This is a genomic window from Pedobacter nutrimenti, assembly GCF_032678445.1.
Lineage (GTDB): Bacteria > Bacteroidota > Bacteroidia > Sphingobacteriales > Sphingobacteriaceae > Pedobacter > Pedobacter nutrimenti_A.
Window position 1 is genome coordinate 57,672 of sequence record NZ_JAVTSQ010000006.1, and the last position, 230,686, is coordinate 288,357.

The following is a 230,686-nucleotide window of genomic DNA, read 5'->3' on the forward strand; positions in this document are numbered from 1 at the left end:
TAGTTTATGCTGAAGTATTGGGACAGCTTTCGGCTCAAAATACGCAGGGAGCATTGGAAAAAGTAACACCAAATACAGAGCTTTGGCGGGAGAATGCCTTTGTAAAGGAATTTGTCTGCCTGGTAGAAGAATGCATACAAGATGAAGTTCTTGATGCCGCCAGACTAGCAGACAAAATGAATATGAGCCAGTCTACTTTGTACAGAAAACTCAAAGGACTTACCGGTAAAAATATAAATCAGCTTGTACGCAAAGTGAGGATCCAAAAAGCCGCTCAGCTGTTGCATTCCGGTCAGTATAACGTTACGGAAGTCTCTCTTATGGTAGGGATCAACAGTTCTATTTATTTTAGGCAATGCTTCAAAGAAGAGTTTGGACAACTGCCTTCTGAATATCAAAAAGAAGCTTTAAATAGAAAAATAAGCCGATTTGACGAAAAATTAGATGTTAATTGACGGATCTGTGTACGTTCTCGGGTAGCAGAATCTTTTAAGTTTGGTTCCAGAAACCAATTATAAACATGTATCCTTTTTTCACCGGGGCAACGGTTTGTCATTGGTTAACTCTAACCAAAAACCAAATATTAAAATGAAAAGCCTGAAAATTTTTTTAATCTGCGTAATGATATGGGGGATACCTGCATATACATACGCACAACGTAAGATTTCAGGGTATGTGCTGAACGAAAAAAATGAGCCGCTTAAGGGCGCCACAGTTCTCGTTGAAGGCATGCCAAGCGAAATTACGAAAACAGACGACCGGGGGCACTTCCAGATTACAGCCACCAGGGGAACTTTACTCATCACCAACATTGGCTACAAAAATCAAAGTGTGGCTATTGGCAACCAGACTGAACTCAAAATCTTTATGGAAAGCAGTAACAAGGATCTGGATGAAGTTGTGGTTGTGGGGTATGGCACGCAATCCAAACGTAATGTTACTGGTGCAGTAAGTAGTGTCAAATCAGAAGATATCGTGCGGTCTTCTTCAACTACAACAGCGGGCGCACTGGCTGGTAAAGTGCAGGGCGTTTCTGTCCGGGCAAAAGATGCCCGCCCTGGAAGAGGAGCTTCCATTGAAATCCGCAATATGGGAAATCCGCTGTATGTGATTGATGGGGTTGCTTATGGTGGGGAGACAGGAACGGACTGGGTTGGAACACAAAACGCCTCTGGAGCTGATATATTCAATGCGCTGAACCTGGAAGATATCGAAAGTATCTCTATCCTTAAAGATGCAGCGGCAGCTGTTTATGGTTTTAGGGCGTCGAGAGGTGTGGTATTGATTACAACCAAAAAAGGTAAACGCGATGAAACGGCAAAAATAAACATTAATGGTTATCAGGGATGGCAGAATCTGACACGCTTTCCTAAATTAGCAAATGCAGCGCAATACACGCGCGGATTGGTGGAAGCCGCTCAAAACGACGTGAACCGGGATCCGACTAAAGTATATACTCCGGCAGAACTTGCGAAATGGCAGGCAGGCACTGAACCGGGTTATCAAGGCTACGATTACTATGATATGGTAGTCAGGAAGAATATACCCCAGAATTACCTTAATGCAAATATAACCGGAGGGGGGAAAAACTCTAATTATTTCCTTTCTGTTGGCCATCTGAATCAGGACGCCATGATGAAAGATTTTTCTTATAAACGCACCAACCTGCAAGCCAATATTGAAGCTACTATTGCAGAGGGGTGGAATATTGGAACGCAGATTTCTGGCCGAAAGGAAGCAACTAAAGACGTAGGTTTACCTGGGGGAGATGGCTACTTTGCTTCCATCTTGTCCTTATTTAGAAATCGGCCAACTGTAGGGCCTTATGCAAATGATAATCCGGCCTATCCGAATCGTGTTAATGATCTGGCTTATAACCCTGCATTGTTCAGCCGTGAAATTGCTGGCTATAAGGATAATGATTATTTGAGTGGTAATGTGAATCTGTTTTCTTCCTACAAAACAAAATTTGGTCTATCAGCAAAAGCGACGGTATCCTACAACTATACCAACAACAAGTTCGATGGTTTTCAATACACCTACGATGTGTATACTTATCAAAACAATGCGTACAACCGCTCCGGAGGCAGTGATGCAGGATGGAGATATAAGACATCCAGGGAGGCCACATCCCGATTCGGACAATTTCAGCTTGACTATACCAAACAGTTTGGAGACCATAATTTTTCTGCCATGGCGGGTTATGAAAGGTCTGACTGGAACAGAACTTACTCGTCAATAGGCGCTAATCCAACAAATAATTATATTCCTTTAATTAAAACCGTTGCTGAACTGAATGGTATAGGTGATGACTGGTCGTATGAGGCGAGAGCAGGATATATTGGACGTCTGAATTATAACTTTAAGGGCAAATATCTGGTTGAAATTCTTGGACGATATGATGGGTCTTATTTATACGACAGAGATCATCGCTGGGGCTTTTTTCCAGGCGCAACTTTAGGCTGGCGTATCTCTGATGAGCCGTTTTTCAAATCACTTAAAGGCGTTATTAACGATTTGAAACTAAGGGCTTCTATTGGACAGACCGGATTAGAAGATGGCGTGGGAATGCATGGTTATTTAGACGGATATAACTTTGGACAAGGAGATGCCATATTGGATGGCAAATATTATTCCGGCCTTCAACCCCGGGCTTTGCCTATACGGAACCTTTCCTGGGTAAAGAATACAAATTATAATGTGGGTATAGATCTGGCCATGTTGGATAATAAATTGACCTTAACAGCTGATGCCTTCAAAATTATACGCACGGGTGTGCCTGCACCGCGATATGATGTATTGCTGCCGAGTGAAGTGGGGTACGGACTTCCTAACGAAAATCTCAACAAGAACGGATACTATGGTGCAGAAGGTATTCTTACCTATAGCAGTAAGGTTGGAGAACTTAATTATGTGGTTAGCGGAAATGTAACCTTCTCCCGGTTCAAAAGTTTAGAATCTTATAAGCCACGTTTCGGTAGTTCATGGGATGAGTACAGAAAATCTTCAGAAGGACGCTGGGGCGGTGTTTGGTGGGGCTACCAGGTAATTGGACGTTTCCAATCGGAAGAAGAGATCCGGAATTACCCGATAAACAATGACGGGTCGAACAACAGAACACAATTGCCGGGTGACTTTATCTACAAAGATGTGAATGGTGATGGGGTGATCAATGATATGGACCAGCGTCCTATCGGTTACCCAACAGGATGGGCGCCAATGATGACCTTTGGTGGCCGCATTGCATTGAACTGGAAAGGTATAGATCTTAATATCGATTTTGCTGGTGGTGGGATGCAGTCCTGGAATCAGGATTATGAATTAAGAAATGCATTTCATGCAGATGGTAACTCGCCTGCTTACCTGTTAGAAGACAGATGGCACCGTGCTGATCCATACGATAGGAACAGCGCATGGATTCCAGGTTATTATCCAGCGATCCGCCAGGGCAATTCGGGTCCAAACAGTAGGAACAGTGATTTTTGGCTAACCAATGTAAGGTACCTTCGGGTGCGGAATCTGGAACTGGCTTATAGTCTGCCAAAAAGCATCACATCAAAACTTAAAGCAGAAAAAATCCGTGTTTACGTCAATGGATCAAACCTGATCTCTTTTGACAATGTAAAGAAATTCCAGATTGACCCGGAAATTGAGGCTGCAGCAGCGGTTGTATATCCTCAGCAAAAAGTTTTTATGCTAGGTTTCAACGTAACCTTTTAACCCCCAAATTTAATACGATGAAGAAATTTTATATATCTATCGCTTTGTTGGCATGCTTGAGCATGAACAGCTGTAAGCACGACGAATGGTTTGAGCGTGATCCAAAGTCTATGATCACCGATGATCAATTGTGGAATAGCCCAACGTTACTGACCTCTTTAGTGGCAAATTATTACAACAGGTTACCAACATTACATGGCCTGTTTAATACCGGAGGAATGACCGAAATTGATGACGCCATGTGGTCTGGGCACCGTGATCAGAACTGGCATAATGATTTTCAGTTTGGTGATGATTACGGGCGGTACTGGGATTATGGATTTATCCGCGATATCAATCTTTCGCTTGAAAATGTTGAAAAGCTAAGCGTAAAGCTCACAAGTGCACAAAAACGCTTATTTATAGCTGAATTGCGCTATATCCGTGCTTTTGTTTATTTCGAAATGGTCAAACGTATGGGTGGAGTGCCCCTCGTAACCACCCAATTGGTTTATGATTTTAGCGGTGACCCAACACCATTGCAGGTCCCGCGTGCAAAGGAGCACGAAGTCTATGATTTTATTTTCCAGGAAATGGAAGCCATTAAGGAAGACTTGAAAGACAACAATGCCAGCAAAACCAGGGCAAATAAGTATGCTGCCCTCGCCTTGGAAAGCAGGGCTATGCTTTATGCTGCATCGATTGCCAAATACAATAATCTGATGTCCAGTCCGATTACCACAGCTGGCGGTGAAGTTGGTATCCCAGCTTCGATGGCCAACAGTTATTATACTAAATCCTTAAATGCTTCTAAAGAAATCATCAGCGGCCCTTATACGCTCTTTAATGAGAACGCTGATAAAGGGGCCAACTTCTACGATATGTTGAATAAGAAAACCGGGAGCGAAGTGATTTTTGCCAAAGACTTTGCAACGGGTCTTAAGGTGCACCGGTTTGCCTACGATAATATCATAAAGAGTATGACTGAAGACAATGAATCGTCATCGACCATATCGCCATCCCTGAGCCTTGTAGAAAGTTTTGATTATCTGGATGGAAGCAAAGGCACACTGAGGGACAAAGATGCCTCTGGCAATTATATTGCCTATACAAGTGTCCAGGATATTTTTGCTAATAAAGATGCACGTTTGTACGGCACTGTGATTTACCCAGGTACATCGTTTAAAAACAATCCGGTTAGGATACAGGCAGGAGTAGCAGTTTGGACTAATGGGAAGTATCAGTTGACGACCTCACCAGAGTTGGGAAAAAACTATGAGGACGGGCAGGTATGGACCGGATTCGACGGACCTAAGGACGATGCCACAGATGTCAGCAATACAGGGTTCTATATACGAAAGATGGTAAGCGATGCCCCTGCGGCCAGTACAAGGGGAACATCGGCAGCAAACTGGTGGCCGTGGTTTCGGCTGGGAGAAATCTATCTGAATGCAGCCGAAGCTTCCTTTGAACTTGGGCAGGCAGAAGGCCTCGGCTATATCAATTCGTTGCGGCAGCGTGCCGGATTTCCAGCCAATAGCCTCAGTAGCCTGACCATGGATATCATCCGTAAAGAGCGCCGTGTGGAGCTGGCCTTTGAAGATCACCGTTACTTTGACCTCAAAAGATGGCGCCTGGCACACCTGGTATGGGATGGTTCTGAGAATGATCCCGATGCAGTGGTGTGGGGCTTGTATGGCTACCGCGTAGTAAGACCTGGCCATGCAGACAACGGCAAGTTCATTTATGAACGTATTAGACCTAGCCGTTTCCGTCGGGCGCGCTTTTTCCGCCTGGCGAATTACTATTCGTCTATCGATCAGACGGTATTAAACAACAATCCAAAAATTGTTAGAAATCCATTCCAATAATCTCTTGTGCTATGAAATTGAAATTTTTAATGATACTAACCGCCACTGCAAGTGTATTTCTGGCAGGATGCGGATATGATAACTTTAATGCTCCTGAGTCCAGTCTGTCTGGCAGGGTAGTCTATGACGGAAAACCCATAGGTGTGCGTAACAGCGGCCCTCAATTGGAATTGTGGCAGGATGGCTATGCGCTTAGAACGAAGATTCCTGTCTATTTAAATCAGGATGGAACATTTTCGGCAACCTTATTTGATGGCCAGTATAAATTGGTCCGTATGGGAGATTCTCCATGGTTGCAGCAGGCAAATGATACCATTATTGTAAATGTAAAAGGGAATACCAATATTGATGTGCCAGTAACGCCTTATTTTACCATCACAGGCGATTCGTTTCAAAAATCCGGCAATACGATCAGCGCCCGGTTTGTGGTCAATAAAACTGTGTCATCGGCAAACGTAGAATTTGTACGTCTTTACCTCGGGAAATCAATATTGACCGATCAGGTGCAGCGTGAACTTCGGGTAGATGGAAATGTTGGCGCATTGGTATTTGGACAGCAAACCACTATCGAAGGTGAGCTGCCGGATAACCTTAAGAATCTGGACTATGTGTATGCCAGAGTTGGTGTTAAATCGACTGCCTCAAGTGAATATTTGTATACAGCAATCCAAAAAATAGCTTTAAAGTAAAGGAATATTGATGAAAAGATTTAGCTATAAGCACCCGATCCTTGTTGCCATTTTAACCATCGCTTGTATCGGAAAATCCTTTGGCCAGGCGTATAAGTCAGGGCCCGCCGATAAGGATTTTGCAGGTTATTTGTTTGCCTATTTTAAAGGAAATGCCATAAAAGATGAGGCTGTTTGCTTTGCCATCAGTACCGATGGCTATAATTACCATGCCTTAAACAACAACGAGCCTATTATTGATTCTAAATCCATCAGTTCTACCGGAGGTGTGCGTGATCCGCATATCCTCCGCGGAGAAGATGGCCGGTCGTTCTACATGGTCCTGACCGACATGACCTCGTCTAAAGGATGGGATTCTAATCGTGCGATGGTTTTGATGAAGTCTGAAGACCTGGTGAACTGGAAACATACCGTAATCAACATACAACAACAGTATAAAGGACAGGATGACCTTAAGCGCGTATGGGCACCGCAGACTATATTCGATCCCTCAGCGGGCAAATACATGGTCTATTGGTCTATGAAGCATGGATCTGGTCCTGATATCATCTATTATGCCTATGCCAATAGTGATTTTACGGGCTTTGAATCGGAACCAGCAGTACTGTTCCGTCCAAAAAACGGCAAATCCTGCATTGATGGCGACATCGTCCTTAAAAATGGACTGTTCTATCTGTTCTATAAAACTGAAGGCAATGGGAATGGAATAAGATTAGCGATCACAGATGCCCTGACTTCCGGTAAATGGATTGAACAAGCGGGATACAAGCAGCAGACAAAGGATGCTGTGGAGGGCTCAGGTGTATTTAAACTGAACCGTTCTGACAAGTATATCCTGATGTATGATGTGTATGGGAAAGGGAGATATCAATTCTGCGAGAGCTATGATCTGGATAAATTCAAAGTGATAGACCAGGATGTAAAGATGGATTTTCATCCGCGTCATGGAACAATTATTCCGGTTTCGCGCCAGGAATTAAAAAATCTGACTGCGCGGTGGGGCGTACCGCAGGGTATGGAGCTTCAGCTCACCAAAAATCCAGTGCTCGATGGCTTCTATGCAGATCCGGATGTTTTGTATTCCAATAAAACCCGGAAATACTATATCTATCCAACCAGCGACGGTTTTGATGGCTGGGGAGGTTCTTACTTTAAGACGTTCTCTTCTACAGATCTGGTCAACTGGAAAGATGAAGGTGTGATTCTGGATCTAAAGAAAGATGTGAAATGGGCAAGCCGTAATGCTTGGGCACCAACTATTTCAGAGAAGAAAGAGAAAGGTGATTACAAGTACTACTATTACTTTACGGCTGCACAAAAAATAGGTGTGGCAGTGTCAGATCAGCCGACAGGTCCGTTTACAGATTCGGGCAAGCCGCTGGTTAATTTTAAACCAACAGGAGTGAATGGCGGACAGGAAATAGATCCGGCAGTATTTACCGATCCTAAAACCGGTAAGAGTTATCTGTACTGGGGCAATGGCTATCTTGCAGTAGCGGAGTTGAATAAAGACATGGTTTCTCTGAAGAAGAATACCACGAAGGTTCTTAAAACTGATCACACATTTAGAGAGGGATGTTATGTCTTTTACCGGAAAGGAACTTATTATTTCCTCTGGTCGCAAGATGATACCCGTAGTGAGAATTATCGCGTGCGTTATGGAATATCGAAGTCGGCTACAGGACCGATAGTGATCCAGGAAAATAATCTGGTACTTCAAAAAGATCCTTCACAGGGTATTTATGGTACGGGGCATTGCTCCGTACTGCAAATTCCTGGAAAAGACGAATGGTATATGATCTACCATCGGTTTAATTATCCCGATGGAATACATATGGGTGAGGCGGCAGGTTTTAACCGGGAGGTATGCATAGATCGAATGTATTTTGACGAAAAAGGAAATATCACTCCGGTAAAGCCTACGCATTAAATAAAAACAAGCCTTCAGCCCAACTTTGGGAATGCCAGGTTGCTTGGAATGGAAGCGGGAAATAATTCGGATATGAGTGATTATACGGATAACAGACAGCGTGTTTTTCATGGTAAAATGATGGTTTACATACAGGCTAATGGTGGGGCTTCTGACGAGCTCTCTGTACGTTTTACTGCACCATGGCTTAAAACGGCGATGATTAAGGTCAAACTGTTGTAATTGCGAGGAAAGTTTTGTTTTGAAAATAGGATTTATGGTCTCTCTGGACCTTACAGGCCCTGAGGTTCGACCATTAAATCCTATTTTCCTGGGTGCAGACCTGGCAAGATTGAAATAAATAAGGCTTTGGATTTTTTTTTCATTTTTTTGGATAATAAACTTCATTTAGGATGAATAGTTACAAATGCTCTTAGTCTGATGTCATCGGCAACATCGATGGGACTAAATAGGTCATACCAGCCATTACGAAAACCATTTGCTCCGTAATTGATGTGTACATAAAAGATATTACCCTGTTTACAGTAGCCATCAATTACGGTGGAATGCCCATAATTGGAGAAATTGCCGAAATGAAAGTAAATGGGTCTTTTGTTGTTAATCTCTTTTTGAATAAGGTCTGTTATTTGACTACGATCAATGATGTGCTGTATATCTTCTTTTTCAGCAATAGTTTTGAGTTGTTCAGGAGTGAAGGGTAAATTTCCTGTAAAGCAACCATAAAATTCGGCATCACATGAGAAATGCCTTTCTATTTGTGGTGCTGGATTAACGATTTCAAGGTATCTTCCACTACCAAAGTCTTTCCTTACCGCAATTGCAGTAAGATAAGAATAAAGAGCAACACTTGAGGTGCTTTTTTCTGGAGTATTTTTGTCAAGTATATCTCGGAAATGACTCCATCTTATATTATATTTAGATAAAGTATCCTTTATTACATAGCCATTGGAGCAAGTGTAATCAGCATTTCCAAAAGGTTTGAGTCTATGATAGTAGAGAATTTGCGCTAATGCTGTACTCCAGCAGCCTAAAACTTGCTGCTTGGGCGTGTATTTAGCGTAAATTCCCCATTGATCCCATTGCGTGTTTAATAAGTATTTTTCTTTAATTAAAAGGAGAGGAGTCTGCTTGGCAGCTTGGTCTTTGCTTAATTGAGCGAAAGCAGATAAAAGGGAACCAATAAGCAGCAGTAGTATGGTGATCTTTTTCATAATTTATTATTTCTTGTAAAAATGGCTTTTGTAAAGCTCTCAGGCCACTTAAAACAAGTTTTGAGTGTAAATAGATCTCAATTACTGTTGCCGGAAAAATAATTTTTAGGCGAGCATCCAGTATGCTGACGGAATATACGGTAGAAGCTGGCTTCGGAATTAAAACCACAATCAAAAGCTATACCTGTAAAGGAATATCGTTTATTTTCGGGATCGGCTAATCTTTTCTTGACTTCTTCTATCCTGTACTTATTTACCAGATCCCGAAAATTATGATTGGAACCATAATTTATAGCGCTAGAGACTTGATTAAGAGGAAATCCGATGGCAATGGATAGCTCTTTTAAACTTAGTTGAGGATTTAAAAAAAGTTTATCTACCTCGAATGCATGATAGACTGCTTGTTGGATCGCTTGATAGTTTACCGTCTTATCACCTGCTTGCGATTTGGCCGACTGAACCGAAGGTGCTTGACGGATAAGGGAGAATTGGTCATTTTGAGGTAAGATGATCATTCTGTAAGCCAGGTAAAAAGTGGTTATCGACAGGTAGATGTAAAAGAGTTGGGTAAAAATAAAGTAACCCTTCCCGGAGGGCATTATGTTTTGTGTTAAAGATGATGTGAATAAAAAAACAATTAGTAAGCCGGTGCATATCAAAAGATTGCGTAGCCATGAGAGTTCAGAAAAACGCGTATCGGATTGGCTTTCGAACAACCATTTTCTATAATTTTCTATACGTCGGAAGGAGAGAATCCAATAAATTACACCGGTTAGAATAGCCACAATATCTTCTGTGAATTTTAACCGATTATAAAAGAATGATTCTGCAATATGGTCTTTCAAGAGAATATTTTCTTGTTTTGCCGTAACTAGGTAAACGATAAAAGCATGGCACAAAAAAAACATGGCAGGAATGAAGTGCAATAATCTTTTTCTTGAAAAAAGATATTGCTGAGTTGTTACCGAACAGGCGTATAAGTAAAATAAGGGTTGAATAATGGTGTCAATAGCCAGAGGAAAATAACGCCAGCCTGGATGTTGCCAAAGACCAAAAGTGTGTAACAGAATTTTGAAGCTTAATAGCATTAAAACCAAGATGATCAAAGCTAATAAGGTGTTTTCGCTATTCTTATTTGGTTTGAAAATCCAGCAAATCAGTCCTATCAACCCCTGGAGGATACCAGCAAGAATAATGGTGTTGAATATTGTGATTTTATGGTCCATTTATAGTTATCTGGGCACTTAGATGTGCTGTTGAGTTCACTTCTTGCATTTGATCAGGAAGAATGGCTGACTTTCATTGATTTCCGTGATTTCAAATAATCCATATTTGCCGAATTCTGATTTTATGGAGTCCTTATCGTAAAAATACAGCTGTGCTCCCTCGAATATTTCGTAGCGGTCTTTGCTGATGAATTTACCTTGCCCATAGGTATGCGCTTCTTTTGAAATTGCAGTAAATACCATATATCCATTTTCTGACATTTGGTTATAGCAGTCGAGAATTAGTTTTTTTCTTTCGTTATCGTCTAGTAAATGGATTAAGGCATAACAAAATATTCCATCGTATTGGTTGTTGTCAAATGGCATGTCGGTTACGGAGCCGTGATGGATGACCATATCTGTTCCGTAGTGTTTTCTTGCCATTTCAATGGCTGTTTTTGAAATTTCAATCCCCGTTACTGCTATTCCACTTTCCTTGAAGATTTGTGCGTTTCGTCCGTAACCAATTCCGGGTATAAGAAGGCTCTTTACTGATTTCTGAACAAAGAAATCCCTTGTTAATACAGCAGATTTTGCTGGTTCGAAGCCCCACATTTCTTTCTTCTCGCCAAAAGCTGATTCCCAAAATTCAGGTTTTTCGGTTTCATTTGCCATAATGCAATTGTATATTATTGATTATGCAATTTAGCAAGAAAAACATAACAATCTATTTACAGAAAGGATAATCACATACGGTCTGTAAAGTTTCTCCTGATAATGGCTTACCTTAATTCTCCTAATTTGCGGGCATATTCTCCGGGACTCATCCCTGTGTGTTTTTTGAACTCTGAAAAAAATACACTTCTAGATTTGAATCCGGCTTCGGCTCCAATGGCTTCCAATGTAAAGTGTTTCCAATCCGTAGTGGTTTCGAGCCTTTTTTTGACCAGGTCTATTTTTAGGGAGTGGATAAATTGGATAAAGCTTTTGTTGTGTTTATTCCTGATCAGGTGGTTCAACTGATGAGCTGGCATTTCGAGAATGTGAGCTAGCTTTTTTAGAGTAATGGTTTTTTGCAGGAAATCTTTGTGTTTGGCTATATGTGCATCCAATTTTGCAAGTAACTGTACACATTTTACCTGGTCACTTTCTATATCCAGTTCTTTGTTAACTCTTTGAAGTGTTTCCCGTCGGATGTCTAAGTAGTTTGCCTGATGCACAAGTGGGATTCGTCCTATATGGTCTGGAATTGATGCCAACAGATATTGGTATTTTTCCTTGGCAGTACCTAATCGAATCATGTTGGAGCGTTCGTGAGCTTCCTGAAAGCAACGCTCCATAATACAACGCATAATGATGTTCATTTCAGGGTATTGCTGATAGAAATAAAGCATATCTTTTGCGTGTAAACTCACCACAAGGGAATCTTCTATTGCAAATATACTGTCGTCGGATGGCTTATATCCATACATGCCTGAAACGGAGGTCACAAAATTTCTGTCTGGAATAATGAAGCTGGTGAGTTGTTTATTATTTCTATTCGTGGTAGAAATAAGGATACCTTTTACAAGGAAGTAGAAGTGATTGCAATATTCTCCTTGTTTAACCAGGTAATGATCTTTTTTGAGTTCACGAACTTTAAGTAGCAGATCGAGTTCCGCTTTCAACTCTTCACTAATAGGGGAATAGGCAGCAAAAACACCAATTAATTGATGTGCTGGATTTGAGGCGTTACCAATTTGAGATAACTTTTCTTGCATGTTGAATTACAGATATATATCGAGCGAAAATATTGTAACTTAATTGTGGCGCAAGTTATGTTTATTATTAATATAGTATGTTAAATTCGAAATAAATAATCATGAATATTTGACTGTAAATTAAGTTGTAAATGATAATTTCCCTACCAAAAGACGGTGCTGCTGTAGTGATCCTTTTCCAATAAAAGCCCAAAAGGAAAATAGCCAAGACACCAGGAGAGATGAAACCGACATATTCCTGGATAAATTGATAGGCCTGATCTAATGATTTTAATGACGGTGTGACAATTACTGCTATAGTCATGGAAATGACAACAGCTCAGCGACCTACAAGTACCATTTTTCTGTCTGAGGCTTCTTTATTAAAATACTTCTTATAAATGTCAAGCGAAAAGATTCGATATACTATTGGCTTTGCCCGCCAGAGAAGCTACAATTGTAAAGTCATTTTGTTCATTTACAATGATTTGCCAGTTTTTATTCGATCTGTTAAAATGGGTGATAATGAACGGTACCTATATCGCCGCTTAATTTGCCGATTTATAGGTTTTAGCTTAAATTTAAGAATAGCACAAACCTATTGTGTTTTAGATAGTTGTGTGGCGGCAAAAGAGGCGGGTGTATAGTCTCTGTTTGAATATTCTAACCTAAAACTATAAACATGAATTTAATTGAAATGATTAAGAATGAAATGAACGGTGGTGTCGTCTCATCTTTAAGCCAAAAAGCTGGTGTAAGCGAGGAAGAGGTTAAAAGTGGTCTTTCTGCAGGCGTTCCTGCAGTTCTGGCAGGCGTATTGAAAAATGCGACAAGCGGAGGTGATCCTAGTTTTCTGGGAAAAATGTTAGCTGGTGGTACTGGTAACAGCGCGGAAGATTTAGCAGGTAGTGATCATGAGTCTTTATTGGAGAAAGGAAATTCTTTGTTGAGTGGTTTGTTTGATCGTGATACTGGATTGGTAACCGAAGCTGTTTCATTTTCCAGTGGTTTGAGCAATGCTAAATCTGCGGGCTTATTGGCTATGATTGTGCCCTTTATCACAGGTGTTGTTTCGAAACTGATGGTCAGTAATGGCTGGAGCGTGTCTGACTTGATGACTAAGATCTTTGAAAGTAAAGATGCCATTGTTGCCGTTTTGCCACAAAGATTAACAGATTCTATGGGCTTGATATATCTGTATGCACCTCATCCAGATTGATATTGGGTAGCTCCGAAATAACAATGTAATGATAGTTTGTTTAAAAGGAGGGGCAGAGGGAAGCTCTCGACCTGAATCTTCCCCCAAACCTCTCCAAAGGGGGCTATTTAATATCTAATGTTTCTCTGGCCTGTTTTTAATCTGTGAGGCTTTCAGGTATACTTTTTTTCCTTTTTTATTAATGTAGTATTTTCGGTTTTTACTGTTGATGTATACATCTGTTCCATCCGGAGCCATTTTACCTTCCCAAACCTTATCTGTAACTTTAGATGTACCTTTTACCGCAACTTCGGCTGTTTTGTTGCCTACTTTTTTAGCTGTGGTTCCAATTTTTTGACCTAGTGATTCTTTTTTCTCCTGGGCCTGGCTGCTTAACGCGACTCCCGTAATTAATCCAAGGGTAAGTAGCCCGGCTAAAATGCTTCTTGATTTCATACTTAATTTATTTGGTGAGGGACATGTGAATTCTATTTTTCTTTGATCCGATCAGGATGGAGCAATTGGTCTGAGGCTTGTATGAGCTGGTTCAGTTTTTCGTTGTTTTTATGGATCTGCTCTTCAATTGCTGCTTTTCTGCTAAGCAATTGTTGAATGGCGGGATCTTGGGCCAGTCCAATTTGGGAGATGGCATTTTTAAGGGTGTTTCCATCGTGGCTTAAATTTTCCATAAACATCTATTTTAATGATCAATCCGTCACTGTCTGTTAACTGCGACATTAAATTAATTAGAGGCGCTCATTTCAATTATTGTTTAAGTTAAGGAAACAAGTGTACAGGATGAAAATCCATTTTGTTCATTTTGAACATATTGGCTATTCACTGTAGTAGAATAATGAACAAGAATCTTTTTATTGTTGACAACATAAACTTTACATTACTTTAACATATGTAGTCAAAACCTTTTGGGTATTATAACTGTTGTAAAAATATATTAAGAAAAAACAGTATAACTTACACTCACATTGCAAATTAAACGTATTATTTAGTTACATTTGTGGAAATTTTTAGACATTAATGAAGATATTTATTACAGGCCTTCCTTTAGAAGTAGGGGAAGATGAATTAACAGCCGTTTTTGGTGATTTCGGTCAAGTAAAATCACTTAGGATTATCAAAGATCGCGAGACTGGTCAGAGTCGTGGTTTTGGCTTTGTTGAAATGCCAAACGACGAGGAAGCCAAAGAAGCCATTAAAAGAATGAATGGCGGCGATTACAATGGTAACCGTATTAAAGTTGCTGAAGCACAAGAAAAACCAAATACTGGTGGAAACGCTGGTGGTGGCTTCAAACGCAATAATAACAGAGAAAGAAGCTTCTAATTCTCTTTTTTCAGTTGCTTGAATTCTGCAATTAAGATATATGTAGCCAGCTATACTATTATTATGGCTGGCTATCTTTTTATTTGATTCCTATCTATGGGCGTGTTCAAAAAGTACCGTATTTTCAGTATTTTATTTCTTTTGATCTTTATTGTGGAGCTTATTGCGGAATTTCAGCAGCTAAATACCCTAAGACTTATAGTAAAGCCCTGTATTGTCTTGTCGCTTGCTATATTTTTTTGTATTTGCACTAAACTAAAAGGACGCTTTCATAAAAGGTTGTTTAGCGGGCTTATTTTTGCCTGGTTTGGAGATATCCTATTGCTTTTCGTAGATGCCCGTCCGGATTATTTTATGTATGGACTTTTCAGTTTCCTACTGGGACATCTTTTTTACACCAGGGCCTTTTACCTCGATTTCCGGTCTGCACAGGAACTGGATAAGAAGAATGCCAGAATTGCTATTGGCGTCTGCAGCATCAGCAGTATTGCTTTTTACTTTTATCTGCGTCCTCATTTGGGGGCTTTAAAGCTGCCTGTAATGATCTATACGTTTGTGATTAGTATGATGCTCATGATGGCTGTTTTTAGAAATCTGCGCGTTAACAAAGAAAGCTTTACGCTTGTATTTGCTGGTGCTATTCTTTTCATATTGTCAGACAGCCTGCTGGCCTATAACAAGTTTGTTTCCTCTTTTAGTCTCGCTGGTGTTTGCATCATGGCTACATATATGCTCGCACAATATCTTATAGTTATTGGCGCTGCCGAGAGGAGACTTCTTTCTCAAGAACTGTAAAGATCAGAGACAATCTTTCTCCATGCTCATCTACCAGTGTTAATGTATGTTTCCCTGCTGAAGGGCTAACAGCTAGTTGATGAAAGCTTTTTGTTGTTGCGATATATTCATCATCAATATGCCAATATATCTTGATATTTGGATCGCGGTGAGTGGCATTTAACACAACCTTACCTCGTGTACCATCAAATTCTATCGGAATATACACTGAAGTGTTGTTTCTTGGATAGATCATGTCCATTACATAATTGTTGCCCATATCTCCACAGCCTTCTTTGAAGGGAGGTAAGGGTTTATAATCACTATTTTTAATCTTGTAATAATATTCCATTGAGGGAGGAAGTACAAACCAGGATTTATGGAGCATCTGAGCAGTAGATTCACATCGGTCGGTGACTTGCCAGGTACCTGTTGGATCTAAGTGGACCAGTTTATGATAAGGGCAAACACCTGTTTTTTCTCCGGCAGCCGGAACCATTTCTTCTGTTTTGTCTGTACAGTATTCTCCGGCTTTATAACCACTTTGTTTACACACTAAAATCTTCTTTAACTTGCTTACTGGAGTTTTAAACCACTTTTCATTAGGTAATTGTCTGAATATATCAAAAAGTACGGGAGCTGCGGCATCAATGCCGGTTAAACCTGGACGGCCTTCTCCATCTGCATTGCCTACCCATACGCACACTACATATCCAGGTGTTAAACCTACAGCCCAGGCATCTCTGAAACCGAAACTGGTGCCTGTTTTCCAGGCTACCCTTTGAGAGGAAGAGAATTGTTCCCATAATCCTTCATCACCAGGGCGCATCAGTTCTTCCATAGCATTAAATGCAGACCATATGGCGCCGTGGTCAAAGACTGAATTGATTTGCGTTTCCTCTCTGTCTCGCCTGGTATCTCTTTTGGAGCTTACATATACTGGAGCATCATAATCATGTGGATTATACTTTCCGCTAAATTCGTTGAAGTGTTTTAATGTTCTGGCCATTCCCATATAGGCTTTTGCCAAATCCCACATGGTCACTTCACTTCCGCCAAGAATGAGCGATAATCCGTAATAATCTGCAGGTTTATTTAAGGTAGAAAAGCCCAGCTGTTTCAGTTTATCATAAAATCGCTGATATTTGTAGGTCTGGAGCATTTTGACCGCTGGAATATTCAGGGAACGGCTTAGAGCCCTGTCGGCCGGGATTGCACCATCATATCCCAGGTCATAGTTTTGTGGCGAATAACCTCCAATCTGTGTTGGGATATCCGGGATCAGGGTGTGCGGCATAATGAAACCATCATTTAGCATACTGGCGTAAAGGAATGGTTTTAGGGTACTACCTGGACTTCTAGGGGCCTTTATCATATCCACATGGCTCTCTAATTCAGTATTGTCTGGCTGGTAGATGTTCCCCACATAGCTTTTTACTGATCCGGTATTTACATCCAGTACCAATGCCGCAATATTATTGATGTCATTGGCACGATAGCGGTTATTGTATCTTTTCAGCAGGGCGTTAATTTTAAGCTGGAGGTTTTCATCTAAGGTCGATCTGATTCTTGTGCTGTGGATTCCCAGGCCGGCACGTTCTTGTTTAAAGCGGTTCAATAAATGTTGGGCGTTTTGTGGCAATTGCTGAGGTTTGCCCGGTATGGGTTCAAATTTTGAAAGATTGGCCGTTGCCTGGTCTATGTAATGGAGTGCAGCCAGTTTATCGAGCAAGTCATTTCTTTTTTTGATCAGCTTGGTGGCATTTTTGCCAGGATGGACAAGTGAAGGGCTATTCGGCAATACGGCAAGGGTTGCCATCTCTCCCCAGGACAGTGAACTCGCACTACGGCCAAAATAGCGCCAGGCTGCTGCTTCCAGACCAACAACATTGCTTCCGAAAGGAGCATTTGCTGCATAAAGGCCAAGAATTTCAGATTTAGAGTAACGTACTTCGAGGCGGAGCGCCAAAAGCATCTCTATTAATTTTTGGGTAAGGGTACGGTCTTCTTTTCTATACAGACGGATGACCTGCATGGATAAAGTACTTCCACCACTGACTACACTTTTTGCTTTAAAGTTTTGCTTCATTGCCCTGGCTAAGGCAAGGATGTCTATGCCCGCATGTTTATAAAACCGTTTGTCCTCAAAGGCTATAATACATTTAGTGAATTTGTCAGGCACACTGTCTGCTACTGGAAAACGCCATTGCCCATCGCGTGCTATCGCAGCACTGAGCAACTGACCGTTTGAGGCCTCTATGACAAAAGAAGTAGGGGCAACAAATAGCCTGGAAGGCAACAGGAACCAGAAAACCAGAAAAAGAACCAGGCAAATCAGATCGGAGATCAGAAAGCCTGGTTCATACTTGAATTTTTTAAACATTTTACTTAATTACCTGTACCCATTTACCTTGCTGTGTTGCACTGATGTTGTTATTATACATGGCTTCTGCCTGTACAGCAGATAAGTAATACCTACCTAAATAAGAAGCATTCAGCAGAACTTTGTAAGTTACTGTCTCGTTCTCTCTAAGGTTAAAATAAGTAAATACCCTGTCGTCTCTGATGTCACGATAAGTGAACGGAGAAGAAGAGAGAATGCTTTCGTTGTCATTGATACGGGTATTGATGATCTCCCATCCGGACGGGAAAATCTGGTTAAGTGCCATTTGTTCATAAAAGCCCATTTTGCCTGGATTTTTAATGACTACTTCTGCATAAAAATCTAAACCTTGTTTTAAAGTAGTTGGATCTATTGTCTTGCCATTCAGTAATTTATAGGATACGCTCATTTCAAGGGTCTCCGGATTATTGGGCAGGAAGTTGTTTTGTCCTGCGGCCGGTTGTCCTTGTAAGATCAGTCTGGCAAAAAGTACCCTATTACCAGTATTACTGATCTGAACCTGATTACCTTTAAAGCTTAATGGGGTAGAACTAATGTATTGTTCTGTGTTTACACTACCTTTTTTATCATCCAGAACAAAACTATAATTCAGTTTATTGGCAGATGTATTCTGGCCGCAGAATTTAGCGATGGCCAGCAGGCTATAAGCTGTGGTTTGGGTGCTGTACCAATCATCTCTGCCCAATTTGGAAGCCAGAGGCTGGAGAAGTTGGGCCGCTTTGCCTTTTTGTCCAAGAAGGGTTAAGGTTTCTAAAATCATGGCTTCATCCCTGATGTCGGAACCATAGGTTCCGCCCAGTTGGTTGTAAGGCTTAACGGATAGATCTAAGCCTCTAATAAGCTGCGCGGCGGCATCTGCTTGTCCGGCTAACTTGTAGGCTGCTGCAAGCCTCCATTTGGCGCTTACGGATAAATACTGGAAGCCTCTTAATCGGTTCATGGCTGCCATGTCTGTTTTCTTAGCTAAAGCGAGCACATACAAACGATAAGCCTGTGAGAGGTCACCGCCATAGAAATTTGTGCTGTTTGGCGACCAGCTGCTTGCTTTAGTTTTTTGATAGCGAAGCAATTCATCCAGCAGACCTACAGGAATAGAATAGCCTTTGTTTTGTGCCTCTACCAGGAAATGTCCGGCATAATTGCTTCCCCATTCATCTGCTGATGGTGAACCTGGCCAGTAAGCCAGACCACCCTCAGCGGTTTGGAAATCCTTCAATTTTTGTATACCTGCTTTAATATTTTTCTCAGTGGCTGCTTTTTGTTGTGCGCTCAATTGTGTAAGCTGATCTAAAAATAACTGAGGGAATACAGCTGATGTTGTTTGTTCTACGCAGCCATGCGGATATTGCATCAGGTAGCCCAAACGTTTTTTCAAATTGATCGGAGGGATAGAAGATAATTCTAAGGATCCTGAATTTGTACCTGCCATACCAATTCCACTATAAGTCTGCGTCCAGGTCTTGCCTGGTTCTATGGTCGCTGATACGACATTGGTTACAAATGGATTTGGATTCCTGATGTCAATTTCTACATCATATATTGCCTTTTCCGCTCCACTCTGTGCGATGAGTTTGACTTTACCAATGCCTGCAATTTCAGGGGCTTTGATTTCAAAATAAGCCATTTGTTCTCCAGGTTGTTTGTAAGACAGCTGGATGGTTTTGTTTCCTTCTACGCCCAGGTTTTGAGTTTGGATTTGCAAAGTCACATTTTTAAGATGGTTCTCTGTTGCAAATACTGTAGCTGGCAGGGTGAAGCTTTCACCTGGGCCAATTACCCTTGGCAAGGTGGCCAGAAGCATTAATGGTTTTTTAACCTGTACCGATTTTTCCTGAAAACCGTAAGCACCATCCTGACCGGCTACGACCATGGCCCGTACTGCACCGATGTATTGCGGGAGTTTGAATTTATGTGTTTTAGTTTCGCCTTTGGAAAGGGCAAAAGGCCCCATGAATTTAACAACAGCCTTAAACCGATTGGCTTTTGCAGGATTTAGATTTTTATTGATGCTGCCGTCACCACCAATACTCAGGATGCGTTCCAGATTACCACCCCAGGCACCGAGCACATAATCAAAAAGGTCCCAGGTTTTCACGCCAAGCCCTTCTCTGGCGTAGAATACAGCATGAGGATCAGGTGTTTTAAAGCGGGTGAGATCAAGTAATCCTTCATCGACGATAGCAATAGTATAGGTCATAGCCTTACCGTTCTGTTCTGCTACAGAGATGGTGTTTTCTGTTTCCGGCTTGATCTTATCGGCCATTTTGATGACTGGTTTTAAAATAGTTTCCGGATCTTCAATCAGGAGTGGGATAGCTCCGTACATCCTTATTGGCAGATCATTTACTGTTTGGGCGTGTGGCTGTAATAAGGTAACGTTTGCAAATACATTTGGAGACATGTTTTTTTCTGCCTTGAATTTGAATTGCGTTTGCCCAGCCTTTGTATCTGTCCAGTAGGTTTTCAACACCCTGCTGCCATTTTCGATAGAGATCAGCGCTCTGCCACCTTTACCGGAAGGGATGGTCAGGACTACATCTTCACCTACTTTGAATTTTGTTTTGTTAGCGGTGAATGAGAGCATAGATGCCTCTGTAGGGTTATTGGCTTGTTCACGTTGTGCCCAGCCTGGCCAGTCAATATACACATCTTTACCTGTTACATGACCGCCATTTAAATCTCTTACCAGAATGAGGTATCGACCCCATTCAGGTTCATCCACTCTAAGATTCCAGCTTCCCCGTCCGTTATTCAGGGTTACGCTCTGCTTTTTGATGAGTTTATTGTACTGATTTTGTGTAAAATTGGCATAAGAATTCTGGTCATCCTGTTCCCACCACCAGCGCCATTGCACTTTATAGAGTTCCACGTCAACTGTTTTGCTGCCAGCCAGTAATTTTCCATCCCGGTTTACATTTATCAAATCTATCTTATGGTCCTTACCGGTCACCAGCATGCCGCTTAGTTTTTCTCCTTCGGGCGTTTTAATACCATAGTAATTGTTGTATACATGATAAGGGATGCTAAAGTTATCAATGCTAAAATTACCACCAGCTTCAAATACTTTTGTAGTAAAATTAGCTTTTAATACGCCTGGAGCCGTTTTATTCTGATCCAAATTGGTATTCACTACAGCTGTTCCGTTTTCGTTTAAGGTACCTTCGAAAATGGTCTTAACCTGCGATTCAAACTTAACTGTCGGATTATCGAAGGTATAGGCCTCAAAACCAGGAAAAGTGGTTTTCATAGTATTCAGGTTTACATCCACTTTGGCTTTAAGGTTTTTACCTACCGCACCAAAGAGCCAGTTGGCCGAAAGCGTAGCGGAAGATCCATTGTCGGCACTCAGATATTTTCTGGCACCGATGTCAAAATTGATCTTGAGCCGGTTTGGCATTACGGTTTCAATTTTTACCGTTTTACTGAAAGTAGAACCTCCGGCTTTAACTTTGACCAGCCAGTTTCCGGTAGGGGCAGTTGAGGCTGTTGCAGTTTTAAAGGTATAAAATCCATTTAAAGAATTACCGTTTACAACCTTTCTAATAATTTGTCCCTGAGGGTTATATAATTCAAAAGTGACAGGGTAGGCTCCTGGTAGCTTTTTAAGCTTATCTTCCAGAATAAAGGAAAGATATAATGAATCTCCGGGACGCCAAACGCCACGTTCTCCATAGATCAGGCCTTTAATTCCATTTTGTACGACATCACCACTTACATCGAAACGGCTTAAAGGAAGGGAATTTCCATCGTCTAATTTTAAATAACCTCGTTCATCGCCATTTTTGGCGATGAGCAAAAATGGTTTTCTTTTGAGATCAAAGGAGGCCATTCCGTCGCCATCTGTTTTTGCTGTGTAAATAACTTGTTTGGCATAATCCATTAATTCCAAGGTAACACCACTTAATGGTTTGGCAGTGAGCAGATCGGTTGCAATAATAAGCATGCTGTTGTCATTTCCGCGTTTGGCAACCAGGCCAATATTAGAGGCGATCAGGTTACGGCTGGCCCATTTATCAGTAGTGTAATAAGAAGAAGTACATGGATTGTCACGGTCGTCCCAGCGATAATGCTGCGGATAGTAATTGTTGTACCGGCTCCAAAAGGCATCATCCTCGTCGATTTTTTCTCCGTAATATTCATTGGCATTTTCGTCTTCGTCCGTGCTTTCTGAATCTGCTTCTGCCTTATCTGCGCCTGCAGCACATGCATATACATTATAGGCCTTTCTAAAACCAATGGTTACCCTGTACATTGCACCGGGCTCTGTACGGATCATTTTATCCAGATCAAGTGTAAAGCGGTTTTTCTTATGGAGGTTTAAGGATTTGTCTTCATCCAGTCTAATGGTTTTCTGTACCACCGGGCGGCCCACACGTCTTAATTCCTGGCCATCTTTATAGTTGTTGGTCTGAAAGAATTGTGGAATATTATTCTCATAGATCTTAATGATGGTTACATCGACCGCTTTCAGGTTCGTTGCCTCAAAGGGAAGTACAAGTTTACCCGAATTTGGAATAATTGTACCGCTTCCAGAAATAGTTACAGCAGGTGCCTTCTTTTCGAAAAGAACATTACCTGTTTTAGCTTCAGCAAGTTTCTTGCCTTTGATATTTTCAATACCCTGGTTCGCTGTCAATGTATAGTTACCGTCTAATGGATCTGTAGCATAGATTTTAAGCTGACTACCATCAATGGTGTATCTCAAATCTGCCAGACTACCCAGGGTAACCAGACCACTGAGGTCCTGAGCTACATTGAGCGGCTCTGAAAACTGTATAAGGGCATAGTCTTCCTGATCTTGTATGGCTTTTAAAGTTAGCACTTTAAATACTCCTGCGGCGGGTACCAATAGTGTCTCTTCTCCTTGATTTTCCGCATCAATTGCCTTTCCAGACCATTTAAGTGATAATTTTTGTTCTGCGCCTGTTTTCTTTATACTGTCTATAGTGAAGTGAGAACTGTATTTTGCCGGGTTGTGTTGCCATTTTACGCGGAGCTTTTGTCCGAAATCGAGTTCCAGTGCCTTTTCAATAAGTTTCGGGTCCTCCTCATCAGAAGTGTTGACATCTCCACTCAATTTCATGTAATCTAATGAGGTATTGTTCTGAGAAACCAGGCCGTTCTGAATAAGGTTCATTCCCGGATTTATGATCTTAAAGTCAAAATCAAATTCTTCAAGGCCTTTCTCTGTGTCTGTTACTTTAGAAAGGTTAAAGGTACCAGTATATACTTTTCCAGATTGAAGCGGCTCGTCTGGCCTGAATTCCACAGTTTGGGCGTCAATCCAGTAGGTTTTTCCCTTAACTCCGGGAGAGAAGTCAAAAAGATTACGATCATCAGGTGCTCCGATGGTACCCATTGTTTTTACCTGGCTGGCCAGACGGATCCGGATGAAACTTTTTTTGGATACGGTGCCAGAAGTATAGGCCTCAATGTATTTAGAGTAAGCCTGATTACTTTCATTGCTTTTTTTCTTTTTAAAAATGAAGAAAGAAGCTATTCCGATCAGTACCAAAGCAATGGCGCCGACCAGGATTCGTTGTTTGTTTTTGCTCAGTAGGGTAGACTGGGTAAATTTCATACGCTGTTCGTTAATAGATGCGAGGGAAATTACCAAAAAAAAAGTGGGAAAGAAAATTATTTGATCATTACACCCGGTTTGTTGATCAATGGAATCTTAATTAAATTGTCATCAACAATGCTTTCAGGAAGGAAAATGAATTTTTTATCATAGATGGTTCCGTCAATATAATAACTCAACCAATATTCATTGGTTAAACCAAATACAGCGGTGTCAATGGCTTCCACACCAGCGTACGTCATCGGTTCCAGATTACCTAGAAAATGACGAAGTGTTGAGGTTCTGACCATTACACCGTCTTTTTCACCGTAACCTTTGGAGCTGATCAGCACGTTGGTGATCAACTCCTTTTTCAGGTTAATGAAATATACGGTCCAACTCTCGGTTTCTGGAGTTTCGCCCATGAGCACAACAGCCATGGCTACATCTTCTACAATATTTTCCGGAAGATCTTTCTTCATAACAAGCTAGACGTAATATTATTTCTTTTTTGCAGGAGCTTTTTTAGCTGCAGGTTTAGCTGCTGCTTTTTTCTTTCCGGCTGTCTTCGCTTTTGCTTCAAATGCATTCGGAACTTGCTCTACAATTAGTTTTTTAACTTCTTCAAGGGAAATATCGGCCAGATCCTCAGGTGTATATTTTTCGCCTGTTGCCGGATTCTTACTTAGCTTTAGCATTTCCTTTCCAAAACGGATAAAAGGTCCCCATCTACCGTTTTCAATAGCAATTTTTTCAGATGCCCATTGCTGGATAAACCTATTGGCTTCTTTTTCTACTTTTTTGCTGATCAGTTCGGCAATATCCGAATCACTCAGGTTATCAAAATTGTAAGCTTTAGGAACGTTAATGAATAGGTCGTTCCATTTAATAAATGGCCCAAACCGACCTGTTCCTTTGGTTACCGGCAAATTTTGGTAATGTGCCACAGGCGCATCTGCTGTTATCTTTTCGTTAATAATCTCGATGGCACGATCGAGGTCAACAGACAGGGGATCTTCGTTTTTAGGGATGGAGATAAAGGTATCGCCCCATTTCACGTAAGGTCCAAACCGACCAACCCCAACAGAAACTTCTTTATCCTGATAGTCTTCCAACTGAAAAGGCAATTTGAATTGCTCTAAAGCATTTTCCAGGCTAATGGTGGCCACAGAAAGTGATTTAGGCAGGCTTGCATAACGTGGTTTTTCCTCATCCTCATTTTGTCCAATCTGAACCAATGGGCCAAATTTACCAACTTTAGCATATACATTTTTTCCGGAAACAGGATCTATGCCAAGCAGACGTTCGCCGTTAGCACGATCAGCTGTTTCAAGGGTTGTCTCTACTTCCTGATGAAATGGTGTATAAAAGGAGTGGAGCATTTTTGTCCATTCCTGTAGGCCCTGGGCGATCTCGTCAAATTCTTTCTCTACTTTGGCTGTGAAATTAAAGTTAACGATGTCTTTAAAGTGTTCCACTAAAAAGTCGTTGACCACTTCACCTATATCTGTAGGGAAAAGCTTGGCCTTTTCTGCACCGGTCATTTCCGTTTTTAGCTGTTTGCTTACCTGCCCGCCAGCCAGCACGATAGATGTAAAGGCACGCTGCTTTCCTTCTCTGTCTTCCTTAACCACGTAACCGCGATTCTGAATGGTTGAAATGGTTGGGGCATAAGTAGATGGTCTTCCAATACCCAGTTCTTCCAGTTTTTTAACCAGACTGGCTTCTGTATATCTTGAAGGCGGACGGGAGAAACGTTCCGTCGCATTCATTTCTTTTAATGTCAGCGATTGTCCTTTAGCTAAAGGCGGCAGCATATTGTTGTTATCAGTATCCTCGTCGTCGTCGTCGTTAGATTCCAGATAAACTTTTAAGAACCCGTCAAACTTCAAAACTTCTCCTTCGGCAACCAGGTTTTCTTTACGGCTGCTGATATCGATAGTTGCCGTTGTTTTTTCAAACAATGCTTCACTCATTTGCGAGGCAATTGCGCGCTTCCAGATCAATTCATATAATCTTTGTTCAGAACTGTCGCCAGAAACGGTATGCTGACTAAAATAGGTAGGTCTGATGGCTTCGTGAGCTTCCTGAGCGCCTGCTGATTTCGTTTTATATGTTCTGGTATGAAGATATTTATCGCCGTAAGCCGATTTGATTTCACTTGCCGCTGCCTGGATGGCTGTTTCAGAAAGGTTCACTGAATCGGTACGCATATAGGTGATCTTACCACTTTCATACAGTCTCTGTGCAACCTGCATGGTTCTGGAAACCGAATAACCCAGTTTTCTTGAAGCTTCCTGTTGCAGTGTAGAAGTGGTAAAGGGTGCTGCAGGATTTCTTTTGGCCGGCTTGGTTTCTAAGCTGGAAACATTAAATGATGCTGCTACACAGTCTTTTAAAAATTGCTCTGCGTCTGCTTCATGATCAAATCTCTGCGGCAATTCGGCTTTAACCAATTCTCTGGCATTGCCAGTGGTGAATTGTGCTGTGATTTTAAATGCTGCTGAAGCCTGGAATTTATTATACTCTCTTTCTCTGTCTACAATTAAACGTACAGCAACAGATTGTACGCGTCCTGCAGATAGGGAAGGTTTGATCTTTTTCCATAAAACAGGTGAAAGTTCAAAACCAACCAGCCTGTCTAAAACACGTCTGGCTTGCTGTGCAAAAACCAAGTTGTAGTCAATTGTTCTTGGGGTGTCAATAGCTTTGAGGATCGCAGGCTTAGTGATCTCATGGAAAACAATTCGTTTGGTTTTGTTTTCCTTCAGGCCCAGTGTTTCGTATAAGTGCCAGGATATGGCTTCTCCCTCGCGGTCCTCATCGGATGCGAGCCAGACCATTTCTGCATCTTTCGCTAGTTTCTTAAGTTCTGCTACGACTTGCTTTTTATCTGCAGGTACCTCGTAGGTTTGACTAAAGTTATTGGACACATCAATGCCCATATCTCCTTTAACTAAATCACGAATATGTCCGTAACTTGATTTTACAAGGAAATCCTTACCCAAATACCCTTCGATGGTTTTAGCTTTTGCAGGTGACTCAACTATTAGTAAATTCTTCGCCATTCAGAACGTTTTTCTGCAAATAAAGCTATAAATACATCTAAAATCAAAATAGAATCTGAATTTTTATGATAATTTAATTTAGTTCGGCAGCGTTTCAAGTCGTTTTGTGCTCATTTTTTTTCGTTTTTATCATACGTAATTTGGTGTGCGTCTATACTTTAAAGTACAAATTGTTATCTTATATATATAGGCGTGCACTTTGTCAGACAGATTTATCGATTTCTTTACACAGGTATTATATTCGAGGCTGATTTTTTTGGTAGATTCGTTTATCTAAAAAATAAAAACATAATGAATACATTATTAATATTCCTCAGTCTGTTTTTTACACCACCTAAGAGTGTGTATGATTTCACCATTAAAACTATCGATGGAAAAGAGGTTAAACTGTCTAAGTTTAAGGGAAAAAAAATCCTGATTGTAAACACGGCTTCCAAATGTGGATTTACACCACAATATGAGGCTCTGGAAAAATTACATAAAGAATATGGAGACAAAGTTGTCCTGATCGGGTTTCCTGCAGGAAATTTTGGAGGACAAGAACTGGCTACCAACGCTGCAATCCAGGATTTCTGTAAAAAGAATTTTGGAGTTACATTTTTATTGAGTGAGAAAGTAAGTGTTAAAGGAGCGGATATCAATCCTTTGTTCCAATATTTGACTACTCAAAGCAATCCTGATTTTACCGGTGACATCAATTGGAATTTTGAAAAATTCCTGATCAATGAAAAAGGAGAACTGGTTCATCGTTTCAGATCTAAAGTTACGCCCTTAGATCCGCAAATCACCAAGAATTTTTAAGCGAATTTCATTTAAATTACTTAAATAAGAGGGTATTCATGAGAATGGATATCCTCTTATTGTTTTAAAAAGTAATTTAAATGAAAACGGAGCCAAGATCTTGCGACCTGGCCCCGTATCATAAATTAACGCTCTCGATACAAATGTAGAAAAAAAATGGAATAGATTATTCATTGGGATGTTTTTTTTGAAAAGTCCCGGCGTAAAATTATTCATGGTGACAAATAAAGTCCCGGAACTGGTTATTTGGTCACCTAAAGAACACAGAATGCTTGAGTTAACATTACCTCGGCAAGGCGTGGATGGCTGCAGATAAAGCGAGTATGTAAACCATATTGTCATTACTTTTTAAATGCGCTTTTATGGTTTTGGTGGCCCGGGTGATATGGGTATTGATGGTTACCACAGAAATACCTAGTATTTTGCTTACCTCTTCATAAGATTTACCTTCTATTTTGCAGAGCGTAAAGACTTGTTTTTGCTGGTGAGGTAATTTATCTATGGCAGCTTGAATTTTTGCTTCAGCTTCTCTTTTGAATATATTTTCTTCAGTATGACTGTACAATTCAGAATTTATAGCAGAAAACTCTATCTTCAATCGTGCCTCGCGGGTCAATTTCCTAAAATGATCGTAAACGATTCTTTCTGCAATTTTATAAAGGTAGGCCTTAAATGATTGTTCCGGATCTACTAAATTGCGTTTTTCCCATATTTTGACAAATAAGTCCTGTAGAAGTTCTTCTGCAATGCTTTCTTCATGTACCATTTGAACCAGCTTTCTGTAGAGTTGCAGGCTATACTTATCATAAAAATATTTAAAAGCAGCCTGACTTCCATCCTTTAATTGTGCCAGGATCAAGTTTTCATCTATAAAAGGAAGTGCTGGTTTATTCAATTTCTTCGGGTATAAGATCAATCGTATAATAAAGACAAACGAACAGACCAGGGTAAGTCAATATCAGCTATCTGATCACGAATGTATTCAAAAAAAACATGAACATTGAAGAACTCAACTCAATAAATTTATTTTCTTGTTTGATGTAATTGGTCCGTGTTTTTCAAACGTATTAAGCATAAAAAGAACCCGTGAACAGACCACAACTCTTTATCTTATACCAAAAGCTTATAAAAAATCAACTCACCCTGGAGGAGCTGGACTGGCTTACACAATATTTTGAGACGGCTGAACGGGAAGAGTTATATCAATTGACCCGTATTGAACTTGAGTTAACGGAAGAAGATTCCCTGGCAACTTCAAAAGAAGAACTCACCCTTTTAAGAATATTTAATCAAATAGAACAAAAGATAGGGGGATCGAGGCTGCAGCTGGAGGAAAAAAGAAGAAATATTGGACCATTTTACAAAAAGGTAGTTTATCGTATGGCTATTGCTGCTACATTGTTTTTTATTTTGGGCGGAGGATTATATTACAGCATAAAAAGAAATTCTTCTCAGAATATCGTTAGTCAGACCTATGTTAAGGAAATTTTGCCCGGCAAATCAACGGCTACCTTGACCCTTGCCAGTGGCCGGAAAATTATCTTGTCTGAATCGTTGAAGGGAGAACTGGGACAGGAAGCCGGTGTCGTAATTTCCAAAACAGCCGGGGGAGAGATTATTTATCAGGTCAAAGGACACCAAACAGCTTCATCCGACCAATTGAATACGCTTTCAACTGTAAAAGGAGAACATTACCAGGTCATTTTGCCTGATGGTTCAAAGGTATGGCTAAATGCTGCATCTTCTATAACTTATCCGGTAAGTTTCGTCAAACAAAAGCAGAGGAGCGTAAAATTGACTGGAGAAGCCTATTTTGAGGTAGCTAAAGATAAACAGCACGCTTTCATTGTAAAAACCAATAAACAAGAACTTAAAGTACTGGGTACACATTTCAACGTCAGTGCGTACGAAGACGACACTCTAACAAGGACAACCTTATTAGAGGGCTCAGTTCGCATTGTGTCAGAGCGAAGGATTTCGACATCCGGACAGTCTTCGGTGGTTCTAAAACCTGGACAGCAAGCGGTTCTTAGCGGGCAGTCATTTAGTGTAAGTCAGGTAGATACAGAAGAATCGGTGGCATGGAAAAATGGCTATTTCAGGTTTAATAAAGAGAATATAACAGATGTAATGCGTAAGCTCTCTCGCTGGTACAACCTTGATGTTGTTTATGACGGGCCTGTATCGACAGAGGAGTTTAGTGGAACAGCCTCCAGTGCTAAACCCATTGAGCAGGTACTCCATATGCTCCAATACTCTAACTCAGTTCATTTTAAAATTGAAGGAAGGAGGGTTACGGTAACGAAATAGATTTTTTGCTGGGTAATCCAAACAAAAAAAAGCCACCCCGATTGGTGTCGGAATGACTTTTAAATCTGGATCTACTTCATAATTTAAAATTATCAACTAACCGCCAATGGCCTGTACCATCTTCGAAAATGAAGGCCATAGCATTAACCAGACCAAACAAATGTACAATTTTTACAAACAAAAAATATGTACGCCACCGGCGTATGTAAGTAAATTACTGTTGATTATGCGGCTAACCACCCTTATTTTGATCACAGCCATCATGCAGGTCAGTGCAGGATCTTTTGCACAAAGTATTACGCTGTCTGAGAAAAACGCACCAATAATGAAGGTTTTTGAAAAAATCCGTCAGCAAAGTGGTTACGATTTTATTGTTACGGGCTCTGTTTTAAAAAATACCAGGCCAGTGAACATTGAAGTGAAGAATATGCAGCTCCGGGAGGTATTGGGGCTGCTGTTTGAGAACCAGCCGATTGAGTATACGATAGATAATAAATCTGTATTGATTAGGGAAAAGACGAAATCTTTTCTTGATCGGCTGATAGACAAATTTCAAACCTTTGACGTGTATGGAAAAGTTTTTGATGAAGAAGGAAATGTCATTCCGGGGGCTACCGTGAAAATAAAAGGGACTTCGAAATCTGTGATTACCCGGTCGGACGGTGTATTTACATTTTCAGACGTCAATGAAGATGCTGTCCTGGTCATCTCATATGTAGGTTATACGCGCCAGGAGATTCCTGTAAGGGAACGAAAAATGCCATTGAAGGTTATCCTGAAAGTGGCTAAAAGTGACCTGCAGGAGGTAAACGTAACTTATAGTACAGGTTATCAAAATATTCCAAAAGATAGGGCAACAGGAGCATTCGATGTGATCTCAGGAGAACAAATTGGTAAAAAAGTAGCTCCGGGTTTATTGGAACGCCTTGAAGGATCAGCATCTGGAATGCTGGTCAATGTAGGAACACCAGACAGAAGCCTCACGCCAAACCGTGATAGTTTTACCATTAGAGGTACATCTACCATTAATTCGGAGAAAAAGCCCCTGATCGTCCTTGATGGATTTCCTACAGAGCTTGATCTGGTTAACATCAACCCGGATAACATAGAAACTATAACCATTTTAAAAGATGCTGCTGCCGCAAGTATATGGGGGGTTAGGGCCGCGAATGGAGTAATCGTGATTGAATCCAAAAAAGGAAGTTTTTCAAACAGCCCGCAAGTTAATTTCTCCAGTGTTTTTACTTTGATCGGCAGACCAAGACTGGACTATAGAAAGGTGCTCAATTCTGCGCAATACTTGGATCTGGAAAAAGAACTGGTAGACAAAAATATATTACCTGGCCAGAAGTCTGCATTCTCTCTTTATCCGGTTCCTTTAAGTACTGGTGCAGATCTTTATTTAAAATTTAAACGAGGCTCTATCAGCCAGCAGCAGTACGATAGCGAAGTACAGAGGTTAAGCCAAATCGATGTGAACCAGCAGTATCAGCAATATCTTTTACAATCCCCATTTTCGCAGCAGTACAACATCAGCTTGAGCGGTGGGTCTGTTATTACCCGTAATTACCTCTCCGCTTCCTATACAGATGAACGCACTAATAATCAAGGTGATTTTGGCAGTAGAATGGTGATCAATTTTAGCAATGAGACTAAAATTACGCCGAAGCTAACTTTTTCAGCGGAGACCTTTGTGACCTTGTTGAAACAAAAAAACAATGGCATTGGATTAGGGGCTAATCAGCCGGGAACAACTGCTTTGTTGCCTTATGATCAAATTGTTAATGCAAATGGCACACCTAATAATTTTTCCTACAAAGCTAAAGCACAAACATTGGATTCCCTTCAAAATAAAGGATATCTTCCGTGGAAGTACAACTATATTGATGAACTGGCGAATGCAGACAATACCTACAGGTCTCTGGCTTACAGGTTGACCGCTGGCTTAAATTATAAATTTAAATCCTGGTTGAGCGCCGATGTTAAATTTATGACTGAACGGGAATTTGATAAAACCAGAAATTATTACAATCCCGACACCTATATGGCAAGGAACATCATCAATACCTATACGGTTGCAAGCACGCATGTGAAAGGGGTTCCTACAGGTGGAATTCTGGATCTCAAGGATGCCGAACAAAACAATTACAACATCAGAGGGCAAATGAATTTTAATCCTGATCTTGGTTCTGCTGGCCGTTTGGATGCAGTAGTTGGTGTGGAACTCAGAGAAACGCTGTTGTCAGGTTATGGCACCAGGGAATATGGCTATGATAATCGGCTGCTGAGTTCAATACCGGTAAACTATATGCAAACGTATAAAACAGCCGATGGTGATCAGAAAGTTCCCTATGTCCAGTCTAACGAAAGCCGGAAGGACAGGTACGCTTCTGTATTTGGAAACTTTACCTATACCTACAAGTCTAAGTATTCTCTATCTGGAAGTTTCCGTAAAGACGATTCCAATCTTTTTGGTGCTTCAAAAGAATTCCGTGCCGTTCCTTTATGGTCTTTAGGTGGAATGTGGCGGGCAAAGGATGAGGATTTTATGGCCGGGACAAACTGGCTCTCCAAATTGAACCTTCGTGCTACCGTAGGTTATAATGGAAATTTAAACAAAGATACCTCTCCTTACCTGGTGATGCAGCAATCTGGTAACAATCCTATTAACAACGATCCTTTTGGAAGTATATACAATCCTGCAAACCCGCTGCTCAGATGGGAGCGTGTACAAACCTTTAATCTGGGCACGGATTTCTCCTTATTTAATTACCGAATCAGCGGAAGCGTGGACGCTTACTGGCGTAAAAGCCTGGATTTGCTTGGGAATGTAGATATCAATCCAACTTATGGGTTTACTTCCTTGCTGGCCAATCAGCTGGAAATGAAAAGTAGGGGAGTTGATCTTGAACTGAGTGCAAATGTTATTCGCAACTCGCAATTTAGCTGGACCCCGTCCCTAAATATCTCCTTCAACACCAATAAGGTAACCAAAGCTTATTTTCAGCAGGAAACCATTTCATATTATACGAATGTGAAGAACCCTATACAGGGGCAGGCGCTGGGCAGTTTGTACACGTATAAATTTGCAGGATTAAATGAGCATGGAAATGCAATGATCTATAATGGTAAGGGCGAAAGGGTATTGGCAGACCTACCGACCTTTGATCCAAAGGACCTGGGAGCACTTCAATATCAGGGAGATACTACACCTCCATATTTTGGCGGACTCTCAAATACATTTACGTACCAAAATTTTGAACTCTATACCTTATTTACTTTTAAAGCAGGTCATAAATTTATGCGGCCGACAACGGAGGCTGTTTATACTTTAGCTTATAGCAGAGTTGCCCAGGCAGATTTTGCCAATCGCTGGAGGGCACCGGGAGATGAACTGAAAACAAATATACCTTCAATTGATCCATTACACACCAGTAACTATAGTTATATAAACAGCGATTATTTTGTAGAAAATGCGAGTTATATCCGGTTTCGGGATGTGACCTTGACCTATAAAATACCTGTAAAAAAACTGGGCTGGAATGCTTTTCAAACGCTCAGTGTTAGCGTTACAGGAAGGAATCTTGCGCTTTGGACAGCCAATAAAGAAGGAATAGATCCGGATTACCTTAACGATTTAACCTCATCTGTTTTGCCGCCCTCCAGATCCTTTGTATTTAGTGTAAAAGCAACTTTTTAAACTCTAATCTTAAAAAAACGATGTACACGTCAAAATATAATTATTTAGTATTGTTCTTCATATTTATTTCTTTCAGTTCTTGCAGGAAATATGTGGAAATTGAGCCTCAGGGTAAAATTATACCTAGTACGGTAAATGATTATCAGTTGCTGTTAAATAATAGCGGGGTTTTTAATTTATCTTACGGGAGTGTTGAATATGCGACTGATAATGTAGCACTGTTAAATGACAATTTCATCAATGGATTTGATGTAAGGTCCTTAAATGTTTACAAATGGGCAGATCTGTTTTATCAGCCTAATGAAGATGATCCGGAATGGAACTTGTTCTACCAACAAATATACAATGCTAATGTCGCGATTCAGGGATTGCCAAACGCCAAATCAGGCGGTGAAAATTTGAAGCAGCAACTGGTTGCCGAAGCGAAAGTACACCGGGCATATGCTTATCTTTGTCTGGTTAACTTATATGCAAAAGAATACCACGCGGGAAGTGCGGCCACTGATCTGGGGGTGCCCTTGCTTACAGAACCAGGTTATACTCAAAATCTGAAGCGTGCACCAGTGGGTGCAATTTATGATTTGATTTTAAGTGACCTGAATACAGGCGTTGCCACACTTGCACCTTTATCTTCAAGTAAAACTGCTCCTTCAAAATGCGCAGCTTACGCCTTGCTGGCCCGTACGTATTTGTATATGGGTAATTATCAGAAAGCATTGGACAACGCTAGTTTATCGCTTGGTATACAGGCTCAACTTTTTGACCTTAATCCATATGTCGGTGTTGGTGCCGGATCTGGTTTACCGGACGGTTTTTTTCTTCCTACCAGTCAGGAAAATTCTGAAGTGATCCTGATGAAGGCAAGCAGCGACGGTGGAGGAAATTTTCCTCTGAGTCCTGAATTGATGACTTTGTTGGGTACAAAAGATCTCCGCACTTATTTTTTCACCTATTATGTGGGACCAGATGGAGATCCAACGGGTATTTTTACTTATCCAGGTACCTATCATTCCTACTTTTCTCCTTTTGAAACTACCGCAGGTAGTACCCAGCTGGGACCAACAGTTCCGGAAATGATGTTGATCAAAGCAGAGTGTCTGGCCAGGACGCAGAAAGGCCAGGCTGGTCTGGCTGTTGTAAACGAATTGCGTAAAACAAGGTTTAAGCCCGTAGATTATACGGCCCTGACCGCCGCCAACGATGACGATGCCTTACTGCTGATTTTACAGGAAAGAAGAAGAGAACTTTTTTGCAAAGGTGCGCGTCTCTTTGATCTGAAAAGATTGAACACGGATCCAAAACTGGCAAAGACAATTACCCACCCGCTAAAAACGCAGCAACTGACTCTTGCACCTGGAAGCAATCGTTATATCTATCCAATTCCGGTAAAAGTAATCAGCACCAATCCCGAAATAGAACAGAATCCACGTTAAGTTCCAAATTAAACATTCTTATCACCCATAACGATTAAAATGTAAATAGATGAAGAAATATGTATTAATGGTTGTCCTGACCTTAGTGTCGGTAGCCACGCTTTTGGCCCAGGGAATCGAATTTAACCATGGTACCTGGAGTGAAATTAAGGCTCAGGCCAAAAAAGAGAACAAGCTGATCTTTTTAGACTTTTACACGGTTTGGTGTGCACCCTGTAGAAAAATGGCCAAAGAGGTTTTTCCCTTACCAGAGGCCGGAGACTTCTATAATAAACATTTCATTAATGTAAAAGTAGATGCTGAAAAAGGAGAAGGGATCACTTTGGCTAAAGAATACCGGCCTTCCGGATATCCGACACTAGTTTTTACAGATGCAGATGGGAAACAGCTTTACCGTACCACCGGTGCCGAAAATGCGCAGGAATTGATCAGACATGCTGAGATTGCACTCAATCCACAGCAGGATTATGAATTGTTAAAAGGGAAATATGCCAAAAACGAACTGGGCAAAGAAGACTTGTACCGCTATATGGTCATGGCAAAGGCAAAAGATAAAACTAAAGAGGTCAACGACATATTCGACCGCTATTTTAGCTTAGTCAAACCATCCGGAACTGGAGTTTTTACTTTGATGGAGGAGTATGTAACCTCCAGCAGCTCAAAATCGTTTGTATATCTTCAACGACACCGCAATGATTTTTATCGAAGTTCAGGAAAGAAACAAGTAGATGCGTATATCAAAAAAGTCCTCCTCCAAGAGTTTTCTTCTCAATTCTTAAGTTACAATAACCACGAGCGTCAGGAGCATTACTTTGCATCAAAATCTCTTTTGAAATCCAAAACCCTCTTGACAGAGAAAGAAGACCTGAAACTCGATATGTCTTACTATCAACAGGCACAAGATGAAAACAATTTCATGAAGGCAGCAGACCTGCTGGTTAAAAAATATGCCTACAAAGACGATGAAGAAATCAGCATGATCCTGGGGGGCGCTTATTTGGTCAAAGGTCAGCAGCACTTGCTTATGCTTAAGAAATGGGCAGAAATGGCTGTTACCCTCAAAGACAGCTCCTTGAATTATTTAGGGCTTGCCATGATCTGCGATCAGTTAAAGGATAAAGAAAACGCTTTAAAAAATATAGAACTCTGTATGGCTGCTTCGAAAAGGGATGACGATGGCAAAGCAAGCATAATAGAGAAATTCAAACAAAGAATCCAGCAACATTATAAAAATTAAAAAACACAGATTATGAAAAAGTACATGTATATCATCTTTGCATTCCTATTACCAGGATTTGCAACAAACTCCGTTTTTGCTCAAGGTATTGAGTTTAATCACGGCACCTGGGCCGAAATCAAGGCCTTGGCGAAAGCAAAAAACAAACTCATTTTTGTTGATTTTTACACAGATTGGTGTGGACCATGCAAGCATATGAGCATGAATGTGTTCCCACAAAAAGAGGCTGGCGATTTTTACAATCAAAATTTTATTGCCTATAAAGTGGATGCTGAAAAAGGAGAGGGGCCTGCACTGGCCAAACAATATCATGTAGCGGGTTATCCAACCCTGGCATATATCAGTGCAGATGGTGAGGTAGTCCATCGGCTTACCAGCTCTACAGATGTTAAAGAACTGATCGATCAGGGCAAAATCGCTTTGACACCGCAAAATGACTATCATCAGCTTAAAGAAAAATTTGCTAAAAATGAGTTGGACAAGGAAGAACTTTACCGTTACTTTTTAGTTGTAAAAGCAAAGGGCGATGATAAAGAGACCAGCGAGGTTTTTGAAAGATACTTTGACGCCGTTGCAGCTGTAAGCCCGGCAATATTTGATCTTATCTCCAGTAATATCAACTCAACAGATAGCAAAGCCTTTAAATACCTGGAAAGCCATTCCAAAGATTTCGCTGCACGTATAGGGAAGGAAAAAGTAGAGGGCTATATCAAGAACTTATATATGAATGAATTTCAGGGAAAGGTTTGGTATAAATCTTATAAAACCTTGTCGGAATATGAAACTGCAAAATCGGATCTAAAGACCAAAATTGTTTTAACTGACAAAGAGGCACTCAGTTTTGATACGGATTATTATCTGAGGGCCGGAGATGAAGATAATTACATGTTGTATGCAGATAAATTGGTCAAAAAATACTGTTATAATGACGATCTGAAGATCAGCAATGTCATTGGAGGCGGATCCAGATTGATTAAAAAGGAAGCCAATATCCTGATCATGAAAAGCTGGGCGGAACGTGCCTTGGTTATAAAGGATAACTTTATCAATAATGCGACCCTAGCTATGCTTTACAAGCAGCTTAAAAACAGGACACTAGCTGTAAAATATATTGACAAATCTATTGAGCAATGTAAACAAGAAAAGAATGGCTATGAGGATAGGGCTCAAATGATAAAAAAGGAGATTGAGGAGGCCAGTTACGAATAGCCTGTTTGGCTTGGTTTCTGTGGAGTGAAAACCCATGATGGAAAACCAAGCAAAAAAACTAAAGAGAACAATAACCCTGGTTCGTATTTTGATAAAATACGGCTTTGAAGAGCTCCTGATCAGAAGTAATATCAGGAGTTTATTGTCCCCCTCTGCTACTGAAGCCGATTCCTTTGAATCTGATGGAGAGAAGTTGTCTTTTAACGTTTACGAGCGCATCAGGATGGCGCTTGAAGAGCTTGGTCCTACTTATGTGAAATTTGGACAGGCTTTTAGTACCAGGGAAGATCTCTTACCGAAAGATATGATCGTTGAACTTCAAAAGTTGCAGGATAAAGTGGAACCGGAAGCCCTTGATGTTAGAGGATTTATTGAAGCTGATCTGGGCGTTGAGCCAGATCAGCTTTTTAAACATATTGAGTCAGAGCCATTTGCTTCAGCTTCCATCTCCCAGGTTTATAAAGCGACATTGAAGAATGGTTCTGCAGTTATTCTTAAGATCAAACGTGGAGGTATCCGGGAAGTTGTTGCCTCAGATATGTTGATCATGAAAGATGTGGCCAAATTGCTGGTCAGTTACAGTGAAGTATTCAGGAAAGTGAATTTAGTTGAAGTGCTGGAGGCTTTTGAAAAATCTATTTTTCACGAACTTTCCTTTCTAAATGAGTTGTCTAATATTGAGCAGTTTTCCAGAAATTTTAACGACAATAAAGACATCTATCTGATCAAGACCTATCCAGAGCTTTCCAATGATAATATACTGTGCATGGAGTATGTGGATGGTGTAAAAATAACGGATAAACCGGTATTGATCGAAATGGGCTTAGAGCCTGCTGAAATTGCAGCCCGGGGACTGGATCTTTACCTTACGCAAGTACTGGACCATGGCTTCTTTCATGCAGACCCACATCCCGGAAACCTATTGGTATTGGCCAGTGGTCAAATTGCTTTTATTGATTTCGGAACCATGGGTAGCATGATGCCTAAAGACAAAGAACAACTGGAAGATTTTATATCTTATTTTATTGCTCAAGATGCCAGGAGGCTCATTGCGGTGATAAAAAAGATGGCCATCCGTTTTAGTATCCCTGATGAGACAAAACTGGAAAAGGACATTCATGATTTTTTTAACCTGCTGGAAGGCAGTTCTCTTCATCAGATGGATGTAAAGGAAGTATTGAGTAAGTTTTCAGGTATTTTAAATGAAAATGAGATCTTAATGCCAGAACATCTGTACTTACTGGTGAGAGGTATTGTTTTAATAGAAGGAATTGGACGCGCTTTGGTTCCTGATTTGAATATTATAGAAAGCCTGAAACCCTATATTCTAAAAATAGCGTTGGCCAGGCTTAGCCCCGAGTATTTACAAAAGAAAGGGATCAAATTTTTGAGGACAATGGCTGATGCCTTAAAAACCGTACCTGATGATTTGGTTTCCATTGTGTCAAAACTCAATAGTGGGGAATTAAAAGTTGTACAGGAAGTCAGGGAGCTTCCTGCCTTGCAAGAGAGAATTGTACAAGGATTCAACAGGACAGTGTTCGCCATTGTTTTGTGTGGGGTGTGGATCAGTTCGGCCTTGTTGGTATTAGCGGATAAACCTCCAAAATGGTCCGGCATTCCCGCGCTTGCCTGGATCGGATTCGCCATTAGTGCTGTATTGATGTTGATTCTATTGATTTCTTACATTTTTGGAAAGAAACCGGGAAAAAAAATATAATTTTCCCAAACCATGGTAAAATTCTATAAAACGTTATTCTTTAGCTTATTTCTCTCTGCAGGTGTGCTTTATGCACAAGAGACAGTACAACACCCTAAAACACCGATTATGGGCTGGTCTAGCTGGAATAACTTTAGGGTGGCTATTAACGAAGATATTGTAAAGGCTCAGGCAGACGCCATGGCTGCCAACGGTTTAAAAGAGGCGGGCTATCAGTATATCAATATGGATGACGGTTTTTTTGGTGGAAGAAATGAGAACGGAGAGCTTCTGGTGCATTCGAAACGATTTCCATCCGGAATGAAGGCACTTGCAGACTATATTCACAACAAAGGTTTCAAAGCTGGTATCTATTCAGATGCGGGGATCAATACCTGTGCTTCGATTTGGGATAAGGATACCATTGGAGCAGGAGCAGGCCTTTATGGCCATGATGCAGAAGATCTCACCTTGATGCTCAAAACCTGGGGGTATGATTTCATTAAAATAGATTGGTGCGGAGGTGAAAAACTTGGGCTTGATGAGCAATTGCGCTATACGCAACTGGCCAACCGGATAAAAAGTATAAAACCTGAAGCCTTGTTTAATATCTGCAGATGGCAGTTTCCTGGAAAATGGGCAATGGAAATTGCGGATTCCTGGCGAATATCAGGTGATATCAGCAACCAGTTTGAATCTATTCTTCATATTATTGATAAAAATGCAGATTTATGGAAATACAGTTCGCCGGGCCATGTAAACGATATGGATATGTTGCAGGTTGGGCGAGGAATGAGTTACGAAGAAGATCGTGCACATTTTACCATGTGGTGTATGATGAACTCTCCATTGCTATTAGGCAATGACTTGCGAACCATTTCCAAAGAGACATTGGGCCTGGTAACCAATAAAGAAATTATTGCCTTGAACCAGGATAAACTGGGCTATCAGGCGCGCAGACTGGAAAAGAATGGTGAACTGGAAACCTGGGCCAAACCATTAACCTCCACCATGAGCGGGACCATTGCTGTAACTTTACTTAACCGGTCATCAAAAACGGCAAGTCAGGTTTTTAATCTCGATAGCGTCGGTATTGATCCTTCCAAGGGTTATACTTTACGAGATCTGTGGAAACATAAAGATTTTGCGGTATCCACTATGAAAACAGTGCGTATGGAGGTTCCGGCACACGGTGTTGTTACGCTTAAAATTACCGGTTCGCCGAAACCCTTTAATGTGTTTCAATCTGATGCTAAAATCAATTAGGGCAACCAGACAACCTTTTGCTCCGCATTATGGGGCTGACCGATGATGTCTTTGTACAAGTTTGGTTTTCTGGCTTGTTTATAGCGGTAGCCGCCGGCTTTGCTTAACTTATCTTTAGTAATGTTAGCTACACAGATGCTATTCCCCAGTTCGCGACATTCTGCGATGACATCGCCATAAGGGTCTATGATCATGGAACAGCCATTCTTTAACTGGTCATCATCCATACCGATTGGATTAGAAAAGATGGCGTAAATACCGTTATCATAAGCTCTGGCAGGCAGCCATTTCATTAGCCAGCCACGGCCTTTGAGCCCGTCAAATTCTATTCTTAGAGATGTGGGATCGTTTAACCTGTTTTCCCATAATACAGGATCAACAAAACCAGCGCCTGGCCTGGTAGAAGGTGTGCACATCGTTACATGGGGCATAAAGATAATGTCGGCACCAAGGAGTGTGGTAGCCCTGACATTTTCGATAATATTATTGTCGTAACAAATCAGGATGCCACATTTCCATCCCAGTAATTCAAAAACAACATATTGGTCTCCCGGTTCCAGGTAAGGATTAATGAATGGATGAAGTTTTCTGTACTTTGCAACCAGTCCGTTTTCATCGACACAAACATAGGCTTTAAATAAACGGTCATTTTCATCTTTCTCAAACAGACCAGCCAGTATAGCTATTTTATATTCTTTTGCATATGCAGTAAGCGTTTGTATAGACGGGCCATTTGGGATAGGTTCGGCAAGTTTTAGCATTTCCTCCCTTGATAGGTTTCTGGCAAATGTATAGGCCGTTATGGAACATTCATGAAATGCAATCACATCGGCGCCCTGGGCTGCCGCCTTTGCTGTAAGGTCTTTGATTACACTTAAGTTATAGGCTTTATCTCCATTTTTATGCTCAAACTGAGCAGATGCAATTTTTATAGTCTTCATCTTAATTAAATTATAAGACAAAGCTACGCTGGCTTGAAACGTCAGGATTGTACATTTCCGACAAGAACTAAACTTCCGCAGGGAAGAGGTTGACCGCTAGCCTATGGTTGTGGCTAAGGTATTTAAGCGGACTAACCCCGGCTATCTTCTTAAAATCGTGAATGAAATGCGCCTGGTCAAAATACCCAGCTTCACAAGCAACCTGGGCGGTATTGCTGACTGGGGTATATTGAAATAATTTAAGTGTGTGATGTATTTTTACTATACCGGATAAATATTTTGGGCTGGTGCCGATCTGTGTATTGAACTTTCGTTCCAGCTGCCGCTCGGTGATGTTCAGTTTTTCGTTGATCCATGCAATGGGTAAAAGACCTTTGTGTGTACAGATTAGTTCAAGTGCGTGCCTTATGTGGGGGTCTATTGGATGGAGGGAAGAATATTTTTTGATAAAGAATGTTTCCAGGATTCCGATTCTTTCAGCAGACGTAGATGAGTTTAAAATCTGCTCCTCCAACGCTCTTGTCTGGTGGCCTAAAACATCTGTTAAGGCTATAAAATGGTTTTTAAATGTATTGGCTGGTATACCTGTTAATGCATAAATTCCATAGGGCTGGAGAACGGCAACGACCAGTCCCGTTTTTCCACTGGAAATTAAATGTTTACAGTCTTTAAGTTGTCCGTAAAGAAAACTCCCAGGCATAGTATTGCGCTGTGATCCTTCTGAAATGGGTTGGTCATAATGGAATACAATTCCCGGATTACCATCAGCAAACATTTGGTGATTCACTGGTCCCTCACTTTCTAAAATCAGAAAATGTTTGATCAGGGATCTTAATGAATCTACCGGGCAAATTTGCATAGGGCAAAGCTAACAAAAAGAAACTGGTGATAACTGGCAGAAATTTTGCTCTAAGCCTCCAAAAGATCCCCAGACATACTAACGCTATATGGTAGACCTCGAATATTTACACAACCTTTACAATAACGATAATTATGAAGCCTGCCTTGAAGCAGCCAATCTGTTCCTTCTGGTTAATGAACAAAACACACAAGCTTTATTGCTAAAAGCTAAAAGTGAATACCAGATGGTCTTTTATGAAGCCTGGGATGAAGATCCGGAAGAAGATAACCGGTTTGAATCTGTTTGCGGCAGTTTTGAAAGGGTATTGGAACTGGACCCATGGAATGAAGAGGCAATGCTCTATCTGGCTTATATATATATTGCTTTACTCAAAACCAATTTATCAAAGGCTATCGCTTATTGTGATATAATGGCGAACTCTACTCATCTGGCAACTAAAATTAAAGCCATCAGTTACCATCAGGACGCCTGTCAGCAGGAAGGACATATTTCTCTTGCGCTGGAAGATGCAGATCAATTGATCACCTTAACTAAGGTTTTTTATAAAGAGAACAGGAATGCACTTGATGTTGAGCTTGGTCAGGTGTATCTCAAAAAAGGTAATTTATATCTGAAGTATCAAAATGATGGAAAGAGGGCACTGGAAGTCTATAAAGAAGGCATTGACTATATGTATCCGGATCCTTTGAATTTTGCAATGATTGCTAATCTGGCCTTCGATCAGAAAGATTATGAGACCGGGGGTAAAGTATCCGTTCTGGCTTTCCTTTCAAATGTGTCTGGAGCTGAAGAAGAACTGCTGGACTTATACAGGAAACTGGAAGAGCTCAACAGTAAAGGGGTAGAAAACAAGTCAATGGTAGAGGCTATATTTGTGGCCTTGAGAGTATTTGCTGATGAGCTTGACTGTGATACGGTTGAAATGCTCAATTTTGCACAGCATTATATCAAGATATTTCCAGATTGGTATATTCCATATCATTATGCCGGGGCTGCGCTATATGATGCCAAAAGCTATACAGAAGCACTCCCGTACTTGGATAAAAGTGTAAAAATGGGAGGCCGCTCTTATGGAGTACAGCGTTTTTATGAGACAAGCTATCACGTCAATGGTGTATTTCCGGAACTGGAAAAATGGCCTGATGACTCTTCCTCGGATTATTACAATGCAGGTGTTAATTTCTACGAATTTGAAACACAAACTTACAACCCATCGATTGGCAGGGAATTATTGAAAATCAGAACCCATTTCTATAAAATCTCTTACGACGGTTTTTACGACTACTTCTGTAATCATCATCAGAGGAAAGGTGCAAATGACGCTGATGTTCACGTATTTGCGATGTGCTGTAATAATTATGGTATTGCATTAACTGCGCAAGGGTCTTATGAAAAGGCAGCAGAGGTGCATCAACTAGGCTATTCCTTTTCTCCTTTCTGGGAACAGCTGAGTAGTTGGGGAACCGCTCTTAAAAGACTGGAGAGATATGAAGAGGCATTAGAAGTATTCAACCGCGCAGTAACTTATGGCAGTAGTTATTTAGATTTCAGTGATTATATAGAGCTTATAGGGGAAATTCTGGAGATTCTTTTTAAACTGGGCCGTCTGGAAGAGACCAGGGAATTGCTCACAACAACGGATCAGGAGTACAATGATTTTATCAGAAACAATAGCAAAGACCTTTCAGAAGCCTATCTTTTTACGCTGAATGAAAGGTATATTACTGTCCAGAACATCCGGCTTGACCTGCTCAAAGAAGGAAGCCTGGAAGAGGCGAATAAAGCCTGGCAGGAACAACTGGAAAAGCATCCTGATGACAATTCTTCGTGGTTTATGCTGATGCAAAATTATTATCAGTTAAAAGATTACAGGCAGTGTATTGCCTGCGCAGATAATTATCAGTCTGTTAAAGGGAAAGCCATTCAACTGGAATCCGTTCAGAAAGTACATTTTATGCGTGGAATGTCCCATCTCAATCTGGGAAATTACTCCCAGGCTAAGGAGAACCTGAACATACTGCTTCAGTCGTGTCAATCAGGAGATTCCACTGAAGAAAGCATTATCAGCGATGCCAATCTTCGCCTGGCAGAATGTTGTTATAAACAGCAGCAATGGAAAGAATGTATGGACTTTGCATGGGATGGTATTGATTGTTACAACAGAAATGGTTGGAAGTGGGATGACGCACGTGTAGAAATGACACTCTATTATGCAGATGCCTGTAAAGCAACCGGCGAATTAAAAGCCGCTATAGGTACACTGGATACCATATTAAAGATGTTTCCAGGCAATCAGGAAGCGATGAGGAGGAAAAAAGAGTGGAAACCAAATCGCGGCCTTTTCTCCTTTTTTAGATAATTAAAGAAAGCCGACTATATTGGTAAGCCGTTGATATCAGTTGTGAGTACTTCACTCATATAATCGAAAAATGGCCGCATACCCATGAAAGTACGGTTCACCTCTTCCAGAAAGTTTTTACTCAATACTTCTTTGTCTGAAAACTTTCTGGAAATCAGAAATTGCTTATGGCGAAGTAAATCAATGGCTTCGTGGCTGGGATCATAACCTTTAGGTGTTGTTTTAAGTTGTTCTCCATGTAAGGTTCCAAAAAGGGAAAGAAATGCGGGGTCAGCAAGTATTTTTCTCAAAGAGGAGGGATCAAAAGCTATATCATCTCTGATAAGTTTAAGATCTTCCGGTACAGGCCCCCAGAAACCTCCGCCAACAAAACTATTTCCTGGTTCAATATGAAAATAATATCCACCTCTGCGATATTTGGTTGCCCGCTTAAAACTGCCGCTCCAATGGGATTTATAAGGTGTTTTATCTTTCGAAAAACGTGTATCACGATAGATCCGGTATAAGCTCTTTTTGCCTGATGCGGTTTCAATTACATCGTGAGATGATAATTTCTCCAGCAATGCATCTGCAAATATCTCAATAGACTTTTGTTCTTCCTGAAATTCTGTTTTATGTTCATTGAACCACTCCCTGTTGTTGTTTTTCTTAAGTGTATTTAAGAAACCAAAAGCAGAGGGGGCTAATTCCGAAAATTGTTGCGCAGCTGTTTCTGACATATCATGAAATTCTGTATGGCATCTAATTTATACCATATTTAGGAATTTATTGTCAAAAGATTATAACAATGGTCGGAAATAGTAGTTCTAAAACCTATAGCGAAGGGAAATGGCTTTACCGATTGCATTGATCAATTCCCGGTCCAGGCTTTCTTCTTCTGTATCACTAAGGTTCCAGGTCTTATCTGAACGGATTAGTTTTAACTCTTTTCCATGGAGTAAAATATTGATTTCGTTGGTGTTAGAAGAAGGCTTTTCTCCTAAAATAGAAAAATTAATATCGGTATCTTTATACGTAATGCGAAGGGGTAAACTCATGAGGCTGCAAATATAGAAAATTCCGTGCTTCTGCCTAATGAACAAACTGAATAAATTCGGAAAAGAGAAATTCTATGGAGTAAAATATAGGTAAAATCGAATAATTTATCATCCCAGCCGGGCCGGGATGATAAATTTTAAGCTTAGATTATAATCTGAAGCCAACTTTTAAGGCCGCATAAGAGGTACCTGCATCTTCAATTCTGAAGCCCAGATCAATACGGTTATTCACTTTATAACCAATACCACCTCCAACTAAGAAGTTTGTACCGTAGCCGTTAAATCCAACAGCTGCACCTAAATTGAAGTTCAAAAAGAATTGCTTGTCAACATAATACTTAATTCCACCTTTTAAGGGTAAAAAGGTATAATTCTCATACCAGTCATGTTTTGGAAACAAGGTTTCAACACCTGTAGCTAATGTTAAACCTAATTTGCGTTCTGCTGGCCATTCTGCTTCTAAAATACCACCAATACCTACGTTGTACGCTTTACTAAACGGGATGAGTAATTCAGGAGAGAGCGTTACTTTCGCCGATTGAGCATGTAGTCTTGTTGTAAATGAGGTGAATACAATCGCAATCAGCGCAATGGTTAAGTTGGTTTTCTTTTTCATGTGTATAAATAGATTATTTGTCTGCTTTTTACAAAAATCAGACCAGATAGGAAAATCTTAGAACAAATGATAGAGTTTTCCTTGTTTCATGACTACTAATCCTGCCGTATTCAGCTGTTTGGTTGCTGTATTCATTCGTCCCAATATTTTTCTTCAAAAGTAAGGATCGTTGAGTCGATTTCTGAAATCATGGCCTGCATTCAGCCATATGGTTATCTAATGTATCTGTAGAGTTATTCATATTTTAAAGCCTCTGCCGGATCTGTTACAGCACTTTTATAAGACTGAAAACTTATGGTAAGCAGTGCGATACCTAAAGTTAATGTAGCAGCAGCAACAATTACCCACCAGGAAATTGAAGTACGGAATTCAAAATTTTGAAGCCATTTGTCCATCAGGTAATAGGACAGCGGGACCGATATAAATATTGCCATGCAGATCATTTTCAGGAAGGACTGGGAAAGCAGCTGCATTAAATGTGATGCGGAGGCACCTAGGACCTTTCTGATGCCAAATTCTTTAGTCCTTTGGGCTGCACTGAAAGCAACCAGTCCATACAAACCCATACAAGAGATAAAAACGGCCAGACCGCCGAAAATATTGGATAGAATGCCGAGTTTTTGCTCTTTTTGCATCATTTCCTCATATACTGTACTTGTGAAACGCAGTTCAACCGGATAAGATGGATTGAGTTCCTTTGTGATCCTGGTTACAATTTCTATATTTTTTTGCAGACTGCCCGTAGAGTTAAGGCGCATTGTAATATAGCCTGTATAATCTTTATCAAACGAAATCAGGAGCGGTGTATTGGACTTATAAGGAGAATCCCATACATAATCTTCAAATACGCCTATAACCTTTTTCTCCTGACCGGCGAGTTTAAGGGTTGTGCCTATAGGTTGTTTTAGATTCATCGCTTTAACCGCAGTGGCACTGATCAATACGCCCGCGGTATCCGAAGCATATTGTTTTGAAAAATCCCTGCCACTCTGCAGTTTGAGGCCATTGGTTTTGATAAAATCGTAGGTTGTACCAACCCGGTTAAATAGAATGTCACTTTCGGCAGGAGTGGCACCTGGCCATTGTACATTTTTAATAAAGGAACTGTGATGTACCAGAGATACCGATGACTGGCAAACACTGGAAACCGCGCCAGATTTAAGGAGTTGTTCTTTGAATAATTCATATTTCAATTGTAAATCTCCATCCTGGGGCATTTCTGCCAGGGCATTCACATTGCTGCCGATTGGCCGGTTTTTTATGTATTGTATCTGCTTATAGATTACCATAGTTGATATGATCAGCAATACAGTAAAACAAAACTGACCCACTATTAATATCTGCCTCAGATTTACAGAAAGCCAGGAACTCCCTGGGATTTTTCCTTTTAATACCTGTACGGGATTAAATGAAGACAGGTAAAATGCAGGATAGCTTCCCGCAACCAATCCTGTAACCAAAACGATTCCGAGCAAGCTGACCCAATTGTATAAATTGAAGTAGGAAATATTCATGCTGATATTTAACAAATGGTTGAAGGCCGGCAGAAATGCTTCTACTAACGCAAGCGCAATTATGATACTAATGACTGCCAGGACCATTGATTCAATCAGGAACTGAAGGATTAGTGAAGCTCTTGTAGCTCCAATTGTCTTCTTGATACCGACTTCTTTCGCCCGTTTCTCTGATTTTGCAGTGGCCATATTCATAAAATTAACACAGGCAATCAACAGAATTCCAAAGGCCAAACCTGTAAAAAGCCAGATCTGATCGATTCCTCCACCAATACTCTTTCCATTTTTAAATTTGCCATGCAAATGCATATCGGATAAGGGATAAATAAAGTGCGGTATGACACCTGAGCTGATATGTTGATTACGCTTGATCAGATCATCCAGTTTTTTGTTAACCGACTGGATATCGGAGCCAGAGTTTAGTCGGATTAATGTTGTAAAACTATAATTATTCCAGTTCAATCCTCTTGCATCTGGATTCACCGTTTCATAGAATGACCAGGGCATTAGAAAATCAAATCTGTTGGAACTGTTTTCGGGCAGATCTTTAATTACTGCAGAAACAATCAACTCATTTTGTGCTTCATATTTCACAGATTTTCCCAATACATCTGTAGAACCAAATAGCGTCCTTGCCATGCTTTCTGTTAAGATAACTGATTCTTGACTATTTAAAGCGGTTTTGGGATTGCCGTGAATAAAAGTGTAATCATATATGTTCAGCAGATCAGGCTCTGCAAACTTAGCCTGTTTCTTAAAGGTGTTTTGACCGTTTGCAATTAGTTTTCTGGAGCCATAGTTCATTCGTGCAATGTATTTAACTTCTGGAATTCCTTGCTTTACCAGGGGAGCAAATGCAGTTGTCGTGCCATCAAAGGTTGCGACGATTTTTCCACTGTCGTCATTTACATTCGTCATTGCAACATAAACATCAGCGGCACTTTTTGCCTGCTTGTCAAAATTCCATTCATACGATACATATAGCAACAAGAGAAAGCAGGCAGCTAGTCCGATGGCCAGCCCAATCACATTGATAATAGAAGAAACACCATTTTTGAATAGGTTTCGTAATGCAATTTTAAGGTTTAATTTGAACATAGGTGTATATTTACAAGGTATTGGCTGGTTTTTCTAAAGCTGTGCCAATATTACACCACAATCAATTTACCTGCTTCAGAAGCTGTATTGAGTGCTTTACCTGATATATGGTGACCGAAACCGAACACTTGTTGTGCACAAATGAACAGAAGGATAGCTGTAGAGTCCCCTCTTATTATGCAAATTCAAAATCCTCCGCTTTTGGAAACTTATCCAATCCAGAAAATATAGCATCGGGAACAGGCCTGGCCAATCTTCTTTTGATGGTATCGATCCATGCGCCCTCCACTTTAATTAGTGCATGCAGTGTATTGTCTTCTGAGAGAAATTCATGCTGGATGACCCAGAAAGAACCATCTTGTTTCATCTTCAGTAGTTTGGTTATGATATGTATTTTGGAATGGAGATGGATCTCTCTCTTAAACTCACATTGTTCTTTGAAGAGAACAGGTCCAACGTTCTCGGCCTTCATCAGGTCTATGGTAATTCCATATTCATTCAATATTTCAATTCTTTCCTGTGCCGCCAGATCATAATAACTGCTATGGCGCAAGTGAAAATTAGGGTCCAGGTCTGACCATCTTAAACTCAGGTTTTTCATACTCTTCATCGTATTTACTGAAGTCAAATATACTCTTTGAGTTAGTATTTAGATAAACGACCTCGTCATTGTTAGGTAAAAGCAATGGCAGTATTTATGCTGGGGAATGTGGTGGTGCTGATTTTTAGAGAGGTATTCTAAAAAAATGTTTTAAATAAGTTTATCTTTATATCAATCACTCTTTGTTATGTAAATTCCCATCTAATGAGAAGAACCTTGTTGTTTTGTCTTATCCTGCTTTTCGCCGAAGGCATTTGTAATGCTCAGCCTGATGAGCTGGATAATCTTAAAGCATCGTTACCAAGAATCAAAGACAGCTTACCTTATATTGATGCAATCAACAGGATCGGCATGCTCATGTATGAGCGAAACGTAGACAGCACATTTTATTATGGTAAAAAGGCAAGAGAAATGGCCTGGCGTCTTAAATATAAAAAGGGTGAGGCCGATGCACTAAACAATCTGGGAATTTTTTTTGATTTGAAAGGCAATACCCAACTTGCACTTCGCTATTACAATGATGCATACCAACTGTATAAAAAACAAAAAGATTCTGTAAATAGTGTACAAACCCTGATGAATATTGGGATGGTCTATCAGGAAATTGGGAAAGACGATAAGGCAAAACAGTGGTTTAAGGCGAGTTTAAAAGAGGGAAGCAAATTGAGCAAGGATTCCATTATGTCTCTTGTCATCTATAACTATTTGTTGTTATATCCCACGGCGTTTGGCCGGGATTCAATGAGGTATTATCTGAATAAAGCAAGAAATATTGCTATAAGATATAAGGACGAAAGAACTTTAGTTGCCATTGGGCAACTGATCGCTGATGATAGGATTGCCCATGGCAACAGGGCGGAAGGTTTGGCACTGTTGGATACCACAATTAGAGAGACGTTGAAGGAAAGACTCTATTATGTGAGTATGGATATGCTGATTGATATGGGCGATCAGTTGATCAAAACGGATCCGGTAAAAGCAGCAAAGTATTATCAGCAGGGGCTTGATATTTCTGAAAAAAACGGCTACCTCATTTATAATGAACTATTGGCCAGAAAACTATTTGATCTTTATACATCAGCAGGTGATAATGTTAAAGCTTCAGATTATAGTAAACAACTGATCAGAGTACATGATGATCAACAGAAGATAAATAACGAATCCGGTGTAGATTACCTGGACTATGCGTTGAAGGAAGAACAGATAAAATCCTTAAAACAACGTTCTAAATATCAAAATGTCTTACTGATATTGGTGGTATTGGCTTGTTTTCTGGCTGTCTCGGTGTTACTTGTTATCAGGCATAACTTAAAACGCGTAAAACATTTAAATAAACAGATTATTAACCAAAACTCGCAAATGAGAGAGACGCTCGTAGCACTCGAGCAAAGTCAGAATGATAATACCAGAATGATGAAAATTGCCGCGCACGATCTGAGGAATCCAATTGGAGCGATTACTTCTCTTGCCGGTATAATGCTGGATCATCCGAACAGAGATGAAGAAGAGCGGACCATGCTGGAAATGATCAAAGAGGCCAGTCAAAATTCACTTGAACTGGTGAGCGATCTATTACAGACACAGTTTAAAACAGAAGAACTCACAAAGGAACCAGTTGATATTGGAGAGATGTTGCAGTATTGCGTATCTCTGCTTCAGAACAAAGCGGAAGCGAAAGGGCAGGAGATCAAACTTCAAACATGGCCATTAAGTGTACCTGCAAACAGAGAGAAGTTATGGCGGGTGATGAGTAACCTGATTGCAAATGCCATCAAATTTAGTCCTGAAGGAGGTGTTATTGATATACAGATGGCCCCAAAAGAAGAGAGTGTTTTGATTTCTGTAAAAGATCATGGTATTGGTATACCACCTGAAATGAAGGACAGGATATTTGATATGTTTACCGATGCAAAAAGAACGGGTACAGCAGGAGAACAAGCCTTCGGCTTGGGCTTAGCCATCTCTAAACAGATTGTAGAGGCACATAGCGGATCAATTTGGTTTGAAAGCAGCCCAGGAGACCAGACTACTTTTTTTGTAGACCTTCCTTTTGCAAGTTAGGTACTTCTATAACTGAATTGAAATCCCCTTCTTTGATTTTCTTGTTGTTCGGATCTGGAATCCAAACGCCGTCTACGACAAATTTATACTCATATCTTCCTGGCTTTAAATCTAAGGCAAGGGTCCATGCGCCATCAATCCAACGCATCGGATTTCTCATTTCATCCCAGTTGTTGAAGGTTCCAGCCAGGCTTACCATTTTGGCACTTACATAAGTTGGAAGTTTAAAAATGGTCAGTTTACTATTCTTAACAGCATCCTGGTCTATAGGGCCAGCGTCCAAACGTTTCGCCAGTTCACGGGTTTGGGGATGTCGGGGATCTAAATCATAAGCTTTTAAAAAAGATTGCTGTGCCAGTTTTCTTTGTCCTGAACGGAGTTGTATTTCACCAAGACCCGCATAAGCTCCTGAAGATGCCGGATAGGCTATTAAATTCATATTGAATACCTGCTCTGCAGTTTCTGTTTTTTTAAGCTCAATCAAGCGTCTGCCAAGAAAATTCATTTTGGCTTCAGGTAGTAAAGTCGTGTCCTGATGATTGGTGCCATATTGTAAGAAGGGAGCCATAGCCTGATTAAAATAGTCAGATGTCAGCCTGTTTAATGCTTCAAATTCTGTTAAACCTGTCGCATCCTGATCAAGCCAATTAATGGCAGGCTGTGGCTTGTTAAAAAACAGATTCAGCAAATCTTTCGCTATGGCCAATCCGGCATCACTATTCGCGAAGTAGACTAAACCTTCTTTTTTATCTGGATAGCCTATCAGATAGGCTTTAAATGTTCCATTATCGCCCCATTGCCAGAAGGCATGTTCACCGGCGGAAAATTGTTGACCAATGCCTAAACCCCATGACAGTTCTTTAAAAGCAGAATCTACCTGGCTGTTTGATTGTGGTTGAAATAGCATTTTAAATGTGCTTCCTTTTAACCCCTGTTTATTTAGTAAGGCCATCAGGAATTTACTATAATCTATACCTGTTGTTTGTAAAGATGCTGCAGAATTTGTATTGGCAGGAAAATATCTTGAATCCGTTAAACCAATGTCAATGTGCGGTATAGCATAGTCATTATCAAAAGCTTTCTGCCATACGTATGACGTTCTCTGCATTCCAAGAGGTTTAAATACAGTTTGCTGCATCCAGCTTTCCAGATCCTGTCCAGTTATTTTCTCTACCACCTTAGCCAGAAAGACGAACCCTTCTCCAGAATATCCGAAACGTTTACCTGGTTGGTGGAGAAATTTCAAGTGCTCACCATTCCGCCAGTTGGGCAGTCCGGAAGTATGGCTTAACACATGACGGGCCGTAAGTTGGTGAAAATAGACTTCGTCTTTTAAGTCAGGGTAATCGTAATATTGATACAAAGGTTTATCCAGGTTTAGTTTACCTTGTTCAACCAGATGAAGCACCCCATAAGCAAATACAGATTTACTCAGCGAAGCAGCAGAAAATACTGTTTCTGAATCAACCGGAAGCTTTGTGTCATTGCTGCGCAATCCGAGATGGTATATTTCATTCACCTTTCCGTTCTTAATGTAAACCAGCGAAAGCCCTGGTATACCTGTGCGTTTCATCATCTGCTCTATTTGCGCTTGTTTTTGCTGCGCACGTACAGCGGTTAGGGATAATAAAATTAGAAGCATCGTTAACCTGGCTGATTTCATCATTCTGAGGTTCTTTGGTTTACCTGTACTTTACCATCCGAATTTACTGATTTCAATGGTTTTGTAAAGATTTAAAAATATGTTTTCTGATCTAGCTGAATCTCCTATGTTTACAGAATAACTAATTTTGTAAATATAATTGATAGAAGGGTGAGAGCACATCATGAATCTAAATAGCTATTCAGGCATATTGACTGTAAGATATTGCCTCACTCTTTTTGATCTTTTCGAGTTTGAACAGAATGTAAGGAACTTTGCATGTCAGAGTATCCAGGATATCCGATCAGGAGAAAAAACGGAGGGAGATTCATTAATTATAATTTTAGGAATGATAATATGATGAGCGTATTAAAACAGGTTGTTGGGATTGATGTTGCCCAAAAAGAATTGGTAGTGACCCTTGGTCGGACTTTAGGTGATTTTTCTATAGAGCTGTATGCGCACAAGGTTTTCGTTAACAGCGATGGGGGAATAAAAGCGCTGATGAGGTGGGTAGATAAATTAACCGATGGGAGTGTGTGCGTTAGCTTCGTTATGGAGGCTACTGGTGTGTACCACCAAAAGTTTGCCTACTATTTGGATGAAAATGGACATGATGTAAGCATTATCCTTCCCAACAAGACCAGCAACTACATGCGTACGCTGGATCATAAGACGATTACTGACCGGAGCTGTTCCAGGGCTATAGCCCAGTTTGGACTGGAGCGCAAGTTGGATTGTTGGCATAAACCAAAAGAGGTTTATAGGCGTCTTCAGCAGCTTACCCGTGAGCGAGACCAGATTGTACATGAAAGATCGATGGTAAAGAATCAACTTCATGCCGAGCAGTCCGAAGCCTATCCCTACCAGAAGAGCATCGATCGGCTTAAGTTAAGGATAGCCTTGCTCAACGGACAGGAAACAGAGGTGAAAAAGGATATTGAGGAGCTTATCAGTATGGATGCTTCGCTTGAAGAGGAAATTAACCTTATCACAAGCATACCAGGGGTGGGAAGATTGACCGCGACCATCGTGCTGGCAGAAACCAATGGGTTTGAACTCATTCGTAGCAAGAAACAGCTCACCAGCTACGCCGGACTGGACGTTAGAGAAAAGCAATCGGGAACATCGGTGAATGGCAAGTCGCGGATATCCAAAAAAGGGAATAGGAGCCTAAGAAAGGCCATGTATCTACCCAGTCTATCCGCGGTAAAATGGGATGATCGGTTCAAGTCTGTATATGCAAGGATAGTCTCAAGATCAGGTATAAAGCTGAAAGGCCTTGTTGCGGTGCAGCGAAAAATGTTAGAAATGATTTATACGCTCTACAAGAGCCGGAACAAATATGATAAGCTATTTTTGATCAAAGAAGATAGCGCACAAATACAGAATGTATAAGTGCGCTATGCAGGCTGGTTCAGGACCGCCTTAAGTAAACAAAAGTAAAAAAATAACATTTCAGTTGAAAATTAACACAGAATCTTACAGATTCTGAGGCTTGATCAGTAAAACATATTTTTCAGGGCGCACATCCGGTTGCAGAAATGGATGCAGATATAAGTTAATGGGTATTGGTCGTATTTTTTTGCTTTGGCAAATACGGTGTTGTCAGCATACAGATCGCAACGCCTATAGTGTAGGCAAGCATATCACTCCAGAGAAATCCACGCCCCAATACTAATGCACCTAATGTCGTGTTTCTGACCTGATCTATCCAGGGGGCGCTATAAAGCTGGCTAATTTCGATCAGGTAACAGATGGATAAACTAATTAGCGCAATGTTTTTATAACTTGATCTAAGGAGGAAGAATCTAACGATGAGGAACATCATTATTGCATATAGTATGTCACCAACGATGAGTGGGATCATTGCTGTTTTTCTGGATAACAGACCCAAAATGATAACGGTTAGGATTAATAATACATAGATTAATCTCATTCTGATTTCTGCTTTCATCTTATTATTCATAATTCAACTTATCGTTTGAATGGTTTGTGCTTTAGAATGTAAATTAAGTAATGATTTCTCAACCAATTATTTTTATCACCATTTTTCTTGAAATAATACGAATTGTCGGGATTCACCCTGATGTTGTCGTTTGTGCCCTGTATCAAATTTTGAAATGCTTTGCATCTTTGTATTGTTCATGCTAACTAAATAAAAAACCGCTATGAGAAACTTATTCAAAACAATTACTATCCTTAAATCACTACTACTAATCGCAATTATTATGTTTACAGCATCGCAATCTGAGGGACAACAAGTTAAACCTTCTGGCAGCGGCTACGCAGCTGTTAATGGCACCAAAGTGTTTTACGAAGTATATGGTGAGGGTAAACCTATTATTTTACTGCATGGTGCTTTCATGACCATTGAGATGAACTGGGGGCAGTTAATACCTGAATTGTCGAAAACACGAAAAGTTATTGCCATCGAATTACAGGGACATGGACATACGCCTTTTTCAGACAGAAAATTAGACCATGCTACGTTGGCTAATGACGTGGAGGGAGTAATGGATTACCTGAAAATTGATAGTGCTGATGTAGCTGGATATAGTTTTGGGGGCGCTGTCGCTTACAAATTTGCGATACAATACCCAAAACGGTTAAGAAAACTAGTGATCATTTCTTCTACTTATAAGAGTAGTGGGTGGATGCCTCAGATAAACAATGCATTTAAAAGTATGAAGCCAGAACTGTTTTTGAATAGTCCTATGCAAGCTGCATACGATGCCGTGGCACCTGATAAAACAAAATGGACAAAGTTCTTAGAGCAGATGATCAACTCAGCACGGGTGCCATTTGACTTTGGTGATTCTAATATTTCAAAAATTTCTGCGCCTGTATTGATTATTGCAGGTGACAATGATGGACTGGATAAATTGGAATTGATAAAAACATATCAACTTTTGGGGGGTGCGGTATGTGCTGATTTTGGAGTGATGCCAAAATCGCAATTGGCCATTGTTCCGTCACAAGGACATGTCAGTCTGATGATGCAGACGAAAACAATATTGAGTTATCTCGATAGTTTTTTAAAGTAACCAGATCAAATGGTGTGAAAATATGTTTTTCTATGTTGAAGATCGGAGAGGGACATACGTCCTTCTCCGAATATTATTTTCATCCTTTTAAACGTTTTCGTCTAAAACAGGCTTCACAGTTGTTCCGGTAGTGATCAAATTAAATAAACTTTGGCTGATAAGCTGTCCCCATGCTGTAGAGCAGGCACTGTAACACTCAACTTCAGGGTGTATACCATCGTGCGTGAAGGTCAGATGGGTTTTATCACCTTTCCGGGCAATCTCAAATACTATTTTTGTGCCCGTCCATTCGGCTTTATCTTCAAGAAAGTTAAGCTGGCTTTCGGTAACCTGCCAAATCACTTTCTCATCGGGGATTAGCTCGGTAACTTCCTGCTTTGAATAATGGATATCCTTGTAACGATAGGTAAATTCGTCTCCTAATTCTTTTGTCTTTCCCTGGAAGTCTCCTGACCACCACTTTTCGGGGGCTATTACAGCTTCAAAAACTTCTTTTGGAGATTGATCGACCAGTATGCTGGTTGTAAAATTGGTTGTTTCCATGTTTTCTATTGTCAATTGTTACTAGCAAAGTTAGTGTCAAACTACGCCGTCAGGATAGGTTGAAATGGACATTATAATGGGTTGTTTTGGACAATTTAACGACTGCACTAAGTGGTTGGATAGTTATTTCGGTATCAGATGGTTAATCCATCAAATATATCTGGTAGGCTACAGGATAAAAATGAAATTAACAGGACTATTTTGGCTTTTGCTTCTTCTTTTAATTCTTTGTAAAGAGCCACAATTTTGACTTGCAGTTGAAACAATTCCCGTTCCCGATGTTCAAGTTTTGCCTGCAGTTCGCTCATGATATTTTGTTCCGGTAATTTTGAATCTATTTCTACTCCAGAGAGGATTTCGGCAGGTGAGACCTTGAAGTAGCGGGCAATCTGGCGCAGGCGTTTAATACTAATGTCTGTTATACCAGCTTCTATTTTTGAATATCCAGGTACGGATATGTTTAGTCTCCGGGCCACTTCTTTTTGATTTTTCCCCGCTTTATGACGTAAGTGGCGAATGTTTTTTCCTGTTGTGTTTGCCATAATTTCTAATATCAGAAATTTTTACGATTTGTGGAAATATAAATTTTACTCTTATTTTTTGACTTCAGAACCTTGTTGTGATCTTAACTTGTTTCTGCAGAACAAATTCTGAGAGCGGAAAGTGTTGAACTTATAAGGCCTGAAAATCCTGATCACAAGATAAATGATGAATAATTAGCCTATATTCGCTGGAAATTATATCTTCCATTTATATGAAATTAACGCTAAAAACAATACTATTTGTATTTTCCATGACTACACTTTCCCTTTTTTCGTGTAGTAAAGGAAATAATCCAACGATTGATAAAAAGGAAAATGTTGTGCCAGATCAAAAGATCTATGTAAAGGTAACTGTCGAAAATGGTGAATTGATCAGTATATCTTCCGTCGCCAATGGAAACAGTGATGCGCAATCAGAAAGTTTGTCTGATAAAAAGTCTTTCACTAAGGAATATAAGTCCATAAGTGTGGTTAATGCAAGTGCTAAAGGCATTGACGCGAATTCTGTACTGACGGTTAAAATTCTAATGGGAGACAAAGTATTAAAACAAGCGATGTCGGCAGGAGCAGATATGTCTGTTGCGATGATGAATTTCTAAAAGCTAGTTAACCAATCACATCGTAGGACATTTTTATAGCTGTTGAGCAAAAAATAACTGAAAAAATTTCATTTTATTTGAAGGCAGAGCGAGTTTAGGCTCTGTCTTCAAATCAATATACAAGGTTTGGGCCACTTTAGATTCAACAGGTGGCCATAAAGGCAAACCAGGTCCATTTGGATTACCCTTATTGACAAAATTAATCCAATAGGAAGACATCATTTCGGATATCTGCTGATCAGCCGGAGTCCAGGGACGCATTAGCTTGTTCAGATTGTTAAACATATAAGGGATTTCGGAGGAGTGAAATGCACCATACTGTGGAAATTCGGGCCAGGGAATGGCACGGTTAAAATAATAGGTATAGGCATGTGCTGTTTTTGAATAACCGACAGCCCATAAATAAGTTGAGGCCAAACCAAAATCTCGCGCACTTTCAATTTGCGATGTACTTGCTTCTGAACCAGTACGAGCTGGGTATAAGAGCTCAAAATCTTTGTAGAGTACGCCGTAGAATTGGCTGGACTGTTTTTGGAATTCTTCAGCAGATATTTTACCATAGTTTGATTTAGCGCTCCCTTCATCAGCATTTATGCCTGTTAGAACGGGTATCGGGTTCTGCTTCCCTTGCTGATATATGCTCGGAACGCTTTCCGGTAAAAACCATCCATCTATGATTGGTCTTAATACACCAGGTAGTTTTTTGGTTAAGGTAAGTAGTTTATCAGCAGACAAATCTCTTAACTGCTTTAGAGAAGACATACCCAAACCAGTCGTGAAATCAGAACAGACTTTTTCTGCTTGTTGTAAAGTGAGCATTGGGGTTCGCGGTACTAAATCAGACCCGCTTTGCGCAATACCTCCACTCATCAAATCTTTGGTTAGTGGGGATGCGATAAGGTCATGCACACATCCTGCACCTGCTGATTGGCCACAAATTGTTACTCGTTTTGGATCACCTCCAAACGAAGCTATATTTTTCTGTACCCATTTTAAGGCCGCCAGTTGATCCATCAGACCATAATTTCCTGAAGAGTGATGTTCAGACTCTTTGCTAAGTTCAGGGTGGGCAAAAAAGCCAAAAATACCGAGACGGTAATTGATATTGATAACGATGATGCCTTTTCTTGCCAGGTTTTCCCCGTTAGAGATGGGAGTGGATCCTGAACCTTCAACATAACCACCTCCGTGTATATAAACCAAAACTGCTAAACTTTCTCCCTTTTTATGCTTCGGTACCCATATGTTTAGATAGAGACAATCCTCGCTAATCGGTTGATCATTGATAAATTCGGCAGTCCAGGGATTGCGTGCCGCTGTGCTTTGCATTGCGCTGTTGCCATATTGATTGGCTGTCTTTATTCCATGCCAATGTTTTGGAGCTTGAGGTGCTTTCCATCTTAAATCTCCAACCGGAGGAGCTGCATATGGAATGCCTTTATATGCCAGAATCTTTCCATCGGGAGAACTCGTTCCTGCAAGCAGACCCTCGTTTAGTTGAATTGTATCTGCAGGTGCCTGAGCAAAGGAATGGTAGGTTGAAAAAAATAAAATAGCGAAGATATACTTTGGAATTTTTCTGCTCATCATAGCAAGATAGAAATAAAAGTGGAGACACCTGTTGTTCTGACTTGTTTACTACGACAAAATAAGTGCAAGAAAATAAATGCCTGGAACGGAAAAGTTGATTAGAAGAAAAATCTAAGTATTTGCAATCTGCGGTAAATTCTTTAATATTGGCCTTTCTGATTTAAGAATAAAAAATGCAAGAAGGTTTTGATGAGGACGATATTAAGCTGCGTTGTTCAGGTGGCGATAGGAAAGCTTATGCACAGCTCTATACCTTTTATTTCAAACCACTTTACAGACATGTATTCCTGTTCCTAAAATCCAAAGAAGCCAGTGAGGAGATCGTTCAGGATGTTTTTGTTAAGATCTGGGAAAACAGGATTATACTCTCTACTGTGCAAAATTTAAAACCTTATCTGTACCGTGTAACCAAGAACTTGCTTTTGGATTATCTGAGAAGATTACAAACGGAGAATCGAATCATTAAAATGGTTAGTCCTGAAACGGAGCCTATAGAAGACAGTACATCCGACAGTATAGATCATAAAGATTATATGGCCTTATCTAAAGAGGCGATCAGTAATTTAACTGAAAAAAGAAGAGAAATCTTCTTAATGCGTACAGAACAGGATTTGTCTCTGGACGAAATTGCAGATAAACTGTCTATTTCAAAATCTGTTGTCAAAAAACAGTTGTATGCCTCAATTGCATTTGTAAGGGAATATATGCATAAACACGGGGGCATATCTACCGGTCTTTTATTAGCCCTTTTAAAAGCCTTATAATTTTTTTCATCGAAAGGGGTCTTTTAAGATTTTCATTCGTCATAATACATATGGACCAGAAAAAAGCCTCTGATTTTATAAAGAAATTTGCTGCAAATGCTTATACAGATTCTGAACACCAGGAATTTCTCTTATGGTTAAATGTGGCCTCATCCGAGGAAATAGAAAACAGCATGGATTTGTATGCACAATGTATAGCAGAAGATCAAAGTACTGAATTACCTTCGCCTGCTTTTGTCAGGACATTGGAACGCAGACTGGACAATGCAGAGCTTATCCATAAGAAATTAGGCAAACAGAAATGGAATTGGATTACAGCAGCTGCAATACTGATTATCATTGGAATGGTTGCTGTTTTTCAGTATTCAGGCAGCAACAAGGAAAATCAGATCACCTTTGTAAAGGATCTTGCACCTGGTGGAAATAAAGCTATATTGACGTTGGGAGATGGTTCTGCAATACCTTTGTCGGGTTCGGGTAAGGGGCAGCTTGCCCAGGAGTCTGGTGTTGTTATTGAAAAAACAGAAGATGGTCAGATCATTTATAAAGTAAAATACCAGGCTTTAGAAGGGAATACAACTCAAAAAACAGTATACAATACCATTGCTACACCAAAAGGTGGTCAATTTCAGGTGAGTTTACCTGATGGCACCAGGGTTTGGCTAAATGCAGCATCATCTTTAAAATATCCGGTTCAGTTTGTTGCCAGAGATAGGAGAGTTCAATTAACAGGAGAAGCCTATTTTGAGGTTGCCAAGAATAAGAAAAAACCGTTCATTGTTGAAAGTAAACAGCAATACGTAGAAGTATTGGGTACTCATTTTAATATCAATAGCTATGAAGAAGAGGCTGTTACTAAAACTACACTTTTTGAAGGAAGTGTACGTGTCGCTGGTCTTTCTCCAACAGATCGCAAAGTAACCACACTTAAGCCAGGTCAGCAATCGGTGCTTACAAATGACCATATTGACATTACAGAGAATAATACCGATGCTGCATTGGCTTGGCAAAAGGGCTTGTTTAGCTTTACAGATGCCGATCTTAAAACGATAATGACAGAATTTGCCCGCTGGTACAACGTAGAAGTTGTGTATGTAGGAAAATTACCTGATCAACATTTTACCGGGGAGATTTCAAGAAAAGTTAGTGCATCAGCCTTTTTAAAGATCCTGAGCAATTTCCATGTTAAATTCAATATGAATGGAGATGGAAAGAGCCAGGGCAAAGTAATTATATCCAGTCAATAAATAACCAACTTATAACCTTAACCAAACCAACATGAAAAAATATTTACGAAGGCAATAAAGCTATACGGCGTTCTTAAAACAAAGCCGAAAAGTGGTTCGAAGCACTTTTCGGCAAAGTTTGAGTAAAACGCAAACCCGGCCGATCAGATCGGCCGGGTCAAATAATTTCTCTTAACTATTTCAGTATACACTCAAACTCACGCAAATTAATGAAAATTACTGCGAATACCATAGCTATGTCCATGACACGGCGACTCCCAAAAATTTTGATGATGATGAAATTAGTCACATTCGTATTTTTTATAGGCCTGATGCAAGCTACTGCGGCAGGATACGCTCAGAAAATTAACCTCTCTGAAAAAAATACTTCTTTGAAAATGGTCTTATTAGAGATCAAAAAACAAAGTGGCTATCTGTTTTTCTATAATGCAGAAGACTTAAACCAAAGAAAGATCAGCATCAATGTGAAAAATGCTTCTATTGAAGAAGCTTTAAAGGCCTGCCTACAAGATCAGCCGTTTTCTTATCAGATAGTAGAAAATACGGTGGTTCTGACAAGGAAAGAAAAAACATTGATTGACAGACTTTCCGATTATTTCACTACCATAGAGGTATCCGGTCGTGTAACTGATGAGGAAGGAAAGCCTCTTTCTGGTGCAACAGTTAGTGTGCTGATTAGTGATGGGACCAACGACAAGAAAACGGGCGACTTTAATCTAAATATCAAAGGCAGGACAACTGCTGCTGTAACCGACGGCAATGGCGAATTTCATCTGAAAAATGTAGATGAAAAAGCTAAAATCCTGATTTCCTATACCGGCTACAAGGTATATGCTGCTCCAGCAGCCCGCGATATGGGAACAATAAAGATGACCTTGAGTGGAATCCTGCAGGAAGTGAATGTTACCGTTAATACAGGTTACCAATCTATTGCAAGGGAGAGAAGTGCGGGGGCCATTGCAAAACCAGACATGGATATATTAAAGAACCGTTCAGGATCTATGAATGTAATTCAAAGATTAGATGGACTGATACCTGGATTAACAATAAACAATGCACCAAACAAAACCGGAGCCACCATTCTGGTCAGAGGACTTACCTCTATTAATGGCAATAAAAACCCATTATTTGTTGTGAATGGAATAGCCATGGATGATATTTCCTCTTTAAACCCTAATGATGTTGAAGATATTACCGTGCTTAAGGATGCAACTGCAGCATCGATATGGGGTGCAAGGGCCGCAAATGGGGTAGTGGTTATCGTAACAAAAAAGGGTAAAAACAGCGATAAACCCAGGGTAGATTACGATGCCTTCATCAATTTTCAAGGTAAGCCAGACCTGGGTTATGTTCCAACTTTAAGAGGAAATGATTTTATCCAGGCTGCAAGAGATACTTTCGACCCTGTACTGAATCCATGGGCAACCATTGCCAGAGTCCAGGCCGCCGGGTTAAATCCTATAGCACCTCATGAAACAATCTTGTATAATCAGTACAGAGGTTTGATTACAAAAGATCAGGCGGATGCGCAGCTTAATGCCCTGGCTGCACAAGATAACCTTCAGCAGATCAAAGACCTGTGGTATAGAAACTCAAGTATTATGAACCATAGTATCTCCTTATCGGGTGGTGGTAATAAGTATAGTTTTTATGGGTCTGGCAATTATACCCGCACATTGGACAATACACCTGGTAATCAGGATAATAATTATGGACTGAATTTAAGACAGGATTTTCGTTTCAACGACAGGATCAGTGCCTATTTGATCACAGACCTGAGAAACAATGTCATCTCATCAAGACAAACAACCAGTCCAACCGCAAATTTTCTTCCTTATGTTAATTTCAAAAATGTAGACGGAACAAACGCTGACATGCCCTGGTTATATAGAACGGATGATGCCAGACTTGGTTATGAAAATAAAAGCCTGATCAGTCTGAACTACAATCCGCTTGATGACTTGAATTATGCCAACACCAAAAGCAATCTTATCTATGGAAGGGTGACGTCGGGACTCAGCGTTAAGCTTGTTAAAGGCTTGCGCTATGAAGGTGTTTATGGATTTACAAGGGGATATACAAAACAAATCAATTTATTAGACGAAAAAAGTTACGCGGTCAGAAATGAATTGGTGTCCTTCACGGTAGCTCCTAAAACTTCAGGCGATTTACCTACCTATTACCTTCCATCAACTGGTGGAAGAAAAACAACAAGTAATCTGGACCAGCGCAACTGGACGATAAGGAACCAGTTTATTTACGATAATTCCTGGAATAATGGAAAGCATCAGCTTACGGTTCTAGGCGGCCAGGAAGCACAAGAGAGTTTTACCAATAGCAATTCTTCCGTCATTCGCGGATACAATTCACAGTTGCTGAGCTTTGGTTCTATAGATTATGGACAGTTGTCTAAAAGCACAACGTTAAATAATAGTGCGCCAGGAGCCGGAATTGTCTATTACGGCGCGCCTGTTATGCCATCTGGATTAAGTAACAGTGTCTTAGCCAATGATCAGTATTCGGAGCAGGAGCAAACGGTGCGGTTTACCTCGTATTATGCCAATGCAGGGTATACTTTTGATCAAAAATATACCGTAAATGGAAGCTGGAGGATTGACCAGTCCAATTTGTTTGGTAAGGACAAATCTGCACAAAACAAACCTGTATGGAGTAGTGGCCTAAGCTGGGCCATCTGGAAAGAGGATTTTATGAAACAAATCAGCTGGATGGACAGACTTGTTTTGCGAACAACTTATGGAATTACAGGTAATTCTCCAGACCCGGGCTCTGCAGCTTCAGTAGATGTACTAGGTAAACTAACAAGCACGTTTTTCAGTAATCCGAATGGATTAGCCATTAATACTCCTGGAAATAAGAAATTAAGCTGGGAAACCACTAAAGTAACTAATGTGGGAATTGATTTTGCTATCCTAAAAAGTAGAATTAGTGGATCTGTTGACTTGTATAATAAGAATACAGAGAACTTGATCGGAGCGATGCCAGTAAATCCCTTTACAGGCTACGCTTATATCACCGGTAATCTGGGGTCAATGAATAACAAAGGAGTTGAACTCAGTTTAAAAACGATAAATATTGATCATGCAGATTTTAGATGGTCCACCTTATTTAATTTTGCCTATAATAAGAACAAGATCACCAAACTGAATACCCTGAAGTCATTGAATGGCGTTTCGTCTCCGCTTACTTCAGCGAGCGATTTTATGGCACAGCCCTACCTGGAAGGGTATTCTGCCTTTTCTGTATTTGCTTATCAGTATTCAGGTCTTGATCATATGGGTGATCCACTCGTTAAACTGAAAGATGGTACCGTCACAAAATCCCCTACAGGTGTTAAGATTGAAGATTTGAAATATATGGGTACTTACCAGCCTGTCTGGGCCGGTGGTTTTACAAATATATTTGAGTATAAAGGCTTTTCACTGGCATTAAATGCAGTTTATAGCTTAGGCAATGTAATGAGAAGGGATGTGAATTCTTATTATAGCGGCCGGACTCTTGTACAGAGCGCAAGCAGCGCTGTTTTTACAACAGGTAATGTTAATGCTGAATTTGCAAACAGATGGAAAAATCCAGGCGACGAAGCATTTACCAATATTCCTGCTTATATAGGAGCAAGTGGTACAAACCTTTCCAGGAGAAATACAAATTACTACACCCTTGCAGATATCAATGTGCTGGACGCCTCCTATATTAAATTAAGAGATGCCACTCTAGCCTACAGCTTCCCCAAAACTGTGCTTTCCAGATTAAAGTTAAATGGTCTGACAATAAGAGGACAGGTTTCAAACATTATGCTCTGGAAAGCAAATCATGCAGATATCGATCCTGAATTTCAAAATGCACTGGGAGGATCAGTTGCGGGTGGGATAAGATCCTTACCAGTTAATCAGCATACCCTAACACTTGGTGTACATTTAACCCTATAAAGGCCTTAAACTATAAAAAAATGAAGAGTAAAATCATAAAATACACGGTCGTACTGAGCATGATTATCAGTTTCAGTTCCTGCAAGAAAAGTTTTTTGGAGATAGATCCAAAAGGCAAATTAATTGCCAAAAATATAAATGACTACGATTTAATGTTTAACAATACAGCACAGGTTACTTTAAATCCTGATCTTGATGCACAAGTTCTCATGGGGGATGAGGTTACTTCTATAGATCCCTATTTCAGCGGTGGGGCGCTTAGAGAAATGCGTTTATTTAGATGGGATGATGTCATATATCAACCAAGTGAAGATGCGGTAGAGATGTCTGCGTTAATGAAGGTATTGTATACCTACAATAAAATTGCAACAGAAGTGCCTAATGCAATAGGCGGTACAGATGCGCAGAAAGCCAAATTGAAAGCAGATGCCCTCTTGAACCGGGCCTGGATCTATTTTTATTTAAGTAACTACTATGGGAAGCCATATTCCGGCTCAGCTGCAACAGATTTATGTTATCCAATTATAACCAATTCAGATGTTACGGAAACCAGTTTTCAAAGAGCGACGGTGCAGCAAGTATATGATTTTATGGTCACTGACTTACAAACCGCTATTTCAATCCTTCCTATAAATCCAGTAGACAGGACCCGGGGTTCCAGAGCAGCGGCAGAAGCACTACTTGGAAAGATCTATGTGTTTATGGGGAAATATACAGAAGGACTTAAGCAATTCAACAACGCACTGAATGATCTGCCAACGAACATCAAGGTTGGCCTATATGATTATAATGTTACTATGACCAACAATGGTCCTTGGGGCTATAGTTCTGTAACAAGTCCCTTAACTTATGTTGTTGGCGCACCGCTTTCACCAGACTATGAAGAAAATCTTCTTGCACGTCAATTTTCTAACGGTTATAGCTTTTTATCATCTTTTGCTTTGCTAACTCCTCAGGCGGCCTCCTTGTATACATCATCGGACCAGCGATTGAAATTTTTTACTCCTAAACCATTTGGCGGGGCTAATTTTCCAGCGCCAGGTGTATTGAGAAGAAATGGTCCAATTACAGTACCATGTGGGGTGGTGCTGCCTGAACTGTACCTACTTCGTGCAGAATGCAAGGCCAGAACCAATGACATCGATGGTGCAAAGACAGATTTGGAAACTTTACGTAAAAATCGGATGCCTGCAGCAGATGCTACAGTAAATATTACGGATCAGACAGCTATGATCAAATTTATTATGCAAGAGCGGACCAGGGAGTTTGCACTACAGGGTTACCGGTGGTTTGATATGAGAAGATTATCTGTTGACCCACTCTTTTCCGGAACAACATATATACATACCTATACAAATTCTACAGGCTTAAATACCACCTTTACCCTTAAACCTGAAAGATTTGTACTTCGTTTTCCGGATAAAGTTATGCTAGCCAATCCAGGAATGGCCAACAATCCCTAAAAACTAAATCTTGAAAAACAAAATATGAAAAAAATCAGAAACATCCTGATGGGCTTGTCCGTGCTCTGTACTTCAGCCTTTGCCCAAAAGGAAACCTTAAAACCAAGCTTTGGAATGGGTTCAGAGGTATCGGAATATCCTAAAGTACAATGGATACAGGGTGACCCCGTAACCCGCTTTGATAAAGATAAAATCTATATCGTAGAATGTTGGGCCACCTGGTGTGGCCCCTGTAAAGCGGCTATTCCTCACGTAAACCAATTGCAGAAAAAATTTGGGAACAAGGTGGTGATTATTGGCCAGAACATCTGGGAAACCAATCCAAAAAAAGTAGCCGATTTTGTGAAACAGGAAGGCGATGGGATGAGTTACCGAATTGCCTATGGAGGTGGACAGGAAAGTGATTTCTCTTTAAAATTCATGAAAGCCGCAGGGTTGAACGGAATTCCACAGACCTTTGTAATCCAGGACAATAAAGTAGTATGGATGCCAAATCCGGAGCAGTTGAGCGAGGAGGCGATACAACTGTTGATAGACCGAAAGTTTAATGTAGAGACTGCTAAAAATCTGGATCCAGCCAAAAAGTATGACGGGATACGGAAACTGATTTTTGAGGATAAAGCTTACGACCGCGCCATGGTTGTTCTGGATTCGATGCTGGAAAAAAATCCCTTTGAAGATACAGGAGTAATGACGAAATGGATCTTGTACAGCAAAATGGGTAGACCAGCCGATGCAGTATCCTATCTCAAAAAAGCTTATGATCAGCATCCTACATCTACTGTAAAATACTTGTATTATAAAGTACTTCAGGACAATAAGCAATGGGATGTTCTGGAAAAAGCAACGGACGCCTATCTGAAAGAAAACCCGGGTGATGATGCGGACGCTGCAGAAGCGATGATTGCAAGGTACGCCGCAATCTATGGACAGGGTAATTTGATCGGTGCAGCAGCTTTGCTGAATAAGTTTACGGCCAGTTCGAAAAATCCGCAAACCTTAATGAGAATTGCTTTTATTGATCAAATCGTTCCTGCTGCTAAACCTGATGCTGCAATTGCCGCAGCAATGTTTAAAGCCGGAGAAAAGTCGCTTACACTTGATCCCGTCAACCTGATGCTTTCGGGAGAGTTGGTTAAGAGAAGCTGGAGAAACAATGATAAGGAAAAGGCGAAAAACCTAACGGAAAAAACAATTTCGGAGCTAAAGAAAAATGTGGGGCAGCAAAAATTGGTTTCTATATTAGAACAGTTACTCGCTTCATTAAAGAAAGATGAACTTCCTTCTGACCAGCAGTTTAAGTTGTGGAAAATAGAATCAAATAAATAAACTTATATACTCATGAAATTAATAATTAATCTCAGCGTGGTGGCTTTTGCTGCGCTAAGTCTCACTACCCAGGCTCAAAATCGTTTTTCTATTAACGGAAAGTTCAGTAGCCTTAAAGACGAAAAGAAGGTTTTTCTGGAATACAGAGAAAAAGGTAAAAGTATCTCCGATTCAACAGTAACTAAAAATGGGGCATTCAGCTTCAAAGGGCAAATAGCTGTTGAAACGGTGAAAGCCTCCATCAGTCTTAAGTCGCTTCAGCAAGACCCTTCAGTTTCCCGTATGGAAAGAATACTAAGAAGGGATGAAATTGATTTCTTTCTTGAAAAAGGAGATTTTTTGGTGAAGGGCACCAATACTGCGAAAAATGCAACCATCACAGGTGGCAAAACCCAAAAAGAATATCTCTTTTTGCAGGCTTCTTTGAAGCCCGAAGTGGACAAAATGCAGCCTTTGAGTGAGGAACTGATTCCAGTTCTGATCAAAACCCAGGGAAAGGGTATGGATACCAATACGTACATTAAAGCTATCCAGGTACAAATGGCTCCGATGAGGAAAAATATTGCCCAAAAAGAAGAGGCTTTTATTAAATCCAATCCGGATTCGTATGTTAGTTTTGATTTGGTTAAAGATATGGGAACGATCATTCAACCTAAAACCTTTGAGCCATTGTTTAACAGTCTAAGTGCGAGGTTGAGAAACACAGAAGAAGGTAAAACCTTGGCCCGTAAATTAGAAGTTACAAAGAAGACGGCAATAGGTGTTACAGCACAAAACTTTAGCCAACCTGATGTGAATGGAAAAGTGGTTTCTCTGGATGACTATAAAGGGAAGTATGTGCTTTTGGATTTTTGGGCAAGCTGGTGTGGACCATGCCGGGCGGAGAATCCTAATGTATTAAAAGCATATCAACAATTTAAAGATAAAAACTTTGATGTCCTGGCAGTTTCTCTTGATGATAAAAAGGAAAATTGGCTGAAAGCGGTTAAAGATGATGCTTTACCCTGGACACAAGTAAGTGATCTTCGAGGCTGGAAGAACCAGGCTGCGGGATTTTATGCGATTACAGCCATCCCCCAGAACTTTTTAATAGATCCCAATGGTGTTATCATTGCTACTAATCTTCGTGGTGATGCTTTGATGAAGAAACTTCGGCAAATTATTAAATAAAGTACTGACACAAATAAAAAAGAGGCAGCTGGAAAAGTTGCCTCTTTTTTATTTGTGTCAAACGCATCGGTAAGAGAATAGGCGGTTTTCTGAATTGGGAATTATCTAATCGAAATAATCTCAGAAAAGGATATACATTGTCAATCAAATTATTAAATTGCAATGTATAAGTAGATGTCAGATTACAGAAAGCTTACCGACCAGGAATTGATTATCCTTTTGAAACAGGGAGACCAATTGGCCTATACGCAGATTTATGATCGCTACCAGACATTGTTGTTTTTACATGCAATAAAGAAGGTTAGGGAAGAAGAAGATGCAAAAGATATAGTTCAGGAGATATTTGCTGATTTATGGATCCGAAAGGAGGAGCTTTCTTTACAATGTACTCTTTCTGCGTATCTGTATACTTGTGTTAGAAATAAATTTGTTAACCTGCTTCAGCATAAAGAAGTTAGAATGAGGTATTCTGTGTCTTTTCAATCTTTTATTGATGAAAATACAGTGGGTTCAGACCTGCTGATCAGAGAAAAACAGCTGGCCTCTTTGATTGAAAAAGAAATCAGTGCTTTGCCAGTTAAAATGCAGAAAATATTTGTTCTGAGTCGCCGGGAACATAAAAGTTATAAAGAAATTGCTGCTCAGTTAAATGTATCGGAAGAAACGGTCCGTAAACAAGTGAAAAACGCATTGAAAATCCTTAGGATAAAATTAGGGACTATTCTTCTGTTTGCATTGGTATTCTGGTATTACTATAATAGTCGAATCTGATTTTTTTTTAAAAAATCTTACCCTACTGGCTTTCTGAACTGACATAGTAATTTAAAGGCGCGAAATCTTGTATTATGCAAAGGAAAAAGGCTAACCAAATATTGGAAAAGATCCATCAGGGAACTGCTACTGAAGAAGAAACTGCTTTATTCGAAAGCTGGTACCAGAGCTTTCATACAGAATTGACTTATGACTATACGACGCAAGAATTGGAACAAATTAAAGCGGAAATGAAACTGCAGCTTAATCTAATAGAAGGCAGACCTTCTGTGCTTCGATTATGGCCACGTTTTGCCGCTGTAGCTTCTATTGTTCTTTGTATAACCGCCGCAATCTTTTTTTATGTTAAACCTCACGGGCCAAATCAAGGACAGAAGACCGTAGTAGTTCAAAATGATATTGAACCTGGTGGTAATAAAGCTTACCTGACCCTTTCAAATGGCAAAAGACTATCCTTATCTGATGCAACCACTGGTACTCTTGCCCAGGAAGCAGGGGTGCAAATTTCTAAGACCTCTGATGGACGGCTGGTTTATCTGGTGGAAAACCGTAGCAAAGGTCAGGATGGTGAAGGGAAATTAAATACAATTGAAACGCCAAAAGGAGGACAATATCAGGTTCGTCTACCTGATGGATCCAAAGTTTGGTTAAATGCGGCTTCAAAGTTGAGCTATCCGGTTTCTTTTGCATCGGCCGGAATACGGAGAGTAGAATTGACAGGCGAAGCCTATTTTGAGGTGTCAAAGGATAAAAAGCACCCTTTTATAGTGAAAAGTCTGGGTCAGGAAGTTGAAGTGCTGGGTACACACTTTAATATTACCAGTTATACAGATGATACAAGCATTAAGACTACGCTTTTGGAAGGATCGGTCCGTGTGTCGTTGCCTGGGCCAGGTACAAAGACAGGTGACCTCTCCCAGCACAGTCAAGTGGTATTAAAACCAGGAGAGCAATCTGTTTTAGATGATCATTTAAAAATAGTGCAGGCAGATGTTGAGGAGGTGATGGCCTGGAAAAACCAGCGGTTTACGTTTAACAGCCAGCCTTTAGAAAGTATTATGCGGCAGATATCCAGATGGTATGATGTTGATATTGTATACAAGGGAGGTATTTCCAGAAGAGAATTTACGGGAACTGTATCCCGTTATGCAAATGTGTCACAGGTATTAAAAATGCTCGAATTAACAAATCTGGTTCATTTCAAAATTGAGGAAAGGAGAATAATCGTCATGCCATAAAACATACTTATTATCAATGAACCAAAAAGTACCGGAAGCGCTTGCAACACTCCCGGTAAAGTCAGGTTTCATATTGATCTATGCGACTAAACAAGAATCAAAAAACTTAACCAAACCAAATGTATGAAATTTTATACTTTAATGAGGTATAAGCTTGCTGTGCTTATGCATCAACAATTGTATTCCCTAATTATTGGGATATCAATGAACCCACAGCTAACAAAGAAAATAATTATGCGAGCCAATTTGACCTTTGTTTTACTAATTACTTTATTCCTTCAAATGGGGATTGCTGCAAATGCCCAGAGAATCACATTATCTGCAAGAAATAAGAGCTTAAAGGAGGTATTTAAACAGATTGGTAAACAAAGCGGATATATATTTTTGTATGGAAATGATGCGCTTTTAGGTACACAGTCTGTGACTATAGAAGCTACTGATTCATCTCTGGAAGACGTGCTTAAAGCATGTTTTGCCGGGCAACCAATTGTCTACACTATTATAGATAAGACCGTGATCATTAAAATTAAACCTGTTGTTCCGTTTAAAACTACCTACATGGTTGCAGTAGGAATTTTGAAAGGAAAAGTGACCGATAGCAAAGATGGCATACCCATAGGAGGGGTGACGATTAAGCTGGAAGGTGAGGGGGTTGAGTTTACAAAAACCTCCGACGAACATGGTAATTATAGTTTCGGTAATTTAAAACCAGGAAGGTATAAAATCAGCTGGCATTATATTGGTTTTACAAACCAATCCAAAGACATTACAATTGCTGATGGTTTAAATCCTGATCTGAATGTTATTCTTCGGGAAGAAGCTGCACAACTGGGTGAGCTTGTTGTTGTTGGTTTTGGCACACAAAAAAAGGCTGATCTGACAGGCGCGGTTGGGGTTGTAAATGTAGAAAAATCATTAACATCCAGACCGGTAACCAATATCCAGGAGTTACTGGCAGGCACAGTTCCGGGATTAAATATTTCAAAAAGTTCTGGGGCTGTAGGGTCGGGGGCAAGTTTGAATATACGAGGCACTTCTACCATTGGGGGCAGTTCTGGTGTTCTAGTCCTCATTGATGGTTTTCCTGGAAATATTTATACTCTTAACCCTAACGATATAGAAAGCATTTCTGTACTTAAAGATGCGGCGTCAGCCTCTATCTATGGATCAAGGGCGGCCAATGGAGTTTTATTGATCACCACTAAGAGAGGTAAAAAGAACGGAAAGCCAACAGTTGAATTCAATACGACTATTGGCGCCCAGCGGCCACAGTTTAAACTTGATTTTGTGGGTTCAGCAGATTATATGAAGCTTTGGGATCAGGCACTGGTAAACGATGGCAAGCAGCCATTGTATGGAGCAAAGGGATTGGCAGATTTAGCGGCAGGAAAATATCCGGATAATAAGTGGTATATGGATATCTATAAGAAGAACTCTTTGATTAGCACAAACAACATGGCTATTTCCGGAGGTGGAGACAATATTACTTATAGGGTGTCCGGTTCCTATGACTATCAGGATGGTACATTGCCACAAAATAAATATAATAGGTATACTTTCAGGCCGGATATGATGATTAAAGTATCAGATAAAATTACTGTTGCTGCAAATTTGCAATATACAGAAACACTGCTTGATCAACCTCAGGGAGGAACGGATATTTGGCAATCCCAATCTGCGAGATCCTCTCCAATAAGCCCCATATATACAAAAAATGGCCAATATGCAATCGGTTCTTCTATGGTGGGAAACACGATTGCAGGTCTAAACGAAGGTGGTTACAATAAAAGTAAATACAATGAGCTATTTGGTGTATTGGATGTAACTTATAGCCCTATAGATAACTTAAATGTAAAAGGATCCTACTCAAGAATATCAACTGACCAGCGTACGACAGACAGATTATTATCTTATAATTTGTATGACGATAATGGAAAAGTGGTAGCCCAAAAAAATATTGTGACTGCACTTAATGAATCCTACGCAAATAATTACAGAAACGTCTATCAATTAACGGCAGATTACGGATATAATATAAAAAAACATAATATAAAGGCTCTAGTGGGTTATTCGCAGGAATACTACAATACAAATTCATTTAGTGCCTATAGGGACAATCTGCCTTTTGATAATATCGATGTTTTAAATACTGGATCTTCTGCCAACATGCAGAATACAGGCACAGCCAGCGATGTAGCAATCAGGTCGTTTTTTGGTCGGTTGAATTACGATTATGATGGTAAGTATTTATTTCAGGCCAATATTAGAGCAGATGGGTCTTCTCGTTTTGCTCAAGGACATCAATGGGGTTATTTTCCATCATTTTCTGCAGGATGGAATATCAATAAAGAAACTTTCTTCGACGTAAATTGGATTTCCAATTTAAAAATCAGAGCTTCTTGGGGTATTTTAGGGGACGCCGAAAAAGTTGATTATTATTCGACCGCACAGACTTTAATGTACAATCCATCTATTTATGGATTCAATGGGGAAATTGTACCAGGTGCCTATAACAATGTGTCTGTAAATCCCAACATTTCCTGGGAGGAAGCCAAACAAACAGATCTTGGTTTAGATATGGGGATGTTTAAAGGGAAAATAAATATTACAGTAGATTATTTTCTGAATAAGCGGGACAATATTTTGTATGCTGCACCTGTAAGTACTGAATTTGGGCTGCCAGCTCCATTGAGCAATTTACTGAAAATGAACAATAAGGGCTGGGAATTTTTGGTTAATTATAAGGATAAGGCCGGAGATTTTCATTGGGGAATGGATGTAAATTCTGCATTCTCCAAAAATAAGATAACCGATCTTGGAGGAACGGGGCCATGGATTGGCGATACCTTTACAGATGTAGGGACACAATTGAACCTCCCATATGGACTAAAGGCTGTTGGATTATTTCAGAATGCACAGGATATAGCCACTAGTCCTAATCAGGGACCAAATGTATTCCCTGGAAATATTAAATACCAGGATACAAATGGTGACCATGTTATCGATGGAAAAGATCGGATTGTTTTAAATGACAAGGTGGTTATACGATTTGGAAGCAACTTGAATTTTGGTTGGAAAAATTTTGATTTTTCAGCCAATGTTACCGGAGCTTTAAACGGTATGAGATATATGAGTGGATATGAGGGATGGGCATTCTATCTTTCCCAGAATGCACGGCCACTAGCGCTTGATAATTGGACGCCGGATAACCCAAATGCCTCATACCCAAGGTTGTCAATTCAAAACACCTCCAATGATACGAAATACTCGAGTTTTTGGTTAAGAAAAGCTGACTATATAAAAATACAGAACTTGCAATTTGGTTATGCCTTTCCTGCTACTTTGCTAACAAGGACAAAAATAAATTATTTAAGATTATTTGTATCTGCTCAAAATGTAGCTACTATAACCAATTATCCTGGTTTCGATCCAGAAGGTGGATATTATCCATTGTCAAGAACATTTTCTTTTGGTCTGAATCTTAAATTTTAACAACATGAAAACAAGATATATTATCCTATTACTTGCTGCTGCCTTAACCATTGGCAGTTGCAAAAAAGATTTATTGAATACCACACCATTGGCCCAGTCGTCAGATGCTACCTTCTGGAAAACAGCTGATGATGCGCAGACTGGATTAAACGCTGTTTATTCAACGCTGCCAGACAGCCGCGATTTTTGGCGAGACTGTCATAGCGATAACTCAGTTATGACCAATGCCTGGGGAGAAGGTGGAATGGGTTATATTAGCATGGGAACCTACTCTGCGACCGATACTTATATTCAGGAAGAATGGAATTATAATGCGCTACGAATCGCTTTAAACTATATTGATAAATTAAATGCTATGAGTATTGATGCTGCTGTTAAAAAGAGTTTTGATGCACAAGCCCGTTTTATACTCGCTTTACGTTACTTTAGGATGGCACAACTTTTCGGTGATCTTCCATTGATTAAGGAAAAACCAGTTAGCCTTGAGGAATCAAATTTGAAAAGGAGCCCAAAACAAGAAGTGCTTAATTATGTGTTACAGAATGTGGAGATTGCAATTGCAGGTTTACCAGCTTCTAATTCCGTAGCAAGTGATAACGGACATATTACCAAAGCTGCTGCATTGATGTTGAGGGCTAATGTCTATCTCTACATGGCTAGCATGAAAAAGTTTCATGATGGTCAGGACGATCCTGAATTATGGACTGAGGCAGCAAAATCTGCCACTGAGGTTACCACAATGGGCTTTGATCTCGAAAATAATTATGCTTATCTTTTTACTAAAGAGGCAAATAACAACAGTAAAGAAGTCATTTTGGCTTATCAGTATGTCCAGAACAAATTAACTGAATTTCTTGCAGTACTGGCATCTCCAACTGGCGTTGGTGTAACAGGAGAAGGCTGGGCAAGTTTTTGTCCAACAAGGGATCTCATAGACTCTTACCAATGTAAAGATGGAAAATCGATTAAGGTTTCTTCTTTGTATAACATGAATAAACCTTATGAAAATAGAGATTTAAGGTTAAAAATGACATTTATGCTTCCTGGAGTTCCTATATTGAGACCTGATGGCAGTAATACTGCATATCAACCTCATCCATTTTACGACATGCCGGAGCGAATGAACAACGAAGGAGGTGGGTTGACTGGTTATATGTACCTTAAATTTAATGACCTCACCAATCCAAAACCGGAAGAGGGCTGGACAAATTGGCCAATATACCGTTATGCAGAAAATCTTTTAATATTAGCAGAAGCTTTAAACGAATCGAGTCCTGCAGACCCTAAGATTGTATGGGCAATGAATAAAGTTAGAACAAGAGCTGGTTTGCCAGGAGTTGATGCACTGCAGGGTAACCAATCTGCTATGAGAGAAGCAATACGTGAAGAAAGAAGGCATGAATTTGTTGCGGAGCATAAAAGATATTTCGATATTTTGCGCTGGAAAATTGCTGAAGATGTTTTAAGCAAACCGGCGTATGGTATAAACAGCAATGTGAATGATCCAATCGGAGATTGGACAAAACCTATGTTTAAAGCGCAGGATCGTGTATTTAACCCTTCCAAAAATTATACGTGGCCAGTTCCACAAGCATTTATAGATCGAAATAGGAATTTGCTTCCCCAAAATAATGGTTGGTAGCAGCTCATTAACCAAATATTAAACATGCAAAATAAAACAGTCGGCAGAAGAAGTTTTATAAAGCAAGCAAGCCTGCTCACCGCAGGGCTTGCTGCTTTACAATTTCCTGTATGGGCCCGAAGCCTATTTTCTATCGGATATCCTGTACACAATATTCCAGAAAATAAATCCATAGATCTAACATGGCAACATTCACTTTTTAATAGAGGAACAGCTACAACTTATTTAAAAAGCAGAAACGAACTCAAGTATATAGGTATGCCTGTAGGTGGGTTACATGCCGGAACGGTATATGTGGGAGGAGATGGGAGGCTCTGGTTATGGCAAATCTATAATGAAAGTTTTGAGGGAGTTCATGAGGGAATAGATCCTAAAGTGGTGAATTGGAATGACGGAACTTCACTACGTAAAATTCGGCCAAGAGACGGATCTGCTTACGTTGAGCCGGCTATAGCCAATAACAGAAGGGTATTAGAACAAGGCTTTGCGGTTAAAATAAGCTATGAAGGAAAAACTATAATTAAAGAACTTAATGAAGATCATTGGGATGAAGTAAGCTTCCAGGGTTCTTATCCCGTTGCTACAATTACCTACAGTAGCAAGGGTTTTCCATTAGAAATACAGCTCAATGTTTATTCTCCTTTTATTCCACTTGAAGCTGAAAAATCAGCACTACCTGCGACTGTACTTAGGGTAGGAGTTGTGAATACAAGTAAAAAACCGATAGATATTTCTCTGTTGGGATGGATGGAAAATGGGGTGAACAAATTGACAGGTAAAGAAAATACGGGGCAAAGAAAGAACACGCTGTTGCCAGCCGGAGATTCAACCGGTATCTTTTTCTCTTCCGACAGCAACAACAAAGAAGTACACGAAGCAGGTGATGGTGGTTCCATGTGTTTTATGTTACATCATACCAAAGGAAAAGCCCAGGTTTCATTTAATCCATGGCCAATTAACAGCAAACACTTTGATGCATCTGAAAGCAGTTCTGCTTTAGAAGAATTTCCTGAAAAACTGATTGGAGCCATTGGTACAGCTGTTACATTAATCCCGGGACAAAAATTGAGCGCAGATTATTCAGTGAGCTGGTATTTTAATAACCCAAATCCAAAGCTTATAAAACTCGTTAAAGATGCCGAGGGTGGTTTCCACTACGGTGAAAAATTTAAGGACGCCAAAGAGGTTTCTAATTTTATAAATGCCAATTTTAAGGAGCTCTCTTCTACAACTGAACTTTGGGCCAGTACCTGGAAAGACTCTACACTACCACATTGGTTTCTGGAACGTACATTTGTGAATATAGGCACATTGGCTACGGCCAATACTTATCGTTTTGCAGATGGTCGTTTTTGGAGCTGGGAAGGCGTAGGAGCTTGCGCAGGTACCTGTACGCATGTATGGCAGTATGCACAGGCAATGGCCAGGATATTTCCAGAACTGGAAAGGGGACTACGCGAAGAGGTTGATTTGGGCGTTGGTTTTGTAGAAGAAAGCGGAGCTATACTTTTCCGAGGAGAAAATGAAACCCATCCGGCAATAGATGGCCAGGCGGGTACTATACTCAGGTTTTACCGGGAGCACCAAATGAGTAAAGACAGTCGTTTTTTGAATGCAAACTGGCCAAAAATAAAGAAGGCTGTGCAATTTATGCTGGCTCAGGATAAAAATGGGGATGGGATGACGGATACACCCATGGAGAACACACTTGATGCGGTATGGGAAGGAGAGATTGCCTGGATTGTTGGTTTATGTATCGCTGCTGCAAAGGCTGCTCAGATGATGGCTGAGGAAATGAAAGATATTTCATTTGCGAAGATTTGCGAAAATTATGTGTCCAATGGCAAAAGGAACATGGAAAAGGAGCTTTTTAACGGAGAATATTTCATACATCGTCCAGATGCAGTTCAGGGCCGCCAGAAATTGGGATCTTACAATACTTGTCATATAGATCAGGTATATGGACAGAGTTGGGCTTTTCAAGTGGGATTACCACGGATTCTGGACAAAGAAAAGACTCTTGCCGCACTTAGGGCTTTATGGAAGTATAATTTTACATTGGATGTAGGCCCATATATCAAAACTCATACTGGTGGACGCCCTTATGCTTTGCCTGGTGAAGGAGGGATGGTGATGAATACAAATCCCCACAACGAGACCAAGCCTTTTGGCGAAAATATAAGCTGGCAATTAGGATATTTCCATGAATGCATGAGTGGTTTTGAGCATCAGGTTGCAGCGCATTTTATGGCGGAAGGGATGCTGGATGAAAGTCTGGTTTTAACCCGTGCTATTCATGACAGGCACCATGCAGCGAAGAGGAACCCTTTCAATGAGATAGAGTGTAGTGACCATTATGCCAGAGCCATGGCCAGTTATGGTACATTTATTACAGCCTGTGGTTTTGAATATCATGGACCAAAAGGATATATCGGCTTTGCACCTAAGTGGAATAAGGAAAACTTTAAAGCAGCATTTACAACCGCGGCAGGATGGGGTACCTATAGCCAAAGAAAAACAGGCCTCAAACAAGTCCATCGTTTTGAATTGAAATATGGAGAATTGTCTCTCCATAAGATTGCATTGGAAAAACTTGATGGCGAAAAGACCAGTTCTGTTTTAGTAATATTGGGTGGCAGGCAAATTCCTGTAAAGTTTACCCAGGAAAATAATGCTTTGGAAATTATTCTAAAAGACAGGGTTATTGTAGGCAGAAATCAAACTTTAATAATATCGATTTCTTAAATTAACGAACAATGAAGCAATCAGCTTATAGTATAAAATACCTGGTGATCTTGTGGATTACCGGATGTTTAGTTCTTACCGCATGTAATGCACGTGTAGGTGACCAAAACATGGAGATAGAGAATAAGTCTGAGCACTGGAAACAGCAACTTAGTGAAAAGTTGCCTCTACTTGGCCACAGAAACTGGATATTGGTGGTAGATAAGGCTTTTCCAGAACAGAACTCGGTTGGAATGGAATATATCTATGCAAATGAAGATTTAGTGCCTGTGTTGAAACAAGTACTTGCACAGGTTAATCAATCTGGACATGTTAAGCCTATAATTTATCAGGATAAGGAGCTTAATTTTATTACAGAAAAGCAAGCAAGAGGAATTGTGCAATTCAGAACCAATGTTAAAGAAGTATTGGGTAAGCAGAAAGTACAAACTTTGTTTCATGATTCCGTTTTTAAAAAACTGGATGTGGAAGGTAAACTGTTCAAGGTTCTTGTTATTAAAACTGACGAGGTTATTCCTTATACTTCTGTGTTTTTGCAATTGGACTGTGCCTACTGGAATTCAGATAAAGAAAGGGAATTAAGGACAATATTAAATACGCATAAATAGGTTATTGTTCTTTCTGTCACTTTGGAAAATCGGTTTATCAAATTCCATTTCCAGATCGGACTGAAGAATAGTAATTTAACGCTCACATATAAATGATAAACCTATAACATCGTATGAACAAAATAAGATTAATCCTATTTACATTGCTATCGCTATCCTTCGTTGCACACGCCCAAGAGAGTCAGATTGCCCTGCAATCTCCTGGTGGAACCATTCAGGTTTCTGTGTCACTTTCTGATAAGATCTATTACTCTGTGGCCATCAATAAGGAAAGCCTGATGCAGAAGAATTATCTGAGCCTAAAGCTAGATAATGGCATACTTGGACAAAACCCTAAGCTACTGAATATCAAAAAAGGTAAAGGAACCGATGTCCTGAAACCTATAGTGCCTTTGAAGTTCTCTGTGGTCAATAATTTTTACAATTCCCTGGTGTTGAATTTTAAGGGCAGTTATTCTGTAGAATTTCGTGCCTTTGATGATGGTCTTGCGTATCGGTTTTTGACTCGTAAAAAGGGACAAATTGATATTGTAAATGAAGACTTCGCTGTGAATTTCCCCTCGGATTATTTACTCCATGTGCAGCAGCCGGGAGGCTTTAAAACGTCCTATGAAGAAGTTTATAGCCAGGTGAATTCAAGGGATTGGAAGGCCACAGATAAGATGTCAAATTTACCAATGCTAATAGACACCAGAAAAGCCTATAAGATACTGATCAGTGAATCGGATCTTTCTGACTATCCGGGAATGTTCCTTAAAGGGACTGGAAATAACGGTTTCCTCTCTGACTTTCCAAAAGTACCTCTGGAGTTTGGTGAAGATGGAGACCGTAGTCAAAAGATACTTAAGGAAGCCGGTTATATTGCCAGGACAACAGGTATCAGGAGCTTTCCATGGAGATATTTTGTAATTACTTCTACTGACAAACAGTTGATAGAAAATACAATGACGCTTAAACTTGCTTCCGTATCTCAGATTAAAGATCCAAGTTGGATCAAGCCAGGACAAGCCAGCTGGGAGTGGTGGAATGATGCGGCCCCCTATGGCCCTGACGTGGATTTTGTATCAGGATATAACCTGGAGACCTATAAATATTATATAGATTTTGCGGCCAAATTTGGATTGAAATATATCGTTATGGACGAAGGTTGGGCTAAAAGTACAACAGATCCTTTTACCCCTAATCCAAAGGTTGATGTCCATGAGCTGATCCGTTATGGAAAAGAAAAAGGTGTAGGAATTGTATTATGGTTAACCTGGCTCACCGTTCACAACCATATGGATGTATTTAAGACTTTCCAGGAGTGGGGAATCAAAGGGATGAAAATTGATTTTATGGACAGGAGTGACCAATGGATGGTAAACTACTACGAAAGTGTAGCTGAAGAGGCGGCAAAACACCAGTTGCTGGTTGATTTTCATGGTGCGTTTAAACCTTCTGGTTTAGAATACAAATATCCAAATGTGATCTCTTATGAGGGTGTTAGAGGAATGGAACAGATGGGGGGCACGTTTCCTGACAACAGTTTATATTTGCCTTTTATGCGGAATGCGGTTGGCCCAATGGATTATACACCTGGTGCCATGCTGAGCATGCAACCGGAAGTATATATGGCGGAAAGGCCTAATGCAGCAAGTATTGGAACCCGTGCTTATCAAATGGCTTTATTTGTTGTTTTTGAAAGCGGAATACAAATGCTTGCGGATAATCCGACTCTATATTACAGAAGTCTGGATTGTACGGAGTTTATTACGCAGGTACCTACTACCTGGGATGAAACTAAAGCGCTCGAAGCTGAAGCCGGTGTAGTTGCTGTGGTTGCCAAACGTAAGAGGCAAACCTGGTTTATTGGCGGTATTACCAATGGCAAAGAGAAGGAACGGAATTTGGAGTTGAATTTCGATTTTCTGGAGAAAGGTAAAACTTATACGATGACCTATTTTGAAGATGGGATCAATGCCGATCGCCAGGCTATGGATTATAGAAAGAAAACAATACAGGTTAAGTCTGGTGATCGCTTTCCAGTAAAAATGGCCAGGAACGGAGGATTTGCTGCTGTCATCAAATAGGTAATGTGCAAGTTCTGCGATAATATGAAAATAGATTTTATGGTCTCTCTGGACCTTACAGGCCCTGAGGTTCGCCCATTAAAATCTATTTTCCTGGGTGCAGACTGGATTGGTTGATCAGAACTTTCTCTATAAGGATAGGCGATTAACAACCTGTATTAAAGCGCATTATAGTCTTTGGGATTCGTTTTCTAATCCGGATTCTCGTCTGTCTTGTGTTTTGATTTTGTTATTGCCGAAACGGTAGCTGAAGTTTATACGGACTTGACGGGTTTCTCCAGTGTAGGTGGTATGAAGCAATAGATTATTCAGTTGGGTATCTGTATTGTATTTGTTTCCTCTGAACAGATCTGAGACACCCAGGCTAAGCGTAGCTTTGTTTTGCATCAGGTTCTTTTTTAAACCGAGGTCTATTTGTGAGTTGCTTTTTACATTGGTATTTAAGCTGCTGATTCTTTTCGAGTTCCATACGCTGGCCGCTTCGGCGGTTATACCTCCTGGCAGGTCGAAGTTTTGCTGAATATTTAAGGTGCCGGATAAACGGCTACGGTTGTAGTTTCCGTATTCTAAGGTGCCCACTTTATTGTCCAAGCAGTATGCTATGCCAGTGAGGGTCATGTTCCACCATTTGGTCAGGCTCAATTGCTGGGTTACAGTTAGGTTCAGGTTATTTTGAAATCCGATATTCCTGGGGATCATGTTAATAAGATTATCCTGAAAAACTTCTGTAATCGTATTGCTGATATCTGTCGTATGGGTGTAACTGATGGATATGGTGGTTTTTTGATAGATATACTGCAGCGCTAACGTATTTGCATACTGGGGTTTCAGAAATGGATTGCCTTTCCAGTAAGACAATTCATCTACGGGGTAGGAAAAAGGGTTTAGGTTGTTGTAGGCAGGGCGGTCAATGCGTCGGGCAAAACTTAAGTTGTAAGTGCCCGATTTTATGGTTTTATAGGTAATTGCAGCGGTCGGAAAAAGGTTAAGATAGTTTCTAACAACCGATGTTGGTGGTATCGCACTGCCTTCACGGGGTTGAAGGTCTCCCTGGGAATGGGTGTTTTCCAATCGCAGGCCTATATCTACGTTAAGTCCTTGTGCCAGGGGTGTTTCATACTTCAGGTATCCTGCACTTACTTGTTCTTTATAATTGAAGGTATTGGATAGATTGATGTCTATTACATTTTCACTTCCGTTCATGTCGTATTGGTCAAATACATTGTCTGCGGCCACGTTGGAAAATTTTGAACCTGTCGACACTCTTCCTTTGCCAATTGGGAAACCGTAATCGGCCTTAAGAGCGTATAATTTAATATATCTGCTATTGGCAACCAGAAAATTATTAGAGGATTGGAATACGCCGTCTGGTGAATAGAATGTATTGGTGCTCAGATTTTTTGTCGCTGCATCAAAGATTCCATAGTCTGCATCTATATCCAGACTGGTCTGGTTGCTACCTTTGTAACGGTAGTTTAAGTTGGCATTGTACCGGTGTGCTTTTTGTTCGGGGTAATCGCTCTTGCTTCTGAGGATCTGTAGAAGGTTGCCCGTTGCCTGGTCATAAATGTTGGTGACCGGGAAGATCAAGCCACCACCGGCTGAAAAATTAGCATTCATCACTACGCCCAGTGTCTTGGTGGTGTCTATTGCATAATCTGCACCGAGCGTTGATCCTATACTGTGTTTTTTATCTATGTCATGGTTGGAGTTCAAATATATCTTTCCATTGGTTGTTCTGTCATTATCGTAGTCCATGGCATAATGTCCAAAGTTGTGATTGTAACCTCCAAACATATTCAGCTTTCCTTTGCGAAAATTCAGGTTTATATTCGTGTTTTGCTTTAAAGTTTTGCCATAGGCGATGCCATTATTCATACTGCCGTTAAAGCCTTCGGCCATTGATTTTTTAAGTATAAGGTTAACAATACCACCGGTTCCTGCAGCATCATATTCGGCTGACGGGTTTTTAATGACCTCGACGGATTTTAAGTCGGAGGCTGACATTGATTTCAGCAATTGAGCCAATTCTTCTGCCTGCAGGTAAGTTTGTCTGCCATTAACCATCACCAAAGCGCCATTAGCTCCATTCAGGGTAATGGTGTTGTCTTGATTGACGATGATGCCTGGTATTTTCTTAAGTGCTTCTAATGCATTGGTTCCCTGTGCCGTGATACTTCGCTCGATGTTATAAATCATTTTTCTGCCTTCGATCTTGATTAGGGGTTTGTTAACAGAACTTTCAATGACGACTTCTTTTAAACTACGGGCGTTGAGTTCAATTTTGAGGATACCTAAATCTGTATTGCCTGATGATTTTGGTAACTCTGTTTGGTAGCTGAGCATACCTAAGTAGGTAACGGAAAGGATATAGGTTGCAGGTGGAACTGAAAAATGGAAAGATCCGTCTGGATTACTTAGCGCTTGTTTAACAACCTGACCACTATTGTTGTCTTTTAAAAATAATGTTGCTCCATCTACAGGCTCGTTTTTTGTGTTTTTGATTATTCCTTTTATGGTGACGTCGGTTTTATTTTGTGCGAATGTGGTTGAAATAATGCAGCTTAATAAAATGAGAAGGAAGGTGGTTTGGCGTAGGGCAGGATTTATCATGAAACGAGCGGTCACTTGTTTTTTATTGGTTGGATTCAGGTTTGTGTGTATTTGTAATGTGTTTAGCTAACATATCATTTATTTTTCGGTTATACAACCTGGTATCTTAAGTTTGGCTGAATACCTGTGTGTAGAGGTCTTGTTCTGAAAAATAGATTTTATGGCCTCTCTGGACCTTACAGGCCCTGAGGTTCGTCCATCAAAATCTATTTTTCTTGGGTGCAGACCAGATGGGGTGAAGGAAGGGGATAGCATTGGTAATGGTTCATCGGACCTGAGAAATCAACTACTAAACGGTTTTTCTGGCTGGTGACCTTGGCTTGTTGTTACGATGTTGATCGTTGGCTTCTTATTGTAATATTTTTGACTTGATACCTGGCGATTTCTTTAAATGTGGCAATAGCTTTATATTTAATCAAAATCCAATGCAAACATCGAGACATGAATAAAAATAGGTCATCTTTAGTTTTGTTATTTGTTGTTTCTTTTCTAACGTTTATGGTATCCTGCCAAAATAAGGAGGACTCTGATTACCAGTACTCTGAGGAGCAGATGAAACAGTTTCTTGTTGAAGTAACCAAGAATGCTGTGGCCACTATAACTGATATTACGGAGGTAGAGAAGAAACCGACCAATAAATTCGAGATCTGTACCAGATATCCTCTTTCTGAGGAGAAACTTAATGAGTACAAACAAAATAACGGAACCATAGTCAATAGGGACGATGATATTTCTGATTTTGCAACTTATACGGTTAAAGATTTCGATTTTACAAATGAGAAAAACGAAAAGCTGCGCTTTGTAGATAATGGAGATGCTACTTATTTGCAAGAATATGGTCTATGGGAATACACGAATACTTTGCACCAAAATTTGGGCATAGAATTGACATTGAATGATAAGTTCGAAAAATTGAAAGGCCATGTTACTATTGAGTTTATAATGCCTGGAAAAATAAAGAAGGTGGTAATGATTCCAGTGAATATTTCAATTTATGACAAAGTCGCACAAAAATAAATAGTTAATTGTTCGTAACAAAAACCCTTGCTCGATCCATTTGTTTTTAGAGAGAGGAATAGGCCTCCATAAAATCAATAAGAATGAGTACGATTACAGTAAAAGACGGCACCGAAATTTATTACAAAGACTGGGGAACCGGTCAACCTCTTTTTTTTCATCATGGATGGCCTTTGTCTGGAGATGATTGGGACGGCCAAATGATGTTTTTCCTTGAGAAAGGATTTCGGGTTATTGCTCATGATCGTCGTGGTCATGGAAGGTCCGGTCAAACTCCGAATGGGCATGATATGGACACTTATGCGGCAGATGTGGCAGAGCTGACTCAGGCACTTGATCTAAAAGATGCGATTCATATTGGTCATTCCACAGGGGGCGGTGAGGTGATTCGTTATGTTGCAAAACATGGTAAAGGTCGTGTTGCTAAGGCGGTGCTCATTAGTGCGGTTACTCCGATCATGGTAAAGAATGAAAATAATCCGGACGGCATTCCTTTGTCTGTATTTGATGAGATTCGTGAGGGTACAGCTTTTCACAGGCCGCAGTATTTTCAGGATTTTACGCTTCCGTTTTATGGATATAACCGTGAGGGTGCGAAAGTGTCACAGGGTGTTCGGGATAATTGGTGGCGCCAGGGTATGATGGGTGCTATAAAAGCCCATGTTGATTGTGTAAAGGCCTTTTCAGAAACAGATTTTACTGATGATCTTAAAAGCGTGGATATTCCGGTACTTGTTCTGCATGGTGAGGATGATCAGATTGTTCCATTTCCAATTACGGGTGCTGTGGCGGTTAAGCTTTTGAAGCATGGAAGGCTTATTTCCTATCCAGGCTTCCCGCACGGCATGCCAACGACAGAGGCAGCGACTATAAATAAGGATCTTTTGGCATTTATCAAATCATAGCTTTTAGTAGAAAAAATAGGATTTATGGTCTCTCTGGACCTTACAGGCCCTGAGGTTCGCCCCTTAAATCCTATTTTTCTTGGATGCAGACCGGGGTTAGTGTATAAAGCTGGGTATTACTTACTAAGAATTTTTAATGATTTGGTATTTGGCAAAATGTGCCAGAATAAAACTAGCAATTTTAGCTGTTTTTATATATTCAGAAACAGACTTATTATCGATTTTCAGATAGATGATTTTACTTGTAAAATACCAAAGATACAAGGATGATGCAATGACTAAAATTAGAAATACACATAGTCCCGTTATCAATATTAGAGAATAAGCTGACTTTGATATATACCCGGTATTTATTAACCAAAAGATTATTCCTCCAGGAACTAGAAGTATTGCGCCGAATAATATTAAAACAGCAACTAGACAGGGAAATGAGAGGAAGATTGTTGCAATTACTTTTTTCGCTATTTGCTTTGTTGAGCGCTTGAAAAGCATGGGAGTAAAAAGTAGCAGCGAGATGCTTAGAAGCAGGAAATATGCGATGAATGCAAGGAAAATAGGAAAGGTTGGAGGCATATTACAATTTTTAATGCGGAATTGTGGAAAAGATGAAACGGCTCGTGAGATGTTGCAAAAGGGAGAAGCCATTTTTAAATCAGCTTAAATTTCGTGCGGATATAGATGGAGTGATTGTTCATGGTTTTAACCTTTCTGCTATCAGGGAAGAGAAACTCTTCACACCAATTCTTAGACATTCTTCGTCTACCATAAAATTTGGGGCATGATTCATGGCGATGATGCCTTTCTCAAAGTTGGATCCACCGAGTAAGAAGTAGACTCCTGGTACTTTTTGCTGAAAGTAGGCGAAATCATCGTTGAAATACGGAATTTGTCCATAGTCTGGGAGTATGCTTTGTTTTCCGTATATCTTTGAAATGGTGTTTATTGCCTGATCTGTTAGTTTTTCGTTGTTCTGAATGGTGGGATTATTCTGTATATATTCAATTGAAATCAACTGATCTTTATATTTCGTTTCTTTAATGAGTTGTTCTATTTCCGGGATGATGTTTTGCTGGTTTGATTTGTTGGTTTCGTAAACATAGGCTTCCAGGAGAAGTTCATTTTCTTTTGTACGGATGCGAAAATCTTTATCCATAAAAAGGTAGTCTTGAAATATCGTATTTGGGTTGCCTAATCCAAGATTGGGATCGGCGAGGAATTGGATATCCCATGGCGTAGTATTTGCCTTGGTACGGAATAGCTTTCTGTATATTTTCTGTGAGAGTTCTTTTGCTTCTTCGTTCGATAGTTCGTTTTTTAGCTTTATCCGGACTCTTTTTTGATACGCAAACATTTCATTTGGCTTTGCCATGATCTTACCCACTGGAAGTGCGCTTACGTGCAAAGCATATATTTCATCGGGTTTTATTTTTGTAAATAATCCATTGTTAACCATAGCTTTTGCTCCAACAAAGGTTTCTTCTTCGGGCTGGAATATAAAATAGACTGTTCCGTTTAATGATTTTTTGTTCTTTGACAGAATTTCTGCAATTCCAAGCGCGATTGCCATGTGGACATCATGTCCACAGCCATGTTGTACGCCATCTATTTTAGATTTGAAGTCGGCTTTATCTGGGAAATTGTTCGGTAATGCATCCATATCGCTACGCCAGGCAATTTTTTTTCCTTTTTTATTTCCTTCTAAAATGCCTACTATACCATGTCCATAGATGTCTGTTTCCACCTTTAATCCTAAATCCAGCAGGTACTGTTTTATGAATTCTTGTGTTTGTTTTTCTTTGCCGGCTAATTCTGGATTTTCGTGAAAGTTTCTTCTGATTTTTACAAGTTTATCGAAGATCTTGTCTGTTTGGGTAGTGATTGTTTGGTGAGTTAGTGGCTCGTCTTTTTTTTGCTGAAAACTGGAGAGTACGATAAAGGCGGAGAATAGCAGGAGTTTGAGTTTCATGTAAGGTTTTTTCTTACTGCTATGATCTTTGGATATTGGGTAATGTTACAAACCAAATGGGTTTTATGTTTGAAAAATAGGATTTATGGGCTCTCTGGACCTTACAGGTCTTGAGGTTCGCCCATTAAATCCTATTTTTCCTGGGTGCAGACTGGGTTTAGATTTTAGTTACGATGATAATTCCGGTTGACCAGTTCATTTTAGTGAATCTAAGGTCTTGCCTGGTTTCAAGATAGTTTACTAATCGCTCAACATTTTCACCATGCGTTTCAGGCCAATTTGGTTGTGGTAGCATGTCATCTATGATATAGAAACCACCTGTTTTTACCATATTCAGTGCTTCATCTAAGGTTGAGTATTTACCTGGCCATGCATCGGCAAATATTAAATCAAATTTTTGATATGGGTTGTTTTTTAGCCATTCATTGGCATCTGCACAGAGGATTTCGACTCTCGGATCTGTTTTAAAAAATTCTCTTGCAACCGAAGTATATTCTTCGCTATTGTCTATGGATATGATGATAGATTCATTGTCCATTGACTCTGTAATCCAGGAGAGGGAAAGGCCGGTTCCGGTACCGAGTTCTAAGAAACGACCTTGTGGTTTTGATGCTACCAGTGTTCTTAGCAAACTTCCAGTCTGTAGATCTGAGGGCATGGAAAAATTAATTCTTTTTGATGCTTCCTGGATGCTTTTATAGTTTTCTGGTAATTTAATAGAGGTATCGTTCATAATTATAGTTTGAATAAAGGTAGGTTTAATGGAGATTCTATATTAAACCAAATTGTTTTAGGTGGTGAAAGAAGTGTTTGTCGTGCCAGATGAGCCATTCTTTATAGTTCATTGGTCCAAATCCGCCATGTATTGCTGTTCTCCCTGGCTTGGTGAAATATTGATCAAAATCATCAAGTTCAGCCATTAACTGCTGAATTGCGGCTGATAGGCTTGGATAGAGCAGTTGCTCTTGGGCTGTTCCGAATACTACATTTCTTGGGATCTCTACATTGGTGTAGATGTTGATTTGTTTGGCTTTGTTTGCTTCTTCTTCTGGAACTTCGCAGAATGGCTCTTTTTTGCCGTTGGTATATTGGACTTGGTCTATGAGGTGTTCTACCATTTGTTGTGGTGTCATTTTCCCCCAAATTGGTAGTGTATTTGGTTGGAGTTTTAGAAAGTGGCTTTCTAGTTGTTTTCGGTTTTGGGGTTCTATTAGTTCGGTTAGTGGTTCCATTTGTTTAAGATTGGAAATAATGCTGAATAAACTCGAAATTGTTTGAAAAATAGGATTTATGGGCTCTCTGGACCTTACAGGCCCTGAGGTTCGCCCATAAAATCCTATTTTTCCTGGGTGCAGGCTGGAGTTGTTGCATGGACAGTTATTTCCGATCTTCTTGTTGGTGTCTTGTGCGATTGCTGGTTAGAGAAAGTAGAGTAAAAATCTTATTTTGCGATGTGATATAACTAGTGGTAGATTATTTATGCGTTTGAAAAATATAGATGTCTTTATTAAAGATTTGGTTGATCGGTTTCCTGAGATAAGGGAAGAAGTATTAGATGAAGATTACATAGGCATATTTACTTTACAAATTGGATGTTTTAAACGATTCACGCAGAAGGCTATTGATTTAGGGGACTTAGAGACAATAAAAAGATGCTTTAATTTTGTGGAAGAAAATATAAGTGGGGTGGAATTTAAAATTGAAAATGCGCTTTTTATATCATATGTAGGTAAATTGGATTTTAAGGGAAGTAGTCAAATAGAAAATTTAATACCACAAACACTAAAGAAAGTGCTTGGCGAACTTAAATTCTATTATGACGGGCAAGCATAAAAATCTAGCCTTTGGGTTTGTGATTCAGTGAATTAGAATGATGATGAATATGTGGTTAATACGAAATACAACCATTTTAAACATTACATTATAGCTTTTCACGATAATATGTTTGAATGTGTAGCAAAGGAATTTGAAGTTGTTGAGAATGTGCCTTTATTCCTAATTCAACATTACCTTTAGCCAACTTTGATTGCAGTAAATTGCTATATGTAAATCAGGGCAGTCTTATCGTCTCAATTTTGCTTAATAGGTTCGGGAAAGCTATCGCTTTTCCTTACAGTGACGATGTTTAAAATTTTTCCCGAGAATTGATTAGACTTTCTCGCTCTGGATTAAAATAATCTAGCTGTTTATCTTCAAAAAGTTGCTCTAGTGCATCAACTCCAGCTTTGATTTTATAATCTCTTTCTTCCTCGGTTATCGGGATAAACCAGTAGCAGTTTATTTTTTGGTCATTAAATTCAAAGTTTCCTAGTTCTTGTCCATCTAAATATGGCAATGAAATAAAACCGTGGTCGCATTTGGAATTGTCTAGCCAGGACTGTCCAATGTTAACTGTGTGGTGTAAATCTAGGGGCCTGCTATTTCTATGATAGGAAGCACAAACAGTTAAAAGCTCAACTAATATCTCGTCTGCCTTTGGAGCGTAAACAAACAATTCGATTGTGTCATTTTCGAATCCATCTGCGGACATACCTACTGTGCAGTAGCAGAACATTTGATGCTTGTTGTTTGGAGGGAATTCTAAAACAACGAAATCTTGATGTAATTTGTCTGTTGGGCCTTTAGATAATTTTAGTGGTTTACCTGATATACCGAAATAGGATTCGTAATGGGTTATTAATTGTTCTGCATAAGTTCTGGTGACTGGTATCTTCATAATGATTGTGATGGCAAGTTAGGCAAAATAGGCTATAAATCTAAATTTGAAGGATTGACCAAAGAAATTGAGAAAATAGTAAACTTTAAACTTCCCGAATAGAACCTTCCTTTTTAATAACGGTAGAATCTTTTATCTTTAGGGTATATGAAAACGCTTTTATTAATTTGTTCGTTTGTCGTTTTTTCTTTCTCGCTTAATAAGGCTCAGGAAGATGTGATTATTTAAATGGTTATGCTAAATAAGCTAAGGATATCATAAAGATGGAAGAAACACATAACTATAGAAACGATAAGAAAACAATTTCAGATATTGAGGAGTTTGGGCTTTCTGTAATCATGATTGAGGCTACAGATTATTTGCCTTCGTTTGCCTATAGCATTGGGCTTTGGCAAAAATACAGGCACCCTGAAATTATTTGTTTTGATTTGAGTGTGCAAACTTTGCATGCTTTAATTAACGATGTTGCTGATTTGGTTAAAGACAATCAAATTATAGAAACAGGAATACCTTATAGTGATTTTTTTAACGAGGGGAAGGCTGAGTTTGTTAAAGTTGACCCACGCAGTATCAGGGATTATTTTGGCTATGCCATAGATTTTTATAATTCGGTCGATTTTCCTGCTGTCCAGTTGGTTTGGACCGATAGAAATGATAGGTTTCCGTGGGAGATTGATTTTGAGCAAGAGTTTATTTACAGACAGCCCTTATTGGATAGAAATGCGGAATTTAAATTTAGGGAGAGCACTAATCTTGGTGTATTTACGACGAGGCAGTGGCTTGAAAAACGAAAGTCTATCTTGCACGTTGTTCATGATGAAGACGGCGACTGGCAGTTTCTCACTGGTGACCAATTACCGGAAGATATTCAACTTGTGGCTTTGGAGCAAATGATTTTACATGATTGTACACTCAATAATATCTTTAATCTGGATTATGGCGAAGAGGCTATCCGAACTGAAATTGGTGAACGTTGGGAGAGACGTACGGCACAGGATTAGTGTTGAATAGATATAATATTTAACACCGGTATGATCAATACATTTTTTCTATTTTTATATTAGTTCTTAATTGTAAAACACGTTTAATATGAAAAAAGTAACTGGCCTTGGCGGCGTATTTTTTAAATGCGATGATCCGAAAGCAATGAATGAATGGTATGCCAAAAATCTTGGATTGCCAACTAGTGAATACGGAGTAACGTTTGAGTGGCGGGAGCTTGATGATCCGTCAAAAAAAGGGGCCACTGCCTGGTGTACATTTCCGAAGGATACTCCTTATTTTAATCCTTCGGTTAAACCGTTTATGATTAATTACAGAGTGGAGAATATTGTTGCATTGGTTGACGAGTTAAAAAGGGACAACGTGACAGTTATTGATGAGATTGTGGAATATGATTATGGTAAATTTGTTCATGTGCTGGATCCTGAAGGCAACGTTATTGAACTTTGGGAACCAAAGGAAGAAACTGATTAGTCTATATTTGGATTTACTGATGTTTTAATGCGTCTACTGGTGTGGCCATTACGGCGTTTTTTACTTGTAAGCTAACGGTAATCAAGCTAATGATAATGGATACGATCAATGCTGTAACAAATGGGTATATAGGCAGGTCGATACGGTAGGCGAATCCCTTGAGCCAATAATTAATTGCCAGGTAAATGATTGGCCACGATAGTACATTTGCGGCCAGCATCAGTTTTAGGTATTCTTTGTTCAGCAGCCAAAAAATAGAGGGGTGATCTGCACCCATAATCTTTCTGATGGCTATTTCTTTTATTCTTTGCCTGGTTAAAAAGGCTGCAAGGGAAAATAATCCGATCAGGGATAGGAAGATGGATAGGAATGAAAATACTTTTACAATTCGCTTAAAACGCTGATGGGCGTCTAATACTTTTATCAGATCATCTTTTACATAGGTGTATGTTAGGGGATAGGATGGATAGGCTCTTTTCCACAGTTTGTCTATCTCGGCTAAAACACTTTTTTGTTTTTGTGATTGAAATCTGATGAGGTGATTCATTCCATTAATTGGATAACCTGTTGCATTTACTTTCGAGGCTGTGTAAACGGTTGGTTCAATAAGATTTTCAAATCCTTCCACCTGGATGTCTTTTATAATGCCGACCACCTGGGCCGGTATACTGTCATTGACCCATAGGAATTCGCCGAGCATATTTCCACCATAGGATTTGTTTAAACGTTCATTTATAATAAGGCTGCTCAAGCTGTCCTGAGCATTTCGAAAATCGAACAGCCTGCCTTTTTGCAATTTGACACCCAATGCTTGCAGGCCTTCGAAATTAACAAGTACGGTGTTTATTTTTTTCGACTCATTCTTAAATTTATATGAACCACTTAGTTTATGGTTTAGACCAATCATCCCATCATTACTTCCAACATATTCAACTCCATCAATATTTTTGATTTGTTTAGCGATCTTTTGACCAAATCCATTTTGGACATTGATAATGGCATTGGCATTAAATCCCGGGTCTCGGTTTTCCATATAACTCAATTGCTTGGAGATAATGATGATACTGGTAAGGAAACCTACTGCAATAATGAACTGTAGCGCCACCATTGCGCTTCTCAGGAATTTGCCTTTATGGCTGTGCCCAAAATTACCTTTCAGAACATCCTGAGACTTATAGGCAGAAAGAAAAAAGGCGGGATAAATACCTGTTAGAAGAGTAACAACTACCAGTAGTATGATCAGTTCTGCGATGACAACCAGGCTATGCAGGTGACCTAAAAAGGTTAGGGACAGGTTAAATAAATGATTTAAATAAGGTAAAAAACCTTCCAGCAGAACTATACTCAAAAACAAGGCCGTCGTGCATTGTAATGCGATTTCTAATAAAAATTGGATGATCAGTGATTTTTTGTCTGCACCAATGACTTTCTTTATTCCAACTTCTTTTGCCCTTGATACTGCTTGTGCGGTAAACATATTGATAAAGTTGATCATTGAGATCAGCAATAATAATGTAGAAAGTAGTATAACTGGTTTAATCAGACTTAGCCAATTTGGGCCATTCAAGGGATTCTGGTGGACATCATATAGTGGTTGGAAACGTACGGAAGGTCTTATTCCAGCTTTTATATAATTGTCAATTGGTTGTTTTTGTCTTGTTAATAAAGCGGATTTAAATGGAAAATAAATAGATTGAGCGATTTGATTTAGATTACTTAATGACTGATCTGTTTTGAACTTGACATAGGTTGTGGCAAAAGAATAGAATTGATCTTCTGTTTTCCTCTGCGGCCAATATTGAACCAGTTCAAAATTGACTGAGCCGGGAAATTTGGGTTCTGTCACTACGCCAGTAATTATATAATCTTTTGGTATGGTCCAGTTTTGCTGGTTAATTTTAATGATTTTTCCAATTGGATTTGTGTTTCCAAAGTGCTTTTTAGCAAATGATTCCTTAATGACTACACTTTGTGGATTACTAAAGGCTGTGCTGAGATCACCGTAGATAAAATGGAATGGGAAAACCTTAAAAAAGGAGGGGCTGGCTGATAAAATGTCTTTTTGCAGAAAGGGCTCCTTTTTGTCAATAATGATGGATTGTATGTTTACATCTCCAGTCATTTGAGTGACTGCTTCTACTTGCGGCATGGAAGTTTCCAGTAACTCAGCGAACCTTTGATCTGTGGCATCCATCCATTCTTTCTTGCCTTCCTTTATTGCCCAGAAATCTAATTCATGTACCTGATAGACGTTTTTTAGAGATGGATCCCAGTGGTCGTAGTTTTTTTCGTGGTTGATATATATCAGGATAAAGATAAATCCTGCAAGGCCTAGTGCTAAACCGAGTACATTAATACTTGTATACGTCTTGTTTTTCAGCAGGTTTCGCCAGGCTATTTTCAGATTTAGTTTGAGCATATCAAATCTCTTCTTCTTTGTTTGTAAACTGCTTTCGGCTAAGTTTATGCCAAATTATTTTTCGAATTTAAGTGTCTTGTATTCAGTTTCTTAAATTCAATTATATTTATTTTATGTTCATTAATGTACAGTTGTTGTGCGGTAATGTACAGCGTGTGGGTAAAAATATTTTAGGTTCCAATAGTCGTTGGTCTTTTATCTTTTGTATTAGGATGTAATTAACCCAGACAGGGATGGCTGGACATTTAGAAGTTAAGAGAGATAAGAGGATGAAAGACATTCAACGTTTAAAAGAACTATATGCTCAATATAAGCAAAAGAAATGCTCTGCAGAAGAGCTGGAACTTTTTTTTGATCTTCTGGGACGCCTTTCCTTTGAGCACTTGGGAACTTATAGTTTTGCCGGTAGCACACATCATCAAGCCATAACTGGTGTGGGGGAGTGTAAGGAATTTGCACTCTCTGATGGTACTGTAGTCAAACTAGGGCCAGAGAGCAAACTCTATTATGCTGAGATTTTTAAAGGTCAAAAAAGGTTTGTACAGCTGGAAGGACAGGCTGTTTTTAATGTGGTGCAGTCAAAGGAGTATCCGTTTGTAATTCAAACAGGATTGGTGATTGTACAGTCAATGGGTGGTTGTATTAACGTTTTGGCTTATCCTGAAGACGCAGGGATAAATGTTCTGGTATTGGAGGGGCAGGCAAATGTTCACATAGAGCGTCCAAATTATAGCCGAAAACTTACCGCTAACACAGGTTGCAAAATTCTCGTTGACAAGGCCAGTGGTATCCTTAGAAAGGAATGGATAAATGCACAATATATACTCAACTGATATGGCGGCAGGCGGATTGAAATATGGACTGCAGGCTGACCCTACTTTTATTCAGATAGGTTTGTTTGCTGTTCTGATTTTATCTCTTTGGTTTGCGGAGCTCTTTCTTTCAACGCAGCCTTGGAAAAGTAAGTGGAACCATACTAAGGTAAATCTGCTTTTTACGAGTACGGCCCTGCCTTTGCAGGTTGGGCTGATACTCATTGTACTCTTGATTTGCAATTGGGTTACGACAAGACATTGGGGTATTTTATACCTGCTGCCCTGGTCTGGATCGCTCTGGATAAGGTACCTGATTGGATTCTTTTTACTTGATTTCTTTGAGTATTTTTATCATAGGATGATGCATAAGGTTCATAATTTCTGGCGGTTTCATATGGTACACCACAGTGATCCGGAGGTGGATGTATCTACAACTGTCAGGGAACATCCGGGAGAAACCATACTGCGAGTGCTGTTTCTGGCAGTTGTGGTATTTGCATCGGGTGCTTCGCTCGGTTTGCTGGCCATCAGACAAACAGTGCAGACCATATCTAATTTAACTTCTCATACAGACCTGATGTTACCTGCAAAGGCAGACAGGATTTTAAACAAACTGTTTATTACACCTAATCTTCATCATGTACATCACCATTTCGAACTACCTTATACAGATTGTAATTATGGTGATGTACTAAGCATCTGGGACAGGTTATTTGGTACCTTCAGGGAAAAAGAAGATATAGAATATGGAGTTGATGTGTGGAAAGGGGGGAATGCTTCAAAATTTTTCAATTTGATGAAAGCGCCTTTAAGTAAAATAGACAGGAAACTTTAGGAATAAAGCATCAGAATTATGATAAAAGAATCTGTAAATCCTGAAGTACAAACTGAACTGCTCACCAGGTTGAAGAATGGAGATCAGCGGGCTTTTGCAGAGGTTTATGATCTGTATAGGGGGAGGATTTACAGATATGCTTCCAGACTTTGTAAATCTGGAGAAACAGCAGAGGAAATTGTCCAGGAAGTGTTTGCGCGCGTTTGGCAAAAAAGGGATCAGATTAACCCTGAATGGTATTTTGGGGCTTATATTAAAAAGATTACGCTGAACCATGTGATCAACCATCTGAAAAAGGTAGCTAAAGATCGGGCCTTACGCGATAAACTGTTTATTTATATAGAAAATATAAGAAACAGCACAGAGGATAACCTCTATGAGAAGGAGCTCCGAAAGGTTTATATGGACGCGATAGATAAACTTCCCCCACAACGAAAACTGGCCTATGAGATGAGCAGAAATGATTATCTGAGTCATGAAGAGATTGGCGAGCAACTTGGAATCTCAAAACATACGGTTAAAAACCATATTGTGGAGGCTTCTAAATTTATCCGGACTTATGTTAGTCATCACGCCAGTTTCATTTGCTTTATAATTGCAATTGCGGAGTTTATGGACATCAATTAAAAATATACACTGTGGAAGAAAATAAACAGATCAAACTTTTGTACCAGAGATATCTGAATGATACCTGTACAGAAGAGGAAATGAATTCATTTCTGGACCTGATGGAGCAGGATCATCCGCAGGTGAGGGAATTAATGGAACTTACCTGGGAAGAGCAAGAGCAGGAATATACAAAAAAAGTCCAGGAGAGCAATCAAATCATTACGCAACCAACTGGTAAAAGAAACATATTGAAAATGAGAGTGGTACTTTCTATAGCCGCTACCTTGGTGTTGATTTTAGGTGGTTTATACTTGTTAAAGCCCGGTTTTGTACAGGATATATTTAGGGAGAGTAATCAGGAGGTACTTACGGGAGCTGGAGAATATAAACAAGTTAATTTAACAGATGGGACAAAGATATGGTTGAGCCCTAACAGTAAACTTGTTTATCCTTATCGGTTTAAAGATGGAAACCGGGCGATCAATTTTACCGGGGAAGCTTTTTTTGAGGTTAAGCGTGATCCATCACATCCATTTTTGATTACAACTGGAAGGGTACGTACTACCGTTCTGGGAACGAGTTTTAACATAGCCGCTTATGCGGCGATGTCTACAGTTCGAGTGACGTTATTAAAGGGGAAGGTTGCGGTGGCTATTGCGGATAAGAAACTGCAGATCTTGCCCTATGAACAAGCCAACGTAAATGTATCCTCAGAGGTGATTTCGAAGATAATTTTTCCTGAAGCTGCTGCTTTTTTGAACCAACGGACAGGCCTTTTTATTTATAAGGGGAATTTGCTTTCTGATGTGGTAAATGATTTGGAAAACCATTATAGCGTAACTATAAAATTAGAGCCGAAATTAATGAACAAGCACTTTTATGGAAATTTAAATATGGATCGTCCAATACTGGAAACTTTGACTAAATTGTGCTTGATTACAGAGATAAGGATGATGAAAAGTGGAGAGGGATATAAATTATCTCCATAATTTGTACCAAATAGCAAAGATGATCCAAATTAGTTCCCGGGTTTTTATTTTTTTTATTTTAGGATGGCTAATTGGACTGCATGGACCTGTACTTGCGCAGGATTTGCTAAACAAACGGGTCAGTGTAACGATCCGAGAATCTAAGCTTAAAAATGCTTTGGATGAGATTTCTACAAAAGGAGGTGTAACATTTACCTATGGTGATCGTGTTGCCAACAGTAATTTAAAGATATCTGTAATTGCAAAAGACCAAACTTTAAAGGCTTTACTTACGACTGCTTTTAAAGATAGAGGGCTGTTATTTAGTATATTGGATCAGGAGGTGTATGTCCGTTTTGAGACATCCATTTTGAAGGCGCCCTCTGTCGAACAAGGAAATTCTGTTCCAAAATATGTAATTAGCGGAACGCTCAGTAAAAAAGAGAGCGGGGAGACTTTGATCGGTGCAAGAGTTAGGATTGAGGGGCGGGAGACTCTGAGTAATGGTTATGGATTTTATTCCATTGCTTTGCCTGCAGGTGTTTATAAGCTTAGTGTGTATTCTATGGGATTGAAAGGAATTTCTATTCCTTTAGAATTAAACAAGGACACTATACTGAACTTAAAATTACAAGAACAGTTACAGACATTGGAAACAGTGGTGGTTCATGAGAAGCGGGATGTACAGAATACTCAAATGGGAATGGAGCGGGTAAATATTGGTGACATCAAGCATATTCCTGTACTTGGGGGCGAACTGGATGTGGTAAAAACCTTGCAATTGCTGCCGGGGGTAACTACGATGGGTGAAGGCAGCGGCGGTTTGTTTGTTAGAGGGGGAACCAACGATCAGAACAGAATTCTCCTTGACGAGGCCCCTGTGTATAATGCCACGCACTTGATGGGCTTTTTTTCGACCTTCAATTCAGATGCAATAAAAAATGTTATTCTTTATAAAAGTGGCATGCCAGCGCAATATGGTGGGGCTTTATCTTCTGTAATAGATGTAAAGATGAACGATGGAAATAATGAGAGATTAGGCCTTAGCGGAGGTATTGGGCTCATTTCTGCCAGACTTAATGTGGAGGGACCGGTTCAAAGGGGGCGTTCGTCTTTTTTGGTTTCTGCCCGGAGAACGTATGCCGATCTGTTTCTAAAACTCTCTCCCGATTCTGCAGTGAGGAATTCCCGCCTTTATTTTTATGACATCAACGCGAAGCTGAATTATATTTTGGGGAATAAAGACCGATTGTATATTTCTGGTTATTTTGGGAAAGATGTTTTTTCTTCTAAAGACATATCGGGTTTGAACTGGGGTAATGCAACTTCTACTTTGCGGTGGAACCACATTTTTAATCCTAAATTGTTTTCGAACACTTCGCTGATATTTAGCAATTATGATTATACTGTTCATTATTTCAGCAATCAGAGTTCGCTGGATCTTTTTTCCCAGATCCGCGACTGGAATTTAAAACAGGATCTGCAATGGTATATCAGTGACCGAAACACACTTTCTTTTGGACTTAATTCGGTTTATCATGTGATTAAGCCTGGCGAGGCCACTGCAGTTGGATCGGCATTTATATCTCAGAAACTGCAGGATAGGTTTTCGCTGGATAACGGTTTCTATGCAAGCAATATATGGAAAGCGAATGATTTGTTTACCTTGACTTATGGACTGAGATTATCTTCATTTACGGTACTGGGCAAGGGTGATTACTATCAGGTAGATGACAGGGGAAACGTAGCTGCAACTATGAACTATAAAAGTTGGCAGAAAGTGGTGAATTATTTAAATCTGGAGCCCAGAATTTCGGCTTCCTTCGCATTGAATGGGATGAGTTCTTTTAAAGCTTCTTATGTTCGTAACGTGCAAAATCTGCATTTGATTTCTAATTCTAGCGTTACCGATCCTACAGACCGCTGGGTGGCCAGTTCCAATTTGATTAAACCAGAGGTCAGTGATCAGGTTTCTTTGGGGTATTATAAAAACATGGCTTTTAATGTTTGGGAACTAAGTGCTGAACTCTATTATAAAGCATTAAAAAACCAGATTGACTACCGCAATGGGGTCGATCTTTTTACGAACCGGCCTATTGAAACACTCCTGCTGTACGGAAAAGGCAGGGCTTATGGGTTGGAATTGTTGCTAAAGAAGAAAACAGGGCGGTTCACTGGTTGGCTGGGCTATACTTTGTCAAAATCGGAAAGAAAGATTGATGGAATAAATGATAACCTATGGTACAACGCCCGTCAGGACAGGACACATGATATTACGCTGGTGGGATTGTTCCAGCTCAATACGAAATGGACGCTTTCTGCAAATTGGGTATTTGCAACCGGGAATGCGGTGACTTTTCCTAATGTAAAGTATGATGTGCTTGGTTATAGTTATTATTATTTTAAGGCAAGAAATGCGGATCGTATGCCAAGTTACCACAGGCTTGATCTTGGCATTACGCGTTCTCTCAAAAAAACGAAGGGTTACTCTTCAGATCTGAATTTTAGTCTTTACAATGCATATGGGCACAAGAATGCTTATAGAGTTGTTTTCAGAGATGATCCGTCAAATCCAAATCAAACAGAGGCAGTAAGGATTACTTTATTTAGGTTTGTCCCCTCTGTTTCTTATAATTTTAAGTTTTAACGATGAAACAGACTATACTGTAATGAACATACGGCATTTCTTATTTCTTTTATTTGCTTTGGTAACTCTGGAATCCTGTGAGGATAAATTACAGTTTAGCCCTCAGGATCCCGTGTTTAAATATGTAATTGAAGGGATTGTGCAGAACGAGACGGGTTCTTGTAAGGTAACGATAAGTCAGTCTAAGAATTTTGAGGATCCAAACACGTTTGTTGGAGTGAGCAAGGCCGTGGTACAGATTGAAAACAAGGGCGTGGCCAGAGTACTTAGTGAGACTAGCCCCGGGATTTACCAGGATTTGGATTTGAAAGGAGTACCGGGCCAGACGTATAAGTTGAAGGTGAAAATTGGGGAACAGGAGTTTAATGCAGTAAGTACTATGCCGAAAGTAGTACGTTTTATATCTTTTTCCTTAAATGCTGCTGATTATGATCCCGTGAGAACTGAGGCAAAGATAGCTTTTAAAGATCCGCCTGGCCTTGGCAATTATTACTGGTTTCAGGAGTTGATTAACAATAAACTTCAACGGCGTTTCAAGGTGGTTAGTGATGAGTTTGTGGATGGACAGAATATTTCAGAATATCTGGTTTATGAAAACAAAACCAAGGATGTAACCAGGAATGTAATGAAAGGAGATAAACTTATTGCAGAGATGCATTGTATTGAAGCACCAGTGTATATTTACCTTTTTAGTTTATCTGGGGCTGATGGATCTGGTGAGGGCCTACCAGCTTCTAATCCGCAAGGAAATATTAGTGGCGGGGCTTTAGGTTTTTTCAGTGCACAGACTATAGAACGGAAGACTGTAGTGGTGCCTTGAGTGATAATTTCTACTTGCTCTGATCTTCCAATAATCATCTTTCATCGGCAAAAAAATGGTTTTCATCGGTAGACTTTTTAATCTAGATCAGGGCTGGATAGTTTTGATAAAAATTATAAAAAGATATGTCATTACTAACACCACTTATTTGGATTCTAATCATCCTGCCAGTTATTCTCATTGCATTTATTAAGTCAGAAAAAGGCCAGTTGAAATATTTAGTCTTCTTTATCTTGTATTTTTTAGTGGACTGCTATATTCAGCAACTGTCCAGACAATACATAAGCATGGAATTTCTGGGACTTAAGTTTTCCTGGATTGGAAAGATCTTAAGCCTGGTGATGTCTTTAGTGATCATTTATTCTGTTTCAAAATCCACAAGGCAGGAAATTGGTTTTACGACGAAAACGAATTCTAAAAAGCAGTTGATTGTTGGTCTTTTGTTTTTCTTTGGATTTTTATTGTTTGATTTCATTTTTAAGATGATTTTATTTCCCAAGGGGGGTAGTTTCGACCTGGAAACCTTTGCTTTTCAGGCAACTTTACCTGGCTTAACGGAAGAACTTGCATTTAGAGGGATCAGTTTATGGCTGCTGGAAAAGGCATTTCCTCCAAAATGGACTTTTAAAGGGCTGAAGTTTGGCTGGGGGTTCATTATTGTAACTGTATTGTTTGGGGTTGTTCACGGGGTATTTCTTACGGCGAATCATGCATTTAAATTTGATTTGGTCACGATTGTTTATCTGGCTTTAATTTCATCGTTAAGTGTTGGTATACTTAGAAAATTCTCCGGAAATATAATTTATCCTATTTTGGGACACAATACCATCAATATTATGAACGCCATCATCAGAATTTTATAATTGAAACATAATCAAGCAAATCAAAAAACTATCTTTGGTTTGCTTTAAAAGATACTAATGCAGGATACACAGGTTTTTTCAGACTATTTTACAAACAGAATTGCAGCATTTGATTTTGATAGATTCTATACCAAAAGGAAGCGGTTTTTGTTTCATAGTCTGATGTGGTTGGGCTTCGCAGCACTTTTGTTTTTGAGTTACAGAATTGCCTATCATCTTACATACTTTAACAGTTTTATCTTGACGTTACGGATGACCACTGTTAATATGGTTGTTTTTTATTTGTTTTTTTATGTTGCCTTGCCCAGAATTTTTAAAGGCAGAGTAGGAACCGCTATTCTGCTGATTATATTTACATTTCCAATATTTGTTGTTATTTGGATTTCAGCTACCTACATTTTTTCTATTGCATACCATTCACTCGGTTTCGAAATTCTGGATGGCGAATTGAAAGGGGCCATAAAAGGAGCTGCAAGTCAGACTTTTTTCCAGGCTATATCGATAAATAGAATGGTGTCACAGGCAATTATTATTATTTCCATTTTAGCGCCGTTCTTTTTTGTCAAAATTCTCTTTGAAATCTCCAGGCTGTATAACAGAACGCTAAATATCCAAAAACAAAAAGCAACACTGGAAATTCAGAATATCAATATAGAAAAGGACTTTTTGAAGGCCCAGCTTAATCCACATTTTCTTTTTAATACCTTGAATAATTTGTACAGTTTAAGTCTTAAGAAGGATGATCTGGTTCCGGAGGTTATTTTGAATCTCTCAGATACGATGAGCTATACTTTATATGAATCCAATACTGAAAAGGTCCCTTTGAGCAAGGAACTGGAATTTATAAAAAATTATGTGGAGCTTGAGAAAATGAGATACTCCGGAAGCAAAGACATTAGATTTGAATTTCCCAATGAATCGGAATGTTCAGGATTCTATATTGCACCGCTTTTAACTTTTACATTTATCGAAAATGCTTTTAAATATGGACTAAAATCTAAAACTGATTCATTGCTGAGTCTATGTATAAAGATCGATGATGGGTGTTTTTATTTTGATGTCGAAAATGATATTGATGATACCAGAAAAACGGCAGAGTTTGGAGGAATAGGTCTGGAGAATTCTAAAAAACGATTACAGCTTTTGTATCCGGATAGGTATGAATTACAAATTCAAAATCGGGATGGATGTTTTAAAGTATCCCTAAAATTAGATCTAAAAAATTAATGGAAAAATTAAATTGCGTCGTTATTGACGATGAACCTCTTGCAAGGGATGTTGTTGAGTCTTTTGCTAAAGCAGTTCCTTTTCTGAATGTTCTGGCTACATTTGAAGATCCTGTTGATGCGCTTTTATTTGTAAAAGATCAGCCTGTTGATATTGTTTTCAGCGACATAGAAATGCCTAAACTGAATGGTTTAGAACTTGTAAATGCTCTGGAAAACTCTATAGTTGTTATTTTCATCACGGCTTACCGGGATTTTGCATTAGATGGTTTTGAGACAGGGGCAACAGATTATCTGGTTAAGCCGGTGAGGTTTGATCGTTTTTTAAAAGCAGTTAATAGAGCCAAAGATTACCTGGAACTAAAACATTCGTCTTCTATTCAACAGGTAACAAACGATCGAATCTTTATCAAATCGGATGGGAAATTAGTTAAGATTTTATTGGATGAAATTTTGTACGTTGAAGCCCAGGGTGATTATTTGAAAATTGTTATTTCTTCAGGTGTTTACAGTACGCAGGCAACACTTAAGTCAATGGAGGAGATCTTGTCTTTACCAAAGTTTTTTAGAATTCAGCGTTCATTTATTTTGAATCTTGACTCAGTAAGAAGTGTAAATGGAAATATGGTTGAGCTTGTTAACGGCAAGTCTATTTCCGTTGCATTAAACAAGAAAGAGGAATTATTTGATCTTTTAGGGATCAAGTAAAGAAAATGGAAATTCGTAATGTGATGATTCTTTTTTCATTTGATATAGGATAGAATAAGGATTAAGTTGTTATTTTGCCGTCCTTATGGCAATACTAAAATTGGAGTACCAACAGGATGATTATGAATCGCTGCAAGAGGGCGAATTAAGTCCAAAAGAATTTTTGAATGAGGTTTTGTTTAGTGGTAGCTATGAGGATATCAGCCCTGAGGATAAGGTGATTGATATATTATTGGTTTATCATGGTTCTGACGGTGCAACACCAGAAATTTCAGATTTGGAGCTTGAGGAAGTAGAGTATGAGGAAGAGAACGAAACAGGGAAAGCACGTGTTTCTTATCTGTTAGTTTATCATTCTGCTTGCGCAGGTTCGAATTCAGAAGAATTGATGTCAGAATTGGTCAATTTTAAAATTGATCATGAAGATTCTAAGGTCGTTTTCACTTTTATAGATTTAGATACCAGATCTACAGTAGATGAGTTTTAGTAGGGTGCAGTTATAAGTGACTTCGACAGGTTACAATAACTTGGCTATAGTTTCTACTATGTACTCCAGTTCTGCCACATTTGATGACGCAAAGCCTAGTCTAAGATTGTTCTTAACCGCTGGTGCCTCGCCAAATCCGGATCCATCGTTGATGTAAATATCTTTTTTTAGTGCTTTTAAGGATAGGTCTTGGATATTGATTGAAGGATTTGCTATTGCCCACACAGCCATGCCGCCTTCGGGTACCTGAAAATAAATTTTGTCGCTGAGGTGATGTCTCATCAGCTCGCAAAACAAGTCCCTTCGTTCCCGATATACCCGCAATGATTTACGTAAATGCTTCTGTATTGTACCTAGTTTAAACAATTCTGCAATGGAATTCTCCAGCATAAAGTCTCCCTGCCGGTCTACAATACGGCGCAACTGGGCCAATTGCTGCACCACATTTTCCGGGGCAACGAGATAGCCTACACGAAATGCAGGAGCAATGCTTTTTGTAAATGATCCACAATAGATTACATGGCCGGTTTTATCTGCTGAGGCCAGTGGCTGAAGAGGTTTATTCATGTAATGAAAATCGTAGTCATAGTCGTCTTCAAAAATGATAAAACCAAATTCTTCTGCCAGGTTTAGCAACTGCATCCGCCGATCTGCGCGCATTGGAACTGTTGTAGGGTAGTGGTGATGAGGGGTGAGATAAACTAACCTTATTTTCTTTACAAGGCATAGTCTTCGCAGGTCATCGACAATCATGCCATGTTCATCCACAGCAATCTTGTGTACGATCGCTTGTGCTTGCAAGAAATTCATACTGGCCGTTTTCCAGCCGAGTTCTGTAACCACTACATGTTCCCCAGGTTTTATAAGGGCTGCACTCACCAGGTAAAGGCCCATAACTGTACCACGGGTAATCAGGATATTTTCGGTATCGATATTTAAACCTCGTGTTTCTGCAAAATAATTGCAAAGTTCTTCCCTTAATGATAAAGAACCTTTTGTATCACCATAACCAAACCGGAGATAGGAGTTTCCCGCCAGGAGTTGAGTCCGGTAAGCCCTGGATAGTTCGGTTAATGGTGCTAAACGGCTGTCCGGATAGCCATCATCTAGATGATACTGTTGTGTGGCTTTGATCATTTTTCTTTTTAAATGATCTGCATTGTCAATGGAAAAGCCTGCAGTTTTTAATGCATTAATTTTGGTGTCGTTTTTAGCTGACAGCTTTTCCAGTTCTAATTGTGGTAGATTCTTGCTTACGAAGGTTCCATTGCCACCTTCACTTTCGAGCCAGCCTTGCGCTAATAATTCATCATAGGCCCTAACGATTGTCTTTCTATGAACCCGTAGAAGTTCTGCCATTTTTCGGGTGCTGAGTAACCGATGGGATACCGGCAATGTACCATCCTTGATCAGCTGCATTAATCGGTTGGCCAGTTGCAGATAAACCGGTTGGACTGCATCACGGTCAATAATGATTAAGGTGGCAAGTATTTGCATAGAAATTGGACTACTGAATATGTGTAAACTTAACAATAATCTTCATCCGATAAAATAAGAAACAATTAGAAATTGTTAGGCATCACTCGTGGTGCCTAACAGAAAGAATATAGGTTTAATCTCTATTCCAAAATGCAGGTGGTTCTATTCCTAAGCTACGCAGATAGACCGTGCCTTGTGCACGATGATGAATCTCATTATCGATAAAGTAAAGAATAATCGAAAAAACCTGTCCTTCATATTGGCCAAAGACCAATACTCTTTGTTGAAAGCGTTCCTCTGAAATCTGCGGCCAAAAAGTCCTGATCTGTTCAGTTCCTTCGTCCCAAAGGCGAAGTAATCCTTCTTTTGTATGATCTTCCGGGCTGATGGTATGTTTGTTAAAACCGCCTGTGTTTTCCCATTTATCAGTTACGATACCTTGTATTCCAGGCCCTGATATATCAATGATTTCCTTCATCATTTCTGAAAAAGGCCGCATTCCTCCAATACTATAGGTAAATAATTTATCTTCTGGAAATGCCTCAATTACGCGTCTGGTTAGTCTGCGGTGCCCCAGCCAATCATTCAGCATATTGGCAGATGAAACAAATGATTGGATTTCAATAGCTTCGATAGTCGTGTTTTCGGTTGTCATAATCTTAAAGGTTTATGAATGAATCTTTATGTTTAACTACACAAAGAAAACACGCCTAACTGACAACCCTATGGCAGCGTATTTCGTGAAATTTAAATAAGAGTTTAGAAATAAAAAAAAAAGCATCTCTTTTGGAGATGCTTTAAATCGATCATCTATAATTTAGATGGTTTTCACGTTTGTTGCATTCAGGCCTTTTTTGCCGTTTTCTACTTCATACGTAACTTTGTCGTTCTCTCTGATAGGGCCCGCTAATCCTGTTACATGTACAAAGATCTCTGCATCTCCGTTTTCAGGTACGATAAAGCCAAATCCTTTTGACTCATTAAAAAATTTTACTGTTCCTTGTGGCATTGTATTTAGATATTTAAAATAAATTATTACGGCTTCCGAAAAATGGTTGCTCAACGAAAAGCAATAACAAGTGTAAAATAAGGATTGTTTAAAAGAATTCTAAGTTTTTTTTAAAAATATTTAACAATAGCTGTTTTACGGCAATCAGATGATATTAAATCTGCAAAAAAAATAAGTTTAATTTGTATGGAATACTTCTTCCATATTAGTCCATATTTCTTTTTTTGCAGCAGTTTCCGGTAGCGGCTGCTGACAAGGATCTGTTTCTTTCCACCAACGCTGGGTGTTCGGATCTGCAGCCATCTTTTTCATATCTCCATCAAAATCTTTTCCCGTATACTCAAAATAGCTAAACAGATAGTATTCATTTTTTACTTTCTGAAGGTAGATGGAATAGTTCTGGATATGACAATCTTTTATTTTTTTTAATACTTCAGGCCAGGCATTTGCATGCAATTCTTTATATCTGGCAAGTTTATCTGCTTTTAAACCGGTTATAGAGCCAAAGCGTTTTACCTGCTGGTTTTTAGTTGTCGTTTGGCAGCTGGAAAGAAGTAATCCGGATAACAGGGCTATGATGATGCTTAGTTTCATATTCTTTCAGAATTGGTATTGAGTTCCAGTACAATGACTGAATCATCTGCATTTGGTAGATGTTCTGGTAAACGAAGTACAATACTTCCATCTGTGTTCTGACTATAATCAATTTTGCTGCCTTTTAACAAGTAGGCTTGGTTAACCTTAACGCCTGGTAATGCTGGAAGGATCACATCAGCGGATTTTCCGTCAAAAATATGGACATAGAGTTTATTGTTTTTCCGAGTTGTGGCAAAGACCTCATTTGGTTTATATGGGCCTCCTTTAGTGCCATAAATACTCTCACCGTAGGTAGCCAGCCAATCGCCCATCTCCTTAAGTCTATTGATTTGGCGTTGTTCGATCCGACCATCAGCCATTGGGCCGACATTAAATAGAAGGTTCCCATTTCCCCCTGAAGTTTTGGCTAAAGTCTGGATACATTCTTTTAATGTTTTTAGTTTGTCATTTGGTTTCCATGCCCATTGTTGACAAATGGTCATACAGGTTTCCCAGGGATTTTTCATATTTAGTTCCCCAATTTTTTGTTCCGGAGTAGCAAAGTCTCCAATAATCCCTTCAGTTAATTTCGGGTGTTCACCGCCATGGCTTGCACCAATTCTGTTATTGATAATCACATTTGGATCTAGTTTTTTCAAAAATGTATACAGGTCTGCTCCGTATTCGTTTTTCCATGGACCTTCCCAATTGCCGTCAAACCAAAGCATATAAGGATGATATTGGGTAACGATTTCCCGCAATTGGTTTTTCATGGTCGCAATAAATTTGTGTATATCGGCCTTGGGATCCAAACTTTTTCCATCTGGAAGATGGATAGGATAATTGGGATCATGCCAATCTAAAACTGTAAAGTACACGCAGAATTTGATATTGTACTTTTTACAAGCTTTGGCCAATTCACCTACGATGTCTTTTTTGTAAGGCGAATTCATGATGTTATAGTCAGAAAACTTAGTTGGCCACAAACAAAAACCATCGTGGTGTTTTGAAGTAATCGTCAGGTATTTCATTCCAGCTTCTTTAGCTGTTTTCACCCAGGTGTCTGCATTAAATAAAACAGGATTAAATTCTTTGTATAAATTGTCATAATCCTCGACGGGTACGCTGGTTCCTCTGCTCCAGCCTATTTCTGTGCCACGTAATGTAACGGGGCCCCAATGGATAAACATACCAAAACGTTGATCCATAAAATCATCTAAAACTGCCTTGGAGGTTTTTATAGATGGATTAACTGCTGTGGTCTGTGCTTTGGTTTGATAAAACGTAGAGAGTACGACCAATAGGGTAAACAATTGTTTCATTGTATGTGGTTTATATTGATTAGGAAAGCTAAATTATTTCCTTTACAACCATAGAACAATGAATTATCCTTCGTTTTTAATGGACTATTGTATTATTTGACGATCTGCTGTTGAGATTGGCCCTTAGGACATGTTTCCTGCTAAAAAAATTATCAAACGTCATTTATACTAAAATTTTTAGTATAAATTTGCGTTGGTTAAATTCATGACATGACAAACGATAAGCAGATCATCCATATGGATCAGGATGCATTTTTTGTATCCGTTGAAATTCGTAAGAATCCTTCTTTAAAGGGAAAGCCAGTAATTATTGGAGGAACTTCTGACAGGGGAGTTGTAGCATCCTGCAGTTATGAGGCCAGGAAATACGGGATACATTCAGCAATGTCTTCAAGGATGGCTAAACGGTTATGTCCTCAAGCTATGTTTGTAAAGGGGAATATGGATGCCTATTCTGAAGCTTCTATGGAAATTACAACAATTTTACGCGACCGGGTGCCTTTAATTGAGAAGGCAAGTATTGACGAGCATTATATTGATATGACTGGGATGGACCGCTTTCATGGAACGCTAAAGTTTGCTCATGAATTACGTGCACTGGTGATTAAGGAAACGAAGCTTCCAATTTCTTTTGGCCTGTCGATAAATAAAACGGTGTCTAAGATGGCAACCAATGAATGTAAACCTAATGGTGAACTCAATATAGCTGGCTCTGAGGTAACTGATTTTTTAAACCCGCTTTCTATACGAAAAATCCCGGGGCTTGGGGAAAAGACTTTTATTAAGCTGAGTGATATGGGAATTAAAAAGATCTATACTCTTGCTCAAATTCATCCTGATCAGATAACTGCGCTGCTAGGGCGGAACGGTTTGTCACTGTTGCAGAAGGCCAGGGGAATTGATTATTCTCCCGTAGTTCCTTACAGTGAGGCGAAGAGCATTGGTACCCAATGTACGTTTAAAGCAGATAGCATTGATCTGGATATGATTTATAATTTGATTACTGCCCAGGTAATGGATGTGGCTTACCAACTTCGGGAGAAGAAAAAATTAACGGCTTGCATTACAATCACTATTCGCTATTCCAATTTTGAGGATGCCACCAAACAGGCAAATATTCCATACACCTCTTTAGACAGTGTTTTAATTGCCAAAGCCAAAGAACTTTTTAGACAGGTTTACCAGAAGCGCATGTTGTTGCGGTTGGTGGGCGTACGGCTTTCGAGTCTGGTCAATGGATTTGAGCAGATTGACCTGTATAGTGAGTCCCAGGAGCAGTATAGTCTGGTGCAGGCCATGGATAAGATTCGAAAGCGATTTGGTCCTCAAGCGGTAACGAGGGCCTCATTAATGAAATTAGATGTTTAGCATATGTATTTGAATGTTCATTCTCAGTACAGTTTACGTTATGGTACAATGACGGTTAAAAAACTGGTAGAGGAGGCATGTGTACGGGGAATTGCTCAAATGGTGTTAACGGATATCAATAACTCCACCGCAATAATGGAATTTATGCGCGAATGCCGGACGAAAGGTGTGAAACCGATCGCCGGAATAGAATTCAGGAGGAAGGAGAAGTTATTGTATATCGGAATTGCACGCAATAGGGAAGGAATGAAACAGTTAAATGACTTTTTGTCCCAGCATAATTTGGAGCAACGGGACTTGCCGGACCGTTGTCCTGCTTTCGCAGATGCTTATGTGGTGTACCCATATCATCGCTTTTCTGCCGAGGTGCTGACTGAGCATGAGTATTTGGGAATTCGTTTTGATGAATTGCATGGGTTACATGCAATGGATATTTCATCTTTTTCGCATAAACTTGTGGCTTTGCAGCCTGTAGTGTTTTGTGGCAAGCTGGAATACAGGTTGCATGAATATCTCCGGGGGATTGGGCTTAACACGTTGCTTACCATGGTTTCTGCAGAGGACAAGTGCAGGAATACCGATGAATTTTTACAGTCTGGCGAACTGGATCACAAATTCGATAAGTATAGTTTTATTTTAGATAATACTCGTAACCTGATGGATAACTGCGTGATGGATTATCCGAAAGGTAAGCTCAAGCTGAACCGAAAGACCTTTACCGGCAACCAACAGCAGGATAAAGTCTTGCTGGAAAACCTTGCAATGAAGGGTATGATATACCGTTATGGTCCAGATCATGAGATAGCCCTCAATAGGATAAAGATGGAGTTGAAAGTGATTTTCGAAATGAATTTTTGTGCCTATTTTTTGATTACCTGGGATATCATTTGTTATTCCATGAAGCAGGGGTATTATCATGTAGGCCGGGGATCCGGAGCGAACAGTATGGTTGCTTACTGCCTGAAAATTACCGATGTTGACCCAATTGAGTTAGATCTTTACTTTGAACGTTTTTTAAATTTATCAAGGGCCTCCCCTCCGGATTTTGATATCGATTATTCCTGGGACCAGCGGGAAGATGTGCAAAATTATATTTTTAATCGGTACGGAAAGGAGCACACCGCGCTTTTAGGAACTGTATCTACCTTCAAGGACCGTTCGGTGATTAGAGAAATTGGAAAAGTGATGGGGCTTCCTAAAACCGAAATTGATGGTTTTACCGATCCTGGTCAAATGATTGTCAATCGGGATAACGCCACATTTAAAAAGATCTTAGCTGTTTACGAACTGATGAATAAAATGCCGAATCAACGCAGTATTCATGCGGGTGGAATATTGATTTCAGAAGAACCGATAACCTATTATACGGCACTGGATTTACCGCCTAAAGGGATGCCCACCGTGCAATGGGATATGTATGAAGCGGAAGAGATTGGCTATGATAAGTATGATATTCTTTCTCAACGGGGGATCGGACATATTAAGGAGGCCGTTAAGCTGGTAGAAGAAAACCGGAAAATTCAAATTGATATTCACCAGGTAAAGACCTTTATGAAAGATCCGAATTTGAATGCACGGTTGAAAAATGGGGATACTATTGGTTGTTTTTATGTTGAATCTCCGGCTATGCGCCAGCTGTTGGTGAAACTGGCTTGCAATAATTACCTGACCCTGGTTGCAGCAAGCTCTATCATAAGGCCCGGAGTAGCGCAGTCGGGCATGATGAAAGCTTATATTAAAAACTACCATAATCCGCAAGATGTTAGTTATTTACATCCGGTAATAAAAGAACAAATGGAGGATACCTTTGGTATTATGGTATATCAGGAAGATGTAATTAAGATCAGTATCCACTATGCCGGAATGGATGGTGAGGATGCAGATATTCTGCGTAGGGGAATGAGTGGCAAGTATCGCTCCAGAGTTGAATTTGATAAACTCCTGCTGAAATTCCATGAAGGTGCTTCAGCTTTGGGCAGACCTGAAGAAGTTACAAAGGAGATTTGGCGGCAGGTGAGCTCTTTTGCAGGTTATAGCTTTTCTAAAGCCCACTCTGCAAGTTTTGCTATAGAGAGTTACCAGAGTTTATTTTTAAAAACATATTACCCAATGGAGTTTATGGTTGGGGTACTGAATAATTATGGTGGCTTTTATACACGTTGGTTATATGTGCAGGAGCTTAGGAAGTCTGGAGCCAGAATTCATTTGCCCTGCGTGAATATGAGCTGTTCTACAGTTTCTATTTCTGGCATAGATGTATATCTGGGATTTATAGGGATTGAGGGATTGGATGGAAAGCTTATGGATGCCATCCCAAGGGAACGACTATTGAATGGTGAGTTCTCGGATCTGGAGGACTTTGTACGCCGCAGCAGTATTAGTCTGGAGCAAGCCATTATCCTGATTAGGATTGGAGCGCTTCGTTTTACAGGCAAAAGTAAGAAGGTTCTGTTGTGGGAAATTCATATGCTTTTTGCAGGAAATAAACCTGGGAATGATGCAGTACTATTTCATATGGAACGTAAATATTATGAAATGCCCGCTTTGGTAAATACGGCTTTAGAAGATGCTTATCATGAACTGGAACTGTTGGGATTTCCAGTAACACTTTCTATGTTTGATTTACTCAAAACGGGGTACCGTGGCGCAATTAAAGCTAAAGACTTGCTTAAATATGTAGGCCAGACGGTTAAAATGGTTGGGTTGTATGTTTGTGGAAAAACGGTATATACCAAGGGCAGCAAGAAGATGTGGTTTGGAACATTCCTTGATGCAGACGGGCATTTCTTTGATACAACGCATTTTCCGAACAACGCACCGGGCTATCCATTCAGAGGAACTGGTTGCTATCTGATTTTAGGCAAAGTAGTGGAGGATTTCGGATTCCCGAGTATCGAGGTTGTCAAATTTGCAAAACTTGAAATCCTGAGGAATCCGGTAATGGATTAATAGGATAATATTTACATATATTATGTACTTTTATCTAAAGACCAATTTGCGATGAGTGTTCTGCTTCAATCCATATCACATATCATAAGTTATATTAGTATAGGTATCATCTGTTATGGTGCCGCACTGGGCTTACTTAAATTTGTTCATAATGAACTGAGCCGTTTCCAGAATTCGTTCTCGCTGGCTAAAACTGTTCAGATTAAAATTGAAGTTGGCTATTATCTATTGTTGGGGCTGGAGTTTTTAATCGCGTCAGATATTATTGATACAATTCTCAATCCTTCATTTAATGATTTGGGAATATTGGCAGGTACTGTTTTTATCAGAACAAGCCTTTCTTTTTTTCTGAATAAAGAAATTGAAAGCGTAGCAGAAAATAAGGCGCCTAAAGAATCAAAATAGGCGTACACAAAGAGAGGGTTGTATGGCATAGAGATACCGCATTAAATCGACTAAAAACCACCTTGTTTTAAATCAAAAATATACCTTGTCAATGCTTTGATTTTTGATTTTGTTTTAAGTACTATTGCCGGATGATGAGCTCATTCGAACGTAAGCCTCCTGTATTCAAAGACGCTCTAAAATTCTGGTTCAAATTGGGTTGGATCAGTTTTGGCGGAACGGTTGGCCACATTAACATCATGCATGATGAAATGGTCACCAAAAGAAAATGGATCAGCAGCAGCAGGTTCTTTCATGCTTTAAGTCTTTGCATGTTATTGCCAGGCCCAGAAGCACAACAATTGGCCATTTATATTGGTTGGCAATTACATGGTTTAAAAGGAGGGCTTATTGCTGGCATTCTCTTTGTGCTGCCATCTATGGTTATCCTGCTGTTATTAAGCATGTTTTACGTTTATTTTGGAAACCAGCCCTGGATGTTTGCTATGTTCAATGGTTTTAAACCCGCTGTCATCGCCATTATTATAGTTGCTCTATTGGGCATTGGCAAAAAGGCATTACACACATCCCTACATGTATTGGTGGCACTCCTTGCTTTTGCTGGTATCTTCTTTTTTAATCTATCTATGTTAATGATTATTACTGGCGCAATAGTTTGGGGTATCGTGGTATGGAAATTTCTCCCAGGTCTACTGGATAAAAAAAATGGAGTTAACAAGGAAACAACAGTTGATGAACGTGCCTATTATTTTAATAAAAACTCTATTGCATTGGGGTCGGATGCTACAATTAAAAAATCCATTAAACGTACTGTAGTCTTTATTCTGCTTTGGTTGATACCGATAACCGCCTTCTATTTCTTTGCAGTTGATTTCAGTTTTTGGAAACAATTAAGTTTATTCTTTACAGAAACTGCGCTATTTACAATTGGCGGTTCTTATACCGTGTTGCCATATGTGGCCCAATTTAGCGTTACCAAGTTAAACTGGTTAAATAAAATGCAGATGATTGATGGCTTTGCTTTAGCGGAAACCACGCCTGGCCCCCTCATTATTGTTGTGAGTTATGTTGGGTTTATGGCTGCCTACAATCATTTTTCGGGTTCTATGCTCATGGGGGCCGGAGCATTATTACTCACTACTTTTCTGACCTTTCTCCCTTCATTCCTGTTTATTTTTGTTGGAGGCCCAATTATAGAAAGAACGCACGGAAACAAGGCAATGGGATCCATACTTAGCTTTGTAACCGCGGCCGTGGTGGGTGTAATTTTAAACCTTACTTTATTTTTAGGTAAAGATGTCGTCTTTCCAAACGGAGTATCTACTCATTCTATTGATCTTTATGCTCTCGGTTGGATTGTGTTTTCGTTGATTCTAATGAAAAGGTTTAAATTAAATGTCTTGTACATCATTGGATTGAGCCTGATTTTTGGTTTGATTCATTATTAAGATTTGCTTAATAATGAGGGCGCCAAACCATACTTCTTTTTAAATGCAAAGGAGAAGTGAGACAGATCTTCAAATCCAAGATCAATATAGATGTCGGATGGTTTTTTACTTTTCTTTTCCATAAGAAAATAAGCTTCTTCCAACCGTCTTTTCACCAACCATCTGCTCGGCGTATCCTGAAATATCGTTTTAAAATCTCTTTTGAACGCAGATAGACTCCGGCCTGTTAAATAAGCAAAGCGTTCTATGCTAACGTTGAATTTATAATTTCGATTCATGAATTCTTCCAGATCAATTTTTTCCGGAATTCCGAAGTCGAAGAGAATATTGTACAACTCAGGATCCTTTTGCAATAGAATCAATAAAAGCTCTTCCCTTTTAATGTTAGAAAAAACTTCATCCATTTTGCCATTATTGCCATAATAAGGGGTAAGAGAATTGATGAAACTATTGATCAGATCATCTCTTTTTAAGAGTATAAAGGCATTTTGATTATCGGTAACAGAAGATGTACCCTGATGTTTAAGCTGGAAAGACTTTAGGAATGCTTTGTCAAAAATGACAACTACCTTTTCCATCCTTTCATCATGTGTCTGTTTATGATACCTGGCGAGACGATTTTTTTTTACAATACAGGAATCGCCGGCTTTCAGCTCATATTTTTTATTACCGTCATATCCGGTAATTGACCCCTTTACTAAAAACAGAAAAAAGTGTTCTGAAATAAATTGTTCAGGTGATATTTCGGGACCAATGTAGCAAGATTTTGTTTCAATGTATTTCATGCGCTCGTCTTATGAAATTTTAATTTACTTCTCTCCACCACTCTGGAAAAATAGGAGTGGTATCCCTAAGATTTACGCTTTCACCAATAATGGGTGTAATCAAAGGGAGCTGATGTGTTCTGGCCAGTTCTGTAACCTTGATCAGCGGCTCATTCCACGGATGCATAGCAAGCATAAATTTAGAGGAATGTACAGGAAAGAGCCTCCTGGCCTTTAAATCCAGTGCCGCTTGAATTACTTGTTCGGGTAGCATGTGAATAGCTTTCCAAGCTATATTGTATTGCCCATTTTCTAAAATGGCGAGATCTATCGGTCCAAATTGACGGCCAATTTCAGCAAAATGGGTGTCGTAACCACTGTCGCCTCCAATATATATCTTAGTTGTAGGCGTTTGCAGCACATAAGACATCCATAACGTATTATTTCTGGTAAATCCTCTGCCTGAGAAATGCCTGGCAGGAGTGGTATGCAGTTTAAATCCGTCGGTTAAAGAAATCGTTTCATTCCAGTCGCTTTCTATGATTTCTTTGGCGGGATAACCCCAGCTTTCAAAATGCGAACCCACACCCAAACCACAGATAACGGTTTTTACTTTATTTTTTAATTTGACGATGGTTTCATAATCCAGATGGTCGTAATGATCATGACTAATGAGGAGGTAATCAATAGCTGGCAGATCTTCCACTGTATACCTGTCTGTACCTTTAAACGCTTTAACCGTTCCAGGCAATGGTGAAGCCGTTCCACTAAATACAGGATCTACCAAAAAGCGCTTTCCCTCAATCTGAATAAAATAGGAAGAATGACCAAACCACACCAGTACCTCGGCGTCTGCCGGCAGATTTATTAAATCTGTTTTTGTAGAAGGAATTTGGCCAGCAGGCTTTCTCCTTGGATGATCTTTGAATAGTTGATCGTAAATGATACCGAACATACTATATCCTTCGGTTAGATCAGGCGTGTAGTGCGTATTTTGAAATTTACCATCCTTATAGTGTGGTGATCTTTTAAGAAGATCTAAGCGTTCAGCCGAAGGCGCCTTTCCAAATTTTGGTTGCCTGATATAGAAAAAGGTAGTTATCGCCAAAAGCAATAGTATACTTAACAAGATGGTCATAATTCGTTTAATGAGTTTTAAGAACCGTTTCATTCTATAATTTAATGGCACAAAGGTGAGAATAAAAATTATAGGTTGTTTTGTTGAAAGGTCCAGTTTAACTTTGTTCGGAGGTTCATAGTAGCGTCTACGTTCAATATTATAAATCTTTTGACAATTATACTACGATTAAAATTTATATTTACTCGTAGTATGAGTCCGCATCTGTTTTTTACATTGAAACCTATAGTCCACTATAGTTTACATTTCCTGGCACCTGGTTTAATCGCATTAATATTTTTCAGAAAGGAATGGAAGAAGGCCTGGATCATTATGATTGCAACTATGCTCGTGGATGTGGATCATCTGCTAGCCACTCCAATTTTTGATCCGGACAGATGCAGCATTGGTTATCACCCTTTGCATTCTTACTATGCTATTGCGGTTTATTTTGTTCTGCTCTTTTTTCCTAAAACACGGATAATTGCAGTTGGATTACTCTTTCATATGTTTACAGACTGGCAAGATTGCCAATGGTCTTTATGGTTTTTGCATTAGGCCCCATGGCTGGGTATGAGGCCCAGGCCATGGTTAATCCAATATATTATATGTTATATAAAATGGTAAAGAAATACAACATTGCCAACATAGGCTGGTTTTGGTTGGTCTTTAATGGCAAGTGTTGCTTCAATAATAACTTTCGTTGTACCACGCAAATTGGCTATCGATATCAGCTTAGCTTTTAACTGCACATCACTATCTACCAATACGGGTTGACCAAATTTAAAACTCTCAATACCGTAGTTGATTTCCATTTTGATGTTGCGGACATCTGCAATCTGTTTCCATAAATAGGGAATTAAGGATAGAGTTAAATAACCATGCGCAATAGTCGCCTTAAATGGTCCTTCATTTGCAGCTTTTTCTTTATCAACATGTATCCATTGATGATCAAATGTTGCATCTGCGAATTTATTGATCTGATCCTGATCGATTTTATGCCAATTAGAAACGCCTAATTCCTGACCCAAATGTGATTGATATTCTTCGAAGTTATTGATTATTAGCATGTATTATTATTTCGTTATTAAAAATTACGTTAGCCCTGTGAGCTTCAGATGATGAATTTACTGAAATTAAACCAAAATATACATGTTGTCAGTGTATCTTTATGCAATTAAAAATAAAAATATATATGAATACTGAAAAAGCAATTCTGGCTGGCGGATGCTTTTGGGGGGTGGAAGAACTTATTCGACATTATCCCGGAGTGATTTCAACAGTTGTCGGATACACTGGAGGAGATGTTCCTAATGCGACTTACCGAAATCACGGTACACATGCTGAGGCTATTGAGATTATATTTGATCCAGCCCGGTTGTCCTACCGGAAACTTCTTGAATATTTCTTCCAGATTCATGATCCGACAACGAGAAACAGACAAGGAAACGATATAGGTACATCTTATCGTTCTGCTATTTTCTATTTGAATGAACAACAGCAACAAGTCGCAAAAGACCTAATTGCTGAAATGGAAGCCTCCGGTATATGGCCTGGAAAAATCATAACAGAGTTAGTTCCGGAAACTGTTTTTTGGAACGCCGAAGAGGAGCATCAGGATTATCTCCAAAAACATCCTTATGGATATACCTGTCACTTTGAAAGACCCGATTGGAAACTTGGATAGCATACCGAACTTGTGGGCTCTTGAACACAAAAAGGAAGATAAATACTCATGAAAATTCTAGTCATTGAAGACGAACAGGCACTTTTAGAAAGCATTCTGGCTTATTTTATAGGCGAAGGAAATATCTGTGAGTTTGCCTCCAACTTTGCATCTGCATCTGAAAAGATTGCGCTTTACAATTACGATTGCATCTTACTTGACCTCGGCCTTCCGGATGGTGAAGGACTTGAACTGTTGTCGCAACTGAAGCAGATGAAGAAAAAAGACGGCGTCCTTATCCTATCGGCAAGACATTCTCTTGATGACAGACTTGCCGGGCTTGATCTTGGTGCCGACGATTATTTGGTGAAGCCTTTTCATCTTTCTGAGCTAAAGGCAAGAGTAAGTGCAATTGTGAGAAGAAAAAATTTCGATGGTGATAATTTGATCATATTCAATGAAATTAAAGTCGATGTATCTGCTATGAAGACTTCTGTATCCAATAATCAAGTAGTGCTTACCAAAAAGGAATTTGACCTGCTCGTTTATTTTCTTGCCAATAAAAATAAGATAGTGACAAAAAATGCCATGGCCGAACACCTATGGGGAGATGAAATGGACCTTTCAAATGATTTTGATTTTATTTATACTCACGTAAAAAACCTGAAAAAGAAATTGGCTGAAGCAGGTGGAAAAGACTATTTACGTTCGATATATGGAATCGGATATAAATTTGGAGAGGCATGAAGCTATCAACCAGATATAATCGTGCAAACCTATTGACTTCGTTGGTTATCCTAATCATTACAGGTATTATTTATTATGTAGTCATTCACTTTATATTAACAGAAAGACTGGACCGGGATTTGGCAGTAGAAGAGAACGAAATTCGTCAGTATACACAGACCTATCAGAAATTACCGCTTCCAGCCAGTTATCTGGATCAACAGGTTTCTTATAAGGAGATTAATGGCGATGTATCCAATATACGGGATTTCAGTTACACAACCTATGTCAATCCAAAGGAAAACGAGGTAGAACCTGGCAGAAGTCTGGTTACTACCGTAACTTTAAAAGGCAGGATCTATCAGGTTACAATTACCAAGTCCAGGGTAGAATCTGAAGATCTTGTACGTATTATCTTACTCATTACACTGGGTGTAACCGTTGTGTTATTACTTTCATTAATTCTCATAAATCGGTTTGTATTAAGCCGGTTGTGGAGGCCATTTTATTCTATCCTGAACAGAATGAAGACTTTTGAAGTGACAAAAATGGAAACCATAAAGGAGGAACCAACGCAGGTAGATGAATTTAGGGAACTAAATGAATCTGTAAACGCTATGGCAAAAAAGGTCAGGCAGGATTATAAGGAACTCAAAAGTTTTACAGATAATGCATCGCATGAAATGATGACTCCTCTGGCGGTGATCAACTCCAAGCTTGACTCCCTGCTTCAGACAGAGGCCTTTACAGAGCAACAAGGACATCTCCTAGAGGATATTTATCATGCGACCGGAAGACTTTCCAGGCTTCATCAATCACTTCTGCTGCTGGCTAAAATTGAAAATAATTTTATTCCGGATGCCGAGAATATCGATATTCAGGAGATGCTTGAGGGAAAGATCAGGCAATTCCACGAATTATTTGAGAAGGATGGGTTAGAAGTTAATGGGAAGATGGAAAAAACCGAAATTACAATGAGCAGATACCTGGCAGATATCCTTTTGAATAATCTTTTCAGCAATTCAGTCAGGCATAACCATAGAGGAGGCCGTATCGATGTAAAACTTTTCTCTGACATTATGATAATTTCCAATACAGGTAAAGACAAGAGCGTTCAGGACAGGATCTTTGATCGTTTTTCTAAATCTGCCGAATCAGAAGGAATGGGGCTTGGATTAGCAATCAGTAAGCAGATTTGCACCTTATATGGATTTGAGCTCGAATACAATTATTTAGACAATATGCATTCTTTTAAGGTTTATTTTAAAAAGAGTCTTTAACAGACCGGCTAACAAGATGAAATGAATTTATGTTTTACAGAGTATATTAACGGAAAACCTACTTTTTTTAGGGAAAAGATTCTTTGTGGTTTTCTAAAAGATGAACAAACCAGACATTTCCAACCCAAGCTCCATACCATACGGCGAAAAAGGTCTGATATAAACAGTTTGGCAAAGGAGTGGTCTGTTGGAGAAACCATTCAATTTTGCACCTCTTTAATTTCGGGGGTAGAGCTACCATTTGGCCTTGAAACAAATTGTGTCCTTCTACAAGAGATTAGTATGGCTTGGAATGACAAGAAAATACCCGATATTAGGATTGATGGAAGACTTCTAACTTCTGCCGAGGTTCATGAATTGGCAATTAATGATGGTTTTGAAACGTTGGACGACTTTCTCAATTATTTTGCCACTGATTTTAGCGGTATCCTGGTCCACTGGACAACTTTTAAATATTGATAATATATTTATGATCTTAGAACTCATTAAACAGCCATGGCCATGGTATACTTCTGGAGTAATCATTGCACTAATTATGCTTACCTTGCTTTTCTTCGGAAAATCATTTGGCTTTTCATCTAATCTTCGCACCATTTGCAGTATGATGGGAGCCGGTAAAAAAGTGCGCTTTTTTGATTTCAACTGGAAGACTCAGAAATGGAATTTATTTTTTCTTATAGGTGCAGTCGTCGGTGGGTATTTATCCTCTACATTTTTAGTAAGCGATGCCCCTCTAAATTTATCCAAATCAACCATTGCTGATCTATATAAGCTCGGAATTCACTTTGACGGCGGTTTAAATCCATCTCAGTTATTTGATTTTGAGTCGCTTGCCTCGATTAAAGTCGTATCACTACTCTTATTCGGGGGCATTCTTGTTGGCTTTGGAAGCCGGTATGCTGGAGGTTGTACATCTGGTCATGCCATCAGCGGCCTTTCAAATCTCCAACTCCCTTCATTAGTAGCGGTTATCGGCTTCTTTATTGGTGGTCTTATCATGACACATTTTTTATTTCCAATTATTTTTTAACAATGAAGTTCTTCAAATACATTTTTACAGGAGTAATTTTTGGAATCGTAATGGTTAAATCTGAAGCGATGTCCTGGTACCGTATTCAGGAAATGTTCCGTTTTCAATCTTTCCACATGTACGGAATCATTGGCACTGCAGTGATTTGCGGAGTAATTGCTGTGTTTTTAATCAAAAAAACTGGAATGAAAGATCTAAGCGGACAACCTGTAAAGTTTCAAAACAAAGATAAAAACTGGAGGAAATACATCATAGGAGGGACCATTTTCGGTCTTGGCTGGGCGCTCACCGGGGCATGTCCAGGACCAATTTTTGTGGGTATAGGTTATGGTTACATGGGAATGGTTGTTGTAGCAATTGGCGCTTTAGCAGGCACTTATTTATACGGAGTTGTTAAAGATAAATTGCCTCATTGATGACCTTAATCAGATGGATTATTCAACTGTTTATTTATTCAATCCATTATTTATAACTCGGTATTGTTTTGGAGAAATACCCATTATTTTTTTAAACAATCTTGAAAAATAATAGGGATCATCATAACCAAGGCTGATGGCAACTTCCTTGATTTTAGTTTCCGTGCTGTACAACAAGTGACATGATTGCTGGATTTTTAACTGTATAAAATATTCCATAGGTGAGATTCCTGTAGATTGACGGAATAAACTTGAAAAGTGAGAGGCTGAAAGTTTATGACGGGCCGAGAAATCTTCCACAGTGAATTTATTAGCCAGTTCACTCCGCATAAAAACAATTGTTTCCCTGACTATTCCTTTATCCTCGTTTCCTGTAAAATGCTGTTCGGGGTATAGAAAAGTAGATAAAAAATAATACAGACACATATTTGCGTTATTCAGGTTGTCTTTACTATATCCCATTTCAAGGCATCGATACATTTCGTTCCAAATCTGAATTCCTTTTTCATTATAATGGACTTGTTGGGGACCGTCACCCAAGGTAATATTCAACGCTTGGTTAAAAGCATTGATCTCTTTGCCGCTAAAGTGCACCCAAAATATGGTCCAGGGCTGATCCTGATCGGCGGCATATTTTATATAGCTTGTGGTTGCTGGAATTTGAAAATACTGGTTAGGGCCAACTTCATATCTTTTCTTATCAATCATATACCAACCTTTTCCACTAATACAATAAATAAAAATATTGTCTTCGCAACCTTTTCTACGCTCACGAAAATGTGAGAATGCCTTAGGGAAATAGCCTATATGGGTAATAAAAACTTGATTCAAAAGGGCATTTACAGTGTCGGTGTTCTTGTAGATCATATTAGGCAAACTGATTAACTTTTGCCCTTCAAATCCATCTCTTACTTTCTTCTTGCGCTTATTATCTGCTGTACTTAACGTCATATATAGCTGGGATTGTTAGCTAAAGCTACTGTTTTAATCGAATAATCCATTAAAATAGAGAGATAATTCATTGCTGATTGATCCATATGGGATTAGTTTTGATTTCTAACTAAATATTTACTGATTATCTATAATACGGGATAAATGATAAAGAAAATACAGATAAATGACCTACGTTTTCCCCTGGGTAAAGGGGCAGGAAGTGATGCTATCCATAGCGACCCTATCTATTCTTATGCAGTGACCAATTTGATTGACGACAGCGGTCTAACAGGAACAGGGTTTGCTTTTACACTGGGGGAAGGAAATGACCTGGTCTGCAAAGCAGCTCAGTTTTATGCAGAGCAGTTGAAAGGTAAAGATATTGAGGAACTGATGTCTGATTTTGGAGCATTGTTTAATCAGCTTTCTAATGAACAACAGTTCCGCTGGCTAGGCCCTCATAAGGGCGTGGTACATTTGGCTCTAGCTTCCGTAACCAATGCTTGTTATGATTTATGGGCAAAGAAAAGGGGAGTACCACTCTGGAAATTATTAATTGATCTTTCAGCAGAAGAAATCGTAAATACACTTGATCTTTCTTACCTTGAAGATGTACTTAGCCCAGAGCAGGCATTAAAATTACTGAAAGATAATTCTGCAGGTAAGGAAAACCGTTGTGAGATACTCAACTCAGGTTATCCTGGTTATGACACCTCTATTGGTTGGTTCAATTATAGTGACGAAAAGGTACGCGAAAACTGTATCAGGGCCGTTGCAGAAGGATTTACTGCAATGAAACTGAAAGTGGGAAGCAAGGATTCAGAAAGAGACATCCGCCGATCTCACATTGTACGCGAAGTAGCGGGACCAGACATCAAAGTGATGCTGGATGCCAACCAGCAATGGACCTTGCCACAAGCACTTAAGATATGCAAGGAATTTCAAAGTATGCATCCTTATTGGATTGAGGAACCAACTCATCCCGATGATGTAATGGCACATAAAACCTTGGCAGAGGCTATTGCACCAACTAAATTAGCACTTGGTGAACATGTTCCAAATCGCATTATCTTTAAAAATTACCTACAAACAGGATCAGCAGGTTTTATGCAACCAGATGCCGTAAGGTTAGGTGGTGTCAGTGAATTCATTACAGTTAGTTTACTCTGCCGGAAATATGGTATTCCAGTTGTTCCTCATGTGGGGGATATGGGTCAATTGCATCAGCACCTGGTTCTCTTTAATCATATTTCCATGGGGCATGAAGCCTTGTTCTTAGAACATATACCACATCTGCAAAAACATTTTGTCCATCCTGCCATCATTGAAGGTGGAGTTTACAGAACTCCAATGGAAGCGGGAAGTAGTTGTGACTTGATTCATTAATATTGAAATTATGTTAAAATCTCTAGACTTGTGCATCAGTATTGCATATCTGCTTGGTATTCTGGTAATAGGACTGTGGACAGGAATCCGCCACCGGCGCAAAAGCAAAACAAATACTGCCGGTGGTTATTTTCTCGCCGGAAAAACCCTTAAATGGCCAGCTATCGGTCTGGCACTTTTTGCTACGAATATATCCACCGTACATTTGGTTAGTTTGGCACAGAGTGGCTTTGACAGTGGTTTACTCAACGGAAATTTTGAATGGATGGCCGGTGTAACACTGGTACTTCTTGCCTTATTCTTTGTGCCATTTTATATCAAATCCGGAGTAGCCACTTTACCAGATTTTCTAGAAAAGCGTTATGATCGTTCAAGCCGAGACTGGTTGGCTGTGATCTCTGTGGTTTCAGCTATCATTATTCACATCGCATTTTCTATGCTCGCTGGCGGTATTGTGCTAAAAACACTATTTGGATTGAATATGTACCTCAGTGTCATCGTCATTTGTATTATAACAGCTATTTATACCATCATTGGTGGATTAAAAGCCGTAGTAGTCACCGAGTCAATACAAACTGTAGTCTTGTTAACAGGGGCATTTATCATCAGTTACGCTGCTTTTAACAAAATGGGTGGCTGGAGTCATATGACAGATGTTTTGAAAAACACTGGTGAAATGAATAAACTGTCTATGTTAAGGCCATCTGGTGACAGCAGTGGAATGCCCTGGTATACCGTGTTTTTAGGTTACCCCATTTTAGGAATCTGGTACTGGTGTGCCGATCAAACCATTGTTCAGCGTGTGTTGGGTGCTAAGGACGAAAATCATGCGAGGGTTGGATCTTTGTTCTGTGGCTTTCTTAAAATCCTTCCGGTATTCATTTTTGTTTTGCCTGGTTTACTGGCCTATACCTTATCAAAATCGGGCCATTTAGACATCAGCAGCTTAGGTGTAGACGACAAAGGACATGTTAATTCAAAAGGAATTTATACATTGATGATTACACAACTTTTACCTACGGGCCTAGTTGGTGTATTGGTGGCGGCCCTTTTATCCGGCCTGATGAGTCAGGTGGCAGGTGCACTAAACTCCATATCCACCATGGTCAGTTATGATATGTACCAACGGTATCGTCCTGATGCATCAGATAAGCAATTGATTTGGGCAGGTAAGATATCAGCTGGTGTCGCACTTGTTTTTTCTCTTGCACTATTACCATTATTGGGGAGATATGAAAGTATTTTTAGTGGCATCAACGACATCATTGCGCATATTGCTCCACCAATTACATGTGTATTTCTACTCGGTGTATTTTGGAAAGGAGCCTCTGCAGAGTCAGCAAAGCTGACTTTATGGATTGGTTCTGCCTTAGGTGTAATTGTCTTTGCTATAGGTAAACTATTTCCTGAAAGTATAATTGGACATATTCCCTTCATGATGATGGCCTTTTACCTGTTCTGCATTTGTCTGATCGTACAAGTCAGCTTTTCACGAATCTATCCTGTAAAACATACTCCGGAAAGCGTACAACTCTTCTGGAAATCACCTTTAGAACCTTTACATGATGCAGGTTGGAAAGGTTTTGGTAATTATAAGGTGCTGTCGGTATTGCTACTTTTAGTAACAGGCGTACTATACTATATATTTAGATAGATGACTAAAAATTCAAAAATGAACCCGTTGGAAACGATGTTATTATCAGGTAAAGTAATTTTTCTTACAGGAGGATCTATGGGAATAGGTCTGGAATGTGCTAAGGCTTATGCCGCAGCAGGCGCTTACGTTGTTATTGTAGCATCTTCGGAACCATCTGTTAAAGAAGCAGTAAAGCTGTTGGGAAAGGAGCATCATGGAATTGTTTGTGATGTTTCTTCGGGAGAGCAGGTTGAGAAGGCCATACGCGAAACCCTGGACAAATTTGGAAAGATTGATGCCATTCATAACAATGCAGGTATTGCCAGCCCTTCCAAACCCCTGCATGAAACCAGTGATGAAGAATGGCGGAAATTGATGGATGTGAATGTAATGAGTGTTTTGTTTACCACCCGCTTTGGTTTCGAAGAACTTAAAAGAACCAAAGGATGTATTTTGAATACCAGTAGTCTTGTTGGTGAAATAGGCCAGGAAAATCATGCAGCCTATACCGCAACAAAAGGTGCATTAAACACACTAACCAAATCAATGGCCCTTGATTATGCGCGTTATGGCATCCGCGTTAACGCTGTCCTTCCGGCCGGAGTATGGACGCCTATGTTACGTGAATGGTCTAAAGAGCAACCAGATCCAAGCTCCATAGAAAAATACCTCGATGATATTCATCCTTTAGGCTATTGCCCTGAAGGCGATGTGATTGCCGATGCCTGTGTTTTTCTTCTTTCTGATCAATCCAGATTTATTACTGGCACCATTTTACCAGTTAGTGGCGGGGCAGAACTTGGTTACCGGAGAAATTCCTAAGACATCATCATCAATGCTTGCTTGTTTTTTGTAATTTAGAAAAACATATAAAAATCAACAGATGAAGCAACCGATACACAAATATTCTTTCTGCATAGGCTTACTGGTTTTAATAACCGGTTTACTCTATTCATTTACATATACCAAATCTGGCTTAAATGCCAGGGATTCTACAGCTCTGTCAGCTGATTCGGCAAGTTATTTAAAGCAACTACTTAAGTATAAAGCTAGTGATCATCTGTTGGCCGTAGGATATGTGGTTGCCGATGGTAACGACCCCGAAGCATCAACCAATTTATCAAACCTTCCCGACAGTCTCGATATTGTCTCCCTTTTCGTAGGCTATGATCCAAATCCAGATCATTGGAGGGCGGCACAGAAGAAGGGGATTAAAATTGTGAAAACAATAGCACCCAATAGTGCTTATTTTGATCACTCTGTAAATGATCCCATTACCAAAACCCCAGGTTATGTACGCCCCGCAGGTATAGATCCCAATGTAGCAAAAAGTACAAGTACATACGACCATTATGCAAAGAACAAGTATATGGAATACGTTGTTCAGAATAAATGGGATGGGCTTGATGTGGATATTGAAACAGGAATGTTCGGTGCTGAGGTACCTGCATACAACGCTGCGAAATTCCTTTCTGCCCTGGCAAAGTATTTCGGCCCGAATTGTACCAGCTGTACCGTTAATTCAAATGGAAAAAAGCCGCTTTTCATTTACGATACAGACGTTATTTTTACAGGTAGAAATATAGGTTATGATGTTCTTTTTGTACCATTTAAATCGAATTACGACTATGTTTACTTTCAGTCATACATAGGAGGTAACCGCGCCTGGCGCGGTGCTGGAATCCAGGATTTCCCTCCAATTGTTAAGGCATATGGAAGTAAATTTATAGCGCTTGTAAATGGGGATCAATATATTTATGCAAATGGCGGTCAGGACTCCACACCAGATGGCGATGCTAAAACTGTGGCCTCGCTTCTGAGTTATGCACAATGGATGAAAGACAATAATGGCGGGGGAGCAGGGGCCTATAGAATGAGCCGCGACTACAATCATAAGCCTGTTTTTAAAAACATCCGTGATGCGATACAAATTATGAACCCGGTTAAGGAATCAAAATAAAAAAGCTTCTGATAACAGAAAAGGATTTAGGCCCTGCAGATCACAGAAGGATCTGCAGGGCCTATTTTATTTCTTTGCAATTCTATAGAATCGTCCACCGTCGGTTACAGCATAAAGCGCTCCATCTTTACCAACAGCAAGGGCGCGGAAACGCTCCCCCTCACTTTTTAAAAACCGCTCTTCACCAACAACCTTATTATTTTTGATCACCAGCCGAACAATATGCGTACTGCTCAAACCTCCAACAAAAAGGTTACCTTTCCATTCAGGAATAACGTTACTGTTATAAAAAGCAATTCCTGAGGGAGATACAACAGGATCCCAATAATAAACAGGCTGTTCCATACCTTTTTTTTGCTGGATACCATCACCAACTTTTTCACCACTATATTCTATACCGTAGGTGATCACCGGCCATCCATAATTTTTTCCTGGCCGGATGATATTGATTTCATCGCCGCCTCTTGGACCAAATTCAGACTCCCATAGTTCGCCAGTTAGTGGATTTATAGCCAATCCCTCCGGGCTACGAAGACCTAAGGCATAAATTTCCGGCCTGGCATTTGGAGTTTTAGAGAAAGGACCGCCAGGAACAGCTTTTCCATCCTTCGTAATATGAATGATCTTTCCGAGAGATGAATTTAAGGCTTGGGCCTGCATCCGAATGTCATTCCCTGAGCGCTCACCAGTACTTACAAATAAGTTTCCATTCTTATCAAAAACGATACGGGAACCAAATTGAAGTGTTCCTTTATAGGCCGGGGTGGCACGGTAAATCACTTGTATATTTTCGATTTTAGTTTCATCCGCAGATAATTTTCCTTTGGCAATCGCTAATAATGTACCGCCAGATGTCTGTTCAGAATAATCCCAATAAATCATTCTGTTGGTGGCGAAATGCGGATCAATGTTAACATCGAGCAGCCCACCTTGTCCATCAGGTACAACTTTAGGTAAACCTGTTATTTTCTTTACTATTTTTCCGGTAGTAGTTATAATACACATGGTTCCCAGCTTTTCAGAAACTAAAAAACGTCCGTCGGGTAAAACACAGATTCCCCAGGGATGTTCCAGGTCTTTACTTAATAAAGTAACAGAGACAGGTGCTTTGGTTTTTACACCTGCAATACGCGTTTGCCCCGTAAATGCGGGCTTGTATTTTGTATTCGCTGGCTGGGTTTCCACCGGAGATTGGGCGTCACCATGGTTACAAGCAAATATAGAAATCAGGCCGACAACAAAGAGGGTAGATGCTTTTTTACTAATAGGTTGCATAATTAAAAAAGGTTGTTAGGTGAATGAATTGGAAAAACGGAATGCGTAATCAATTTATAAATTTTATTCGATATTGTATAAAAATATCGAATATGAGGTAGCGTTAGCTCGATGACATACGTTAGTACACTAACCAAATTAAACTTTTATGAAACAGATTTCTACTATCTTCTTATTTTTCGGACTACTTCCGCTATCCTTAAAGGCACAACAATTAGAAATTCGTGCCAACTTAAATTCAGGTCTTTATTCTTATCGGGGCGCCGGGGCAGAATCCGTTTCCAGGATCAACAGTGCAACTTATACGAATAACCCTTATGGATCAAAAGGAGGACTCAGCTATGGCCTTTCTTTTAACATCAGGAAAGTAACCAAGCATCAATTTATTTATGGTGCTGATTTAGGCTATGAAATGCTAAGAAGCAGGGTGAATCTGGAATATCAAGATGTAATTGGTGATATAGCATCCTCTTTTAAAGGTAACACCTATCTAAATAATTCTTTTATAAATTTGTTTCCATATATGGGTGGGCGTTTCCTTCTTAGCAAACGTACCTTTGATATAGTGGGGGGAATGGACATAGGATATATTTTGAGTTCTACCGAAAAGGGAGATGCAAAATCTACAGACAATGCAGCCTTTCACATTCAAACTTCCATTGATCGATTAAACAGGAAAAGTGATCTTAGACCAAGAATTCAATTGTCTACAGAATTTGACCATGGGATTGGTGTTTACATTGCTTATTCCCATGGGATTCAAAATTATAAAGAAAAGGTACTTGGAGGTGGTAAAAGTGATACCTATTCCCGGATGTGGCGATTTGGTCTTTCTTATCGATTGAAATCCTAGAGGTCGGTGTGGATTTATACAAAACTTAGTTCATTGCATTTTAGCCATTATGCTAAGTCTTTTTTATAGCTTTACAGCAATCGAACCATGAAAAAACTACTCTTACAAATCCTATTTCTGTTTTTAATCTCCAGCACAATTTATGCCCAGGAGAAGACCCAACCATTAACTATTGGTATTACAACACTGCTAGAATCCAAAGAATTAGGTGAAACCCGTAAAATTAACATCTACCTGCCAGAGGACTATAAGGAAACGGATACAACTAAATACCCGGTAATTTATATCCTTGATGGTGGTCTGGAAGAAGATTTCATTCACATCACAGGGATAGTGAGGTACAATACCCAACCCTGGGTAAACCGGTTCCCAAAATCTATAGTTGTAGGAATAGAGAATACCAACCGTCGGAGAGATTTTACCTTTCCAGTGCCTGACCTGGATTTTCTAAAAAAAATAGGCTTTAAAAAAGAGCAGTATCCACAATATGGAGGCTCTTCCTTGTACATCAATTTTTTAGAAAAAGAACTGCAGCCTTTTATGGACAAACATTATCGGACAAGCCATTTTAACACCATAGTCGGTGAATCCCTGGCAGGTCTTTTAGCATCCGAAATCTATGCCAATCATAGAAACTTATTTAATAACTATATGATTATAGCACCGAGTTTGTGGTGGGGAAATGAAGTCTTAGTCACAAAACTGAAACCGGCAGCAGATCAAGACTCCAGACATATGGTCTATATTGGTGCTTGCAATAAAGACGAAGATCTGGTTATGTACCAGGATGCGTTAAATTTCAGTAAAGTTGTTCAGAAAACGGCAGGAAAAAACACCGCTGTATTTTTTGATTATTTGCCTCAGGAAATCCATTCAACTGTAATACACCAGGCGGTATACAATGCCTTCAAGTTATTTTATCCCAAAACTGAATATCAGAAATAAAATATGGCTGAAGAAAGTTCGATCAACAAGCTTCTGACGTTTATAAAAACCAGAGTAAGCCTCACGGAGGAGGATGTACGCCTTATTGAAGACTCCTTTAAACCTGTTTTGTTCCCTAAAAACAGAATAATTGAAGAACAGCAAGAGATACCAAAATACATCTATTATATCATTTCCGGCTATCTGCGGTTGTTCCATTATAACGATCATGGAGATGAAGTTACCTCACATATCAATTGCCCTCCCGGCTTCATTACTTCATACAGCAGTTTCATTAATCAAAAAACATCCACAGAAAACCTGGAAAGTATTACAGAATCTGAGTTGTTAAGAATAACTAAAAAAGACCTTGACAGGCTTACGCAGAGAAGCATCGCGATGAAGGATTTTAGTATTTCCGTTTTTCAGCAGTCCATTGAGTATAATGAAAATCGCTCTAAAGAATTGGCCACACTCACTGCAGAACAGCGTTACAGGAAACTGATGGATACTTTTCCTGATATCTTACAGAATGTACCAATTGCTTATATCGCATCCTTTTTAGGCATGAAACCGGAAAGCTTAAGCCGCATACGCAGAAAAGTAGCTAGCCAGCACGATTAACTAACAAAAGTCAAGTGTAAACGAATTCCTACTGCTGAATTTTGTGTTGTGATTTAAATATAAAATTATGACACAGAAAAATTTAGCATTGGTTTCAGGAGCCAATGGACATTTGGGAAATAACCTGATCAGACTGCTTCTAAAAAAAGGCATTCCAGTTAGAGCAAGCGTAAGAAATATTAACAATAAAGTTCCATTTCATGGGTTGGATTGTGAGGTTGTTGAAGCTGATATCACCGATAAAGCATCTTTTGTAAGAGCGCTGCAAGGGGTAGAAACGTTCTACGCCGTTGGTGCATCATTCAAACTATGGGCAAAAGATCCAAAAAAAGAGATTTATGATGTAAATCTGCAGGGTACAAGAAATACAATTGAGGCTGCCGCCGAAGCCGGAGTAAAGAGAATTGTCTATGTCAGCTCAATTGCAGCTTTAGATTACACCAGTTTACCTGCAAAGGAGAGCAATGGCTATAATAACGACCGAAGAGACATGTATTACAATTCAAAAAATGATGGCGAACAACTGGCATTAGAACTAGCCAGGCAACTCGGCATTGAATTGGTTGTGGTCATGCCATCTGCAATGATCGGAGGAGTGGCTTCTTTGCCCTTAAATGTTTCCTATGGTGTATTAAAACTCATCTTGAATAAACAGATCCCGGTTGATACCAAAATAACCATGAACTGGATAGATGTAAAAGATGTCGCCGAAGGATGTCACTTAGCTGCTGTTCGGGGAAGAAGCGGCGAACGCTATATCTTAGCCAATGAAAAGTGCCTCACTATAACAGGCACCACAGTACTGGCAAAGAAATTACATCCCGAATTGAACTTAAAAGTACCAGGAACAGTTCCAAAGCCGGTCTTGTTTACCATTGCCTGGCTAATGGAACTTGTAGGTAAATGGAAAAATCAGGCACCCTTATTAACCAGGAAGGATATTGCTATGTTTTCCGGATTACAGCAAAATTTCGATATTTCCAAGGCACGGAATGAGCTCGGATTTAATCCGGTTAGCCCTGAGCAAGCTGTAGAGGAAGCTATAGAATATTTATTGCAACATCAGTCGCTTTTAAAATAGAAGGATCGAAAACTAAGGCCGCATTAAAATGCGGCCATCAAAATTCAAGCCTTCTTTTTGTCTATTTTCAAAGATTTTACGATCCAGGGCAGGGAGATGCTATTGAATAGTAAGTGGGAGTGTAAAGAAAAACGTTGAGCCATGACCACTTTTACTTTCCACCCAGATTTTTCCACCATGTCTTTGAACAATCTCTGCGCTCAAATACAGACCAATTCCAAAACCAGAAATATTCTGTGTGTGGTTACTTTCCACGCGATAAAAACGTTGAAATAATTTATCTACATCTGCTTGCTGTATCCCAATACCTTCATCCGTTATACTCACCTGTACTTCCGCCTGTTTAATTTCACAGTTAATTTCAATGCGTTTTCCTTTAGGAGAGTATTTTACTGCATTACTAAGTAAATTTGAAATTACCGATCCTATTTTATCCCGATCTGCATATATGTTTACGGGCTGGCAATTCGAAAGCGACAAAATATGTCCGTCATCAATATGCGTGGTTTCCTCCACAATATCTTTGATCAGCATATCAAGCTGAAAATTATCTTTATGGAGTTGGATTTTCCCAGATTCCAGGCGAGAAATATTTAGAAATCCATTGATCAGCGTGTTCATTTTTTTTACCTGACCAAGTGCCCGCTCCATAGTATTGGTTACGAACGTATCTTCAATTCCTTTTAGTTTAGCTTTTAATAACTGAACGTAGCCGGTGAGGGAGGTTAACGGTGTTTTAAGTTCATGGCTAACCATTCCAATAAAATCATTTTTACGAAGTTCATCTAACTTTTGTTCAGTAATCTCTATCAACAGACCTGAAAAATGAGTTAAATTTCCGTTTGAATCCGGATATAGGCGACCAAAAACCCTTAGCCAACGATTTTTTCCATCATTACGGCCCTGGACTGGATATTCAACATTAAAATACTCATTTCTGTTGAGTGTGGCATAAAGCATATCCCTGACTTTTTCCCTATATTCTTCTGCGATATTTGAAATGGCGTCTTCGGCAGTCATCGGATCGTTCGAATGATATCCATACAACTCTTTCATTCTATCTGATGCGATGAATTGTTTGCTGTTTCTGTCCATATTCCATGTACCAGCGTTCGCAGCCTCAATCGAAAACCTTAACATACTTTCTGCCTTTTCGGTTTTCTTTCTCGAACGTTCCTGTTCTTTTATCGTATTCTCAATTTTTTGAAAATTAAGTACCTTTTCCGTTGTTTCTGAACAGATGACCAAAACACCACCAGGCATGCCTGATTCATCATCAACTTTACTATAACTAAATGTCCAGTACACATCCTCCAGCTGATTATTTCGATAAATAGGTATCAGTTGATCCTCACTCCAGGTAGAGGGGCCGCCCTGCATGACCTGATCAATAAGCGGTTTAATTACCGGCCAGATTTCCGGCCAGCATTCTGCTCCATGCTGCCCTAAAGCTTTGGGATGTTTTCCCTCATTACCAAGACTTGGCCGGTAAGCATCATTGTAAAACTGAATCAATTCGTCACCCCACCATAAAAACATAGGAAATTTTGACTTCAGCATAATACCTATTGTGGTCAACAAACTTAGAGACCAGTTTTCAGGATCGCCTAAAGTTGTTTCTGACCAATTATAAGCTCTGGTGAGTCTTCCCATTTCACCACCATCTTTTAAATATTGGAGATGGGACTTTGCATTCGGGTTCTGAGGCATTTTGAATTTTGTGGCTTTATGTGACGCATAAAGATAATTATTTCTATAATAGAATAGTCCCTGAGTTAAAATCAGCCGAATAAAACTCTTGCTTTGAAAAACTCTTGTTACACACCATAGTTAGCTCATTTTCGGGCGCTCTTTTTGCACGTAAATAAATAAATCGACAAGGGATTATGTTTATATTTATTCTATGCTCAGAAAGTTTATAGAGAGACCGGTACTAAGTACCGTTATTTCAGTGCTCATTGTATTATTGGGCATATTAGGTCTGGTGAAGTTGCCCATTGCGCAATATCCCGATATTTCACCTCCCACTGTACAAGTTTCAGCTACCTATGCCGGAGCAAATGCAGATGTCGTATTAAAGAGCGTAATTGTTCCGCTGGAACAACAAATTAATGGGGTAGAAGGGATGACCTATATTACCTCATCTGCCACAAATACAGGTACGGCATCTATTAGTGTTTTCTTTGGGGTAGGTACAAACCCGGATCAAGCTGCCGTTGATGTACAGAACAGGGTATCGGCGGCAACCAGTTTGTTGCCACAAGACGTTATTAAAGCTGGTGTTACTGTCCGTAAACAGCAGAGTAGCAACTTACTGATCATGTCTCTCTATAGCGATAAGCCTGCCTATGATCAAACATTTCTTCAGAATTACGCAGCAATTAACATCATTCCCCAATTACAGCGTGTCAATGGAGTAGGGGCAGCAAATGTTTTTGGTTCAGCGATGACCTATTCTATGCGGATTTGGTTAAAGCCCGATGTCATGCAGATCTATGGCGTAACAGCCACCGATATATCCAATGCTATAAATGAACAAAATCAGGATGCTGCACCAGGTTATTTTGGAGAAAATGATCATCAGACTTTTCAATACGTAATTACCTACACCGGCCGCCTTCAATCTCCTGAAGAGTTTGGAAACATTATTGTTAAATCCACAACAAAAGGCCAATACCTAAGGCTAAAAGATCTGGCAAGGATAGAACTCGGTGCACAAACCTATACGGGTTCCACCGCTACAGATGGAAAGCAATCTGTAGGTATATCGATTAGCCAGACACCTGGTAGTAATGCGCGCGATGTTATTAATAAATCTAAACTGGTTCTTGAAAAGGCACAGAAAGCTTTTCCTGCAGGTATCAAATCTATTTATCTGGTAGACGTCAATCAGTTTTTAAATGCTTCAATTGACAAGGTGGTCCATACACTTGTTGAATGTTTTCTGTTGGTGTTTTTGGTCATCTTTATTTTTCTTCAGGATTTTAGATCGACCATTATTCACGGGATCTCTGTTCCGGTAGCCATTACAGGGACATTCTTCTTTCTATATCTCTTTGGATTTAGTATTAACCTGCTTACTTTATTTGCATTGGTACTGGCCATTGGTATTGTTGTGGATGATGCGATTGTGGTTGTAGAGGCTGTACATGCGAAATTAGAAAGTGGTTATAAATCTCCAAGAAAGGCTGCAATTGATGCTATGAGCGAAATTTCGGGAGCAATCGTATCCATTACTTTAATCATGGCTGCAGTATTTGTTCCGGTTACTTTTATAAGCGGCTCAGCTGGTGTATTTTACAGGCAATTCGGAATTACATTGGCCATTGCAATCGTAATTTCTGCTGTTAATGCTTTAACCCTTTGTCCAGCATTGGCCGCCATGTTTTTAAAACCTCCCTCGCATATTAAGGAACAGGAAAAGAAAACGCTCATGCATCGGTTCGGTGTTAGTTTTAACGCCGCTTATGATGGACTCACAAGCAAATACGCCCGCGCTGTAAAATTTCTCATGGCCAAAAAATGGATTGTTGTAGTCGCTATAGGTCTGTTCATTGCAGCGTTTTATACCTTGATGAAATCTACGCCTTCCAGCTTTGTCCCTAGTGAGGATATGGGGACTATTTTTGTCAACATTACCCTTCCCCCGGGGTCTACAATGGATAGGGTTAAGGCTGTAGCCATCAAAGTAGATTCCATTTCCAGAACAATCCCTGAAGTACAAAATACCATGCGTACCATGGGACAAAATTTTATAGGCGGTAGTGGAAGTTCTTATGGTATGGTCATTATCAGGCTTAAACCCTGGGACCAGCGGCCTAAAGTAAGCAATAACGCTGTTATTAAAGAGCTTACAAAGAAGACTGCAAACATAAAAGAAGCCAGTATTCTATTCATGTCGCAGCCAACGATAACGGGTTTTGGAACCAGTGGTGGTTTTACTTTTCAATTGGAAGATCAGGGTGGTCATACCACAAGTCAGTTTTATGGCGTAGCAAAAGAGTTTTTAGCACAGTTGAACAATCAGCCGGAAATTCAATATGCTTCCACCTCTTTTAACCCTAATTTCCCTCAATATCAGATGAGTGTGAATGTGGCAAAATGCAAAGATGCCGGGGTGTCTGTTTCAGATGTATTGGGTGCTATGCAGGCCTTTTACGGCAGTTCGTATACGTCCAATTTTAATGAATTTGGACAGCAGTACAGAGTAATTATCCAGGCAGATACAAATTACAGGGCAAATCCGCAGGGTCTTAACCGAATCGGAATTAAAACCAGTAGTGGCCTAATGACACCCATTACTGAATTCATTGCCCTCAAAAAAGTGTACGGGCCGGAAAATGTAACCCGGTTTAACCTGTTTAGTTCTATGTCTGTAAGTGGCTCACCAAATGACAACTACAGTACCGGCCAAGCACTACAAGCTATCCAAAGGACGGCAGATAAGTATCTGCCTGCAGGTTATGGCTTCGAATATTCAGGCATTAGCCGCGAGGAACAGAACAGTGGTTCACAGACACTCTATATATTTATTTTATGTCTCGCCTTCGTTTATCTGCTGTTGAGTGCCCAGTATGAAAGTTATTTACTTCCGCTTGCAGTCTTATTTTCATTGCCGGTGGGTTTATCCGGAGTATTTGTATTTGCAAAGGTTTTTGGTCTGGATAACAATATCTATATGCAAATATCCTTAATTATGCTGATCGGGCTCCTCGCAAAGAACGCCATTTTGATGATTACATTCGCTATTGAAAGAAGGGAAAAGGGGATGAGCATATTAGATTCAGCGATAGAAGGGGCTAAAGCCCGTCTAAGACCTATTTTAATGACGTCCTTTGCATTCATATTTGGGTTAATGCCATTAATGTTTTCTAGCGGGGTAGGCGCTAACGGTAACCGTTCAATTGGTACAGGTGCTATCGGTGGAATGCTTTTTGGTACACTACTGGGGGTATTTGTTGTTCCTTCTTTATTTGTGATTTTCCAGACATTGCAGGAAAAATTAAGAGCAAACAAAATTAAGGAGGAAGAATAGATAAATACCAGATTTAATTTTCGTTATTTTTATTTAAAATTAGATTGCTATGAAAAAAATCCTTTTCACCCTTGCATTGGCTGCTACAGTATTTTCTGTGTCAGCACAAACTGCTGCTCCGGCCACCGCACCAAAACAGCACGCTACAAAAAAAACAAGTATCCAGGCTGTTCCTCAGTCTGCAGATCAGCGTGCTGTAGCCTATTCCAAAGAATTGCAGAAAAAACTTTCTCTGGATGATGCGCAGTATACCAAAGTATTGGCCGTTAATACCGAGTGTATCCGTCGTAAGGATGCGTTAAAACAAAGTAAAAAACAAGATCCGGGAGGTTCGAAAGCAATTTCTCAATACCGCATGGAGCAGTATCAAACTATTCTTAAACCAGATCAGATAACCAAATTAAAAGCAATGAACGCACAAGGGGGCAAAAAGGGCAATTAATCTTCCTTTATCTATTATTACACAAGATAATGGACCTTGAAGACAAGGTCCATTATCTTGTGTTTACAATCTCTACTTAAATCGTCCTTAATGAATTTTCCTTTTAAAGAAGTAAGAAAGAAAATACTGACCGGAGACTTTTCCGGTTTATTTAAGCCCAATAACCAAACAGGGTATATCCATCCTTCAGAAGTTGCTAAATTATTTATTTCAATTCCGGTCAATAAGGCCATTGAAGCGTTCAACTCATTTCAGGAAGAACAGCAGGTAAATGTTCTACCTTATTTAGATGTACAACTCCAGAAGCGGATCATAACAAGTATATCTAAAGACAGAGCATCTTATATCCTTAACAACCTTAAGTCAGATGACCGTACCATTTTTTATTCCTCCTCTAAAGGAGTGGAACTTTCTCGTCTCCTCGGGTTTTTAAATGAGGAAAATAGAACGGCGGTTGAACATTTACTAGGTTACTCCAATAAAAGCGTTGCCAGAATTATCAATACGGATTTTGCTGCCGTAGATCGAACTATGACAATCGCAGAGGCAAGTGAATATTTACGTTTGAATCATAAAGATACAGAAGCTGTAAATGTAATTTATGTGTTGGATAACGAAGGTAAACTTATTGATGATGTGCCAATTAGAAGGTTAGTGCTAACTGAAAACTACAAGAAGATTGAAGACATATTGGATGGCTTTTGTACAAGTTTAAAAATCACTGATACAAAAGAGGATGCCGTCCAAAAGTTCAAAGAGTATGACAGGGTGGTACTCCCTGTCATTAATGATGAGAATATTTTGCTTGGCGTGGTCACAGTTGATGATGTTATGGACGTGGCCGAACAAAAAGATACTGCAGAAATCCAGAAATTTGGAGGTATTGAAGAGTTGGATTTCCCTTATGTAAAAACTCCTTTCTTCTCATTATTGAGAAAAAGGGCAGGCTGGCTCATCATTCTTTTCCTTGGAGAAATGTTAACCGCAACTGCAATGGGATATTTCGATGGGGAGATTTCAAAGGCCGTTGTGCTTGCCCTATTCGTTCCTTTAATTATCTCCAGTGGTGGTAACAGTGGTTCGCAGGCAGCCACATTAATTATCAGGGCCATGGCATTGAAAGAGCTCTCGTTAAAAGACTGGTGGTATGTAATGCGACGAGAAATTTTATCTGGTTTGGTTTTAGGTATTATACTAGGTGCAATTGGTTTTGTGCGAATTTCTATATGGCAAAATTTTCAATGGTATAACTATGGGCCTCACTGGTTGTTACTGGCCACCACTATATTCTTTTCTTTAATTGGTATTGTGTTATGGGGAACCTTAAGTGGATCGATGGTGCCGATGATCCTAAAGAAATGTAAAATTGATCCTGCTACCTCTTCAGCACCATTTGTAGCGACCCTGGTAGACGTTACCGGCTTAGTAATTTATTTTAGTATTGCCGCAATCTTCTTAAAGGGCACTTTGCTGTAGTCATTTTTACGCTTGCGGCTATTGACAAGTATAGAATTGTAAACATTGAAAATATTTGTGTGGATCATAGTTATTATTTATCTTAGTTAATAAGATATTTGTAGACTAAGATAAATAGACCATAGAAATAGCACCTGGATGCCAACAAAAAATACAGCATGGAAGAAGAACACATCAGAAGAATCAGAAAATTAAATCAATCCTATGCATATACATCTCTTCAGATGCATGAGGCGATTGCCGGAACAGCGGGGTTTTCAGGTACAGATCATAAATATTTAGGCTTTCTGTTAGAAAGAGGGCAGATGACGGCAGGAGAACTTTCAAATTTAATAGGCTTGACCACAGGGGCGGTTACCGGTTTGATCGATAGATTTGAAAAGAAAAAATTAGTAAAAAGACAGCATGGTGAAGACGATAGACGAAAGGTTTTTATTGTACCAGATACGGAAAAAATAATGGAGCTTTTGGCTCCGCTCTATCAAGATTTTAGAAATAAGTCAGCAGAATTGACGGCTTCGTTTTCAAACGACGAAATTAAAATCATCGAAAGCTACCTCTCAAAATCAGTGGAGATCATGAAGGAGATAACGGCAACGCTGAGAAGTAAATAATATAAAAATAAGCAGATGGAGAATATAAATATTTACGTCCCTGGCGTAACCCATGAAAGTAAAGCGACACTTGATTTGTTGGGTGGTAAAGCAGCTAACTTAAATGCATTGCAGCACATTAACGGGGTAGAGGTACCAGATGGGTTCTATATGACTACAGAAGCTTACAAAGAAACCATCGGAGACAATCTGGACATCAATAACTTGTTGAATGAATTGGCCTTGCTTAAGGTGGAAGATGTATTGAATATCAATACAATCAGTGCGAAAATCCGAGATACCATTGAACACCTGCCAATTTCAACAGCTATTTTAAAGGAGATAGAAAATTGCCTTCTAAGGATTGGCGATAAAACTGCTTATGCGGTGCGATCCAGTGCTACCGCAGAAGACCTGCCTGCAGCTTCCTTCGCAGGACAGCACGATACTTTTTTGAATATTAAAGGGATAGAAGCGATAGCAAAACACATTAACAAGTGTTGGGCGTCACTTTTTACCGATCGGGCTGTCATCTACAGAATCAAAAATGAAGTGGACCACAGGAAGGTTCACCTGGCTGTTGTTATTCAGAAAATGGTATTTCCCGACGTAGCAGGAATAATGTTTACAGCAGATCCTGTAAGTTCCAATAAAAAACACTTGTCTATCGATGCCAGCTTTGGGCTTGGCGAGGCATTGGTAGCCGGTCTTGTAAATGCCGACAATTATCGTGTCTGTGCAAACCAGGAGATCGTTAAAAAGATCTCCGCCAAAAAACTAGCCATTTTAGCTGTAGAAGCAGGCGGTACTATACATCAGGAAATTGAACCTGAGCAACAATACATGCAGGCACTGACGGATGAACAAATCTTGCAACTCGCAGGCATTGGCAGAAAGATTGAAGCCTATTTTGGCCGCCCACAGGACATTGAATGGTGTTTGGTTAATGATATATTTTATATTGTTCAGAGCCGGCCAATCACGACCTTGTACCCCGTTCCAGACGCAAATGACCAGGAAAATCACGTTTATATATCTGTTGGCCATCAGCAGATGATGACTGATCCCATGAAACCTCTCGGTTTATCTTTGTGGCAATTAAGAGCTGCAAGACCAATGTTTGAAGCTGGTGGAAGGTTGTTTGTCGATGTCAAGAATGAGTTGGCTACACCTGCTGGCAGGGATAATTTATTAGCGGCTATGGAACAACATGATCCACTCATAAAAGACGCATTACAGACGATCGTGGAACGGGGGGATTTTATAAAACCTCGCCCTAACGATGAAACAGGAAGGATTCCGGTTAAAAGTAATAAAGGGATGACCGTAGCGGATATATTAGGACAAGTAGGAAACGACCCTGCGATTGTCGCTGATCTGATTAAACACAACGAGGCATCAGTAGAAGTGCTCAAACAAAACATTCGGACGAAATCCAGAGATGATCTATTTGAGTTTATCCTGGACGATATCCGGCAATCAAAGCAGATGATATTTGATGGGAAACATTTGGGAGTAATCATAGCTACAATGAATGCTTCAGCATGGATCAATGAAAAGATGAACGACTGGTTTGGTGAAAAGAACGTCGCAGACATCCTTTCTCAATCTGTATCAAACAATATCACTTCGGAGATGGGCCTGGAACTCTTGGATATTGCTGATGCTATCCGTCCACACGCGGCAATAATTGAATATTTGCAACAGGTAAAAACCAGCTACTTCCTGAACGATATTGTTAAGTTTGATGGCGGGCAAGAAGTCAAGGATATTATCGATGCCTATCTGGGGAAATATGGTATGCGGTGTGCTGGTGAAATTGATATGACTAAAACCCGCTGGTGTGAAAATCCCGCCATTCTTATCCCAATAATTCTAACCAATATTAAAAACTTTGAACCAGGGGCAAGCAAGCGGAAATTTGAACAAGGTTTACAGGAAGCACTAAAGAAAGAGCAATCTTTATTAGATCGATTGGCAGCATTACCAGATGGCGAACAAAAAGCACAGGAAACAAAGGCCATGATTGACCTGATCCGAAATTTCGCCGGATATCGCGAATATCCAAAATACGGAATTGTTAGCCGTTTCTTCGTTTATAAGCAGGCTTTACTGAAAGAAGTCGAACAACTGCAACAAGCCAATGTTATTTCTGATCAGGAAGATAGCTATTACCTAACTTTTAACGAATTGCGTGAAATGGTACGTACACAAGAACCAAACAACCAGTTGATCAGTAAACGAAAAGAAGAATTCAAATCATATGGAAAGCTAACCCCGCCAAGGGTGATGACCTCAGATGGAGAAATCATTTCGGGTAAGTACAATCATGAAAATCTTCCACCCAAAGCAATTGCAGGTCTGGCTGTTTCCTCAGGGGTGATAGAGGGGCGGGCACGGGTTATTTTAAATATGGAAGATGCCGATCTGGAGAACGGAGATATACTGGTCACTTCCTTTACAGATCCAAGCTGGACCCCTCTGTTTGTATCCATCAATGGACTGGTTACCGAAGTAGGTGGGTTGATGACCCACGGAGCAGTTATTGCCCGAGAATATGGTTTACCAGCCGTTGTTGGTGTTGAAAATGCGACCAGATTAATCCAGGACGGACAGCGGATCCGGGTAAATGGTACTGATGGATATGTAGAGATTGTTTAACCTTTGACTGGACTGAATCGAAGTTAAAATGAAATTTAATTGGATAGTCCATTTAAATAATTGATTAATCCATTTAAGCTTTATTTTGGTACGAGTAGTTTTGGTTATAACCAAATATACCAATTCTTCTCAGAAAATTTGAAATCATACCATCATGCATGCAACTAAGATCTTTAAAACGAGTTTCGTTTTTTTTAATATTTGCTTAGGCTTGTCTGCCAGCGCTCAGCTGGTGGAACTACCAGATTCTGTTTATAATTTAAAGCTTAAAGCCCCGGTAAGTAGCTGGGACGAAGGACTTCCACTGGGAAATGGATTAATGGGGGGACTGCTGTGGGGAGAAGCGCACACCATTAGACTTTCTTTAGATAGAGGAGATCTCTGGGACGAGCGGACCACAGGAGAAAAAGAATGGTGGAAGAAATATACCTATCAAAAGGGCGCAGACATGATTGCCCAAAAGAAATTCAATACCGTAGCCACCTGGTGGGATGCTGCTTATAGAGGAGTAAGCCCCACTAAACTTCCGGCCGGCCGAATTGAACTTAAATTTCCAGATGCTGAGGTGGTAAATGAATTTGAGTTGAAGGAGGCAACAGCGCAAGGCGTTGTCCGGTTCAGATCTGGTGCTATTTTAAATGCATTATATAGTGCTCATGTGCCAGTTGCGATGCTTTCCATAAAAGGAGTGGTTCCAACCGGAGTACAGCTTTTATCGCCTATGGATGTATACCGTCAAAAGGCCCGTGAACAGGCAGGCCCGAGTAGTGGCGGATCCGTGAATAAACTTGGTTATCCTGAGGCAATAAAGGGCAATTCAGAGAATGCACAGTGGTATATACAAGAAGCTGCCGATGGCCTCAAATATTGCGTGTACGTAGAGACAAAAAAAACTGCAGGTGAAACTTTGCTTGCACTGAGCATTACCTCAACCATGGACGCTAAGGACTTCTTAGTCCTGGCACGTAAGCGTTGTTCTAAAGCGTTGAATAATGGATATGAGGGGATGCTTAAACCTCATGTAAAGTGGTGGACAAATTTTTGGCAGGAGTCAAGCGTTTCAGTCCCTGATACAGCAGTTCAGAAACAGTACAATCTGGTGCAGTATTTTTACGGTGCAGCCTCTCGTTTAAACGCACCGCCAATGCCTTTACAAGGGGTATGGACAGCCGATAACGGTGCTTTACCACCCTGGAAAGGAGATTACCACAATGACCTGAATACACAAATGACTTATATGGCCTACCAGGAATCGGGCCGTTATAGTGAAGGCGCTTCTTATTTGAACTTTCTATGGGACCGCCGTGATTTCTTCAGGGCTTTTGCAAGAGATTTTTATGGTACTGCCGGGCTGGCCTGTCCGGGAGTGATGTCTTATTCCGGGCAGCCTTTAGGTGGATGGGGGCAATACAGCATGTCGCCATCAATGAGTGCCTGGAGCGCACATTTATTTTATCTGCATTGGTTATATACAGCTGATGATAAGTTTTTGAAGGAAAAGGCTTACCCATGGAGTTCAGAAGTGGGAGAATGTATGCTCGGCCTGTTAAAAAAAGACAGTAAAGGTTTGCTGAAACTACCTCTTTCTTCTTCTCCGGAAATCTTCGATAACAGCCCAAAGGCATGGCTGGAACCCAATAGTAATTATGATTTGATGAGCTTAAAAATGCTGTTCCTTTCCCTGAAAGAAATGGCAGAGGTTTGTAAAAAAGATACGGAAGCACAGAAATGGGCTGCCGCCGCATTAGCCCTGGGTGATTTTCATACCAAGGAAGACGGCACATTGTTGCTGGATGCCAACAATGAGTTGAAAAGCAGTCATCGTCATTTGTCTAATATCATTGGGTTATATCCCTTTAACTTAATTACTAAAGAGAACGGTGAAAGAGCCACTCAGGTCATAGATGCGAGTTTACATAGCTGGGATAAGCTGGGTACAAGTCAGTGGTGTGGATATAGTTTTTCATGGATGAGCTGCATGAGGGCAAGGGTGGGTGACGCAGAAGCCGCAGTTAAAAATCTAGATATTTTTGTTAAAGCATTTGTATTGCGCAACGGATTTCATGTAAATGGAGACCAAACAAAAAGCGGGTATTCAGATTTCACCTATCGTCCCTTTACTCTAGAGGGTAACTTTCTGGCTTCACAGGCTGTACATGAAATGTTGCTCCAAAGCTGGAGCCCAAATCCTGGCCAGGTGAATACGGGAATTATCCGTATTTTTCCAGCGGTGTCGCAGAAATGGGCAAATGCCTCTTTTACAAATTTAAGAGCTGAAGGCGGCTATCTGGTTTCCGCTGTAAGAAAAAACAACAAAACAACAGATTTCAGCATTACTGCCGGTAAAAGTGGAAAAGTTCGTATTAAAGATAATTTTATGGGAAGCAGACCAACATGGAACATTCAGAATGTCGTAAAGACCGGGGATGTTTATGAAGTTGATCTGGACAAAGGACAAACGTTAAAGGCCGTTCTTAATTGATGTAATTAGAGGTGAAAATCTTATCTTTTTTAGTAGAATATCTTATTTAAAGAGAAACTCTTTTAAAATAATTGTTTTTTTGAAATACTTAATATAACCAGATATTCTTCAGGAGGCCAACAGATGTTAAATAATATTAAATCTTTTTATTGATTTTTGAGTTGATGTATGAATATTTAAAACGGACTGTCGGTGAGAGCATTCTGATATTTATGCTATGGATCTGTAGTTTAAATGTAAATGGGCAAAAGTTAAATTTTGAACATTTAAGCGTGAAAGATGGGCTTTCACAAAACTCAGTACTTAGTATTGTTCAGGATCGATTTGGCCTCATGTGGTTTGCTACGGGCTATGGTCTAAATAGATATGATGGCAGTCGTTTTTCTTTATACAAGAATAATGCTGATACCACCTCAATAAGCGATAACTATATCAATATTTTATTTCTTGACCACGAAAATAAGTTATGGGTAGGTACATCCGCCGGCTTAAATATTTATGAGCCAGTGACGAATAGTTTTGAGCGTGTTCCTTTGGTTCATAAAAAAGGGATATTACAGCCAGAGATTTTCTGTATATCTGAGGATAAGAAAGGCAATATCTGGATTGGAACAAAAGATGGACTTTTTGTAAAAATTTCGGGAGCTTCTGGTTTTGTCAATGCGATTAAGGTGGGGCTGGAACCAAGATTAGCTGGCAGTGAAGTTTTATGCACCTATGAGGATCACTTAGGTTATTTATGGATAGGTACAGGAAAAAGTCTGATCAAAAGCCGTTTTAGTCATGTTTTTTCTGGAGTTGAAACCTTTGTTCATCAGCCCGAATTGCCTGGCAGTATTAGTGATAGTCCGGTAAAATCCATTCTTGAAGATAGTGATGAAAATATCTGGATGGCTACAGAGAGTCGGGGACTGAATTTACTGGATCGTAAAACCATGTCTTTTGCGCACTTTGAGCAGCAGTCTGGAAATCCAAACAGTCTTACCCATAACTCAATAAGACAGATGATCAGTGATGGTAAAGGTAGTTTTCTAATTGGCACCCAGGGAGGTTTATGTATTTTTAATCCCATTAAAAGAACTTTTACATCTTACCAGAATCATGTTGATGATCCTGAAAGTTTAAATCAGAATTCCATATATAGCCTTTATAAAGACAAGAGTGATAATATTTGGATAGGTACTTATTTTGGTGGGATAAACGTTTCTTATGGAACGAAAACTCCATTTAAAACGATAAAGCATAAAGAAGATAATTTAGGTATTAACCACAATGTGGTAAGGTCAATAGTACATGATAAAAAGGGGGATTTGTGGATTGGCACAGAAGGAGGAGGTTTAAATCACTATAGTGAACAAACCAAAAAGTTCAGCTATTATGTTAACAATCCAAAGGATCCCGCATCATTAGCATCTAATTTTGCTAAAATCGTTTATATCGATAAAAATGATCATATCTGGGTGGGTACAAGTGGAGGGGGGCTGAATTTATTCGATCCAGCGACAGGCCGGTTCAAACATTTTCTTTCAGGCAGCAGTATTTTCGAATCGAAACGTTCGTCAATAAGTGCAATGCTGGAGGATAGCCAGGATAGATTCTGGATTGGCGGACTCGGTATTAATGGCCTGTTCCAACGTAAGGGGATTCAGCTTAGCCCCATAAAAAATAATCCGCTGATCGGAAAATTGAAAGACAAGGTGATACAGATGTTTTTTGAAGACCGAGCGGGTAATATGTGGGTGCTGAGCCGTACAGATATCTATTGTTTGAGTAAAAATAATAAACAAATCATTACAATAGCAATTAATAATAAGAGAGATAATTCTGTTTGGTTTAACTGTTTAGAGGAAGATCATAAAGGGAATATTTGGATTGGACTTTATCATGGTGGTTTGTATTGCTATAGTCCTGAAAAAAAGAGTATAATACGAAAATACACCACCAAAGATGGTCTAAGTAATGATAATGTAGTTGGGATTCTGGAAGATGAATACTATGATTTATGGGTAAGCACGAGAAACGGCCTATCAAGGTTAAATCCAGAAAAGCAGACTTTTCAGAATTACACGATTTCAGACGGCCTGGCCGATGAAGAGTTTAATTATGGCTCTATGTACAAGGCGAAAAATGGGGAACTGTTTTTTGGAAGCATGAACGGTATAACCTATTTTTCGCCGTTAGATATCAAGCGCAATAATGATCAGGCTACAGTGGTTTTCACTGGCTTAAAACTGTTTAATAAGGAAGTCCTGCCCGGAAAATCGCGAGAGATACTGTCCAGTAATATCCTTTTTAAGCCTCAGTTGGTATTTAGCAGTGCACAAAACATTTTTACACTGGAATTTGCTTTGTTGAATTACATAAAATCCAATAAAAACAGGTATGCCTATAAATTGGATGGAATAGATAAAGACTGGAATGAAAGCATTTTACCACAGGTAACTTATACCAATCTGCCAGCTGGAAATTATGTTTTTACTGTAAAAGGGGCAAATAACGATGGCGTGTGGAGTAAAGCAGAGCATATTAGTATCCGTATCCTGCCTCCGCTTTATAAAACATGGTGGGCATACCTGTTGTATACCATTCTGGTTGCAATTGTTGTTTTCTTTGTCGTTCGTTTCTTTTATCTGCGGCAATTCTTAAAAAGAGAGGAAGAGCTACATCTGAATAAACTTAATTTTTTCACCAACATATCCCACGAGATCAGATCTCATCTTTCCTTAATCATGATTCCATTGGAAAAGGTTATAGATGAAAGTAAACCATATGATTTTATCCATAAACAACTCGGTGTTATTAAGAATAATGCAGACCGTTTGTTGTCTCTGGTTACAGAGTTGATGGATTTCAGAAAGGCAGAATCTGAAACCTTAAAGCTTCATCTCAAGGAAAATGATCTCATCGGTTTTTTGAATGATATTTACATCTCCTTTACAGAGGTTTGTAAAAAGAAGCAGCTTAACTTTACATTCATACATCCCGAAGGCCCGCTTTTAGTGAATTTCGATAAAGAACAACTGGAAAAAGTGTTGTTTAATCTACTTTCCAATGCATTTAAATTTACGCCTGAAGGAGGCAAAATCAGCCTTGAAGCTGGTGTGGTAAAAGATGAGCTGGTCATTACGGTTTCGGATACAGGAAAGGGAATTTCTCCTGTATATTTTGATAAGCTGTTTACCAACTATTTTCAGGTAGATGATGCAGCCCAAAATACGGGTTATGGCATAGGTCTGGCCTTAAGCAAGCATATTGTTGAACTCCACCATGGGAGAATTAACCTGACCAGTAAAGTTGGATTTACACAATTTATGGTCAGGCTGCCATTGCAGCGTACTTTGGTCCAAAAGGAAGAAAATGAAACCAACATCCCGTTAGATAAGAGCTTTAGTATATTAATTGTTGAAGACAATGAGGAACTAAGGGCGATTATAAGAGATTTACTGGAACCAGAATATCGAATATTGGAGTGCACAGATGGTGTGAGTGCATTGCAACTGGCAAAGGTTGAAATTCCTGATTTGATCATCAGCGATGTCATGATGCCAAATATGAATGGTTTTGAGCTTTGCGAGGAAATCAAGTCAGACGAACGTACCAGTCATATTCCCGTGATCCTGTTAACGGCTAAAGATACTCAGACAGATCAAATTAGCGGTTTAAGTAAAGGAGCAGATTTATATCTCACCAAACCTTTCAGCATAAAGATTTTGCAGCTAAATGTGAAGAATATACTTGATTCAAGGGAGAAGATCAGCAGTAAATACCGGAAACAGTTCATTTTTGCACCAAGCAACACTTTGCTCAATACCATGGATGAGCAGTTCCTTTCCAGATTAATTACTGTAATAGAAGAAGGAATGGAAAACCGGGAGTTTGGAGTGGATCTTCTGGCCGGAAGAATGGGGATGAGCCAGTCCGTTCTCTATAAAAAGGTAAAAGCACTGACAGAGATGACGGTAAATGATTTTTCCAAAAGTATCAGGTTAAAGAAAGCGGCTCAGCTGCTAAAAGATTCCGGGTATAATATTTCTGAGGTTTCAGGCCTGGTAGGCTTTATTGACTCCCGCTATTTTACCAGAGAGTTCAAGAAACAATTCGGTCAGACCCCGCGTGACTATATAAATACTTAAATGCACCCCAACCGTGCTAAAATGCTCTAAAACACAAAATATTCATACAAATTAAACAGTATTGTCACCATTATATGTTGAAGGTTAGTGTCAAATTTACCTGACGCCATTGATACTTTGTGCTCAATGGTCTAAACCTAAACCAATAAACATATGAACAGTAAATGTTTGAATTGTACCAAGCAAATCAGGAGGAGCGTATGAAAAGATTTTACTTAAAGATTTTCATTGTAGCAGCCGGGTTGCTGGTTTACAATGGTGGATATGCTTCACCAGTTTACGGACATGAATACCATGATCCGCAAAAATCAATTAAAGGACAAGTAAAAGATCAGTATGGATCGCCATTGCAAGGTGTACTTGTGCGCATCAAGAACCAGGATCGAAATACCCAGACAGATGCCAGAGGGTATTATAGCCTGGAGGCAAATGTGAATGATGTGCTCATCTATGAATTGGAGGGATATGTCCAGCAGGAACAAAAAGTCAAAGGGAAAAATATGGATGTATTTCTTCAGAAAAGCAGTGCGGATAAAGTGTACAGTACTTTATATGGCAGACAAAAAGCCGCCACTTTTTCGGGCTCTATTGCAACAATTAATGCTCAGAATCTATCTGATATTCCGGTTCCGAATGTTAGTGATTTGCTCAGTGGAAGATTAAATGGCTTGATCACCACACAGTCGTCTACAGATGGTGTCGATCGCTCTTTTTTGAGCCTGAGAGGAAGAAATCCCATCGTTGTGGTAGACGGTGCTGTTAGAGATCTGGATGGATTAAGCCCAAATGAGATAGAAAACATTACCGTTTTAAAAGATCCTGTTTCACTTGCAGCCATGGGCATGCGCAGTTCCGATGGTGTTGTCCTGGTGCAAACAAAGCGGGGTACTGCCGGCAGACAAATCATAAACTTTTCGGCCCAGACAGCTATTCAGGAATCTATTTATTTGCCTAAATACCTGGATGCCTATCACTATGCACTTCTGGCCAATGAAGCGTCGGTAAATGATGGCCGTCCGCAGATTTACAGCCAGACAGATTTAGAAGGCTATAAAAATGGAACAGATCCCTATCGTTATCCCAATGTAGATTGGTATGGCGCAACGCTTAAACCACGGTATAGTTTTAACCGTTTTAATTTAAATGTTTCGGGAGGTGGTAAATCTGCCAGATATTTCATCGCCTTGGAGAACCAGAATCAGGGGGGGATTTTTAAGGATGGGCCAAACAATTTTAATACGAACAATACCATTAACAGATACAATTTCCGGTCTAATGTTGATGTAGATATAGACAAAAATCTAAGCATCTCTTTAAAGCTTGCGGGTAAATATGAACAGGCAAATAGCCCTGGGGCAGGTGTTGGAAGTATTATGGATCAGATTCAGCAAACGCCATCCAATGCTTATCCGATTTATAACGCAGATGGTTCATTGTCTGGAAATTCGTTGTATACCAAGAATATATTTGGACAGCTGTATCAAACAGGATATACCAGAGATAATCGCAGAACAATTTTTATTGATGCCGATTTGAACAGGAAACTTGGGTTTGTTACAGAGGGCCTTTCACTTAATGGATCCATACATTATACCTCTTATTACGACAATACTATTTTTCGTAGCCGCTCAAGTTTTGCTGTTTTTCTGCCTGTTTATAATCAGGATAATGTGGTGCAGAGCTATACTCAGTTTGGTAACAACACCAGTTATTCCAATAGCAATGGCTATAATGACAGTTTTTCCAGACGCTTAAATTTTGATGCCGGATTACATTACCAGCGTATTTTTGGTGAGCACGCAGTAAATGCTGCTTTACAATACAATTGGGATCAATATGATATTGGAACAGCCCTTACACATGCTTACAAGGGTTTGCTTGCCAGAGGTAGTTATGCCTTTAAAGAAAAGTATTTTGCCGATATTTCTGTAGCCTGGCAAGGAACGGAACAATACATGAGCGGCAAGCGGTATGGTTTTTTTCCGGCCATATCTGCAGGATATGATATTGCTAAAGAAGATTTTTTGAAGGATGGTGTTTTTAATCAGTTAAAAATTAAGGCATCTGCCGGTATTTTGGGATTTGACAGATCATCTAATTTTGCCTATCAACCTTATTACAGCACCAATTCAAACGCCTATTATTTTGGAAGTACGGGCACGGGTATGGCCGGATGGACAGAAGCTTCTCTGGGAAATCCTAATCTTACCTGGGAAAAAACAAAGGCTTTTAATGCCGGAATTGATGCTGTTGTATTTAAAAACAGTCTCACAATTAGCATCGATTATTATAATAATCTTCGTTACAGGGTACTTCAGCAAAGAGGAAATTCAAATGCACTGCTGGGAACAATTTATCCATTGGAAAATATTGGTAAATACAATTATAATGGAGTTGAATTTGGTCTAAACTATGTTAAAAAAATTGGAGAAGTTGAATTAAGTCTGAACGGCAATGCACAATTTTCGGGTAGTAAGGTGATTGATGTCCAGGAGTTACCCAGAAAGTATACCTATCAGGAACAAACAGGCCAGCAAATTGGACAAGTTTTTGGTTTAGTGGCTTTGGGTCTTTTTCAAAGTAATGAAGAAATTAACGCCAGTCCAAAGCAGTTTTCCATGAAATTGCAGCCAGGAGACATAAAATATAAAGACTTAAACGGAGACAATATCATTAATGAAGATGATGTAACGGCTATAGGAAAAACCAGTGCACCAATATATTATGCTGGCTCGGTTGGGCTAAAATTCAAAAATTTTGATTTCCTTGCTTTACTGCAAGGTGTAACCAATAAAGATTTTTACTTTATTGGTAATAACGCCTGGGAGTTTCAGAACAATGGCGGAAATGTCCAGCAGTTCCATCTTAACCGCTGGACACCAGCTACTGCCGCAGTAGCTGATTACCCCCGTTTAAGTTTTGGACCCAATGCAAATAACCATACAATTTCTACTTATTGGTTAAGAAATGGCGATTATCTGAGACTTAAGAATGTTCAGCTAGGTTATACGCTTCCATCTTCATTAACAAAAAGAGTGGGGCTGGCCAACCTGAGGTTGTTTGCTTCCGGGTTCAACCTGCTCACGTTAACAAGACTTAAAGATCTGGATCCAGAGTCATTACTGAGTAATTACCCTCTTTACAGAAGTTATAACATTGGTCTAACTGCTAAATTCTAAATAGTAACATATGAAATTTTATCGCATATTAATGGTAATACCATTTGTGTTGCTTATTTCATCCTGTGAAAAGGATGTCTTAAATCAGCTCCCTGTAGAACGTACACAGCTTAGTGATATCTTTAATCCAAAGGATAAGGAAGGTACTTTAATTGATGAATATTTATCCGGTATATACAGTCAGCTGCCAAAGGGATTTAACCGTATCAGCAATAATCTGCTTGATGCGGGAGCAGACGATGCCTTGAGTGCCGATATCTCGATAACTGCTGTAGATAAATTTAAAACCGGGCAATGGGGACCGTCCAATTTACCCGAAAACCCATGGACAGCCAATTACAGTGCAATCCGCAGGGTGAATGTGTTGCTGGCAAATATAGGTTCATCGGGTATACCCGGAGTGAAGAAAGATGCCTTGATTAATCAATCAAGGGCATTGAGAGCCATTTTCTATTTTGAATTGCTGAAGCGCTGGTCTGGCGTTCCCTTGATTGGAGACAAGGTATTTGCATTGGATGACAATATGAATCTCCCTAGAAACACCTGGGCTGAATGTGTAAATTATATCTTGTCTGAATGTAATGATCTAAAAGATAAATTGCCCGCAACGCTTACCACAGGAGATTTGGGCAGAATGTCAAAAGGAGTGGTGATGGCCCTAAAAGCAAGGCTGTTGCTCTACAATGCAAGTCCGTTATATAATCCAACCAACGATCCTGAAAAATGGAATACTGCCGCCAAAGCGGCCGATGAGCTAATTAAACTGAATACCTACAGTCTGGAAAGTAATTTGGGCACCATGTTTACCACCAGAAACAATAAGGAGTTTATTCTGGCTTATCAGCAGGCAGACAATACAAGTATAGAAAGCTTAAATGAGCCGCCGGGTTTTAGAAGGGCCGGACTGGGGATAACGAATCCGACTCAGGATTTGGTGGATGCCTTTCCAATGAAAAATGGAAAAGGTATTAATGAAGCCGGATCAGGATACATAGACAGTGATCCGTACAAAAACCGGGACAACAGATTTTATCTAACCATATTTCACAATGGTTTCTCCTGGTTAGGCACCACAATTGAAACCTTTACAGGTGGGAAAAATAACACTAAACCTGGCATAGGAACAGGAACAAAAACGGGCTATTATATGCGCAAGTTTATGACCACAAGCGGCTCTGATGCAGCATTTTCAAATGCAACTCATAATTTCCCCATCTTTCGCTACGCAGAAGTATTATTGAACTATGCAGAGGCAGAAAATGAATTCCTGGGCGCTCCGGATGCTTCGGTTTATAAAGCCGTAAATGACATCCGTACACGTGCTGGTATTACGACGACCATTGCATCAGGCTCCTTAAGTAAAGAACAAATGAGGTTGCTTATCCGAAACGAACGTCGTGTTGAACTTGCTTTTGAAGAACATCGTTTCTGGGATATACGCCGGTGGAAAATTGCTTCGGATGTGTTAAATGGCAATTTAAGAGGGATGAAGATTACCCAAAACCCGGATAAGACATTTAGCTATGATCCTACCGTTACGGTACAACAAGTCACATTTGATGCTGCAAAAATGTATTTGTACCCTGTTCCTTACTCGGAACTGCAAAAGAGCAGCTCGCTTACTCAAAATCCAGGATGGAATTAGGAAAAATGAATGTAATCCTTAAAAAATGAAGAAAATATACGTCATATTCATGCTTATGTTACAGGTGCTGATGGTTTCGGCACAGAACAGAACGATAAGCGGGCAGGTTACGGATGCATCCGGGCCTTTGCCAGGTATTAATGTTAAAATACAGGGCACCTCAATAGGTGCTACTACAGACGCTAAAGGGAAATTTACTATAAAAGGGGCTCCAGAAGCAGGCATGTTATTAGTTAGCGGAATTGGTTATAAATCAAAAACCGAAAAATTGCAGGCCAAAAATATTTATAATATCCTCCTGGAGGAAAATGTAGAAGGACTTAATGATGTTGTGGTGGTTGGATTTGGTAAACAAAAGAAGGCCACACTAACCGGGGCAATATCGAGCATTGGTGGAAGAGAGCTGAAGCAAAGTCCTGTAGCCAATCTGACAAATGCCTTAGCGGGGCGCCTGCCGGGTCTGTTTTCACAACAAAACAGTGGCCAGCCAGGTAAAGATGGAGCTACTCTACAAATTCGGGGCGTTAGTACTTACCGATCCGGAACGGGGCCATTGCTTATCGTAGATGGGGTACAGCAAGATAATATTGGGCAAATTGATATGAATGAGGTGGAAAACATCTCCATTTTGAAAGATGCCTCTGCCACTGCTGTATATGGTATTCGTGGTGCAAACGGAGTAATCATAGTAACTACAAAAAGGGGACAAACCGGTGAGGCAAAAGTATCTATAAGCAGCCAGACAGGCGTCCAGGTATCAACACGCTTACCTAAATTGCTCGATGCCTATAATTCACTTTTGTTGTTGAAGGAAAGCTATGTGAATGATGGTCAGGCAGCCAATTTCCCCTATACAGATGTGCAGCTTGAAGCATTCCGTACAGGTTCAAACCCGGCATTATATCCAAATGTTGACTGGTATAAGGAAGTTATGCAACCTTATTCATTACAGTCTCAATTCAATGCAAACGTTTCTGGTGGCACAGACATAGTCAAATATTTTGTTTCTGCAGGCATGTTAAATCAAAATGGGATTTTTAAGAATTTTAAAGACAGCGAAACTGACAATGGTTACTATTTTAAAAGATATAATTTCAGGTCTAATGTAGATGTTCAGGTAAATAAAACACTTCATATCGGCTTAGATTTATCAGCCAGATTAGAAAACACCAATCAACCGCATCCAGCTGAAGCAGGTCGTTCTGTATTTAATCAGTTGCTTCGTACTGGTTTTGCACCTTACTCATTTCCAATTTATAATCCAGATGGCTCATTTGCTGCACCACCTCAAAGTAATCAGCATCCCAATATGGTTGCACAGTTAACCCTGGCAGGCTACGACAGGAGTTACAACTCTGTACTTACTTCAAATTTAAGTGCAGAACAAAAATTAGATTTCCTGTTGGATGGCTTATCGGCAAAGGGAGCTTTTTCATTTAACAATACACAATATTCTGAAAAGGATTTGTACAGAGATGGGTATCCAACTTATAGATATAATCCTACAAATGACAGTTATTCACTGTTCAATCCCGCATATCCGGTTTTAAGACCCTTCCAGTTAGCCACCAAGAACTTAGCGCCACAGGTGGCTACTAACCTTGAGGCTTCGCTAAACTACCAGCATCAGTTTGATAAGCACAATGTAACTGCAATGGCCCTTTATAACCAAAATTCAAAGGTTTATGTAAATTCCAGTGGTGTTCCGGACCCAACACGAAAAATCAGCTATCTGGGTTGGGTGGGGCGTACGACCTATAATTATTCCAACCGTTATTTAGTTGAATTTAACCTTGGATATACCGGATCAAATCAATTTAATAATAAGAACAGTTTTGGTTTCTTTCCGGCGGCATCTGCAGGCTGGGTAGTTTCTGAAGAACCTTGGTTGAAAAACAACATCAAGTTTCTTGATTACCTTAAAATCAGGGGTTCATATGGTATAGTAGGAAATGATAACGTAGGTATCGACTTAACGACCTATGCTTATCTGAGTACCTATGTGCCATCCGGAACTTATCAGTTTGGTGATTCAAACACGACATTAAATGGTCTTGCAGAGGGTAAATTAGGCAATGACCAACTCACCTGGGAAAAAGAACGAAAAGCAAACATTGGATTTGATGCCCAGTTATTTAAATCAAAAGTGAATGTAACATTTGATTATTTTGACAATTATCGGTACGATATCATTACCACCCGTACCACTGTAGGAGATATTGTTGGAATTACGCTGCCTGATGTCAACCTGGGCAAAGTGAAAAACAAAGGCTTTGAACTTGAAATTAGTTATACCAACAAAACCGGTAAACTTGGTTATTTTGTAAAGGGTAATGTATCTGTTGCTAAAAATAAAGTGATTGAGCGGGATGAGGAACATAAGAAATACCCCTGGCTTCAGCAAACCGGACAATCTGTTGGACAGCCATATGGATGGACATGGATTGGGTACTATCAAAATGCAGAAGACTTAGCCAATAGCCCCAAAACAACATTTAAGCCACAAGTTGGTGATCTAAAATATGCAGACCTGAATGGCGATGGAATTATTAACGACGATGATAAAGGACCCATTGGCTATCCTATAATTCCAAATACAACCTATGGTGTATCCGCAGGATTCGACTTTAAGGGCTTTGACTGTAGTTTCCTGTTTCAAGGGGCTCTAAATAGTAGTGTGCGTCCATCAGATGAGCTAATCTATGATAATATTGGTAATTTTCAGGAACTGCACCTTGGTCGGTGGACACCTGATAATGCGGCCAATGCAACTTATCCAAAACTACACCTGGCCAGTGGCGGGGCAAACAACAGGCCAACAACCTCAACGTTCTGGCTTCGTTCGGGTAATTATTTACGCTTAAAAAATGTTGAAATAGGCTATCGACTTACACCGGCTCTATTAAAAAGAATAGGGGTAGAAAGCTTGCGTATTTATGCCAATGCAGCAAACCTGATTACCTGGGATAAATTAAAAATAATGGATCCCGAATCACCAAGTGGCCGTGGCGAAAATTATCCGCAGCAAAAGATTTACAGTTTTGGATTAAACCTTAATTTTTAACAGTTCATGAAGTACTTAAATTATATAGCAGCAATAGTACTTGTCATAACCATTATGTCAAGTTGCAAAAAAGACGGTATTTTGACTGGAGATACTCAAACTGATATCTTCGATAAGGACGTTTGGACCGATAGTGTACGCACCATACAAGTATTGACCAGTATTTATGCCGACCTGGGCCCTGAAAGTATGACCACGCGAATCAATACTTCCAATTCCTTATCGGAATTTAGTGATGAGTCTGATGAACGCTGGGCAACAACGACCACAACACCTGCCGGAACCTTTCAAAAAGGAAATTACAGTGCCAGCTCTTTGCCCGATCCTTTTAATAATATCTGGAAAAACACTTATAAGTCGATCAGAAAGGCCAATCTTTTTATAAGCCGCGTAGATGAGGCCCCACTATCTGCAGTGTTAAAAAAGCGCATGAAAGCTGAAGCACGATTTCTACGTGCATGGTATTATCATTTATTAATGAAACATTACGCAGGTGTTCCAATTGTAGACAAGGTACTCACCTTAGACGACAATTTTAATATTCCCAGGAACAGTTACGAAGAATGTGTAAATTACCTGGTAAAAGAACTGGATGAAACCGCTGTTGATTTGCCTATGGAATATACCGGAACGGAGGGTTATAACCATGGAAGGATAACTAAAGGTGCCTGCCTGGCATTAAAAGCCAGGGTATTGCTTTTCGCCGCAAGTCCATTATTTAATGGTGGAGCGGCAGATCCTAACCCGATATTTGGTTATCCAACTGCCAGCCAGAACAGATGGGTAAAGGCGGCCGATGCGGCAAAGGCTGTTATTGACCTGAATTTTTATAGCCTGTTACAAGGTACGGACGGAAATAACTCGACTGCTGAAGGATTCTATAACGTGTTTCTTCAGCGGGTGAATAGAGAAATGATTTTTGTAAGGCTTGCAGGAAGTAACCGCACCTATGAAAACGCACATCTGCCTTCCAGCAGGGGCGGTTCTTACCATAACTCTCCCAATGGTGATTATGTAGATACCTACCCGATGAAGAATGGAAAGCCAATTACAGAACCTGGTTCAGGTTACGATCCACAGAATCCGTATGTAAACCGCGATCCGAGATTTTACCGGTCGATAATTTACAATGGCGCAACATGGCTTAACTCGTCTACAAATACAAAGCAACCTATAAATACTTATTTTAATGCACCTAGTGACGGGCTTAGCATTCCATTTGTTACACCGGGTACACAAACCGGATATTACAACAGAAAGATGATGAGTGAAGATGTAACCGGATCAACAGGTGGAACTGAACATTTCTTTCCTTTTATGAGGTATGCAGAAGTACTTCTAAACTATGCTGAAGCTTTGAATGAATCGGGGCAAACCACTTTAGCCTATGCACCGATGAAAGAAATAAGAGACCGGGCAGGTTTAAGTCCTGCCGATCTGCCTGCGGGGCTAAGCCAGGAGCAGATGCGTAAATATATCAGAGATGAAAGAAGGATAGAATTGGCATTTGAAGACCATCGGTTCTGGGATATCCGCAGATGGAAAATCGGGGCAAGTACCTATGGAACTGTATTGACCGGAATGAAGATCACCAAGAATGCAAATGGTAGTTTTACTTATGAAAAGTTTAACTTGCCTAAGCCGGCTTCGGTATTTATAGAGCCAAAAATGAACCTGTTGCCAATTCCTGCTACTCAAGTTAATATATCAGACAAACTTATTCAAAATCCAGGCTGGTAAGGTGACTTTAGAAATAATTAAGAGAGCATCTACCTTCAAAATCAATAAATAAATGCGCAATACAATATTTTTATTACTGTTCGTCCTTTTCTCTTTTGAGAAAATCAATGCTCAACAACAAGCTTCAGCAAGTACCATTTTTAGCCAAATGAAAAAAGTTGCCGATTGGCAATGGAAAAGTTTAGAAACGGAAGGGTGGAAAAACCCAAAGAAAGACTGGACCAGTGGCGTACTGTATACAGGTATGATGGCCTGGAGTAAGTTGGCAGATTCCGATATCTATTATAAAAAACTTATTGGAGTTGGGGAAAACAATAAATGGAAAACAGGAAAATACCGTTTCTTCGCCGATGATTATTGTGTGGGGCAAACGTATGCTCAGCTTTACAGCATTTATAAAAAGCCTGAATTTATCGAGGATTTGAAAAACCTTGGTGATTCACTGGTCAAATTACCGCACACTGAATCACTGGAATGGAAGAATAATATTCATACGCGCGAATGGGCCTGGTGTGATGCCCTGTTTATGGGCCCTCCAACCTTAGGCTACCTTAGTGAAGCTACAGGAGATTTAAAATATATTAATAAAGCATCTGAATTGTGGTGGAAGTCTACAGCCTATTTGTTTGATGGGGAAGAGCACTTGTTTTATAGAGACAGCCGCTATTTTAACAAGAAGGAAAAAAACGGGGCTAAAGTATTTTGGAGCCGCGGAAATGGATGGGTAATTGCCGGACTGGCAAGAGTCTTGTCCGTATTGCCACAGAACCATCCCGACCGCAAACGCTTTGTGGATCTATTTGTAAAAATGTCTGGCAGGCTGGCACAACTACAACAGCCAGATGGTACCTGGCATGCCAGCCTCTTAGATCCGGAAAGTTATCCATCTAAAGAAACGAGTGGGACCGGCTTGATCTGTTATGCGATGGCCTGGGGTATAAATAACGGGCTACTTCCTTATGAAAAGTATAAATGCGTAATTTCTAATGCATGGACAGCACTGAGTTCTTCTGTTCATCCCGATGGGAAGCTGGGTTTTGTTCAGCCACAGGGAGCGGCACCAGATAAAGTTGGCTATGACGATACGGACGTTTTTGGCGTTGGAGCATTTCTCCTCGCTGGCAGTGAAATGTTTCCTTTATATTTAAAACATAGAAATAATGTATTAATTAAGGAAGTTTATAATGGAGACTCGGTAGCTAAGGCGCAAATTGTGGAGTTGAAATGGTTGGATATCGCAAAAAAAATATCGAAAGCCAAGCCAAATAAAATAGAGGTTAGAGATGGGGCTACGGGTATTTTGATCCCTTCAATAGTAGTCTGTAAAGGTAAAAAGCCACAGCTGCTTCGCTATAAAGCAGAACTTTCGGCCGGAACAAATAGATTTTTTGAAATTAGTACTAAATAAAATTTGTAATGAATAAATTTAAATACATGTTTTTAATGGTGACCTCTATTTTCGCCATTAATATTGCTGCTCATGCACAGAGTCAAAAGAAAGCCAAATCTGTTGCCGTGGTTACCGGTGCTCAGGATAGGGAATATTGGGCAAATCTGTTGTATAAAATGTCTTCTCCGGTGATCTATAATCTTGCAAATGCAACATTGAAAAAGAACATGCCGGTAGAAGTACCTCCGGGTCAAAAGGTAGATTTTTTTAAAAAAGTAACCTACCTGGAAGCGGTGGGCCGTACAATGGCAGGTGTTGCACCTTGGCTTGCTTTGCCGGATGATGAAACTAAGGAAGGAGAAATGCGTAAAAAACTGCGTACTGCACTTTTGAAAGGAATTGCAAATGCGGTAGATCCAGCCAACCCGGATTATTTGAACTTTAGAACAGAAAGCCAGCCAATAGTAGATGCGGCTTACATGGCTCAGGCATTTTTAAGAGCTCCAAAAGCATTATGGGAACCACTTGATCCGGTAACCAAAGCGAGGATTGCTGAAGAATTTAAATCACTACGTACGCGTACAGGGGCCTATAATAACTGGTTGCTTTTTGCGGGAGTTAATGAGGCTTTCTTAATGAGTATTGGTGAACAGGCAGATCCGGTACGCATTGAGTTTGCAAAAAGGAAGATCCTGGAGTGGTATCAGGGAGACGGGTGGTACAGTGACGGGCCTAGTTTGAGCATTGATTATTATAATTCTTATGTAATCCATCCAATGCTGGTTGATTTCTTTAAAGTGCTCTCAGATAAAAAGAGGATCAGTGCCGATATGTATGAGACTGCACTGAAACGCATGGTTCGTTATTCGGAATTTTCGGAACGTATTATTGGGCCGGATGGGACTTATCCGCCAATTGGCAGGTCTATAACTTATCGGACAGCTGCTTTCCAGGCATTAGGTGTGGTGGCGCTAATGAAGAAATTGCCTGCTCATATTAATCCTGCGCAAGTTCGGTGCGGAGTTACTGCGGTGATGCACCGGATGTTTGATCAATGCAATAACTTTGACAAGGATGGATGGCTGGTTTTAGGGTTTTGTGGTTCACAACCTGAAATTGCCGATGTATATACTTCTACGGGCAGCTTATATATGGCAACCCTTGGCTTTTTACCTTTAGGGCTGCCGGCAGAAGATCCGTTTTGGACAGGAGCGGCAGCAGACTGGACGGCTAAAAAAGCTTGGGGCGGACAATCTTTTAGAAAGGATTATCATGTAGATTATTAGTGAATTGCGATAGGAACTAAACCCACAAAAAGAGCTCTGGATAAATTCAGAGCTCTTTTTTTCATTAACCAGATCAATTACACTATAAAATAGTGCCTAAAGATGTATGATATTTCGTAAATGATGAACAAACCTGCAAGAATATAATGGAACCGAACACGGTTAGACTTTATGGCAAATAGACACAACACAATATGGCATGCATTCCGTACCGGATACTCCCAATGTAGTGATTCCAGGTAATCATTACCTTTTAGCAAGGTGTCAGCAAAATCAGCCACAAAAATTGCGATCAAAAACGAAAAGAACCATTTTTTCCGAGAGAAAAAATAGTCTTTAAAATCCTTATAATCGTTAATATTATCTGGAAAGATCAATACGCAGATTGCAAAATACATCATGGTATACAGGATCAGGAAAAAATATTCAATGAAGTTCCAATGAACAATGTTTTTCAGATTTGCTTCCCACCACCAAAAATGAATCATCATCAGAAAAACATAAAATACCCAGAAAAGATGTAGCAAGTACGGCTTTACTAATTTATTGTGATCGATCAGTTTTATCGAATTTTTCAACAATTGCGCAATCCCTAACCCGAGGATCATGCTGATCATTGTACGCACATGTGTAAATGTTTCTTCCATATAGGTGATAGAATTAGACAACTATTTTATACCTGGTTGTTATTATTTATTGTATACTGGCTGCGCATTCAGAAACATACAATAATCTGTTATCCAGTTTCCAGATACATCAACATACAATATGTTGGGGCGGCTGGTTGCATTAATTATTCCCTTGCTTATCCAGCTGTTTACTTTCTCCACCAATACCTGATTACCGATACGTGCAAGATCAATAATACTTTTATTCTTCTTTATTGAATTTACCAGTAGTTTTGCGCCGTCAATCAGGGGGTTGGATTTGGGGGATTGAAATTCACTACAAATGAAAGCGGCCTCTTGTCCGGCTTCAGTCAATTGCCAATCCAGGCGAACAAGATCATTATGATGAAGAGAGTCCTTCAACGCGGTAAAGAAAGCTTCCTGAGCCACCATTAATTTATTCAAGTCATTACTTGCCGCGTAAGCTCTCTTATAATTTACAGGGGAAGTACTTTTGCCATTCAGGGTATTCAGGAAGATGTTCTTTTCAGGAAAGGAATAATCCTCAAACGTCACCAGGACCTTGCCCGACAACTCATTTAAGGTAATATCCTTTAAACTCCTCCCTTGTTCAGCAAACAACAGATCCTTTCCCAAGCCTCGTACTATAGAATCGGCTTGTTGGGTAACAGATATATGCCGATCGCAAAAATGACAAAAACTCAGGATCACAAATTCCTTTTGGTTCTCCTTCAGGAACCTTTTTACGGATTGCAATATATTGGACAATTTTTCACCATAACCACCTGCAACTGCATCCTCCATACAATTCGAGGGAGCATGCTTAGTATATAATTCTCCTTTATATAAATCCAATCTGAGGTCAAACATGCGAATGCCAGACCGAAGCTGGCCATCTATATTCTGTACCTGGGTAAGGGTATTACATTCATTGATAATCCCCATATCTTTGCCTCCAGCTGCATTTAAGACCGACATTCCTGCATCATGTGAACCGGGAATAACAACATCTTTCAATGTCAAATTCCCTTTTTGGGGTAAAAGAAAATCACTTATCCAATGCACGGGGTTATAAAGGCCAAATGAGCCCAATTCAAATTGTTTATTTAATCCACCGATACCAATAAAGAAATTTCCATTATCATCCCTGTCTACAACCGGTGCAGCAACATTATTTTCAAAATAGGGAAGGACCGCATGTTCATCAACCAGGGCACCTTGCCTGATCACACCGTAATACCATTTATTTTCTTTGTCACTCCGCTTCCATAGCATCAATTGACGATCAGAACCATCTAAGGGCACTATTTCCGCCACCTGAAAAACTTCTGAAGAGATGGTACTAATAGAAGGGCTTCCAATTGTTTTATCATCAAGCTTAAAATTGGCACTCAGCAGATTTTTACGCTTTTGCTCCTTCCAGAAGAGCTTAACAGTTCCCGAAGCTCCAGCAACCGCCGAGCAATAGTCAATATTCTTTAATTTAGGGACCTCAAAATTTTTATCCAAAACAAGTCCTTGCTCCGCATCGACATGGACTACCAAAAGATTAACATTTCGCTTATCGGGATTTGTAACGCAGATCACCATTCGATCTTCCACCTCAGCAGCAGAAAGAATTTGAAAAGATTGGGAGTTTGCTAAGACAGTTGGTTTTCCCGCCGCCTGTCCGCCAGATAGTAAAACATATTGGATATTGCTTTGCTGATCGTTCCAGAGCAGGTATAATTTTTTCCCTAAATGGCAAAACACCGGCCGCTTGCCCAACTGGCCAATCAAACTGGGGGCTTGCATAATCTGGGTCTTCAGATCATAGCAGCCAAGCTGTACGCCCGAATTTTCCTGTTCCCAGCCAAAGCAGACTTTTTGATCCTGAACCGCTATTCTGGCCGGATGGCTATCTGCAGCAGGGTCCTTAATCTGTGTTGGGGCTTTGAAAAACACCCCCTGTGCCATACCCAACGAAGTTGACAGGAAGAACAAGCAAATACCTAAAAACCGTTTTTTCATAATGAGTCAATTCATATGGGAGATTAGAGCAATTGATGTCCCGTTATAGATTAAAAATATACCCTAGTAATAACCCCGCCGAGAAATATTTAGCTGTAGTTGTATGCACAGTGCCCTGAAGTTGATTGTCTTCGTTCGGTGTATCAAAATTAAAAGGTTGTACGTAGTTATTTGTTGCGCCATAAGAAAGCAGCAGCCCCGCATGGAGGTTACCTTTTCTGCGCTTAACGTTGATTCCGAATTGGCCGTGATACGTATTCCAGGTAGCGAGGTTAGGGTGGTGGCCATTAAACTCACTATCGACTGTAACCCCATTATCATCATAATTAAAGTCCGTCCTAAATGACACATAACCTATGAACTTAGGGCTTAAAGCTTGTTTAATGCCAATACTAAAATTAGTAACCGATTTTCTTTGCTCATTGAATTGAAGCAATTCATTGGTCATACTCCGGTTAGAGTCATTATCTGGCCGTACAAAGGAGGCATTTAAAGGACTCACGATATTGTATCGGTCTACTTTTGAAAAGTATTCTCCTGTTAGAAAAACCTCTCCGCCATTGCCAAAATCCAATCCATAACCCAGGGCTATACTGAAGGGATCTTTATAGGTCACCGGCAATCCAGTTTGCCGGCCATTTCCCAACACATTTAATAGAAGTGGTGTACCAGGCACTGGATGCAAATCATTTATAATCAAATCATTGGTAATGGTTGCATTCCCCTTTATATTGACCCGTGGTGCGCTGATCAGTAAACCTAGATGATGGGGGCCATGATCATATGAAGTACCAAACTTAAATCGCAAACCAATATTCCAGTAGTTGATCTGATAGCTACTCTCTACGTTGGTCATGGGCAATAGATTTTGTGTATCATTACTATTGATCAGGGCCCGGGCACTGTATTGTTCCAAATAATCCTGGCTTCTCAATTGTGCTTCAGCAGTAAGACCAACAGACCAGTTTTCATCAAGTTTTACAGCGAGGCTACCACTTGCGACTGTATTGCTTACTTTATTATGTGATGCGTATTGCCCAATAAAATCTTCACTTCCGGGACTATAAGAATCATCAAGTACATTCATCTTCTTGTCCTGTCTTTGGGTAACCTGGTAGTTGGCTACTGGATCATGGACTAATGAATAGCCCAATGCAATCGTCTTTTTTCCCTTAAAAAAGAGATTTCCGGATACCATAAGCGGGATGATTTGTACGCCACTGGATTTAAGATTTTTTCCTGCACCCACACCATCTTTGATGTTGTATAAACCCAACTTATATAAGTTGGTGGAGATACTCACCGAATTTTTGGGGCGCAAGGCCATTAACGCAGGATTGTAATAATATAATCCACTATCCCTGTCATTAACGATAGTGGCACCGGGCGTTAAAAGCCCCCCTGGACCAAATCCTGAATGCCAGTAATTGGCGTCCTGGGCAAAGAGCTTTCCACCGTACATAAAGATCAGGCAAAAGATAAAGCTGAAAAAAAAGCGTGTAAAATTTAACATAGAGGTAGATTTAAAATTAACAATACGAATATCTTTTAACATAAAGATAAAATTTACCTTTTAAGATTGCAAAAAAAGCATCGGTATTTAAAGTCGGTCAGTAAAGCGTATTCTCTTAGCAAAACATATATAACAGGCAATATTTTATGATGGATAATTAAAACTAATATTTTTAGTATTTTATCTTTGATTTACGCTTTATATTAGCAAACTTTGCCATACTAAGTTTTGAAACCCAGATTTTGATAGTGAATTGATATGATTGAGCTAACTTATTTTTCAGAGAAAGAACCTGGAAGTCCGGTTTACCAGGTGATCCAGTTTAATCCCGGCGAGCCCTGGCAATTAGTGAATGGAGATGAGGTGATTGGGACAGTGGATAAGCAGCATGGTTTGTGGAACCTGCGGAGCTGGTCGTCAGTGCCTGAGGGTCTGGTAACGGGTATCGGACAGTTAATTGAGAATCAGCATTTCAATAAACTGCCTGGGCAGATTACACAACGCTGGTCTGAATATGTGCAGCAGGTGGTTGTGATAAGCGATTGTGAATATTTGGTCATCTGCATAGATGGCATTGACCTGGAACGTTTTAAAAAGCTCTTTAGCGGTTCTGTTTCTGAACTGGTTAAAGACGAGTGGAAGGTTCGTTTTAGGGTGTATGATGCTTTGATGTCTGCTGATTTCGAGGTATTGGTATAGTTACTTCTGGCCATTAATCAGGTCTTTTTCTTAGCTGCCTTAGCTAGTGGATTGAATGCGATGCAAAGGTCCACCCAGTATTTTAGTTTCTTTGGGTTGTCTATGGCGATATCTTCAACGTAGACATAGTCTTTCATTACCCGGCCGTTATTCATCATATTCCTGCAATTCCCTTTTTCCAGTTCTTCTGTTACTTTTTCTGCGCCAATGCGACAGAGAAGCTCATCGCCAGAAATACAAATGCACATTTTAAGATCCACCATGAAGCAAACTCCACTGAACATTTCTTTTTCTGTTACGTCTTCCCGGTCAATAAGCAGTTCTCTTACCCGATTGGCCAATTGCTCACTATAAGCCATATGATATTTGTTTGTTATGCTTTAACGTAAATATAGTGAATATATAACTTCCTCTGTTAATGACGCTCTCCGCCGCCTTCACGTCTTTCTCCACCTGGACGTGGCTGTTGAGGTGCACGTTGTTGCGGTTGTCTTTGAGGTTGGGCTTGCGGCCTGGCCTGTTGCTGAGGGACTCTTTGTTCCCTTCGTATTGGGTTTTGAGGTTGCACCTGTTGCTGTCTTTGGGGCTGAACCTGTGGCGTATTACGTTGCGGTCTTGCTTGCTGCTGATTTACTTCCCCTGGGCGAGATGCCGGTGTTCGGTTGCCTCTTGTATTATTTTGCGGTCCTTTGCTATTATCGACTGGAGGCCGGCTAATTGCCGGTGTTGCTGGACGTCCATTGTTAACTTTTGCAAAAGAATTTCTATCCTTTCTGGCAGCGGTTTGATGTGAAATCTGACTGGAGGTCGGTTGAATGCGGTCCCTGATCGCCAGGCGATCCTGAGCTCTCGGCCTTGCATTTACACCACCGGGACCATTAAAACTTGTTCTGTTGTTATTGTTGCGTATTACAGAACGGTCAATATAGGTGTTATGTATTACCGTCCTGTTTACCCGTACAACAGCGGTGTTGTAACGGAATCTGCCATTATCCCATCTGCCGCCGCTATAGCCATTTCCATAATAACCGCAACCGTAATTTATACCGCCATAATATCCAACCCGAGGTCCCCAATATCCAGCATAAAATCCATAGAGGCCGCCAACATAGCCCCAGTAGGCTGGGGTCCAATACAAACCACGACGGGGAGGGGCTACCCACATTCCGGGAACCCAATAATAACCATCTATATTGTCATAGGCCCAATAACCGGGCTGCCACATATAGCCATCAACAGGACATTCAGGTTGTGTGTAAATTGGTAGTGCAGGCGGGGCAATTCTAACAGAAATGCCTACGCTCACCTGTGCGAACGTATTTTGTTGTACCATGCATATAACCAATAGCAGCACAACCATTTTTCCAATTGCTTTCATGATGTCGAAACAATTTAGTTGTCAATAAGGTTTTGAGTCAATACAAATAAAATACTTCTATGACCGGCTGGGTTAGCACTGGTATTAAAGTATTGTGAGGGCTGATTTAAATTCCTATTTTTAAAAAAAGATCAATTCATCATGAAATTAAAAATCGGCCTTCCCTTTATTATCTTATTTATTTTCTTGTTTGTAAACCAATCTATTGCCCAAAAAGGCTGGATTGATCTTTTTAATGGAAAAGATCTGAAGGACTGGAATATTAAAATTTCCAAACATGAATACAATGAAAATTATGCAAATACTTTTCGTGTAGAAGATGGCCTGTTGAAAGTCAGCTATGATGGATATGGTGATTTTGACCAGCAGTATGGTCATATCTTTTATAAAAAACCCTTTTCCTACTATCTTTTATCAGTAACCTATCGTTTTGTTGGTGAACAGGCCAAAGGTGGAGAGGGCTGGGCGTTGCGAAATAGCGGCGCAATGCTGCACTGCCAGGCACCCGAAACTATGCTTAAGAACCAGGATTTCCCTATTTCGATAGAGGGCCAGATATTAGGTGGCGATGGTATACATGAGCGCCATACCAGTAATGTTTGTACTCCAGGTACGCAGATTTTTTACGAAGGAAAATTATTTACTCCACATTGCCTGGATTCTAAATCAAAAACTTATGCGGGCGATCAGTGGGTTACTGTCCAGTTTCTTGTTTTGGGTGATTCAGTAATTAAACACATTATAGATAAGGAAGTAGTACTTGAGTATACAAAGCCGCAAATTGGTGGTGGCAACGTGACAAATTATGATCCAAAAGTAAAGCTGGACGGCAAGGCCTTGACCAGCGGTTACATTTCTTTGCAAAGTGAAAGTCATCCTATAGAATTCAAAAAGGTAAAGCTCTATAATTTGGAGCCATATGCAAACGATAAAGCAAAGCTGGATAAGGTAATAGAAAAGTTAATTAACGATTAAATTGTAAAATTGTTATTTCTGTGAACCACCTTGTCGAGATTGGGTGAGTATCAATTCTACATCTTCTTTTCAGGAACAAAAAGAATAGGCTCATTCCTGTTCGCGATTCTGGTCAGCGCCTCATAGATATAGTCGCAAACCAATTTCTCTCCGGCAATATTAATCAGCTTCCGATCATCTTCAGGGGTGTGGTACTGAGGATGCCCACCCGTATGAAACCCTAGCACGGGTATGTTCTTTTTATAAAAGGAAACATGGTCCGATCCGCCCACATCATAAGCATTTACAACAGGGTTGATTCCTATTTCCGGACCTAAACTTTTCATGAGTTCCATTCCACCATCAAAAGATGCTGCACCTCCCATATAAAGATGCTTTTCTGTATTCATTCGTCCCACCATGTCCATGTTAATCATTAATTTGATCTGAGACAGGGGAACCAAGGGATGTTCGGTAAAGTACTTTGATCCTAATAAGCCTTGTTCTTCGGCGCTAAAAGCGATGATAATAATACTGCGCTTTAGGGAGGCCTTGTTCGCAGCTAATTTCTCCGAAATTTCTAAGAGTGCTGCTGTACCACTGGCATTATCGTCTGCACCAGGGTGAACGGCTACAGTATCTGGTTTTTTGGAGGATGCGCCACCCATTCCCAGATGATCATAATGTGCTCCAATTACTATAAACTCATTTTTTAATTGTGGATCGCTACCTTCAATAAAGCCTACTACGTTCTTTGTCTGTACATAAGGTGTATCAGTAACGCCTTTTTTTACGCGGATTTTAGCTGTAAACTCCTGAAAATAACTGTTTCCAAAAGGGGATATCCCTGATTTTTTAAATTGTTTCACCAGGTAGTCTGCAGCTTTATTATTTCCTGGAGTTCCTGGAAATCTTCCCTTCATTTTTGGAGAAGCCAGATACCATATATGATCTTTAATCTCTTTTTCAGTAATCGCAGATTGAGCAATCACACAGGTACTCATTGTGGTGCATAATGCAACCAAAAAAATCTTTTTCATTTGTGTATTACGTACCAGTCTAGGTAAGTATGCTGTTGACTTATGATCTTCTAAATTCATGTGTCGCAAATCTAGCATAAATATCTATAGACAAGAAGTGCTCGTCATATGCGGAAGTGTTTTTTAGTAACGCAAAAGGAATACCCTGTTGATACTGCATTTTAAATTGGTTAGTGATCACAAAAAAGCTAAATTTGTTTACACACAAAACACATACAAATGAAAAAATTATACACTCTCTTGCCGCTTGCAGCATTGCTGTGGGCCAGCTCTTGTAAAAAAAAGGACATCGTAGCTGCGCCTGAACCCCCTGAAGTAATTGCAAAATCACGTTTCCTGCCCGACAGCACTTCGTTTACAATCAATGGAAAACACTACACCAATGCATTAAGAGAGCCTTCCGCCTCCAGATCTTACGGGAATAGAGGAGTCAATTTGCAATTGAGTCCTACCAATGGAGAATGGAGCCTGAGTGGCGCGGCAAATAATTATTGGGTTGGAGTGGTTGACTCAGTACAATACTCATCAGCATCTACAACTTTGCTTGAACAGACAAGAGGGGCAATTGTAGTTTCATTTATAAAAAATTATAAAAAGGCAAATGCGCTGAAATTTGGCTCTCTGTACTGTCCCAGACCTGGAGATAAATTCTATACTTTGGGCGATTATCCCTATGCTATAGATTTTGAACGGACTGGTAAAGATGAGGGTGTCGCAATAAAATTATCGGTAAACAACGAGCCATTGACTTCATATAGCCAGTTATCAATAAATGCCAAATCAAAACTCACAGCAGAAAGCCAAAATGGCTCGAAATTCAAAATTCTAAAAATAGATGAGATTAAAGGAACTGATTTTATTGTTCTTGAGGCTGCATTTGAAGCTAATTTGTTTGACAAGAATGAAAAGTCTGTTAAAGTTACAGATGGTTTTTTTAGGATCACTACACCAAAAAATGGGGAAAGAATTGACTCTTTTACGCTTCTTTATTTATAGGAATAAACAAATTCTTTGGAAAATAGGCGTATTATCCTTTCGGATTAAAAGGGCTATTGTATAGAGATTGATGGAAGTGGGAAAATATGTTTTACTGGGCTCTCTGAATCTTGCAGATTCTGAGGTTCGCCTCAGTAAAAACATATTTTCTTGGGTGCAGACCGGGGAGGGTGGTGAAATAGATGGCTATTGTTGATCAAAATTTTGATTTTATAAATAACAATGCCCTTGGGTTTTGTCTCCAAGGGCATTGTTGTATTTTGGTTGAAGCTATAGGGCTTCAATTTCTTCTTCGGATAACCCGATTCCTTTTGCAATATCCGCAATAGGCACTCCAAGGTTTTTAAAATTCCGGGCTATTTCCTTTTTCTCTTCAAGGGCTTTGGCCTGTGCTTTTTCTAACCCTTTTTGTTCTCCCTTTTTATAAAGGAAATCTTTTTCTTCTTTAAAAAATGTGCTTACTGATTGCATAGCTTGTTCAAATTGTTGTTCAATACTGGTTATTGATACCAATGTAGAGATGGGAAATTCTAATAAAAAATTATTGCTGATATTTGAAAGGGAACAGCTAACAAAGAGAATTTTTATCCAAAAAAGCATGAGAAAATGGGGGTAAAACTGGGTAACGTTATTTTTTCCTGAATTGGCTTAGGGGTGAAAATATGTTTTCTGATCGAGCTGAATCTTACAGATTCTGAGGCTCGGATCAGTAAAACATATTTTCTTGTGTGCAGACCGGGGAGGGTGGCAAAAGGGGAATTTTGGCTATTGTTGAATAAAATCACTCTACAGTGGAATATTCGAAACCGACTAAAAGGAGCTCAATGAGATCAATAAAAACAACAATACTTCGAGTTATATGACAAAGGAAGAACAGGACATATACGACCAGGAGTTGAAGAGGAAGTGGGACAACGAAGCCGTTAGGGAACAGTCATTTCTTGATGGTGAGGAGCGTGGCCTGGTTTTAAAAAGAAGCCCTCTAAATTTAACCTCCTTTGGTGTTGGTTGTTCGATGATCCGGCCTTTTAGCGCTGATTGTTCGACAAAAGTACCTGTTTGCCTAAGCTACGGCGCAGAACGGGCGGAGAAGCTACGAACCTACACGAGGCCGGCTATCCGCTTTGGGGATGCTTTTGCATAGGGTGTGTCGTTTTATAATCCGGTTAAAACCGGGCATCGTTATTTTTTAATCCTGAATTGGCTTGATAGGTGAAAATATGTTTTTGATCTCGCTAAACCATACAGGTTCTGAGGCTTGATCATAAAAACATATTTTCTTGGGAGCAGACCGGGGAGGGTGGTGAAAGAGAAGGCTTTCGTTATTGTTGATCAAAATTTTGCTTTAAAATAAATATTAAATAGAATAATTTAGGCTAAATGAAAAAAATATAACCAGATATTCATCTGAAATTAATACTATTGCTGAAAGTTTTTGTAAGTGGCTTCAGCACACACACCTTACAATTAAAAGAAAATAAGTAAATTAAGGGTAATTTAAGCAAAATAGGTTATTGGCTATGGTTTCTTACGCTGCACTTCAGGATAATCAATTGATCTCTTTATTAAAGGAAGGAGACTCCGCCTCGTTTACCGAGATCTACAACCGGTATAAAGGAGAACTTTATGTATATGCCTGCAAAATTGTAAAAGATGAAGAGCTGGCGGCCGATTTGGTACAGGAAATCTTAATTTCCCTTTGGGACAGGAGAGAAACACTGGTTTTTAAATCCTCTATTGTGGCTTACTTATTTACGGCACTGCGGTATAAATTCTTTGACTGGGTAGATAAACAAAAAGTAAGAACAGATTACGCAGAATCCTTCCAGTTATTTATAGACGAGGGAGATTGGGTAACAGATAATCAGATTGCTGAAAAAGAGCTGATGGCTTTTGTTGAAGAGCAAATAAACAAACTGCCGGAAAAAATGAAGGCGGTTTTTTTGATGAGTTACAAAGAAAACCTGAGTTATAAGGAAATTGGCCTTCGGTTAAATATCTCTGAAAAAACAGCCCATAACCAGGCCAATAATGCATTAAGGCTGCTTAAAACAAAGATCGGGGCATTTGCACTGTTGTTGTTCCTTCATCATCTTTAGGAATAAAAACAGGTAGAAATACCTAGTATAAACCTAGGGCCTAACGTTTTTTTTCTATTGAATTTTGGGTAATTATTAATTATCAACCCATTAATTCATCCTTAAAAAAAACAATTATGGCAACTACATGCACCATTCAGATCGTGAACTGCACAAAAGATTTCTTATCCGGCTCATCTGATTATAAATACCAGATGACAGCGTGGAGTTTCGGCAACACACCTCAGTTAAATTACAACAGCTACAATGTTGGCTTCGCTTCAAAAACCAATGATCAGGACGATGAAGGTAAAGCAACTTTTACCAACAGTACTCAAAGTATCTGGCAATTACAGGGAGAGAGCAGGAAAGGATCCGCTCATTATCTCCAAGCCATGATTCTTGGAACAGGATCTACTCTGGTGGTAGCCACCTCCGGTACCGGAACGATTACCAATCCACTGGACCCAACTTTAGTAAGTTGGAACGTGCTGAACGGCGGAAACGTGATGTTACCCATTGGCACCATTAATACCAACGGACAATATATGGGGCTCGGTTTAGTAGACCTGGCGGTATTGTTTTCGGGTAATGATGTGCAGACCTATTATAATGCCATAAAGGCAGGTACACTCACCAATCTACAGCAAGCAGCCCTGATAAGTGCTGTTAAAGGGGTTTATGCCGCTACCGAAAAAGTTTCATCTCTTTAAATTTACAATCATGGCAACACAAACTACCCTGCAGTTGGTCAACTGCACTGCCAGTGCCTTATCAAGGACTGCCCAACATAGCTACCAAATGGACACCTGGACATTTGGAGATACACCAAACCTAAATTACACCCTAAATCCTGTAGAATTTTACTCTGGTTCACATGATCAGGATGACGGCGGAGAAGCAACATTCTCCAGCAATGGGACCGATCTGTTTACCCTGCTGGCTCATACAAACGACAGCTCGGTACATTCTCTGCAAGTTCAGGTCACCACTTCGATCAACAATTTTGTACTTGCTATTGCCCCGGCCAGTGGCGTTGTGGGTACACAAAATCCAACATCCGTTCAATGGATACCGTTCCATAGCAGCCCCAACCCCGTAATGATCGGGACCCTTCAAAGCAACGGAGGCATGATGGGCTTAGGCTTAGTTGATCTTAACACCATATTCGGAGATCCGGATACGGCAACAATTTACTTTCAGGCCATCAGCACCAATAGTCTGTCTTATCAGCAAGAGCAAATTTTGCTGGAGACCGTTAACAATAATTTCGCTCCCGTCGTAACCGATGGGGCTACCTGGATGGCGCAGCTGTTCAGTACCATTGGAGGGCAGCAGCTCTCCAATATCTGCCTGCCCGGTACCCACGATAGCGGTATGAGCCAGGTTTCTAATGCCTCTGTTGGTGCATATGCCGGTAATACGCAAACGCAGACACTGACCATTGAACAGCAGCTGCTTCAGGGAATCAGGTATATTGACTGCAGGCCAACGATCTGGAAGGGAGAACTGTATTTTGGACATTTTTCTTATACCAATACATTAGACCTGGGCTGGCTTGGGGCAACCGGACAAAGCTGGGATGAGATAGTCAAAGATATCACCAACTTCTTTTCTGTACCAGGCAGAAACCAGGAACTTCTGGTACTGGATTTCTGTAATGGCCTAAATTACGACAACCCTTACGGGAAGGACAGCTATGGGCTTAGTCCGGCCGACAGCGATATTTGGCTGAACTCCATTAACAATAATCTGGGCAGTTTGCTATATAAACGCAGCGGGAATACAAATCCATGTACGGAAATATTAAGCAATATCCTCACCAATAACGTACAAATTATTGCCCATTTTGACAATACTTTTAACAGTACACTCTTAACTCCTGAAAATGGGTTCTGGACAGATAATCAATGGAAATTTGGTGGAAGTTATAAGGATACAAACGACCTGCAAACAATGGTAGATGACCAGAAACAGAAGATGCTGGACTATGTACATTCAAACGAAGATCCGGGCTTGCTGATTACCTCCTGGACCCTTACACAAGATACAAAACAAGCCATATTCTGTGACCCAACCATCGAACAGCTATCTGAAGCGCCAAATAACACACTCCTTCAGTATATGGAAGGCTGGATTGCCATTAACCAGATCAATAACAGGATCTATCCCAACATGATCATTACAAATTATGCCAATGAGAACGTTACCCAGATACTGAATTTGACAACGCAAATCAACCTTCTGATCAACAGTCCGGCTGTTTTAGAGGTCAGTTAAAGTGACAATGTTGTTCTTTAAAGCAAATATCACCAAACCGGCAGTATTTCTGCTGCCGGTTTTACAAAGCATATTGTTCCGGTGCCCTTCAACTGTTCTGTTGCTCAGGAACAGTTTTTCGGCAATTTCAGCATTGGTATATTCCAGGCAAATTAACTTTAGGATTTCCCTTTCTCTTTTAGAGATCAGCCGGTCTATATCTGCAAAGGTACGTCCGCTTAGGGATTTTCTGATCAGGCTGAGCATGGCATTGTCCAGGTAAAAGCCCGTTTCATGAACGGCATGGATGGCTTGACTGAGCTCTTCAACGCCAACATTTTTGGTTAGATAGCTATGAATTCCCTTTTCAAACAGGATACCTACGGTAGCCCCATCTGCATATTGAGACAGGATCACAACCCTGCTGGGCGAGTTTATTCTGGTCATCTCTGCATGAAGTTCCATCCCGTTCATTTCCGGCATTTCCAGATCAATTAAACAGATATCGGGTTTAACAGCGTGCTGCCGGTAAAGCTCCAGAAAAGCCTTTCCATTTTCTGCTGCAAAAAGGATGTCCAGGTCATCTATTTGGTTTAACAGGGAAATTAATCCTAAACGGAATAATTTATGGTCTTCGGCTATCGCAATTTTGATCTTCATATTTCAGGGTTTAGGGGTATGGAGGCCCGGAATGAAAAGCCTTTTCCTGCTGAACTTGTCATTTCAAAGGTGCCATGAACAAATAACATACGGCTCCGGATGTTGTTAAAACCAAAGCCAGGTGTAGAAAAGTTAAGGTCTGTGCCTACGCCATTATCGGTGTAATCCAGTGCAATCGCACCATTTTGTTCTTTAATCAGGATATTGATGCTGGATGCCCTGGCATATTTAAGGCTATTGCTGAGAAGCTCCTGTACGATCCTGTAAACAGACAGGGACAGCTCTTTACTGAGTTTACCGGTACCTGTTTCATAGCTAAAATGGATGGGGGCACCAACAGCCACCGCTCTTCCTATCATAATGTTTAACACATGTTCCAGTCCAAATAGATGAAGAGGGGTAGGATAAGTCTGGTTAGACAATTCGCGGGCATTGCGCTGAGCCTCGCTCAGCAAATGCAGTACTTCTTCTACAGAATTGTCTTTGGTTGTGTGGAGCGATTTGAGTTTTAGGGAAGTAAGAGAGAGGATGCTGCCCATTTCATCATGCAGATCACGGGCAATGCGTTCACGTTCTGTTTCTGTGGCCTGGATCACGCTGTACAGCAAATTTTCACGGTGTTGTTTTTCTGCCTGTTCTGCATTCATTTTGATCCGGAGATGACGTTGTTTCTGTTTGGTTACCATCAGGATGATAAAAATGGTAAAGAGGAACAGTATGGCTGTGCCACTGAAAAACAGAAGATTGATTGAAATGTCCTGCTCCATATTTACATGAGTTGAGGGCTGGTCTGTTTCTTCTTCCAGGATAAACCATCGGCCAGGATGGCTGTATAGAGTCCAATCAACAAGAGGCTATGAAAAGCCCAGATCACATGGTTCACAAGGGCTTGTTGTTTCAGTAAGTTATTACTGAATATGAAAAGCAATACATTACTTCCGTTATACACCAATAAAGCTGCAGTAATCCAAAAGCCATAATTGTTGTCAGATTCCGGATAGCAGAAAAAATAAAGCAAACAGAAACAGATGGTGATCACCGCAACTGCGGTTCTTCCATAGGTATTGAAGGTAAGGATGGATTCAAAAAAAACAGTGTCGGCAAGGGTAAACAGCATGCCCGTAATGGTGGCGGTAATTAAAACACGTTTAATCAGAGCAGATTTTCTAAACAGCGCTATAAAAAAAGAGGCCCATAAGGGTAACTCTATAAAAGCCCATATATGGGTCATAAAAAGGTTATTTACAGACATACGGCTCAGGTAAATAGATAGGGCATCGCAAAGAATACTGGCCAGCAGAATAATCACCAATGTCATTTTGTATGGACTGGTTCGGTCTCGCCTGAAGAGCAGAAAAAGCAGGGGGGCCAGCCCTGCATAGCTTGCAACATCTCCAATACGCGACAACAGGGAATAAAATGTTTCCGCGGTCATAGGTAGTTTAGGAAATTATTCAGTTAAAGAAGTAGTAAGCTTGTACCGCATTCGGGAGGGCAAGGTTTACAAACATCGTAACAGCCGGCTTTTCCCTGACTTACAGCCTCGGCCGCCACTTTTACAGGTGCTTCAGGATTTGAATAGGGCGTAACCACAAAATCTACAGTGGTCATGATATCATTTTTGTTCTCGTCTACACCAACAACAATCAATTTCATCTGTCCTGTTTCTGTCAGGCCGAAATAAACACGGATCGTTTTAAAATGTTCTTCTTTGTAAGCCTGGCGCAGATCGTCTATAGGAATAGTAAAAGCGTTGGCAAAAAACTTGGGTTTTTCTGCCCCCCATCTTTTTATCCAGTTAGCGGCTTCCTGTGCGGGAACAAAGTCTTTGATTTCCATAAAATTTGAGTTTAAGTTACAATAGGGATTGTTAAGATATAGACTTTCTTCATTTTTTCCAATATTTATCTGTTGTCGAAAATTGCCCAATTGTGGTTTTTTAATTTTTTTTTCATTTCATCTGGGATTTATCGGGAGTTAACCTACATGTATATAAGCGGGACTATAATCCGGTTAGATGTATGAACAAGAAATACCAGGCAGAAGAATTAATTTCCAAATACCATCAAGGGGTAGCAAGCCCGGAAGAGCGTTTGCTGGTAGAGCAATGGTTTCTAATTGATTTAGAACAAAGTCATATTTTACCAAGCGCAGAAGCTGTAAAGAAAGCCGATCAGAAAATCAGTTCAAACATACAGGCACATATACAAGGACAGGCTACAGATAAAAAGATATATAAGCTATGGCCACGTATCGCTGCTGCTGCAGCAGTTCTTTTAATCGTTGGTTTGGGTGTTTTCTTCTATACATCCTATTATGCGCCCCGTCATCTCGAAGGAAGCGCAGCGATGAGAGACCTGTTAGCTAACGACATTAAACCCGGCTCTAATAAAGCCTACCTAGTCCTATCAAATGGCAAACGCCTATCCCTAACCGATGCTGCCAACGGCGCCATCGCCAAAGAAGCAGGAGTGGAGATCACCAAAACTGCCGATGGGCAGGTGATATACTCCTCGCAACCTCTCGCCCCTTCGGGGAGAGATGCCGCAGGCAGAGAGGGGGCTCTCAACACAATCGAAACGCCCCGTGGGGGGCAATACCAGATCCGGCTCCCTGACGGATCCAAAGTATGGCTCAATGCCGCCTCTAAATTGATTTATCCGGTTTCCTTTATTGGGCGTGGGCAACGGGAGGTTACTTTAAGCGGCGAAGCCTACTTCGAGGTTGCTAAGGACAAACAACATCCGTTCTATGTTAAAAGCGCGGGTCAAGTGGTTGAAGTGCTTGGTACGCATTTTAATATTAGCAGTTACCCTGATGAAGCAGATGTTAAAACGACATTGTTGGAGGGAAGTGTAAAGGTAAATGACGCGATACTCAAACCCGGTCAGCAAGCCACTCTGCAAGCCAACAAAATCAAAGTAACAGAAGTAAACACCGATTACGCTGTAGCCTGGAAAGACGGCAGCTTTGTATTTAACAGTGAAAACCTGGAAAGCATCATGAATCAAATATCAAGATGGTATAATGTCAGTGTAGTATATGAAGACCCGTCTTTAAAGAAAGAAACTTTTTTTGGTACCATTAGCAAATATGAAAACGTATCCAAGGTATTAAACATGCTGGAGCGCACAGATGTAGCCAGGTTTACTATTAATGGCAATACCATAAAAATAACCAAGAATAAATAACCAATCAACTAACCGAGTATTAACCAACCGACAAAAAATCATGAACAATCAAAAAGGTATTCCGTAAATGTAATTGTACAGAAACAGCAAAGGACCCCGATTCGTGGTCGAAGTCCTTTAGATCTGATTTCGAAAAACATTGACTAAACAATTATTTCTAGAACCAAGCAGTTGTGTCGTCTTCGAAAACAAGCACAACGCTTACAACCAGACAAGTAAATGTACAAAAATTACAAGGAAATTTTTTGTAGATCTCGCGGCTACATTAATAAAATACTATTAATTATGAAGCTAACCACTATCATATTAATGATCTCCCTAATGCAGGTAAGCGCAGCGACCTTTGGACAGAAGGTAACGCTGATGGAAAATAATGTGACACTGGAGCGTGTATTTTGGGAAATCCATAAACAAACTGGATATGATGTATTGATTAAGAATACCAGTTTTAAAACCTCTCAGCGAATCAATGTGAAATTTAAGGAAACCGAACTGGATCAGGTAATGGACCAGGTTGTAAAAGGTACTGATCTTACGTACACCATCGAAGATAAAACAGTCGTGATTAAGGAGAAGGAAAAGCCTTCCTTTCTTGAAAAAATTTTGGATCGTTTTAATAATATTGATGTTAGTGGCAAAATTTTGGACGAAAATGGAAAACCACTTCCGGGGGCTAGTGTGAAGGTAAAGAAAACAGGGAAGGGTGTGAGTACAGATAAGGATGGGAGGTTCTTTTTACGGGGCGTGGAAGAAGGCGCTGTGCTGGTTGTGAGTTTCATTGGGTATTTGCCAAAGGAAGTACTTGCCGGTGCGAACCTTGGAAATATCGTACTGGAGCAGAGCCTGTCTAGACTGGATGAGATTCAAGTGATAGCATACGGAACGACAACGCAGAGGCTTAGCACAGGGAATGTGACAACGATTAAAGCAGACGTGATTGAAAAGCAGCCAGTGAATAACCCGCTCTTGGCTTTGCAAGGTAGGGTGCCTGGGTTATTTATTGAACAGGCTACTGGGTTTGCAGGGACGGGGGTGAAGGTACGTATACAAGGACAGAATAGCATTAACAATGGAAATGATCCTCTGTATGTCATTGATGGGATTCCTTTCATCTCGCAATTGTCAGATTTAGGTGATCGCTTATCTTCTGTACAGGGAACATCAGGTAGCAGTTCTTTAGGAAGTCCATTAAGTTTTATTAATCCCTCTGAAATTGAAAGTATCGACGTGCTAAAAGATGCAGATGCCACTGCAATTTATGGATCTCGGGCGGCAAATGGTGCAATTCTTATTAGCACTAAAAAAGGAAAAGCAGGAGACACGAGGGTAAATTTGAACCTGCAATCGGGTTGGGCAAAGGTACCTAGAAAGCTGAATTTGATGAATTCACAACAATATCTGGAAATGAGACGAGAAGCATTACGAAACGATGGTATTATAACTCCCGATCCAGGGCCCTTTCCAGATAGTGATCTAAATGGCAATTGGGATACTTCCCGTTATACCGACTGGCAGAAAGAATTGATTGGAGGAACTGCTAGTTATCAGGACTTGAATACTTCAGTTTCAGGGGGAAATGACCGAACTACATTTTTAATCGGTGCAGGTCATCACAGGGAAACAACTGTTTTTCCTGGTCATTATGCGGATAGTAAAACTTCTGTGCGTTTTAACATCAATAATACCTCTGCCAATCAGAAATTCAAAATTCAGTTTTCAGGAAGCTATTTGTTTGACAATAATCGATTGCCAAATTACGATTTAACCCCTGATGCAATGGGATTAGCACCTGTTGCTCCCGCTCTATACAAATCTGATGGCAGTATCAATTGGGCTCCGGATGCCTCTGGAAACACTACTTTTGGTAGTAATCCAATTGGCTACATGTTCAATAGTTTTCTAAATAAAACAACAAATTTGATGAGCAACTTAACTTTGAGTTATCAAATTATACCTGGTTTGGAATTTAAGAGTGTATTTGGATATAACAAACTAAATACTAATGTGACCAAAAAGTATCTTCTTCAATCTTATGTTCCTGAAATCGTTCAGTACCTCCAAAGGGTAACGGCTATTGCAAATAATGATATGAATTCTTGGTCTATTGAACCACAATTAACTTATAGTAACAATATCAGTAAAGGTAAGTTAGACGTATTTTTGGGTGCCAATATTTCTAAGAATATAAGGTCAGGATCAGTGATTTTTGCTTCTGGTTTTAGTAATGACCTTGTTATGGACGATATACTTTCCGCCACAAGTTTAAGTCCCAGCTCTTCAATTAGTTCTGTTTATAGATACAATGCGATATTTGGTCGGATCAATTATAATTGGCAGGATAAATACATCCTTAATTTAACAGGACGAAGGGATGGAAGTTCAAGATTTGGTCCTCAAAGCCAGTTTCACAATTTTGCCGCCATTGGTAGTGCATGGATTTTCTCTAATGAATCATTAATTAAAGAGCATTTGAGTTTGTTAAGCTTTGGGAAGTTAAGAGCAAGTTATGGAGTAACTGGTAATGATCAGATCGGGGATTATCGATTTCTGAGTTTATATAGTCCTCTTCAACAAGAAATACCTTATCAGGGAGTTGTGGCTTATCAACCGAACCGCTTAACGAACCCATATTTGGAATGGGAGGAAACACGTAAATTACAATTTGGCTTAGATTTGGGATTTTTGAAAGACAGAATATTGCTTAATGCGAATTACTATATCAACCGTTCTTCCAATCAACTAGGTAGCTATTTTTTTCCGGTGACCACAGGCTTTTTTTCTATAGATCAGAATAGACCAGATAAAGTAAAGAATTCTGGATGGGATTTCACGATTACAAGTACGAATCTACAAACCAAAGATTTTAAATGGTCAAGTAGTATAAATTGGTCTACAACTAAATCAATGTTAGCATACTCTCCTGATCAACGATTTTCATCAACTAAAATAGTTGGGAGACCTATAAGTGCGATGCTTGTCTATCATTTTTTAGGTGTAGATCCTGCAACCGGAATCTATCAATTTGAAGATCACAGTGGAAATACAACATCGACACCAGATCCTAGTTTAGATCAGACAGTTCTGGTTGATTTGGCTCCTGAGTTTTATGGAGGTTTTCAGAACTCATTTTCCTATAAGAGTTTTCAATTGAATTTCCTCTTTTCTTTTGTGAAACAAATTGCCCAAAATCAAAGATTTGGGTTATTACTTCCTGGTTCAAACGATTATAACCAGTTGGCTTCACTTTTGAACCGGTGGCAAAAACCAGGAGATATCTCCTCAATACAGAGATTTACAGCAAGTAGATCTGATGTAAAACAAACCTTAAATATGGTGTATGCAAGTGATGCCGCATGGGCGGATGCATCTTATATACGTTTAAAGAATGTTTCGCTTTCTTGGCAGTTGCCGGAGAGCTGGGGTAAAAGCGCGCACCTACAGAATTGTAGCATATTTGTTCAGGGACAGAATCTATGGACTTTCACAAATTATAAAGGACTCGATCCCGAAACAAAAAGCTCGACAACACTTCCTCCTTTACGAGTTATTACCATGGGTCTAAAAGTTACCTTATAAATGTTTTTCAATCTAAAAAATAACGATATGACTTGTAAAAGAATATTCATTTTGACTTTAATATTTGCCAGTTTTTTACTTAGCAATTGTAAGAAACTGGTGGAAATAGATGGTCCAGCAACTAATGTTAGCTCAAAGAATGTGTATAACAATGACGCCACAGCTGTCGGAGCAATCACTTCCTTATATGTAAATTTAAGTAAGAGCAATCCGATAGATCCGCAAGAGCTTAGTGGTCTATCTGGTATTGGTGGTTTATCCGCAGATGAGTTTGATTATTATTCAGGAGCAGGAAACTCGACTTTGGCTGTTTATTATCAAAATTTCCTTAATTCACAAAATATATATAATGGTTTTTGGGGCACTACTTATCAAAGACTCTATGTGGTGAATGCAGCTTTGGAAGGACTCGAATCCTCTACTGGACTTACTCCACTTGTAAAGCAACATTTAATGGGGGAGGCCCGTTTTATGCGTGCCTTTCATTATTTCTATCTAGTGAATTTGTACGGTGATGTGCCATTGGTTTTAAGTACAGATTATACGATCAATGCGGTGATTAAAAGATCGGCGAAAACACTAGTGTACAATCAAATTGTAACAGATTTGAAAGAAGCGCAAAACCTTTTAAGCGGTAGTTACTTAAGTGGTGATGGAATAACAGCTTATCCATTTGGATCGGAAGAACGCGTGAGACCTAATAAATGGGCAGCCACAGCTCTATTGGCTAGAACCTATTTGTTTATGGAACAATGGGCAAATGCAGAAACACAGGCTTCAATGGTTTTGGCAAATACTTCAGAGTTTCAATTAGAATCTCTGGACAAAGTATTTTTGAAGAATAACCGGGAGGCAATCTGGCAATTGCAGCCTACTCAGCTCAGATCTAATACACAAGAAGCAGATTTTTTTGTGATACCGCCGGAAGGACTATCTAGTTACAATGCTGTTTACCTGAGTAGTGAATTGCTCAAAGATTTCGAAATTGGAGATCAACGGAAAAATAACTGGGTAAGTAGTTTAAGCACAAATGGAACACTTTATTATTATCCATATAAGTATAAAATCAAAAAATCATCTTTAACAGATGTTCCTGTTACCGAGTATAGTACAGTGGTACGCTTAGCTGAACTGTATTTGATCCGGGCAGAGTCCAGGGCCCGACTGGGCAATTTAGTTGTTGCAATTTCAGATGTAGATCAGATCAGGAACAGAGCAGGCCTGCCTTTGGTTAAGGATACCAATCCTAATATCAATCAAGAAGATTTAATCAATCTAATTTTAAGGGAAAAAAGAATAGAGTTGTTTACCGAATGGGGACATCGCTGGTTAGATCTGAAACGGACAAAAAAAATAGATGGGGTAATGTCTAAAGTTACGCCGAAGAAAAGTAATGGTGGTACTTGGAAGAGTTATCAGCAGTATTATCCAATTTCAACTTATGAACTACAAAGCAATCCAAATTTAACGCAAACCCCAGGATATTAAGATCAACAATGATGAGATTTTTTTTAACAATGATAGTGATTTTCTGTGCAAACCACTTGTTTGCACAGAAAGCTGTAATAGATTCTACCGCCTATCAAACTTGGTCTTCATTAGAAGGGCCAACAATCAGTAGAAATGGACAATATGTATGCTACACTATTAAAAATGTACCGATTGGAAGTCAGACTTTGGTGATACAATCTACAGATGGCAAATGGAAAAAGGATTTGATTGATGGTTCAGGGATTCTTAGTGATAAATATTTCTTATTTAATACTAAGAAAGATAGTTTAGGGATGCTTACGCTTGGAACCAATCACATTCAATATATTCCAAATGCCTCGTGTTGCAACCTCAAGGAGACTAAAGGAATAGAATATCTGTTGTATCCCTCTAGCCGTAACTCAAAGGACTTAGTTCTACGGAATTTAAAAACCGATAAAGGGAAGATTTTTACTAGTGTGGATAGCTGGAATTTTGATAACGGTTTGCTGGTTTTAATTAAATCTATGCAAGGTAATGCCCAGAGCCAATCTATAAATATTGGAAATATATTTACAGGTAAGGTTTCTAAAATATGGGAAGGAATTAAACCAGAAAATCTAATTCTTGATGTAAAGCATCAGCAATTAGCGTTTAAAACTGGAGATTCGGTTTGGTATTATAAGATGGGGTCGCCTCAGGCAGTTTGTATTATCGGGAAAAGTCCTAAGAATATAAAGGGAGGATTGGACTTAGGAGACCTCAGTTGTTTTAGCAAAGATGGACAACGACTATTCACATCGTTAACAAAAAAAGGAATTTCAAAGGCGCAGCCTAAAAAAATTGTAGAATTATGGAGCTATACAGATACAGTTCTGCAAAGTGAACAGAAAGTGGAAGTCGTCGATCAAACCTACCTCGCTGTTATTAATATTGCAGATCGAAATGTTATACGGTTGCAATACCAGGTAGGAGAAGGCTTTCAGTTTCCAACATCTGAAGGTATCGCGGATACATCAGCCTTAATAGAAAATCCTCATATAGGTGATCTTTGGAGTATCACTTATAAACCGACCTGGGATTTGGTTTCCATAAAGAGTGGAAAAAGAAAGAATTTGGCCTGTCTGAACAATATTAGAGCACCATTTGTTCAACTTTCACCATGCGGAAAGTATATCATCTACTTTGATGCAACCAAGCAGAATTATTTTAGTTATGAAATAGCAACTGCAACAGTTCGAAATTTAACACAAGACCTAAAAGTTTCCTGGATTAATATGTCTATGGATGATAGAGATGACTCAAAAGGTGCCAGAGGAATAACTTCCCTTATTTGGCTGAAAAACGATGCATCTGTGTTCGTTTATGATCGATATGATATCTGGAAGGTAGATCCGTTAGGTAAACAGAAACCAGTTAATATCACCAATGGTTACGGCCAAAAGAATAATATCATTTTTACTTATGCATTTAACTTATTTAAAGGGAATATGCCTAATAATATACTCAACAAGAATGAAATACTATATTTCACTGCTTTTAACAAAGAGAATAAAAACAATGGCTTTTTCTTGAAACAATTGGACAAAGCGGGTGATCCTGAACTTTTGCATATGGGATCTTATTTGTATCAAACAAATAGTGGTGATTATGTTCCACCTGGCTCTGATTTTTCCCCAATTAAGGCTGGCAATTCCAAAATGCATCTTGTCAGGCGAATGAATGCGACTGATGCCCCAAATTATTTTAGTACGAGAGATTTTAAAACTTTTACAAGGCTAAGTAATTTGCAGCCTCAGAAAAAGTACAATTGGTATACTACAGAATTGCATACTTGGAAATCATTGGATGGGAGAACATTACAGGGAATTTTATACAAACCAGAAAACTTTAACCCAAATAAAAAGTACCCAGTAATATTTTCTTATTATGAACGCAGATCAGATGGATTAAATGCTTTTATCATGCCTGAATCCTTATGTGCTGGATGCGATATTAATATTCCTACTTACGTAAGTAATGGGTACTTGGTATTCTGCCCAGATATTTATTACAAGATAGGGGATGCTATGCAAGGGACTTATGACGCGGTAGTCTCCGCGGGTAAGTATGTGTCCAATTTACCTTATGTAAATGGTAAGAAAATGGGTATTCAAGGATGCAGTTTTGGAGGTTTGCAGACCAATTATTTAGTCACTCATACGAGTCTATTTGCTGCAGCGAAAAGTTCCTCATCTCTTGTTGATTTAGTAAGTGGCTACGGAAGTCTTGGTGACCGTGGAGTATATAGTGGTCAAGATTATTACGAAAATGGTCAAAATAGGCTGGGTGGTAGTCTTTGGGAAAGGCCAGAATCCTATATCAAAAACTCACCGATTTTTCAACTAGATAAAGTAACCACACCCTTGTTAATTATGCATACTAAAATAGATGACGCATGTGCTTTTATTAACGTTACTGAGCTCTTTTTAGGGTTGAGACGACTGGGTAAGAAGTCATGGATGGTAATTTATTCTAAAGGAAATCATGGGGTGTTTGATAAAGATGAGGTTAAGGATTTTAGTACCCGAATGATCCAGTTTTTTGATCATTATTTAAAAGATAAACCCACGCCATTGTGGATGTTGGATGGAATAGAGGCATCAAGCGATGGAATTAATGATAGCTTCAAACTTGACGATACAGGCAGGACTCCTGGACCAGGTTTATTGTCTCCAATAGAGCAAAAGAAAGTGGATGCCATGATGACCAGAAAACCTATAAATATCACTCTGAAATAATAAGTAAGAAAAACTAATACAAAAACGGATGAAAAAAATATTATTGAGTTTGGCTTTTTTAAGCCTTACAAGCCTGGCTTTTGCCCAAAAAAGAACTGATTATACAGTAGTACCGTCTTTGGTAATAGACGCTAAGGAAAAAGGAAACGCCAATTTAGCTGACTCTCTGGCGCAGGATTATATAAACAATTATCTTTTTAAATTGAAGGAAGATCAACTGATGGATAAGGATAATTTGCTGTTTATCAGTAAAAATATAAATACAACTGAAAGTAAGGGATTTAAGCTTTTTTTTAAACGGAGAAATAAAATAAATTCAATTTTAGGACCAGATAAAGCTGAATATGCAATTCGAGGTGCAATAGGCAAACAATTTCTTCCCAAGGCGATTAGGGAAAATACACCCGGGGCAGACTGGGGGCCTACAGAAAATACAGTCACCACTAGATTTGGTGTTTTAGGTCAAGAAACGATATATGGAAGAAAGTTGGCATATTATGGAAACATCAATGATTGGAATAATTACGGTAAATATTACATGCTTTATTTTAAAACGGCTCTGAAGCGATCAGAATTTGAAATCAATAATATTACCTGGCCTGTGTTTCAAAATGTAAGTGATCCTAGAGTTTTGAAGTTTGCTTGTGATGTAGTCATGAAGTACGCAATAGAAACTTGGTATTCAAATAATGATCCTGTGGCCTGGGATACATATGCGAATCTATTATATAAAACTGGAAAAACCACTCAAGCTATTGAATGGGAAGAGAAGGCGGCAAAAATGAAAATGGGACTGCCTGATGAGAAGGTATATACAGAGACTTTAGATAAAATGAGGAAAGGTTTGCCCACATGGGTTATCTCCACTAGTAATTAATCATTAATTCTATATAATTATGAAGATAACAGTCTTATCCGTCATGATACTCCTATCAGTACTGATTTTAGTATCATGCAAAAAACAAGAAATTAAAACAACTCCATTGGCGAGTTTATTGGTCACCAATGCTGTAGTCGATGGTGGGAATCTGGTATTTGGTACTAATGCTACTCCAGTTTACAACAGTAACTCCCAGGCTTATGGAATGCTGACTGGAAGTAGGGAAATTAAATTGGTGGATAACGCTGGAGGTATTAATAAAGTCTATTACAGCCAGGGTCAGGATTTCGTGAATGGCGGGGTGTACTCGTTGTTTTTAACAGGAACTTCTTCTGCCGTTGAATCGGTGTTTATGAAAGAAGAGAACATTCCTTCACATACAGCTGATGTATTTGGTGCAAGGGTAATTAATCTTGTTCCTGGTGGTGTTCCTATTAGTGTGAATATACAGGGAAGTCCTAATGGTTCTTTTACTAACAGCTTGGCTTATAAATCGATTTCCAAATTCAGAGATGTTTCTTCATTGGCTTCGGAAGGAAGTAAAGTTTTTGAATTTAGGAATGCGATTACAGGTGTTTTGCTTACCTCATTTACTGTCCCAGATTTCGATTTGCCCAAGTTTCGGAATATCACCCTGGTGTTTGCAGGGAGTGTCGGCTCTGAAATTACTATTCGTACCAATAATTATTGATATTAAAATAATGCAGTATGAATTTTAAAACAAGAACTGTGGTAGTAGAAGTGATTTCTGCTCTTTTCATCCTGCTGTTTATTTATGCATCATTAAGTAAAGTACAAGATTTTGAAAAGTTTAGAGTGGAGCTGTATAAGTCACCTATACTAACTTCTTTTGCAAGCATAATGGCAATTGTAGTACCTGCTCTGGAATTGGTTATAACAGGTTTGTTGCTGATCAAACGATATCAAATGATAGCGCTGTATTCTTCTTTTTGTTTAATGGTCATGTTTACTGCTTATATCGTGGGAATATTAAACTTTAGTCCTTACATACCTTGTTCATGCGGAGGAATACTACAATTCATGACCTGGAATCAGCATCTTGTTTTTAATCTATTATTCGTATCGCTGGGTGGAGCAGCAATTTTGATTCATCCAGCTAAAATAAAGGACTTATCTGCAGTAAGAGGGAAAGCCGAAGCCCTTTAATCGTAGGCAATTTAATCTAACCAAAATAACATGAATTTAAGAAGTATTTTTTTGAGTGGGGTTGTAATGCTCGCACTTACAACAACATTTGGATTTAAATCCAAGACGGTCGCCGAAGGGCCAATCTCAATATATGTGAATCATGCGTGTACTAATATTGGAGTTGGAACAAACGAACCAAATTGTTCCGCGACTGGTACAGGTCCACAATGCACAATGTCAGGTTTCCCTTATTTGGCGTATAAGTTTGAAGCGACCTTTACACCTACTTGTTCCGTTCCATTAAGAACACCATTTTAATTTACATCAACTAAGTTCGGATAGTATCCGGACTTAGCTTAATTATTAATTTAATGATCTATAAAAGGCTATTCTCAATTGGGGTCTGTTTTATTGTTAGCGTGCTTGTCATCGTAATGCTATTTGTTTCTTCAGATTATCTGAGGAATCGCCCTAATAGTTTCGTACGATTATTGCCACCGCATAAAATCATACCGGGACCTATTTTAGATTTAACAACATCAGGCTATTATTTCGCTGGGTTCAACAAGGATAAGATTTATATGGGTAATTTCTTTATTCCAAATTCAATATTAAGTATCAGATCTAATATGAAGGATTCTATAAGATTGCAGCTTCACTTTTCACGACAGGCATCTTTACTAAAAGGATCTTTTTCAATAATAGAGGACTCTTCTGTATTTGTTTTGGACGGAAACCAGCCAGCTTTGTTCATTGGGAATTTGCTTAGTGACAGTGAACTCAAAGGTTCCCATCCTCCTTTTTTCAATAAAGCAGTACATATTGATAAACGATCATTTGTATTAAGAGCAGTGATCAACGGAAACAATGTATTAATAAAATATAAATCAGATTCCACAGGTTTTAAGTTTGGAAATACGGCGTTAAAAAAGCAGGTGGATGGCATTTTTTGTACGGATGGTAATCTTGTCAAAACGCGCGATTCAAAACTTCTGTTTTACATCTACTATTATAGGAACCAATTTCTGTGCAGTGATACAAACTTGAAACTGATGTATGCCGGAAAAACCATTGATACGAATACGCATGCTAAAATAAAGGTTTCGTATCTCAGGTCCTCCAACCAAATTACCTTGTCAGCTCCGCCAATATATGTAAATAAGCAAGCTGCGGCTAATAATAAGTTCCTGTTTATTGTTTCAGGATTAAAGGCTGATAATGAAAAATATAGTTTATTAGATGAGTTCTCCATAATTGATGTTTATGCTGTTTCAAATGGAAAATATCAGTTCAGCTTCTATCTACCAAATTTCAATGGAAAGAAGCTTACCGATTTCAGAGTGGATGAACAATCACTCTATGCCCTCTATGATCATTATCTCTATAAATACCAATTGAACTTTTAGAACGAATTATATATGAAACTCAAAATATTAACTCTGATGCTCTTTTTAATGGTTGGGTATACTGCGGTAGCACAACAGGTGCTGCCGCTTTACCCTGATTCAATTCCCGAAAGTACAATTAAACTATCCAAAGAAGAAGAACCGACTTTGATCCTATATCTACCCATTAAAGAAAAGGCGACTGGAACAGCAGTTTTGGTCATCCCAGGCGGAGCTTATGGCTTCCTTGCCTTTGAAGAAGAAGGCATTGCTATAGGCAAATCCTTTGCCGAGAAAGGAATTGCGGCCTTTGTGCTAAAATACCGGTTGCCGAAAAAAGAAACGATGAGGGACAAAAGTTTCGGACCGCTCATGGATGCACAGCAAGCCATGAAAGTAATACGGTCTAATGCGGTAAACTGGAATTTTAATCCTGCAAGGGTAGGTGTAATTGGATATAGTGCTGGAGGACATTTAGCAAGTACTTTGGGTACACATTTTTCCAGAAGCTATATCCCGAATAAGGAAAATATCGGCCTTCGGCCAGACTTTATGATCCTGGTTTATCCTGTGGTCAGTATGAATGATCAGCTGACCCATATGGGTTCTAAGATTAACTTATTGGGTATGGAGCCTTCGAAGGAAAAAGTGGATTTGTTCTCTAATGAACTGCAAGTTACGAAGGAAACTCCGCCTACCTATTTGACTCATGCAGGTGATGATACGATTGTAGATGTAAACAATAGTATCGTGTTTTATCAGGCATTACAGAAGAATGGGGTAGATGCGGAATTGCATTTATTTCCGAAAGGGAATCATGGGTTTACGCAGAGGCTGCCTGTAAGTGAGTGGCTCGATCCGATGCTGGGGTTTTTGAAGAGGGAAGGGTTTTAAACCTCTCTCCCCACAAGGGGGATCTCTCCTTGGAAAGGAGAGAGGTTTGCATGGAGCTTACCTAGCATATTTACTATAACACTCGCTATAATACACTCGCTACCTCTCGACCCTTCGGGGAGAGATGGCCACAGGACAGCGAGGGGCTAAAATGTAGTTTGCGAAAGGCTTTAACAACGTCACCTATTAAAAAGAAAAAAATGAAAAACAAAAGCATGACCAGAAACGACCAACTCTACTTGCAGGACCAGCATCACCTGGTGCTTGGCGATACTGTTCTGGTCCGACCTTTTGATCGGGCCATAGATTCTATCGCTGAACTTACCGCTTTACTGCACAAAGCCTATAAAACCTGGGCCGATCAGCGGATTCATTTCTGGGCGGCAAGTCAAAGTAATGAAGTTACGCTGGAGCGCATTCGTTGGGCAAAATGTTTTGTTGCAGTAAAGGAGAATAGAATTATTGGCACCATCTGCTTTTACTCTTTTACCATCAAAGCAGATAGTGCATTATATAAGAGATCAGACGTTGGGCGTTTTGGTCAGTTTGCGGTAGATCCTGAGTACCAAAAGTTAGGTTTAGGAGCGGTACTATTGGGCATTGTGGAACAACATGCTGTAATGATCGGAAAGAAATATCTGGCGCTGGATACTTCTGAAAGAGCGACAGGTTTAATTAGATATTATAACCGGCTTGGTTTTGAGCATGTGGAGTTTATCCAATGGGAAAAGGTGAATTATAGAAGTACTGTAATGAGTAAAGCTTTAACGGATTATTAAGATGTCAAAACAAGGATTAAAATACAACATACAACTCTTCGTCGAACTTCTGGATGATCTGGAAAACAGCTCCCTTGATGTACCTGCTGCGGTGAATGCCAGGGTTGACATGGCCTACCGAAGCTTATCGGGCTATCTCTTTGAGGTAATCTTATCTGAAAAAGATGATCTGGAGTATAAACGATCGGTGATCAAAAAATTTATCTCCTCATTACTTGTCAGAACTTTTGCATTACTCAAAGCTTATGGGCCAGAGGCAGAAAAATCCGGTATTAAATTGAGTCTACATCACGCTACCCTGCTAGAAATCAAGGCTAGTTTAATTCGCATTTTCCACCTCATTAATTACCGGTTTTTAAATGAAATCTTCCTGGAGGCAAATCTGGTGTACCATAGAATTATAAAATACAGTTTATGAAAGAGAATTTTATCCCCGAAGAACTGGTCAAAGCTTTCCTGGATCATGTGGAAGGAAAACCATTTACGCTACCAGAGGTTGCAGTGGCCTTAGACCTAGATGAAGAAATAGCGGTGAGCATTCTGATCTATTTGATAGAGAATAAGTTGCTTGATGTGACTTGTACCTGGGTACCGAATAAAAAGTAAAAGGATGTTGCAGGAAACGAATACTTATACAGAGAGCTTTAGACTATTCGATTTAGACTACTGGCCTCCGGCCTTTAAGCGATTAAAGGTATTGCAGTCTTTGATTGAACTGGATTTCAGGTATAACCGGGATATTTCTGTGTACGCGGTTAAAATGGATACCAGTATTTCTGCTTTGAACAGATTTGCGAAGGCTTATTTGGGCAGGTCTGTGTATGAGTTGCTACAGGACCGGATTTACCGGGAGGCTTTGTATTTGCTGCAGTATACCAGGCATTCGGTTAAGGAGATTTCGGAGTTGCTGGGGTTTAGTGATTTGCCGTATTTCAGCAGGTGGTTTAAACAGAGAAATGGAGAGACTGCTAAAGTATACAGAAAGGGGGTTAAAGCGTGAATTACAGGGTGCAAGAGGGGGTGAAAATATGTTTTCTGATCGGGCTGAACCTTGTAGGTTCTGAGGCTTGATCATGAAATCATATTTTCTTGGGTGCAGACCGGTGAGGGTTCATATTCACACTCGCTATAGTACACCACGCAACCTCTCGCCCTTTTTTTCAAAGGGAGAATCGAGCCCTTCAGCGAACTCAGCGAAGCTAAATCCCCCTTGTGGGGAGAGATGGATTTAAATTAAATCACCGGGTATCCGGTAAAATGTTCTTTGAAATATTGTCGGTGAGGAAATTTTATATTTCTTTTTTAGTATTTTTTAGTTTTAATAATTTATAATTTATCTTTATATTTTAAATTACGACACTATGGAAAACGGACTAATAGCAATACCTGACGAAATTGTATTGAGTAAGATTTATTTGGTTAGAGGTCTGAAGGTGATGCTGGATCGAGATTTGGCTGAGTTATATGGTGTGGAGACTAGGCGTTTGAATGAACAGCTTTCTCGTAATATAGAACGATTTCCCCATGACTTTATGTTTCAGTTGAATAACGATGAATGGTCCAACTTGAAGTCGCAATTTGCGACTTCAAGTTGGGGTGGAAGTAGAAAGCTTCCTTTTGCTTTTACTGAACATGGAGTATTGATGCTGTCGAGTATATTAAGCAGTAAACAAGCTATACAAGTGAATATTCAAATTATCAGAATTTTTACTCGTGTTCGCCAAATGTTAACGGATCATACTGAATTGCGGTTGGAGATAGAAAAGATTAAAAAGAAACTTGACAATCAGGATAAGAATATGGAAGTTGTATTTCAATACATTGACGAATTGTTGGATAAGAAAGATCAACCGGTTCCAAAAAAAGACCTTATTGGCTATAAGTTGAAAAGCTAATATTTCATCCTTCCTCACAAACTTTATTAAATGATTACCAGCGCGGTGCTTTGTACTGTGCTGACTTTGCTTTGACTGACAGAAAATGCTTTAAGGGATGTTAATGCCCTTTTTTTACCCTTTGTTCAATCAAAATATTGCCAATAATTAATAGAATTCTAACCAAACACTTTAAAAATGATCAAAACTAGTGACCTGGTCCAGTACTTCTGGACGCATTCTAACCTTATCACCAGCAAAGAGGGTGTTGAGGCTGTGCTTCATGGGGACAAACTTATTGAGGTGAGTGTGATGCTCCGCAACCATGAGGAAAATGAAGTGCGGCTTCAGCTGAGATGTGCTTTTAATTCGCCATTAAGATTCATTGAAGCTTTCAACCTGCAATATCCAGAAGATGTTAAAAAGATCAGCATGGAAAACCTGCTATTGCTGTATAAAAACGGGAAGGCGGAACTGAGTGTAACGGAATATCCTAACGACTAAACGAACTCATTAAATCAACGACCTAAAGAAAACAAAAACTAAATTAAATGACACTCTTAAAAAAAGAAAACCCGAAAATGAAAAGGGTTCCTCTGCCAAAACCTGCTTTTGAAAAGCTTATTGAATATTTAAAGTCTGTCAAAAAACCTTTACCCGATGGTCTGGATCCTTATCTGGAAAAAGTGATGACTGCTTCACTTTGCCTGGGTACACATGTGATCCATCCGGAAGGTGCTGCAATTGATATAGCTTATTTTATCTCCAGAGGTTTTATGATTGCCTTTTATATTGACGAAAAAGGGAATGAGCAGGTATTAGACATTTTCTTTGCCGGGGAAATTGTTGCGGGAAACAGTTTTATGAATGGCAAACCAGCAAGGTATAATTTAAGGATCTTTAAAGATGCTTTTGTTTTGGAAATCACGCACGCACAAATGGAAGCCGGTTATGCGAGTATTGAAGGAATGGATGAATTGGCGCGTTTAACCTTAGCCAGTTTTGAAGATAAAGAGGTGGAGTGGAATAATGCAAAGAGCAAAGGCGGGGAAGAGCTGGTGTATTTCCTGTATAAAAATAACCTGGATTTGCTGCCTCCCGGCAACGTCATTAAAGACCCTAATCTGGCGAGCCGTTTGGGGATGAGTATAGATACGTTACAAAGGTATCGGTCTTCTTTAATTAAAAAGGGTTTGCTGCCTGATAAAAGGGGGTAAAGTGCTGTAAATGCGGTAGTTGATATGTTTTTGGCTGTGTATCTTTAGGTATATAAATTTAACAACTCTTATATATGAAAACTACGCTACTCGGTTACCCAATTAGATTTCGAATTAAAATTAACACTCGTGCTGTCTTTGGCCTGGTTAGCCCTGGCTTGGGTGTTGTCGGTTAGTTAATTTGCAGGTGCCAGTGGTTCTGGCATCTGCTTTTATTTCTCTGAATATTCGCCGCGTCCGGAAGCGAGGATAGAATATATAATTAATTCATTTATTTATTTAAAAAACAAACAATGAGAAAATCATTAAAAATGGCTTTTGTGGCCGTGTTATGTGCTGGCGGGTTGACCGTAGCTTTTGCTTTTACTAAAGCAGTGTCTGGTAAAAAGGCGGGTTTAATTGCTTACTCGTACAATTTGAGTACTTCTACGGGGGCAAGGAATGCGTCTAACTGGACGCTGGCTACGGGTTCTACGCCGAGTTGCGGTACTGCTGGTTCGGTGCCTTGTAAGGTGGTGTTTGATTCGTCGGTGTATCCTACGTTGCAGGATTACATCAACGATCAGGGATTTACCAGTGATGCGGACGTGATTTCGGGGCCTGGAGTAGTGAGTAAGCAATAGTCTTTTTTGGAAAAATATGTTTTCTGATCGCGCTGAATCTTCTAGATTCTGAGGCTTGATCATGAAAACATATTTTTCTTGGGTGCAGACCTAGATGGTGTATTAGCTGGGTATAGAAAACCCGCAGGGGGCAGTGATGCTCTGTTCTGCGGGTTTTTATTTTTTAATCAATTTTAAACTTAAATATTAATGAATAACCAATTACGATTGAATATCTATTTGATGAGGAAGAACCGGGCTTGTCTGGTTTTTAAAAAGGGTGGGATACTTTTTAGGGTGAACCGCTTGGTTAAGGCGCTGCAGTTTGTAGCGGAGATGGAGCAGCTGGCTAAGGCCATTGATATGGGTGCTGCGCAGGAGTGTTATTATGAGTTGGTGGATGACCGCGCTAAGAAGCTGGTTTTTGAGTGTGGTTTTGACCAGGGAGTTTTGTCTTTATGTGTGTGGAAGCCTGATGACACATCATCCAAATTTTTAAGCAAGGTGTTTAGCTGGGAAGGCAGTAGTGTTGATTTTAGAAAAGCAGTACAGGGTTTAACCCTGATGGCGAGTTGTGCCAGGACATTTAATGTGTACAGAAAGGGGTGAGTTATGGCAAGGTTGTTTGTGTATACAAAGGACGTGCAGGTGTTGACAGGAAGGGGTGAAAAGATCGCCAGGAGACTGTTAGGGGAAATCCGTAAGAAATACTGTAAATCCAGATGTCAACTGGTTACGATCGTGGAGTTTTGTGAGTATATGGACTTAAAGCTTGATTTGGTTTTGGAGCAGTTGAAATAGAATCGGCCGGAGTATATCCGGCCGATTTTTTATTTTTGTTCTTTAAGTGGGAAACCTGGCAGGCCATCCAGAAGCCCTGCTATTCCCATTTGGTAGAGCCGAGTTCTTGAAGGAGTGCTTCCAACTGCCATAATAAATGGGTTTCCATAATTATTTGAGAACTCGACAATTGAAAGGCCACTGTAGCGAGCACCTTTTCTCTATCATTATTATTGGTTACAACGCTATCGTCTATCGAATCCAATTTCTCATTAACGTCCCCAAAACCTAAATTATATACAATTGGTAGGGTGCGAGAGGCCTGCCTTTTCGGGAATAAGTTGGTCTTTTACAGCCAAATTCGGCTGAACCCGGTCGTGCCTTAGGATGTTGTAAGTGGTTGATTTACTTTTGTTTCATAGGCTTTTGAAATCGCCGTGGCGCCGCGGGTTGAGTTGGAGAGTTTATGAATTAACAAGAGTAATTAACATTTAAAATTTCTAGAAAATGGGAACATTTATTAAAGGAATCCTTGGAGGATTTTCGGGGCGCATCGGCAACGTTGTTGGTGCATTTCACAGAGGTATTGACTACATGCGGAGTTTACCGCGCAAGTCTAACAAGCCTGCAACACTGGCGCAATTGACACAGCGTTTAATTTTTCAAATCGTGGTTGGTTTTTTCAGGCCTATTAATGGCCTGATTAAGATTGGTTATCAGAGTTACAAGGGTAAACAATCACCTATTAATGCTGCGGTGGCTTACCACATAGACAAAGCGGTTACCGGGGTTTATCCAAACCTGAGCATCGATTTTCCAAAGGTAAAGTTTAGCAAGGGACATTTGCTGAGGCCTTCTATTGTTGGGGTTGAATCTGTGGCTACGGCTAAGGTGAAGTTTGAGTGGCTGAACAATGCGCCGACTATTGGTGCGAGTACTGCTGCAACTGATCTGGCTACGCTGTTGGTATATAACCCAACTAAGGAGTTGTTTCTTTCGGTGGAGGATATCGCGGCGCGTAGTGTTTTGAGTTTTACGTTGCCGGTGCCTGCCGACTGGATCGGGGATAATGTGCATTGCTGGATGAGCTTTGTGAGTGTAAACCGCAAAGAGGTGAGTGATAGCGCCTATCTCGGGGTAACTGAGGTGTTGTAGTGATAAGGCGCTGGTATGGTGTAGGCCTGCCAGCGCCTTAGTTAAATCTTTAAATCAACGAAAATATGAAGACTTTAAAATTGAAATATTGGGGGTTGGATCTCCTGGATTACTTTATCGGGTTAAAAAACTCGGTTAACGGAGTTAAGAAAGAATATCATTTACTGGGCTGTTTGTCTATAGTCTGGTTGTTATGGCCGAGGTTACTAGGTGGAAATGACCCTCAGGCGGGTTATGTTGACCAGAGCATATTGGGGCAGATGATTTTAGCCATTATTGGCTTTTTACTGCTGCTGGCTTTGTGTTGGTGGTTGTTGGGCCGGTTCTGGAGGGGATTGGGACTGCCGGATATGGAATTTATGGTTTCACAATTTAAACGCTTACGGACATGGCAACAGTTAAGTTTTTATATGGGGCTATTTGCCTTATTGCTTTTAGCTGGGGTAGGCTGCCTGGCAGCAATCTGCTAAGTATTGCAAGAGCGGAGATTGGCGTCCGCGAAGCGACTAATTGTAATGATGGTGTGCGCGTGGAGGAATATCTGGCAGCAGTTGGGTTGAAAAGAGGTGATAAGTATTGTGCTGCTTATGTTTCCTGGTGTTTCAAAAAAGCGGGCTATTCTGCACCCCGAACAGGTTGGTGTCCGGCGTTGTTCCCGAAGGATAAGCTGGTTAAAGAGCCTTTTCCGGGCTGTGCGTTTGGGCTTTATTTTCCTTCACTAAAACGTGTTGCACATGTTGGTTTCGTGGAGCGCATCCGGGGAAAGTACTGCGTTACTATAGAAGGAAACACCAATCCGGAAGGAAGTCGGGAAGGTGGGGGTGTTTTTCGCCGAATGCGGTATAGAAAAACCATCAGTAAATATGCTAACTGGCTATAATTTGTAAAACTAATCCGTTCGCAGGCTAGGCGTGAAATCCAGAAAGAAAAGAAGGTGTGAGGGAGAGGGCCTTTTGGTCTTTGTGCCCTCTTCGGGCACCTAAGAGCAGGCAGCCCTCGAGCTTACCCTTCTTTTCTTTCAAAATAAACGATTAAACACAGAAACAATGGCAAGATTTAAAAATGGGATACAAGGCCTTTTTACGGGTAAAATAGGCGATTTGATTGGCGTAGAACTTAATGGGCAACAATTTGGCAGGAGCCTTCCGAGGCCTTCAAAGAAAGCACCAACACGAGGGCAAGTCAATCAAAGGGCAAAGTTTGGAGTAGCCATGAACTGGTTAAGGCCTTTGAAGCCTTTTATCAATATCGGCTATCAAAACGGGCAAGACAATGCCACGCCGCTAAACAGAGCATTATCCTATCACCTCAAAGAAGCCATGCTTGGCACAGGGCCAGATGATTATCAAATGGATTATGCAAAAGTGATTTTAAGCAGGGGAGCGTTGGTTACTTCGTGGGTTTTGGAAGTGATTTCAGAGCAAAACGATATTCTTTACATCAGATGGGATAATCCACCAGAATCCAGGTATTGTGATCCGGAAGACCGGATAAACCTGGTTTTCTATAATGTGCAAAAGGAGCAGTACCTGACTTTTGAAAATGCGGCAGAGCGTTCTGCAAAGGAAGTCAGTTTACAAATGGACAAGAGTTTTGAGGGAGATACTGTACATGGTTGGATGCATTACGTCAATAAAGCAGGAAGCCGGGTGAGTACAAGTATATACCTGGGATTAGTTGGGAAAAAATAGGCTTTCTGATCTAGCTGAACCTTTTAGGTTCTGAGGCTTGATCAGAAAGCCTATTTTTTTGGGGTGCAGACTGGAGGGGGGACGGGTCGGGATGGTCGTGATTGGATTAGTATATTTTTGGGTGTAAATAACGCTTAAATATTTCTTTGTATTATACTTTTGGATTTTAATGGTTAATATTTTTTATTTTAAATATCTCTGTATAAGTTTGCTTAACCAACGAAAAACGAATGGCAAAAAAAGCAGATATATTATGGAAGGGGATACTCGAAGATGTATTCGAAGACTTCCTTTGTTTTATTTATCCGAGTGCAAGGGGGATTATTGATTTTAATAAAGAACCTGAATTTTTGGATAAGGAACTGGAGCAGGTTTTCCCACCGGAGAAGGATCAATTCTCTCCTAAAGTAGTGGATAAGCTGGTTAAGTTAAGAACGCATACAGGAGAGGAGGAATGGATTTTGCTGCATATTGAGGTGCAAGGCAGATACGATAGCGACTTTAATAAAAGGATGCTTCGGTACTACTACCGTATTTTGGATAAGTATCAAAAACCCATTACTGCTTTTGTGATTTTTACTGAGTCTACAACGCTTGAACGGATCAACCATTATGAAAGAAACTTTATGGGTACCCGATTATTTTACCAATTCAATACCTTAAAAATCTCGCAGCAAAAAGACGAGGACCTGTTGGCCAGCGATAATCCTTTTGCATTGGTTGTACTTAGTGCGAAAACTGCTTTTTGTGGGAAAAAACTGGGAACTGATGTTGAAAGGGACAGGGTTCTGAGAGAACTTAAACTGACGATTGTAAAAGCGTTGCATGCTAAGGGTTATCCGGAACATAAAATTACGAAGATCATGAACTTTTTAAGGTTTTATGTGAACTTTGAAACAGAGGAAATTAACAATATATTTGAACAGGATATACAAACCATTACTGAAAAAACGACAACAATGGGTATAGAAGAATTATTATTGGCGAGAGCAAAACACGAGGGCATAAAAGAGGGGGAGAAAAAAGGTGAGAAAATAGGTGCTCAGAAAGAAAGAAATAGGGCTGTTGCTGAGAAGAAAGAAGTTGCGCAAATACTGAAGCAAAATGGTGTTGAACTGAGTATTATTGCTGAATCTACCAAATTGCCACTCAGCCTTATACAATCATTATAAACAAGATTTAACTTCTAAACATAGAAAGCGGAAAGGGTGAAAAAACTTGCATTACGTAAATAAAGCAGGAACGTAGGTCAGTACAAGTATATACCTGGGAAGTAGACTAATTTGCCAATTTCGCTTAACAAATTAGTAGGATGCCAGATTTTTGAATACACATTTCTCTTTTCTTTGTGAGAACCAAACATAGCTCTATGAAGAAAACAGTTTTATTCCTGGCAGGACTCGTGATGATTTCTTATGCCACATTTGCCCAGAAAGATTATACTGCAGAATCAAAAGAAGTTAAAGCCAAGCGAATGCAGTGGTGGGATGATGCCACCTTTGGAATGTTTATTCACTGGGGCTTGTATGCTGTTCCGGCTGGTGAATACAATGGTGTAGGTGGTGGTGCAGAATGGATTATGGAGACACACAAGATTCCAACGGCTGAATATGAAAAATTTGCAGCGCAATTTAACCCTCAGAAATTTGATGCAAAAGAGTGGGTTAGAATTGCCAAATCGGCTGGTGTAAAATATATTGTTATCACTTCTAAACACCATGATGGTTTTAGCATGTGGGACAGTAAGGTTACTAAGTACGACATTATGGATGCTACACCTTTTAAAAGAGATGTGCTTAAGGAACTCTCTGATGCTTGTAAAGCTGCTGGGATCCATTTTGGTTTATATCATTCTATTATGGACTGGCATCAGCCTAATGCCAACCCGAAACAACAGCCGGAAACAAAGCCTGATTTTAAGATCTACAGGGAAGAATATTTAAAACCGCAGCTTGCTGAGCTGATTAAGAAATATGATCCTGAGGTGCTTTGGTTTGACGGTGAATGGATTGGAGAATGGACAGAAGAGCAGGGTAAAGATCTTTATAACTATTTGCGGAATATTAAGCCTTCTTTAATTATCAACAATCGTGTAGGTAAAGGGCGTGCCGGAATGGAAGGGATGAATAAATATGAACATGCTGCTGGAGATTTTGGTACACCTGAACAGGAGATCCTGAAGGGGGCTGGCCAGGATTACTGGGAGAGTTGTATGACGATTAACAACAACTGGGGTTTTGTGAAAAATGATCAAAACTGGAAATCGGCACAAACACTGATTGATAATCTGGTTGATATTGCTGCAAAAGGTGGGAATTATCTGTTGAATGTGGGCCCTACAGCTGAAGGCTTGATTCCGCAGCCAAGTATTGAGCGGCTGGGGGAAATGGGTAAGTGGCTGGACATTAATAAGGAGTCGATCTATGGTACCAAGGGGATGAAGGATTATAAAGAAGGTGATCATATTAAATTTACGCAGAGCAATGATGGTAAGACAGGGTATGTGATCTTTAATCAGAATGAAAATAACCGGTTGTCTTTTTCAGCAATTCAACCGAAAAGTGGTTCGAAGATTTTTCTGCTGGGGCATAGTAAGCCATTGGTATGGACTAAAAAGGATGGGTTTGCGGTTGTGGAACTTCCTAAGGAATTGCCTGGGAAATATGCGTGGGTTCTAAAGGTCGTGATTTGATCGGGGTATTTGTGAGTACAGATCTAGGTTTTGTTGGAAAATATGTTTTACTGATCTAGCTGAACCTTACAGGTTCTGAGGCTTGATCAGTAAAACATATTTTCTTGGGTGCAGACCGGGGAGGGGGTGAAATAGAAGGTTTTCGTTAGTGCGGATCAAAATTTTGATTTTACAAAAAAAAACGCCCTTGAGCCATTATTCAAGGGCGTTTTATTATACATTAATTGATACTATAAGGCTTTAATTACTTTTAAGGGAAGTTTTGTAGACTTTGCTATAATATCTAAGCTAATTCCGTTTTTTTTAAAATTTCTAGCAATTTCTTCCAGCACGTCCCGTTTTTCTTGCATTTTTAAGACTTCTATAACGCCTACTGGTTCTCTCTCGTTTTTTCCTTTCATAATTATTTCTAGTTGCTTATCAAAATTACGATTAATATCTTGATCTTTAATAAAAATGAAATTTTTAATAAACAGAATAAAGCTCCTGACTCTATCTGGATCATAATTCTGTTTGAGTAATGCCTTTACAATTTCCAGTCTTTGATTATTCAATTCTTCTTCTGGGATTTTACCTTCTAACAATGCTTTTTGGCAAGCCAGAGCAATCAACGCAAATGGGTTTTTGTTTTTAAGGAGTATATCCTGCTGGTGATCAAAAACGTGATAGCTGGTGTACCGGAAGGAAAGGACTGTTCCTAATAGCTCATCGCGGTAATTGGTCTGTCTTTTTTGGTTTCTATCCCCGGTAAAGACAGCAATAGTAGCCACGGAAACATTGTACTTATCCCTAATCCGATAGTTATACTGGAGTAGGCGATATGCAAATTGGGTGTCATCACCGCCTTCTATTTCTACATTGAGTAGGATCCACTTTTCTGTGCCATTTTTTAGGTAAACTCTTGCCAGAAGATCCGCTACGCGTTTATCTCTTTTACGCTCTCTGTCTGGTATAATGGAAAAAAGTTCCTTATCCAGAAATTCTATGCCTTTGTCAAAATCCAGTACTTTCTGGGCGTCTGGGTAGACAAAGCGGAGAAAATCCAGGAAATTATCCTGGAAGGCTCCTTTTAAAAGTTCATCACTTTTTTTTCGTGGTGGCTTGTCTTTTTCATTGCTGGGTGAGGGGATGGCTTTATGGTTTTTCATGCGTACTTGTTATTGATCTATACCGCCAATGTAGAGAAGGGAAATTCTAATAAAAAATTATGGCTGATATTTGAAACGGAACAGCTAACAAAGAGAAATTTTATCCAAAAAAGTATAAGAAAATAGGGATAAAACTGGGCAACTTGATTTCATTTTTCTGCCTAAATGTTGATTTCAAATTCTACATCTTGGAAAGGTATTGGTAACGAGTACGGCTATTTTGTGGTTAAAATTTCAAACCATCATTTTTCTAGGCTGTTATATAATATATCATTTCATTAAAAGTTCTTGTTATGCATGTTATACTAGGAGGGACAGGACATATTGGTTCTGCATTAGCTGAGGCTTTAATTGTTAAAGGGGAAAAGGTGACGATTATTTCGCATGATCCAGATAAGAGAGAAGAATGGGAGCAGAAAGGAGCGGAGTTTGCGGTGGTGGACATTTTTGATGAGCAGGCGCTAAGGGAAGTTTTTAATCGGGGAGAGCGTTTGTTTTTATTGAATCCTCCGGCGGCTCCTTCTACTGATACTGTTGCCCGGGAGAAGAAGAGTTTAGCTGCTATTTTAAAAGCGTTGAAAGGTTCTGAAATTAAAAAAGTGGTGGCTGAGTCTACTTACGGGGCGCAGCCTGGCGACAATATTGGGGATTTAGGTGTGCTGTATAGCATGGAGCAGGCATTAGCGGAATTAAATGTACCTGTCAGTATTATTCGTGGTGCTTACTACATGAGCAACTGGGCAGCGTCTTTGGATATGGTGAAGAAGACTGGTCAGCTCCATACTTTATATCCTGCTGATTTTAAATTGCCGATGGTCTCGCCTAAAGATATTGGCCAGATTGCTGTCGGATTAATGCTGGAACCGGTTGATCAAACGGGTTTGTATCATGTCGAAGGTCCAGAGGAGTATTCGCCTCGGGATGTGGCTGATGCTTTTGTGGAATTATTAAACAAGCCTGTGGAGGTTATCCAAACGCCAAAATCGCAGTGGCTTGCATCCTTGCAAGAAGTGGGGTTTTCAGAAAAGGCGGCGCAGTCTATGGTGGCAATGACCGAGATTACCCTTGAAAAGCATGAAGAAGCAGAAGATCCCATTCGTGGTCGGACAACTCTGAAGGAATTCATCTCAGAATTGGTGAGATAAAAGGATCCTAGTGTTTATCTTTGCAAAGAGATGATTAAACAGCACATTCAGGACACCTTCGGAAATATTGATATTTATTTATTTGACCAGTTGGCCAAAGGCACCTATGACAATTGTAAAACTGTTTTAGATGCCGGATGCGGAACGGGAAGAAACCTGCTTTACTTTTTAAAAAGTGGCGTAAATGTATTCGGTGTAGATCAAAACCCCGAAGCTATTGCACAGCTTAGAAATCTTGCCAGTGCCTTTCCGCATATCAATCCCGAAGAAAACTTCCAGGTAGCACCGGTAGAAAAAATGCCTTTTGAAAATGAAAGTTTTGATCTGGTCATTAGCTCCGCGGTCCTACATTTTGCAGAGAACCAGGAGCATTTTGATGCCATGTTAAACTCCATGTGGGATGTCTTAAAACCCGGAGGATACTTTTTCTGCCGTCTCGCCTCAGAAATCGGAATCGAAACGTCAGTCAGATTTATTGGAAATGGCCGATACATCCTTCCTGACGGATCAGAAAGGTTCCTGGTCAACCAGGAAATGCTTCAGCGAATCACCAAACGACTTGACGGACATATTTACGAACCCATCAAAACCACTAACGTACAAAACATGAGAGCCATGACCACCTGGTGCGTGCGGAAATAGAATGAAAGCCTACGCTGACAGATCATTGATTTTGTTTATATTTTTTTATTGATATTTAAACAACTGTTAGCCTGCGGTGTTGTATAGCATATCTAAATTTATGAACGGCTCTATAAAATCATCGGTTTTTACATAGACTTGTGGTATGATGCTGGGAGCGTTTTGGTTCCTGAGCTCAGTGGATGCCAGGAGGTGGATATTTCAATAACGCCGCCTAGGCAGCCTTTTAAATAGCCTTGAAAGGTTTCTTGATTGTTGTGTGTTTACAGGTCATATAATTAGTATTATTTGTTTTCCGATAGCTTTTGTAATAGCATTTTTGCTTCCTTATAGTTTGAGTTTAAGTTGAGTGCCATTTGTAAATACAATTTCGCTTTTTTTGTATCATTTAACAAAAAATAGCACTTGCCTAGATAATAATAGGCTTTGTTTAAAGGGAATTGATTAAGAGTTATTACATCTTTCTGTTTTTCAATATATAGTTGTAAGTATCTAATTCCTTCTTCTGTTTGATAATCATTTTCAGAAGCAAACTTCCCTAAATAATAGTATATATTCGGATAATAGTCATTATAAATATTGATCTTGTGTTTAAGACAGACTTGTAGTCCTTTTTGAAGCAAATCCCAACCCTCTTTGGGGTTGTCTGCCAAGTCTGCACTTTCACGATAGCAGGTGATCAGGTAGCCGGGATAAAAATTTGGAGATTTTTGGTTTGCAATTCCTTTATTTATAGCTTCTCCATAAAGTTCTTTTGCTTTGTCTTTCAATCCAACAATTGAGCATGAAAATGCAAAATCTCTAAGTTGTCTAATATCGCTTTCGCTCGTTATAAAGTACTTAATGGCATCAATTAGCCCTATACTATCTTTTTTTTGCCAAATAATGGGAAGGAAATTGCTATAAACACCATAAGACTGCTTATCAACGTCTATTCCATATATCGCAGATAAATTACTTTCATACTGTTTTATTAAGGAAGAAATTCTTACAGTACTGTCTGGTTGAGGAAAAGAAGAGTAATGTTGGTATATAAAGTCTAATGCTATTGGTAAACAAATGGCTAATGAATTGTTATGTCCAGCTAACGATAAATTTTCATATCGGTAAGCAAATCTTGAACTGTCTAATTTAGAAACTCTTTCTGATATATCTTTTGCATAATCCCTACGGCGTTGTATATCCAAGTCTCCTGATGCAATAAAATAATAGGTTTGTCTTTTGCTGTAATTTTTTTGGAGTTCGGGGGTAATTTCGAAAGGTGGTTGTAAAGGAGCAATTCTTTCAGGAGACATCAACATGTATGCTGAAAATATGTCTGGCTGTTTTAGAAACAAATAGTTGCCATAGCTTGCCCCATAAGATTGCCCAATGTATGCTCTGAATTTCGAAGCTTTGTATTTACTTTCTAATAAGGGGATGATTTCATTTTTAATACAGCTTACTGTTCTTGTTCCTCTTTCTGTCAACAGGCCAGTTTCATAATTATAACCTATTAAATCCATGTCTGCCCATATATTGACAACAATTATTGGCGGCAGATTAGATATATTGAGTTTACGCAAATAATTTATTTGTTCAGCTATAAATTCGGCGTTACTTGCGCCATAACTAAATGTATAAATGGTAGTATAATGCTGTTTTACATTCCAATTCTGAGGAAGCCATACGGTGCAATTAATAGTATCGCCAAGGTATTTTGAATTTATTTTTTCATCTATACTTCTTTGTGCAAAGCCTGTTAAAGAGCAGTATAAAAAGAATACTATTGGTAAAATATATTTCAGCATGTTTTAATCCATTTACCTGTAAAATAAACTAAAGAAATTTTTATAAAATTGTACTTTTCGGACAATGGTGCTATTGAGAAAAAAATTTAAGAATGAGCTGGTTGTCTGCGAGTTTTTCTATTGACTTGAAAAAAGAAGTTGGAGGATCTTTGGTAAGTTTTTTATACATCTTTATAAAATAAGACTGGTCATAGAAATTACTTTCATAGCCTATATCGGTAAGCCTTTTGAAATTGTCACTAAACAATTTGTTTTTCAGTGAATGCCTAAATCTGGCAATTTTTTTAAACCCTACAGGTGAAATGCCAAGCTGATTGTAAAATAATCGGCTAAATGAACGGAGGTTCATACCTGCGTTTCCAGCGATTTCTTCAATTGAGTGTTCTACTTCAAAATTATTTAATTGCTCAATAGCGTTTTGTAGTATGGCATACTGGTTCAAATTGTGGTGTTTTGACAATAAAAAAAATTCAAGAAATTTTACCCGCTCGATATTGTTCTCAGTCTTGTAGAAATTGTTAAGAAATGAAATATAATCAGGATCACTTTGCCATTCCTCAAAAATCTGAGATGACCGACCTGCAACACATGCAAAAGGTCTGTCAATAAAATGATTCAAGCCTAGCGGCTTAAAAATGATTGTGACCTTATCAAACCTTCCTTTTAAGCGCACTAATAAAGGTGTTTCATATTTTCCCTGAACGATGGTTAGGAAATTATTCTTGTTGTTTTCTTTAACATGAATATAATCAGATGCAATGTCACAAGTGACATTTTTATGGATATTTAATGAATGACTTGTATTCGGAAAAGAATAATAAACGCTGGAAAAGTCCTTTGAACTAGTTTTCAAAAAGTAGTAGTACTCGATGTAAGTTTTAAGTATTGGATTTTTCGGGTAGTGTGTTTGTATCTCCATTAAGAATATAAATAAACTTTACCAATAGCATGAATTAAATTAACTGTAATAAAACATCTTGCTTTCGCTAAGTTCTCAAATATATTTAATAGTAAGATTGATGGCCCTAATTTTTATAATACGCATAAGTAGTTGATTATTATTTTAGGCCCTCCAGTACCGATCAGCTACTTAATGCCAGACAAGCTGTCAAGCTCACCGATTATCGCAGGTCAACGCTCTATTTATAAGCGATTTGATGTATATTAAAGGAACTTTAACTGAAAAAAAATCATATCAAATGAAACAGATTTTGTATTTCCTGCTGTTATTTAGCTGCATCGGGGTTTATGCACAAAAGAGCACCCCTCTTCAGATAGAGGATAAAAAAATGAACACCTATCTCGAAAATCGCAAACTGCCAACATTAACTATTCATATTAAGAACCTTCCCGACAGCATCAAAAAGGTCAATATAGAATTAACCTTCGTTCATATGGGGGTTGGTTCTCAAATTACAAAATTTGCTACGACTGATGCTTCGGGATTGTCAAAAGTTGTTCTTGATGAGAATTTACCCTATCAGCAAATCTGGTTAAGCGTAGGCACCTACCTGTATGCCGGAGTTTACGTCAATTCCGGACTTACCGTAGTCCTCGACGCCAAAAAACTGGAAAAGACAAGTGCCTACATGATCGCTGACGGGGTTGAATATCTTGGAGATGACGGAGAATTAAACACCGTCATGAACAAAAATGTACTCTTCAAAAAGAAGGAAAAGGAAGAACTAAATGAAAGCCTCTGGAACTTGCGCAAACTACAAGGAAAATCTACAGAAGACCTCTACCTTTCTAAAGCCGACTCCATTAAAAACGAATTATTAAAGATAGATGTAGAATTTATCGTTGATCATCCCGATTATGGTTGGGCTGTTAAAGACGAGACTTTATCGGGTTTTTACGGACAAATATGCATAAGATACTGGGGCGACGTTATGCCTGCCAAACGTTTTAAGGAAATTAGTAATCATACACCTTATTTTACAAGCAACGATGGTTCACTCTTTTACAAATACATGAAAAGCTATTCTATGAATGGAAAATTTCCAAAAGGAAAAGGACTGGAGGGTACAATCGCATTGATAGACAGTTTGTACACACCCCAGAAATCGGATGTAATTAAGCTATTTCTTCTAGATACTTATAAGGATCTGTATTCCACCGCCTATCCAGCGATCATCAGTAGCATACAGACTCCATGGTGTAAGCGGATCGCAATAAACGAACTTGCTAAAGCTAATCTTAATCAAAAAAAAGTAGATAGCTTATTTTCAATATCAAAAAAATTAGAGAAAGCAGATATTGGAAAGCCTTTGGTCACATTACCTTTTGGTGCAGATCTTTACGAAGTTGGCGAACAAATAAAAGCCGAAGATTTTCTACTTAATCTGAAATCAAAATTCCCAAAAAAGGCTTTAATTATTGACATCTGGGCTACGTGGTGCGCACCATGTATAGCAGATCTGCCTTCAAGCAGAAGCCTGCATGAGAAGAATAAAGATCTTCCTATAGAATACATATATCTGTGCATCACGCACGGTTCTAATATGAATTTATGGAAAAAGAAGATCGCAGAAATGCAGATTCCAGGTATTCACGTCTTTATCAATGAAAAAGTATTGTCGCAGTTAAGAACTATTCTCAACGCAGAAGGGGGATTTCCAACTTATGTTGCGATTGACATCAATGGTAAAGCTAGCTCAAAAGCCATTACTCAGATGGAATCTTTGAATAGAGAAAGTCTCAAAAAAGCCCTGGGACTTTAAAGGAATGCACATCGAGTGTCTTTCTAAGTTGATGGGGCACGGCACGCATCGGTAAAATAATAGAAGTTTATGCAAGGATATTAAACGAAGCCTTGATTTAGCAAGGTTTTAGAAATATCTTTTTATACAAAAGCCTCAATTTGCATTGAGGCTTTTGTGATCCCGCTGGGATTCGAACCCAGGACCACTACATTAAAAGTGTAATGCTCTACCAGCTGAGCTACGGAATCATCTTTTCAATTACCCTAAGCGTTTCCGTTTAAAGTGGTGCAAATGTAGAATTCCTTAACCTATCTTGCAAGATATTATTTTATAAAACACCTAGGAAGCTGATTATAAGTCAGATTATTTATCATCGAATGTGTCTGTAGTGTTATATTGATGTTAAATTTCAAGATTGTGAGCCATCTGATATCATTTTATTATACTTGCACTCCATAAAAACTGAAACAGAAATCAGGATACTATTGATGAAGTTTTCGTTACCAAAACAAGAGAAATTAAATATAATGAAGAATAAAGCTATTTTTTTAGACCGAGATGGAGTCTTAAACCACGAAAGAAATGATTATATCTGCAGAGTTGAAGACTTTGAAGTTCTGGAATACCAAATCCCGCCCCTAAAGAAATTACATGACGAAGGTTATCTTTTAATCATCATTACAAACCAGGGGGGAATAGCCTTATCCAGGTATACTGAAGAAACCCTTGCAGAAATGCACAGAATACTGTTCGGGAAGTTTGAGGAGCAAGGGGCTACGATAACTAATGCTTATTATTGCCCGCATCATCCAACCATTACCGGGGATTGTGATTGCAGAAAACCAAAATCAGGCATGTTACTTGAAGCGATAGCAGCTTTTGATATAGATCCGGCCTTATCTGTAATGATAGGAGATAAACCAAGAGACGTTGAAGCTGCAAATGGAGCAGGAGTGAAGGGGATTTTAATTGAGCCTGATGAACAAATCAGTTACGAAAAAGTAAAAGAAGTGCTGGCTTCTTAAATATTTAAACAAAAAAAGAGGGAGGACCATATAGATCCTCCCTCTTTTTTTTCTTGATTATTTAGCTGCTTTCGCTGCTTTATCATGATCTGCAAGGAATTGAGCCAGACCTGAATCCGTTAAAGGATGTTTTAACAGCGCAGTTATAGCACTTAATGGTGCTGTAATAACATCTGCACCTAATTTAGCACAGTTTACAATGTGCAATGGTCCGCGGATAGATGCTGCAAGGATTTCAGTAGGGTACTGATAGTTATCAAAAATTGTTCTGATGTCTTCAATAAGATTTAAACCATCTGTAGAAATATCATCCAAACGACCTAAGAAAGGAGATACATAACTTGCTCCGGCTTTAGCAGCTAATAAGGCCTGGCCAGCTGAGAAAATCAATGTACAATTTGTTCTGATTCCTTTTGATGTTAAGTATTTAATTGCTTTTACACCGTCTTTAATCATAGGGATTTTAACCACAATTTTAGGATCCAGTTTAGCCAATGCTTCACCTTCTTTGATCATTTCCTCATAAGTGGTTGATATTACTTCTGCACTCACATTATTGTCTACAATAGCGCAGATTGCTTTATAATGCTTAATTACGTTTTCATCACCAGTAATTCCTTCTTTAGCCATTAGGCTAGGGTTGGTGGTTACTCCATCTAAAACACCCAGATCCTGGGCTTCTTTAATCTGTTCAAGATTAGCTGTATCAATGAAAAATTTCATATTATTATATAAATTAAAAATACTTAAATTAATAATCAGATTTATTACGTGCTAAATTAGGCAATTAGTTTGCCAGAACAAGATAAACTTGTCATTAATAATTCAGTTTTAATAATAGTTAGGAATTTGCATTTTACTTTAAGAAAAAAAGTAAAAATGGGCAAGCACCTTTTATCGCACCGCTACAACCTTCTACCCTTGCTTCGTTCCCGCCCTGGGGGAGTTCAAAGGGAGCTGATCGTAAAAGACTTGCCCGCCACAAAAGTAGCAAAAGAGATCATTCTACCAAAGAAAATTTGATAATAATTCTGCGTTTCCAGACGATTTAGGCCTAATTTGCTGAACAGTAGAAGTTTGCAGTGTAAAATAATTTTTAAGAAATCTTAAACTTAAGAACAAGTAAATAAAAACCCGTTATTAAAAATGAATACAAATAAGGGCGTTGCGAAATTCGTAATTGGGAACGATTTAAATTGCAATATTTTTAATACTTATATAAATTCAGAAGTAATTAATTCATTTTTCTGAAAAATATATACAAAAATGGCAATTTTATTTAGAAATCTCTATCTTAGTGTTTCTAACACACTTAGCTTTATGGACCACACAGAAGACAATCAGGGATTATATGACCAGCGTTTTGAACACGATGCATGCGGTATTGGGTTTGTTGCTCATGTAAAGGGAAGGAAGTCCCAGCAAATCATTTCAGATGCCATTACCATACTTGAAAAATTAGATCATAGGGGAGCAGTAGGGGCTGAGATCAACACCGGAGACGGTGCAGGGATCATGATTCAAATTCCACACGAATTTCTTTACGACGAATGCTTAAAAATCGGATTTAGCCTGAACCAATCCGGTGATTACGGCGTAGGGATGTTATTTTTACCTAAAGACATTAAAGCCCGGGAAGAGTGCCGCGAGGTCATTTACCGTGCTGCTGAAAAACTAAACTTAGAAGTTCTTGGTTTTAGAAAAGTTCAGACAGACACTACTGATATAGGTGATATGGCTTTATCGGTTGAACCGGAAATGGAACAACTCTTTATAGCCAGACCTTATGCTATTGCTGCTGGAGCTGATTTTGAACGTAAGTTATATGTATTTAAAAACTACCTGACAAAAACCATACTGAATACTGTAAACGGAATTAAATCTGATTTTTATATTGCATCGTTCTCTTCAAGAACTATAGTATATAAAGGTCAGCTGACTTCTTTACAGGTTAGAACTTATTTTACCGAATTAAGTGATAAACGTGTAGTGTCTGCATTTGGACTTGTACACTCTCGTTTTGCAACCAATACTTTTCCATCGTGGAGATTGGCACAACCTTTCAGGTACATTGCCCATAATGGAGAGATCAATACCTTACAAGGTAACCTGAACTGGTTCCGTGCAAGTGTTAAATCATTTGCATCTTCTTATTTTACGCCTGAAGAACTCAATATCCTTTTACCAGTGATTGATGAAAGTCAGTCTGATTCGGGATGTTTAGATAATATAGTTGAATTATTGCTACATGCAGGCAGATCATTACCGCACGTACTAATGATGCTGGTTCCGGAAGCTTGGGACGGCAATGAGGATATGGATGAGCTGAAACAAGCCTTCTATAAATTTCATGCGACCTTAATGGAACCTTGGGATGGTCCTGCTGCAATTGCCTTTACAGATGGAAACCTGATTGGTGCCACCTTAGACAGGAATGGTCTTCGCCCATCCAGATATGCAATTACTGAAGATGACCGTGTAATTATGGCATCTGAAGCAGGTGTTCTGGCTTTAGATCAGAGCAAAATCATTGAGAAAGGCAGATTAACCCCTGGAAAAATGTTTGTGGTAGACATGGAGCAGGGCCGTATTATTAGTGATGAAGAAGTTAAACAACAGGTTTGCAGCAGAAGACCTTATGCCGACTGGCTGAACCAATACCAGATCAGACTTGAAGAATTGTCTGATCCACGCGTAGTATTCAGTAATCTTTCTGAAGAGTCTATCTTTAAATATCAGCAGGTTTTTGGTTATACCAGAGAAGACATCGATTTAATCATTAAACCGATGGCACTTGAAGGTAAAGAGGCCATTGGTTCTATGGGAACAGATACGCCTTTGGCTATATTGTCTCAGAAACCTCAGCATTTGTCTTCCTACTTTAAACAACTGTTTGCCCAGGTAACCAATCCGCCAATTGATCCGATTCGTGAAAAAGTGGTGATGAGTCTGGCCGGATTTATGGGCAATAATGGCAATTTATTGGAAGAACATGCTATGCAATGCCATTGTGTGGGCATTAAACATCCAATATTAACCAATCTTGAATTAGAGAAATTAAGAAGTATTGACACTGGTGTGTTTCAATCTAAAACGCTGCAAACGTATTTCAGAGCTTCCGGTAAGCCTGGAGCTATGGCGAAAGCATTGGATCGTTTATGCCGTTATGCCGTTGATGCGGTAGAGGATGGCTTCCAGGTTATTATTTTATCTGACAGAGCGCTAGATTCTGAGCACGCTGCTATACCTTCTTTACTTGCAGTATCAGCGGTTCATCACCATCTGATCCGCAAAGGTCACAGGGGTGCTGTAGGTATTGTTGTAGAAGCTGGTGATGTTTGGGAAGTACACCATTTTGCTTGTCTGATTGGTTTTGGTGCTACGGCGGTTAACCCGTATCTCGCCTTGGAAACCATTAAGGGAATGGAGCATGAATCAGATCAGAAACTGGAGAAATTAACTCAAAACTATATTTATGCAGTAAATAATGGTTTGCTTAAAATATTCTCAAAAATGGGGATATCTACTTTACAGTCTTACCATGGAGCTCAGATATTCGAAATCTTAGGTATTCACAAAAATGTGGTAGACACTTATTTTTCAGGTTCAGTATCCAGAATTGGAGGTCTTGGTCTTGACGAGATTGCAAATGAAGCACTCATTAAACACAGCAGGGTATTTGGAAAAGCCAACAGGCCCGACCCGATTCTTCCAACTGGTGGTACTTATAAATGGAGACGTAAAGGTGAGCAGCATTTGTTTAACCCGCAAACGATCCATTTGTTGCAGAATTCTACCAGAAAAAATGATTATGCTACTTATAAGCAGTATTCTAAGCTGGTTAATGAGCAAACGAAACAAGCTTATACCATCCGTGGCTTATTTGAATTTAAATACAATAGGCCAGCTGTTCCTTTAAATGAGGTTGAGCCAATTGAAAACATATTAAAACGCTTTGCAACAGGAGCAATGTCTTTTGGTTCAATTTCACACGAGGCACACTCTACACTGGCAATTGCCATGAACCGTATTGGCGGAAAAAGCAATACAGGTGAAGGCGGTGAGGATGAATTGCGCTATGAAATTTTGCCAAACGGAGACTCTATGCGTTCGGCCATCAAACAGATTGCATCTGCACGTTTTGGTGTAACCAGTTATTATTTAACAAATGCCGACGAGCTTCAGATCAAAATGGCACAAGGTGCCAAGCCTGGAGAGGGTGGTCAGCTTCCCGGACATAAAGTGGATGACTGGATTGCAAAAGTGCGTCATGCAACACCAGGTGTAGGTTTAATTTCTCCTCCGCCACACCACGATATTTATTCTATTGAAGATCTTGCACAGCTGATCTTCGATCTGAAGAATGCCAACCGTGAAGCGCGTATTAACGTGAAACTGGTATCTAAAGCTGGAGTTGGAACAATTGCTGCCGGGGTAGCTAAGGCTCACGCTGATGTGATCCTGGTTTCGGGATTTGACGGAGGAACAGGAGCTTCTCCATTAACCTCTATACAACACGCAGGTTTGCCTTGGGAACTTGGATTGGCTGAAGCCCACCAGACCCTTGTTAAAAACCGTTTAAGAAGCAGGGTAGTTCTGCAAACTGATGGTCAGCTAAAAACAGGAAGAGATATTGCTATTGCAACTTTATTGGGTGCAGAAGAATGGGGTGTGGCGACTGCTGCCCTGGTTACTTCTGGCTGTATAATGATGCGTAAATGTCATTTAAATACTTGTCCGGTAGGGGTAGCTACTCAAGATCCTGAACTGAGAAAATTATTTACCGGTGAAGCAGATCATGTAGTAAACCTTTTCTATTTCCTTGCAGAGGAATTGCGTGAGACGATGGCTGAACTTGGTTTCCGTACCGTAAACGAAATGGTTGGACAGGCTGATGCTTTAGGTGTTCGTCAAATTGCAGAAACGGACTGGAAACTTAAAGATCTGGATCTTTCCGGAATTTTATATAAAGCACCGGATAATGGCCTGAGCTTCTATAACACAGAACAGCAAGACCATGGCTTGAGTGAGGTTCTTGATCATAAACTGATCGAGGCGGCACAACCATCTATTCTTAGCAAAGAGCCTGTATTTAAAGAATTCGAAGTAAAAAATACGGATAGGGCAATTGGTACAATGTTGTCTAATGAGGTCTCTAAAGTGTATAAAGGTCAGGGCTTGCCTGTAGATACCATTAATTTTAAATTCAATGGTTCTGCCGGACAAAGTTTTGGAGCTTTCGCAGCGAGGGGTATTTCTCTTCAATTAGAGGGTGAGGCGAATGACTATGTAGGTAAAGGACTTTCAGGAGCAAGATTATCTATTTATCCTTTCTCAAACATCACTTATGTACCAGAACAGAATATCATTATTGGTAACGTAGCACTCTATGGTGCAACCTCTGGTGAATTATTTGTAAGAGGCCAGGCTGGAGAACGGTTTGCCGTAAGAAACTCAGGTGCAACAGCAGTTGTTGAGGGACTTGGTGATCATGGTTGTGAATATATGACTGGTGGTGAGGTTCTGGTTATCGGCGAAACAGGAAGTAATTTTGCCGCAGGTATGAGCGGTGGTGTTGCCTGGATCTATGATACAAAGGGCGATTTCCCATCAAAATGTAATAAGGAAATGGTGGACCTGGATCCATTAACTGAAGAAGATGAATTGCGAATTAACATTTTATTAAAAAAGCATATTCAATTGACTGGCAGTAAACTGGCTCAGTTCATATTAAATGATTGGGCAACTCAATCTGCACATTTCATCAAAGTATTCCCTAAGGAGTACAAAGCAGTATTAATGAAAAGAAATTCTAAATTAAAAATATCTTAAATTATGGGAAAAGTAACTGGATTTTTAGAGTATGAAAGAACTGCTCCTGTAAAAGAAGACGCTAAAGCGCGTTTAAAACATTACAATGAGTTTGTTCAGACTTATGAGGCGGAACAGATCAATAAAGAGGCTGCCCGTTGTATGGATTGCGGAGTTCCTTTTTGCCAGTCGGGTTGCCCGCTGGGAAATGTAATTCCTGAATTTAACGACGCCGTATATAAAGGAGATTGGGAGCTGGCAACATCTATTTTGCTGAGCACAAATAACTTCCCGGAATTTACCGGAAGAATTTGTCCTGCACCATGCGAATCTGCATGTGTGCTTGGAATCAACAAGCCGCCGGTTTCTATCGAGGAAATTGAAAAACACATTATTGAAATTGCTTTTGCAAAAGGCTATATTAAAGCAGAACCACCTTTGTTAAGAACGGGTAAAAAAGTTGCTGTTATTGGATCAGGCCCTGCGGGTTTAGCTGCTGCTGCACAATTGAACAAGGCGGGTCACGAAGTGACTGTTTACGAGCGTGATGATACACCAGGTGGACTGTTAAATTACGGAATTCCTGATTTTAAACTCCAGAAAGATGTGGTTACAAGACGTATTTCACTTTTGGAGAAAGAAGGGGTTGTTTTCAAATGTAATGCTAACGTTGGGGTGAACGTAGAGATCAGCACGTTATTAAGAGATTTCCAATCTATTGTACTGGCTGGTGGTTCTACAATCCCTAGAGATTTAACTATTCCTGGACGGGAGTCTAAAGGCGTTCATTTTGCGATGGACTTCCTTAAACAGCAAAATAAACGGGTAAAGAATTTCAGTTTTGAGCAGGAACCTATTTTGGCCGCTGGTAAAGATGTTATTGTGATTGGAGGGGGAGATACAGGTTCAGATTGTATCGGAACTTCCAACAGACAGGGGGCTAAATCTGTAACCCAGTTTGAGATCATGCCTATGCCTTCGCAACAGCGCACAGCTAATATGCCATGGCCAACTTACCCAATGCTTTTAAAAGTAACTTCTTCTCATGAAGAAGGATGCGAAAGAGGCTGGGCAGTCAATTCCAAAGAATTCATTAAAGATGAAAATGGAAACCTTAAAGCCTTGAAAATAGTTGATGTAGAGTGGCAGATCGACGCAAACGGACGCCCGGTTAATTTTACTGAAATTGCTGGTACCGAACGCGAATTGCCTTGTCAATTGGTGCTTTTAGCCATGGGCTTCCTGCACCCTCAAAAAGAAGGTTTACTGGAAAAATTAGGCGTTGAACTTGACAACAGAGGGAATGTTAAAGCTGAGGAAGGAAATTACCAGACCAATATTGCAAAGATCTTTGCTGCAGGTGATATGAGAAGAGGTCAGTCTTTGGTGGTTTGGGCCATATCTGAAGGCAGAGAAACTGCAAGAAAGGTTGATGAATATTTGATGGGGTATAGCAAATTACCATGTAAAGATGGTATTCCATATGCCTAATCAGTATAAAAGTAGATAAAAAAGAAAGCCGGTGTTTATTTAGCGCCGGCTTTCCTTTTGTCTGTCAACAGTTCAATCATCTTTTGAATCCTTGATATTCTGGTCTTTTCCTGTTTTGCGGTTAAGATCCAAAGCACATATTCTTTTTTATGACTCCAGGCCAGTTGCATAAAGAAATGATAAGCTTCCTTATGTTTCTCCAGTTCATGCTTCAAATCCTCAGGTAAAATGATCTGTTTATTTTCTACATCTATAAACGCTGCATAAGCATTATTTTTTATGCTCGAGTTGGCCAGCCCGGATGGCTTGATCTGGTCCTGAGGTTTTAGTCTTATTGCTGTCCAGACTTCATTAATTGATGCTGAGGCACATGGACTCAGATTAAATTCTTTAACACCATCCCAAGGTCCCATCATGTTCATATCCGTTTTAATTCCGGAACTTTTTTTTGGATAAGCTATCCAAAGCACGGTATTGGGTTTCAATGTGGCTGATAACATTCGAAGTTTGGCTGTTAATTCTTCTTCATGCCTCACAAAGACCAATGCTGCATCATAAGTACGATCGTCTTTGTAACTGAGTTCTATTGCCTCAGGAACATCGCCCATTATAGACTGTATATCTTCTGGCGAATGGCATAACAATAGCCTGTACCCAGGTTTTACCAGTAATTTTTTTAATAATGCATGATCCATAGGCCTTGATTTATAATCTAAGTTTAGCAAAAAAATCCCAAAGAACTATTCCTGCTGATATGACAATATTGAAAGAATGTTTGGTGCCAAATTGAGGGATTTCTATACACTCATCTATCATTGACATGACTTCATTACTGACTCCATCCACCTCATTGCCAAAAATAAGTGCATACTTTTTCTCCGGGTCTGGTGTAAATGTATTGAGCATTGTACTGTTTTTAGCTTGTTCTATGGCTATTATAGTATAACCATTACTCCGCAAGCTGATAATTGCCTCTGTAGTTTTTTCGAAATGCACCCAATCAACCGATAAGGTAGCTCCCAAGGCCGTTTTTTCAATTTCCCTATGGGGAGGACAGGCTGTAATACCGCAAAGTACCAATTTCTCGATTGCGAAGCCATCACCAGTCCTGAAGACAGAGCCCACATTATGCATACTTCTTACGTTATCCAGAACTACAGCCACAGGTAATTTATCCTGTTCTTTAAATTCTTCAATACTTACCCTGTTCAGATCGTCTAACTTTAGTTTCTCCATTAAAATTTTAATATTTCATCAATCACACCATGATATTACCGCTACAAAAGTATAATTATATTACTGATAATCGTTTCCCGAGGTGTTTAAAGAACCTGACTGTCAAACCTGTGATCCTTGAAAAAAAATAAAATTAAGTTCTTTGTTTTAGTAAAGTATTGATAGTATTGTTAATTATAAAGCCTAATAAAATAAGCAGATGAAAGCAAACCTAATAAAGACCGGACATGTAATTGGTGGAAAAGAAATTTTTGCCGTTGAACTCATTAATAAACAAGGAACTTACGTTAAGATATACAATTACGGTGCAATAATCAGTCATTTCATTACTGTTAACGCGAAAGGAGAGAAGCAAGACATTGTACTTGGTTTTGACGATTTCTCTAGTTACATCAGTGAAGATTATCTGGCAGACTATCCATATTTAGGTGCGGTCATCGGACGATATGCAAACCGTGTAAAAGATGGCAGGTTTACTATTGATGGAAAGTCTTACCAGCTTCCACAAACAAATGGAAATGATTGTCTCCATGGTGGAAAAATTGGTTTTGATAAGAAAGTATGGGATATACTGCCTACAACTGATCCAAGTTTAACTTTACAGTATATCAGTGCAGATGGCGAGGAAGGGTTTCCGGGAAATTTAACGGTACAACTGACTTTCAAATTGACAGAAGAGAACGAACTTGTACTGGATTACAGAGCAGAAACAGATCAGCCTACTGCCATTAATCTGACGCACCATGGCTATTTCAATTTATCGCCGGAGGGAGGAAGCATAGAAAACCACACACACAGAATGCCGGCAAGCCATTATTTACAGCAAGACGATAACTATGTTGTTACGGGTGTACTTGTTCCTGTAGAGGGCTCCAAATATGATTTCCTTGGCCCTAAATTGATAGGTGCAGACTGGGATGCCCAGGAAGGATACGACCAAACCTTTGTTCTTGATGGCAATTATGGGGAGCTTTCTTTGGCTTCTGAAACAACTGAAGAAAAAAGTGGGTTGAAACTCTCTGTTTTTACCACGGAACCAGTTGCCCATTTTTATACCTCAAAATATCTGAATGTACAGAACGGCAAAGGTGGCAGGAATTATGGACCATATGGTGCTTTTTGTGTGGAAACGCAACACCATCCTAACGGGATTAATATTCCTGAGTTTCCAACTACGGTATTGTTGCCTGGGGAGACTTACAAACAAACGACGATTTATAAAATTGAACACAAATAAAGTCAATAACCCTCATCCGGACAGATCTCCAGATGAGGGTTATTATTTTTAAGCATGGGAAGCTAAGTATTTTGTTTTTTTCTGAAAACGGAGAAATAACAATACCGATGCAGTAAGCAGGCCAAATGTTAATCCATACCAGATGCCATTTACACCTAAGCCAAGTTTAATTCCGAGAAGATAGCCTAAAGGAATTCCAATGATCCAGTAGGCAATAAAGGTGATCAATGTCGGCACATTTACATCTCCAATGCCTCTTAATACACCCAAACCAACAACTTGTGTACCGTCAAACAACTGGAAAAATCCTGCAATGATCAGCAATTGTGCTGCAATATGAATCACCGCCAGATCCTCAGTATAGATATAGGGGAGTATATGATTAGCCAAGACGAACATAAGCGCGGTTAAACTCATAAACCCAATGATCACATGATAACTTGCCACAGCTGAATTCCTGAGGTCGATAAAATTCTTCTTTCCAAGATTATTGCCCGTTTTAATTGTTGCTGCAGAGGCAATTCCACTGGCGAGCATATAGGTGATTGCGGCAAGATTGATAGCGACCTGATGAGCAGCTTGCTCTACAGCACCAATCGTTCCGATCAGGATGGCAGCTCCACTGAATGCACTGATTTCAAAAGAATATTGAAGTGCCACCGGTGCGCCGATTTTCACGATTTTTGTTCCAAGTTGCCTGTTCAGGTATTTAAGTTTAAAGCTTTTGATATAGGCTTTAAAATATTGCGAGCGGAGAATATAAATACACATCACCACAGCCATCAGGCAACGATCGATCAAGGTACTTAAACCAACACCTTTTACACCCATGGGTGCTATTCCGAACATCCCTTTTACAAAGATGATTCCGAGAATGACGTTGATCAGATTTCCCCAAATAGATACAAACATGGCTTGTTTGGTAAAACCAAGACCTTCAGCAAATTGTTTGAAGGTTTGAAACACCATAAGCGGAATAATGGAAACTGCAAGGTATCCAAGGTATGGTTTTGCATAAGCTACAACTTCAGGCGACTGCCCGATATGATCAATGATGATCAAGGTTCCAAAATGGACAAAGCAATAGAGAAGTACAGCAGTAAATACATTTAATAAAAGACTATTAACTAGTAGTTTACCGCACTCATCATAATTTTTACTTCCGGTCTCTCTGGCAATAAGGGGCGTTAATCCATAAGAAATTCCCAGCCCCAGCACCAAAACGAGCATAAAAAGACTGTTGACTAAGGATACCGCTGCAAGCTGAATTGTTCCTGCAAAATGTCCCACAATTACACTGTCGGCCATATGGACCAGGGTATGTCCCAGTTGAGAAACAACAATAGGCATTGCAAGTCTTAAATTGTCAGAATAGTAGGGCTTGTACTTGGAATATAGAGTCTGGAGCATAAAAAAAGGAAATGGTAGATAAACAGCAAAGATAAGGCTATTTACTGGAATCTGCCATTGTAAAGTATTCTTCCTTTTCTGAAGTATGTGGTAAAAGCACGCCTGCAAGGATCATATTGACTAAAATTTTCTGAGCATGCCGGTTAGAACTTCTTGTAATTTTACTGAATTCCCTAAGGGTAATTCTTTTTTCTTCTTTCAAAAATTCAAACAACTTTTTTTCATGATCTGTATAGGAGATCAGTTGTCCGGTTTCTTTGCTTCCCTTTTTTAATACGTCCACTATAACCTTGCTGGCCAATATACTTTTATCGTTCACCCTGAAATACACCCACCATTTTTTGTTCTCGTCAAGTGCATAATGTGGTTTGGTATCGCTTGCATGAATTCTAACCAATAACACCAGTTTGTCTTCCACGTAAATCTCTTCAAATTCTGGTTCTATAGCTGGTCTGCAATATTGATGTGCAGACTTATTGATCATGTATTTCTCTTCGTCCTCAGATTTTACACCTTTTATAGTTCCATCGTCGGCTACACCAATAAGCAGCTGCCCGCCTTTATTATTTGCAAAAGCCACAAGACTTTTGGCAATCTTCTCTACGTTTGTTATTGTTTTTTTGAAGTCCAGTGTTGTTCCTTCTCCCTGTAATATTAACTTTCTGATGTTCATAAACCATACTTAAGTTCCGTAATCCCATTAATAAGCAACTGCCGGTTTTTCTCCGTGATGAAGGTTCCTCACATAAACCTCATTCATTACCGTCGCGCACAATTCTCCCTTTTTATCAAAAAGTTCCATAGGGTATGCTTTAACAAACTTTCCTGTAGTATTTAACGACTCAATGGCATCATTGAGCATTTCATCCGTAATCAAAATAGTGAAGTAAAGATCGGTACGGCCAGGCTTAAGGTATTGTATAGAGGCGCTCTTTAGCCACACCCTGACTTTAAAACCCTGTCGCTGAAGCAGCTGATCAAACAACAACGCATAAAAAGGATCTGTTGCCCCGTATATTGTTCCTCCATAAATGGATCCATTATAATTGCGGTTTAAAATGCTTTTACTGATCTTAACATCTACACCTCTAAAGTCTTTGTGAAATTTCCGGATCCAAATCCTCTGAAAGAACAAGGGAGGGTAAAAGCACAAGGCCCATTTAAGGGTTTTTTCTGATACAACCATGACGCTTAAATATCGAAAAGATTATTGAACTTTTAAATTAATTGTATGATGTTAGCGTAAATTTTAAGTAAATTAGTGTATGTATATTTATGAAACAGTTACAGCTGCAGTAGAAGACCTTGGCAATAGAGGTTATGAATATGATTTCATATTACAACCAGACTGCATAGAGTGTAAGTCCATTGATTTAAGACTCATGCCCGAGGAATTTGAAATCGAAGAATTTTATCGTTTTGAAGGTATGAATGATCCGGCAGATAGTGCGGTTATATATGCCATATCTTCACCAGTGGGCAATCTCAAGGGTGTTTTAATCGATGCCTATGGTGCATATGCTGAAAATGTTTCTCCAGAGCTTTTAGACAAGTTGAAAATGCATCATTAGTTTTTAAAACTTTTTTCCTTAAACACTGTTGATTAGTTAGTTTTCATCAAAATGCTTTTAAATGCATCTTGATTGTTTCATTGACATTAAAAAAATCAAACTATGAAAAGGACAGTTTTAAGTCTTGCAGTTGCGGGCTCTATGATTATACTCGCTTCAGCATGCAATTCAACAAAAAATGCAACGGAAACCAGGGACAGTACAAGTACAACCACGGATACTACGATAAAGACAACAGACACCTCTAAAAAGATGATCGACACAACGAAGACTACTCCTCCGGATACTACAAAAAAGATGTAGCTCTGCTCTTCAAAGCTTCCCAGAAGATCGGGGAGCTTTTTTTATATTTAATTTGCGGCATTATTTGATTTTGTTTGTACTTTCAAAAAACCAAATCAAACCGTAATGAATGCGTTAAAGCAGAATAAGAACTTATTTTTTCTAATCCTTGTAGCCTCACTTGGCTATTTTGTTGATATTTATGATTTGCTTTTGTTTTTGATCATCAAAAACAAAAGTCTCACTGCTCTGGGAGTAAGCCCGGACAAACTCACAGACACCGGCTTTAATCTCATGAACTGGCAAATGGCTGGTTTACTCATCGGCGGGATTCTTTGGGGTATCCTGGGCGATAAAAAGGGCAGGCTGTCCGTACTCTTCGGTTCCATTTTAATGTATTCCATAGCCAATATTGCGAATGGTTTTGTGACCTCCATACCGATGTATGCCTTCTTCAGATTTATTGCAGGTGTTGGCTTAGCTGGTGAATTAGGCGCAGGAATCACGCTGGTTAGTGAGAGCATGAGCAAGGAGAAAAGAGGATACGGTACGATGCTTGTTGCAGGTATCGGCCTGATGGGAGCCGTTGCAGCATATCTTGTTGGCGATTTTTTTGAATGGAGAACTGCATTTTTCGTAGGTGGCGGGCTCGGCATTATTTTACTCTTGCTCAGAATCGGAGTGTTTGAGTCTGGATTGTTTGAAAAGATGGCTAAAAAAGACGTGTCCAAAGGCAATTTCCTGATGCTTTTTACCAGGAAACGTTTTTTTAAATATTTGAACTGCATTTTAATTGCAGTCCCTTTATGGTTCGTTGTTGGAATCTTAGTTGGCGCAGCCCCTGATTTTGGAAAAGCACTTCATGCAAAAGATCTCCTGGACAATGGAAAAGGGGTAATGTTTACTTACATAGGTATATCTTTGGGCGATTTTCTGGCCGGAGCTCTGAGCCAGATTTTTAAAAACAGGAGAAAAATTGTTTTCGTATTCCTGACATTAACCTTTTTGTCCATCATGTTTTTCTTGTTTAATACCGGATGGACTGCTACCAATTTCTATATTTTATGTGTTTTCTTTGGTATTTTTACCGGCTACTGGGTTGTTTTTGTAACCATTTCTGCCGAACAATTTGGCACAAATCTGCGCGCCACGGTCACCACAAGTGTGCCTAATATGGTTCGTGGTTCTCTAATTTTGGTCAGTATGTTGTTTCAGTGGCTAAGAGGAAACCTGGGCATCATCAATGCCGCAGTTTGTGTAGCTGTAATTACAGTTGGCCTTGCCTATATTGCTTTGTATAATTTAGAGGAAACCTTTGGGAGAGATCTTAATTTTGTAGAAGAATAGTGTCAAAAAAATGTACTATCTGCAATTTTAAAGCCATTTAGCGCTTCATTAAGGTTAACTTTGACTATGATTTTTAAAGAAGAGATTGTATCCAGATATAAACAAATTCAGGACGAAATTTGTCTTGCACTTGAACAGGCAGACGGGGCATCCAAATTTGAAGAAGAGATCTGGAACAGGGAAGGTGGCGGCGGTGGCCGTACAAGAATCCTCCAGAATGGAAATGTCATTGAGAAAGGCGGTGTTAACTTCTCTGCTGTTCATGGCAAACTGCCTGATGCTGTAAAAAAGGCATTCAATGTTCAGAATGACGAATTTTTTGCAACCGGCGTGTCTATTGTGATGCACCCTAAAAACCCGTTTGTACCCATTATCCATATGAATATTCGTTATTTTGAGATGGATGAACAAACCAGATGGTTTGGTGGAGGAATCGATCTGACTCCTCATTATGTGATAGATACAGATGCAAGATATTTTCATCATTTGCTGAGACAAACATGTGATCGTTTTGATCCGTCTTTCTACAGCAAGTTTAAACAACAGGCAGATGACTATTTTTTCATTAAACACCGAGAGGAGACCAGGGGAATTGGAGGGATTTTCTATGATCGTTTAAAACCGGAGAATACCGGCTTGTCTTTTGACGAACTTTTAAACTTCTCTGTGGAGGTAGGAAACACTTTTGCTCCGATCTACACCGAGCTCATTGATCGCAACCGGGATAGGGAATATACGGAACAAGAGCAGGAATGGCAGTATGTAAGAAGAAGCAGATATGCCGAATTTAACCTTGTTTATGATTCCGGCACCAAATTCGGCCTGGAAACTAACGGAAGAATAGAATCTATACTTATGAGTCTGCCTCCTTTAGCTAAATGGATCTATAACTTTCATCCAGAAGAAAATACACCTGAAGCCGACACTTTAAGTAAACTCAAAAAAGGCATTAACTGGGTTTAATATTTTTCCACAATACGTTTAAACGGCAATATTTTATTAAATTCGCAAGGTTATAACATTACCTTATTTAAATCGTTTTTAACGAACATTACTTTATGGCAGAAGATTTAGAAAATCAGGAAGACGACAAGATTATTAAAATTAATATAGACGAGCAGATGAAGTCTGCTTATATCGATTATTCGATGTCTGTTATTGTATCAAGAGCTTTACCTGATGTACGAGATGGATTAAAACCAGTACATCGCCGTGTTTTATACGGAATGCTCGATCTGGGGGTAACAAGCACTAAACCGCATAAGAAATCTGCACGTATCGTGGGTGAAGTACTGGGTAAGTATCACCCGCATGGTGATTCATCGGTATATTTTACGATGGTTCGTATGGCCCAGGACTGGAGCTTGCGTTACCCGATGGTAGACGGACAGGGAAACTTTGGACACATAGATGGAGATTCACCGGCAGCAATGCGTTATACGGAGGCTCGTTTCTCCAAGATCGCAGAAGAAATGCTGGCCGATATCAATAAAGATACCGTAGATTTCCAGTTGAACTTTGATGATACTTTGCAGGAACCAACTGTTTTACCAGCTAAGATTCCAAATCTGCTGGTCAATGGTTCATCAGGTATCGCTGTAGGTATGGCCACCAATATGGCACCGCACAATTTAACTGAGGTAATTGATGGCACTGTAAATTACATAGACAATAAAGACATCTCTATAGAGGAACTGATGAAGTTTATAAAAGCTCCGGATTTCCCTACAGGTGGTATTATTTATGGATATACTGGTGTTAAGGAGGCTTTTGAAACTGGACGTGGCCGTATTGTAATGCGCGCCAAAGCTGAAATCGAAATGCTGAAAGACCGCGAGGTGATTATCGTAACTGAAATCCCTTATCAGGTTAATAAAGCCATGATGATTGAGCGCACGGCTGAACTGGTTGGAGAGAAAAAAATCGAAGGTATTTCTAATATCAAAGATGAATCGAATAAAGATGGTATCCGCATCGTTTATGAGATCAAACGTGATGCAAATGCTTCAATTGTATTAAATAACTTATTTAAACAAACAGCCCTACAAACCTCATTCAGTGTAAATAACATTGCTTTGGTTAAAGGAAGACCGCAATTATTAAATCTAAAGGATCTGATCGTGCACTTCGTAGACCACAGACATGATGTTGTGATTCGCCGTACAAAATTCGAACTTTCAGAAGCAGAGAAAAGAGCACACATTCTGGAGGGCTATCTAATTGCCTTAGACCATTTAGATGAAGTTATTAAATTAATCCGTGCCTCTGAAACACCGGATGAAGCCCGTATTGGTTTAATGGAGAAATTCGGATTGAGCGATATTCAGTCACGTGCGATCCTGGATATGACCTTACGTCGTTTAACAGGACTGGAGCGCGATAAGATCAAAGATGAGTATGCTGAACTGAAAAAAACTATAGAATACTTAAAATCTATCTTAGCTGACGAAGGCTTAAGGATGCAGATCATTAAAGATGAATTGAATGAAATTCGTCAGAAATATGGTGATGAGCGAAAAACTCATATCGTTCACTCTGCTGAAGACATGAGTATGGAAGACTTTATCGAAGATGAGGATGTTGTGATTACCATATCACATGAAGGCTACATTAAACGTACTCCAGCTACAGAATACAGAACGCAAGCCAGAGGCGGTAAGGGTTCAAAAGGAAGTGATTCCAGAAATGAAGACTTTATAGAACATTTACTGATTGCTTCTAACCACAACTATATGCTTTTCTTTACAGAAAGCGGTCGTTGTTTCTGGTTAAGGGTTTATGAAATTCCTGAAGGCTCAAGGCTAAGTAAAGGAAGAGCAATTCAGAACATTATCAATATTCCTAAAGAGGAAAAAATCAAGGCCTATATCAAGGTTAAAAATCTTAAAGATCAGGAGTACCTTGACAACAATTATATCATCATGTGTACCAAAAAAGGTACGATCAAGAAGACATCTCTTGAAGCTTATTCCAGACCAAGGGTAAATGGTATCAACGCCATCAACATCAATGAAGGTGATCAGTTACTGGAGGCGAGCTTAACCAGCGGAAGCAGTGAAATCTTAATGGCATTGCGTTCAGGAAGAGCAATTCGCTTTAACGAATCTACAGTTAGACCTATGGGTAGAACTGCAACAGGAGTAAGGGGAGTAACCTTAGGACATGATAAAGATGAAGTAGTTGGCATGATTGCTGTGGATAATCCGGAAGCAACGATCCTTGTCGTTTCAGAAAAAGGTTATGGTAAACGTACCGATGTTGAAGATTACCGCGTTACTAACAGAGGTGGTAAAGGTGTAAAAACCATTAGCATCACGGAGAAAACAGGTGATTTGATCGCTATCAAAAATGTAACAGATGCCGATGACTTGATGATCATCAATAAATCTGGTATCGTTATCAGAATTGTAGTGAGCGGTCTTCGTGTAATGGGAAGAGCAACTCAAGGCGTACGCTTGATCAATCTAAAAGGAAATGATGAGATTGCGTCAGTTGCCAGAATTGATCACGAAGAAGAGGAGGAAGAAGTTGTTGAAGGAGAAATTGTAGAAGGGGAAGAAGGAACAGAAACACCTGAAATTGCAGAAGGTGAAACAAAACCGGAAGCTGAAGAAGGAGATGAATCTCCCGAAGCTGAAGACACTGAAAGTGAATAATTAATTTCGATAACTATAAAAATGAGGCTATTCTACACGAAGAATAGCCTCTAACCATTAAAAACAATCATTTAATATGAAAAAAGTACTTTTTAGTATACTGTTTGTAGGAGCTGCTACGCTTGCAAATGCACAAAAGAGTGAAGTTGCCGATGCAAAAAAAGAATGGAATCTGTTCCAGATTACCATGAGCCAGAAACCAGCACTGGACAAAACACTTACTGCATTAAACTCTGGATTAAAGCATACGGATAATGCTATTGCTAACGAAAAATCCAAAAACATGGTTGAAGCATGGAGCTATCGTGCATTATTCGCTTCTGCTATTGCTGCTTCAGACAGCTTACATTTTGACAACTCTATCGCCAATCAGAAAATTGCTGAAGAAGCTGTAGTTAAAGCAAAAGAATTAGATACAAAAGGTGATGAGAAATCAAATATCGCGAATGCGGAAGTCAATATCACCAATGCAATTAAAATCCGTGCATTTACAGCGTATAACAAACAGGATTTTGCTTCAGCTTTGAAATTCTTCAACGAAGCTACAACCAAAAATCCTAAGGATACGTCTATGTACCTGAATGCAGGTATTATGGCCAGAAATATCAAAAATTATCCTGAAGCCATCAGAAATTTCAAAAAGATCATTGATTTCAATGTACCTAATGCTAAAGACTTGTATTCTGAGATCATTAATTTATCATTAAGCGAGGTTAAAGATACTGTAGGAGCGATCACTCTGTTGAAAGAAGCGTCTGCTAAATTTCCTGATGCAGAAAACTTTATCCAAATTGAAACACAGTTGTATATCAACAAAGGAGATATTGCTAAATCAGAAGAGATGTTAAACAAACTGATTGAGAAAGATCCTAAAAATGCGACTTATCAGTACCTTAAAGGTGATGTTTACTATCAGCAAGCTGTTGAGATCCAAAACAAAAAGAATAAAATAGATCCTAAAAAAATAAAGGAATCTAATGCTTTGACTACGCAGATCACCGCACTTTTAGATAAAGCATTGCCGTTCTATTTAAAGTCATCCGAACTGGATCCTAAATACGCACCAGCTTTAGAAGCATTGAAAAGAGTTTATGCTTTTAAAAATGACACCGCAAAATATGATGCTGTTAAGAAAAAACTGGACGAATTAAAACCATAGTTTTATATTAAAGCTGTACAAAAAAGAGGGATAAATTTCATCCCTCTTTTTTTTTATATAAATTTGTTCAAAACCCAACGGTAGAACGTGGTAACGTCATCGCCGTTAAAAAACATATACGAATGAAAAACAGATCCTTCTTTTTAATAGCAACTTCAGTATTTATATCTTATCAAAGTTTTAGTCAGACAAGCCAAATCAAAATAGCACAAAATGCCGTTGGAAAACTTCAGGTAGCTATAGCCAGCGGAATGGATAAGAGTAAACAAATGACTGTTGTAGGAGAGGGGCTAAAGGCTACAGAAAGTGCTCAAACAGACAAAAAAACAAAGAACTGGCCAGAGACCTGGGCCATTAGGTCTTACCTGAGTTCATA

The 230,686-nt window shown here is 39.6% G+C and carries 188 protein-coding genes, 1 tRNA gene, 1 other RNA gene and 1 pseudogene (2 of these 191 only partly in view); 128 read left to right on the forward strand and 63 right to left on the reverse strand.

Annotated features, from left to right (window positions below; all coding sequences use genetic code 11):
- The 6 genes from R2S08_RS11800 to R2S08_RS11825 form a co-directional block, all read left to right on the forward strand.
- Positions 1-455: the end of a two-component regulator propeller domain-containing protein gene (locus tag R2S08_RS11800; protein ID WP_316835364.1), read on the forward strand. The gene continues 3,562 nt to the left of window position 1, outside the view; the window shows 455 of its 4,017 coding nt (coding positions 3,563-4,017); its start codon lies beyond the left edge, outside the window; the stop codon is at positions 453-455.
- Positions 456-588: 133 nt separating this feature from the next.
- Positions 589-3,720, forward strand: coding sequence for a TonB-dependent receptor (locus tag R2S08_RS11805; protein ID WP_316835365.1), 3,132 nt, complete (start codon positions 589-591; stop codon positions 3,718-3,720).
- Between the two features lie 17 nt (positions 3,721-3,737).
- Positions 3,738-5,570 (forward strand): RagB/SusD family nutrient uptake outer membrane protein, encoded by a 1,833-nt coding sequence (locus R2S08_RS11810; protein WP_316835366.1) that lies wholly within the window; start codon positions 3,738-3,740, stop codon positions 5,568-5,570.
- A gap of 11 nt (positions 5,571-5,581) precedes the next feature.
- Positions 5,582-6,259 carry a DUF3823 domain-containing protein gene (locus tag R2S08_RS11815; RefSeq protein ID WP_316835367.1) on the forward strand — a complete coding sequence of 226 codons (678 nt, stop codon included), beginning with the start codon at positions 5,582-5,584 and terminating at the stop codon, positions 6,257-6,259.
- A gap of 10 nt (positions 6,260-6,269) precedes the next feature.
- Complete coding sequence (locus R2S08_RS11820) at positions 6,270-8,189, forward strand: family 43 glycosylhydrolase (protein WP_316835368.1); 1,920 nt, start codon at positions 6,270-6,272, stop codon at positions 8,187-8,189.
- 39 nt (positions 8,190-8,228) lie between these two features.
- Positions 8,229-8,411 carry a hypothetical protein gene (locus R2S08_RS11825; RefSeq protein ID WP_316835369.1) on the forward strand — a complete coding sequence of 61 codons (183 nt, stop codon included), beginning with the start codon at positions 8,229-8,231 and terminating at the stop codon, positions 8,409-8,411.
- A 161-nt stretch (positions 8,412-8,572) separates the two neighbouring features.
- Here the strand turns inward: R2S08_RS11825 and R2S08_RS11830 are convergent, their stop codons facing one another.
- From R2S08_RS11830 to R2S08_RS11845, 4 genes are all read right to left on the reverse strand, one after another.
- Positions 8,573-9,400 carry a C10 family peptidase gene (locus R2S08_RS11830; protein ID WP_316835370.1) on the reverse strand — a complete coding sequence of 276 codons (828 nt, stop codon included), beginning with the start codon at positions 9,398-9,400 and terminating at the stop codon, positions 8,573-8,575.
- Positions 9,401-9,477: 77 nt separating this feature from the next.
- Positions 9,478-10,626 (reverse strand): helix-turn-helix domain-containing protein, encoded by a 1,149-nt coding sequence (locus R2S08_RS11835; RefSeq protein ID WP_316835371.1) that lies wholly within the window; start codon positions 10,624-10,626, stop codon positions 9,478-9,480.
- A gap of 36 nt (positions 10,627-10,662) precedes the next feature.
- A complete protein-coding gene (locus tag R2S08_RS11840; protein WP_316835372.1) occupies positions 10,663-11,280 on the reverse strand; it encodes a class I SAM-dependent methyltransferase in 618 nt (205 codons plus the stop codon).
- 107 nt (positions 11,281-11,387) lie between these two features.
- A complete protein-coding gene (locus R2S08_RS11845; RefSeq protein ID WP_316835373.1) occupies positions 11,388-12,365 on the reverse strand; it encodes a helix-turn-helix domain-containing protein in 978 nt (325 codons plus the stop codon).
- Between the two features lie 661 nt (positions 12,366-13,026).
- On the opposite strand from R2S08_RS11845, the gene R2S08_RS11850 reads away from it, so the two are divergent.
- Entirely contained in the window at positions 13,027-13,563 is a 537-nt protein-coding gene (locus tag R2S08_RS11850) for a DUF937 domain-containing protein (protein ID WP_316835374.1), read from the forward strand.
- Positions 13,564-13,677: 114 nt separating this feature from the next.
- On the opposite strand, the gene R2S08_RS11855 is transcribed toward R2S08_RS11850, so the two are convergent.
- On the reverse strand, positions 13,678-13,998 hold the full coding sequence (locus R2S08_RS11855; protein ID WP_316835375.1) for a hypothetical protein: 321 nt from the start codon (positions 13,996-13,998) through the stop codon (positions 13,678-13,680).
- A 32-nt stretch (positions 13,999-14,030) separates the two neighbouring features.
- On the reverse strand, positions 14,031-14,231 hold the full coding sequence (locus tag R2S08_RS11860; RefSeq protein WP_316835376.1) for a hypothetical protein: 201 nt from the start codon (positions 14,229-14,231) through the stop codon (positions 14,031-14,033).
- A gap of 346 nt (positions 14,232-14,577) precedes the next feature.
- On the opposite strand from R2S08_RS11860, the gene R2S08_RS11865 reads away from it, so the two are divergent.
- Together R2S08_RS11865 and R2S08_RS11870 are read left to right on the forward strand one after the other, a co-directional pair.
- The gene (locus R2S08_RS11865) at positions 14,578-14,883 is read left to right on the forward strand and encodes an RNA recognition motif domain-containing protein (protein WP_108555963.1); all 306 of its coding nucleotides are present in this window, start codon (positions 14,578-14,580) and stop codon (positions 14,881-14,883) included.
- A gap of 96 nt (positions 14,884-14,979) precedes the next feature.
- Positions 14,980-15,678 (forward strand): lysoplasmalogenase, encoded by a 699-nt coding sequence (locus R2S08_RS11870; RefSeq protein ID WP_316835377.1) that lies wholly within the window; start codon positions 14,980-14,982, stop codon positions 15,676-15,678.
- Here R2S08_RS11870 and pbpC read toward each other — a convergent pair.
- From pbpC to topA, 4 genes are read right to left on the reverse strand one after another with little or no spacing between them, the layout of a single operon-like run.
- The gene (gene pbpC, locus R2S08_RS11875) at positions 15,635-18,040 is read right to left on the reverse strand and encodes a penicillin-binding protein 1C (protein WP_316835378.1); all 2,406 of its coding nucleotides are present in this window, start codon (positions 18,038-18,040) and stop codon (positions 15,635-15,637) included. The genes R2S08_RS11870 and pbpC overlap by 44 nt on opposite strands.
- Position 18,041: 1 nt before the next feature.
- Complete coding sequence (locus tag R2S08_RS11880) at positions 18,042-23,642, reverse strand: MG2 domain-containing protein (RefSeq protein ID WP_316835379.1); 5,601 nt, start codon at positions 23,640-23,642, stop codon at positions 18,042-18,044.
- A gap of 56 nt (positions 23,643-23,698) precedes the next feature.
- Positions 23,699-24,103 carry a hypothetical protein gene (locus tag R2S08_RS11885; protein ID WP_316835380.1) on the reverse strand — a complete coding sequence of 135 codons (405 nt, stop codon included), beginning with the start codon at positions 24,101-24,103 and terminating at the stop codon, positions 23,699-23,701.
- An 18-nt stretch (positions 24,104-24,121) separates the two neighbouring features.
- A complete protein-coding gene (topA, locus tag R2S08_RS11890; protein ID WP_316835381.1) occupies positions 24,122-26,689 on the reverse strand; it encodes a type I DNA topoisomerase in 2,568 nt (855 codons plus the stop codon).
- A 291-nt stretch (positions 26,690-26,980) separates the two neighbouring features.
- On the opposite strand from topA, the gene R2S08_RS11895 reads away from it, so the two are divergent.
- The gene (locus R2S08_RS11895; RefSeq protein ID WP_133778340.1) at positions 26,981-27,490 is read left to right on the forward strand and encodes a glutathione peroxidase; all 510 of its coding nucleotides are present in this window, start codon (positions 26,981-26,983) and stop codon (positions 27,488-27,490) included.
- Positions 27,491-27,773: 283 nt separating this feature from the next.
- Here R2S08_RS11895 and R2S08_RS11900 read toward each other — a convergent pair whose 3' ends face one another.
- Positions 27,774-28,385, reverse strand: coding sequence for an RNA polymerase sigma-70 factor (locus R2S08_RS11900; RefSeq protein WP_316835382.1), 612 nt, complete (start codon positions 28,383-28,385; stop codon positions 27,774-27,776).
- Between the two features lie 191 nt (positions 28,386-28,576).
- On the opposite strand from R2S08_RS11900, the gene R2S08_RS11905 reads away from it, so the two are divergent.
- From R2S08_RS11905 to R2S08_RS11935, 7 genes are all read left to right on the forward strand, one after another.
- Positions 28,577-29,800 carry a FecR family protein gene (locus tag R2S08_RS11905; RefSeq protein ID WP_316835383.1) on the forward strand — a complete coding sequence of 408 codons (1,224 nt, stop codon included), beginning with the start codon at positions 28,577-28,579 and terminating at the stop codon, positions 29,798-29,800.
- Positions 29,801-29,906: 106 nt separating this feature from the next.
- The gene (locus tag R2S08_RS11910; RefSeq protein ID WP_316835384.1) at positions 29,907-33,500 is read left to right on the forward strand and encodes a SusC/RagA family TonB-linked outer membrane protein; all 3,594 of its coding nucleotides are present in this window, start codon (positions 29,907-29,909) and stop codon (positions 33,498-33,500) included.
- 20 nt (positions 33,501-33,520) lie between these two features.
- Complete coding sequence (locus R2S08_RS11915; RefSeq protein WP_316835385.1) at positions 33,521-34,933, forward strand: RagB/SusD family nutrient uptake outer membrane protein; 1,413 nt, start codon at positions 33,521-33,523, stop codon at positions 34,931-34,933.
- 49 nt (positions 34,934-34,982) lie between these two features.
- The gene (locus R2S08_RS11920; protein WP_316835386.1) at positions 34,983-36,170 is read left to right on the forward strand and encodes a thioredoxin fold domain-containing protein; all 1,188 of its coding nucleotides are present in this window, start codon (positions 34,983-34,985) and stop codon (positions 36,168-36,170) included.
- A 12-nt stretch (positions 36,171-36,182) separates the two neighbouring features.
- Positions 36,183-37,379, forward strand: a complete 1,197-nt coding sequence (locus tag R2S08_RS11925) for a thioredoxin family protein (RefSeq protein ID WP_316835387.1) — start codon at positions 36,183-36,185, stop codon at positions 37,377-37,379.
- 34 nt (positions 37,380-37,413) lie between these two features.
- Positions 37,414-39,099: an ABC1 kinase family protein gene (locus R2S08_RS11930; RefSeq protein WP_316835388.1), complete on the forward strand. Its 1,686-nt coding sequence runs from the start codon at positions 37,414-37,416 to the stop codon at positions 39,097-39,099.
- 12 nt (positions 39,100-39,111) lie between these two features.
- A complete protein-coding gene (locus R2S08_RS11935; protein ID WP_316835389.1) occupies positions 39,112-40,344 on the forward strand; it encodes a glycoside hydrolase family 27 protein in 1,233 nt (410 codons plus the stop codon).
- On the opposite strand, the gene R2S08_RS11940 is transcribed toward R2S08_RS11935, so the two are convergent.
- Positions 40,341-41,285, reverse strand: coding sequence for a nitrilase family protein (locus tag R2S08_RS11940; protein ID WP_316835390.1), 945 nt, complete (start codon positions 41,283-41,285; stop codon positions 40,341-40,343). The genes R2S08_RS11935 and R2S08_RS11940 overlap by 4 nt on opposite strands.
- A 67-nt stretch (positions 41,286-41,352) precedes the next feature.
- On the reverse strand, positions 41,353-42,144 hold the full coding sequence (locus R2S08_RS11945; RefSeq protein WP_316835391.1) for a helix-turn-helix domain-containing protein: 792 nt from the start codon (positions 42,142-42,144) through the stop codon (positions 41,353-41,355).
- Between the two features lie 88 nt (positions 42,145-42,232).
- Between R2S08_RS11945 and R2S08_RS11950 the strand changes: the two genes are divergently transcribed.
- Positions 42,233-44,506 (forward strand): hypothetical protein, encoded by a 2,274-nt coding sequence (locus R2S08_RS11950; protein ID WP_316835392.1) that lies wholly within the window; start codon positions 42,233-42,235, stop codon positions 44,504-44,506.
- Between the two features lie 14 nt (positions 44,507-44,520).
- Here the strand turns inward: R2S08_RS11950 and R2S08_RS11955 are convergent, their stop codons facing one another.
- The 5 genes from R2S08_RS11955 to R2S08_RS11975 form a co-directional block, all read right to left on the reverse strand.
- Positions 44,521-45,225 (reverse strand): DUF2461 domain-containing protein, encoded by a 705-nt coding sequence (locus tag R2S08_RS11955; RefSeq protein WP_316835393.1) that lies wholly within the window; start codon positions 45,223-45,225, stop codon positions 44,521-44,523.
- A gap of 87 nt (positions 45,226-45,312) precedes the next feature.
- Positions 45,313-45,543 carry a hypothetical protein gene (locus R2S08_RS11960; protein ID WP_133778327.1) on the reverse strand — a complete coding sequence of 77 codons (231 nt, stop codon included), beginning with the start codon at positions 45,541-45,543 and terminating at the stop codon, positions 45,313-45,315.
- Positions 45,544-45,691: 148 nt separating this feature from the next.
- A complete protein-coding gene (locus R2S08_RS11965; RefSeq protein ID WP_133778326.1) occupies positions 45,692-46,159 on the reverse strand; it encodes a hypothetical protein in 468 nt (155 codons plus the stop codon).
- Positions 46,160-46,392: 233 nt separating this feature from the next.
- Positions 46,393-48,771, reverse strand: a complete 2,379-nt coding sequence (locus R2S08_RS11970; RefSeq protein WP_316835394.1) for an ABC transporter permease — start codon at positions 48,769-48,771, stop codon at positions 46,393-46,395.
- A 175-nt stretch (positions 48,772-48,946) separates the two neighbouring features.
- Complete coding sequence (locus tag R2S08_RS11975; RefSeq protein WP_316835395.1) at positions 48,947-49,381, reverse strand: acyl-CoA thioesterase; 435 nt, start codon at positions 49,379-49,381, stop codon at positions 48,947-48,949.
- A 195-nt stretch (positions 49,382-49,576) separates the two neighbouring features.
- Between R2S08_RS11975 and R2S08_RS11980 the strand changes: the two genes are divergently transcribed.
- Positions 49,577-51,433 carry a tetratricopeptide repeat-containing sensor histidine kinase gene (locus R2S08_RS11980; RefSeq protein WP_316835396.1) on the forward strand — a complete coding sequence of 619 codons (1,857 nt, stop codon included), beginning with the start codon at positions 49,577-49,579 and terminating at the stop codon, positions 51,431-51,433.
- Here R2S08_RS11980 and R2S08_RS11985 read toward each other — a convergent pair.
- Complete coding sequence (locus R2S08_RS11985) at positions 51,399-53,099, reverse strand: serine hydrolase (protein ID WP_316835397.1); 1,701 nt, start codon at positions 53,097-53,099, stop codon at positions 51,399-51,401. The genes R2S08_RS11980 and R2S08_RS11985 overlap by 35 nt on opposite strands.
- Positions 53,100-53,354: 255 nt before the next feature.
- Here R2S08_RS11985 and R2S08_RS11990 point away from each other — a divergent pair, with 255 nt between their 5' ends.
- Positions 53,355-54,473, forward strand: a complete 1,119-nt coding sequence (locus tag R2S08_RS11990; RefSeq protein WP_316835398.1) for an IS110 family transposase — start codon at positions 53,355-53,357, stop codon at positions 54,471-54,473.
- A gap of 163 nt (positions 54,474-54,636) precedes the next feature.
- On the opposite strand, the gene R2S08_RS11995 is transcribed toward R2S08_RS11990, so the two are convergent.
- Positions 54,637-55,032 (reverse strand): DUF2809 domain-containing protein, encoded by a 396-nt coding sequence (locus R2S08_RS11995; RefSeq protein ID WP_316835399.1) that lies wholly within the window; start codon positions 55,030-55,032, stop codon positions 54,637-54,639.
- 274 nt (positions 55,033-55,306) lie between these two features.
- On the opposite strand from R2S08_RS11995, the gene R2S08_RS12000 reads away from it, so the two are divergent.
- Positions 55,307-56,122, forward strand: coding sequence for an alpha/beta hydrolase (locus R2S08_RS12000; RefSeq protein ID WP_316835400.1), 816 nt, complete (start codon positions 55,307-55,309; stop codon positions 56,120-56,122).
- 87 nt (positions 56,123-56,209) lie between these two features.
- Here the strand turns inward: R2S08_RS12000 and R2S08_RS12005 are convergent, their stop codons facing one another.
- Both R2S08_RS12005 and R2S08_RS12010 read right to left on the reverse strand, forming a co-directional pair.
- Positions 56,210-56,665: an SRPBCC domain-containing protein gene (locus R2S08_RS12005; protein WP_316835401.1), complete on the reverse strand. Its 456-nt coding sequence runs from the start codon at positions 56,663-56,665 to the stop codon at positions 56,210-56,212.
- Positions 56,666-56,799: 134 nt separating this feature from the next.
- Positions 56,800-57,207: a helix-turn-helix transcriptional regulator gene (locus R2S08_RS12010; RefSeq protein WP_316835402.1), complete on the reverse strand. Its 408-nt coding sequence runs from the start codon at positions 57,205-57,207 to the stop codon at positions 56,800-56,802.
- Positions 57,208-57,419: 212 nt separating this feature from the next.
- Between R2S08_RS12010 and R2S08_RS12015 the strand changes: the two genes are divergently transcribed.
- Positions 57,420-57,806 carry a hypothetical protein gene (locus R2S08_RS12015; RefSeq protein ID WP_316835403.1) on the forward strand — a complete coding sequence of 129 codons (387 nt, stop codon included), beginning with the start codon at positions 57,420-57,422 and terminating at the stop codon, positions 57,804-57,806.
- A gap of 33 nt (positions 57,807-57,839) precedes the next feature.
- Here the strand turns inward: R2S08_RS12015 and R2S08_RS12020 are convergent, their stop codons facing one another.
- Complete coding sequence (locus tag R2S08_RS12020) at positions 57,840-59,396, reverse strand: carboxylesterase/lipase family protein (RefSeq protein ID WP_316835404.1); 1,557 nt, start codon at positions 59,394-59,396, stop codon at positions 57,840-57,842.
- A 173-nt stretch (positions 59,397-59,569) separates the two neighbouring features.
- Between R2S08_RS12020 and R2S08_RS12025 the strand changes: the two genes are divergently transcribed.
- The 13 genes from R2S08_RS12025 to R2S08_RS12085 all read left to right on the forward strand — a co-directional run bounded on the left by R2S08_RS12025 (position 59,570) and on the right by R2S08_RS12085 (position 81,881).
- Positions 59,570-60,160, forward strand: coding sequence for an RNA polymerase sigma-70 factor (locus tag R2S08_RS12025; protein ID WP_316835405.1), 591 nt, complete (start codon positions 59,570-59,572; stop codon positions 60,158-60,160).
- A 50-nt stretch (positions 60,161-60,210) separates the two neighbouring features.
- Entirely contained in the window at positions 60,211-61,407 is a 1,197-nt protein-coding gene (locus R2S08_RS12030; RefSeq protein WP_316835406.1) for a FecR family protein, read from the forward strand.
- A gap of 272 nt (positions 61,408-61,679) precedes the next feature.
- Entirely contained in the window at positions 61,680-65,354 is a 3,675-nt protein-coding gene (locus tag R2S08_RS12035) for a SusC/RagA family TonB-linked outer membrane protein (RefSeq protein ID WP_316835407.1), read from the forward strand.
- A 20-nt stretch (positions 65,355-65,374) separates the two neighbouring features.
- Positions 65,375-66,817 carry a RagB/SusD family nutrient uptake outer membrane protein gene (locus tag R2S08_RS12040; RefSeq protein WP_316835408.1) on the forward strand — a complete coding sequence of 481 codons (1,443 nt, stop codon included), beginning with the start codon at positions 65,375-65,377 and terminating at the stop codon, positions 66,815-66,817.
- A gap of 24 nt (positions 66,818-66,841) precedes the next feature.
- Positions 66,842-68,146, forward strand: coding sequence for a redoxin family protein (locus R2S08_RS12045; RefSeq protein ID WP_316835409.1), 1,305 nt, complete (start codon positions 66,842-66,844; stop codon positions 68,144-68,146).
- A gap of 12 nt (positions 68,147-68,158) precedes the next feature.
- Positions 68,159-69,316: an AhpC/TSA family protein gene (locus tag R2S08_RS12050; RefSeq protein ID WP_316835410.1), complete on the forward strand. Its 1,158-nt coding sequence runs from the start codon at positions 68,159-68,161 to the stop codon at positions 69,314-69,316.
- A 174-nt stretch (positions 69,317-69,490) separates the two neighbouring features.
- On the forward strand, positions 69,491-70,087 hold the full coding sequence (locus tag R2S08_RS12055) for an RNA polymerase sigma-70 factor (protein ID WP_316835411.1): 597 nt from the start codon (positions 69,491-69,493) through the stop codon (positions 70,085-70,087).
- A 74-nt stretch (positions 70,088-70,161) separates the two neighbouring features.
- Positions 70,162-71,325, forward strand: a complete 1,164-nt coding sequence (locus tag R2S08_RS12060; RefSeq protein ID WP_316835412.1) for a FecR family protein — start codon at positions 70,162-70,164, stop codon at positions 71,323-71,325.
- 234 nt (positions 71,326-71,559) lie between these two features.
- Complete coding sequence (locus R2S08_RS12065; protein WP_316835413.1) at positions 71,560-74,817, forward strand: TonB-dependent receptor; 3,258 nt, start codon at positions 71,560-71,562, stop codon at positions 74,815-74,817.
- Positions 74,818-74,821: 4 nt separating this feature from the next.
- Positions 74,822-76,459: a RagB/SusD family nutrient uptake outer membrane protein gene (locus R2S08_RS12070; protein WP_316835414.1), complete on the forward strand. Its 1,638-nt coding sequence runs from the start codon at positions 74,822-74,824 to the stop codon at positions 76,457-76,459.
- Positions 76,460-76,483: 24 nt separating this feature from the next.
- Entirely contained in the window at positions 76,484-79,204 is a 2,721-nt protein-coding gene (locus R2S08_RS12075; protein ID WP_316835415.1) for a GH116 family glycosyl-hydrolase, read from the forward strand.
- Between the two features lie 11 nt (positions 79,205-79,215).
- A complete protein-coding gene (locus tag R2S08_RS12080) occupies positions 79,216-79,812 on the forward strand; it encodes an RbsD/FucU domain-containing protein (protein ID WP_316835416.1) in 597 nt (198 codons plus the stop codon).
- A gap of 113 nt (positions 79,813-79,925) precedes the next feature.
- The gene (locus tag R2S08_RS12085) at positions 79,926-81,881 is read left to right on the forward strand and encodes a glycoside hydrolase family 97 protein (protein ID WP_316835417.1); all 1,956 of its coding nucleotides are present in this window, start codon (positions 79,926-79,928) and stop codon (positions 81,879-81,881) included.
- Positions 81,882-82,049: 168 nt separating this feature from the next.
- Here R2S08_RS12085 and R2S08_RS12090 read toward each other — a convergent pair whose 3' ends face one another.
- Positions 82,050-84,494 carry a TonB-dependent receptor gene (locus R2S08_RS12090; protein ID WP_316835418.1) on the reverse strand — a complete coding sequence of 815 codons (2,445 nt, stop codon included), beginning with the start codon at positions 84,492-84,494 and terminating at the stop codon, positions 82,050-82,052.
- A 441-nt stretch (positions 84,495-84,935) separates the two neighbouring features.
- On the opposite strand from R2S08_RS12090, the gene R2S08_RS12095 reads away from it, so the two are divergent.
- The 3 genes from R2S08_RS12095 to R2S08_RS12105 all read left to right on the forward strand — a co-directional run bounded on the left by R2S08_RS12095 (position 84,936) and on the right by R2S08_RS12105 (position 87,077).
- Positions 84,936-85,511 (forward strand): hypothetical protein, encoded by a 576-nt coding sequence (locus tag R2S08_RS12095; protein WP_316835419.1) that lies wholly within the window; start codon positions 84,936-84,938, stop codon positions 85,509-85,511.
- An 83-nt stretch (positions 85,512-85,594) separates the two neighbouring features.
- Positions 85,595-86,416 (forward strand): alpha/beta hydrolase, encoded by an 822-nt coding sequence (locus R2S08_RS12100; protein WP_316835420.1) that lies wholly within the window; start codon positions 85,595-85,597, stop codon positions 86,414-86,416.
- Between the two features lie 490 nt (positions 86,417-86,906).
- Positions 86,907-87,077: a hypothetical protein gene (locus R2S08_RS12105; protein WP_316835421.1), complete on the forward strand. Its 171-nt coding sequence runs from the start codon at positions 86,907-86,909 to the stop codon at positions 87,075-87,077.
- Positions 87,078-87,107: 30 nt separating this feature from the next.
- Here the strand turns inward: R2S08_RS12105 and R2S08_RS12110 are convergent, their stop codons facing one another.
- The 3 genes from R2S08_RS12110 to R2S08_RS12120 all read right to left on the reverse strand — a co-directional run bounded on the left by R2S08_RS12110 (position 87,108) and on the right by R2S08_RS12120 (position 89,614).
- The gene (locus tag R2S08_RS12110) at positions 87,108-88,382 is read right to left on the reverse strand and encodes an amidohydrolase (protein ID WP_316835422.1); all 1,275 of its coding nucleotides are present in this window, start codon (positions 88,380-88,382) and stop codon (positions 87,108-87,110) included.
- 157 nt (positions 88,383-88,539) lie between these two features.
- Complete coding sequence (locus tag R2S08_RS12115; RefSeq protein WP_316835423.1) at positions 88,540-89,115, reverse strand: O-methyltransferase; 576 nt, start codon at positions 89,113-89,115, stop codon at positions 88,540-88,542.
- A gap of 37 nt (positions 89,116-89,152) precedes the next feature.
- Positions 89,153-89,614 (reverse strand): hypothetical protein, encoded by a 462-nt coding sequence (locus tag R2S08_RS12120; protein WP_316835424.1) that lies wholly within the window; start codon positions 89,612-89,614, stop codon positions 89,153-89,155.
- Between the two features lie 253 nt (positions 89,615-89,867).
- Here R2S08_RS12120 and R2S08_RS12125 point away from each other — a divergent pair, with 253 nt between their 5' ends.
- A complete protein-coding gene (locus R2S08_RS12125; protein ID WP_316835425.1) occupies positions 89,868-90,215 on the forward strand; it encodes a hypothetical protein in 348 nt (115 codons plus the stop codon).
- Between the two features lie 292 nt (positions 90,216-90,507).
- On the opposite strand, the gene R2S08_RS12130 is transcribed toward R2S08_RS12125, so the two are convergent.
- Positions 90,508-91,098: a suppressor of fused domain protein gene (locus R2S08_RS12130; RefSeq protein WP_316835426.1), complete on the reverse strand. Its 591-nt coding sequence runs from the start codon at positions 91,096-91,098 to the stop codon at positions 90,508-90,510.
- A 263-nt stretch (positions 91,099-91,361) separates the two neighbouring features.
- Between R2S08_RS12130 and R2S08_RS12135 the strand changes: the two genes are divergently transcribed.
- Together R2S08_RS12135 and R2S08_RS12140 are read left to right on the forward strand one after the other, a co-directional pair.
- Positions 91,362-92,099 carry a DUF4262 domain-containing protein gene (locus R2S08_RS12135; RefSeq protein WP_316835427.1) on the forward strand — a complete coding sequence of 246 codons (738 nt, stop codon included), beginning with the start codon at positions 91,362-91,364 and terminating at the stop codon, positions 92,097-92,099.
- A gap of 88 nt (positions 92,100-92,187) precedes the next feature.
- Positions 92,188-92,574 (forward strand): VOC family protein, encoded by a 387-nt coding sequence (locus tag R2S08_RS12140; protein ID WP_133778288.1) that lies wholly within the window; start codon positions 92,188-92,190, stop codon positions 92,572-92,574.
- 13 nt (positions 92,575-92,587) lie between these two features.
- On the opposite strand, the gene R2S08_RS12145 is transcribed toward R2S08_RS12140, so the two are convergent.
- The gene (locus R2S08_RS12145) at positions 92,588-94,993 is read right to left on the reverse strand and encodes an ABC transporter permease (protein WP_316835428.1); all 2,406 of its coding nucleotides are present in this window, start codon (positions 94,991-94,993) and stop codon (positions 92,588-92,590) included.
- A 233-nt stretch (positions 94,994-95,226) separates the two neighbouring features.
- Here R2S08_RS12145 and R2S08_RS12150 point away from each other — a divergent pair, with 233 nt between their 5' ends.
- The 10 genes from R2S08_RS12150 to R2S08_RS12195 all read left to right on the forward strand — a co-directional run bounded on the left by R2S08_RS12150 (position 95,227) and on the right by R2S08_RS12195 (position 104,971).
- A complete protein-coding gene (locus R2S08_RS12150; RefSeq protein WP_316835429.1) occupies positions 95,227-95,826 on the forward strand; it encodes a FecR family protein in 600 nt (199 codons plus the stop codon).
- Entirely contained in the window at positions 95,804-96,643 is an 840-nt protein-coding gene (locus R2S08_RS12155; RefSeq protein ID WP_316835430.1) for a sterol desaturase family protein, read from the forward strand. Before R2S08_RS12150 ends, R2S08_RS12155 begins: the two co-directional genes overlap by 23 nt.
- Before the next feature lie 18 nt (positions 96,644-96,661).
- Positions 96,662-97,270, forward strand: a complete 609-nt coding sequence (locus R2S08_RS12160) for an RNA polymerase sigma-70 factor (protein ID WP_316835431.1) — start codon at positions 96,662-96,664, stop codon at positions 97,268-97,270.
- A gap of 11 nt (positions 97,271-97,281) precedes the next feature.
- Positions 97,282-98,241, forward strand: a complete 960-nt coding sequence (locus tag R2S08_RS12165) for a FecR family protein (protein ID WP_316835432.1) — start codon at positions 97,282-97,284, stop codon at positions 98,239-98,241.
- Positions 98,242-98,260: 19 nt separating this feature from the next.
- Entirely contained in the window at positions 98,261-100,867 is a 2,607-nt protein-coding gene (locus R2S08_RS12170) for a carboxypeptidase-like regulatory domain-containing protein (protein ID WP_316835433.1), read from the forward strand.
- Positions 100,868-100,889: 22 nt separating this feature from the next.
- Positions 100,890-101,687, forward strand: a complete 798-nt coding sequence (locus tag R2S08_RS12175) for a DUF4249 family protein (RefSeq protein WP_316835434.1) — start codon at positions 100,890-100,892, stop codon at positions 101,685-101,687.
- A 125-nt stretch (positions 101,688-101,812) separates the two neighbouring features.
- Positions 101,813-102,550 (forward strand): CPBP family intramembrane glutamic endopeptidase, encoded by a 738-nt coding sequence (locus tag R2S08_RS12180; RefSeq protein ID WP_316835435.1) that lies wholly within the window; start codon positions 101,813-101,815, stop codon positions 102,548-102,550.
- Between the two features lie 57 nt (positions 102,551-102,607).
- A complete protein-coding gene (locus R2S08_RS12185; protein WP_316835436.1) occupies positions 102,608-103,777 on the forward strand; it encodes a sensor histidine kinase in 1,170 nt (389 codons plus the stop codon).
- The gene (locus R2S08_RS12190; RefSeq protein WP_316835437.1) at positions 103,777-104,484 is read left to right on the forward strand and encodes a LytTR family DNA-binding domain-containing protein; all 708 of its coding nucleotides are present in this window, start codon (positions 103,777-103,779) and stop codon (positions 104,482-104,484) included. Before R2S08_RS12185 ends, R2S08_RS12190 begins: the two co-directional genes overlap by 1 nt.
- Before the next feature lie 85 nt (positions 104,485-104,569).
- Complete coding sequence (locus tag R2S08_RS12195; protein ID WP_316835438.1) at positions 104,570-104,971, forward strand: hypothetical protein; 402 nt, start codon at positions 104,570-104,572, stop codon at positions 104,969-104,971.
- Between the two features lie 30 nt (positions 104,972-105,001).
- Here the strand turns inward: R2S08_RS12195 and R2S08_RS12200 are convergent, their stop codons facing one another.
- From R2S08_RS12200 to R2S08_RS12220, 5 genes are all read right to left on the reverse strand, one after another.
- The gene (locus R2S08_RS12200; RefSeq protein WP_316835439.1) at positions 105,002-106,468 is read right to left on the reverse strand and encodes a PLP-dependent aminotransferase family protein; all 1,467 of its coding nucleotides are present in this window, start codon (positions 106,466-106,468) and stop codon (positions 105,002-105,004) included.
- Between the two features lie 115 nt (positions 106,469-106,583).
- Positions 106,584-107,105, reverse strand: coding sequence for a DinB family protein (locus R2S08_RS12205; protein WP_316835440.1), 522 nt, complete (start codon positions 107,103-107,105; stop codon positions 106,584-106,586).
- A gap of 162 nt (positions 107,106-107,267) precedes the next feature.
- Complete coding sequence (locus tag R2S08_RS12210) at positions 107,268-107,459, reverse strand: cold-shock protein (RefSeq protein ID WP_133778273.1); 192 nt, start codon at positions 107,457-107,459, stop codon at positions 107,268-107,270.
- Between the two features lie 177 nt (positions 107,460-107,636).
- Entirely contained in the window at positions 107,637-108,053 is a 417-nt protein-coding gene (locus tag R2S08_RS12215; protein ID WP_316835441.1) for an L-rhamnose mutarotase, read from the reverse strand.
- Positions 108,050-109,357: an alpha-L-fucosidase gene (locus R2S08_RS12220; protein ID WP_316835442.1), complete on the reverse strand. Its 1,308-nt coding sequence runs from the start codon at positions 109,355-109,357 to the stop codon at positions 108,050-108,052. Before R2S08_RS12220 ends, R2S08_RS12215 begins: the two co-directional genes overlap by 4 nt.
- A 210-nt stretch (positions 109,358-109,567) precedes the next feature.
- On the opposite strand from R2S08_RS12220, the gene dinB reads away from it, so the two are divergent.
- From dinB to chrA, 4 genes are all read left to right on the forward strand, one after another.
- The gene (gene dinB / locus R2S08_RS12225) at positions 109,568-110,725 is read left to right on the forward strand and encodes a DNA polymerase IV (RefSeq protein WP_316835443.1); all 1,158 of its coding nucleotides are present in this window, start codon (positions 109,568-109,570) and stop codon (positions 110,723-110,725) included.
- Positions 110,726-110,728: 3 nt separating this feature from the next.
- On the forward strand, positions 110,729-113,674 hold the full coding sequence (locus R2S08_RS12230; protein WP_316835444.1) for a PHP domain-containing protein: 2,946 nt from the start codon (positions 110,729-110,731) through the stop codon (positions 113,672-113,674).
- 51 nt (positions 113,675-113,725) lie between these two features.
- The gene (locus R2S08_RS12235) at positions 113,726-114,079 is read left to right on the forward strand and encodes a DUF1622 domain-containing protein (protein ID WP_133778268.1); all 354 of its coding nucleotides are present in this window, start codon (positions 113,726-113,728) and stop codon (positions 114,077-114,079) included.
- A gap of 131 nt (positions 114,080-114,210) precedes the next feature.
- Positions 114,211-115,527 carry a chromate efflux transporter gene (chrA, locus tag R2S08_RS12240; RefSeq protein WP_316835445.1) on the forward strand — a complete coding sequence of 439 codons (1,317 nt, stop codon included), beginning with the start codon at positions 114,211-114,213 and terminating at the stop codon, positions 115,525-115,527.
- Here chrA and R2S08_RS12245 read toward each other — a convergent pair.
- Together R2S08_RS12245 and R2S08_RS12250 are read right to left on the reverse strand one after the other, a co-directional pair.
- Positions 115,524-116,312, reverse strand: coding sequence for an AraC family transcriptional regulator (locus R2S08_RS12245; RefSeq protein WP_316835446.1), 789 nt, complete (start codon positions 116,310-116,312; stop codon positions 115,524-115,526). The two genes, chrA and R2S08_RS12245, sit on opposite strands and share 4 nt — an antisense overlap.
- A gap of 19 nt (positions 116,313-116,331) precedes the next feature.
- On the reverse strand, positions 116,332-117,462 hold the full coding sequence (locus tag R2S08_RS12250; protein ID WP_316835447.1) for an MBL fold metallo-hydrolase: 1,131 nt from the start codon (positions 117,460-117,462) through the stop codon (positions 116,332-116,334).
- A 183-nt stretch (positions 117,463-117,645) separates the two neighbouring features.
- Here R2S08_RS12250 and R2S08_RS12255 point away from each other — a divergent pair, with 183 nt between their 5' ends.
- Positions 117,646-117,966 carry a DUF6122 family protein gene (locus R2S08_RS12255; protein WP_316835448.1) on the forward strand — a complete coding sequence of 107 codons (321 nt, stop codon included), beginning with the start codon at positions 117,646-117,648 and terminating at the stop codon, positions 117,964-117,966.
- Between the two features lie 53 nt (positions 117,967-118,019).
- Here the strand turns inward: R2S08_RS12255 and R2S08_RS12260 are convergent, their stop codons facing one another.
- On the reverse strand, positions 118,020-118,478 hold the full coding sequence (locus R2S08_RS12260; RefSeq protein WP_199083182.1) for a MaoC family dehydratase: 459 nt from the start codon (positions 118,476-118,478) through the stop codon (positions 118,020-118,022).
- A 125-nt stretch (positions 118,479-118,603) separates the two neighbouring features.
- Here R2S08_RS12260 and msrA point away from each other — a divergent pair, with 125 nt between their 5' ends.
- The 5 genes from msrA to R2S08_RS12285 all read left to right on the forward strand — a co-directional run bounded on the left by msrA (position 118,604) and on the right by R2S08_RS12285 (position 122,526).
- Positions 118,604-119,095: a peptide-methionine (S)-S-oxide reductase MsrA gene (gene msrA, locus R2S08_RS12265; protein ID WP_316835449.1), complete on the forward strand. Its 492-nt coding sequence runs from the start codon at positions 118,604-118,606 to the stop codon at positions 119,093-119,095.
- 48 nt (positions 119,096-119,143) lie between these two features.
- The gene (locus R2S08_RS12270) at positions 119,144-119,821 is read left to right on the forward strand and encodes a response regulator transcription factor (RefSeq protein WP_316835450.1); all 678 of its coding nucleotides are present in this window, start codon (positions 119,144-119,146) and stop codon (positions 119,819-119,821) included.
- Positions 119,818-121,080: a HAMP domain-containing sensor histidine kinase gene (locus R2S08_RS12275; protein ID WP_316835451.1), complete on the forward strand. Its 1,263-nt coding sequence runs from the start codon at positions 119,818-119,820 to the stop codon at positions 121,078-121,080. Before R2S08_RS12270 ends, R2S08_RS12275 begins: the two co-directional genes overlap by 4 nt.
- Positions 121,081-121,432: 352 nt before the next feature.
- The gene (locus R2S08_RS12280) at positions 121,433-122,110 is read left to right on the forward strand and encodes a YeeE/YedE family protein (protein WP_316835452.1); all 678 of its coding nucleotides are present in this window, start codon (positions 121,433-121,435) and stop codon (positions 122,108-122,110) included.
- A gap of 2 nt (positions 122,111-122,112) precedes the next feature.
- Positions 122,113-122,526: a DUF6691 family protein gene (locus tag R2S08_RS12285; RefSeq protein WP_316835453.1), complete on the forward strand. Its 414-nt coding sequence runs from the start codon at positions 122,113-122,115 to the stop codon at positions 122,524-122,526.
- A 30-nt stretch (positions 122,527-122,556) separates the two neighbouring features.
- Here the strand turns inward: R2S08_RS12285 and R2S08_RS12290 are convergent, their stop codons facing one another.
- On the reverse strand, positions 122,557-123,477 hold the full coding sequence (locus R2S08_RS12290; protein ID WP_316835454.1) for an AraC family transcriptional regulator: 921 nt from the start codon (positions 123,475-123,477) through the stop codon (positions 122,557-122,559).
- A 144-nt stretch (positions 123,478-123,621) separates the two neighbouring features.
- Here R2S08_RS12290 and R2S08_RS12295 point away from each other — a divergent pair, with 144 nt between their 5' ends.
- From R2S08_RS12295 to R2S08_RS12310, 4 genes are all read left to right on the forward strand, one after another.
- Positions 123,622-124,845 carry an enolase C-terminal domain-like protein gene (locus tag R2S08_RS12295; protein ID WP_316835455.1) on the forward strand — a complete coding sequence of 408 codons (1,224 nt, stop codon included), beginning with the start codon at positions 123,622-123,624 and terminating at the stop codon, positions 124,843-124,845.
- A 10-nt stretch (positions 124,846-124,855) separates the two neighbouring features.
- Positions 124,856-126,499, forward strand: coding sequence for a sodium:solute symporter (locus R2S08_RS12300; RefSeq protein WP_316835456.1), 1,644 nt, complete (start codon positions 124,856-124,858; stop codon positions 126,497-126,499).
- Between the two features lie 18 nt (positions 126,500-126,517).
- Positions 126,518-127,303 (forward strand): SDR family oxidoreductase, encoded by a 786-nt coding sequence (locus R2S08_RS12305; protein WP_316835457.1) that lies wholly within the window; start codon positions 126,518-126,520, stop codon positions 127,301-127,303.
- Positions 127,304-127,364: 61 nt separating this feature from the next.
- Positions 127,365-128,441 (forward strand): glycoside hydrolase family 18, encoded by a 1,077-nt coding sequence (locus R2S08_RS12310; RefSeq protein WP_316835458.1) that lies wholly within the window; start codon positions 127,365-127,367, stop codon positions 128,439-128,441.
- A gap of 66 nt (positions 128,442-128,507) precedes the next feature.
- Here R2S08_RS12310 and R2S08_RS12315 read toward each other — a convergent pair whose 3' ends face one another.
- A complete protein-coding gene (locus R2S08_RS12315; protein ID WP_316835459.1) occupies positions 128,508-129,716 on the reverse strand; it encodes a PQQ-dependent sugar dehydrogenase in 1,209 nt (402 codons plus the stop codon).
- Positions 129,717-129,864: 148 nt separating this feature from the next.
- Between R2S08_RS12315 and R2S08_RS12320 the strand changes: the two genes are divergently transcribed.
- The 4 genes from R2S08_RS12320 (at position 129,865) to R2S08_RS12335 (ending at position 133,198) form a co-directional block, all read left to right on the forward strand.
- Positions 129,865-130,569, forward strand: coding sequence for a hypothetical protein (locus tag R2S08_RS12320; RefSeq protein ID WP_316835460.1), 705 nt, complete (start codon positions 129,865-129,867; stop codon positions 130,567-130,569).
- 87 nt (positions 130,570-130,656) lie between these two features.
- Complete coding sequence (locus tag R2S08_RS12325) at positions 130,657-131,514, forward strand: alpha/beta hydrolase (protein WP_316835461.1); 858 nt, start codon at positions 130,657-130,659, stop codon at positions 131,512-131,514.
- A 3-nt stretch (positions 131,515-131,517) separates the two neighbouring features.
- Positions 131,518-132,117, forward strand: coding sequence for a Crp/Fnr family transcriptional regulator (locus R2S08_RS12330; RefSeq protein WP_316835462.1), 600 nt, complete (start codon positions 131,518-131,520; stop codon positions 132,115-132,117).
- 67 nt (positions 132,118-132,184) lie between these two features.
- Entirely contained in the window at positions 132,185-133,198 is a 1,014-nt protein-coding gene (locus R2S08_RS12335) for an NAD-dependent epimerase/dehydratase family protein (RefSeq protein ID WP_316835463.1), read from the forward strand.
- A gap of 99 nt (positions 133,199-133,297) precedes the next feature.
- Here the strand turns inward: R2S08_RS12335 and R2S08_RS12340 are convergent, their stop codons facing one another.
- Positions 133,298-134,908, reverse strand: coding sequence for an ATP-binding protein (locus R2S08_RS12340; protein WP_316835464.1), 1,611 nt, complete (start codon positions 134,906-134,908; stop codon positions 133,298-133,300).
- A 193-nt stretch (positions 134,909-135,101) separates the two neighbouring features.
- Here R2S08_RS12340 and R2S08_RS12345 point away from each other — a divergent pair, with 193 nt between their 5' ends.
- The 13 genes from R2S08_RS12345 (at position 135,102) to R2S08_RS12405 (ending at position 162,324) form a co-directional block, all read left to right on the forward strand.
- Positions 135,102-138,233 (forward strand): efflux RND transporter permease subunit, encoded by a 3,132-nt coding sequence (locus tag R2S08_RS12345; RefSeq protein WP_316835465.1) that lies wholly within the window; start codon positions 135,102-135,104, stop codon positions 138,231-138,233.
- 49 nt (positions 138,234-138,282) lie between these two features.
- On the forward strand, positions 138,283-138,675 hold the full coding sequence (locus R2S08_RS12350; protein WP_316835466.1) for a hypothetical protein: 393 nt from the start codon (positions 138,283-138,285) through the stop codon (positions 138,673-138,675).
- A 90-nt stretch (positions 138,676-138,765) separates the two neighbouring features.
- Positions 138,766-140,151, forward strand: coding sequence for a magnesium transporter (gene mgtE / locus R2S08_RS12355; RefSeq protein ID WP_316835467.1), 1,386 nt, complete (start codon positions 138,766-138,768; stop codon positions 140,149-140,151).
- 158 nt (positions 140,152-140,309) lie between these two features.
- Positions 140,310-140,765: a MarR family winged helix-turn-helix transcriptional regulator gene (locus R2S08_RS12360; RefSeq protein ID WP_316835468.1), complete on the forward strand. Its 456-nt coding sequence runs from the start codon at positions 140,310-140,312 to the stop codon at positions 140,763-140,765.
- 15 nt (positions 140,766-140,780) lie between these two features.
- The gene (gene ppsA / locus R2S08_RS12365; protein ID WP_316835469.1) at positions 140,781-143,405 is read left to right on the forward strand and encodes a phosphoenolpyruvate synthase; all 2,625 of its coding nucleotides are present in this window, start codon (positions 140,781-140,783) and stop codon (positions 143,403-143,405) included.
- 154 nt (positions 143,406-143,559) lie between these two features.
- Positions 143,560-145,887, forward strand: coding sequence for a glycosyl hydrolase family 95 catalytic domain-containing protein (locus R2S08_RS12370; RefSeq protein WP_316835470.1), 2,328 nt, complete (start codon positions 143,560-143,562; stop codon positions 145,885-145,887).
- A 164-nt stretch (positions 145,888-146,051) separates the two neighbouring features.
- Positions 146,052-150,020 carry a two-component regulator propeller domain-containing protein gene (locus R2S08_RS12375; RefSeq protein ID WP_316835471.1) on the forward strand — a complete coding sequence of 1,323 codons (3,969 nt, stop codon included), beginning with the start codon at positions 146,052-146,054 and terminating at the stop codon, positions 150,018-150,020.
- A 200-nt stretch (positions 150,021-150,220) separates the two neighbouring features.
- Positions 150,221-153,199 carry a SusC/RagA family TonB-linked outer membrane protein gene (locus tag R2S08_RS12380; protein WP_316835472.1) on the forward strand — a complete coding sequence of 993 codons (2,979 nt, stop codon included), beginning with the start codon at positions 150,221-150,223 and terminating at the stop codon, positions 153,197-153,199.
- Positions 153,200-153,230: 31 nt separating this feature from the next.
- Positions 153,231-154,844: a RagB/SusD family nutrient uptake outer membrane protein gene (locus R2S08_RS12385; RefSeq protein ID WP_316835473.1), complete on the forward strand. Its 1,614-nt coding sequence runs from the start codon at positions 153,231-153,233 to the stop codon at positions 154,842-154,844.
- 25 nt (positions 154,845-154,869) lie between these two features.
- Positions 154,870-157,908, forward strand: coding sequence for a TonB-dependent receptor (locus tag R2S08_RS12390; protein ID WP_316835474.1), 3,039 nt, complete (start codon positions 154,870-154,872; stop codon positions 157,906-157,908).
- Between the two features lie 54 nt (positions 157,909-157,962).
- Positions 157,963-159,648, forward strand: coding sequence for a RagB/SusD family nutrient uptake outer membrane protein (locus R2S08_RS12395; RefSeq protein WP_316835475.1), 1,686 nt, complete (start codon positions 157,963-157,965; stop codon positions 159,646-159,648).
- 52 nt (positions 159,649-159,700) lie between these two features.
- Positions 159,701-161,056 (forward strand): glycoside hydrolase family 88 protein, encoded by a 1,356-nt coding sequence (locus tag R2S08_RS12400; RefSeq protein ID WP_316835476.1) that lies wholly within the window; start codon positions 159,701-159,703, stop codon positions 161,054-161,056.
- Positions 161,057-161,064: 8 nt separating this feature from the next.
- Positions 161,065-162,324, forward strand: coding sequence for a DUF2264 domain-containing protein (locus R2S08_RS12405; protein ID WP_316835477.1), 1,260 nt, complete (start codon positions 161,065-161,067; stop codon positions 162,322-162,324).
- 77 nt (positions 162,325-162,401) lie between these two features.
- On the opposite strand, the gene R2S08_RS12410 is transcribed toward R2S08_RS12405, so the two are convergent.
- From R2S08_RS12410 to R2S08_RS12420, 3 genes are read right to left on the reverse strand one after another with little or no spacing between them, the layout of a single operon-like run.
- Positions 162,402-162,971, reverse strand: coding sequence for a hypothetical protein (locus tag R2S08_RS12410; RefSeq protein ID WP_316835478.1), 570 nt, complete (start codon positions 162,969-162,971; stop codon positions 162,402-162,404).
- A gap of 42 nt (positions 162,972-163,013) precedes the next feature.
- Entirely contained in the window at positions 163,014-164,963 is a 1,950-nt protein-coding gene (locus R2S08_RS12415; protein ID WP_316835479.1) for a hypothetical protein, read from the reverse strand.
- 43 nt (positions 164,964-165,006) lie between these two features.
- Positions 165,007-166,476: a hypothetical protein gene (locus tag R2S08_RS12420; RefSeq protein ID WP_316835480.1), complete on the reverse strand. Its 1,470-nt coding sequence runs from the start codon at positions 166,474-166,476 to the stop codon at positions 165,007-165,009.
- A 258-nt stretch (positions 166,477-166,734) separates the two neighbouring features.
- Between R2S08_RS12420 and R2S08_RS12425 the strand changes: the two genes are divergently transcribed.
- Entirely contained in the window at positions 166,735-167,175 is a 441-nt protein-coding gene (locus R2S08_RS12425; protein ID WP_316835481.1) for a hypothetical protein, read from the forward strand.
- A 17-nt stretch (positions 167,176-167,192) separates the two neighbouring features.
- On the opposite strand, the gene R2S08_RS12430 is transcribed toward R2S08_RS12425, so the two are convergent.
- Both R2S08_RS12430 and R2S08_RS12435 read right to left on the reverse strand, forming a co-directional pair.
- Positions 167,193-167,534 carry a TfoX/Sxy family protein gene (locus R2S08_RS12430; RefSeq protein WP_316835482.1) on the reverse strand — a complete coding sequence of 114 codons (342 nt, stop codon included), beginning with the start codon at positions 167,532-167,534 and terminating at the stop codon, positions 167,193-167,195.
- A 56-nt stretch (positions 167,535-167,590) separates the two neighbouring features.
- The gene (locus R2S08_RS12435) at positions 167,591-168,553 is read right to left on the reverse strand and encodes a hypothetical protein (RefSeq protein WP_316835483.1); all 963 of its coding nucleotides are present in this window, start codon (positions 168,551-168,553) and stop codon (positions 167,591-167,593) included.
- 141 nt (positions 168,554-168,694) lie between these two features.
- On the opposite strand from R2S08_RS12435, the gene R2S08_RS12440 reads away from it, so the two are divergent.
- Positions 168,695-169,528, forward strand: coding sequence for a DUF1080 domain-containing protein (locus tag R2S08_RS12440; protein WP_316835484.1), 834 nt, complete (start codon positions 168,695-168,697; stop codon positions 169,526-169,528).
- Positions 169,529-169,584: 56 nt separating this feature from the next.
- On the opposite strand, the gene R2S08_RS12445 is transcribed toward R2S08_RS12440, so the two are convergent.
- Entirely contained in the window at positions 169,585-170,547 is a 963-nt protein-coding gene (locus R2S08_RS12445; RefSeq protein ID WP_316835485.1) for a M20/M25/M40 family metallo-hydrolase, read from the reverse strand.
- Between the two features lie 219 nt (positions 170,548-170,766).
- Between R2S08_RS12445 and R2S08_RS12450 the strand changes: the two genes are divergently transcribed.
- Positions 170,767-171,543 carry a hypothetical protein gene (locus tag R2S08_RS12450; RefSeq protein WP_316835486.1) on the forward strand — a complete coding sequence of 259 codons (777 nt, stop codon included), beginning with the start codon at positions 170,767-170,769 and terminating at the stop codon, positions 171,541-171,543.
- Positions 171,544-171,813: 270 nt separating this feature from the next.
- On the opposite strand, the gene R2S08_RS12455 is transcribed toward R2S08_RS12450, so the two are convergent.
- Complete coding sequence (locus R2S08_RS12455) at positions 171,814-172,143, reverse strand: hypothetical protein (RefSeq protein ID WP_316835487.1); 330 nt, start codon at positions 172,141-172,143, stop codon at positions 171,814-171,816.
- A gap of 295 nt (positions 172,144-172,438) precedes the next feature.
- Between R2S08_RS12455 and R2S08_RS12460 the strand changes: the two genes are divergently transcribed.
- The 4 genes from R2S08_RS12460 to R2S08_RS12475 all read left to right on the forward strand — a co-directional run bounded on the left by R2S08_RS12460 (position 172,439) and on the right by R2S08_RS12475 (position 175,901).
- Entirely contained in the window at positions 172,439-172,687 is a 249-nt protein-coding gene (locus R2S08_RS12460; RefSeq protein WP_316835488.1) for a hypothetical protein, read from the forward strand.
- A 376-nt stretch (positions 172,688-173,063) separates the two neighbouring features.
- Positions 173,064-173,642 carry an RNA polymerase sigma-70 factor gene (locus R2S08_RS12465; protein WP_316835489.1) on the forward strand — a complete coding sequence of 193 codons (579 nt, stop codon included), beginning with the start codon at positions 173,064-173,066 and terminating at the stop codon, positions 173,640-173,642.
- A gap of 116 nt (positions 173,643-173,758) precedes the next feature.
- A complete protein-coding gene (locus R2S08_RS12470) occupies positions 173,759-174,334 on the forward strand; it encodes a hypothetical protein (protein ID WP_316835490.1) in 576 nt (191 codons plus the stop codon).
- Positions 174,335-174,344: 10 nt separating this feature from the next.
- Positions 174,345-175,901 (forward strand): hypothetical protein, encoded by a 1,557-nt coding sequence (locus R2S08_RS12475; RefSeq protein WP_316835491.1) that lies wholly within the window; start codon positions 174,345-174,347, stop codon positions 175,899-175,901.
- On the opposite strand, the gene R2S08_RS12480 is transcribed toward R2S08_RS12475, so the two are convergent.
- Genes R2S08_RS12480 through R2S08_RS12495 form a run of 4 tightly spaced genes read right to left on the reverse strand, consistent with a single transcriptional unit; the run spans position 175,887 to position 178,379 of the window.
- Positions 175,887-176,540, reverse strand: a complete 654-nt coding sequence (locus R2S08_RS12480) for a response regulator transcription factor (RefSeq protein WP_316835492.1) — start codon at positions 176,538-176,540, stop codon at positions 175,887-175,889. The genes R2S08_RS12475 and R2S08_RS12480 overlap by 15 nt on opposite strands.
- Positions 176,537-177,307, reverse strand: coding sequence for a sensor histidine kinase (locus R2S08_RS12485; protein WP_316835493.1), 771 nt, complete (start codon positions 177,305-177,307; stop codon positions 176,537-176,539). Before R2S08_RS12485 ends, R2S08_RS12480 begins: the two co-directional genes overlap by 4 nt.
- A gap of 2 nt (positions 177,308-177,309) precedes the next feature.
- Entirely contained in the window at positions 177,310-177,975 is a 666-nt protein-coding gene (locus tag R2S08_RS12490; protein ID WP_316835494.1) for a hypothetical protein, read from the reverse strand.
- 23 nt (positions 177,976-177,998) lie between these two features.
- A complete protein-coding gene (locus tag R2S08_RS12495; RefSeq protein ID WP_316835495.1) occupies positions 177,999-178,379 on the reverse strand; it encodes a hypothetical protein in 381 nt (126 codons plus the stop codon).
- Positions 178,380-178,561: 182 nt separating this feature from the next.
- Between R2S08_RS12495 and R2S08_RS12500 the strand changes: the two genes are divergently transcribed.
- The 19 genes from R2S08_RS12500 (at position 178,562) to R2S08_RS12590 (ending at position 197,138) form a co-directional block, all read left to right on the forward strand.
- A complete protein-coding gene (locus R2S08_RS12500) occupies positions 178,562-179,731 on the forward strand; it encodes a FecR family protein (protein WP_316835496.1) in 1,170 nt (389 codons plus the stop codon).
- 285 nt (positions 179,732-180,016) lie between these two features.
- Positions 180,017-183,307 (forward strand): SusC/RagA family TonB-linked outer membrane protein, encoded by a 3,291-nt coding sequence (locus R2S08_RS12505; RefSeq protein ID WP_316835497.1) that lies wholly within the window; start codon positions 180,017-180,019, stop codon positions 183,305-183,307.
- Positions 183,308-183,334: 27 nt separating this feature from the next.
- Positions 183,335-184,795 (forward strand): RagB/SusD family nutrient uptake outer membrane protein, encoded by a 1,461-nt coding sequence (locus R2S08_RS12510; protein WP_316835498.1) that lies wholly within the window; start codon positions 183,335-183,337, stop codon positions 184,793-184,795.
- Positions 184,796-184,803: 8 nt separating this feature from the next.
- Positions 184,804-187,557 carry an alpha/beta hydrolase family protein gene (locus R2S08_RS12515; protein WP_316835499.1) on the forward strand — a complete coding sequence of 918 codons (2,754 nt, stop codon included), beginning with the start codon at positions 184,804-184,806 and terminating at the stop codon, positions 187,555-187,557.
- 28 nt (positions 187,558-187,585) lie between these two features.
- Positions 187,586-188,434 carry a hypothetical protein gene (locus R2S08_RS12520; RefSeq protein ID WP_316835500.1) on the forward strand — a complete coding sequence of 283 codons (849 nt, stop codon included), beginning with the start codon at positions 187,586-187,588 and terminating at the stop codon, positions 188,432-188,434.
- Positions 188,435-188,453: 19 nt separating this feature from the next.
- Positions 188,454-189,128, forward strand: coding sequence for a hypothetical protein (locus tag R2S08_RS12525; RefSeq protein WP_316835501.1), 675 nt, complete (start codon positions 188,454-188,456; stop codon positions 189,126-189,128).
- 17 nt (positions 189,129-189,145) lie between these two features.
- Positions 189,146-189,604, forward strand: a complete 459-nt coding sequence (locus tag R2S08_RS12530; protein WP_316835502.1) for a MauE/DoxX family redox-associated membrane protein — start codon at positions 189,146-189,148, stop codon at positions 189,602-189,604.
- Between the two features lie 353 nt (positions 189,605-189,957).
- The gene (locus R2S08_RS12535) at positions 189,958-190,992 is read left to right on the forward strand and encodes a hypothetical protein (protein WP_316835503.1); all 1,035 of its coding nucleotides are present in this window, start codon (positions 189,958-189,960) and stop codon (positions 190,990-190,992) included.
- Between the two features lie 12 nt (positions 190,993-191,004).
- Positions 191,005-191,865 carry an alpha/beta hydrolase gene (locus tag R2S08_RS12540; protein WP_316835504.1) on the forward strand — a complete coding sequence of 287 codons (861 nt, stop codon included), beginning with the start codon at positions 191,005-191,007 and terminating at the stop codon, positions 191,863-191,865.
- Between the two features lie 200 nt (positions 191,866-192,065).
- On the forward strand, positions 192,066-192,644 hold the full coding sequence (locus tag R2S08_RS12545; protein WP_316835505.1) for a GNAT family N-acetyltransferase: 579 nt from the start codon (positions 192,066-192,068) through the stop codon (positions 192,642-192,644).
- 1 nt (position 192,645) lies between these two features.
- Positions 192,646-193,062, forward strand: coding sequence for a hypothetical protein (locus R2S08_RS12550; protein ID WP_316835506.1), 417 nt, complete (start codon positions 192,646-192,648; stop codon positions 193,060-193,062).
- Positions 193,059-193,250, forward strand: a complete 192-nt coding sequence (locus R2S08_RS12555) for a hypothetical protein (RefSeq protein WP_316835507.1) — start codon at positions 193,059-193,061, stop codon at positions 193,248-193,250. The genes R2S08_RS12550 and R2S08_RS12555 overlap by 4 nt, the downstream gene beginning before the upstream one ends.
- Before the next feature lie 4 nt (positions 193,251-193,254).
- A complete protein-coding gene (locus R2S08_RS12560) occupies positions 193,255-193,644 on the forward strand; it encodes a helix-turn-helix domain-containing protein (protein ID WP_316835508.1) in 390 nt (129 codons plus the stop codon).
- Positions 193,645-194,005: 361 nt separating this feature from the next.
- Positions 194,006-194,539, forward strand: a complete 534-nt coding sequence (locus tag R2S08_RS12565) for an ORF6N domain-containing protein (RefSeq protein WP_316835509.1) — start codon at positions 194,006-194,008, stop codon at positions 194,537-194,539.
- Positions 194,540-194,716: 177 nt separating this feature from the next.
- Positions 194,717-195,022: a hypothetical protein gene (locus R2S08_RS12570; protein ID WP_316835510.1), complete on the forward strand. Its 306-nt coding sequence runs from the start codon at positions 194,717-194,719 to the stop codon at positions 195,020-195,022.
- Positions 195,023-195,069: 47 nt separating this feature from the next.
- On the forward strand, positions 195,070-195,735 hold the full coding sequence (locus R2S08_RS12575) for a Crp/Fnr family transcriptional regulator (protein WP_316835511.1): 666 nt from the start codon (positions 195,070-195,072) through the stop codon (positions 195,733-195,735).
- A 293-nt stretch (positions 195,736-196,028) separates the two neighbouring features.
- Complete coding sequence (locus R2S08_RS12580) at positions 196,029-196,358, forward strand: hypothetical protein (RefSeq protein ID WP_316835512.1); 330 nt, start codon at positions 196,029-196,031, stop codon at positions 196,356-196,358.
- 189 nt (positions 196,359-196,547) lie between these two features.
- The gene (locus R2S08_RS12585) at positions 196,548-196,946 is read left to right on the forward strand and encodes a hypothetical protein (protein ID WP_316835513.1); all 399 of its coding nucleotides are present in this window, start codon (positions 196,548-196,550) and stop codon (positions 196,944-196,946) included.
- A 3-nt stretch (positions 196,947-196,949) separates the two neighbouring features.
- Positions 196,950-197,138: a hypothetical protein gene (locus R2S08_RS12590; RefSeq protein WP_199080696.1), complete on the forward strand. Its 189-nt coding sequence runs from the start codon at positions 196,950-196,952 to the stop codon at positions 197,136-197,138.
- 29 nt (positions 197,139-197,167) lie between these two features.
- Here the strand turns inward: R2S08_RS12590 and R2S08_RS28890 are convergent.
- Positions 197,168-197,421, reverse strand: a pseudogene (locus R2S08_RS28890) (DUF6934 family protein).
- Positions 197,422-197,624: 203 nt separating this feature from the next.
- Here R2S08_RS28890 and R2S08_RS12595 point away from each other — a divergent pair.
- The 6 genes from R2S08_RS12595 (at position 197,625) to R2S08_RS12620 (ending at position 202,655) form a co-directional block, all read left to right on the forward strand.
- Positions 197,625-198,272: a DUF6266 family protein gene (locus R2S08_RS12595; protein WP_316835514.1), complete on the forward strand. Its 648-nt coding sequence runs from the start codon at positions 197,625-197,627 to the stop codon at positions 198,270-198,272.
- A gap of 65 nt (positions 198,273-198,337) precedes the next feature.
- Complete coding sequence (locus R2S08_RS12600) at positions 198,338-198,742, forward strand: hypothetical protein (RefSeq protein ID WP_316835515.1); 405 nt, start codon at positions 198,338-198,340, stop codon at positions 198,740-198,742.
- Entirely contained in the window at positions 198,661-199,152 is a 492-nt protein-coding gene (locus tag R2S08_RS12605) for a peptidoglycan-binding protein (RefSeq protein ID WP_316835516.1), read from the forward strand. The genes R2S08_RS12600 and R2S08_RS12605 overlap by 82 nt, the downstream gene beginning before the upstream one ends.
- A 166-nt stretch (positions 199,153-199,318) precedes the next feature.
- Positions 199,319-199,963, forward strand: a complete 645-nt coding sequence (locus tag R2S08_RS12610; protein ID WP_316835517.1) for a DUF6266 family protein — start codon at positions 199,319-199,321, stop codon at positions 199,961-199,963.
- 230 nt (positions 199,964-200,193) lie between these two features.
- Positions 200,194-201,135, forward strand: a complete 942-nt coding sequence (locus R2S08_RS12615; RefSeq protein WP_316835518.1) for a hypothetical protein — start codon at positions 200,194-200,196, stop codon at positions 201,133-201,135.
- Between the two features lie 197 nt (positions 201,136-201,332).
- Positions 201,333-202,655, forward strand: coding sequence for an alpha-L-fucosidase (locus R2S08_RS12620; RefSeq protein ID WP_316835519.1), 1,323 nt, complete (start codon positions 201,333-201,335; stop codon positions 202,653-202,655).
- 230 nt (positions 202,656-202,885) lie between these two features.
- Here R2S08_RS12620 and R2S08_RS12625 read toward each other — a convergent pair whose 3' ends face one another.
- Positions 202,886-203,803, reverse strand: coding sequence for a hypothetical protein (locus tag R2S08_RS12625; protein ID WP_316835520.1), 918 nt, complete (start codon positions 203,801-203,803; stop codon positions 202,886-202,888).
- 293 nt (positions 203,804-204,096) lie between these two features.
- Between R2S08_RS12625 and R2S08_RS12630 the strand changes: the two genes are divergently transcribed.
- Both R2S08_RS12630 and R2S08_RS12635 read left to right on the forward strand, forming a co-directional pair.
- Positions 204,097-204,948, forward strand: a complete 852-nt coding sequence (locus tag R2S08_RS12630; protein ID WP_316835521.1) for an NmrA family NAD(P)-binding protein — start codon at positions 204,097-204,099, stop codon at positions 204,946-204,948.
- 30 nt (positions 204,949-204,978) lie between these two features.
- Complete coding sequence (locus R2S08_RS12635) at positions 204,979-205,590, forward strand: class I SAM-dependent methyltransferase (RefSeq protein ID WP_316835522.1); 612 nt, start codon at positions 204,979-204,981, stop codon at positions 205,588-205,590.
- Between the two features lie 284 nt (positions 205,591-205,874).
- Here the strand turns inward: R2S08_RS12635 and R2S08_RS12640 are convergent, their stop codons facing one another.
- Positions 205,875-207,380: an alpha/beta hydrolase-fold protein gene (locus R2S08_RS12640; RefSeq protein WP_316835523.1), complete on the reverse strand. Its 1,506-nt coding sequence runs from the start codon at positions 207,378-207,380 to the stop codon at positions 205,875-205,877.
- A 70-nt stretch (positions 207,381-207,450) separates the two neighbouring features.
- Positions 207,451-208,299 (reverse strand): helix-turn-helix domain-containing protein, encoded by an 849-nt coding sequence (locus R2S08_RS12645; RefSeq protein WP_316835524.1) that lies wholly within the window; start codon positions 208,297-208,299, stop codon positions 207,451-207,453.
- A 280-nt stretch (positions 208,300-208,579) separates the two neighbouring features.
- Between R2S08_RS12645 and R2S08_RS12650 the strand changes: the two genes are divergently transcribed.
- Positions 208,580-210,103, forward strand: coding sequence for a hypothetical protein (locus R2S08_RS12650; RefSeq protein ID WP_316835525.1), 1,524 nt, complete (start codon positions 208,580-208,582; stop codon positions 210,101-210,103).
- Positions 210,104-210,260: 157 nt separating this feature from the next.
- Here the strand turns inward: R2S08_RS12650 and R2S08_RS12655 are convergent.
- Positions 210,261-210,333: transfer RNA gene (locus R2S08_RS12655), tRNA-Lys, on the reverse strand.
- A gap of 279 nt (positions 210,334-210,612) precedes the next feature.
- Between R2S08_RS12655 and R2S08_RS12660 the strand changes: the two genes are divergently transcribed.
- Positions 210,613-211,110, forward strand: a complete 498-nt coding sequence (locus tag R2S08_RS12660; protein WP_316835526.1) for an HAD family hydrolase — start codon at positions 210,613-210,615, stop codon at positions 211,108-211,110.
- Between the two features lie 57 nt (positions 211,111-211,167).
- On the opposite strand, the gene fsa is transcribed toward R2S08_RS12660, so the two are convergent.
- Positions 211,168-211,833, reverse strand: a complete 666-nt coding sequence (gene fsa / locus R2S08_RS12665) for a fructose-6-phosphate aldolase (RefSeq protein ID WP_133778209.1) — start codon at positions 211,831-211,833, stop codon at positions 211,168-211,170.
- Positions 211,834-211,988: 155 nt separating this feature from the next.
- Positions 211,989-212,088, reverse strand: an RNA gene (gene ffs, locus R2S08_RS12670) — signal recognition particle sRNA small type.
- Positions 212,089-212,430: 342 nt separating this feature from the next.
- Here ffs and gltB point away from each other — a divergent pair.
- Positions 212,431-216,942: a glutamate synthase large subunit gene (gene gltB, locus R2S08_RS12675; protein ID WP_316835527.1), complete on the forward strand. Its 4,512-nt coding sequence runs from the start codon at positions 212,431-212,433 to the stop codon at positions 216,940-216,942.
- Positions 216,943-216,945: 3 nt separating this feature from the next.
- On the forward strand, positions 216,946-218,412 hold the full coding sequence (locus tag R2S08_RS12680; protein ID WP_316835528.1) for a glutamate synthase subunit beta: 1,467 nt from the start codon (positions 216,946-216,948) through the stop codon (positions 218,410-218,412).
- Positions 218,413-218,447: 35 nt separating this feature from the next.
- Here R2S08_RS12680 and R2S08_RS12685 read toward each other — a convergent pair whose 3' ends face one another.
- Positions 218,448-219,107 (reverse strand): YdeI/OmpD-associated family protein, encoded by a 660-nt coding sequence (locus R2S08_RS12685; protein ID WP_316835529.1) that lies wholly within the window; start codon positions 219,105-219,107, stop codon positions 218,448-218,450.
- Between the two features lie 10 nt (positions 219,108-219,117).
- Complete coding sequence (locus R2S08_RS12690) at positions 219,118-219,648, reverse strand: RNA methyltransferase (protein ID WP_316835530.1); 531 nt, start codon at positions 219,646-219,648, stop codon at positions 219,118-219,120.
- A 199-nt stretch (positions 219,649-219,847) separates the two neighbouring features.
- Between R2S08_RS12690 and R2S08_RS12695 the strand changes: the two genes are divergently transcribed.
- Entirely contained in the window at positions 219,848-220,885 is a 1,038-nt protein-coding gene (locus R2S08_RS12695; protein ID WP_316835531.1) for an aldose epimerase family protein, read from the forward strand.
- Between the two features lie 48 nt (positions 220,886-220,933).
- Here the strand turns inward: R2S08_RS12695 and R2S08_RS12700 are convergent, their stop codons facing one another.
- Genes R2S08_RS12700 through R2S08_RS12710 form a run of 3 tightly spaced genes read right to left on the reverse strand, consistent with a single transcriptional unit; the run spans position 220,934 to position 223,481 of the window.
- A complete protein-coding gene (locus R2S08_RS12700; RefSeq protein ID WP_316835532.1) occupies positions 220,934-222,295 on the reverse strand; it encodes an MATE family efflux transporter in 1,362 nt (453 codons plus the stop codon).
- A gap of 37 nt (positions 222,296-222,332) precedes the next feature.
- Entirely contained in the window at positions 222,333-222,968 is a 636-nt protein-coding gene (locus R2S08_RS12705; RefSeq protein ID WP_133778202.1) for a helix-turn-helix domain-containing protein, read from the reverse strand.
- Between the two features lie 27 nt (positions 222,969-222,995).
- Positions 222,996-223,481 carry a DUF4442 domain-containing protein gene (locus R2S08_RS12710; protein ID WP_316835533.1) on the reverse strand — a complete coding sequence of 162 codons (486 nt, stop codon included), beginning with the start codon at positions 223,479-223,481 and terminating at the stop codon, positions 222,996-222,998.
- Positions 223,482-223,560: 79 nt separating this feature from the next.
- Between R2S08_RS12710 and R2S08_RS12715 the strand changes: the two genes are divergently transcribed.
- From R2S08_RS12715 to R2S08_RS12745, 7 genes are all read left to right on the forward strand, one after another.
- A complete protein-coding gene (locus R2S08_RS12715; protein ID WP_316835534.1) occupies positions 223,561-223,866 on the forward strand; it encodes a phosphoribosylpyrophosphate synthetase in 306 nt (101 codons plus the stop codon).
- Between the two features lie 102 nt (positions 223,867-223,968).
- Entirely contained in the window at positions 223,969-224,169 is a 201-nt protein-coding gene (locus tag R2S08_RS12720; RefSeq protein ID WP_316835535.1) for a coproporphyrinogen III oxidase, read from the forward strand.
- Positions 224,170-224,274: 105 nt separating this feature from the next.
- Positions 224,275-225,495, forward strand: a complete 1,221-nt coding sequence (locus tag R2S08_RS12725; RefSeq protein WP_316835536.1) for an MFS transporter — start codon at positions 224,275-224,277, stop codon at positions 225,493-225,495.
- A 66-nt stretch (positions 225,496-225,561) separates the two neighbouring features.
- Positions 225,562-226,458: an oxygen-dependent coproporphyrinogen oxidase gene (gene hemF, locus R2S08_RS12730; protein ID WP_316835537.1), complete on the forward strand. Its 897-nt coding sequence runs from the start codon at positions 225,562-225,564 to the stop codon at positions 226,456-226,458.
- Between the two features lie 95 nt (positions 226,459-226,553).
- The gene (gene gyrA / locus R2S08_RS12735; RefSeq protein ID WP_316835538.1) at positions 226,554-229,151 is read left to right on the forward strand and encodes a DNA gyrase subunit A; all 2,598 of its coding nucleotides are present in this window, start codon (positions 226,554-226,556) and stop codon (positions 229,149-229,151) included.
- A gap of 76 nt (positions 229,152-229,227) precedes the next feature.
- On the forward strand, positions 229,228-230,310 hold the full coding sequence (locus tag R2S08_RS12740) for a tetratricopeptide repeat protein (protein ID WP_316835539.1): 1,083 nt from the start codon (positions 229,228-229,230) through the stop codon (positions 230,308-230,310).
- A 122-nt stretch (positions 230,311-230,432) separates the two neighbouring features.
- Positions 230,433-230,686, forward strand: partial view of a hypothetical protein gene (locus tag R2S08_RS12745; RefSeq protein WP_316835540.1) — the 5' portion only. It continues 892 nt past the right edge of the window; only the first 254 of its 1,146 coding nucleotides appear in the window; its start codon is at positions 230,433-230,435; its stop codon lies off the right edge, out of view.

What these genes read in the sequence shown, in the direction of transcription:
- hemF (WP_316835537.1), top strand. Translation starts at nt 225,562, where the DNA reads ATGATTTTTAAAGAAGAGATTGTATCCAGATATAAACAAATTCAGGAC.
- R2S08_RS12560 (WP_316835508.1), top strand. Translation starts at nt 193,255, where the DNA reads ATGTTGCAGGAAACGAATACTTATACAGAGAGCTTTAGACTATTCGAT.
- R2S08_RS12710 (WP_316835533.1), bottom strand. Translation starts at nt 223,481, where the DNA reads ATGGTTGTATCAGAAAAAACCCTTAAATGGGCCTTGTGCTTTTACCCT.
- mgtE (WP_316835467.1), top strand. Translation starts at nt 138,766, where the DNA reads ATGAATTTTCCTTTTAAAGAAGTAAGAAAGAAAATACTGACCGGAGAC.
- R2S08_RS12510 (WP_316835498.1), top strand. Translation starts at nt 183,335, where the DNA reads ATGACTTGTAAAAGAATATTCATTTTGACTTTAATATTTGCCAGTTTT.
- R2S08_RS12630 (WP_316835521.1), top strand. Translation starts at nt 204,097, where the DNA reads ATGCATGTTATACTAGGAGGGACAGGACATATTGGTTCTGCATTAGCT.
- R2S08_RS12015 (WP_316835403.1), top strand. Translation starts at nt 57,420, where the DNA reads ATGAAATTAACGCTAAAAACAATACTATTTGTATTTTCCATGACTACA.
- R2S08_RS12145 (WP_316835428.1), bottom strand. Translation starts at nt 94,993, where the DNA reads ATGCTCAAACTAAATCTGAAAATAGCCTGGCGAAACCTGCTGAAAAAC.
- R2S08_RS12105 (WP_316835421.1), top strand. Translation starts at nt 86,907, where the DNA reads ATGGGAGTAAAAAGTAGCAGCGAGATGCTTAGAAGCAGGAAATATGCG.
- R2S08_RS12010 (WP_316835402.1), bottom strand. Translation starts at nt 57,207, where the DNA reads ATGGCAAACACAACAGGAAAAAACATTCGCCACTTACGTCATAAAGCG.
- R2S08_RS11835 (WP_316835371.1), bottom strand. Translation starts at nt 10,626, where the DNA reads ATGGACCATAAAATCACAATATTCAACACCATTATTCTTGCTGGTATC.
- R2S08_RS11940 (WP_316835390.1), bottom strand. Translation starts at nt 41,285, where the DNA reads ATGAAGACTATAAAAATTGCATCTGCTCAGTTTGAGCATAAAAATGGA.
- R2S08_RS12030 (WP_316835406.1), top strand. Translation starts at nt 60,211, where the DNA reads ATGGACCAGAAAAAAGCCTCTGATTTTATAAAGAAATTTGCTGCAAAT.
- R2S08_RS12370 (WP_316835470.1), top strand. Translation starts at nt 143,560, where the DNA reads ATGCATGCAACTAAGATCTTTAAAACGAGTTTCGTTTTTTTTAATATT.
- R2S08_RS12110 (WP_316835422.1), bottom strand. Translation starts at nt 88,382, where the DNA reads ATGAAACTCAAACTCCTGCTATTCTCCGCCTTTATCGTACTCTCCAGT.
- R2S08_RS12120 (WP_316835424.1), bottom strand. Translation starts at nt 89,614, where the DNA reads ATGGAACCACTAACCGAACTAATAGAACCCCAAAACCGAAAACAACTA.
- R2S08_RS12645 (WP_316835524.1), bottom strand. Translation starts at nt 208,299, where the DNA reads ATGGAGATACAAACACACTACCCGAAAAATCCAATACTTAAAACTTAC.
- dinB (WP_316835443.1), top strand. Translation starts at nt 109,568, where the DNA reads ATGACAAACGATAAGCAGATCATCCATATGGATCAGGATGCATTTTTT.
- R2S08_RS12725 (WP_316835536.1), top strand. Translation starts at nt 224,275, where the DNA reads ATGAATGCGTTAAAGCAGAATAAGAACTTATTTTTTCTAATCCTTGTA.
- R2S08_RS12540 (WP_316835504.1), top strand. Translation starts at nt 191,005, where the DNA reads ATGAAACTCAAAATATTAACTCTGATGCTCTTTTTAATGGTTGGGTAT.
- R2S08_RS11885 (WP_316835380.1), bottom strand. Translation starts at nt 24,103, where the DNA reads ATGAAGAAAGATCTTCCGGAAAATATTGTAGAAGATGTAGCCATGGCT.
- R2S08_RS12480 (WP_316835492.1), bottom strand. Translation starts at nt 176,540, where the DNA reads ATGAAGATCAAAATTGCGATAGCCGAAGACCATAAATTATTCCGTTTA.
- R2S08_RS12350 (WP_316835466.1), top strand. Translation starts at nt 138,283, where the DNA reads ATGAAAAAAATCCTTTTCACCCTTGCATTGGCTGCTACAGTATTTTCT.
- R2S08_RS12680 (WP_316835528.1), top strand. Translation starts at nt 216,946, where the DNA reads ATGGGAAAAGTAACTGGATTTTTAGAGTATGAAAGAACTGCTCCTGTA.
- R2S08_RS12525 (WP_316835501.1), top strand. Translation starts at nt 188,454, where the DNA reads ATGAAGATAACAGTCTTATCCGTCATGATACTCCTATCAGTACTGATT.
- R2S08_RS12595 (WP_316835514.1), top strand. Translation starts at nt 197,625, where the DNA reads ATGGGAACATTTATTAAAGGAATCCTTGGAGGATTTTCGGGGCGCATC.
- R2S08_RS12555 (WP_316835507.1), top strand. Translation starts at nt 193,059, where the DNA reads ATGAAAGAGAATTTTATCCCCGAAGAACTGGTCAAAGCTTTCCTGGAT.
- R2S08_RS12070 (WP_316835414.1), top strand. Translation starts at nt 74,822, where the DNA reads ATGAAAACAAGATATATTATCCTATTACTTGCTGCTGCCTTAACCATT.
- R2S08_RS12625 (WP_316835520.1), bottom strand. Translation starts at nt 203,803, where the DNA reads ATGAAAAACCATAAAGCCATCCCCTCACCCAGCAATGAAAAAGACAAG.
- R2S08_RS11915 (WP_316835385.1), top strand. Translation starts at nt 33,521, where the DNA reads ATGTACACGTCAAAATATAATTATTTAGTATTGTTCTTCATATTTATT.
- R2S08_RS12000 (WP_316835400.1), top strand. Translation starts at nt 55,307, where the DNA reads ATGTTTACAGCATCGCAATCTGAGGGACAACAAGTTAAACCTTCTGGC.
- R2S08_RS12130 (WP_316835426.1), bottom strand. Translation starts at nt 91,098, where the DNA reads ATGAAGATACCAGTCACCAGAACTTATGCAGAACAATTAATAACCCAT.
- R2S08_RS12475 (WP_316835491.1), top strand. Translation starts at nt 174,345, where the DNA reads ATGGCAACACAAACTACCCTGCAGTTGGTCAACTGCACTGCCAGTGCC.
- R2S08_RS12245 (WP_316835446.1), bottom strand. Translation starts at nt 116,312, where the DNA reads ATGAAATACATTGAAACAAAATCTTGCTACATTGGTCCCGAAATATCA.
- R2S08_RS12175 (WP_316835434.1), top strand. Translation starts at nt 100,890, where the DNA reads ATGAACATACGGCATTTCTTATTTCTTTTATTTGCTTTGGTAACTCTG.
- R2S08_RS12215 (WP_316835441.1), bottom strand. Translation starts at nt 108,053, where the DNA reads ATGAAACTAAGCATCATCATAGCCCTGTTATCCGGATTACTTCTTTCC.
- R2S08_RS12545 (WP_316835505.1), top strand. Translation starts at nt 192,066, where the DNA reads ATGAAAAACAAAAGCATGACCAGAAACGACCAACTCTACTTGCAGGAC.
- R2S08_RS12335 (WP_316835463.1), top strand. Translation starts at nt 132,185, where the DNA reads ATGACACAGAAAAATTTAGCATTGGTTTCAGGAGCCAATGGACATTTG.
- R2S08_RS11980 (WP_316835396.1), top strand. Translation starts at nt 49,577, where the DNA reads ATGAGAAGAACCTTGTTGTTTTGTCTTATCCTGCTTTTCGCCGAAGGC.
- R2S08_RS11855 (WP_316835375.1), bottom strand. Translation starts at nt 13,998, where the DNA reads ATGAAATCAAGAAGCATTTTAGCCGGGCTACTTACCCTTGGATTAATT.
- R2S08_RS12020 (WP_316835404.1), bottom strand. Translation starts at nt 59,396, where the DNA reads ATGATGAGCAGAAAAATTCCAAAGTATATCTTCGCTATTTTATTTTTT.
- R2S08_RS12220 (WP_316835442.1), bottom strand. Translation starts at nt 109,357, where the DNA reads ATGAAACAATTGTTTACCCTATTGGTCGTACTCTCTACGTTTTATCAA.
- R2S08_RS12610 (WP_316835517.1), top strand. Translation starts at nt 199,319, where the DNA reads ATGGCAAGATTTAAAAATGGGATACAAGGCCTTTTTACGGGTAAAATA.
- R2S08_RS12055 (WP_316835411.1), top strand. Translation starts at nt 69,491, where the DNA reads ATGTCAGATTACAGAAAGCTTACCGACCAGGAATTGATTATCCTTTTG.
- R2S08_RS12585 (WP_316835513.1), top strand. Translation starts at nt 196,548, where the DNA reads ATGAATAACCAATTACGATTGAATATCTATTTGATGAGGAAGAACCGG.
- R2S08_RS11970 (WP_316835394.1), bottom strand. Translation starts at nt 48,771, where the DNA reads ATGTTCAAATTAAACCTTAAAATTGCATTACGAAACCTATTCAAAAAT.
- R2S08_RS12005 (WP_316835401.1), bottom strand. Translation starts at nt 56,665, where the DNA reads ATGGAAACAACCAATTTTACAACCAGCATACTGGTCGATCAATCTCCA.
- R2S08_RS12410 (WP_316835478.1), bottom strand. Translation starts at nt 162,971, where the DNA reads ATGGAAGAAACATTTACACATGTGCGTACAATGATCAGCATGATCCTC.
- R2S08_RS11865 (WP_108555963.1), top strand. Translation starts at nt 14,578, where the DNA reads ATGAAGATATTTATTACAGGCCTTCCTTTAGAAGTAGGGGAAGATGAA.
- R2S08_RS12295 (WP_316835455.1), top strand. Translation starts at nt 123,622, where the DNA reads ATGATAAAGAAAATACAGATAAATGACCTACGTTTTCCCCTGGGTAAA.
- R2S08_RS12290 (WP_316835454.1), bottom strand. Translation starts at nt 123,477, where the DNA reads ATGACGTTAAGTACAGCAGATAATAAGCGCAAGAAGAAAGTAAGAGAT.
- R2S08_RS12420 (WP_316835480.1), bottom strand. Translation starts at nt 166,476, where the DNA reads ATGTTAAATTTTACACGCTTTTTTTTCAGCTTTATCTTTTGCCTGATC.
- R2S08_RS12260 (WP_199083182.1), bottom strand. Translation starts at nt 118,478, where the DNA reads ATGCTAATAATCAATAACTTCGAAGAATATCAATCACATTTGGGTCAG.
- R2S08_RS12380 (WP_316835472.1), top strand. Translation starts at nt 150,221, where the DNA reads ATGAAAAGATTTTACTTAAAGATTTTCATTGTAGCAGCCGGGTTGCTG.
- R2S08_RS12445 (WP_316835485.1), bottom strand. Translation starts at nt 170,547, where the DNA reads ATGAAAAAGATTTTTTTGGTTGCATTATGCACCACAATGAGTACCTGT.
- R2S08_RS12195 (WP_316835438.1), top strand. Translation starts at nt 104,570, where the DNA reads ATGGCAATACTAAAATTGGAGTACCAACAGGATGATTATGAATCGCTG.
- R2S08_RS12085 (WP_316835417.1), top strand. Translation starts at nt 79,926, where the DNA reads ATGAACAAAATAAGATTAATCCTATTTACATTGCTATCGCTATCCTTC.
- R2S08_RS12505 (WP_316835497.1), top strand. Translation starts at nt 180,017, where the DNA reads ATGAAGCTAACCACTATCATATTAATGATCTCCCTAATGCAGGTAAGC.
- R2S08_RS11960 (WP_133778327.1), bottom strand. Translation starts at nt 45,543, where the DNA reads ATGAGTTTACCCCTTCGCATTACGTATAAAGATACCGATATTAATTTT.
- R2S08_RS11820 (WP_316835368.1), top strand. Translation starts at nt 6,270, where the DNA reads ATGAAAAGATTTAGCTATAAGCACCCGATCCTTGTTGCCATTTTAACC.
- R2S08_RS11805 (WP_316835365.1), top strand. Translation starts at nt 589, where the DNA reads ATGAAAAGCCTGAAAATTTTTTTAATCTGCGTAATGATATGGGGGATA.
- R2S08_RS12385 (WP_316835473.1), top strand. Translation starts at nt 153,231, where the DNA reads ATGGTAATACCATTTGTGTTGCTTATTTCATCCTGTGAAAAGGATGTC.
- R2S08_RS12490 (WP_316835494.1), bottom strand. Translation starts at nt 177,975, where the DNA reads ATGACCGCGGAAACATTTTATTCCCTGTTGTCGCGTATTGGAGATGTT.
- R2S08_RS11895 (WP_133778340.1), top strand. Translation starts at nt 26,981, where the DNA reads ATGAATACATTATTAATATTCCTCAGTCTGTTTTTTACACCACCTAAG.
- R2S08_RS12715 (WP_316835534.1), top strand. Translation starts at nt 223,561, where the DNA reads ATGTATATTTATGAAACAGTTACAGCTGCAGTAGAAGACCTTGGCAAT.
- R2S08_RS12060 (WP_316835412.1), top strand. Translation starts at nt 70,162, where the DNA reads ATGCAAAGGAAAAAGGCTAACCAAATATTGGAAAAGATCCATCAGGGA.
- R2S08_RS11810 (WP_316835366.1), top strand. Translation starts at nt 3,738, where the DNA reads ATGAAGAAATTTTATATATCTATCGCTTTGTTGGCATGCTTGAGCATG.
- R2S08_RS12425 (WP_316835481.1), top strand. Translation starts at nt 166,735, where the DNA reads ATGATTGAGCTAACTTATTTTTCAGAGAAAGAACCTGGAAGTCCGGTT.
- chrA (WP_316835445.1), top strand. Translation starts at nt 114,211, where the DNA reads ATGATGAGCTCATTCGAACGTAAGCCTCCTGTATTCAAAGACGCTCTA.
- R2S08_RS11850 (WP_316835374.1), top strand. Translation starts at nt 13,027, where the DNA reads ATGAATTTAATTGAAATGATTAAGAATGAAATGAACGGTGGTGTCGTC.
- R2S08_RS12485 (WP_316835493.1), bottom strand. Translation starts at nt 177,307, where the DNA reads ATGGAGCAGGACATTTCAATCAATCTTCTGTTTTTCAGTGGCACAGCC.
- R2S08_RS12435 (WP_316835483.1), bottom strand. Translation starts at nt 168,553, where the DNA reads ATGAAAGCAATTGGAAAAATGGTTGTGCTGCTATTGGTTATATGCATG.
- R2S08_RS12305 (WP_316835457.1), top strand. Translation starts at nt 126,518, where the DNA reads ATGAACCCGTTGGAAACGATGTTATTATCAGGTAAAGTAATTTTTCTT.
- R2S08_RS11965 (WP_133778326.1), bottom strand. Translation starts at nt 46,159, where the DNA reads ATGAAAAAGAAAACCAACTTAACCATTGCGCTGATTGCGATTGTATTC.
- R2S08_RS12695 (WP_316835531.1), top strand. Translation starts at nt 219,848, where the DNA reads ATGAAAGCAAACCTAATAAAGACCGGACATGTAATTGGTGGAAAAGAA.
- R2S08_RS12640 (WP_316835523.1), bottom strand. Translation starts at nt 207,380, where the DNA reads ATGCTGAAATATATTTTACCAATAGTATTCTTTTTATACTGCTCTTTA.
- R2S08_RS12500 (WP_316835496.1), top strand. Translation starts at nt 178,562, where the DNA reads ATGAACAAGAAATACCAGGCAGAAGAATTAATTTCCAAATACCATCAA.
- R2S08_RS12095 (WP_316835419.1), top strand. Translation starts at nt 84,936, where the DNA reads ATGAATAAAAATAGGTCATCTTTAGTTTTGTTATTTGTTGTTTCTTTT.
- R2S08_RS12330 (WP_316835462.1), top strand. Translation starts at nt 131,518, where the DNA reads ATGGCTGAAGAAAGTTCGATCAACAAGCTTCTGACGTTTATAAAAACC.
- R2S08_RS12045 (WP_316835409.1), top strand. Translation starts at nt 66,842, where the DNA reads ATGAAAAAAATCAGAAACATCCTGATGGGCTTGTCCGTGCTCTGTACT.
- R2S08_RS12590 (WP_199080696.1), top strand. Translation starts at nt 196,950, where the DNA reads ATGGCAAGGTTGTTTGTGTATACAAAGGACGTGCAGGTGTTGACAGGA.
- R2S08_RS12270 (WP_316835450.1), top strand. Translation starts at nt 119,144, where the DNA reads ATGAAAATTCTAGTCATTGAAGACGAACAGGCACTTTTAGAAAGCATT.
- R2S08_RS12495 (WP_316835495.1), bottom strand. Translation starts at nt 178,379, where the DNA reads ATGGAAATCAAAGACTTTGTTCCCGCACAGGAAGCCGCTAACTGGATA.
- R2S08_RS12080 (WP_316835416.1), top strand. Translation starts at nt 79,216, where the DNA reads ATGAAGCAATCAGCTTATAGTATAAAATACCTGGTGATCTTGTGGATT.
- R2S08_RS12690 (WP_316835530.1), bottom strand. Translation starts at nt 219,648, where the DNA reads ATGGAGAAACTAAAGTTAGACGATCTGAACAGGGTAAGTATTGAAGAA.
- R2S08_RS12140 (WP_133778288.1), top strand. Translation starts at nt 92,188, where the DNA reads ATGAAAAAAGTAACTGGCCTTGGCGGCGTATTTTTTAAATGCGATGAT.
- pbpC (WP_316835378.1), bottom strand. Translation starts at nt 18,040, where the DNA reads ATGTTTAAAAAATTCAAGTATGAACCAGGCTTTCTGATCTCCGATCTG.
- R2S08_RS12040 (WP_316835408.1), top strand. Translation starts at nt 65,375, where the DNA reads ATGAAGAGTAAAATCATAAAATACACGGTCGTACTGAGCATGATTATC.
- topA (WP_316835381.1), bottom strand. Translation starts at nt 26,689, where the DNA reads ATGGCGAAGAATTTACTAATAGTTGAGTCACCTGCAAAAGCTAAAACC.
- R2S08_RS12230 (WP_316835444.1), top strand. Translation starts at nt 110,729, where the DNA reads ATGTATTTGAATGTTCATTCTCAGTACAGTTTACGTTATGGTACAATG.
- R2S08_RS12575 (WP_316835511.1), top strand. Translation starts at nt 195,070, where the DNA reads ATGACACTCTTAAAAAAAGAAAACCCGAAAATGAAAAGGGTTCCTCTG.
- R2S08_RS12300 (WP_316835456.1), top strand. Translation starts at nt 124,856, where the DNA reads ATGTTAAAATCTCTAGACTTGTGCATCAGTATTGCATATCTGCTTGGT.
- R2S08_RS12535 (WP_316835503.1), top strand. Translation starts at nt 189,958, where the DNA reads ATGATCTATAAAAGGCTATTCTCAATTGGGGTCTGTTTTATTGTTAGC.
- R2S08_RS12160 (WP_316835431.1), top strand. Translation starts at nt 96,662, where the DNA reads ATGATAAAAGAATCTGTAAATCCTGAAGTACAAACTGAACTGCTCACC.
- R2S08_RS12235 (WP_133778268.1), top strand. Translation starts at nt 113,726, where the DNA reads ATGAGTGTTCTGCTTCAATCCATATCACATATCATAAGTTATATTAGT.
- R2S08_RS12685 (WP_316835529.1), bottom strand. Translation starts at nt 219,107, where the DNA reads ATGGATCATGCATTATTAAAAAAATTACTGGTAAAACCTGGGTACAGG.
- R2S08_RS12250 (WP_316835447.1), bottom strand. Translation starts at nt 117,462, where the DNA reads ATGAAACGGTTCTTAAAACTCATTAAACGAATTATGACCATCTTGTTA.
- R2S08_RS12400 (WP_316835476.1), top strand. Translation starts at nt 159,701, where the DNA reads ATGCGCAATACAATATTTTTATTACTGTTCGTCCTTTTCTCTTTTGAG.
- R2S08_RS12620 (WP_316835519.1), top strand. Translation starts at nt 201,333, where the DNA reads ATGAAGAAAACAGTTTTATTCCTGGCAGGACTCGTGATGATTTCTTAT.
- R2S08_RS12390 (WP_316835474.1), top strand. Translation starts at nt 154,870, where the DNA reads ATGAAGAAAATATACGTCATATTCATGCTTATGTTACAGGTGCTGATG.
- R2S08_RS12580 (WP_316835512.1), top strand. Translation starts at nt 196,029, where the DNA reads ATGAGAAAATCATTAAAAATGGCTTTTGTGGCCGTGTTATGTGCTGGC.
- R2S08_RS12205 (WP_316835440.1), bottom strand. Translation starts at nt 107,105, where the DNA reads ATGACAACCGAAAACACGACTATCGAAGCTATTGAAATCCAATCATTT.
- R2S08_RS12310 (WP_316835458.1), top strand. Translation starts at nt 127,365, where the DNA reads ATGAAGCAACCGATACACAAATATTCTTTCTGCATAGGCTTACTGGTT.
- R2S08_RS11945 (WP_316835391.1), bottom strand. Translation starts at nt 42,144, where the DNA reads ATGCAAATTTGCCCGGTAGATTCATTAAGATCCCTGATCAAACATTTT.
- R2S08_RS12050 (WP_316835410.1), top strand. Translation starts at nt 68,159, where the DNA reads ATGAAATTAATAATTAATCTCAGCGTGGTGGCTTTTGCTGCGCTAAGT.
- R2S08_RS12375 (WP_316835471.1), top strand. Translation starts at nt 146,052, where the DNA reads ATGTATGAATATTTAAAACGGACTGTCGGTGAGAGCATTCTGATATTT.
- R2S08_RS11870 (WP_316835377.1), top strand. Translation starts at nt 14,980, where the DNA reads ATGGGCGTGTTCAAAAAGTACCGTATTTTCAGTATTTTATTTCTTTTG.
- R2S08_RS12325 (WP_316835461.1), top strand. Translation starts at nt 130,657, where the DNA reads ATGAAAAAACTACTCTTACAAATCCTATTTCTGTTTTTAATCTCCAGC.
- R2S08_RS12570 (WP_316835510.1), top strand. Translation starts at nt 194,717, where the DNA reads ATGATCAAAACTAGTGACCTGGTCCAGTACTTCTGGACGCATTCTAAC.
- R2S08_RS11860 (WP_316835376.1), bottom strand. Translation starts at nt 14,231, where the DNA reads ATGGAAAATTTAAGCCACGATGGAAACACCCTTAAAAATGCCATCTCC.
- R2S08_RS12605 (WP_316835516.1), top strand. Translation starts at nt 198,661, where the DNA reads ATGGCAACAGTTAAGTTTTTATATGGGGCTATTTGCCTTATTGCTTTT.
- R2S08_RS12285 (WP_316835453.1), top strand. Translation starts at nt 122,113, where the DNA reads ATGAAGTTCTTCAAATACATTTTTACAGGAGTAATTTTTGGAATCGTA.
- R2S08_RS11990 (WP_316835398.1), top strand. Translation starts at nt 53,355, where the DNA reads ATGTCAGAGTATCCAGGATATCCGATCAGGAGAAAAAACGGAGGGAGA.
- R2S08_RS12705 (WP_133778202.1), bottom strand. Translation starts at nt 222,968, where the DNA reads ATGAACATCAGAAAGTTAATATTACAGGGAGAAGGAACAACACTGGAC.
- R2S08_RS12340 (WP_316835464.1), bottom strand. Translation starts at nt 134,908, where the DNA reads ATGCCTCAGAACCCGAATGCAAAGTCCCATCTCCAATATTTAAAAGAT.
- R2S08_RS11910 (WP_316835384.1), top strand. Translation starts at nt 29,907, where the DNA reads ATGGCCTGTACCATCTTCGAAAATGAAGGCCATAGCATTAACCAGACC.
- R2S08_RS11985 (WP_316835397.1), bottom strand. Translation starts at nt 53,099, where the DNA reads ATGATGAAATCAGCCAGGTTAACGATGCTTCTAATTTTATTATCCCTA.
- R2S08_RS11975 (WP_316835395.1), bottom strand. Translation starts at nt 49,381, where the DNA reads ATGAAGAGTATGAAAAACCTGAGTTTAAGATGGTCAGACCTGGACCCT.
- R2S08_RS12190 (WP_316835437.1), top strand. Translation starts at nt 103,777, where the DNA reads ATGGAAAAATTAAATTGCGTCGTTATTGACGATGAACCTCTTGCAAGG.
- R2S08_RS12090 (WP_316835418.1), bottom strand. Translation starts at nt 84,494, where the DNA reads ATGATAAATCCTGCCCTACGCCAAACCACCTTCCTTCTCATTTTATTA.
- R2S08_RS12065 (WP_316835413.1), top strand. Translation starts at nt 71,560, where the DNA reads ATGCGAGCCAATTTGACCTTTGTTTTACTAATTACTTTATTCCTTCAA.
- R2S08_RS12550 (WP_316835506.1), top strand. Translation starts at nt 192,646, where the DNA reads ATGTCAAAACAAGGATTAAAATACAACATACAACTCTTCGTCGAACTT.
- R2S08_RS12600 (WP_316835515.1), top strand. Translation starts at nt 198,338, where the DNA reads ATGAAGACTTTAAAATTGAAATATTGGGGGTTGGATCTCCTGGATTAC.
- R2S08_RS12720 (WP_316835535.1), top strand. Translation starts at nt 223,969, where the DNA reads ATGAAAAGGACAGTTTTAAGTCTTGCAGTTGCGGGCTCTATGATTATA.
- msrA (WP_316835449.1), top strand. Translation starts at nt 118,604, where the DNA reads ATGAATACTGAAAAAGCAATTCTGGCTGGCGGATGCTTTTGGGGGGTG.
- R2S08_RS12100 (WP_316835420.1), top strand. Translation starts at nt 85,595, where the DNA reads ATGAGTACGATTACAGTAAAAGACGGCACCGAAATTTATTACAAAGAC.
- R2S08_RS12210 (WP_133778273.1), bottom strand. Translation starts at nt 107,459, where the DNA reads ATGCCACAAGGAACAGTAAAATTTTTTAATGAGTCAAAAGGATTTGGC.
- R2S08_RS12515 (WP_316835499.1), top strand. Translation starts at nt 184,804, where the DNA reads ATGATGAGATTTTTTTTAACAATGATAGTGATTTTCTGTGCAAACCAC.
- R2S08_RS11935 (WP_316835389.1), top strand. Translation starts at nt 39,112, where the DNA reads ATGGTAAAATTCTATAAAACGTTATTCTTTAGCTTATTTCTCTCTGCA.
- R2S08_RS11925 (WP_316835387.1), top strand. Translation starts at nt 36,183, where the DNA reads ATGAAAAAGTACATGTATATCATCTTTGCATTCCTATTACCAGGATTT.
- R2S08_RS12150 (WP_316835429.1), top strand. Translation starts at nt 95,227, where the DNA reads ATGGCTGGACATTTAGAAGTTAAGAGAGATAAGAGGATGAAAGACATT.
- ppsA (WP_316835469.1), top strand. Translation starts at nt 140,781, where the DNA reads ATGGAGAATATAAATATTTACGTCCCTGGCGTAACCCATGAAAGTAAA.
- R2S08_RS12450 (WP_316835486.1), top strand. Translation starts at nt 170,767, where the DNA reads ATGAAAAAATTATACACTCTCTTGCCGCTTGCAGCATTGCTGTGGGCC.
- R2S08_RS12530 (WP_316835502.1), top strand. Translation starts at nt 189,146, where the DNA reads ATGAATTTTAAAACAAGAACTGTGGTAGTAGAAGTGATTTCTGCTCTT.
- R2S08_RS12135 (WP_316835427.1), top strand. Translation starts at nt 91,362, where the DNA reads ATGGAAGAAACACATAACTATAGAAACGATAAGAAAACAATTTCAGAT.
- R2S08_RS12740 (WP_316835539.1), top strand. Translation starts at nt 229,228, where the DNA reads ATGAAAAAAGTACTTTTTAGTATACTGTTTGTAGGAGCTGCTACGCTT.
- R2S08_RS12025 (WP_316835405.1), top strand. Translation starts at nt 59,570, where the DNA reads ATGCAAGAAGGTTTTGATGAGGACGATATTAAGCTGCGTTGTTCAGGT.
- R2S08_RS12470 (WP_316835490.1), top strand. Translation starts at nt 173,759, where the DNA reads ATGGCAACTACATGCACCATTCAGATCGTGAACTGCACAAAAGATTTC.
- R2S08_RS12650 (WP_316835525.1), top strand. Translation starts at nt 208,580, where the DNA reads ATGAAACAGATTTTGTATTTCCTGCTGTTATTTAGCTGCATCGGGGTT.
- R2S08_RS12075 (WP_316835415.1), top strand. Translation starts at nt 76,484, where the DNA reads ATGCAAAATAAAACAGTCGGCAGAAGAAGTTTTATAAAGCAAGCAAGC.
- R2S08_RS11955 (WP_316835393.1), bottom strand. Translation starts at nt 45,225, where the DNA reads ATGTCAGAAACAGCTGCGCAACAATTTTCGGAATTAGCCCCCTCTGCT.
- R2S08_RS12185 (WP_316835436.1), top strand. Translation starts at nt 102,608, where the DNA reads ATGCAGGATACACAGGTTTTTTCAGACTATTTTACAAACAGAATTGCA.
- R2S08_RS12035 (WP_316835407.1), top strand. Translation starts at nt 61,680, where the DNA reads ATGATGAAATTAGTCACATTCGTATTTTTTATAGGCCTGATGCAAGCT.
- R2S08_RS12455 (WP_316835487.1), bottom strand. Translation starts at nt 172,143, where the DNA reads ATGCTTTTTTGGATAAAAATTCTCTTTGTTAGCTGTTCCCTTTCAAAT.
- R2S08_RS12200 (WP_316835439.1), bottom strand. Translation starts at nt 106,468, where the DNA reads ATGCAAATACTTGCCACCTTAATCATTATTGACCGTGATGCAGTCCAA.
- R2S08_RS12615 (WP_316835518.1), top strand. Translation starts at nt 200,194, where the DNA reads ATGGCAAAAAAAGCAGATATATTATGGAAGGGGATACTCGAAGATGTA.
- R2S08_RS12180 (WP_316835435.1), top strand. Translation starts at nt 101,813, where the DNA reads ATGTCATTACTAACACCACTTATTTGGATTCTAATCATCCTGCCAGTT.
- R2S08_RS11830 (WP_316835370.1), bottom strand. Translation starts at nt 9,400, where the DNA reads ATGAAAAAGATCACCATACTACTGCTGCTTATTGGTTCCCTTTTATCT.
- R2S08_RS12700 (WP_316835532.1), bottom strand. Translation starts at nt 222,295, where the DNA reads ATGCTCCAGACTCTATATTCCAAGTACAAGCCCTACTATTCTGACAAT.
- gltB (WP_316835527.1), top strand. Translation starts at nt 212,431, where the DNA reads ATGGACCACACAGAAGACAATCAGGGATTATATGACCAGCGTTTTGAA.
- R2S08_RS12320 (WP_316835460.1), top strand. Translation starts at nt 129,865, where the DNA reads ATGAAACAGATTTCTACTATCTTCTTATTTTTCGGACTACTTCCGCTA.
- R2S08_RS12465 (WP_316835489.1), top strand. Translation starts at nt 173,064, where the DNA reads ATGGTTTCTTACGCTGCACTTCAGGATAATCAATTGATCTCTTTATTA.
- R2S08_RS12115 (WP_316835423.1), bottom strand. Translation starts at nt 89,115, where the DNA reads ATGAACGATACCTCTATTAAATTACCAGAAAACTATAAAAGCATCCAG.
- R2S08_RS12345 (WP_316835465.1), top strand. Translation starts at nt 135,102, where the DNA reads ATGCTCAGAAAGTTTATAGAGAGACCGGTACTAAGTACCGTTATTTCA.
- R2S08_RS12660 (WP_316835526.1), top strand. Translation starts at nt 210,613, where the DNA reads ATGAAGAATAAAGCTATTTTTTTAGACCGAGATGGAGTCTTAAACCAC.
- R2S08_RS12315 (WP_316835459.1), bottom strand. Translation starts at nt 129,716, where the DNA reads ATGCAACCTATTAGTAAAAAAGCATCTACCCTCTTTGTTGTCGGCCTG.
- R2S08_RS11995 (WP_316835399.1), bottom strand. Translation starts at nt 55,032, where the DNA reads ATGAAAGCAGAAATCAGAATGAGATTAATCTATGTATTATTAATCCTA.
- R2S08_RS12440 (WP_316835484.1), top strand. Translation starts at nt 168,695, where the DNA reads ATGAAATTAAAAATCGGCCTTCCCTTTATTATCTTATTTATTTTCTTG.
- R2S08_RS12415 (WP_316835479.1), bottom strand. Translation starts at nt 164,963, where the DNA reads ATGAAAAAACGGTTTTTAGGTATTTGCTTGTTCTTCCTGTCAACTTCG.
- R2S08_RS12430 (WP_316835482.1), bottom strand. Translation starts at nt 167,534, where the DNA reads ATGGCTTATAGTGAGCAATTGGCCAATCGGGTAAGAGAACTGCTTATT.
- R2S08_RS11815 (WP_316835367.1), top strand. Translation starts at nt 5,582, where the DNA reads ATGAAATTGAAATTTTTAATGATACTAACCGCCACTGCAAGTGTATTT.
- R2S08_RS12395 (WP_316835475.1), top strand. Translation starts at nt 157,963, where the DNA reads ATGTCAAGTTGCAAAAAAGACGGTATTTTGACTGGAGATACTCAAACT.
- R2S08_RS12520 (WP_316835500.1), top strand. Translation starts at nt 187,586, where the DNA reads ATGAAAAAAATATTATTGAGTTTGGCTTTTTTAAGCCTTACAAGCCTG.
- R2S08_RS11930 (WP_316835388.1), top strand. Translation starts at nt 37,414, where the DNA reads ATGATGGAAAACCAAGCAAAAAAACTAAAGAGAACAATAACCCTGGTT.
- R2S08_RS12565 (WP_316835509.1), top strand. Translation starts at nt 194,006, where the DNA reads ATGGAAAACGGACTAATAGCAATACCTGACGAAATTGTATTGAGTAAG.
- gyrA (WP_316835538.1), top strand. Translation starts at nt 226,554, where the DNA reads ATGGCAGAAGATTTAGAAAATCAGGAAGACGACAAGATTATTAAAATT.
- R2S08_RS11880 (WP_316835379.1), bottom strand. Translation starts at nt 23,642, where the DNA reads ATGAAATTTACCCAGTCTACCCTACTGAGCAAAAACAAACAACGAATC.
- R2S08_RS11920 (WP_316835386.1), top strand. Translation starts at nt 34,983, where the DNA reads ATGAAGAAATATGTATTAATGGTTGTCCTGACCTTAGTGTCGGTAGCC.
- R2S08_RS12635 (WP_316835522.1), top strand. Translation starts at nt 204,979, where the DNA reads ATGATTAAACAGCACATTCAGGACACCTTCGGAAATATTGATATTTAT.
- R2S08_RS12170 (WP_316835433.1), top strand. Translation starts at nt 98,261, where the DNA reads ATGATCCAAATTAGTTCCCGGGTTTTTATTTTTTTTATTTTAGGATGG.
- R2S08_RS11840 (WP_316835372.1), bottom strand. Translation starts at nt 11,280, where the DNA reads ATGGCAAATGAAACCGAAAAACCTGAATTTTGGGAATCAGCTTTTGGC.
- R2S08_RS11845 (WP_316835373.1), bottom strand. Translation starts at nt 12,365, where the DNA reads ATGCAAGAAAAGTTATCTCAAATTGGTAACGCCTCAAATCCAGCACAT.
- R2S08_RS12280 (WP_316835452.1), top strand. Translation starts at nt 121,433, where the DNA reads ATGAATTGGCAATTAATGATGGTTTTGAAACGTTGGACGACTTTCTCA.
- R2S08_RS12275 (WP_316835451.1), top strand. Translation starts at nt 119,818, where the DNA reads ATGAAGCTATCAACCAGATATAATCGTGCAAACCTATTGACTTCGTTG.
- R2S08_RS12360 (WP_316835468.1), top strand. Translation starts at nt 140,310, where the DNA reads ATGGAAGAAGAACACATCAGAAGAATCAGAAAATTAAATCAATCCTAT.
- fsa (WP_133778209.1), bottom strand. Translation starts at nt 211,833, where the DNA reads ATGAAATTTTTCATTGATACAGCTAATCTTGAACAGATTAAAGAAGCC.
- R2S08_RS12155 (WP_316835430.1), top strand. Translation starts at nt 95,804, where the DNA reads ATGCACAATATATACTCAACTGATATGGCGGCAGGCGGATTGAAATAT.
- R2S08_RS12405 (WP_316835477.1), top strand. Translation starts at nt 161,065, where the DNA reads ATGAATAAATTTAAATACATGTTTTTAATGGTGACCTCTATTTTCGCC.
- R2S08_RS11950 (WP_316835392.1), top strand. Translation starts at nt 42,233, where the DNA reads ATGGTAGACCTCGAATATTTACACAACCTTTACAATAACGATAATTAT.